We start from the raw sequence: 230,686 nt of genomic DNA on the forward strand, positions 1-230,686 counted from the left end.
CGGACGAAAGTTCCCAAGAAACAGAACCAACCGACCAAGAAAAGACGATAGAAGTACAAAAACCTTTGTACCGTATCAATGAGGCAAACTGGACTGTTGCGCCGATAGAGGAAGGTACACCGGAACAAGTCTATCTGTTAACCATTGACGATGCCCCAGACAAACATGGACTACAAATGGCACAAACGCTACACGAATTGGACGTGCCTGCCATCTTTTTTGTGAACGGACGCTTTTTGCGATCGGAAGAACAAGCACAAACTTTGAAACAGATTCACGAACTCGGCTTTGAAATTGGAAACCACACCATTTCACACGCTTCACTTCAAGATTTGTCCGAAGCCGAACAACGAGAAGAAATCATTTCCGTAAGCGATCGAATTGAAGAAATTACGGGAGAGCGCCCACGCTTTTTCCGCGCCCCATTTGGGCAAAACACTGACGTATCAAAAGCGATTGTGGCAGAAGAAGGAATGACCTATATGAACTGGACGTACGGATACGACTGGGAAGCAGAGTACCAAAATGCCAGCGCCTTAACAGATATTATGGTAAACACACCACTACTAACAAATGGCGCCAACCTACTGACGCATGATCGCGCTTGGACAGCCAAAGCGTTACAAGGAATCGTCGAAGGATTAGCTACAAAGGGATTCGCGCCAGTAGACCCAGATCTCATTGATAGTTCACCGACTGAAGAAGCGGAGAGGTAATAAGACAACCGTATTCTTAATGTGACATACAATTTAAGCTTGAAATGTGAATAGTGTTATATTATTATAGAGTTACATTCGAAAAGTGTACTACATTTTTTATCACGAACAAAGGGGAGAAGGAGCATGGGAACGATTGTCTGCGCTTCTTGTAATGCGATGATTGACACGTTTGACGATGAAAAGGTGTCAGTGCTATTCGCACAGTGTCCGAGTTGTACAGGTGAAGGGGAAACAAAGGGAGAAGAGTAAAACCCAGCTGATGCTGGGTTCTTTTTTTGAGAGTTATTTTTGCAAAGAAGGGATCTGATAGAATTTGATTAACATAGATCCAATTTCCGGGGCAGTCTGTTCAGGTGGGGAATAACATCTCACCAGTTTTGGAATTTGATAGCGAGTATCAAATCCAAACGACGTATGCTGCGTTGAGTGAGAAGGGTACTGTTCTTATGGAGATTCAAGATACGTTTTGGGGAGCAAAGTACGCTAAAGTGAAGGATATCTTCGGTGTGATTTGGGATCTTAATCAAAAATAACGAAAAAAGAACGAGCCGCACCGGCCCGTTCTTTTTTCGTTACCGAATCGCTCGCTGCTCTTTAATCACGCGAACGACTTTGCATTCTGGGTCTTCTGGTCCTTGCACCGGAAGTCCAGCCTCGATGTTTTTATGAATGTAGTACACGTTCTCTTCTGTGATGATTTCGCCTGGAATGAAGATCGGGATTCCAGGAGGGTAGACCATAATAAATTCTGCGATAATGCGGCCGATCGCGTCGTCTAATGGGACGAGCTCGGTTTCTGCGTAGAAGGCATCCCGTGGTGACATGCTTAACAGAGGGATATCTGGCAAGAGAACTGTCACTTCTTTCGTATGGGCGTGTGGTGAAAACTGCTCGGACATGCTCGTTAACGCCTCGACTAATACATCCATCTCAAATTGTGAGTCACCAGGTGTCACAATACAAAGGAGGTTGTACAAGTCAGAAAGCTCGACTTCGATACGATAGTTGTCGCGAAGCCAGCGCTCAGCCTCATATCCCGTCATCCCTAGGTGCTTCACGGAAATCGTTAGCTTTGTCGGGTCGTAGTCAAATGTCGCACTTGAGTGCAAGTATTCTCTACCAAAGCAAGTTAAATAGGGAATTTTTTGCAAGCGAGATCTAGTGTCTTCCGCAAGGCGAATCGTTTCTTGGAGCAGCTCGCGGCCTTCGGTTGCTAACCGTTTCCGAGCTACATCCAATGAGGCTAACAGCAAATATGAAGTGGACGTCGTCGTCAGCATGCTTAAAATAGACTGCACACGTTCAATAGATACTAGACCACTTTTGACGTTTAAGACAGAGCTTTGTGTAAGTGCTCCGCCTAATTTGTGGACGCTGGTGGCAGCCATGTCCGCTCCAGCTTGCATCGCAGACAGCGGAAGCTCCTCGTGAAAATGGATGTGCACGCCGTGAGCCTCATCGACAAGCACCGGAATGTCAAACGAATGTGCAAGCTCGACGATGGCGCGCAAATCACAAGCGACCCCGAAATAGGTTGGGTTAATGACGAGCAGTCCTTTTGCATCTGGATGCTGAGTGAGCGCTCGTTCTACAGATTCCGTGCTCATTCCGTGAGAAATTCCATAATTAGAATCCACTTCAGGGTGTATGAAAATCGGCGTTGCTCCGCTAAACACGATCGCAGACATAACCGATTTATGGACGTTACGTGGGACGAGAATTTTTTCTCCAGGTCCACACACGGTCATCACCATCGTCATAATGGCGCCGCTTGTCCCTTGTACGCTGAAGAAGGTAGCATCCGAATCGAACGCTTCACTTGCTAACTTTTGTGCGTCGGCAATCATGCCTTTCGGTTGATGCAAATCATCTAATGGGGCAATGTTAATTAAGTCAATGGATAGCGCTTTATCGCCCATAAATTCACGAAATGTGCTATCCATACCAGCGCCTTTTTTGTGTCCAGGAATATGAAATTGTACAGGATCCTTTTTCGCGTGTTCCCGTAATCCGGTGAACAACGGAGTTTCATATTGTGACAATGTGGCATAACTCCTCTTTCTTATGTCAATTGCTGCAGACGCATTCGCGCCGTGCTCACTAAGATGTAAGTATAGCAGATGAAGGAGGACGAGTGTAGTAGGAGTACTAGTAGGTTTTTTGTATAATTGGGTACGAAAAAAGGGATGACTCGGCATCCCTTTTTTCAAATGGTGTCTTTTATTTTGTATTCTTCAACATATTCCTCGTAGTCTAACACTTCAATAACATCTGACCAATGCAAGACCGTCCCAACAAAGTCTTTAATATCCAGACCTTTCATCTCGTATGTTTCGTCTGTGTTAACGGTTCCGGTAGCATCTTCAATGAACGTGACTTTATATCCTCTATCAAACGCAGATATAGCCGTAAACATACAACAAAACTCGGTGTTAAAACCCGTTATAAAAAGGTGCCGAACCCCTAATTTCTCTAATATATTGGCTAGTTCGGTTTGGAAGAAGGAACTAGGTGTTTGCTTCTCAATTACATAATCAGCATAATCTCTTAGGGAACTATGTAGCTCAGAGCCAACAGAGTCTTTATATAGTGGGCTTTCCTCTATGTCATCCAAATGCCTCATGAAAATTACTGGATTAGCACTTCCTTTGAAATCCTCAATGATCTTTTCCATCAATGAAAGTTCTTCTGTGAAATCACCATGATTCATGATTCCGTTTTGGACATCAATAACTAATAACGCTGCTTTCATTTTCTCACCAACCTTTTCTGGTAATAGGGAAATAATTCTACTTTTGCATTCCATTTTCCTGCACTAAAGTCTTTTTACTCCGTTTCCGTTCAAAGGAGAATTTTGCTACAATGGGCATATGGAAAGATGTGACAAGTTATTGAGGAGTGGCGAACGATGGAATATAGCTATCCAATTGAATTTGACTGGTCAACAGAAGAGGTTGTTGCGGTCATTCACTTTTATGAAATAGTGGAAAAGGTATATGCCTCACGAATAAAGCGGGAAGAAGTAATGGACGCGTATCGGGCTTTCAAAGAGGTAGTTCCGGGTAAAGCGGATGAAAAGCGCTATTTTCAGCAGTTTCGTGAGGAAAGTGGGCTTGATCCGTATCCCGTCGTTAAATCCGCAAAGGAAAAGGAAGACGAGGAATGGGTGAAGGCACCTGAACTGGTGAATAAGAAAGGGAAGCGATAGAAAAACAAAAAATGGCTCGACGTTGTGGAGATACTCACACGCCGAGTCACTTTTTTAATTAGAATAAGCCATCCCATACAACGGGATAAGCTGCTCAAAAGTATCTCTAACTTCTGCTAAAAAACGTTCTCCGTCTTGTAAAAGAGGATCATCTACAGAGATGTGACGCCCAACGAGAAATTCGGCTTTCTTGACGTCTCGGAAGCGGGTCAAAATCTTTTCGAGATCTTGTACGCCAAGCTTGTCCATCCCAACAGCTTCTTTTTGCATATGATCTTGCGAGATAACGTAATTCTTAGGAATCCTCGCATGAACGGCCTCACTATTCTCCAAAAACTTCGTAGCGATCTGTTCTTTATTCGGGAGCTCATAAATGAATGCTAACCAAATAAAGAGATGATCATCAAATAAACCGACTTGGAAGTGAGGGTGCTTTTTGTAGCCGCGTTTGTCGTCTGCAAGTGCCATCCACGTATCTTTCGGTGGATTGACTGTACGTCTGGCGTGTCTGGCGATGTGTAAGAACATTTCTTTTCCAACTAGAGCGGAAACATCTTCACTTAATGCCGTGCCAATCTCTTGAAATTTCGGTTGAATTCGTGTTTGGATCGCCTCCATACGGTCGTCAAGTCCGTCGATCGTAAACGTGTCAAAATCACTTTTTGTAAATCCTTGAAACGTCATCGCTGTACACTTCCTTCATAAATGTAGTTTCTTATAGCTTAGCATAGGCTTGGCCATTGTATGAACAGGATGCTGACAACAATTCGCGCTTCCAATGGGACAAATCCTCGATTTAAGTAGTCAAATGTTCCTGTTTACATATGGCAGAGACAAACGAGTTCTCTAGGCGGTTTCATTATTGCACAAAAGCTTGTCTTCACATACAATAGAAATATAAAGAATTGAAAAGTCTGAAAACGTCATAGAGTTCTTACGGAGGTGGAGGACTGTGAAACAAACAATGCCGCAACTGCCAAAAGGATTTCCGACAAAAGAACGTCTCGCTACTCTTCGCCTTGAAATGGATTACGAATTGGCTGTGCTATTTGAGGCAATGGAAGCGAGTGACGATGTGCAGATGCGCCTTTCTAAAGATAAGCTCCGGGCGCTTCGTGAACAGTGGCTGCAAACTCGGGCCTAACTTCAGGATATATTAAGGATGTGTGCAGGTCTCCTTTCAGTTAAGAAGATCTGCATATGTCTGTGTGTTACTGTAAGCTGTGGAAGGACGCACTTGCAGTTTGCTTGAAGTTCTCCCCTCTCTTTTAGTATGCTACTACTATTATGCCATTTCCCCTTCTCCTGGAGGGGGAGGTCAATCGGGTACTAATGGGTCGTTGATCGTTCATTAGTGCTGGATTAATTTGTATGCGGAGGAACTCTATGACGGACTGGAAAACGATTTATGAAGACGCAAAACATTGGATTTACGAGGCAGGCGAACGGATTCGAGAATCTCTTCAGCAAGAACTAACAGTGGATACAAAATCAAATAGAAACGATCTCGTTACAAATGTCGATCGTGAAACAGAACAATATTTCATTGAGCGGATAAAAGAAAAATACCCATCACATGTTATTTTAGGTGAAGAAGGTTTCGGGGATGAAGTGAAATCAACGGACGGCATTATATGGATAATCGATCCTATTGATGGGACAGTGAATTTTGTTCATCAGCAAACGTTTTTTTGCATTTCTATAGCAGTGTATGAAGACGGTGTAGGGAAAGTTGGACTAGTGTACGATGTCATGCACGATGAGCTCTTTGAAGCACGAAAAGGTGAGGGAGCTTACGTTGATGGAAAGCGATTGAACGTTCTTCGACCAGTAAACTTAGAGGACTCTATTCTTTCGATTAATGCAACATGGTTAACCCCTAACAAGCGCATCGATCATGAGCGTTTAGTTCCTTTAGTGAAAGTCGCGCGCGGTTTTCGGTCGTATGGCTCAGCAGCATTAGAGCTTGCCTATGTAGCTTGCGGACGACTTGATGCTTATATGACGATGCGATTATCGAGTTGGGATTTTGCCGCAGGATGGGTATTGTTAGAAGAAGTGGGTGGCGTATTAACGACAGTAGAAGGAGAACCTGTTCAATTACTAGGACAAACTTCTGTGTTTGCAGCAGAACGAACTACTCACGAGGCCATTCAAAGAGACTACATACTACCAACGAAATAAAAAAGGGTTCCGCAGAATGTTATTCTGCCGGAACCTCTTTTTGTTGTAGCCGTTCTCTTTGCTTCTTTTTTGTAGTAAAACCGGCACCCATGCAGAGAATAATAATCATAAAGGAGACGATCATCCCGAGAATACTTCGTTCGGCAAGGGCAATCCCGATAGCACCAAGAGCACCAGCGACGACCATACTATACAAGACAAAAATCCATTGAATGTTAGCCACTATAGACACATCCTTTCAATTACTACTATACCGTAAAAACATTATGAAGAAAACAATTGCATTTTTCCTACCGCAGAAAACTGTGATATACTAGTCAAGTTGATCGAAAAGCGGAAGGCGTTTGCTTAGGGGAACCCACTCGTCTCAGCACCGGAGAGAAAGTTGTTTCCTAGACACTGGAAAGTCGCCTGAGATATTACGAAAAAACGAAGTCGCTTGTTATGCGTCTGTCAAATAAATAGTCAACTCTAGAGAGGAACGAACGTCATGAATCTTAGAAATATCGCAATTATTGCCCACGTAGACCACGGGAAAACGACATTAGTCGATGAACTTTTAAAGCAATCTGGAACTTTCCAAGCACACGAAGTTGTAGAAGAGCGTGCAATGGACTCCAATGATATAGAGCGGGAACGTGGAATTACCATTTTAGCAAAAAACACATCGATTCGTTACAAAGACACAAAAATTAACGTAATGGACACACCTGGACACGCCGACTTCGGAGGAGAAGTTGAGCGGATTATGTCGATGGTAGAAGGGGTTCTCCTTGTCGTCGACGCATACGAAGGGTGTATGCCACAAACGCGTTTCGTTTTGAAAAAAGCATTGGAACAACAAAAATCGATTGTCGTTGTTGTGAACAAAATTGACCGTGAATCTGCACGTCCAGCTGAAGTGATTGATGAAGTTTTGGATCTCTTAATTGAGCTCGGCGCTTCAGAGGATCAATTGGAGTTCCCGATTGTGTACACTTCAGCGATTAATGGAACGTCAAGCACAGACCCAACGACACAGGAAGCAACGATGGAGCCAGTTTTCGAAGCGATCATTGACCAAATTCCAGCGCCATCTAATGATGTAAGCTCTTCACTTCAATGCCAAATTTCGTTGCTAGATTACAACGATTATGTAGGGCGAATTGGGATCGGGCGCATATTTAGAGGAACCATTTCGGTTGGTCAACAAGTGGCTGCCCTCAAACGTGATGGATCAAAAACGTCCTTCCGTGTAACGAAGCTTTTCTCTTTCCAAGGGTTGAAACGGGTAGAGGTAAAAGAAGCGTACGCCGGAGATATCGTAGCCATCTCTGGAATTGAAGACTTACAAGTAGGGGAGACGGTCTGTGACGTCAACAATATAGAACCACTACCGTTCTTGACGATTGATGAGCCTACGTTGAAAATGAAATTTGTCGTAAACGATAGTACGTTTGCCGGTAGAGAAGGCGAATTTGTTACGGCTCGAAAAATTGAAGAGCGACTTGAAAAACAATTACAAACGGACGTAAGCTTACGTGTTGAAAAGGCAGACTCTGATTCTTGGTACGTATCTGGGCGTGGTGAGCTTCACTTATCGATTTTGTTAGAGAATTTGCGTCGTGAAGGATACGAGCTAGCCGTTTCGAAGCCGGAAGTGATTTTGCGCGAAGTAAATGGTCGAACAGAAGAACCTTTTGAGCTCGTTCACATTGATATTCCAGAGGAGTACACTGGGTCGGTGATGGAATCTTTAGGTGCGCGTAAAGGTGAAATGCTGGATATGCAGCCTCCTGCAAGTGGTCGAGTGCGTCTATCCTTTAAAGTTCCGTCCCGCGGATTAATTGGATACACCACAGAATTCTTGACGATAACGCGTGGTTACGGAATTTATCACCACACATTCGAGTCGTATGAGCCAATGCTGACAGGCGATGCGGGTGCGCGTAAGCAAGGTGCACTCGTTGCTTTGGAAACAGGGCAAGTCACGTCATACAGCTTGCAACAGTTAGCAGACCGTGGCGTGATGTTTGTTGCTCCAGGAACTGACGTATACGCAGGGATGATCGTTGGCGAAAACAACCGCGACAACGATTTAACAGTAAACGTAACGAAGCAAAAACACGCGACAAACGTCCGTTCAGCGAATAAAGACCAAACAGTTACGTTAAAGCGTCCAAAAGTGTTATCATTAGAGGAAGCATTGGAGTTTCTAAACGAAGACGAAATGTGTGAGATCACTCCTAAATCCATTCGTCTCCGCAAAAAGTTGCTCAATCAATCAGAACGTGAAAGAGCATCCAAGCGGAAGCAAAAAGGTGTGAAGGTACTTGACGAACGTTGAAGAAAAAATGAGCTTTTTTGCGAGCTTGTATCGAGTTGGTGATCAGCCTGAACTTGGGATGTGGTTGCTGTACGGAACGATTGTCATTTTGGCAATCGTCACGTACCAACTCGGCTTTGCCCGTAAGCTCCCCCCGCTGAAGACAGCGGTTATCTATGTGCTTCTCGCATTGGGATGTTCTATTTTGACATTCTTTGCGGTGTTCCTGCCTGTAGGAGAGGGACTCGTCGTGGCGATTGTTGTGCTCGGGATTTACAAAATCCGTCTTAGTCAAGAGAAAAAAAGAAGAGAAGCGTAATAAAAAAGTGTGCTCACGTGGTGGAGGGCACTTTTTTGTGTTGAAATAGATATTTCGATAGTTGGTTCTGGGGGCAGACAAAAAGCAGGAACTGTGAGCAAAATGGCGTATACGTAAAGTATATCCTTTTGTTTTGGTGGCGTGAGCCGAATGAGGAGTAGAAAAACGAGGGCAAGTAGGCAGGATATGATGAGATGAAAAAGGATTTCTATTATTTCAGACCACTCGATTACTCCTAGCAAAGGAACAAAGTCTACCTTCAGCAAAAACGAATATACTTTTGTAGAAAAGAGTGCCTGAAATATACAAAATGAGAGCGAGAAGAGCCACTCAAAATTCCAATTTGTAAGGAAAGTCTAAGCAAGCGAGCACCGCCTAAGAGCTAGTTTTTACTCGCTCAGCTTTTTTTGTTGGTTTTCTTCCGTCTTTCTAGTAATTCGGTCGTCGCACTCTTTACACATGTATGTATGAATGGGGCGATTGCGTAGTTTTTTTGCAAGTGGGGATGCGTCGGATAGTGTATCAACAACATCACATAATGAACAGCGTACTCTCAAGCATATTCCCTCCAATTGTCTTAAATTTCTAGCGATAGTATAGCATATTCGGGGTGAGTAGGATACTTTGAAAGAACGAGGAGGACACACATGGGAAACAGAACGGAGAGCACATTAACAACCGAAATGAAAGACGCGCTACAAAATGACCCGCTTGTTATGATCGCTACAATCGACTATGAAACAGGTCACCCGCAACAAAATGCGGTTTCATGGGTTTGGATCAAAGACGAGTCAACCATCGATGTAGCTATCGATCGAAAAAGTCGTCTATATCAAAATATCGAGAACAATTCGCTCTGTTCTCTCCAGTTTTTTGCCGAGGAAACGGTGTTTTGTATACGGGTGGATGTGTCCATCGACGAAGTGTTAGAAGGAGTTCCTCTTAAATTAGCGCGGGCTCGGTGCCACATCAGACGAATCGACGATAGCTTATTTTATGGATCGAAAATTACGCAGGCTCCTCAGTACGAAAAAACGTATGACCCTCGTGCGGTCGAGCGTTTGGATCAACAAGTGTATCGTGCATTAAAAAAGGCTAAGCAATGATTACTTAGCCTTTTTCTACGTGCTATGAACCGGCTGATTGATTTGTTTTGCCATCGTTTTTTTTGCCGTTTGACTGTTCTTGTTGCTCTTTTTCAAGCGTTTCTTTTTCTTGCTGATTCGCACCATCTTTCGAATCTTCTACTGCGTCTTTTGGAGTTGGATTTTGTAATTGTCCCGGAATTTCCGGCATCACTCGTCCGACAATATCCGATAGCTCATTAAACACGCCTTCAAATGGGCGCCCATTTTGCATGTCGTCTGCCACTTCTTGGAGACGGGCATACATGTCTGGGTCTGCAACGACTACAGAGTCAGCTCCATGGGGGTCATCTTGAAGCGCTTCTGTAACGGAATATTTAATCGTGCCCACTTCCGAACGATCCACTTCACCATCTATATCAATCCCTACCACAGCTAAGTCTCCGACTACAACCGCAGTGGCGTCACGAACTTTTGGAACGTCAGACGCAATAGACACTAAGTGGTCTGCTTTTTCTTGCCAGGAATCATTCATGTCTCTTTCTTGTAACGGATTGCTGTTTTTAACGCGAACAAGATTTTCTCCTTCATTTCCTTGGATGGAAGGATCATTCGCTTGTCTACTCACGTCCCCGTTCCCTCCGCAGGCAGATAACACGAATAGTAAAACAAAGATGTACGTAAACCACCCTAAACTCTTCATTGGAAATCCTCCTTTTGCTTGTCGATTTGTCTGTTAGTTTGGAGGAAACCTTCTATCTTTATACATAAGTACATATAGTTTACCAAGCCATTACAAACGATTCCGACACGGGTAGAGAGACATGGTAGCCGTAACGGAGAACCTAGACAAGAGCAGGAGGCAGCCGATTGAGCAAAATCTACGTTCTAGACACAAATGTATTACTACAAGATCCGTATGCGATTCTTTCTTTTGAGGAAAATGAGGTCGTCATACCTGCAGTAGTGTTAGAAGAAGTGGATTCCAAAAAACGATATATGGACGAAATTGGAAGGAACGCCAGACAAGTTTCGAAGCTCATCGACGGTTTACGGAAGGTCGGGAAATTACACGAAAAAATTCCGCTTGAAACGGGTGGAGTATTGCGTATTGAGTTAAATCACCGTTCATTTCAGCAGCTACAAGAAGTATTTGTAGAAAAGACGAATGACAACCGAATTTTAGCCGTTGCGAAAAATTTATCTCTGGAAGAAAAGACAAAAGAGAATGGACGACCTGTGATTTTAGTCTCAAAGGATGCGCTCGTACGCGTGAAGGCAGACGCGCTTGGGTTGGAAGCAGAAGATTTTTTGAGCGATCGTGTAGTAGAGATGGACCATATTTATACGGGCTTTATTGAGCGAACCGTTTCAGAAGGTGAGTTCCAGGAGTTGTTTCAACACGGAAAACTACCCATAGAAGCTGTAACAAAAGAGCGTGTGTACCCAAAACAATTTATGCTACTTAAAGACGAGCTTCGTCCGAGTAGTTCAGCCATTTGTATGGTAGATGATTCTCGCTCTTATTTGAAAAGGCTTGTATTTACACAAGAATCAGCGTGGGGGATTCGCTCTCGAAACGTCCAGCAAACGATGGCGATGGAGCTTTTACTGCGAGAAGACATTCCACTCGTCACCCTTGTTGGAAAAGCAGGAACAGGGAAAACGTTGTTGGCGCTCGCATGCGGACTGTATCAAACAGAAGACTTAGCACGATACAATAAGCTTCTCGTCGCGAGACCGATCGTCCCCGTCGGAAAAGACCTAGGATTTTTGCCGGGGGAGAAAGAGGAAAAACTCCGACCGTGGATGCAACCGATCTACGATAACTTGGAGTTTTTATTTAATACGAAAAAGCAAAGCGAGCTTGATGATATTTTAGCTGGAATGGGATCGATAGAAGTGGAGGCGTTGACCTACATCCGAGGACGCAGCATACCAGATCAGTTCATCATTATCGACGAAGCACAAAACTTAACGAAACACGAAGTCAAAACAATTCTGACCCGCGTAGGCGACCGCAGTAAAATTGTCTTTATGGGCGATCCAGAACAAATCGATCATCCGTATCTTGATGAGTACAACAATGGATTGACGTATGTGGTGGAGAAGTTTAAGGAGCAAACGGTTTCGGGGCATGTGCGTTTGGTGAAAGGGGAGAGATCGGGTTTGGCGCAGTTGGCGGCGGATTTGTTGTAGAACAGGAGAAACGAAAAGCCTCGTTTAGTGTGAAATTCCTAAACAAGGCTTTTTTATATTCGGGTAAAGAGTTCTACTACCAGGTTTCCACCTTTACTACTGAGAATGAGGAGTCTACTACCGATTCCTCATCCTACTCAAACCGAAACCCACGCACATTCCTTATCGGTTCATCCTTATTCGACCCATCCGCAAAGTACAAATGAACCGGTCCGTCCTCGCGTAATGGTTTTCCTTTGTTCGAAAAACCGGCGATGCTGTTTAAAGCTTTGTCCAGAGGAAGAATGACAGGTTCCGCTACTGTTTCCACGACCACCCGACTGGCGCCATCTGTTGGCTCAGCGTTTTCAAAGAAAGGCTGCAGGGGCATACCGAATGTTCCTTCTAGAATCTCTTGCTTTTTATATTTCCGCTCTGTTTTCACAGTAGGAGGGGCTATTTTCGACTCCCTAATTTCTTTTTCCCATTCCTTTGATAGCACTTTTGCAGAATCAACTTTCTCTTCTGTTCCATGATCCCCAGCTAACCATTTCTCCATATCGACGCGGCGATCATCGAAGATCCATACTGATGGGTCTAGGGTAATAGTGTAGTGAACTTCCCCCGTTATTTGTAATATATCGCTCATAAGTCCGTGGCTCCTTTTTCGCTTTTTTGTTAGTATAGCACACAGCATGCATAACGTCCTGTCTGCAGGTAGAACGTAATAGAAACGGAGGTGGAGAGATGCGGATTACACACGGAGATCTTGATCGCTTTGTCGAACAGGTGCGCCCGTATACTGAGTATGGACAAATCGTAGAATACATTCCGGCTTTAGCAAAGGTGGATCCTTCCCAAGTGTCGATTGCTCTGCACATGCTGGAGGGAGAGTGTGTGACAGCAGGCGATACGGAGGAAACATTTACGATTCAAAGTATTTCCAAGGTGCTAAGTCTAGCTTATATCTTAATGGAGCGTGGGGAGGCGGAGGTGTTCCACCGCGTTGGCATGGAGCCGACGGGTGATCCTTTTAACTCGATTGCGAAGTTGGAAACGAATCGACCGAACAAGCCTTTAAACCCGATGATTAATGCTGGGGCACTGGCTGTGACTGCTCTAATGCCAGGGGATGGACTGGAGGAGCGCTGGGAGAGATTTCGGAAGTTTTTATCTGCTCTCACCGATAAAGATACGTTAACTTTTAACGATGAAGTGCAGCAAAGTGAGCTTGAAACGGCAGATTTAAACAGATCGCTCGCTTATTTTTTACGCCAGCATCAAGTGATTCAAGGGGATGTGGAAGAGCTACTTCAGTTGTATACGAGACAATGCTCCATAGAAATGAATTGTCAAGAGTTAGCTCGTATCGGGGCAGTGTTCGCTAGAGACGGAATTTGCCCGACATCAGGAGAATCGATTTTACCTCCTTATATCGTGCGAATTTGCAAAACATTTATGGTCACGTGCGGGATGTACAATGCATCAGGAGAATTTGCGATCAAAGTAGGTATTCCCGCAAAGACTGGTGTTTCCGGCGGAATTTTAGGTATCGTTCCTGGCGTGTGTGGGATTGGAGTGTACTCACCGGCACTTGACGAGAAAGGAAATAGCTTAGCTGGGTGGAAATTAATGGAACTCATTAGTCGAACATATGATTTTAGTATGTTCTAGTGTCACAATTCGTCCGTATTCGTCGACGTTTGATTGTTGCAATTTTTCGGTGTTGAAGGTAGAATTTATACTAGGAACGTCACGGAAATGTTGCGGGGGGATCGACGTGCCACAAGAGGTTACAACTACTAATCATCGTGAAGAGGCTTTAGAGCTTTTAAAAAAAGATGCAGACAAGATCTTTCAGCTCATTAAAGTGCAGATGGACAATTTAACGATGCCACAATGTCCGCTTTATGAAGAAGTGCTCGACACACAAATGTTCGGATTATCCCGTGAAATTGATTTCGCGGTTCGCCTAAGTCTCGTGACCGAAAAAGACGGAAAAGCATTGCTTGATGCTCTTGAGCAAGAATTATCCGCACTTCACGAAGCCAGTCAAAAAAGATAGCACAATGAAACTCAAACAGTTCCACAAACCGTTTGAGTTTTTTGTTTTTAGATGGATTGAGCACTTAGTCAGTAGTGATAAGTGTGCGCATGCTTTTTTCGTACCATGAAGGAATGTGTTGGTGTTTTGTAGAATACGAGAGAGAGGATCCACGCGATGTGGTTCAGAAAGGCGTTCGCTCGTAGGACGTGAGTGGCTCGGTGTTGCGGCATGGACGCCGCGAAGTTAGCCGAGGTTCCTGACTAGGACGTTGCGAAATTAGCCTTTCGTCCATCCTCAAAAAAGGTAGAGGTGTCCATGGTAAAGCGCATCTTAAAATCATACGATTATTCATTGATTGTCGTGTATGCGGTGTTAAGTATATTTGGTTTGGTGATGGTGTATTCGGCTAGTATGGTCGCCCCTGCGCAAAGATGGGGCGTGCCGAGCGATTATTTTTTTCTGAAACATATGCAAAACCTTGCGCTAGCGTATGGTGCATTTTTATTGTTTGCTCTTCTGCCGTATAAAATGTACAAATCTAACAAAATATTAATGACGATTGTGTTCGGCTCTGTCATTGTGCTTGGGCTACTCACCGTTTTAGGTACAGCCTTTGGTGGGGCACAAAGCTGGTTTGACATCGGTATCAGAAGTATTCAGCCTTCAGAACTAGTGAAACTGGTCGTCATCGTGTATTTGGCGGCGATCTATGCGAAAAAACAAGCGTACATAAACGAATTAAATCGAGGGGTTGTTCCTCCTCTGATTTACTTAGTGATCATTACGTTTTTAATTGCTTTACAACCGGATTTGGGGACGGCTTCCATTGTGTTTGCCGTAGGGATTTCGTTACTTATTTGTTCTGGGACAAGCATGAAAACCTTAGTGAAGCTTGTCAGTATTCTGATGATTCTCGCCGCATTATTAAGTCCAGTCTTTTTGTTGAAGCCAGATTTAATTAAAGATTATCAATCCGAGCGAATTGCTGGTTACTTAAATCCGTTTGAAGAAGAGGATGGGGGACGCCAAGTTCGGAATGCCTACATTGCCATTGGGTTAGGCGGCATAACAGGAGTAGGTTTAGGGAAAGGGATCCAGAAAAATGGTTATATACCTGAAGCCCACACCGATTTCATCATGGCGGTCATTGCTGAGGAACTTGGTCTTATCGGTGTTTTGTTTACGTTGAGTGCAATCGGATATTTAGTGTTTCGCGGTATTATTCTTTCGATACGATGTAAAGACGCCTTTGGGAAGCTTTTGGCGATTGGAATTTCGAGCCTTATTGCCATTCAAACCGTTATAAACTTAGGGGGACTCACGGGATTAATTCCGGTGACGGGTGTACCGCTTCCGTTTATAAGTTACGGAGGTAGTGCTCTTTTAGTACTGTCTATTGGTTTAGGTATTTTAGTGAATATTTCAATGTTTACCAACTACTCGCAAAACTATAATGAGAAGAAGGACGAGCCACTCCCGAAAGAAGGATCTACACGCACTTCGAAATTCAAAGTGTACTCTGCGAACTAAAAACGTGAATGGATGTCTGCTTTATTCTAAAAATTAGAGGTGGTTTCTTTGACAAAATCTATTGAAAAAGTACTAGTGGCAAACCGTGGAGAGATTGCAATTCGGATTTTTCGCGCGTGTACCGAGTTAAATATTCGTACAGTTGCCATTTATTCAAAAGAAGATTCAGGTGCTTATCATCGCTACAAGGCTGATGAAGCGTACCTCGTTGGAAAAGGCAAGAAGCCGATTGATGCTTATTTAGATATAGAAGATATTTTACGCATTGCAAAAGAAAGTGATGTCGATGCGATTCATCCAGGTTACGGATTTCTCTCGGAAAATGTGGAGTTTGCTAGACGCTGTCGCGAAGAAGGGATTGTATTTATCGGACCAGACGAACACCACTTAGACACTTTTGGAGACAAAGTGAAAGCACGCCAAGCGGCAATTGCAGCGAACGTGCGCGTTATTCCTGGTAGTGACGGTCCTGCCCACGATGCAGAGACTGTGTTGGAGTTTGGACGGAATCATGGTTTTCCGATCATTATTAAAGCTGCTCTCGGTGGTGGCGGTCGTGGTATGCGAATTGTGGAAAGAGAAGAAGATGTGAAATCTGCGTTTGACCGAGCACGCTCAGAAGCGAAAGCGTCGTTTGGTAATGATGAAGTGTACGTTGAGAAGTTCGTTCAGAAGCCAAAACATATCGAGGTACAAATTTTGGCAGATGCTCACGGACAAGTTTTTCATTTATATGAGCGCGATTGTTCGGTTCAACGACGCCATCAAAAAGTGGTAGAGATTGCACCGTCTGTCAGTCTTGATGATCGTTTGCGAGCGGAGATTTGCGAACAAGCTGTTGCGCTCATGAATTCAATAGGTTATGTGAATGCAGGTACCGTCGAATTTTTAGTAGCTGGCGACGAGTTTTATTTCATTGAAGTGAATCCGCGCATTCAAGTTGAGCATACGATCACCGAGATGGTGACGGGTGTTGATCTTGTGCAGGCACAGCTTTATGTAGCGATGGGACACCATTTAGGAGATCCTGAAATCGGTCTTGCAGATCAAGAAAAAGTACAATTGAACGGCTATGCGATTCAGTCTCGAGTCACAACAGAAGATCCAGCGAATGATTTTATGCCAGACACAGGAAAAATTATGGCGTACCGTTCCAGTGGTGGATTTGGGGTACGTTTGGATGCTGGAAACGGATTCCAAGGTGCTGTGATTACGCCTTATTACGATTCACTTCTCGTGAAAGTATCGACGTGGGCGCTTACATTCGACCAAGCGAGAGCGAAGATGATTCGTAATTTGCAAGAGTTTCGGATTCGGGGCATTAAAACGAACATCGCCTTTTTGGAAAACGTGATGAAGCACGAGGCGTTCCGAAATGGCTCTTACAACACGTCCTTTATTGACACAACACCTGAGCTATTCTTGTTCCCGAAGCGAAAAGACCGTGGGACGAAGATGCTTACCTACATAAGTGATATTACTGTCAATGGATTTCCAGGCATTACGGTCGATAAGAAACCGGTATTTTCACCAACGCGGATTCCGCAAAAAAGAATCGGTGTTGCGCCTCCGAACGGTACGAAACAGTTACTCGATGAAAAAGGACCTGAGGCTGTCGCTGAATGGGTTCGCGCGCAAAAACAAGTGCTGCTAACAGATACGACGTTCCGGGACGCACACCAATCTTTGCACGCTACACGCTTCCGTACGTATGACCTGCAACGTGTAGCAGAAGCTAGTGCGCATCACCTTTCACACATGTTTTCGTTGGAGATGTGGGGGGGAGCTACCTTTGATGTAGCGTACCGATTTTTGAAAGAAGACCCTTGGCATCGATTGTTGACATTGCGAGAAAAGGTACCTAATGTGCTGTTCCAAATGTTGCTCCGCGCTTCCAATGCGGTTGGTTATAAAAACTATCCGGACAATCTTATTCGCGAGTTTGTAGAAAAATCCTCCTACGCTGGGGTGGATGTGTTCAGAATTTTCGACAGTTTGAACTGGGTAAAGGGAATGGAAGTGGCGATTGATGCAGTGCGACAGCAAGGAAAGCTCGCTGAAGCAGCCATTTGCTATACAGGAGACATACTAGATCCAACTCGTACGAAATATAATACGAAGTACTACACGCAGCTTGCTAAAGAGCTCGAGTTGCAAGGTGCACACATTTTGGCCATAAAAGACATGGCCGGATTGTTGAAACCAGAGGCAGCGTATCGCCTCATCTCTTCATTAAAAGAATCAGTCACGATTCCGATTCACTTGCACACACACGACACGAGTGGAAACGGGATCGCCATGTATATGAAAGCCATCGACGCTGGAGTGGACATTGTGGATACCGCAATTAGTACGATGGCCGGTATGACGTCTCAACCGAGTATGGAATCTCTTCTTTATGCTCTTCGGGATGACCAGAGACCGAATGTATCTTTAGATGGAGCGAAGGAATTGAGTCATTACTGGGAAGATACGCGCAAAGTTTATGCGCCTTTTGAAAGTGGTATGATGAGCCCACATCCAGAAATTTATGAGCACGAAATGCCAGGAGGACAATATAGCAACCTCCAGCAACAAGCGAAAGCAGTAGGCCTTGAAACACGTTGGGATGAAGTGAAAGACATGTACCGGCGCGTGAACCACCTTTTCGGAGACATCGTGAAGGTGACCCCATCTTCAAAAGTAGTCGGAGATATGGCGTTATTTATGATACAAAATGATCTTGACGAAGCGGCTGTGCTCGAACGGGGAGCCACAATTGATTTTCCAGACTCTGTCATAGAGATGTTCAAAGGAGAACTCGGTCAGCCAGTTGGTGGATTCCCTCAAGATGTACAAAAAGCCATCTTGAAAGGGAAGGAACCGATCACAGTTCGACCTGGAGAATTGATGGGAGACATCGATTTTGAACAGGTACGCAACGAACTGTACGACTTGTTAAAACGCCCGGTTACGAACCATGAAGTCATTAGCTACTGCTTGTATCCGAAAGTGTTCCAAGAGTATATGACAACTGTGGAACGTTACGGCGATGTCTCAGTTCTCGATACCGCTACATTCTTGTATGGCATGCGCCTCGGAGAAGAAGTGGAAGTAGAAATTGAAACAGGGAAAACGTTAATTGTAAAATTGCTCTCCATCGGACAAGTACAAGCTGACGGAACTCGAGTGATGTACTTTGAACTAAACGGACAGCCGCGTGAAGTCGTGATCCGTGATGAACACGCCCAAACATCTGTAACCGGAAAAGTAAAAGCGGATTCTGGAAACGAATCACATATCAGTGCCACAATGCCAGGAACCGTCATCGAAGCGCTTGTGAAAGAAGGAGAAGCCGTACAACAAGGGGACTACCTACTTATTACAGAAGCGATGAAGATGGAAACTACCGTACAAGCACCATTCTCTGGAATTGTTGAGAAGGTTCACGTGGTCGCTGGTGATGCCATTGGGCCCGGTGATCTTTTGATTGAGGTGAAGAGGAAGTAACGAGTAAAAACGAAAAAACGCAAGCCTCTGAGATGGGGGCTTGCGTTTTTTCGTGCAAAGGATCGAATCGAGAAGCGAAAACAGTGTGCAGTTTAGCCGCGCATCACGTAGAAGTACACAGTGAAATCGGTCTAAAATTGACAAAAGGCGCTAGTCCCAAGGGTTTACTAATTCGTTGTTGCGGTTGAAGTATGGTCGGCTTCTTTTCGCTGGCGTCTCTCATATGCCCGTTGTCTATCTATTAACAGGATAAAGTAACTTAGAAGACCGAATAGACACGAAATGATGAGTGCATGGGCAAGAGCCATCGGTAAACTTAAACGGGTTAAAATGACAAGAGCTCCTGCTGTCACTTGAAGCGTGACAAGAACAAATGCAGCGATAGCACCGTACAAAAGTGTTTTTTCTGCCCGATAGTGCTTCCAGACGATAAATAAAATGTAACCTAGCCAGACGAAAACAAGTCCAGCAGCAGCGCGGTGTCCCATTTGCACCCACTCGTAAAAGTTTGTGGGAAAAAACCGACCAGCGGTGTTCGAACAGCCTGGCCAATCAGGACAAACAAGTGAGGCGTTTGCTTGGCGAACAAGTGCGCCTGTGTACACAACCGCATACACATATAGTATGATGCCGATGAAGTGGAAACGTAACCTTCGATCAAATAATACCGGTTTTCTCTCCGCTTGTCCTCCTTCAAAAATAACAAAAGTCAAAAGCAAAATAGAGGCAAATGAAATGAGAGAAATCCCGAAGTGCAAAGCAAGAACAAATTCTGACTGTGACCAGATGACGGCTGCTGCACCGAGCAATGCTTGGAAAATCAAGAAAAATGACGAGATGACAGCGAGCGGTTTAATTTCTCGTATATGACCTAAAGTGCGCCATGACCAAATCACTAAAGCTAATAAGAGAAAACCTACACCACCAGAGACGAGACGATGAGCTAACTCAATCACGAGTTCAGGTGTAATGTCTGACGGAATGAGTTCTCCGTTACATAGCGGCCAAGAACTTCCACACCCGTCACCAGAATCGGTCTTCGTCACGAGGGCACCGCCGAGTAGAACAAATAGCATCCCGAGCGTTGTAATAACAGCTAGTATCTTCAATCCTTTATGTTTTTTCAATGTTGTGTGTCACCCTTTTTATAAAAACATTTTATTTCAAAACAAATAACTGTATCACAATCCCATATCAGTATAAAGTAAGGACAAGAGAAAACAAGTAATTTGTCGTCTACAAAGAATCGATCACCTTGTAGTATGTGCAACTGTATACGACTTTAAAGGAATTGAGTAAGTCACCCGTGATGGCTCGTACCTATTATGTAGGATGAGTAGGGGAAATGGGAGGGGTTTTCTAAGGTGACACAAATTCTCCATATCTCCTCGGGGAATTTGTCACAAAAAAGAAACATAGTGTGTTTAAATTGTGATTGATTATAAAGAAATGATGTGGAATGTAAATGTGTCGAAACTTTGAAAATCCTTTGTTTTTTTCTCAAACCATAGCTTAAAAGGATAAAATTGTTTATAGTAAAGGAAGGCATGTTTACGTGCGCATGTCCTACTCACATACGTGTGGGTATAAAGTAGACACTCGTCTACTGTTCGAAAGGGGGAAGAAAATGGCTACCACGAAATTGGTAAACGAAACTACTATGGATGATGACAAGCATTCATTGAATGCAGCAACGACTACATCGGCCTGGCAAGACTTCCTCGCGCTCATAAAAATCGGTATCGTAAACTCGAATGCGATGACAACGTTCACGGGAGTATGGCTTGCCCTTTATTTTACTGAACGCTCGTTTTTCGCGAATTTCGATATTGTTTTGTATGCGATGATTGGCTCATCACTAGTTATAGCGGGATCTTGTAGTTATAATAACTACTTTGATCGTGATATTGATCCGAAAATGGAGCGCACAAAAAATCGTCCAACTGTGTCTGGTCGGTTTCAACCAGCAACTGCATTAACTCTGGGGTTATTTTTTATTGCTATCGGTTCTGTGTTGTTGTTTTTGACAACACCTATGGCAGGAGTTATTGGATTAATTGGGGCATTTACTTACTGTGTGTTGTACACAATGTGGAGCAAGCGTAAAACAACCTTTAATACAGTAGTTGGGAGCATCTCAGGGGCAGTTCCCCCACTGATTGGATGGACTGCAGTAGAACCGCAGCTGACTTCTGTACCCATCGCGCTCTTTCTAATCATGTTTATTTGGCAGCCGCCTCACTTTTTAGCATTAGCGATGCGCAGAAAAGATGAGTATGCGCGTGCAGGAATACCGATGCTTCCTGTTGTGCATGGGTTTGCTGTGACAAAGCGACAAATGATCGCTTGGGTTGCGTGCTTGTTACCACTTCCTTTTTATTTGTACCCGCTTGGTACCGTATTTCTTATTATAGCGACAGCACTGAACATCGGTTGGCTCGTGCTTGCTCTCAAAGGATTGCGGGCGAAAGATGATATTAAGTGGGCTACGGGAATGTTTGTGTATTCGCTTAATTACTTAACCATACTGTTTGTTTCTATGGTAATTGTGACGTTTATTCCATTTTAATAGTTTGGTTTCCATCCGAAATTAGGATGGGGATACATAAGATGTGGCAGTACTAACGAACAATAAGGTATAGCTGGATGGGGATGTATTTACCTAAGCAATTCTTTCTTTCATGTGAAGAATTGACATAAAGTTCCAAGAGGAAAATTATTGATGAAAGAGGGGTTTGATGACGTCATGAGAAAAAAGCTGCGACAATGGCGGTACTTGCCAATGCTTGTACTTACGACGCTCGTTTTAGCGGGTTGTGGAGAACCATTTGTATCTACATTGCAGCCTGCGGGAGAAGTCGCACAAACACAGTATGATTTAATGATATTAAGTACCATCATTATGGTATTGGTCATTATTGTCGTCATGATCATTTTCTTCGTGGTCATTTTCCGCTTCCGTCGGAAAAAAGGGGACGACTCTATTCCGAAACAAGTGGAAGGTAATCACAAACTCGAAATCATTTGGACTGTGATTCCGATTCTTCTTTTGCTCGTGTTAGCAGTGCCTACTGTAACTAGTACTTTCTATCTAGCTGATGTTGAGGGAAGTGAAGAAGTAGAAGCTGTGGAACCTGAAGAAGGTGAGGAAACAGCGGTTGCTGGTGGCGAAGAAGGTGAAGAAGCTCCTGTAGTACGTAAAGATGAAGGCGCTATCGTCGTCAACGTAACCGCTAACTTGTACTGGTGGGAATTTGAATATCCAGACCAAGGCATCGTAACAGGACAAGAGCTTGTTGTGCCAACGGATGAGAAAGTGTACTTTAATTTAACGTCTGCTGATGTTAAACATGCTTTCTGGATTCCAGCAGTCGGCGGTAAGTTGGACACTAACCCGGACAATATAAACAAATTCTGGCTAGAGTTTGACAGCGCAAAGTCTGAGGAGGCTGGTGGTCTCTTTTACGGTAAGTGCGCCGAACTTTGTGGACCTTCCCATGCTCTTATGGATTTCAAAGTGAAAGCTTTAGATCGAGCGGAGTTTGACACGTGGGTAACTGACATGCAGAACGCACAAGCTCCTGATTTACAAACGGAACTTGCACAACAAGGGGAACAAATTTTCACACAAAGCTGTATTAGTTGTCACTCCAACAGTCCGACAGAAAAGGGATCCGCCCAAGGACCGAACCTTGGGAATTTCGGAGAGCGTTCTCGAATTGCCGGGATTTTGGAGCATAATGAAGAAAATCTCAAGGCATGGATTTCCGACCCTGAACAATTCAAACCAGGGAACAAAATGACGGGTGTTTATCAGCTAGAGGAAGATGAAATCGATGCAGTAGCAGCATACTTATTAGAGTTGAAAGTCCAAGACTAAGACACGTAGGGGGGTTACATCGTGAGCACCATGGCACACAAAAGGGGATTTGGTGCAACGTTGTGGGAATATGTCACAACTGTTGACCATAAAAAAATCGCCATTTTATATTTGCTCGCAGGCGGATTCTTCTTCGTCGTAGGCGGAGTAGAAGCGTTGTTGATCCGGATCCAACTTTCGGTTCCAAACAACGACTTTCTTGTCGGTGGCTTATATAACGAAGTGTTAACGATGCACGGAACAACCATGATATTTTTGGCAGCAATGCCACTTATTTTTGCGTTTATGAACGCCGTTGTCCCGTTGCAAATTGGAGCGCGTGACGTTGCGTTTCCATTCTTAAATTCATTAGGTTTTTGGTTGTTTTTCTTTGGTGGTGTGTTCTTGAACCTATCTTGGTTCTTAGGTGGAGCACCTGATGCAGGGTGGACGTCTTATGCCTCGCTAGCCATGAATTCAGAAGGAAATGGAGTAGATTTTTACACGATTGGATTGCAAATATCTGGTGCGGGTACGTTAATCGGGGGAATTAACTTCCTTGTTACGATTATTAACATGCGTGCACCCGGGATGACCTATATGCGTATGCCTCTCTTTACGTGGAGCTCATTCGTAGTGTCTGCACTTATTTTGTTCGCGTTTCCTCCACTAACAGTTGCGCTATTCCTCATGATTTTCGACCGATTATTTGGATCGAATTTCTTTGATGTGGCAGCTGGTGGTAACACGATCATTTGGGAGCATTTATTCTGGATATTCGGTCACCCAGAGGTTTATATTTTAATCTTACCGGCTTTCGGTATCTTCTCAGAGATCTTTGCAACATTCTCACGGAAGCGCCTGTTTGGTTACTCATCCATGGTCTTTGCGACAGTATTAATTGGTTTCTTAGGCTTCATGGTATGGGCACATCACATGTTTACAACTGGTTTAGGGCCAATTGCCAACGCGATCTTTGCCGTAGCTACGATGGCGATTGCTGTTCCGACGGGAATTAAAATCTTCAACTGGCTCTTTACGATGTGGGGCGGGAGTATCTCCTTCACAACACCGATGTTATACGCAATTGCATTTATTCCATCGTTCGTTGCAGGTGGGGTTACGGGTATTATGAACGCGGTTGCAACTGCGGACTACCAATACCATGACACGTATTTCGTTGTTGCCCACTTCCATTACGTCATTGTGGGTGGAGTTGTATTCGGTCTTTTAGCCGGTACGCACTTCTATTGGCCAAAAATATTCGGTACAATGTTAAGTGAGAAACTCGGAAAGGTCACGTTTTGGATCTTCTTTACAGGTTTCCACCTTACGTTCTTTGTACAACATTTCTTAGGACTGATGGGGATGCCTCGTCGGATCTATACGTACCTTCCAGGGCAAGGATTCTCTACTGGAAACCTTGTGAGTACTGTTGGAGCCTTTTTCATGGCAATCGCCACGCTCATTTTGCTGATCAACATCATTATGACGCAAGTGAAAGGGAAGAAAGTTGAAAACGACCCATGGGGAGATGGAAGAACATTGGAATGGGGGATCTCATCGCCACCACCGTTTTACAACTTTAAACAATTACCGCTTGTACGTGGTCTAGATACGTGGTGGATTGAAAAAGGGGAAGGTAAGAAGGCATTAACGTCTGCAGAACCTGTTGGCGATATCCACATGCCGAACAATTCTTTCATTCCATTTATGATTTCTTTCGGAATGTTCGTGGCAGGCTTTGGTGCCTTGTATAATAGTGACTATGTTTGGGGAATTCCTGTCCTTGTCCTCGGTTTGGCGATCATTTTTGGCTCCATGTTTGTTCGTTCCGTCAAGGATGATCACGGATATCATATTCATAAAGAGGATTTGCTGGACGATGAGGAGGTTAAAGGGTAATGGAATCACAAGAAAAATTCACGTATGAAACGTGGCCCTCTTCACCCGAAAAAGCAACGTTAGAATCACGCAATAAGTTTTTAGGTTTTTGGTTATTCTTAGGGGGAGAGACTGTTCTTTTCGCCGCACTTTTCGCAGTCTACTTGGCGTTGCGCGATCCGGAAGTGTCTAATGAACTGTTTGAACTTCCGATTGTTCTCGCTGCCACATTGATTTTGTTAACGAGCTCGTTAACTAGCGTGTATGCGATGTACCATATGAAGAACTTTAATTTCAAAAAAATGCAACTGTGGCTAGGCATTACCGTATTATTAGGGGCGTCCTTCCTTGGATTAGAAATTTATGAGTTCACCAACTACGTTCGAGAAGATTTTGGCTATACGACTAGTGGCTATTCATCAGCATTCTACACGCTTGTTGGTTTCCACGGAGCTCACGTTACATTCGGACTTCTTTGGATTATTACCTTAATGGTTCGCAATGCAAAACGCGGGTTGAACTTGTACACCGCTCCGAAGTTTTACGTAGCGAGTCTTTATTGGCATTTCATTGATGTCGTATGGGTTTTCATTTTCACAGTAGTGTATCTTATGGGAATGGTGGGATAATGTATGGAACAACACAATACAGGTAACCCGCGCGTCGATGTGGCGTACCGTAAGAAAAAGAATAAAGAAGATATGAAATTTCAATTAGTTACGTTCGTCATGATGTTAGCGCTCACTTTTGTGGCGTTTGCTGCTGTTGAGTTTGAGATGGCTGGAGGTTTCGTTGCTCCGTTCATTCTTTTACTTGCCGTCGTACAGGTGATTTTTCAACTGTATTATTTCATGCACATGAGTCATAAAGGTCACGAAACCGTCACGCTGTTTCTTTACTCTGGTGTACTCGTTGCGTTCTTGACTATACTCACATTTTTGACAATCGTGAATTTGTGAGATGAAAAAGCAATCGGTACTCTTCCGGTTGCTTTTTTTCGCTTTTTAACATCCCTAAATTTTTGAACACTTTTTGAAAGTCCAATAAAATTAGGGTAGGAGTTTTTCTAGTCAATTGCACTTCATTTTTGTGACACGGTATAATAGAGGATAAGCTCTACTTTGTGTAGAAGGGGATGCGTTCTCTCAATTGCGTCAATGACCTGCTATTTTAATTTGTTGCGTGTTTGGTCAAACATCATGTGATTTTACTCAATTTGAAGTTAAGGAGTGACATTTTCACGTTTTGAATTTATCTATCTTCGGATTTGGCGCCTTGTGGAGCCCGTGGTTTTTCGGTTTCGTTATGTTTGTCACGTTTGTTTTCTTTTGGGTGACTGTTTTTCTTCCGAGCAGATATGGACGAGAAGCCCTTATCACAAGAAAACAAGGGGTTTACTTCGTAGTAGCTATGATCACTTTATATGCTGTTAAAGGGTCACCGGTTGACTTGTTTGGGCACATTATGTTTTCAGCTCATATGACGCAGATGGCAATCTTGTATTTGATTATCCCTCCGCTACTTATACGTTCGATTCCAAATGCCTTATGGATGTATGTATTCCAGGTGAAATGGCTAAATAAATTCTTTCGTTTTTTCACAAAGCCCATAATGGCACTTCTTTTGTTTAACGTCGTATTTTCCGTCTACCACATTCCGATGATCTTTGATGCTGTGAAAATATCTCCTTCACTACATATCACCTATACGATTGTTCTGTTCATGCTCGCTATGTTCATGTGGTGGCCTTTATGGAACACTTATAGCGAAGAGCAACAATTAACCGGAATTAAGAAGGTAGGGTATATTTTTGCAAGTGGAGTATTGCTAACGCCTGCTTGTGCGCTCATCATTTTTGCCGATACGCCTTTGTATGGGACGTATTCAAATTTTACAATGTGGACACAGGCGATGGCACTTTGTGTGTCGGAGGATGCGTTAGCTGGATTAAATCTAACAGGCCCAGAATTATTTAATACTATGCCATTGGTGGATGATCAGCAGCTCGGTGGAGTATTAATGAAAATTATTCAAGAAGTAGTGTATGGGATCATTTTGGCAAAAATTTTCTTTGAGTGGTTCCGAAAAGAAACGGAGAAAGAGGGAGATCCAATCCTTTCGTACGACTCGAATAAACTAGTTGAGGAATAGCTAACAAAAATGACAAGTGTCGTTATACGTACTTGTCTTGATTTACGAAGGGAGAGTGTGAGGCATGGGTGTACCGATTTTACCGACATTGTCGACGACATTTATCGTGTTGAGCGCGATTTTTGTTGCCATCGGTTGGGCACAAATTAAAAAGAAAAAAATTGATAGCCACATGCGTACGATGACAACAGCGGGAATTTTGGCGTTAATTTTCTTCCTGATTTACGCAAGTCGTACCATTTTCGTTGGGAATACGTCTTTTGGTGGACCAGCTGAGCTGGAAATATACTATACCATTTTTCTGATTTTCCATATTACCCTCGCTACAGTAGGTGCTGTTTTCGGGATCATCTCATTAACGACAGGCTATAAAGAGAACTATAAACTGCACCGCAAAATGGGACCGATTACGAGCATAGTATGGTTCTCTACAGCCATTACAGGCGTAGCCGTTTATTTGCTTCTATACGTAATTTATGAGGGTGGGGAAACGACGTCTGTTATTAAAGCAATTTTAGGTACGTAGCACAAAGAAAAAAACGTGTCGCCACATGGGAGCGACACGTTTTTTCGTGTTAAAGCTTGAAATTCAGTTTAATTATCCCAGCTTCACGTGCTGAGTTAAAGGCGATCACAAGGAGTGGACCGAGAATAAATCCTAGCAGACCGAGTAACTTTAACCCAAGATACATTGCAATCAGTGTGGCTAATGGCGATAACCCAATTTGTCTGCCCATTACTTTTGGCTCAACAGTGCGACGGATGATCAACAGAACTGCAGCTAAAATCGCAAGTTCGGTAGCAAGAGACGCATCCCCTGAAAGGAAATGGTAGATGGACCAAGGAGCCAAAATGACAATACTTCCGATGATTGGGATTAAATCGATCAACCAGATAATAATGGACATAAGTAATGCTACTTCTGGGGCGATGATCAGCAATCCGATGAGGCAAACGATAAAAATTAAAAGACTGACAAGAAATTGTGCCTTGGCAAAGCCAAATACAACGTACGATAAACGGGACGCCATGAAATCGACCTTGTCAGCTGTTTTTTCAGTGAAAAACTGGTAGAGGCCCTTTTTTAAGCGTGGGAGCTCTAATAGGAACAAAAACAGTGCAATCAAATAGACAAGCACATCGATGAGAACGTTCGGTATGTTCGTTAATAACGTACTCGAGAAATTGATGACGGAGTCTAGGTTAATCTGGCTAATAATGTCTGTTTGTGCATTCTTTAAAAATGTTTCTACTTGTAACGTAATTTCCGCCACATATTCGTTAGGCAAATAATCCTGTGCCCGCTCTCCCCACGCTTCAAGGTCAGACACCCCTTGGAAAATTCTGTCTACGTATGTAGGGATATTCTCAATCAGTCTAATTCCTTGTGTAATCACACGCGTCACGATGAAGTAAATAGACAAACCAAGGAAAATTAAAAATCCAATGAACACGAACATGACTGCACTTGCTCGTTTTATTCTCGTCTTAGTATGGAGCAAGCGGACAAGAGGATGTAACAAGAGAGCTGTTACAAAGGCAACTAGAATAGGTACAGATGCTGGCAAAATAAAAAACAAGACAACTGCCAGCACCAGAAAAAGAAAAATAAACCAAATCGGATGCTTACGAATAAACGGGATCAATCTGCTGCTCCTTTCATCATAACCGTACACATGTTTTAACTTTATTATAGTACGAAGGAGGAAGAGAGTACAGTTATTAAATTACATAAAAAATACACCGACAGCATGCTAAGGCTAGAAATGTGCAAATCTATCCCTTACGAACACAAATCCAGAGACCCACTTTAGTAGATCCAGACACACCGGTGCTTGTCATGTACTAGTCAGTTCCGGCATCACAGTATGAGATGAGTCGGAAACCGGCGGAAAGACCTGGGATTGGGCGCGTTGAAGAACCTTTTGGGCTGGTCTCGAATACAATATAACAACACTCACAGGGGGGAATGGAGAATGAAGGCGTCAGCATCGGAAATTGCCTGTAAACAAATCTTCTCACACGTACTGCCCTTTAGAGATGAGCTCCACTGCGAAAGGGTAGATGTGCATACACAAGGAGATCTATGGACGATTGTAGTGAAAGTTCGAGTATTACGGGCCCACCGATTGACAGAAAAGCTAACTCATTGGCAAATGGTCATTCAAGAAGAAATAGAAGCATTCTTTAACGTATCGGTAGAACGAGTACTTATTGAAACCCTATGTAGCAAAAGAATAGGGAGTGGGTGGAGGAGACTCGTTCGTAGATAACATTTATGAGCTGAGCACTCAACCATTCATGGAAACTGGTCACAATCAAAAGAATTCCCTGCATAGAAGTCATAATTCGATAACAAAGAAAAAATGCATGATGGAAACCACCATGCATTACTCAGCAATTGATTCTAACACTTCATTCACTTCAGCAAGAATGCGATTACATTGATTGACAAGTGTTTTAGGGAAGTGTTCCCCGTCCCCATACTCAACACCATGTGGGTAGTAATGCTTTCCAAGAAGAGGAACCATGATTTGCATCATCGCATCACGACGACCGCCCACATCCCCTTCGATGGCAAACGCACGAACGCGAAGGTAGAAAGTGCCTTCTTTCATTTCAAATCTACGATCGTATGTGACGCGCTCATAATCCCATTGGTCTGCACGCAATAGACCAAAATTTTGCATGATTTCATCTAATCGAGACAGATTAGCCTTTTTTAATTCAAGCTCTGTATTTTCAATCTTCATTATGTACAGCCTCCTTTAACGCAGTTCCGCCCCTTAATAATAGTCGACATTTGCCAAAGTTTCAATGCCTTCACAAAATGTCGTCCACTGAAGTGAAATCGCTTTTTCTCTACATTATAGATGCTATACTAAAAAGAAGAAAGCATTCATAGAGTAGAGAGAAAGGGCGGTGCGATGTGAAAACTATTATACGTATCGGAGTATTCCTAGTTGTTATACTTTTTATTTGGGTCTATGTACTTATATCTGGTAAAGAAACGAATCCGAGCCAATACGTGGAACCTCCTTCTGCTAAAAAAGAACTACAAGATGAAGAGACGTCACTTGAGCGACCGACAATTGGGCTTTCTACTTTGATCGGGAAGGATACAAAGGAGGTCGTATCTTTACTTGGACAACCTGATCGTATTGATCCCTCTTTTTATGATTATGACTGGTGGGTGTATCAGAAAAATCCAACTGAGTATGCCCAGGTTGGTGTAGAAGGGGACCGCGTTGTTACGGTGTTCGCACTAGGGGATGATTTGAATGTGGCTCCATTTTCTATCGGACAATCTTTATCTGAAATTTATAGCGAATTCCAAATTTACAACGATATATCTTTTGAATATGAAGGTACGTCGTATCAGTTTGAGTTAACAGATGAAGATATGAATTATCGTCCGCTGCTGAAATTAGGAGATGGGGAAGTGTATGCCCAGCTTTATTTAGATAAGTTTAGCGAGTCACTCTCTAGTGTGCGTTTTTTGGATCAGAAGACGCTAGTACAACATAAGCCTTACGAGATGATGTATCGTGGCCCATTGTACGAAGCGGCAGAACGGCCGAGTGAAGAGCAGAAAAAAGCAGAAGATGGTGCTAGCCAGCAAATCTTTGAGATGACAAATGTACTTAGAATTCGTAACAATGTCCCGATGATTAGCTGGGATGAAGAAACGTCAGAAGTGGCCCTTTCCCACAGCCAAGAAATGGTAGCTGAGCAATTTTTTGCGCACGATTCACCGATCTCTGGGAGTCTGGCAGATCGGTTAGAAACAGCAGAAGTATTTTATGAAAAAGCAGGTGAAAACATCGCAGCAGAATACGTCGATGCCCCTGCTACTATGGAGGGCTGGATGAACAGTCGTGGCCACCGTGAGACTTTGTTAGACGAGTCCTATACGCATTTAGGAGTGGGTGTGTACCAACGCTACTATACGCAAAATTTCATACGGAAAACGTGGGAAGATGTGCAGTAGTTCAGGTTCCTACACAAGAAAGGCTCCAACAGGCGAGGGTACCCGTTGGAGCCTTTTTTCAATTATCAACCAAAACGTGAAAACTTCCTGTTGCAAACGCTACAAGTGTGCCGTCCTCTCGAAAGGCTCGTCCTTCCATCACGAGACGGGTGTTTCCTGCATGAATGCACGTAGCCGTTGCGTCAAGGTAGTCGCCGGTGCCAGCAGCGGTGTAGTGAATTTGAAATTCAGATGTAACCGCTTTGCCTTTGCCCTTTAGAAGAAGATTTGCATACGTACCCATGACAGTATCAAGTAAAGTAGCCGTTAACCCTCCATGGGCGATGCTGAGCGAATTTTGTGTGAGGGTAGTAAGCGGCATTCTCATTTTGGCTATTCGTTCTTCTAGGTCAAATTCCTTTTCTAAAAGAAGTACGCTGGCAATGCTCGAACGGTACTCCCCGCTTCTCTTTCTTCGTAATCCTTCTATCACTTGTTGGAGAACAAGCTGCTCCTCCTCAGATGCCCCTTGTAGAAAAGACGTTATTTGTTCCAGTTCCATAGTACCAATCCCCTCCATATGTTTAAATCCTTGTGGTGTATAGGCAATTTACTCATCCTGCTTTTCCTACAATAGCACATGGCCAAGTTCAACAACATATATATGTAGTAACCATGTGCAGAAGCTGAGGTGATTTCCTATGGCAAAACAACTTCATCCGTCTGTGGAGCAATTTAAATCGTTTGTCAAGGAGCATCCCGGTCTCGTTAAAGAAGTGCGGAAAGGGAACAGCTCGTGGCAAGAGCATTTTGAAGACTGGGCTTTATTTGGAGAAGACGATCCAAAATGGGATGAGTACAAATCTGAAGAGGCCCGTGCCCTAGCAGAACAGAAGAAACCAGATGAAGAAGGAAGCAAGTCTAGTGGTGAAATGCTATCTGTGTTGTTAGGTTCTGTGAAAAAGATGGATGCCGAAACGATTCAAAAACATTTGCACAGTGCGAATGAAGCCATTACGGCAATACAAGGAGTGCTATCACAGTTTCAAGGTAGCTCATCATCGCAAGCATCCAGTACAAACAGCAGTGGACCCGGACTCTTTTCGTTTCGAAAGGATTAAGGTAAACAAGAGGAGGGACATCGCTTGAGACAAGATCTATATCGAACCATTAAACAAAATGAGGAATGGCTCAGATTTTTACGAGAACAACCCATCTGGTACCGTAAGCTGATGAAAAGACCAGAACAATTACAGCAGCTTGAGGTCGATAGTCTTCACTATTTCCAAAAAACGATCCCACACCGTGTGCAAAAATTTTCCAGCGGTGTGCAAATGGCTACGATGATGATGAGCATGTTTCAAACGATGAATCAGTCCAATGAGGCCTCGCAGTGAGGTCTCAAAGCATTTAAAAAATGCCCGTCGAATTAACCCTGGTGCTTATGCCGAGTCTTTTTGGGACAAGAATCCACGTGCAGGGATCAGAATACACGTTCCGGGGCAAAGAATTCGCGAGCAGCACCAAGGCAAACCTGTTACACCGGTTCAGAACAGGTCCCAATTTTGTTGCTATACATAGCCATTTCCAGATGGGGGAAACTAGTGAGAATTCATCCTGGAAAGGAAGTCGGTAATGAAACACATTTTACAAATGACCGGAGCAGGACTATTGTTACTAACTGGTTGCACAGATGAGATTCCGGAACCTGAGAGTGTAACCGCTAAAGAATACGCATCGTTTGCCTCCACAAATGTGCAAGGAGTGTTGGCAACCGAAGCGTCCAATGAGTGGCAAGTTTCACATATTGTGCAAGGAAAAGAAGTGTGGATAGATTGTCAACTCCCACAGTATACATTTGTTGAGAATGATACAGAAAAGCCGTTAATCACACTTCTCGTCTATGTAGATGGCAAGCTTGTGAAAAGGGCTTTTGCTCCAGCTTTTCAACTAGAGAATCTAGGGAAAGGTTCCCATTCCATTCAACTTGTTGTCATAGGAGAAGGCGAAAAACGATTGGAGCCCTCTCAACAATTTTGGGTAAACATTCCCTAGGCTGGTGCTTCGCGTTTCTCCCCGTTTTCATGTTATACTTGCACTAGGGGGTGAAGCCTTTGTTTGCAACGGATGAACGTGTACTTCTTCAAGAAGAGGCCGTAGAATTGGCACGTGCGATTTCAACTAGTGAACTTGCACTAGAATACCAGCAAGCCCTTGAGAACGTGAGAAGTAACGAGTCGACTCAAGAGAAAATTCGTGCATTCTTAAAGTGGCGTGATTTATATGACGATGTCCAGCGTTTTGGGAAATATCATCCAGACTATAAGAAAATCTCAAAAGAAGTTCGGATGGCAAAGCGGGAGATGGACTTAGACGATGAAATGTCGGCGTTTAAACGCGCCGAAACCTCGTTACAGTCGGTTTTGGACGAGGTGAGCCTTTTAGTTGGACATGCGGTCAGTGAGCATGTGAAAGTAACAACAGGCAATCCATTTTTCACGTCGGCATCAAGCTGTTCCGGTGGTTGCGGATCTGGCGGTTCGTGCCAATGTTCAGCATAAAGGAAGTTGACCCGCTTCTTGGGAGCATAAAGCTCTTTGAGAAGGGGGTTTTTTGTTGAATAAAACTTTGACGGGGTTTGACGGACACTCCCATGATTTGAACGATAACCCCCTGCGCATTGACTCTCCCGTTCGTTGCACCATGTATACTTCCATGCTATGCTAAAGCAAACCAATGTAATGGAGAAATGAGGTGCGGGCTATTGGTAGGGAACAACAGACAAGCGATTGTCATTTACCTTCATACACTGAAGCCTGTTCGTAGCTTGCGAAGATTCGGTCACGTGACATACGTATCTAAAAAGTTGAAATATGCCGTTATCTATCTTGATCAAGATCAAATCGAGTGGACTATTCAAAAAGCCAACAAGCTTCCATTTGTAAGGCATGTCGAGCCTTCCTTTAAACCGTTTGTGGAGACACAATATGAAAATTCCAGTCCTGATAAAGCGAAAGAATACGACTATAAACTCAAGGCATAGCTAACCGGTTGTTTATAAAACCGCCACCAAATGGGTAGCGGTTCACTTTGCTTCTTTTGATATCTGTTTCACGATCTTGATGGTGCTTTTTATGCCAGTGGGGGTAGGAGATGCTGTAAGCGGAAGATACCGATGAGATATTGATAGTAAAGCGCGAGCTCAGCGAACTGATCAGATCCCTTCACTTCGAGTTCAACGAGAGAGAGACCATAAGAGGACGCTACATCCTGGAACATGGAGTATCGTTTCGTTGGTTGTCCGTTTATTGTAGAGTGAATGCCTTCTCTACAAAGATAGATTGGCTGAAAATCTCCAGGTGACGTTGGCTTCAAAATAAGGACAAACGAGGCGACCGGTTTGTCCTGTTTTATAGAATGGAGGACAATAAACTTGTGAACTCTCCCCGGCATATTACGAGCGAGAGAAAACAGTTCGTACACATCTGCGTACCCTTCTCCAAGTTCGATACATCGTTGCATCATGCGTATTTCTTCCTTTCAGTGTGATCTGGGACAGACCTGTGTGAACACCTTCATTTTGTGAACCGCAAGTCCTATTAAGTTTGGGCAATCCCGTTATCTTTTCAAATAAACCATCAGTTAAAAATGTTTGATGATAGTTGAACTTTACCAAATCTTTTTCTTCCTGTGAAGATTTTATCTTAACATTCCCTGGACAAGGAGCTAGTCTGTTGAAAACCTTCTTCGTTTTTCTAATCACTTTGTTGACGTTTTTTACTTTGCTTGGATGGCAATGGTTCCAATCAACCTCAACTTCTTCTCAGTCCTCCAAAAAAGAGGCAACCTTTCGTGTCACGACAGATATTGTTGTACGTAACGATACACTCAACATTACACAGACTTACCCTTCACTTGTCAACGTGTCGCCTCCCCCATCAACCAAAGACGTGCGTTGTTTTTTAGGAGATGAAGAAGTGGCTTGTGTAGCTGATGATAGGAAAGCTGGGGTGGATGAGGGGCTAGCTTTCCAATATCGTTACAGTGTACCTTTTAATGGCATCGTGAAAGAAGGAATGTTTCCTCTATGGCAAGAAACGCTTCCAGATACATACTCTGAAACGATAACGATTGAAGAATCATCTACCAGCCCTTCCAGTTGGTTTGTAAACGGAAGGCAAATAGGTGGGAATGTCCTTGAAGTGATTGCCTACTATGAGGAGACGCTGTCTGTGCCAGCGTATACGTTAACCCGCTTACCTGTTGACACATTTAAGAAGCTGGCAACAGATGATGATCAACTCAGTGTGTGGCAGGATGTTCAACTTGGCGAGCAACCCTTGTTGGCAAGGATCAGCCCACTCAATGTTGATGTTCCTATCCACTTAATCTATACAAATTTGCCTGAGTCTCGTTCTTTTGTCAATACAGTGCTAGTTGGGCAGGATACGACCGAAGACGGGCTAAAAACACTTGTACTAGAAGCGACTGTAAAAGGGAAGATGACACAACCTGTTGATGGACGAGTAGTAGACTGGGTAGTCGCCCTTATGATCGGAGATATTGATAATGAGCCCGTTTTGCAATCTGTACAAAAGTCTCTTGACGAGACACAGTGGGAGAAGTGGAAGCAGTCTGTAGAGAAAGCCCCTTTATTAAATAGGAGATTGCTAGATGAATTCCTGTCTGCAGTGTACGGAATGGATACCTCATACTTTACAGCGCAAACTTCCGAAAAACAGATTCCTCTGTTTTGGTATGACAAGCGACCTGTACAATTTAACGAGGAATTCCAGAATGATGTGGACATTATATGGATTGAGGACAATCCCTACACACCGTTTATGCGCATGTTTACTGCGCTTGGATACGAAGTGGAACGCTTTTCAGAAGAACAAATGATCCTCGCGCGTCGCGGAGAAGACACGTTCCGGTTCTACGAAAATCAAAATAGCTTTCTCTATAATGACGCACGATACGGACTGCTAGAAAACCCACTGCTACGTATCAAGGACGAACTCTGGATTGGCACAGGCTGGATAGAAGAAATCACACCCTACCGTTGGCAAGAAACGAACGAATCCATCACTCTGGAATGACCCTCGGCTTGCCCCATTCGAAACAGTGGTACGCCCAGAATTTTGTCGAACGGTATGTCAGTGCCAATAGTTTTCCTGGATTTTATTTCGACAAAAAACGACATATATCGGGTGGTACCAGTTCCCGTAATAAAAAAACCCTGTAGCTCATTAAGAGTTACAGGGTCCTTCTTCTCCTCTTGATTTAAGAAGAGGATAGAAGGCAAAGGGAGAGGAGAAACCGGAGGAAGAACTTATGGGGAAACGTAAGTCTTCTCCGCGGTTGGCAACAACATCTCGTAATGATGTTGTCTGTATCAGTATGACCAAAGTTTCTAACCCTATACATAAATTCTCCAATGATTTCCCTTTTTTCCATAAGGAAATCATGAGAGATGCTTTAGCTCTCTGTAGTGGTGGAAAAATAAAGTACACATTTTCCTCACTGTCGTTTTATGGTAGCATGTGAGAGAAAAGGTGAGGTGCTGTCTACAGTGCGTGTTGTTGCAGGAAATAGTAAAGGCCGTTCGCTCGTTGCACCACCTACGAAAACGACGCGTCCGACAACAGATAAAGTAAAAGAAGCGATCTTTAATACCATTGGCCCCATGTTCAACGGTGGCCGTGTTCTCGATTTGTTTGCGGGGAGTGGGGGCTTAGGGATTGAGGCATTGAGTAGGGGGATGGACGGGGCAATCTTTGTGGACAAAGATATGCGTGCGCTTCAAGCTATAAAGGAAAACTTACGCAGTTGTGGTTACGAAGCAAAGGCAGAAGTGTATAAAGCACACTACAAAGTCGCACTTTCCGCCTTGAAAAAGCGAGAATTAGCGTTCGACCTCGTGATGCTTGATCCACCTTATGCAAAAGGGCTTCTCCCAAACATACTCGATACGTTAGTAAAAAATGAGTTACTACACGAGGGTGCTCAAGTAGTATGCGAACACGACGCAAAAACGGAGTTGACTTCACCAAAAACTGAACTTATAGTGGCAAAACGAGAGGTGTACGGCATGATTGGCGTGACCGTTTTTCGTTTTCAGTAAAGGGGATACGTGTGATGGGAAAAATTGCAGTCTGTCCGGGAAGCTTTGATCCGTTAACAAACGGACATTACGATATTATTAAACGGGCGGCTACAGTGTTTGATGAAGTATACGTCTGTGTGCTGAATAACTCTTCTAAACACTCGTTGTTCACGACAGAAGAGCGACAACAACTCATACGGGAGTCGGTTACCAATTTGCCGAATGTAAAAATCGACACATTTCAAGGGTTACTTGTTGACTACGCAAGAAAAGTAAACGCTAACGTCATCGTTCGTGGCTTGCGCGCCGTTTCAGACTTTGAATACGAAATGCAGATCACGTCCATGAACCGAGTTCTGCATGAGGAACTGGAAACGTTCTTTATTATGACAAACAACCAGTACTCCTTTTTGAGTTCAAGTATTGTAAAAGAAGTAGCGAAGTATAATGGGAATGTATCAGAACTCGTTCCAGAACCCGTCCGAGTGGCACTCGATCAAAAATTTGCAAAATGAAAAAAAGCTTACGGAGGGGAATGTCCCTTTTGTAAGCTTTTTTGCTGCGTGTCGATAGAAGCCTTCGAACATCGGGTAACCGACTTTGAACGCGGTATGAACCCGCAACTATGAACAGAAAAACCCTTGAACCAACTCTAAAGTAATGCTCATTTCCCTTATAATCTTAACACCTTCCGTCTTGCGTATATGACGACATAGCAAAGAAGTCCAAAAATGGTCACGAGTGGTCCATACATTTGTAACCAATTCAACATAGTATCCCAAAACCCGAGGGACGGTTGTGCATAAACAGGCAAAGCGTTCGATGGCGCACCGCTAGACAAAAATCGCTCGTACACTGGGGTCCACAAGAAAAATACGACGGCAGCAGCAAAACATCCGTGTGCGATGCGGGCCAGGAAAAACGGTTTGAAGCGAATGTCGGTATCTGCAAGGATACTTGCTACTTGAGCTTGCACGCTAAATCCTGAGAAAGCGAGGATAAAGCTAACGAGAACGGTCTGTTGCATCAAAGTTGCATCCTTTACCTGACTAGTTAATTGACTACCAAGTGTAATTTCAAACAACCCTGATATATACGGAATGCTCAATTCTACAGGAAACTGTATGATCGTCAAAATATACTGGACGAGTTGGCCGAGCATAGCCGTAATGCCTAAAAGAAAAAGTAATTTGTTTAGCACAGAAAAAATGATGATAAACCCACCGATCATCAGCAACGTTTGGATGGAGGAAAGTACCGCATCTCCTAACAACTTACCGATCGGTCGATTGTCTTGTATTCGTGTTCTGTGCAAAGCACGTAACGCCGCTAGGATGGAAAATGAATTTCTGTCATCCTTTTGTCGTCTCCACTCGTCACGCCCGTGAAATCTCATCAAAAAACCAACAAGAATGTTTCCGACGTAATGACCAATAGCCAGCATAATACCGAGCTGTGGATTATGAAAAAAACCAACAGAGACGGCACCGAAAATAAATAATGGGTTGGAGGAATTTGTGAATGAGACGAGGCGTTCTGCTTCAATTTGTGTAAGCTGCTCGTTTTGGCGGAGTCTAGCTGTAAGCTTGGCGCCCGCCGGATAGCCGCTTGCCATCCCCATTGCCCATACGAAGCCTCCGACACCAGGCACGCGAAAGATTGGCCGCATAAGTGGCTCAAGCAAAACACCAATAAAACGGACAACTCCAAAGCCGATAAGCATTTCTGAAATAATAAAAAACGGCAACAAGGAAGGAAAGACTATCTCCCACCACATATTCAGACCACGAATAGACGCATCAAACGCCTCTTGGGGAAACGAGATGAGCGATGCCGTCATGACGGTGACCGAAAGTGCAAGTATAAGTGTTTTAATTGTTGACGGTGATACCAAGAAGTTTTCCCCCTCTATCAGTCGCTTGCGCGTAATGCTTGTCTCATAGTAACCAATATACTCATAGAACAAAGAATTAGACCATAAGAATGAGTGAGGCGAGAGGAGGGGAAACCGTATGCAAGAGCCAAAAATTGCGTTAGCCCTTGGATCAGGGGGAGCGAGGGGATTTGCTCATCTAGGGGTGCTTCGTGTGTTAACGGAAGAAGGAATTCCGATTCACTTTTTGGCTGGGAGTAGCATGGGGGCCCTCGTGGCATGCTTTTATGGAGCAGGACACGAAATACATCGTTTATATACATTGGCGAAATCATTTGAACGAAGATATTATTTGGACTTTACGCTGCCACGGATGGGACTCTTATCAGGAGAGAGAGTAAAGGAATTCATTCGTTTATTTACACATAACAAGCAGTTAGAAGAGTTGCATATACCTGTGTCTGTCGTTGCTGTCGATTTACGTTCGGGTGAAAGAGTGGTGCTACGAACAGGCTCTGTTGCCGATAGCGTACGAGCCAGCATTTCTATTCCAGGTATTTTTGTCCCCGAAGAGATGGACGGGCGTTTATTAGTTGATGGCGGTGTATTGGATCGGGTCCCAACAGAAGTCGCCCGTGACATGGGAGCCGATGTAGTGATCGCAGTGGACGTAGCCTCTAATGAACATAAAGCGGAGATTCACTCTATTTATGATGTAATTATGCGGAGCATTGATTTGTTGCAAACAGAAGTCGTTCGTGTAAAAAAACAACATGCAGAGGTATGGATTGAGCCAAAAGTAAATGAATACAGTGCACGTGCGTTTACAAATATATCTGAAATCATTACGATAGGAGAAGAGGCAGCAAGAAAAGCATTACCGACGATCCGGAACGCAATTGGACAATGGAAGGAGTTTCATCATGAGTAGATCCCGTTTGATACAGACTTTAGCCATCATGACGATACTGGCTATCGCAATTTCCTTTATTCCCCTCCCATACTACATATCGACACCCGGTAAAGCGACCGTACTCGCTCCTATGGTGGAAGTGGAAGGGACTCAGGACAACCAAGAGGGAAGCTTTATGTTAACTACCGTACGGATGGGACCGGCTAATCCGTTTAATTATTTGTTTGCTCAGTTCCAAAACTACACAAACATCTACCCTGAAGAGCAAATTCGTCGCGACGACCAAACTGATGAAGAATACGAGTTCTATCAATTAAACTTAATGGAAGGTTCACAAGAGGCAGCTATTCAAGTCGCTTATGAGAATGCCGGAAAGCCGTTCGAAGTGGAGTACAACGGCATTTATGTAGTGTCTGTTGTGGAAGGTATGGGTGCTGAAGGTGTTTTAGAAGTAGCCGATCGGATTGTGAAAATAGATGGGAATAGTTTTGCCTCCTCACAGGAATTTATCGATTACGTAGAGGGGATGCAAGCGGGAGATACGATCGAAGTTGAGTTCCAACGAGATGGAAAAACAGTGACGGATACTTTGGAATTACAAACTTTTGAAAATAATCCAGGAAAAGTAGGCCTAGGCATTAGTTTAGTAGATGATAAAGAAATTGACCCAGACCCAGACGTTACCATCCTTTCAGAAGACATTGGAGGTCCTTCCGCAGGTCTCATGTTTAGTTTACAAATTTATGACATGTTAACAGAAGGTGATCTGACGAAAGGCTATGCGATTGCAGGCACAGGGGAGATCGCTGTGAATGGAAAAGTTGGCCCTATCGGAGGAATCGGACAAAAAATTGTCGCTGCCGATAATGCAAAGGCTGAAATTTTTCTAGCCCCTAACGAAGAAGGTGCCGCTGATTCTAATTACTCAGTAGCTGTAGAAACGGCAAAAGATATTGGAACGGACATGAAAGTTGTACCAGTGGATACGTTTGAAGATGCGCTAGAGTTTTTACAGTCTTTGGAGGAGCGTTCTTAAACAAATAAAAACGCGTTCGTCTTGGTGACGGGCGCGTTTTTGTTTGTGACACGCGTGCCTGCACTAACAGGATGTTAGTGCTTGTAAACATTACGCCATGGATGGCGCATTTTTTGGCAGACGTTCGTATTTATTTAGTGCCTGGCTCGCCCGTAAGCCGAATAGGCACACGTTTGAACTCATCTTGGTAATCTGGTTTGCGCAAAGCTTGTGGGTGAAATAACAGCGCACTTTCGTATACACGCTGGGCACGTATATCGAGCTGTACAAGCGGTTCATCGTCGCGGCGAACGTTAGCAAGCAAAGGTAGAGGCAACTCCTTTTTTTTGTTTTGAATATAGCGTTGTCCGGTTTCTGTCATGCCTAGTAGACGAAGTGCTCGGGGCTCTGTCACCTCGCGCATCTCCCCTTTAGACGTTTGCGTAAGAATATGCGTACACATGCGCTGTAATCTCGTCCAAGTGTAGCGTTTCGTTTTCACTGTTTTCATAAATTGTGCAAAGGTGTTAGCCTCTTTAGCTGCTTCCTGTAGGCGAACTTCAACGCCTTCTTCCACTTCATAAATCCCGCGCAGCTTTTCAGTTGTTTGCGCGAGGAGCTGGTAGCGTAAAGCAGGCCAGAACACTTCCCAATTACAAAAAAATCCATCTTTCTCCAAGCGGTGGGATAAGCTGTCGTATGTCGTCGCAGGAACGTACGCTTCTATAGCCTGCAGCCCTTCCGTTTGGGAAGCGCGACGAATGGCAGTTGCACTTGCGATCTTTTCACTTTTGAACGTTTCCTCATGATAACCAGCAACTTGTCGCTTAATCGTATGTAAGTGAATGTGTGGGTGATGATGGAGTGCACGCTCAACGTAATGATAGCCGAGGATATTATTCGGTTTCTCAAGAAGATACTCCTCCTCCTCTGCTAGCAATTCTTTTTGCGCCACAGAGGCAGCGTGTGGATAGCTCCACCCGTGTTTCATCCCTTGTTGAACGAGCTGGTCAAACGCTTGCTGATGTTCTTGTCTTTGTGATACCGCTTTCAAGAAGGGTTCAATCGATCCTTCTTCACTTCCGAAACATAAAGAATTCACACCCATTGCCGAAAGAATATCCACAGCTCCTCCAGCGAAAATCTCTGCCTTTTGGGTGGCAAAAGCATATGGTAGCTCCATGACAATATCGACACCTTGATGGAGTGCTTGCTTTGTGCGATCCCATTTATTCACAATAGCTGGTTCCCCTCGTTGTAAAAAGGGTCCACTCATAACAGCAATGACGACATCTTCTCCGGTTACTTGCTTGGACTGTGCGACATGATAGGCATGTCCGTAATGAAATGGGTTGTACTCGACGACTAAGCCGACAGCTCGCATTTGTATTCCCCCTAACTGCTTCTTTAATGTAAGTTTGTGAACGTTGCATCGCCTAGTAGTAGTAGGTTATTATACTGTAAAGAAGAAACATTGACAAATAAAATCCGCCTCGATATAATTGATTTTGTTGCCTTAAAGGAACCATGTGCAACTTTCTATCGAGACGAGCCACTTCCAGAGGTGATGAACACATGAAATGGTCGATTTCACAACTACAAAAGCTTCGAGAAGTAACGCTTGATGAAACTTATGATTTTTCGTACTTAGCAAAAGACCATGCCGACTTACTAGACGTAAAACCCGTTCACGTTTCAGGACGTGGTGTCGTGCATGCTTCTCGAATTACGTTTCAGTTGCACGTAGAAGGGGTGTTGCAAAGCCCTTGTGCCAGAACATTGCAGCCTGTCAATGTCCCTTTTTCTGTGGACACGATCGAAACATTTCTTTTGCACGGAGATCGAGAGGAAGAAGAGGAGATAGAACACGTTCATTTTTTAGATAATGACGTAGTCGACCTCGAACCTATTCTTTCCGAACTCATTCTAGTTGAGGTACCGCTGCAAGTGTTCAGTGATGAAGCGACGAGCGGTCCACTTCCTTCCGGTGAAGGATGGGAAGTACAAACAGAAGACGAAGCAAAAAAAATAGAAGAAGAATCCGAAAAAAAGGTTGACCCACGATTGAGTGATCTGGCAAAATTCTTTACGGACAAAGAAAATAACTAGTTTTTCAGTACCGTAAAAGCATTACTCAGGATGATTAAAAACGTTTGTCAGTCTACGAACGTTTGTAAAAATTCTGCAATCTTTGTAAGGAGGTGGGAAGGATGGCAGTACCTTTCAGAAGAACGTCAAAAACAGCAAAGCGCAAACGTCGTACGCACTACAAGCTTCAAGTTCCAGGCATGGTGGAATGCCCGAACTGTGGAGAAATGAAGCTTGCTCACCGTGTATGCAAAGCGTGTGGACAATACAAAGGTAAAGATGTAGTCAACGGCTAACATCTCCTATCGGAAGCTGGCAAGGAGTCTAAAACTCTTTGCCAGCTTTTTTGTTTTTTACAAGAGTAGTGGGGACCGCGATTTGAGGACGGAAAATCCGTGCTCGTGGTCGGGAATCCGCCAGTCGGAGGCAGATATCCGCAGTCAGGGGCAGATATCCGCGATCAGAGGCAGATATCCGCGATCAGAGACGGATATCCGCGATTAGGAGAATATATCCGCGATCAGAGGCGGATATCCGCGATCAGGGGCGGATATCCGCGAACAGAGGCAGATATCCGCGAACAGAGGCAGATATCCGCGATCAGGAGCAGATATCCGCGAACAGAGGCGGATATCCGCGATCAGAGGAATATATCCGCGGTCAGAGGAATATATCCGCGATCAGAGGCGGATATCCGCGATCAGGGGAATATATCCGCGATCAGAGGCGGATATCCGCGATCAGGAGAATATATCCGCGGTCAGGAGCAGATATCCGCGATCAGGAGAATATATCCGCGATCAGGAGCAGATATCCGCGATCCAGAAATGTAAGCCGCGCATCACTACCATTTACGTTTAATCCATATAAAGTCATAATAGTAGCAAAAACGAAATAAGGTGGGACCGAAAATGAGTTGGAAATGGAAAGTGGAGGGTAGAATGGCGACGTTCACTTTAGATCGTCCTCATGTGAAAAACGCGATTAACGAAGACATCATGTTTGGTTTAGAACAACTTTGCGAAAACATCCGCTCGAACAAAAGCATTTCACTTCTCATCATACAAGGTAGCGGAGATGCGTTTTGCGGTGGCGGAGATGTACGAGCGTTCGCGCAAAAGGAGACACCAACCGAGATCCTACCTATTTTTCAAAGAATGGCAGATTGTTTATACAATCTTGCCACACTGCCTGTTATAACGATAGCAAAATTGAATGGCCCTGCTGTTGGAGGGGGCATGGAACTCGCGTCTAGTTGTGACTATCGAATTGCGATAAGTCCAACCTTTCCATGTGGGTGGATTCAATCAAAGTTATCGATCCCGACTGGGTGGGGTGGGACAAATCTATTATTGGAAGCATTCGCGCAAGATCAAGTACTTTCCTGGGTCGTTCCCGGAAAAAAGCACACTGCCCTAGAGTGGAAAGACTTTGGATTTATTCATGAAATATGTGAAACAAAGGAAGAGCAACAAACATTCTATCAACCTTTTTTATCGGCACTCCCCGCTGTTGTCCGTGCTTACAAAGAAGCTGCATCCCAAAAAAGAAGGGAGATCGGTTTGCGTGAACGCATGCAGAAAGAAGCGGCTCGCTGTGCGGCTTGCTGGGGTGGTCCGGAACACTTAGAAACTATAAACACGTTTTTACATAAACGGTGACCCTTTTTGTTGTGGAAAAGGGGCGGAGCTACGCAGAATCCTAACATCATGTTAGTTATCCTATTAGAAAAACAACTTCGGATGTTGATTGATAATGACATGGGGCTCCGCTCGCACCGCCTTGATTACAACTCGACTGCTTTGTGATCGGTTTCCAGGGATGGTTGAGTGCTTAGCTCATGAATGTTTTTTGTGGAAAAGGGGCGGAGCTACGCAGAATCCTAACATCATGTTAGTTATCCTATTAGAAAAACAACTTCGGATGTTGATTGATAATGACATGGGGCTCCGCTCGCACCGCCTTGATTACAACTCGACTGCTTTGTGATCGGTTTCCAGGGGTGATTGAGTGCTTAGCTCATGAATGTTTTTTGTGGAGAAATTGCAGGCAACCTAGTCCTCTTCGTCTATCTTTCCTATTACGTGCATATATATGTCACAAATCAATAAGTGAAAGGCGCTTATCTAGGACCGTTGGGGGAAGTACGGGTAAGAACGCACCAACACCCGGAGTGACTATCAGCGTGCTGGCGCCTGAAACTTGACCAAAAAAGGGGAGGGATGATGACGTTGACGAATACTAGACAAGATGCATGGACAAACGAGGAGGATGACTGTCTAGCTGAAATTGTCTTGGAGCACATAGAAAATGGCGGCACACAACTCCAAGCTTTTGAAGAGGTAGGGAAGCGTCTTTCGAGAACACCAGCAGCTTGCGGATTTCGCTGGAATTCATACCTACGCAAACAATATCAAGACGGTATTGAACAAGCAAAGAAAATGCGAAAAGAGCGAAAAAAGGTTTCTTTTGGTGAGATAGCACAAAAGAAAGCCGAGGCAAAGGTGACAGAAGAAAAAGAAAGTGAAATTCGCCCAGCTATTCAACACTGCATGGATGCTTTGCAACAGTTGACTACACAATTACATCACTATGAACTACCTTCTTCGCAATATGAAGGGTTAAAGAAGGAAAACGAGCAGTTGAAAAGGGAAAAGATGGCACTCACCCAGCAAGTGGAACAACTCCAAGGAATATTAGAAAGAGCCCGTGCGCTAGTAGTGAGTTCTGTTCCGTATCATAGAGGATAGGTAACAGAGGAAGGAACATCAAACATGGGTGTATGAAGAAATAAAAAAACAGCTAATCATGATGATTAGCTGTTCGCTTTTTGTTCAGTGACACCTTCAGGGAACCAAATAAGCGGGTTTTCACCTTTGTCACGCTCCATGTCGTAGGTAGCAGGTTGAAAGCCCATCTTTTCCCAAAACTCCTGCGACTTAATACGCGCGTTGGTTTTAATAGGAACCCCATACTGTTTTGCGAATTGAACGAGGCTTGTGCCGTAGCCTTGGTCCTGGTAATCAGGAAGCACTTCCAATTTCCAAAGCTCCAAATAGTCCTGTGGTGGGTTGAAATAGCGGTCGTACTTGCCATTTACACGATACAAACTCATGCGGGCCACGAGCTTCTCACCAAAGTAAATCCCATAAAATGGTGACTCACTGTCATTCTCAATCAAGTTGTCTTGTAAATCTTCCATCATTGAAAGTTCTTGATGACCAAATTCTCGAAATTTCTTAAATTCTTCAAGTGTTTTAAAATTAACATGAAGCCGTTCTACTTTCTTTGCCATGTGTCTCCCCCTAACAAAAAACATCTATTTTTTGATTTTTCCAGCTTGAAAGCGGTTTTCTACTATTATACATGAACTTAACAAAAAATTCTGCCCTCAAAAATTAGTAAGCGTTTTCAATTTATGCAGGAATTCGTTCTGTATTTGTCGAAGAAGGAAGAATTGTAGAGAAAGTAATGACAGAAAGGGGTAGGAGAGAAATGACAAACACGCTTCTCATTGCGAATCGGAGTGAAATTGCTTCACGGATCATAGCAACAGCGAAGCGCATGGGGATACGGACTGTCGCTGTTTATAGCGATGCGGACGCGGCACTACCCTATGTAGAAGAGGCTAATGTTGCAAGAAGAATTGGCGAATCACCCCCAGCCAAATCGTACTTAAATCAAGATGCTCTCATGCAAATAGCGAAGGAAGAGCAATGTACGATGTTGCATCCTGGATATGGTTTTTTGAGTGAGAATCAAAAGTTTTGTGAGAAAGTTTTAGGTGAAGGGATTATTTGGGTAGGTCCACAGCCAAAAACGATCGGACAAATGGGGGAAAAAGTACAGGCGAGAAATATTATGAACCGTGCTGGTGTGCCGGTCGTACCTGGTAGTGAAGGACAAATTGCCACAGAGGAAGAGGCAATCTCTCTAGCAGAAGGAATAGGATACCCGGTTATGTTGAAGGCAAGTGGAGGTGGTGGAGGTGTGGGAATGGTCGTTTGCCATTCAGAACAAGATCTTGTCCGTACGTTCGCTTCCACAAAAAAACGTGCAGAGCAATATTTTCAAAATCCAGAAGTGTTTTTAGAAAAGTGGATTGAAGGAGCTCGCCATATAGAAGTACAAATCGCCGCAAGCAGAAGTGGAGAGGTTGTACATTTGTATGAACGAGAGTGCTCTATCCAGCGCCGCCATCAAAAAGTGTTAGAGGAGGCACCGGCACTTCATTTGTCTCAAGCGACGAAGGAAAAATTATACGAAGCTTCTATTCAGGCAGCAAAAGCGGTCAACTACGAAAATGTAGGAACGATTGAATGGATCGTAGACCAAGACGAAAACTTCTATTTCCTTGAGATGAACACGCGCCTGCAAGTCGAGCATGGCGTTACTGAACAAATTATCGGAATTGACCTCGTGGAGTGGCAGCTACGTATTGCTGCAGGGGAGTCTTTGCCGCTTCACCAGCACGAAATTAAGCCGAGTGGGCACAGTATCGAATGGCGTTTGTATGCAGAAGATCCGAAAACCATGTTTCCTTCTCCAGGGAAGCTGTCTAGGTGGGAGCTTTCTATAGCAAAAGGGATTAGACTCGATATTGGGTATCGCGAAGATAATACGGTGACCCCGTTTTACGATCCGTTACTCGCAAAAATTATTGCTTACGGGGATAATAAAGAAGAGGCAGTTCGTCTGTTGCACGAGTGGTCGAATGAAACGACGATCGAGGGTGTGAAGACAAACCTTCCTTTGTTACAAGAAGTATTAGTAGATCAACAGTTTATTAAGGAAACTTATACGACAAACTATCTTACAGAGCTGCAGAAGCAGAAAGGGGAACAAAGCATATGACGACAATTCCATCTACAATGGCAGGGACAGTGTTTAAAATCGAAAAGAGCGTAGGAGATACAGTTTCAATCGGAGACGTGGTTGTCATTCTAGAATCTATGAAAATGGAAATTCCGATCGAAAGCCCAGTTGCAGGGACGGTTTCCGCGATTTCCTTTGCAGAGGGGGACTTTGTGAACGAAGGAGATACGCTTATGGAAGTGGAAGGAGGAGGGGCGTAATGAGTTCTTCTACCGTAGAGAACGATCGTGCCTCTTTGCAACAAGGTGGAGCGGAAAAGTACCACGAAAAATTGGCTAGCCAAAATAAGTGGTTCGTGCGCAAGCGGTTAGAGGTACTTTTTGATGAAGGAAAGTATCGCGAAGACGGGTTGTATGCAAACAGTGAAGCAGAGGGACTACCTGCAGATGGTGTCGTTACGGCGATTGGTCGCGTTGGAGGAAGAAAAGTATGTGTCATCGCCAACGATTCGACGATTAAGGCTGGCTCGTGGGGAGCAAAAACGGTAGAAAAGATTATTCGTATGCAAGAAACGGCTGAGTCTCTTCGTTTGCCGTTATTCTACCTGGTAGACTCTGCTGGCGCACGCATCACAGACCAGCTACAAATGTTCCCTAATCGAAGAGGTGCGGGTCGCATTTTCCATAACCAAGTCCGTTTATCTGGTGTGGTACCGCAAATTTGCCTATTGTTCGGACCTTCAGCAGCTGGTGGAGCGTACATACCGGCGTTTTGCGACTGTGTCATCATGGTGGATGGTAATGCTTCCATGTATTTAGGATCGCCGCGAATGGCGGAGAAGGTGATTGGAGAGAAAGTATCGTTGGAGGAAATGGGCGGTGCACGCATGCACTGCACCATTAGTGGCGTTGGCGATGTGCTCGTTTCAGATGAAGCGGAAGCGATTGGTAAAGCAAAAGCGTATTTTGCTTACATGCCGCAATGCTATGGAGACAGAACAAAATCTGTCCCTGCTGTAAATCCGTCGGCCGAGCGCTCATTAGAAGAAATTGTTCCAACGCATCCGCAAGCCCCTTTCGACATGTATGAAGCAATTGAAGCGCTTGTCGACGGAAATAGCTTCTTCGAAATGAAGCGTGAATTTGCCAAAGAGCTCATCACAGGGTTTGCCCGTCTTGGCGGGAAGCAGATTGGAATTGTTGCTAACCAGCCGAAAGTAAAGGGTGGCGTATTGTTTGTGGACTCGGCAGATAAAGGCGCCCGGTTCATCCAATTGTGCGATGCGTTTGATATACCGCTTTTGTTCCTCGCAGATGTTCCTGGATTTATGATTGGAACAAAAGTGGAAAGAGCAGGCATCATTCGCCACGGAGCAAAATTGATTTCAGCTATGAGTGCAGCGACGGTTCCGCGAATTAGCGTGATCGTTAGAAAAGCGTTTGGCGCAGGACTCTACGCAATGGCTGGCCCTGCGTTTGAACCAGACTGCACACTTGCCTTGCCAGGTGCACAAATTGCGGTCATGGGTCCAGAAGCGGCTGTAAACGCAGTGTATGCGAATAAAATCGAAGCGCTGGAAGGAAAAGAGCGTCTCGCATTCGTTCAAGAAAAACATGCCGAGTATGTGGAGTCTGTTTCATTAGACAAGGTCGCAAGTGAGATGATTGTAGACGAAATCGTGGAACCGAATGACCTTCGTGAGGAGCTACTCGATCGTTTTGATCTATACGAATCAAAGGTAAGAACGGTTCCGCAACGTAAACACGGCGTGATTCCGGTATAAACATTCATGAGCTGAGCACTCAATCCGGGTCACAAAGCAGTCTATTTTTGATCAAGGCGGTGCGGGTGAAACTCCGTGAAGTGTATAAATCAGCATACGAAGTTGTTTTTCTAATAGGATAAGTATCATGATTTTAGGATGCTGCGTAACTGCGCCCCTATTCCACATAAATAGATGATTGTTTTAGTAGAGGAATCGGTTCTTGTAGCCGGTTCCTTTTCTATTTCTTATTTTCTGTAACTTTAGCAGGAGGACTTCGTTTCCTTCCTAGAACAATTTTGCTAAACTGATAGAAAAAGAGAAGGGGGCTCTCATGTGATGCATATTGTCGTTATCGGTGGTGGGGCTGTAGGGCTACTGAGTTCAGCCTACTTACGAAAGTCGCATCATGTGACAGTCGTAACAAGAAGAAGAGAGCAGGCCGTGTTACTCAATGAACAAGGAATTAAGCTAGTGAGAGAGGGACAAGAAGAGTTCGTCCCTATAACCGCAACGTCAGACACCTCCACTTTGCATAGCGTTGACGAAGTATGGATCGCTGTCAAACAAACGCATCTTGACGACGTGATGGCGACGCTTATGGCTACACCACCATTACTGCGAGCACAACGTTGGGTGTTTTTGCAAAATGGTATTGGGCATTTACGCTATAAAACAGAACAAGCGCTTCCTTCGCTTCACTTCGGAGTTGTGGAGCATGGGATTTGGAAATCTTCTGATGCGAGTGTCCACCATAAAGGGATCGGTAACATCCGTATAGATAAATCGTACAAACCACCCGTACAAGATTCATCATTTCCGTTTATAAAAGAAGAAAATATCGAGGTCGTTCTCCGCCAGAAACTGCTTGTGAACTTATGCATCAATCCTCTTACTAGCCTTCTTCAATGCCAAAATGGGGCGCTTGTCAACAATGACCATTTACGTGCTACGTTACGTACGCTCGTATCGGAATTGTCACCTGTTATTGGAGAAGACAGTGAGGCGATGTGGGCTTACACAACGTCGATTATTGACAAGACTCGGCACAACATCTCCTCTATGGCACAAGATGTAGCGCGTGGGACAACTACGGAGATGCGCGCGTTTTTAAAAGATATTACAGATCTTTCAGGAGGAGATATAGCGCGTGTCGCTGTCACCCATGCAATCGCCAACATCGTTCTAGCAAAGGAAGGAGAGGTGTAACCATGTGGCTCATCTCTCAATTGATTGCGTTATTTGTTACTTTTCCGCTGCTTGTATACATGGGGAGTTTCCTCATCGTGAAAATCATCAGTCACTCACATCGTCTGGCGGTGTGGGTGGCCATCTCGCTTACAACTATTTTTTTACTCATTGGGTGTCAAGTTTTGCTCGGTCTCCTCTTTGGAAACTTTGCCGTTTGGTGGATGTACAGTGCGCTCGTCGTCGGTTTTACGATTTTTGTCATCATTTACCGAGTACGTCGCGATGAATTGCTATGGGGACGGGTCACGAAAGCTCTACTAAAGTTCACGTTTTTGACGCTCTTGAGTACTCATTTCGTCTTATTTATATATGGCATGACGGTGTATGCAATGGAATCAATGGGTATTTTGTAATCTCCTATCACGTGAGCACCTTTTTTTCTTTCCAACTAGCCCCGTGCTATACTAAGCTGTGGAATGTTGACTGGAAGAAGGAAAGTGTAAGCGAGGATGTACCCGCTTGCACTATATAATGAAAAGCGGAAGGCGTTTTCCTTGCGTCTGTAGCCTAGATATAGAGGAGTAAGACTTTATGGAACTCACGAAACTTCACTTAACCAATAAACAATCTTTTGTCCAAGCATATCTTACGGGAGAAGCGTCTGTGGCCTCTGCATTTCCGTATCGATTTGATGATGCATCCCTCCAAAAAAGAGCGGCATCTCTTCAAAATAGTAGACATGAGCGTTCTCAGCTTGCTGAAGTGATTCGATCTTATATGGAGCCACTCGGTGTTGGGGAAAAGGTAGAAGAATCTTTGCAGCAGTTGGCAGACCCTTGTTCTTCGGTCGTGATTGGCGGACAACAAGCAGGCGTACTTCTGGGGCCCTTGTACACACTACACAAATTGATATCGATTGTTCGGTTAGCAAAGGAACAGTCTGAAAAACTACATATACCTGTTGTGCCCGTGTTTTGGATAGCTGGCGAAGATCACGATTTTGATGAGGTGAATCATCTATTCTTTCATGAGGCATCACGGTGGGAGAAAAGGGGTTACCCGAAGCGAATTCTTTCCAAACAAATGGTGCACGACACTCCCATCGAGCACCTGGAAATGGAGAGCTATATACACCGAGTTTGTCGTGCGTTAGGTGAGACTCCACACACAAAAGCGATACAAAGGCGACTGCTTACTTCTTTGCAAGAAGGGGATACTTGGACAACATACTTTGCTAAACTCGTTCATTTCTTTTTTCAAGAAGAAGGTTTGCTGTTGATTGACGCCAGCGACCGAAACTTGCGAAAACTGGAGAAACCTTTCTTCCAAGAGCTGTTGCACCGTTCTCGAGATATTAGTGAAAACTTACAAAAAAGACAACGAGCTTTGCAAAGCTCCCACTTCTCGCCACTCATCCAAACAGAGTCAGATTGTGCTCATTTGTTTGTACAGGAAGAAGGAGAACGCGCTCTTTTATACCACACGGAGGAAGTAGGAGTATTCCGAACAAAATCAGGTGGAACCTATACCGTAGCTCAGCTGGAACAAATGCTTGAGGAAGAAGAAGTGTTTCCGTTAAGCAACAACGTGGTAACGAGACCGCTTATGCAAGAGCACGTATTTCCTACCCTGGCGTTTATTGCAGGCCCAGGGGAAATCGCCTACTGGGGAGAGCTGACGGACTTATTCACTACGTTTCGATTAGAAATGCCGATCGTGATGCCGCGCCTTTCGATCACATTAGAAACAGGGCACATGGCAAATGCACGAAAAAAACTGAATCTATCTATAGAAAACTGCTTTGGGGACGGGTTGATGGAAAAGCAACAAGAATTGCAAAAAGCGTTTGCGCCTCAATCTGTTCACGATACGATCACAACGCTGCAAGCGCACATACAACAACAACACAAAGCTATTCAGCAGCTTGTGAGCGAGTACGACCGAGGACTCAACCTATTTACAGAGAAAAACGAACTCCTTTTACAGGTCCAACTCGAAAAACTGCACAAGGAAGTAAGAAAATCAACACTCCGTAAGCACGGAACGACTTTCAATAGAATGGAGCAAGTCGTTGCAGGATTCCAACCCCAAGGCGGCTACCAAGAAAGAACGTGGAACTTGCTCCCGTTTGTGAATGAGTATGGGTTGCAACTAATTCAAGACTTAATTAGTCAACCCTATTCCTTTGACGGAAGTCATACCGTCGTTCACCTTGCCGACAAATAAAAAAACCCCCACTTTGCACCACTACATGTGGGGAATCCAAGACCGAGCCACACATTCCGTGTGGCTCGGTCTTGTTTAGTGTATTCATCAACCAGAGAGTTTTGCAAAATCAACGTGATGTGCTGTGATCAGAAGAATCCATACATCCTAATGGTCAGTTTATCTCAAGATAAGAGCGTTAATCCGGAGATAAGAGCGTTAATCCGGGGATAAGAGCGTTAATCCCGAGATAAGAGCGCTAATCCCGAGATAAGAGCGTTAATCTGGAAATAAGAGCGTTAATCCGGGGATAAGAGCGCTAATCCGAAGATAAGAGCGTTAATCCCGAGATAAGAGCGTTAATCCGGAGATAAGAGCGCTAATCCGGGGATAAGAGCGCTAATCCGAAGATAAGAGCGTTAATCTGGAAATAAGAGCGTTAATCCGGAAATAAGAGCGTTAATCCCGAGATAAGAGCGTTAATCCGGAGATAAGAGCGTTAATCCGGGGATAAGAGCGTTAATCCCGAGATAAGAGCGTTAATCCCAGGATAAGAGCGTTAATCCCGAGATAAGAGCGTTAATCTGGGGATAAGAGCGTTAATCCGGAGATAAGAGCGTTAATCCGGAGATAAGAGCGTTAATCCCAAGATAAGAGCGTTAATCCGGGGATAAGAGCGTTAATCTGGAAATAAGAGCGTTAATCCCGAGATAAGAGCGCTAATCCGGAGATAAGAGCGTTAATCCCAGGATAAGAGCGCTAACCCCGAGATAAGAGCGCTAACCCCGAGATAAGAGCGCTAACCCCCATATTTCTACAAATCTCCTTCGTGCTTCCCCACAGTCCACCACCAACCCACAATACTTTGCATAAAATGTCCTCCATCCGTCGATTCCCCGCGCGTTTTGACGAGCGATAATGTGAATAACGTGAAGGAATTAGTTCATAGAAAGCGAAAACAAAAAACTGTGGAGAAAAGTGGGGCGATGTGGTACATTTGAGGTAAGAAGTGGGGGTATACGGATATGTTCATGGGAGAGCACCAACATAACGTAGACCAAAAAGGACGCCTCATCGTACCTGCGAAGTTTCGCGAGGAGTTAGGGGAGACGTTCGTGGTCACACGTGGTCTGGATCAATGTTTATTCGTATACCCACTGGATGAATGGAAAGTAGTCGAAGAAAAGTTAAAAACGCTTCCCATGACAAAAAAAGACGCACGAGCTTTTACTCGCTTCTTCTTTTCCGGGGCATCGGAGTGTGAATTGGACAAGCAAGGACGCGTCAATTTACCCCCAAGCCTGAGAAAGTATGCTGCTATTGAAAAAGAGTGCATGATTGTCGGCGTCTCGAGCCGTATCGAAATTTGGAGTGAACCGCTTTGGCAAGAATACTTTGCTCAATCAGAGGAATCCTTTAATGAAATTGCAGAAAATATGATGGACTTTGATATCTAACGAAAAGCGAAGGGCGGTTGCTTAGGGGAACCCACTCATCTCAGAACCGGAGTGAAAGTCGTTCTTCAGACTTTTGCGTAGGGGCTGAAATGACGTGCGGTCCCCTACCGCCCGTAGCTAGACAAACGAAAAGCGAAGGGCGGTTGCTTAGGGGAACCCACTCATCTCAGAACCGGAGTGAAAGTCGTTCTTCAGACTTTTGCGTAGGGGCTGAAATGACGTGCGGTCCCCTACCGCCCGTAGCTAGACAAACGAAAAGCGAAGGGCGGTTGTTTAGGCTTTACGGATTCAAAGTGACACCCGACATCTAGAAAGGAAGTTTTTTGATGTTTGAGCATACAACGGTACTACTCGAAGAAGCGGTAGAGGGACTGGCTGTAAAAGAAGGCGGCGTGTACGTGGATTGTACACTCGGTGGAGCGGGACACACGAGGCTCATTGCTCAGAAGCTTGCTGGCAGTGGACATGTGTATGCGTTTGATCAAGATGACGCGGCCTTACGTAATGCAGAACAAGTTTTGTCTAGGTTTTCAAACGTGACGATGGTTCGGTCTAATTTTCGCCATCTACACGAGGAGTTGACGAGCCGGGGTGTAAAACAGGTGGATGGAGTGTTGTACGATTTGGGCGTTTCCTCTCCACAGTTTGATACGCCAGAACGTGGTTTTAGCTACCGGTTTGATACACCGCTTGATATGCGTATGGATCAGTCACAGCCCTTATCGGCAAAGGAAGTAGTAAACGAATGGTCGTTTGAACAGTTAGTACGGATCTTTTATACATATGGTGAGGAGAAATTTTCAAAACAAATTGCTCGCGCCATTGAACGAAGTCGAGCGTCTAAATCGATCGAAACTACTGGGGAGCTCGTCGAATTGATTAAAGAAGCGATTCCTGCTCCAGCGCGACGAACAGGTGGACATCCAGCGAAGAGAGTGTTTCAAGCGATACGCATTGCGGTCAATGACGAATTAGGTGCGTTTGAAGAATCTCTAGAGGCAGCAAGGTTATTGCTTGCACCAGCTGGGCGATTGTCTGTCATTACGTTTCATTCTTTAGAGGATCGACTTTGTAAGCAGCTGATAAAGCAGTGGAGTACGCCGAGGGAACTTCCAAAAGGTTTGCCTGTGTTACCGGATGATGCTCGATTTCAAGCCTCGATGAAATTGGTTACACGAAAGCCAATTTTACCGACAGAGGAAGAAGAAAGTGAAAATCGCCGAGCGCGCTCTGCCAAACTACGAGTTGCAGAACGTACAACGGCCCCATTAGACAAAACGAATAGATAACAGAAGAGGAGGGCGCTCTATGAGTCAAGTAGCTCGCAATTTTACAGAACAAGCATATGAGACGAGGCAAGAACGTAGACAGGTGTCTTCAAGTCAAAAGGCAGTGAGTGTTACGATCGGAGAATGGGTTACTGTGATTCTCTGTGCCGTCATTTTGGCTGGACTGGCGTATTTTGTGATTAATAATCAATCCGCTCTGTATGAAATGAACAAAAACATCGCGACAGTGGAAGCTGACATTGAAAACCAACAAACGCGTAACGAAGATCTCTCCATGCAAGTGAGTGAATTGAGCACTTATGAGCGTGTCTGGGCAAAGGCGAAAGAGCAAGGATTGGAATTGCGTGAAGATAACGTAAAGGTTGTGGAAGGGGAATGAATCAGCAACCCAACATGACAAAAGGAGCAGCCTTTCTCTTTGCAGGATTTGGGCTGCTCTTTCTTATTTTAATCATTCGTTTTGCTTTTTTACAAATTGGTGGGCAGACTGACGGTCGTGTGTTAGCTGTAGAAGCGGAGAAAAATTATCGTACATCCTCTGTTATTGAGGCAAATCGTGGGAGTATTTTGGATCGAAACGGAGAGCCGATTGCTGTAAACGCGAGCTCATTTCGACTAGTTGCAGTTCTGGCTGAGCAGGCTACTGAGGATGAAGATGAACCACGACATGTTGTGGACCCAGAAAAAACGGCCAGTGAGTTAGCGACCGTTTTGGATATGGAAGAATCGGCTATTTTAGAACAGCTCAAAGATGGGATCTCACGCGACAGATATCAAGTTGAATTTGGTAACGCAGGTCGCAGGCTTTCCCAAACTGAAAAAGAAAAAATTGAATCGATGAACTTACCTGGAGTCCTCTTTCAACGAGAACAGCAGCGGTTTTATCCGAATGGAGTGTTTGCTTCTCACGTCATTGGCTATACATCGTACGTAACGAATGAGGATGACGGCACAACCACGATGGTCGGGGAGTTAGGATTAGAGAAAAGTTTAAATGACCTTCTGAAGGCAACCGATGGCAAAGTAGTGGAGCGGGAAGATTACTATGGTTTGCCGCTCTTCGGTGATGGGCAAGAAATCACACCAGCAATCGATGGGAAAAACGTTACGTTGACGCTCGATAAAAAAATACAAACGTTTTTAGAAGACGCCATGAACCGGGTGGATGAAAAGTATAAGCCGAAACGGATGATGGCGATTGTGGCAGACCCAAAAACGGGTGAGATCCTCGCAATGGGGCAACGTCCGAGCTTCCATCCTGCTACACGAGTGGGACTAGAAGACTCTTGGTACAATGAAAATGTGGAATCGCGATTTGAGCCAGGTTCAACAATGAAATCGTTCACGCTCGCTGCTGCGATTAATGAAGGAAAGTTTCCAGCGAACGAAACCTTTCTGTCTGGTAGTTTGCGAGTTCCAGGTGGTGTCATCAACGATTATAACGAAGGTGTTGGCTGGGGACCCATTACGTTCCTTGAAGGAATACAAAGGTCATCGAATGTAGGTATTTCGCTCATCGCTAGAGACCAACTGGGATACGACAATTTGTATCGTTATTTACAAGAATTCGGCTTTGATCAGGTAACAGGGATCGGTCTGCCTGGTGAAATCCCAGGACGAATACAATACGAATGGGAACTCGAGAAGCTGAACACTGCATTTGGGCAAGGAACATCAGTAACGCCCATCCAGCAAATTCAGGCATTCACCGCCATTGCCAACGATGGAAAGATGATGAAGCCACAAATTGTGAAAGAAGTGTTCGACCCAAACAAAGAAGAAGTCGTGACAACGTCGGAACCTGTCGTTGTCAACGAACCCATTACTGCAGAAACGGCTAAAGAGGTGCGTGATATTCTGGAAACAGTCGTCACTTCCGCAAACGGTACCGGCAACATTTATAGCTTGAAAGATGCAGGGTATGATGTGTTTGGTAAAACAGGTACAGCACAAATCTATGACAATGAAAAACAAGAATATTTGTCTGGCGAGGGTAATTATATTTATTCTTTTTTGGGCGGAGCACCTGTCGACGATCCGAAATTGATTATGCTTGTCGCGGTACAGCAACCGGAATTAAATGGTGAATACTCATCAAATCCTGTCGCACAAATATTTAAACCTGTCATGTCGAATAGCTTAAGTTATTTAAATATTAAACCGAGCGATATCAAAAAAACGAAAAGTGATCAAGTGCCTAATGTGAAGGGCAAGTCTGTCAAAGAAGCAATAGACGTGATGGATAAGGTCGGCTTTCAATTAAATGTGGTCGGTTCGGGCTCAAACATCACCGAACAAATGCCTGTGGCCGGCACTGAACTGATGGCAGGTGAACGAGTCCTTGTCAAAACAGACGGCGATATCCTCATTCCAGATTTAATCGGCTGGTCATTCCAAGACGTGATGAAATGGATTGCACTCACCAACGTTGAATTAAATGCAGCAGGAAGCGGCTACGTCGTCGACCAAAGCGTTCCAGCAGGCACACCGCTCGAAGAAACGGGTCCATTTGTCATTAATTTTCAACGACCTTATGAAAGCTTTCGAGACGAAAATATGCCGGAAACAGAAGAAGTAGAAATTAATCCGGTTGTTGAAGAAGGGACGTAATAGGTAGAAGAAAGTTGCAAACTGAAACACCAGAGCCAATCACGCTGTAAGAAGGCGGATTGGCTTATTTTTTTGGAGATTCATTTGTAGTTCAAAGGATCACACTGGGCGAGTCAGGCACTTAATAAACGCGTGCCACGAACCAAGTAACACAAATCCAGACTCATTCAGGACATATCCAGGCTCCAATCAAGAATCGAAACTAATCAGGTGCGAATCAAGACTTGGCTATCTTCCTTTCTCTCGCTCGTACTACTCGGGACATGCTCCGCATACAGTGTAAGAGAATCCGTCTGAATGAGTTCAGAACAAAGGAGGGACGAGAGGTGAAACGTGTTTCTCAAGTCACTGTCCGGAAACGACTCGTACTCACGCTCATCGTTGGCGTGCTTATTTTTGCCGTGATTGATTTGAGACTGGGGTTTGTGCAGCTAATTATAGGTGGGGAGCTCACTGAAAAGGCAGAGGAATTGTGGAGTCGAAACATTCCGTTTGAGCCTGAGCGGGGAGATATTTTGGATCGGAACGGTGTGAAGTTGGCTACGAACAAAAGTGCACCCACTGTGTATGTGTTTCCGAGACAAATCGAGAATCCACAAGAAACAGCAGAAGCACTGGCAGGGGTATTAGAGGATCTCACAGTCGAAGAGGCCTATGAGTATGTGACGAGAAATGAAAGTAGCGTCAAAATGAAAGAAGGACGAAAAATCACACCAGAAAAAGCGAAAGAAGTCGAAAATTTGAACTTGAGTGGGGTTTATATTGCAGAAGATTCGGTTCGATACTATCCGTACGGTGATTATTTGTCCCACGTTCTTGGATTTGCGGGTATCGACAACCAAGGTCTGATGGGATTGGAGCTGTATTATGATGAAGAGTTACAAGGAGAAAAAGGGTACGTGCAATTTAATGCGGACGGTAAAGGGAAGCTAATGGATGATACTGGCGGTAACTTTCAACCGGCAGTCAACGGGATGGATTTGAAGCTGACGATTGATGCCGATATTCAAACGATTTTAGAGAGGGAGCTGGATAATGCAGAGGCAGAATATAACCCTGATGGTGCTCTGGCGATTGCGATGGACCCAGATAATGGGGAAATTCTCGGTATGACGTCTCGACCTGATTTTGATCCGGCTAACTTTGAGCTAGTCCCTCCTGAAATTTATAACAGAAATTTACCGATTTGGAGTACATTTGAGCCAGGTTCGACGTTTAAGATTATTACACTTGCAGCGGCCTTGGAAGAGAACAAAGTGAATTTGTTGGAAGATACTTTTTACGATCCAGGTTATATAGAAGTGGATGGAACAAGTCTGCACTGCTGGAAAGCTGGCGGGCATGGACCGGAAACGTTTTTAGAAGTCGTCCAAAATTCATGTAACCCTGGTTTTGTTGAGCTTGGACAACGACTCGGAAAAGAAACGCTTTTTAACTATATCGATGCCTTTGGCTTTGGTAAGAAAACAGGCATTGATTTGCAAGGGGAAGGGAAGGGGATTTTGTTCGACTTAGAAAATGTCGGTCCTGTTGAACAAGCGACGACAGCTTTTGGCCAAGGGGTTTCCGTAACAGCGATTCAACAAGTAGCCGCCGTTGCTGCAGCAGTTAACGGAGGGACGCTGTATACACCTTACATTGCAAAAGAGCTTGTCGATCCTGAAACCGGCAAAGTCGTGATGCGCAAAGAACCTGAAGCGAAACGACAAGTGATTTCAGAGGAAACGTCAGAAAAAATTCGTTATGCCCTTGAAAGCGTTGTCGCGCAAGGAACGGGAAAGGGAGCCTTCGTTGAGTCCTATCGAGTGGGAGGTAAAACGGGTACGGCACAAAAAGCGAAAGACGGGCGCTACTTGGAAAATAACTATGTCGTATCGTTTATGGGGTTTGCGCCTGCAGACGACCCAGAGATTGTCGTGTATGTCGCCATCGATAACCCGAAAAATACGGTGCAGTTTGGTGGTGTAGTAGCGGCACCGATCGTTGGGAACATCATGGAAGACAGCATGCGTGCCCTTGGGGTGGAGCCACGAAAGAACCAGATTGAGAAAGAATATACATGGCTTGACACGCCACTCGTAGAGGTACCAGACCTCGTGGGGTTGACGACAAAAGAAATACGACAAATGTTCGTGCCACTTCAACTGGACGTATCTGGGGAGGGTGATACAGTTGTCCAACAATCACCGCAAGCAGGAGTTAAGGTGAAAGAAAACTCGAAGATCCGTATCTATTTAGACGAAGAATAATCTGTGATTAGAGCTAGTGAACGTGATCAAAGGTCGGAACACACGATTGTGAGTCGAAATCCGCAATGGATGGACAAAGTACACACCTCGGATTGATTTGGTGTGTGCTTTTTTGTAGTGGATGTTTAGCTTCAAAACGAAATCACAAGTATCACGAGCAAGAAAACCGTGATGCAGGACACAGAACGCACGATGCCAACTTTAGACAAAGTTCATGAACTCCTCAGATCTCGTAGGTGCCTAGGTAGGCCGGCTTTTGTTAAAAGGGAATGGCTTCAGCGGAGATCCGTGCTTTTGAAATGAGGATTCGTTCTCGCTACAATGGGTGTTTGTGAAAACGTAGCAATCGCTTGCTTATTCATGTACAATAGAGAGGATTTTTACATAGTGGGAAGTTGCTGAATAGGTCACGATACACGCTAAACATACATAGTGAATAGAGAAGAATTTCTGAACGAGAGGAAGGCGCTTATGAAAGCAAGTGATCTCTTTCAACGTTCACTCCTTGGTTCTTTGCCTGATGAGGTAAAGGCGCTTGACATTACTGGGGTGGAGCAAAATAGTCGTCTTGTGAAAAAGGGTCATGTATTTATTTGTATAAAAGGGTATACCGTGGATGGACACGATTTTGTCGAACAAGCGGTAAAAAACGGAGCAGCGCTTGTCGTTGCTGAGCGTACAGTTAATGTAGATGTACCTGTTCTCGTCGTACCTAACTCACGGCGCATGATGGGGCAACTCGCGGTGATATTTTACGGGGCACCTTCGCAAAAGCTGTCTGTTATTGGAGTGACAGGAACGAACGGCAAAACGTCTACCACTCATTTCATTGAGGCAATGTTTCGTAATCTAGGGAACAAGACAGGCTTGATCGGGACGATGTACTACAAAATCGGTGATCGGTCGTATCCAACTAAGAACACGACACCGGATAGTTTGACATTACAGCGGATTTTTGCCGAAATGGTGGAGGCTGGTGTGGATGTGTGTGTCATGGAGGTATCATCGCACGCGCTAATTGAGGGGAGAATGCATGGTGTTGACGTCGATGTGGCTGCGTTTACAAACTTAACTCAGGATCATCTTGATTTTCATGACACGATGACAGATTACTTATACGCAAAAGGTTTATTGTTTTCACAACTAGGATCTATGGCACTATTGAACGGAAAAGCTGCGGTCATTAATGCGGATGATAGCTATGCGTCGCAACTGGTCGAGACGTCGGCCGCACCTGTGTTTACTTATGGTCTGCACAAGCATGCCGATGTGCGTGCGCCCGAGTGGAGCTTTGATGCAAAAGGGCTACAATGCACGGTGGAAGTGGGAAGTGAAACCTTTCATTTAACGCTTCCGCTTGTGGGCGAATTTATGGTGTATAATGTGTTGGCAGCGATGACAGTCTGCTTAACGAGAGGTGTTTCTCCACAACGCTGTATAGAAGCGATGAAAGCAATCAAAGGCGTCCCTGGACGGTTTGAACTCGTCCCAGCGCTTGCAGATGATGTGACGGTGATCGTGGATTACGCCCATACGCCGGATAGCTTAGGGAATGTGTTGAAAACGGCTAAACAGATTACTGAGCGTAAACTATGGGTAGTTGTCGGGTGTGGAGGTGATCGTGATCGCAAGAAACGTCCGATCATGGCGAGTATTGCTTGTGAAGTAGCAGATCACGCTGTATTCACTTCCGATAACCCACGAACTGAGGAGCCAGAGAAGATTTTACATGATATGGAAGAAGGCGTACCCTCTCGTTCCTACACGTCCATCCTTGATCGAAGAGAAGCTATTTTTTACGCCATTGAACAAGCGGAACGTGGCGATGTGATCGTGATCGCAGGCAAAGGTCACGAGACGTATCAAATCCTAAAAGACCGGACAATTGACTTTGATGACCGGCTTGTCGCGAAAGAATGTTTGGAAGCGCGTTATTCATAAACTTTATTAAAATACGTCTCTTTTCCAGTTCTATCTCATAAGATAAGCAGTGACAAACGTGTAGAGCTTGTACTAAGGGCCCACACGACGTGGGTTAGAAAAGCGTTGCGCTCGCAAGGATGTGAGTGTTCCTTCCTTACTAGGACGTCGCGAACTTAGCCTTTTATCTTCTTAATTCAAGGCTGTTTTCTAAAAGATTGTTGCTTTTTTTATGAAATCCCATTACACAGTAGCTATATGATGCGATATAACAAAAACTTCATAAAGGTGCTTCGAACCGCTACGGAAATACACTTCGCTTTTCCGCAGGAGTCTACGTGTATTTCCTCCGCTTGTTTTGAACTACTACTTAGTAAGGGGATTTTTTTATCGCTATCTGTTCGTTGATTGGAGCGGAAGGCGGCGACTCCTGCGGGATCAGCGGGACAGGTGAGACCCCGCAAGAGCGCAGCGATGAGGAGGCTCACCGCCCGCCCCGCGGAAAGCGTCCGCCTGGAGTGGAAATCAACAAAGCTATAAGTCGCATCATGAGATTACTGTATAGTAAAAACAACAAAGGATACGAAAAGAGCCTAATTCAAAGAAGGAGGGGAGCCATTTGCAACAGGTCCTCTTATTTACGATTGCTATTTCATTTTTAATCACAGTGCTCCTATCTCCCATTTTTATCCCCTTTTTACGTAGGTTAAAATTTGGGCAGAGTATACGAGAAGAAGGTCCAAAATCTCATCAAAAGAAAACAGGGACGCCAACGATGGGTGGCATCATGATCATTCTTGCCATTGTCGTCGCTACGCTAGTGATGACGAGCAAGTATACATCCCTTACATATGAGATATTTCTTCTCCTGTTCGTAACAGTTGGATTTGGACTTCTTGGCTTTTTAGACGATTTTATTAAAGTGGTCATGAAACGGAATCTCGGTCTCACGTCCAAACAGAAGCTTTTTGGACAAGTGATTATCGCGATTATTTTCTTTCTAGTGTTAAGACAACAAGGTGAGTCTACAGAGTTACATATTCCTTTAGTCGATTTCACGATCGATCTAGGATGGGGCTACGCATTCATTATCATTTTTTGGCTTGTCGGTTTCTCTAACGCTGTCAATTTAACAGATGGCTTGGATGGACTCGTTTCCGGTACGAGTGCCATTGCTTTCGGTGCACTAGCCATTTTAGCTTGGAACCTTAATGAGTTGGAAATTACGCTCTTTGCGGTGGCGGTTGTCGGTGCTGTGCTTGGTTTTCTGGTGTTTAATGCGCATCCGGCAAAAGTGTTCATGGGTGACACCGGCTCGCTTGCACTTGGTGGAGCGTTTGCAGCGATCGCTATTTTAACAAAGCTTGAGCTACTTCTTGTCATCATCGGAGGCGTGTTTGTGATCGAGACGCTATCCGTAATTTTTCAAGTCATTTCTTTTAAAACTACTGGAAAACGAATTTTTCGAATGAGTCCCTTGCATCACCACTACGAACTTGTCGGTTGGAGTGAGTGGCGGGTCGTCGTCACATTTTGGTCTGTCGGTCTGTTGTTGGCAGCGCTCGGAATTTATATTGAGGTGTGGGGAACGTGAAATCAATTCAACAATTTCGACATAAAAAAATATTAGTGCTTGGGTTAGCAAAGAGCGGGGTCAGTGCTGCCACGCTTTTGCATAAGTTAGGAGCCTTCGTCACGGTGAATGATCAAAAGCCTTTAGAAGAAAATCCACAAGCACAAAGCCTCTTGAAAGATGGGGTGAAAGTAATTTGTGGTCATCATCCGATTTCGCTCATGGATGAAGGGTTTGAATGGGTCGTTAAAAACCCTGGAATTCCTTATCATAACCCTCTTGTACAAAGAGCCGTCGCCAAGGGGATTCCGATTCTTACTGAAATAGAGCTTGCCTATTTAGTAAGTGAAGCTCCTATCGTGGCGATTACGGGAACAAACGGGAAAACGACTACCACTACGTTAATCGACAGCCTGTTGACCGCAGGAGGCTTCTCCTCAAAGATTGCTGGAAATATTGGTACAGTAGCGAGTGACGTAGCGAGAAAAGTAACGAAAGATGACTGGATGGTCGTGGAATGTTCCTCGTTTCAGCTAAAGGGAACGGATCAATTTCGTCCTCGTGTTAGCGTGCTGTTGAACTTATACGAAGCGCATTTGGATTACCACGAAACGATAGATGATTACTGGGAATCAAAAGGGCGAATTACCTCGCAACAAACTGCCGAAGATGTCCTGGTTTACAATGCAGATCAGGCAGCAGTACAGAAAATTGCCGATAGAACGAAGGCACAACTTGTTCCGTTTTCTACTACAAAAGAAGTGTCTACAGGAGCGTATGTGAAAGACGGAGCACTGTGGGTACAAGAAGAGCACATTTTGTCTACGGAAGAGGTAGCTCTACCTGGTGAGCATAATTTGGAAAACGTATTGGCAAGCATAGCGGTCGCTAAATATGTAGGTGTTTCAACGGATGCGATTCGCGATGTACTCAAAACATTTACAGGCGTACAACATCGTTTACAGTTTGTTGGTAATGTAAAAGGGCGCCTCGTGTATAACGACTCGAAGGCGACGAATAATTTAGCGACACAAAAAGCTTTGCAGTCGTTCCAGCAGCCCATTGTTTGGCTGGCTGGTGGTCTTGATCGTGGTCAATCGTTTGACGAACTTCTCACGTCCCTCACACATGTCAAATCGCTTATTTGTTTTGGTGAAACGAAGGGAAAATTAGCTTCGCTTGGGAAACGGGCAGGAATAAAAGCGATCAACCTCGTCGATAATGTGGAAAAAGCGGTGGACGAGGCTTTTCTTCAATCCCAGCCAGGAGATGTTATTTTACTTTCTCCAGCCTGTGCAAGTTGGGATCAGTACAGAACATTTGAAGTACGAGGAGACATGTTTATCAAAGCCGTGCATAAGGTAGAGTAGGGGCTTGGCCTATTGTGGAGGTCGGAAGCCAGAGGTCGGACACCAATTTCCGGCATCTGACATCAGGTTATTCGACATCCGGTCTTAGCCCCTCTACTTCCTGAAAAGAGGTGTTCGGCTTGCCTTCCTACAAAAAATCCACTCCTGATTATTTACTCATTTTAACGACGCTTACACTCCTGACTGTTGGGCTTATTATGGTGTACAGTGCGAGCGCAATCTGGGCAGATTATAAATTTGATGACAGCTTTTTCTTTGCAAAACGGCAGCTGCTTTTTGCAGGCGTCGGTGTGTTGGCGATGTTATTCATTATGAACATTGATTACTGGACGTGGCGTACGTGGTCAAAAGTTCTCGTCATCGTTTGTTTTGTTTTGCTCGGACTTGTTCTTATACCTGGAGTCGGTATGGTTCGAAACGGATCACAAAGCTGGATCGGAGTCGGAGCGTTTTCCGTTCAACCGTCTGAGTTTATGAAACTTGCTATGATTATTTTTTTAGCAAAATTTTTAACCGAAAGACAACGGTTTATTACGACGATCAAAAAAGGATTAGCTCCTTCACTTGGTCTTGTATTCCTTGCATTTGGTCTCATTATGCTACAACCAGACTTAGGAACCGGAACTGTTATGGTTGCAACAAGTGTGGTGATGATTTTTATTGCAGGTGCACAAATCAAACATTTTCTGTTCCTTGGTTTGCTCGCTGTAGCTGGATTTGTCGGACTCGTTTTAAGTGCACCATACCGGATAAATCGGATTACGAGCTTCCTTGACCCATGGAGCGACCCCTTAGGTACAGGCTTTCAAATTATCCAATCTCTCTATGCAATTGGGCCTGGTGGACTGTTCGGACTCGGGCTAGGACAAAGCAGGCAAAAGTTTTTCTACTTACCTGAACCGCAAACTGACTTCATTTTTGCGATTATCGCTGAGGAGTTGGGCTTTATTGGTGGGACATTTGTGTTGCTTCTCTTTGCCTTGCTATTGTGGCGCGGCATTCGCATTGCTTTAGGGGCTCCAGACTTATATGGTAGCTTCCTAGCTGTTGGGATTATCGCGATGGTAGCGATTCAAGTGTTTATTAATATTGGCGTTGTTACCGGCATGATGCCTGTCACAGGGATTACGCTTCCATTTTTAAGCTATGGTGGCTCTTCTTTAACCCTTATGTTAATGGCCATCGGCGTGTTATTGAACATTAGTCGCTACGCAAAAGTGTAGCGATCCTTTTGGTCTTCATTACAGATTTCTAACAGTCATATGCGAACGGTTGGCAAACGAGTAGAATATAGTACAATAGAAGACGGTGGAAGCGAGTTTTGTACATTGCTCGTAACTAAACAAAAAAAGCGAGAGGAAGCGTCTGACTTGTTTCAGACTAACCTCGCTTTTTTCGGTTTGCAAATGGAACGTTACTTTATATATAAAAAAAGAACAACAAATAGGAGGGCGGAATATGACGGATTGGAAAGACGCTATTCGTTCGCTACAACTAACCGCTGTCAAATGGGATGAACCGATGAAAAGCCATACGACGATGAAAGTAGGAGGAAATGCTGACTGCTTTATTAGCATCCATTCTGTGCAAGAGTTGCAGTCTGCACTCAAGGTGGCTACCGAGCATCATGTTCCTTGGCAAGCCATCGGAAGAGGCTCTAATCTACTCGTTTCTGACGAAGGAATAGAAGGGATTGTATTTCAATTAGGTAAAGGAATGGATCACCTTGATGTAACAGGCGAGGGACTTTTGACAGTAGGAGGTGGCTTCTCGCTCGTTGTATTATCTACTAAGATGAGTCGACAAGGGTGGTCTGGGTTAGAATTTGCTAGTGGAATTCCAGGCTCTGTGGGTGGAGCTGTCTATATGAATGCTGGTGCCCATGGATCGGATATGCAGGCCATTGTTGAGCGAGTGCATGTTCTTTTTGAAGATGGCACGCTGGAATGGGTGTCGAATGAAGAAATGGCATTCAGCTACAGAACATCCGTGTTGCAAAACGAACGCCCAGGCATTGTTGTAGAAGCTGTTTTGCGAGTGAAGGCAGGAGAACGCGAGCAGATTGTCGAACAAATGCAGAAGAATAAGGAATACCGTAAAGAAACGCAACCGTGGAGCAAACCATGTGCAGGCAGCATTTTCCGTAATCCACTCCCGTTGTACGCAGGGAAGCTTGTGGAAGAAAAAGGTCTCAAAGGATACACTATTGGAGGAGCCCAGATTTCAGATCTTCACGGGAATTTTATTGTGAATACAGGAAGAGCAAATGCAAAAGACGTATTGGCACTGATTGCCCATGTAAAACAAACGATGAAAGAATCGTATGATGTATCGATGGAAACAGAAGTGGAATGGATGGGTAGACCTCATTCTGAAACAAAAGGAAAAAAACTATAAACGTAAAGGGTGGAGAACGTCGGTGAAATCCGTAGTATCCATAGAAGATCGGATTCCTAAATTAAAGCAAGAACGTAAAAAAAGAGCGAACCGGCGTCTTCTCCTGCTTTTGCTTCTCTTTTTTCTTTTTCTGTGCACGTTACTCTACTTTCAAAGTCCTTGGAGTAAAATACAAACGATCAGCATTGAAGGGGAGCAATTTCTGTCCAAAGATGAGATCGCAAGTGCTTCACAGTTAGTTAACGAGATGAGCATGTGGGAAGTTGATGAAGAAGCTATAGAGAAGCGTATTACAGATACGTTAACGCCCATTCAATCCGTTCAAGTGACGAGAGACTGGCCGCAAACGATTCAAATTAGTGTGGAAGAATACGCAAGAATGGCTTATGTTAGGCGAGAGCAAACTTTTTTTCCGATTTTAGAAAATGGCGACGTTTTAGAGGATGCACAAACCAATTTACCTGTACAAGCCCCCATATTATACGGCTTTGAAGGGCAAGAGACTTTTCGTGCGTTTTTGGCTCAATTAAAAACACTCCCTTCAGCGATTGTACATAGTATTTCAGAGGTTTACTTGACTCCTAAGGACACGGATCCTTATTATCTTACCTTGTTCATGAACGACGGCTTCGAGGTACAGGGGACGATTCGCTCAATTGGGGAAAAGATGCAGTACTATCCATCCATCGTTAGTCAACTAGACCCAGAAGCAAAAGGAGTAATTGATTTGGAGGTGGGCTCTTTTTTCCGTACTTATGAGTTAGAAGGGAATACAGAGGAAGCAGACGAACAGACTGAAGAAGGAGACGCGGAAAGTGATACGTAAAGGAAACCGTTTGATTATGGCCCTCGTGTTTATCGTGCTAGGATTCATCATCGCTTTTTCATATGAACGAGCGACGGAGACAACACCTGTCCCTGAACAGACAGGTCGTGAGTGGGAGCGAACGTATGCGCTTAGGAACCAAGTTGTCACAGAAGAGGAACGGACGCGAGAACTGCAACAACAACTACGAGAAAAGCAGCAAGAAATTAGATCAATTGAAAAAGACTTGGCCGAGGACCAGGAGCTGTTTTTTAACTTAGTGGAAGACGCCGAAAAGTACCGGATGTACCTTGGTCTTGTTGATGTGAAGGGACCTGGCGTTACGGTCACGCTAGCAGATAGTGAGTACGATCCAGAAGACGATGGAAATGTGAACGATTATATCGTACACGAGGGACACGTGTTCCAAGTTATCAACGAATTGTATACTTCGGGGGCTACTGCTGTGAGCATTAACGGACAACGAATTTCCCAAAATTCCTACATTGTTTGTGATGGTCCTGTTATTACAGTAGACGGCGTACAGTACCCTGCTCCTTTTGAAATAAGTGCCATCGGAGACGCAGAAGTGCTAACGGCCGCCCTCAACCTGACTGGCGGAGTTAAAGACCAATTAGTCAATGATAACGTGCAATTCACACTGCAAACCTATGATGAATTACAAATGGATGCAATTTTGTAACAACAAGCGGAGGGCGATTGCTCCCGGAGCTGGACAGAGGTGAAGTCGTGAAGAAGCGATGGAGTATTTTTATCATCGCAGGATGTGTCGGATTTTTGCTCGCTTTACAGTTACAAGCGGTCAATGAACCTGCAGCTAAAGACACCGATAATAGAGACAATTGGGAGTTACGACAAGTGCTCATAACAGAAAAAGAATTACAATCAGATTTGATTAAACAAATAAGAGAATCTGAGACAACACTAACACAATATGATGTACAAAGAGAGCGGACGCAAGAAGAAGCTCTTCGTGAAACTTTGGAAGAATTAAAAAAAGCGGCTGGATTTACTGAAATAGTCGGTCCTGGTATCACAATTACATTGGATCGCTTGAGTGATGAGTTGCTGTTCGGAGATGAATTTGTAGGGATTTCGCCGGGTTTGCTAAAACGATTGGTGAACGAGCTGAATCGGTATCAAGCTAAGCATATCGCGATAGAAGGTCAGCGCCTTGTCAATACGAGCGTGATACGTGATATCAATGGGGAAACGAAAGTAGACGGTAAAAGCCTATATCGATATCCAATGGAGATTCAAGTGGTTACAGAAACGATGGAAGATGCAGAACGATTATATAACCGGCTTGTTTCCTCTCGAATGACAGATGAATTTTTTATTGACGACCTTCTGCTTGAGGTGGGGCGTCCGGACTCGCGTGTAACCCTCCCAGCTTATGGCGCTCCCATTCGCATTCGATACATGGAAGCAGTAGAAGAGGACGAAGGGGGAGCGTAACATGTGGCTGGCGATACTAGGATTAGCGATTGGACTGTTTTTAGGCTTCTCCGCTGAATTAGAAATTCCTGAGGTCTATGCAAATTATTTGTCTATTGCATTGCTGGCAGCATTTGACACTTTGTTCGGTGGAATACGCGCTCATCTGCAACACGCGTATGATGAATGGGTGTTTGTCACAGGGTTTTTCTTTAACATTTTGTTAGCAATAAGTTTAGCTTTTCTAGGGGTTAATCTTGGTGTAGACTTGTACTTAGCAGCTGTGTTCGCCTTTGGATACCGTTTATTCCAAAATATTGCGGTCATTCGCCGTGTTTTGCTTTCACGCTGGGTACAAAAAAGGGGAAAACAGTAAAAATCGAAAAAAGAAAAAGGAAATTTGAAAAGTCTTCTCGAATACTCAAGTAGGAAGCACAATCAATGTATGTTAAGTCAGTAAGGGCGTTAAGGTTCTTTAAATCGTCCGCACATAACATATGAGACCAGAGAAGTGACTTTACATAAGAATTTACCACATAAGTTTGAGGAAAGAGATGCGATTAATTTACACTAGTAGCTTTCTTCTTTTGACTTGTGAGGTAGACTTTGATCGGTAAGGAGAAGGAGGTGCCAAAGTATGAACAGCAATACATTATATGTAAGTCTAGACATCGGTACATCCACCGTAAAGCTATTGATTGGGGAAATGGCAGGGGATTCTCTCAATATAATCGGAGTAGGAAAAGCTTCCAGTGAGGGATTGCGAAAAGGCGCCATTGTCGATATAGATCAAACCGTGCAATCGATAAAAAAGGCTGTAGATCAAGCTGAACGTATGGTAGGCATGAGGGTTGAGGATTGTATCGTTGGAATTAACGGAAACCATGTCGCATTGCAGCCTTGTCACGGGGTGGTGGCTGTATCAAGTGATAATCGAGAAATTACAGATGAAGATGTTGTACGCGTATTGGACGCTGCACAAGTCGTTTCAATTCCACCAGAGCGCGAAATCATTAGTGTCACGCCGAAGCAATTTATAGTGGACGGACTCGACGAAATTTCTGATCCACGGGGCATGATTGGTGTTCGTTTGGAAATGGAAGGAACGTTAATAACAGGATCCAAAACGGTTTTACACAATATCCTTCGCTGTGTAGAAAAAGCGGGTTTGCGCATCGTAGACATCGCATTGCAACCTTTAGCTACAAGTACGGTTGCACTCTCAAAGGATGAGCGTAATCTAGGTGTCGCACTCGTCGACATGGGCGGAGGTTCAACGACCGTCGCGTATTTTGAACAAGGGCACCTGTTCATGACGAGCGTTCTTCCTGTTGGGGGAGACCATTTAACGAAGGATTTATCAATTGGTTTGAAAACGACGACAGAAGACGCAGAAAAGATTAAAGTGCAATACGGTCACGCTTTTTATGACGAAGCGTCTGAAGAAGAAGTGTTCAGCGTTCCGATGATTGGTAGCGACCAGCATCAACAATTTAATCAGCTAGAAATTTCTGATATTATAGAAGCTAGATTAGAAGAATGCTTTGAGCTAGTGCTGCACGAACTGCAAAAAGCAGGGGTGCGGGATGTGCCTGGAGGATTTGTGTTAACGGGTGGCTTAAGCAACATGCCAGGGGTTTTGGATCTTGCCGGTGTTGTATTCCAAAACCGAGTACGTATGGCAGTACCTGACTACATCGGCGTGAGGGAGCCACAATATACGACCGCTGTAGGATTGATTCAATTTGCTTACAAGAGTGCGAAATTACTAGGGCGTGATATCGGAGCGGAGCCGCAACCGGTCGAGGTCGCTGCTGACAATCGCCGGGAACAAAGCGCTCCGCCTGCGAAGAGAACACCAAAAGATCCTGATAAAAAAATGACAACTAGAATGAAAAGATTCCTTGGATACTTCTTTGAAGACTAACGGAATACTCTCGAAGGATTAGGGGGATAAAATGATGTTAGAATTTGACACGAACCTAGACTCACTCGCAACGATTAAAGTGATCGGTGTCGGCGGCGGTGGAAACAACGCCGTAAACCGTATGATTGAGCATGGTGTACAAGGTGTAGACTTTATCGCCGTGAACACGGACGCTCAAGCCTTAAATTTGTCTAAAGCAGAAGTCAAAATGCAAATTGGTAACAAACTAACTCGTGGTCTTGGTGCAGGTGCCAATCCTGAAGTTGGAAAAAAAGCGGCAGAAGAGAGTAAAGAACAGATTGAAGAAGCACTAAAAGGTGCTGACATGGTATTCGTCACAGCTGGAATGGGTGGCGGAACAGGAACCGGTGCAGCGCCAGTCATTGCCCAAATCGCCCGTGATCTTGGTGCGCTCACAGTAGGTGTAGTTACGCGCCCCTTCACATTTGAAGGACGAAAACGTTCTAATCAAGCAGCCGGTGGAATTCAAGCAATGAAAGATGCTGTTGATACATTAATTGTCATCCCGAATGATCGTCTTCTTGAAATTGTGGACAAGAGTACCCCGATGTTGGAAGCATTCCGTGAAGCAGACAACGTGCTTCGCCAAGGTGTACAAGGAATCTCTGACTTGATCGCTGTCCCAGGATTAATTAACCTCGATTTCGCAGACGTGAAAACGATCATGTCTTCAAAAGGGTCTGCACTTATGGGAATCGGTGTTGCAAACGGAGAAAACCGTGCAGCCGAAGCCGCAAAGAAAGCCATTTCTAGCCCATTACTAGAAACGTCCATCGATGGCGCGCAAGGTGTTCTCATGAACATCACAGGGGGCACAAACTTAAGCTTGTATGAAGTACAAGAAGCTGCAGACATCGTAGCAAGTGCTTCAGACCAAGAAGTGAACATGATCTTCGGTTCAGTCATTAACGAAGACTTGAAGGACGAGATTATCGTCACCGTTATCGCCACAGGCTTCTCCGAGGAGACAGTTCAAAAGACGGCTACCATGGGCCGACCATCTGTAGCAGCGGGGCAAAAACCGCAACCTGTCAAGCGTGAACGCGAAGTGAAACGAGAAGAAGCGCCACACGAAGCCCCAACTAGAGGCGGAGGATCCTCCCAAGGAGAAGAAACACTCGATATCCCAACGTTCCTACGCAATCGAAATCGACGTAGAAACTAATAGAATGTAAAAGTTTAAAGCACGGCCTCCTTTTGAGAGTGCCGTGCTTTTTTGCAATTGTGGATTTGTCCTAGGATAAGAGCGCTAATCCGGAGATAAGAGCGTTAATCCTGGGATAAGAGCGTTAATCTGGAGATAAGAGCGTTAATCCCGAGATAAGAGCGTTAATCCTGGGATAAGAGCGTTAATCCTGGGATAAGAGCGTTAATCCTGGGATAAGAGCGTTAATCCCAGGATAAGAGCGTTAATCCCGAGATAAGAGCGCTAATCCCGAGATAAGAGCGCTAATCCCGAGATAAGAGCGTTAATCCCAGGATAAGAGCGCTAATCCCGAGATAAGAGCGTTAATCTGGAGATAAGAGCGTTAATCCTGGGATAAGAGCGTTAATCCAGGGATAAGAGCGTTAATCCCGGGATAAGAGCGTTAATCCCGAGATAAGAGCGTTAATCTGGAGATAAGAGCGTTAATCCTGGGATAAGAGCGTTAATCCAGGGATAAGAGCGTTAATCCCGGGATAAGAGCGTTAATCCCAGGATAAGAGCGTTAATCCAGGGATAAGAGCGTTAATCCCAGGATAAGAGCGCTAATCCCGGGATAAGAGCGCTAATCCCAGGATAAGAGCGTTAATCCTGGGATAAGAGCGTTAATCTGGAGATAAGAGCGTTAATCCCAGGATAAGAGCGTTAATCCCGAGATAAGAGCGGTAGCCCACTTTTGACTTGTTTGTAGCCTCTCCAATGATACCTTTGTCCCTTTTTTGATCCTGAAGCAGTTACTTCCATAGATTGAATATACCTTTTTGCTTTGTGCCTTGAAGTTATCTTTAGAAATTCCCGGCATTCTGCATTTGTAATGGTCGGACTAATGAGCAAAAAATAATCTAATAGAGCTGGTTTGTGTGCAGTAAGAGAACGGTGATGGCAAACGCTACATTCCCACGATCTCTCCATTTCCTTCATAGTAAAGCTGGAGCATTTCTCGCATTGAACCCCAGTAATAAGTTCCTGAGGGGAGATGTTATACTCCTGTAACATGTTAGGAGCTGCATTTGTATGACTTTGAAGAAGTTTACTAGTTAATTTCCGGTGTTCGCTGGTACTCATAATGTCCAACTTATTTGCCTTTTTTAGCTCAAGAATACGGTGGGAAACATTTTCCACAAGTAAAATGTTTTTATTCTCAGGATGATCGATCGAGTTTGTTTTTAAAATAGTGGTAGGGTTTGTAAACGCGGCAAGATAGTTGAATGGCAATGGGGGTGTACCGTAACGTTGAAACCAGCTCTTTAATAGTGCACCTTGGCGTTTTACTTGTGTGATAGGATGCTTGTAGCGAGTCTCAACATCGCGATCTGTTCTTGTAAACTGGTCAAAAATCGAGTCGAAAGTTAGAGTGCCTGTGATGTCTTTCGCTTCAATCAGTAAGAAAAAACTTCGTGTAAGAATTAAGGTGTCGATTTGGAAAGCTTGTTCGTTGAGGATGAGCCGTAGATTTGGAAAGATGGTGAAATTCTGATTAGAAAGGGGCTTTAAATAATAATCCAATGTTCGTTCACCCCTGTAACCGGCTATATCCTTTGCGTTATCAGCTCTAATCAACTCCCGCTTTTTGTGATTCATTGGTAGTCTTCTTAAAAGCGCATTTCGTACTACAACTTCGTGTGGAAACTCCCGTTTTTTAACGAACATCGCGTCACTTCCATTTCTAAAAGGTATATGTATGTTATTCGGAACGGGAATCCTATAATCCTCTTTTTTGAAAAATATAAATGACAACTAGGAGAAGAGCGTTAATCCCGAGATAAGAGCGTTAATCCCGAGATAAGAGCGTTAATCCCGAGATAAGAGCGTTAATCCCGAGATAAGAGCGTTAATCCTGGGATAAGAGCGTTAATCCTGGGATAAGAGCGTTAATCCTGAGATAAGAGCGTTAATCCCGAGATAAGAGCGCTAATCCCGAGATAAGAGCGTTAATCTGGAGATAAGAGCGCTAATCCCGAGATAAGAGCGTTAATCCTGAGATAAGAGCGTTAATCCCGAGATAAGAGCGCTAATCCCGAGATAAGAGCGTTAATCTGGAGATAAGAGCGCTAATCCCGAGATAAGAGCGTTAATCCCGAGATAAGAGCGTTAATCTGGAGATAAGAGCGTTAATCCCGAGATAAGAGCGTTAATCCTGGGATAAGAGCGTTAATCCCGAGATAAGAGCGCTAATCCCGAGATAAGAGCGTTAATCCCAAGATAAGAGCGTTAATCCCGAGATAAGAGCGTTAATCCCGAGATAAGAGCGTTAATCCCAGGATAAGAGCGTTAATCCCGAGATAAGAGCGTTAATCCCGAGATAAGAGCGTTAATCCCAAGATAAGAGCGCTAATCCAAAATAAGGACGCAAACTTCCTCCCAACCGACAAAATTCCTCGTAAACTCCGAAAATTTCTCGCTTGTCCAAGACAAATAGTGACACACTTTTCTGACGAGAGACGCTATACTTTGTCTCACAACGAATTGGGAAAAGGGGGAAGGTGGTCTGACTTATTACGTCGATGTTATTTGGTTACTGAACTGGTTGTTCGACGCACTTATTTTACAAACGACTGCCTTGCTCGTGAAAAAACCCCTTCCATTTCGTCGACTGGTGTTTGCGAGTTTTGTTGCTTCACTGCTCGTATGGGGGTCGTTTACTCCTTATGCAGGATTTGTGAATCATCCGCTGTTTAAGTTGGCGTATGCCGGGTTGATTGTATTGGTTGCCTTTTCCTTTCGCAATCTTCGTGTTTTTCTTAGAAGAATTGTAACCTTTTTTCTCGTTTCCTTTTTGTTTGGTGGTGGGTTGATTGGGGCGTACTATTTTATTCAGTTTGACGACAGCATCTATGAAAGTTACTGGTTGACGCAAGTACAAGGGTTTGGAGATCCGCTGAGCTGGTTATGGGTTTTGGTTGGATTTCCGGTTATTTGGTGGATTACGGGTCGTCAAGCTGACCAATGGACAACAGAAGCCATTCGCTACGATCAAGAGGTTAGTGTAACAGTGACCTTTTTCGGACAACAAATTACGGTAAAGGGGCTAGTAGACAGTGGGAATCGTCTTGCAGATCCCATTTCTAAAAAGCCAGTCATGATCTTGTCGTTAGCTTCAGTAGGTCATCTTCTTACCGATGAAATTCGCAAAGTGTCAGAAGATCCGAACAAGTATCTCGAAGGTGACGTAGAACTGCCGGGTGCCCTACAAGCTTATCTGCGCCTCATTCCCTATCAAACCGTCGACCGAACGCAGCAATTTATGGTCGCATGGAAAGTGGAACGCATTGAGATCACTTCACAAACTGCAACCTATGACGCCTCAAGGGCACTTGTTGCGTTTACTGCAGACGTGCTAGCATCGGATGGGTCGTTTGAAGCCATTGTCCACCCAAAAATGATGAGTGAAGCGAATGTACTCGAAGATGCTTCCTGAAAAACAGTCACAACTACATAAGAGGGGGTCTTGAACATGAAAACATGGCGATTACGGTTATCTCTATTATGGACAAAATTTTTATTGCGTTTAGGTGTCAAATCAGATGAAATTTACTATATCGGTGGTAGTGAGGCATTACCGCCACCTCTTAGTAAGGATGAAGAAGCACTTCTGTTAAAAAAGTTACCGAACGGCGATAAAGCTGCCCGCTCTGTGCTGATTGAACGCAACTTGCGCCTTGTCGTATACATTGCACGGAAATTTGAAAATACAGGGATTAACATTGAAGATTTAATTAGTATTGGAACGATCGGTCTTATTAAAGCGGTCAACACGTTTAACCCGGAAAAGAAAATCAAATTAGCTACTTATGCGTCCCGTTGTATTGAAAACGAAATTTTAATGTACTTACGGCGCAATAATAAAATTCGTTCGGAGGTATCATTCGACGAGCCCCTTAACATCGATTGGGACGGGAATGAGCTCCTTCTTAGCGATGTGCTAGGTACAGAAGACAATATTATTACGAAAGACTTGGAAGCTAGTGTAGACAAAAAATTGTTGTTAAAAGCCCTTCACGAGTTGTCAGATAGAGAAAAACAAATTATGCAGCTACGCTTTGGTTTACTTGGGGAAGAGGAAAAAACGCAAAAAGACGTGGCAGACATGCTTGGCATCTCGCAATCGTATATTTCGCGTTTAGAAAAAAGGATTATTAAAAGATTGAGGAAGGAATTTAATAAAATGGTTTAAAGAACCAATAACTTCACCCCCAATTTTTTGAAGCGAATCTCTTTGAGGTTCGCTTTTTTTTGTCGTCTAGTTTACGTGTCTAGCTACAGCGGGTAGGTCACCGCACGTCGTTTCAGCCTCTCCATAAAAGTCTGAAGAACGACATTCACTGCGGATCTAAGACGAGTGGGATGACCAAAGCAACCCGCTTTCGCATTTCCATGTGCATATTTTTCCTTGTCGGGGAGATACTGAACCTTGTACAGCAGCTCCTGACAGGAGGGAAATAGCGTTGACTCGAAACAAAGTTGAAATCTGCGGTGTAGATACATCAAAACTTCCCGTATTGAAAAATGAGGAGATGCGTAAGCTCTTTCGAGAGATGCAATCAGGACAGTATGAAGCTCGTGAAAAGCTTGTGAATGGAAATTTGCGTCTCGTCTTGAGTGTGATTCAGCGGTTCAATAATCGTGGTGAGTTTGTAGACGACTTATTTCAAGTCGGGTGTATCGGACTTATGAAATCCATTGATAACTTTGACTTAGGACAAAATGTGAAATTTTCTACGTATGCCGTTCCGATGATCATTGGGGAAATTCGTCGTTATTTACGTGACAACAACCCGATTCGTGTATCCAGAAGTTTACGGGATATCGCGTACAAAGCCTTACAAGTTCGCGAGCGCCTCATGAGTGAAACCTCAAGAGAACCAACCGCTCAAGAAATTGCAAAGGAGTTGGACGTTTCACACGAAGAGATTGTATTTGCTTTGGATGCTATTCAAGATCCCGTCTCCTTATTTGAGCCAATTTATAACGATGGGGGAGACCCAATCTTTGTCATGGATCAGCTTAGTGACGAACGAAATCGTGATATTCAGTGGATTGAAGAAATTGCGTTAAAAGAAGGTATGCGCCGTCTGAATGAACGGGAGAAGCTCATTTTACGAAAACGGTTCTTCCAAGGGAAAACGCAAATGGAAGTGGCTGACGAAATCGGCATTTCACAGGCGCAAGTATCTCGCTTAGAAAAAGCAGCCATTAAACAAATGAACAAAAATATCCAATCGTGAAAACTAAATAAAAGCTTAGAGTGCCCTTTGAACGTCGGGGCACTCTTTTTTGTTGGATGGCGAGAAAATTCAATGGTCAAGGTCCGGAATCCGCCTTTATGGGCAAATAACTGCTTTTCGCACGAAGGAATCCCCCGATAGACAATACCTACTAAAAAGTTTGTACGTCACGACTTACCGTTAAAAAGATTCGTTCATTCTGGGCACTCCACGTCATACACTAGAGTGATAGATCTAAAGGGTAGGTGAGAGTTGTGCGCATTTCCGAATTTCAAGCAAAGGATGTCATCAACATCTCGGACGGTAAAAAGTTGGGGAACATTGGCGATATAGAAATTGATGTACGAACAGGGGCGATTCAGTCGATCGTTTTATATGGGAGCGGAAAGTATTTTGGGATTTTTGGTAAGGATGAGGAAGTTGTTATACCGTGGAACCAAATATTAAAAATTGGGGAAGACGTTATTCTTGTACGATCAAAGCAAGCGGAGGCTCCAAAACAAATAGAAGGACATACGCAGTAACTCCTCCTCCTCACGAGGTGTCTTGATATGGTACACTGGAGTGAGAAGAGGAGTGAAACGGGAATGGACGTCTTCAAACAAGTCTCTCGGACGCATTTTGACATTTCACCTTGGACCACGGCCTTTCCTTCTTTACTAGCAGGGGTGACCAACCGCGCCCAGCAATACGGCTTTCACGTTGGTGACGATCCGGTACATGTGAAGCAGCATCGAACACGTCTTGCGCAAGAATTGGATGTGCCCCTGTCCCATTGGGTAAGCACAGAACAAACACATGAAACGAACGTTAGGGAGGTCACTCGGCGGGAAGCTGGTTGCGGCAGCGATTCTTTACATTCGGCGCTCACAGCTACCGACGGGCTGATCACCAACAAGAGTGGGGTACTGCTTACACTCCTATTTGCAGATTGCGTACCCCTCTATTTTTTTGATCCAAAAACGAAATGGATTGGTGTGAGTCATGCCGGATGGAGGGGGACGGTCGGAAATATAGCCGGGAATTCGGTGCGGAAGTTAACCAATCAAGGTGCATCGTTGTCCTCCCTAGAAGTCGTCATAGGCCCATCTATTTGTGGTGAGTGTTACATTGTGGACGACAAAGTGATCAGTCGAGTAGATGAAGTGATGGAACACGGGGGACAAACCTTCTATAATGAAGTTACGAGTGGACAGTACGCCCTTGATCTGCGTAAAGTGAACAAGCAATTACTAATTCAAGCTGACGTGGCACCTGAACGTATTCGTGTGACCGATTACTGTACATCCTGTCATAACGACCAGTTTTTCTCCCACAGAAAAGAACAAGGTCAAGCAGGAAGGATCTTAGCGTATATCGGCTGGAAAGTGTAAGGAGGACTTTTTAACTTGACATCTGTAGCAAACAATTTAGCCACCATTCAAGCAAAAGTTGAAAAAGCGTGCCACCGGATAGATCGTTCTCCTGACGATGTGAACATAGTGGCAGTCACGAAGTATGTGTCTGTCGAACGAACAAAAGAAGCTTACGAGGCAGGCATCAAGCACTTGGCAGAAAATCGCGACGAGGGATTCATACAAAAGATACAAGCTCTTGGCACGGAACCAACGTGGCACTTTATCGGCTCACTGCAGTCTCGTAAAGTAAAAATGGTGATCGATTCTATTGATATGCTACACTCGTTGGATCGTCTTTCCTTGGCAAAGGAAATTCAGAAGCGATCGACTCGGGTGGTGCCGTGTTTTTTGCAAGTGAAAACAACCGATGAAGCTACAAAGCATGGACTTGCTATCCATGAGTTGGATGCTTTTGTAAAGGCTCTAGCAGAGATGGACAAGATCTCTATTGTCGGAGTGATGACAATGGCCCCGGTCGGTGGTGACGAAGAAGCGATTCGTCGATCTTTCCGATTAGCTCGTGAAATAAAAGAGTCTATACAGCAAAAAAACTTACCTTATGCCCCGTGTAATGAACTGTCTATGGGCATGTCCGGAGACTTTGAATTGGCTATCGAAGAAGGATCCACATACATACGTATTGGGTCATCTCTCGTTGGGGAAAAGGCGTGAAGCAATTTTGAATTTAAAAAGAAACAAGTCGGGTGAGTAACTGGGAAGGCGTTTGCTCTACGCCGTTCTACACAAGGCAAACATCATCACCCTATGTACTCCATAATCATTACTACATAAGGTCAGTGTCTGAGTGGGATTGGAGTTCCTGCTCATTACTATGCGAGGAGTGGAACTAGTTGGTCTATCAAATCATAAGTGTGGTCAATACGTTAGCATCGATTTACTCGTTTGCTTTAATTATTTACATTTTTATGTCGTGGTTCCCTGGGGCTAGAGAGTCTAAGTTCGGCGAGATTTTGAGTCGCATTTGTGAGCCGTATTTAGACGTGTTCCGTCGCTTCATTCCACCGCTTGGGATGATTGATATTTCTCCAATCGTCGCGCTTTTAGTGCTTCGATTTGCGGTAGATGGACTACGAATACTATTACTCAATTTTGTGTAAAAACGGGGCTGGCTCTCTAAGTGAGGGTCAGCTATTTGTATTAGGAGGAAGTTTTACATGGCAGTGTACGACCATTATCGACCTGAGGAGCATGCGTTTATCGATCAACTACTGGAATGGCGCGACCAGGTCACCGAACAATACGTGGCAAAGTGTAGCGACTTTTTAGACCCAAGGCAACAGGTGATTGCCCGAGAAGTGCTTGGCATCGAACAAAACGAGTACACGTATGGTTTTTTTGGCGGAAGTGAGCAGGCTGAAAGGAAGCGTCTTGTTATTGCCCCTCCGTATGTCGAATCGCTAGAGGATGAGGCACATCTCCAAGTTTTTGAGGTCGATTATGCGAAGAAATTCGTGACGATGACTCACCGAGATTTGTTAGGAAGCTTATTAGGAATCGGTCTTGATCGAGACAAGTTCGGCGATTTACTGTTTGATGGCGAGCGTGTGCAATTTGTCTGTGCAAAGGAGATCGCTTCCTTTATTGAATTGCAGCTCACAAAAGTTGGCAATACAACCGTTCGCCTACAAGCACGAGAACTTGAACAGTTGTTACCTGTTCAACAGGATGGGACGAAGAGGGAAGTGACCGCTTCTTCGTTGCGCATTGATACCGTGCTTTCCTCTGCTACTGGATTTTCAAGATCTGTAGTGAGTGAGGCAATTCGTGAAAATAAAGTGAAGCACAACTGGCAAGTACTTACGAAACCAAACGTAGAATGTAGACAAGGGGATGTGCTCTCGCTTCGAGGGTTTGGTAGGGTCACGATCGAGACTATTGAAGGGCAAACGAAAAAAGGAAAGTGGAAGTTGTCTGTTCTTGTCCAAAAAAATTCACGAAAATAAAGGAATCGTCCCATGTCCTGTCGAAACGTTGTATACTAGAGAAAGAATTGCATCATGTACTTAGTTGAATTATTTCGCGGAGGTGCCCCAAAAATGCCGTTAACACCACTTGATATTCATAATAAAGAATTTACACGAGGTTTTCGTGGATACGATGAAGATGAAGTAAATGAATTTCTCGACCAGATTATAAAAGATTTCGAGCTTTTGCTTCGCGAGAAAAAGGAGCTCGAAGAAAAATACAGCCAGCTTACTGATCGTCTCGGGCACTTTACAAATATTGAAGAAACGCTTAATAAATCCATCGTGATCGCCCAGGAAGCTGGTGAAGAAGTCAAGCGTAACTCACAAAAAGAAGCGAAACTCATCGTTAAAGAAGCAGAGAAAAACGCGGACCGCATCGTAAACGAAGCATTAGGAAAAGCGCGAAGAATTGCCTTTGACATTGAAGACTTGAAGAAACAGTCAAAAGTATTCCGTACTCGTTTTAAAATGCTCATCGAAGCACAGCTGGACCTTATCGAAAACGATGATTGGGATGAATTGTTAGATTACGAGAAGGACGCTACGGACTTCATCTCCGTGAAGGATGAAGAGAACGAAAGTCGATCTGTCTCGTCCTCCCGCTCTTGACGTTGTATTCCCAAATTGCATATAATGTGCACATACATGTTGAATAGAGGAACGGCGTTGAAAGGGACAGTAAGCATTTCTTCACTCTTTGTAGCGAGCTAGGGATGGTGTGAGCCTAGTAAGAGCGAAATGTCGAAAATCCCCCTTGAGTCTCATATGAACGGGAAAGCCTTAGTAATGATGAGCGTACTGTCACGTTACGACAGCGAAAGTGGGCGCATTATGCGTCAAACTGGGTGGTACCACGGGAAAACACTTCTCGTCCCAATTTGGGGATGAGAAGTGTTTTTTGTTTGCTAATCTTTCAACCTGATGACTTATATATGGAAGGTGGAACTACAGTGGAATACAAAGATACCCTACTAATGCCAAAAACTGAGTTTCCGATGCGAGGAAATTTGCCGAAACGCGAACCGGAAATGCAAGCACGATGGGAAGAGATGGACATTTATAAAAAAGTTCAGGAGCGGACAAATGGCCGTCCTAAGTACGTATTGCACGATGGCCCTCCGTATGCTAATGGAGATATCCATATGGGGCACGCCCTCAATAAAGTGCTGAAAGATATGATCGTTCGCTATCGTTCCATGTCGGGATACGACTCTCCGTACGTTCCAGGTTGGGACACACACGGTCTACCAATCGAGCAAAAGCTAACGAATAGTGGTGTGAATCGTAAGGAAATGACGGTTGCTGAATTCCGTCAAAAGTGTATGGAATATGCGCTAGAGCAAGTGGATATTCAACGAGAAAGCTTTAAAAAGCTAGGGATTCGCGGTGACTGGGATCACCCGTACATTACGCTCCAGCCGGAATACGAAGCGCAGCAAATTCGTGTATTTGGTGAAATGGCGGACAAAGGCTTTATTTACAAAGGGAAAAAGCCTGTCTACTGGTCGCCGTCTAGTGAATCTGCTTTAGCAGAAGCGGAAATCGAGTATCAAGAAAAGCGTTCTCCATCTATTTATGTAAACTTTGCGGTTACTGATGGCAAAGGCGTGTTGAAAGAAGGAACGAAGGTAGTTATTTGGACAACGACACCTTGGACGATTCCAGCAAACTTAGGCATCGCCCTTCACCCTGAGTTAGATTACGTGGTCGCAGAGGCAAATGGTTCCACTTATGTTGTAGCAAAAGAACTACTAGAAACAGTTTCTGAAAAGCTTGAGTGGACGGACGTAACAACTGTGAAAACCGTAAAGGGAGCGGATCTCGAGCGTGTTGTTTGTCAGCATCCGTTTTACGACAGAGAATCACTCGTTATCTTAGGTGAACACGTTACAACAGATAGTGGAACAGGCTGTGTTCATACGGCACCAGGTCACGGGGAAGACGACTTTTTGGTCGGGAAGCAGTATGGTTTAGACGTCCTATGCCCTGTCGATGAAAAAGGTGTCTTTACGGACGAAGCACCTGGTTTTGAAGGAGTATTTTACGATACAGCAAACAAAGCGATTACAGAAAAGCTTCAAGAAGTGAATGCGCTTGAAAAACTTGAGTTCATTACACACTCTTACCCACATGACTGGCGTACGAAAAAACCGACCATTTTCCGTGCCACAGCACAATGGTTCGCATCCATTGAACCGATCCGTGAGCAGCTCTTGAGCGAAATTCAAAACGTGAAATGGTATACAGGCTGGGGAGAAGCGCGCCTTTATAACATGATTCGCGATCGCGGTGATTGGTGTATTTCCCGTCAGCGTGCGTGGGGTGTGCCGATTCCGGTGTTTTACGCCGAGGATGGGGAGGATATTTTAACGAAGGACACGGTTGAACATGTTGCTCAATTGTTTGCGAAACATGGATCAAATATTTGGTTTGAGTGGGATGCTAAAGAACTCCTTCCAGAAGGATTTACTCACCCCGGAAGTCCAAACGGTGAATTCCGGAAAGAACAAGATATTATGGATGTTTGGTTTGATTCTGGTTCGTCGCATTATGCCGTGTTAGCCGCACGGGAAGAGTTAACACATCCTGCAGATTTATATATCGAAGGCTCTGATCAATACCGTGGCTGGTTCAACTCTAGTTTGATTACGAGTGTGGCTGTTACAGGTCATGCCCCTTATAAAGAAGTCGTTTCAAACGGCTTTACAGTTGATGAAAAAGGCAGGAAAATGTCTAAATCGATCGGCAACGTCATTGCTCCAGAGCAGGTGACGAAGCAGTATGGTGCCGACGTGTTGCGCCTGTGGGTATCTTCAGTAGATTACCGTGCAGACGTAAAAGTGTTTATGGAAAACTTCAAGCAAGTGTCTGAAGTGTATCGGAAGCTACGTAACACGTTCCGCTTCCTACTCGGTAACTTAGCTGACTTCACCCCGTCTGAGCATCGCGTGGCTGTGGAAGATTTGCGTGACATGGATCAGTACATGTACGCACGTCTACAAGAAGTTATTGCGAAAGTAAACGATAGCTACGAATCATACGATTTTGCGACGATTTACCATGCAGTGAACAACTTCGTCACGATTGATTTAAGCTCGTTCTACTTGGATGTGGCAAAAGATGTCGTGTACGTCGAGGCACCAAATGATCACGCCCGTCGTTCTATGCAAACGGTGATGTACGATACGGTTGTCAGCTTAACAAAGCTACTAGCACCGATCTTAGTACACACAGCAGACGAAGTATGGGCACACATTCCTGAAGTGACGGAGGATAGCGTTCAGCTAACAGACTTACCGAAAGCGGAGCAGCTACCACACGCGGAGGCACTTTTCTCACGCTGGAACACGTTTCTACAGCTACGCGATGACGTACTGAAAGCGCTAGAAGAAGCCCGTAACGAAAAGAAAATCGGGAAATCACTCCAGGCACACGTGAGCCTATTCGTGAATGAAGAAACGAAACAACTTCTAGGGCAGATGAAAGAGCCACTTCATCAGCTCTTCATTGTGTCTCGTTACTCAGTGTCAACAGAAAGCGCACCTACTGAAGCGTTGAAACTTCAACATGCATCAGTTCTTGTAACACCAGCAGAAGGCGAACGCTGTGAACGGTGCTGGACGGTGTCGACTGAAGTGGGTAGCCAAGGGCAACACCCAGAACTTTGTGGGCGTTGTGCGGCAGTTGTTACAGAGCACTATGCTGGATAAAATCAACCAAAAAAACCTTTCCATCAATAGGGTGGAGAGGTTTTTTTGTGAGCAAAGAAAATATCTTCGCGACAAAGTTCGACCTATAATACGGCAGTACAGGAGGTCTACTATAGCTTTTTATCTGTAAGGAAGGAAGAGCACCGATATCTGAGAAATTTGCGATGAAAATGTTCGGTCTGGGCTCGGCATCTGGGCAGTTGTACAATGTCGGATCTAAATTTGCACCGACAGCTATGAACCCGTTTACAGTAGATCACAAAATTTCCAAAGGACCAGGTCCATTAAAGGAGTGGACAGCGATCCGTGAATTTCCTGCCCCAGAAAAAAACCGATTCCGGGATTGGTTTACACATCGCGATCATGGAGGGGACAAAGAATGATCTATAATCGTGAAAAAATGCTTCACAATATCTCGAAAAACTTAGGTAGAGAAGCGAATACTACTACTACTCCAACACGAAAATGGAAGCACGCACCTCAGTGGGAAGTTTATAGAGGCTACACACAAAAACAGTTAGTGGACATACTCGCAGAGCAGTGCTCAAAAATCCACACTGATTTTATTCAGACGTCAGAGGAGTATCTTCCGAAAAGGTAGTAGCTGGCTATGGCGGCGGGCCAATCATGACTTGGGATGATCCCCGCTTTGAAGAGTACGGAATGAACCATTTATTAGAGGTCGATTGGCCCGAAAATAACATAGACGTCAACATTTGGAATCCTTCGCTAGGGAGAAAAAATATTGAACTAGCAGAAAAAGCAAACGTCAGCATCACGTTTAGTGATCAGACGCTTGCAGAATCAGGAACCGCTGTCTTATTTAGCGATAAGGGAAAAGGACGTGCGGTCAGTCTATTACCGACAACCTATATCGCCATTATCCCGAAAAGCACGATTGTTCTCGTATTACGCAAGCGGCTCACAGCATTCACAGGCGCATTGAGGATGGCGAACAGATTTCCTCATGCATCAAATTTTATTTCAGGACCTAGTAACTCCGCTGATATTGAAATGAACTTAGTTGTTGGTGTTCATGGACCGGTGAAAGCGACTTACATTGTAGTTCAAGATAGGTAAGTTGAAACAATAAACACCTTTCCACCTTGATGGGGGAGGGTGTTTATTGTCATCTTAACTTCTCAGGATTTTTAATTTTTATCGACAACACCTCTCACAGTCCAAACAAACGTTGTACATTTTCCCAGAACCGAATGCCATTTTCTTATTGACTGGTAGAAGATTTATAAAATCGGTTGCCTCCACAAACGTATTACCTCCACAGATTTTGCAAGTCACTTGATTGAGTCAAGAGTTAACGGGAGTTTTTTATATAAGAATTCCAAGTATATTCTAAAAGCCTTTTACGCCCTGTCTTGTAAGCGGTTTCTAAAGTGCTGGCATTGCTCATCTTTGTATTTCTGCTAATTTAGCCAGCTAGCCCCTTAAGTGCGGCATAAAGTGGCTTCGCTACTGGTATGTTTTGACGTACGAGTTCGGCTACTTGCTTCGGAATAGATCGGACTTGTCGCGTGCGTTTCTGAATGCCTTCTGATTTTTCGAGTCTTTCCAGTAGGACCCCAGCTACAGTTTGAATGGACCAGCCATTCAAACTCGCCAGAAACACATCCAACATACTCATCAAGCCTGTCTCACACCAGGCACGACCCCCTTTAAAGCGCTTGGCAAACACGTGCATCGTGCCTTCTGCTCTTCCCATCGGTCTCATGCCCTTTGTCGAGGTGTTTGTCTCTAGGCTCAACCACGTTCTGTAATCCTGAAGTCCTTCTTTGTTTTTGGTCAGAAGCGCAATGAATTTCTCCAATTTCTCCTCTCGTTCTTCCGTCTGCAGAGTACCTACCGCACTGTTCAGCTCAAGAAATAAACCGTCTACATCGTAACGGGCTAAGGTTTTACGCAACTCACGATAGCGCGGATGATCATGAAACAGTTCTTTGATCTCCTTCGCGATGTGAAATCGGTCCAGACAGACAAAAGCGGAGGGTCCGAAGTGATCTCTCGCGTGCTGAATCCAAGTCGCTCCGTCTCCGTTGATGATCAATAGAGTCTGCTTCGGGTCGTATCCATACTGGTCGAGTAAGAACGTCTCAAACCCTTCCCAGAAAGGGGCTTTGCCTTTATGTACGTAGTGTTTCTTGTTGACTAGAGAGGTCCGCTTCCCATTGCGACTCCATCCTTCATGTACCGCTGCGATTTTCACTTCCTTCCCTCTTTTTGAAGAGCGTTGGAATTTCGTATACAAGCCGTCCACTTCTACAAACAAGACGCGTTGTGACGTTTTTCGGAAGGGGAGGGAACAGACTGAGCGGCTAGGACTCGCTGACGAACGGATTCGTGGCTCATCACACTGTAACCGAGAAACTGCTTCAGCGCATGAGAGGCCTTGCGATAGGAGCCTTGCGTTGCCATTTCTAGTGCCATTTTTTCTAGGTTAGGAGAGAACCCTCCACCGTTGAATTGAATGGTTTGATCGAGTAGGAACACGTATTGCCCTGTCTCGCGATCTCGATAGTATCTTCTTTGGATTTCCACAAATCCGAATAGCGTTTCCTGCTGGCACCATTTATTTTCCTTTAACTCAAATCTCTTTTTATCCCGGTTCTCTGCTAGTTGTTTGTCTACGTCCTGTAAAACCTCCGTCACTAGATTCAGCTATGAGGAGTAAATATAGATAGTTATATGGCGGCCTTCAATTTTTAATGTTAAAATTTACCATATACATTAAGTTATTTTTTTGCCAAAAAAGTAATTTTAAATTAGTTTTTATCTATTTTATTTTTGGCTCTAATTAAACATGAACATGTAAAATCGGTGCCTGTTGTAAACGCTAAACTAGAATCAACAGTTTTCCTCAAATAGAAATGAGCAGAAAACTACAAATAAGATTAAACAGTTCCCTACTATTGGCTCACTTTTAATATACTTATACTAGTCTATTGAAGGTGAGGAGTTAGGAGTGAACCGCTTCATGAATTACATCGACATTCAACGATTATACAAAGAAGGTTTTTCAAAGAGTGCCATTTCTAGAAAACTGAATATATCAAGAAATAGGGTGATAGATTATTTGAAAATGACACCAGAGGAATTTCAAGAGTTTGCTATCTCTCTGCAAACGAGAGAGAAGAGGTTAGATCCATACCATAATGACCTTCTTGGTTGGTTGCGGGAACATCCTGATCTTACAGGTGCTCAGGCATTTGATTGGCTGGAGGAGAAGTTGAATTTCAAAGGAGTGGCGGAAAACACGGTACGAAATTATTTAAATGACATGAGAGATATCTACCATATTCCAAGAGTCAGTATACAGCGTACCTACTCATCCGTTCCAGAGCTGCCCATGGGGCAACAAGCACAAGTGGACTTCGGGCAAACCGTTGTGAAGGATAAGCACGGGGGTAACAAGAGACTTTTCTTTATCGCATTTGTTCTCTCCCATTCTCAATTCAAATATGTAGAGTGGCTGGACCGGCCGTTTCGAACAGCTGATGTGATTCGAATGCATGAAAACGCCTTTCATCATTTCGGGGGGATCCCAACGGAAATGGTGTATGACCAAGATGCGTTGTTGGCCATAAGTGAAAATGCGGGAGACCTCATTATGACAGCAGAATTCACGAAGTATCACCAAACCCGTCAATTCACCATCCATCTCTGTCGAAAGAGCGATCCAGAGTCAAAAGGAAAAATTGAACAAGTCGTTAAATTTGTTAAAAATAACTTCAGTAAAAATCGCGTCTTTGACAATATTACAGACTGGAATATCTCCTGTAACGCTTGGTTGAAGCGGACGGGCAATTACAAGGTTCATCACAATACAAAAAAGAGACCTTCTGAAGTGCACGCCCTGGAAAAGCAGCACTTAAGGAAAGTCTCTGGTACTTACATTTTTGAAAATGTTCTCTCAGCTAGTATAACAAGAAGGATCCAGAAGGACAACGTCATTCGTTTCGGTGGGAACCGTTACAGTGTTCCTCGAGGAACGTACAGACAAGACGCTTCCAATATCGTTTATCTTCAAGAGGATGAAGGGATTTTGTATATTAAACTGAAGCAGACAGGGTCTATATTGGCAAAACATCAGATTCCAGAAGGCAGAGGACTGCTCATCGCGAACGGAACATGTCCAAAAGAGAGACCTTCATTCGAGAAGTAGAAGGGGTGTTTGTAGATAAAGAAAACATTCAGTGGCTCGTACAGCAATTGAAAGAAAAGTATCCACGTCATATGTTAGATCAATTGAAAGTGCTACAAAACACAATAAGAAAATACCCGGGGTACAGCGAGCAAGCGCTGAAAGAGATGAAAAAGCTTAATATGACGAGTGCAAATGATTTCAGAGATATCGCGCACGCACTTTCTGTTCAGAGTCAAAGCACATCTCCTATAGTCGCTGAACCCAACCAAAAATATAAAGACATTATCGCTCCGGAACGCTCTGAAGATATTTATTTAAAAGTTTTGGCCGGAGGTAGAGATTGATGAGTCATCCGTTTGAATTACTACAAGACAAGTGCCGCACTTTGCGTCTGGCTGAGACGGCCAAGGAATTACCTAACTTACTCCGAAAGGCAGAATTGAAAAATTGGACCTACCATGAATTTGTCCATGAGCTCTTAAGCTATGAGATGAGGTGTCGTGAGAAAAAGAACAGTGAGAGACTGATGAAATGGGCTGAGTTCCCAGAAAAAATGACTTTTGAGAGTTATGACATAAAAGAACAATCTGCGATTGGTGAGAAGCAATTGAATGTGTTAAAGGAGTTGAATTGGATAGAAGAATGTTTCACGTTAATTATGATGTGGCCAACAGGCGCAGGTAAGACGCATTTATCTATTGCATTAGGCATACATGCCGTGGAGAGCGGTTACCAAGTGTCTTTCGTCTCCATGAGCCAGCTTATGTATATCTTGAAAACAAAAGAGTATACGAGTAAATCTAGAACGCGTTATAAAAGGATTGTAGATTCAGATTTAATCATAATCGATGACGTGATGTATATGACGTACGAGGCCCAAGAAGCGAATCTATTCTTTCAATTCATTTATGACTTATACGATAAGGCTGCTTTCATATTAACATCAAACAAAGGACCCAGTGAGTGGGGGAAGTTTCTAGGTGACCCCACTCTCACTACAGCGATCTTAGACCGTCTCCTACACCGTAGTGAGATACTGACTTTCGATAAAGAGGCTGATAGCATTCGAATGAAGTATAGAAAAGCATTATTTAATGAAGAATCTGTTGAATCTTAATTGTGGAAAGCTGTTTAAAATTAATTGTGGAAAAGTGTTTAATTCTACTTGACGGTTACACCTGTGCGTCGCGATCCAAGAAGTAGACAATAAAAATTCGGTTTTACCAAAGGAAACAGGTCTTTTAGACTTGGTTCCTTTTCCTTCTCATCATCCTGAAGTGTCTCAGGTAGGTGGAAGGCCGTCAAGGAAGGCACTTGGCAAGATTAATTAGGTCAAGAGTTAGTGGGAGCTTTTTTTACAAAAATCTGAATTTAGCACATCAATGGGCAAACCCGACTGGAGAAAGAGAGGACTATCGCTCACTTTTAGCAGGGTAGTTTGCAGAGGAAGTTGAAAAAGCCAGTGACGGTAGTATTAAAATTTAAGTGTACCCAACTAACTCATTAATACCAGCAAAGGAGCAGTTAGATGCTCTTAATTGAGTATGGCCGACCCACGTTTTGAAAATAATACAAAGCGCAATGAAAATGTGGATCTATTAGAAGATTTGATTGAAGACGTATTAAAAACACAAAATATGTCGTACTGGTTAGAGAAGTGTGAAGAAGCGGGTGTGCCGGCAGGCCCTATTAATAATTTTGAAGATGCTATGAATGATGAGCATTTTATATCTAGAGACATGATACAAGAAATTGAACACCCTATTATCGGGAAGATGAAGACAATTGCCTCACCTACAAAGTTCTCAGAAACGCCTTGTGAGATTAGGTTTTCATCTCCAACTATTGGTCAAAATACGGATGAAGTATTATCCTCAATCGGCTTTAAGAGTGATCAACTGAGTCTCTTTAGAGAACAAGGGGTTATTAAATAAGAAAAGGGTGGAAGTATGTCTGACAATTATATATTTGTAGAAAAAAAGGATAATATCGCAACAATCTACTTAAATCGGTCTGAGAAACGCAACGCTCTAAATTATGACATGTGGTTAAAAATTTCCAAATTAACTAAACAGTGTGATGAAGATTCGGGAGTAAAAGTCATTATATTTAGAGGTAGGGATCACACAGCTTTCTCAGCTGGGGCAGACATAGGTGAATTTAAAACACTCCGTTATACGGCAGAAGGTGCCGATAAATATAACCAAGCGACTTTAGATGCCGAGAAGATCATTATGGAGTGCAAAAAACCAACGATTTCCATGGTACAAGGCTTTTGTGTTGGTGGTGGGTGCGAGATTAGTTTAGCATGTGATTTTAGATTTTGTGATGAAAGTGGGAAATTTGGCATTACCCCTGCCAAACTAGGCCTTGTATACAACCTTCCAGGAACAAAGAATCTTGTGGATTTAGTAGGGCCGAGTAAGGCGAAAGATATACTCTACACAGGTAGATTATTAGATGCATCTGAGGCAAAGGAAATTGGTTTAGTAGATCGTGTTTATAAACATGACGAACTAGAAGCTAAAACATATAATTACGCTAAATTATTGTCTGAAAATGCACAATTTACTATTAGAGGTGCAAAGTATGTCGTTTCAAAAGTTTTAGACGGTGAATCAGAAGATACTGAAGAGATTGCAAAGCTCGTTCTCGATTCATTTGAAACTGACGATTATCGGGAAGGTGTAAGAGCATTCCTTGAAAAACGCAAACCAGTGTTTACCTATTCTTAAGTCATAAAGTATACGGAGGGATGTACTATTCAATACTCACTAGATGACAAACATCCGATTATTCATTCAAGTTCGTTCATCGCTCCTGGTGCACATATAATTGGTAATGTTGAACTTAAAGAAAATTCCTCTGTATGGTTCAATGCTGTACTAAGAGGTGACAATGAAAAAATCACCATTGAAAAAGGTGCAAATATTCAGGATGGAACCGTTGTGCATACAGATCTAAATTTTCCTACAATGGTCCATCAACATGCAACAGTAGGTCATAATGTCATTTTACACGGTTGTACTATTATGGAGGATGCCTTAATAGGTATGGGAAGTACCATTCTGAACGGTGCAGTTATAGGAGCAGGAGCGCTCGTAGCTGCGGGATCTCTGGTGAGAGAAGGAATGACTGTTTCACCAGGTATGCTAGTCGCAGGGGTCCCTGCCAAGGAAATACGAAAGCTTTCGGAAAACGATTTGGATAGAATGAAGTCAGGTACCTATCACTATATAGAAAACGGAAAGCATTTCGCAGAGAAGCTCCGAAAACTTGACTGAAGCCTTGTAAGCGCCTTATCATAAGTGAACATCTCTCCATGAACAGTTCTGTTATAAAAACTAACTGTAATCGGAGAGATTTTTTTCATAACTGAATGAAGAAACAGATGTATTGATCACACATTTTTAACGATAAGGGGGGAGAGGAATTGAAAGTTTCATTATTTGTGACATGCCTCGTAGATATGTTCCAGACGGGTGTAGGAAAGGCAACAGTTGAACTCCTGGAACACCTTGGATGTGAGATTGATTTCCCAAAAGCACAAATTTGCTGTGGTCAGCCCGCCTATAACAGTGGTTATGTAAAAGATTCAAAAGAGGCAATGAAAAGGATGATTAAAACCTTCGAACATTCTGAGTATGTTGTGACACCTTCTGGTTCCTGCGCAACGATGCTTCGTGAATACCCAAAGGTTTTTACCGGCGATTCGGTGTGGGAAGAGAAGGCCAAACAGTTGGCGGCGAGAACTTTTGAACTAACACAATTTATTACTGAAGTATTAAAGGTGGAAAACGTCGGTGCAAAGCTACAAGGAAAAGCAACCTTTCATACATCCTGTCACATGACTAGATTACTAGGAGTAAAGGATGCACCTTTAACACTATTAAACAATGTAGAGGATCTAGAAGTGGTTCCATTGCCTCAAAATCATAATTGTTGTGGATTTGGAGGCACGTTTTCAGTAAAAATGGGCCAAATATCTGAGCAAATGGTGGACGAAAAAGTTCATTATATGGAACAAACAGGAGCGAATTATTTAGTCAGTGCTGATTGCGGCTGTTTAATGAACATTGGTGGTCGGGCACAGCGGTTAGGTGCAGAAATTAAAGTATTGCACATTGCAGAGGTCCTAAACAGTCGCTAGCTAATTTATTTCATTGGGAAGGGGATGGAAACCATGGCTATGAAAATTGGCACGGACCATTTCAAAAAAAGGATCGACGATGGCATTCACAACGCTTTTATGCGCGGTGCTGTTTCAGATGCTCAAGAACGCCTGAGAACAAGACGTTTGGAAGCAGCTGAAGAATTAGGAAACTGGGAAGAATGGCGCTCTCTCGGCGAAGAAATACGTCAACACGTTTTAAATAACTTAGATTATTATTTAATGCAATTAAGTGACAACGTAGCAGAAAGAGGCGGTCATGTATTTTTTGCTGAAACAGCTGGAGAAGCAAACCAATATATAAAAGAAGTGGTTATGAAAAAAGACGGAAAAAAGGTTGTTAAATCAAAATCGATGGTAACGGAAGAAATAAACATGAACGCCTGTTTAGAAGAGGCGGGCTGTGAAGTGATTGAAACAGACCTTGGCGAGTACATTTTGCAAGTAGATGATCATGACCCTCCGTCCCATATAGTGGCTCCAGCTCTTCATAAAAACAAAGAACAAATTCGAGACGTTTTTAAAGAGAAATTAGGATACAAGCAAACAGAGAAACCAGAAGAATTAGCCTTGCATGCACGAGAATTATTAAGAAGGGAGTTTTTAACAGCCGATATTGGCATTACTGGCTGCAATTTTGCGATTGCCGAATCCGGTACGATTAGTTTAGTAACCAATGAAGGAAACGCCAGGTTAGTCACCACCATTCCTAAAACTCAGATTACAGTGATGGGAATGGAAAGAGTTGTACCAACCTTTGAAGAATTTGAAGTGCTCGTTAGTTTGCTCACTCGAAGTGCTGTTGGACAAAAGCTTTCGAGCTATGTCACCGCATTAACAGGACCTAAGCAAGAAGGGGATGTAGACGGTCCTGAAGAATTTCATTTAGTCATTGTGGATAATGGTCGATCCAAAGTTTTAGGTACGGAATTTCAGTCCATATTACAGTGTATTCGCTGTGCAGCTTGTGTGAACGTATGTCCAGTATATCGTCACGTAGGGGGACATTCGTACGGATCGATCTATTCTGGCCCAATCGGAGCTGTTCTTTCACCACTTTTAGGTGGCTATGATGATTATAAAGAACTCCCATATGCCTCTACTCTATGTGGCGCATGCACAGAAGCATGTCCTGTAAAAATTCCACTTCATGAGCTGCTACATAAGCATCGACAAGTCATCGTAGAGAGAGAAGGCAAAGCTCCGATCTCTGAAAAACTAGCAATGAAGGTCTTTGGTCTCGGTTCGGCATCCGAACAGCTTTATAATGTTGGATCTAAATTTGCACCGAAGGCTATGAATCCATTTACAGTGAATCACAAGATTTCCAAAGGCCCTGGTCCACTAAAGGCTTGGACAAATATTCGAGAGTTCCCTGCACCTGAAAAGAATAGATTTCGCGATTGGTTTAAAGATCGTGACTACGGAGGTGATAAAGAATGACAAAGGGAGTGATTTATAACCGGGAAAAAATGCTAAAAAACATCTCGAAAAACTTAGGTAGGGATATGAGTGACGATGCTCTCGCAAGACCTAAATGGAAGCACGAACCCCAATGGAAAGTATTCAGTGGATACACTCAGAACCAATTAGTTGAGGTACTGAAAGAACAATGCTCAAAAATTCATACCGATTTTATTGAAACTTCGGGAGGTGAATTGCCCCATGTCGTTGATCAGGTAGTATCGAACTACGGGGGCGGTCCAATTATTACTTGGGAGGATCCCCGTTTTGAAGAGTATGGAATGGGTCACTTGATGAAAGACGAGTGGCCAGAAAAAAATATCAATGTAAACATGTGGGACCCACTAATAGGTAGGAAGAATATTGAATTAGCGGAAAAGGCAAATATTGGAGTTACATTTAGCGATCAAACGCTTGCAGAATCAGGTACGGTTGTATTGTATAGTGATAAAGGAAAAGGACGGGCGGTCAGTCTCTTACCAACAACCTATATAGCCATTATTCCAAAAAGTACACTTGTTCCTCGTATTACGCAGGTCGCACACTCTATTCATCAGAGTATAGAAAAAGGAGAAAGCATTGCCTCATGTATAAATTTCATAACCGGACCTAGTAATTCCGCCGATATTGAAATGAACTTAGTCGTAGGCGTTCATGGACCTGTGAAGGCAACTTATATTTTGGTGAATGATAGGTAAGTTGAAATCTTTGAAAATATGGACACGTTTCCACCCTTTCCACCATTGTAGGTAGAGAGGGTGTTCTATTTTCTTTGTCAAAAAACCCTATTTCAATTTCTCAGATTCCTCATCTTTATTGACAACACGTCTCCGCAATCTGAGTAAACGGTAGATTTTCCTAAGATCAGGATTCGATCAATAGCTGATTGGCACGAGCATGAAAAAGCTTTCCAAGATCGGAAGCATTAGCCACTGTCGAGGACGAGAACAGAGCTTGTACCAGATTGGTTTGAAGAGGATCAACGGGAGCGGGACGCGTATTTGGAAGCACAATTAAAACAAAAGCCGGTTACTGAAGAGGGTATAAGGGGACTAGAAAGGCTATTACGAGGAACAAACCAAAAAGCAGAAGCAGCCACAAAGTAGCAACTTCCGCCCAAAACTATTATACAAACAACATCCAAAGCACCATCGTAGTAACTAACGCCACAATCCCTTGCAATAGTGTCGCCATCGTTTGTGCTTTATACGCATCAACGACGGTCATGCCGCTGAATTCTTTCACAACCCAGAAGTAGCTGTCATTCACGTGTGATACGACCATCGCTCCAGCTCCAATAGCCATGACAACAAGTGCAAGTGGAAGCGCTCCGGAAATGTCGGCTTGGGTGAGTAGAGGTGCCATCAAGGACGACGTAATAACAAGTGCCGTCGTTGACGATCCTTGTGCTGTTTTCAAGGCAGCAGCAATCAAGAACGGGATCAGCAAGAAGAAGGCACCGCTTAACAGTCCGCTATTCGCAAAGCCTTGAATAAAGTCGCCTACAGGTGTTGCTTTAATAACAGAACCGAACGCACCACCAGCACCGGTAATTAACAAAATAGGTGCAGCATCTTTAAGGGCTTCTCCAACCCAGCCAGATAGCGTTTCTTCGTCAAATTTAGGCAACAATGCGAAGGCGAAGAAAATCCCGGCAAGTAAAGCGACTACAGGTGATCCGAGGAAGAGGAAAACGTCAAAAATGAAACCTTCCCAACCAATAAACGTGACGAGTGAAGCAAATCCGATGAGCAAAATAGGGACGAGGATCGGAGCAAATGATTTCCATGTGGACGGCATCTCTCCGAAGCCCTTAATCACTTCATCGTAATCGTATTGAAGGTCGTCTTCACCTTCGACTTTGATCTTTGTTCCGACTTTCATCGCCCAGATATACCCAACTGTAACGGCAGGGATCGCTACGATAATCCCGATCAAGATAATTAAGCCTAGATAGTTTTCTGCACCAATGTTTCCAGCTGCTGCAATCGGACCTGGAGTTGGTGGCACTAATGTATGCGTAGCGAAAAGTCCCGTTGATAACGCAATCGCCATCGAAGCGACTGCCACTTTAGCACGCTTCGCTAATGCTTTTTTCAAAGAAGATAAAATAACATAGCCGGAGTCACAGAATACAGGAATACTGACGATACTTCCGATCAGACTCATCGCCAGCTGTGGACGCTTTTCTCCAACGAGACGAAGAACGACTTCTGCCATACGGAGAGCGGCACCAGATTTTTCAAGAATAACCCCAATGATCGTACCGAAAACGATGACTAAACCGATACTTCCCATGAGACCGCCGAAACCAGTGTTAACAGCTGTGACAATGTCGGCTAATGGCAAACCAGCTAAAATACCTGTACCAAATGCGGCGAACAGTAACGATAGAAACGGGTGAATTTTTAGCTTTGCCGTAGCAAAAATAACAAACAAAACCCCAAGTAAAATCACTAATAAGAGACTGAACCCTTCCATAGTACCCTCTCCCTAATTCGTAGTACTCACCGTAATGATTGTATGAGGTGCAGAACGTTTACTGTTTGTTCATAGAGCAAATCTTCCCCTAACGTCATGCACTCTTCTAAAGTGGCAGGGCCTCTTGTGATCGAGAAACACCCTGTAAAGTGTTCTAGTAAAGCATGCTGGTCATCGCGCACGCTTCCAGAGATTAATACAGCGGGAACGCCGTGCGTGTTAGCTAACTTTGCCACAAATCCTGGTGCTTTGCCATACAATGTTTGTTCATCGCTTTGGCCTTCTCCGGTTAGGACGAGGTCTGCTGTAGAGATTTCTTCCTCTAGGCGAATGACGTTACCAATAAGTTCAGCACCTGAGGCAAGTTCACCTCCAAGTACCATAAAGGCAAAGCCGAGTCCACCAGCAGCACCAGCGCCTGGCACGTGTTTATGCACGCTTTCGATCGATGCCTCGATCAGTTCGGCGTAATGGTGCAAGGCTTCATCTAACGCTTGAATTTGGACCGCAGTCGCGCCTTTTTGTGGGCCGTAAACCGCACTAGCCCCGCGTGGACCACAAAGAGGATTATCAACGTCGCATGCGATGTTGATGGTGGTGTTTTTCAGTCTTGAATCTAATCCCGATAGATCAACACGGTGAATGGCGAGCAGGTCTTCGCCAAACTTATCGACTTCGTTACCTTGATGATCAAAAAATTTTGCGCCTAACGCTTGCAACATGCCAAGTCCGCCGTCATTGGTAGCGCTTCCCCCGAGTCCGATGAGAATCGAAGCAAACCCAGCATCCAGCACGTGTTTGATGCATTCGCCGAGACCGTAAGATGTGGTTTTATAAGGATCACGTTGTTCTACAGGCACTTGCGTTAGACCCGCCACGCTAGCGACTTCCAAAAAAGCTGTTTGCTCAACTTTCCCATAAGCAGTTTCAATGTTGTCACCGAGCGGACCCGAACAAGTCACCTGAAAGCGCTTCCCGTTTGTGGTAAAAAGAAGCGTATCCATCGTTCCTTCGCCACCATCAGCCATCGGTTTGATAACCACATTCGCTTGTGGTACGACTTCCAAGCAAGCACGCCCCATTGTTTCTGCTACTTGCTCTGTTGTGAGAGATCCTTTGAATGAGTCTGGAGAAATGACAATTTTCATACGATTCCCCCTTTTAATTGTTACTTTCTATTTAATAGGAAAGAGGGGGTCGGTGCAATTAGACGAATGGATAGAATTTCTGACTACTTACACCTATTTTTTGTGCATTTGCACAAGTATGAATTTACTCGTCCAACTGAAAATGAATGATAAAAAGGATCATCGCCTCGCGAAAATTTCGCGGATCGAGCCCGACTTTTTGCTTAATTTGGTCCAACCGATACAGTAGCGTGTTGCGATGGATATGTAATTTCTCTGCCGAAGCCTTTGTTTGCAAATGGGATTCGAAATACGCTTGCAACGTTTCGATGTAGCTCTGTTCCATCTTTTGAAGTTTAGATGTGTATAGTGCGAGTACCTCATGGCAAACGTCCGTGTCTATATGATCGAGGAGGCGTTCTAATTCCCAGTCATTTATATGGTTGACATCATCTTTTTGCTTGCGCTGATTCAATCGGAGGGCATGCTTCGCTTGAAAATAAGAAGCTCTCATCCCGAGTACGGATGTTCCTGGTTTGCCGATACCAATTTGAAAGGAAGCTTCTGTCTGGATGAGGTGTTGAACGTCGGGTTTTGTGACTGTGTTTTTTAATCCTAAAACGATTTCGTTTTCATTCAAAACGGACAGAAACAAACAAGCATTAAGTTTGTTTTTGATTGTTTCTGCAAATTTTCTTGCGTGAATGATTTCGAATACAACGATTGTAACCGGTTCATCTATACGTAGTTTCAACAGATAGTGTGCCTCTTGTTCAAGTCGGCTTTCGTCTACACCAAGTGGATGAAAAACTTGCTGTAACCAATTGTTCAACACGCTGTCTTTGAAAAAGAGCTGGCTTTGCAAGTGAATTTGTTCTACCGCCATTTCAACAGCAGTACGAATGATGTTTGCTGCTTGCAAAACTTGGTCTGGGTGCCCCGTAATACCAATCACTCCAACGATTTCTTGAAAATGATACATCGGTAAATTGACGCCAGGCTTTGTACCAGGATAAGATGCCAGGTCTTCAGGTGACAAAATGATATCTCTTTTTTCCTTCAATACTTGCTTTGCTCCACGATGCATGTGACCGATGCGTGAGTCGTCCGTGCTCGCTACAATCAGTCCCTCTGTGTTCATAATGTTAATAGGTACATTCAAATGTCTCCGTAATTTTTGTATCACTTCTGCGCCAAATTCATATGTTATTTGCATAATTATTCCTCCGCGGCTGTTCCTTATTTCCAAAAGTATAAGCAACGTACGCTTTGCTAGCAAGGATAAGTAGTTTCTTGAAATAGCCAATAAATTAGAAAATCTTACTTCGGAAACATCTTGCGCACTCGGTCATACTATACGTACGACGAAAAACATTCATGAGCTAGAGAATGGATCAGGAAGGAGATCATATCGTGAACCACACTGTGTATGAAGAACTTCGTAAATCAGAGGAAGAGTTAAAGCGACGCCTAGACTATTCGCTTTCCATTCCACTTGATCCTTTTCTTAAGCAAGTGATGGAACACGAATTGTTTGATACCCAGCATGCCATTGGGAAGCTCGAGAGCGGAACGTATGGAGTGTGTGAGCAAACAGGTATGCCATTAGAGGATTATCATATTGCTACGTTGCCAACCGCACGCACTCTCCAATGCTTCGAAAACTTACAATCATATGGGCGAGTTTCCCTCCACGACCAATTTGCTCCGTGAATCAGTACCTCCTAGGGCCGGACTTGTGCTACAATAAAGTGAAACTCTATTGGATAAAATAAGCGCACAGCTTTTTTAGAATTTGTGCGCTTTCTTTCTCGCCTTAAAAAGTGCGAAAAGAATACAGGAAGTGGAGGGAACGAAGCTGTTTTACATACTCGCCTTCGTCATTATCGCGATCGACCAGCTCACAAAGTGGATGATTGTGACACGCATGACAGAGCTACAAAGCATCCCCGTAATAGACGACTTTTTTTATATTACATCGCATCGTAATACTGGTGCTGCGTGGGGCATACTAGAAGGACAAATGTTTTTTTTCTACATTATTACGGTTATTGTTGTGATCGCTATTATCTTCTATATGGAACGATGGGCAAAGGAAAAACCGCTGGCAAAGCTTGCTCTTGCGTTCATGCTCGGGGGAGCCATTGGGAACCTCATCGATCGTGTTTTCCGACAAGAGGTAGTTGATTTTTTTCAGTTTTTCTTCGGTACTTATCAATTTCCGATATTTAACGTAGCCGATTCTAGTTTGGTTGTTGGTGTTATTTTACTTATGATCATCATTTGGCGCGAAGACTCTTCAAAAGAAAAGGAACAACCACATGTCAACTCATAAATTTACGGTCGATGACCAGGATGCTGTATCCACTAGACTAGATAAATACATGAAAGAACAGTTACCAAACGTCTCCCGCACCCAAATTCAACAGTGGATTCAGGATGGGTATATCCTTGTAAACGAAAAAGAAATAAAAACAAATTATAAAGTAGCATTCGGTGACAAAATTCAAGTCACAGAACCCAGGCCTGTTGAAATTGCCATGGTTCCGGAAGATATTCCGCTAGATATTAAGTATGAGGACGAACACCTTCTCGTCGTCAACAAGCCGAAGGGAATGGTTGTTCATCCTTCTGCAGGCCACACGAAAGGGACGCTCGTTCATGCGTTGCTACACCATTGCAAAGGGTCTTTGTCTGGGATCAATGGGGAATTGCGACCTGGCATAGTTCACCGAATTGATAAAGACACATCAGGCTTGCTTGTCGTCGCAAAGCATGATGTTGCTCATCAAGGCTTGCAAGATTTGCTGCAAGACCACCAGTTAAAGCGCGAGTATTTTGCGATTGCGCATGGTGTTATTCAGCACGAAAAAGGAACAATCGACGCACCCATCGCAAGAGACACGAAGGACCGTCAAAAAATGGGTGTCATTGACTACGGCAAGCCAGCTGTGACTCACTTTGAAGTGGTAGAGCGAGTAGAAGGCTTTACGTTTGTGAAATGCGAGCTTGAAACAGGTCGGACCCACCAAATTCGCGTTCACTTTCAATACATCGGTTTTCCGCTTGCTGGGGATCCAAAGTACGGTCCGAAAAAAACATTGGCGCTAAATGGACAAGCTTTGCACGCACAACGGCTTTCCTTTGTGCATCCGATGACAGATGAACTGATCGAATGCGAAGCGCCATTGCCATCTGAACTAGCGGCCGTCGTGGAAGAATTAAAAAAACATTGACGAATAGACAAAGTTAGACTAGACTAGTCTCAAGAACTCAATAGTCCCTTTAAGTACAGTCCCGTGAGGCTGAGAAGGAAACGGATTACAAGCGATACGTGTATCGTTTGTCAACTTTCGTACGAACAAATCCCTCTCACTGTTACGGTGAGGGGGTTTTTTGATGGGGGTGACAAGTTGCCAAAAGCAGTTGTTTTAGACGGTGATGCGATGCGTCGCGCACTAACACGAATTGCGCACGAAATTATCGAACGAAACAAAGGCATCCAAGAATGTGTTCTAGTTGGCATACAAACGCGAGGAGCAGACATCGCAAGGAGATTGCAAGAACGCATTGAACAAATCGAAGGGAAAACAATTGAACTAGGTGTTCTCGATATAAGCTTATACAGAGACGACCTATCCACAAAGCAAGATGAGCCTGTCGTACAAAAACCAGAATTTCCATTTTCGTTGCAAAATCGCACCGTCATTCTCGTTGATGACGTGTTGTACACCGGCCGAACAGCAAGAGCGGCGATGGACGCTTGCATGGACGTGGGCAGACCGAGCCGTATCCAACTCGCCGTACTCGTAGACAGAGGCCATAGAGAGCTTCCAATCCGAGCAGACTTCGTCGGCAAAAACGTTCCAACTTCTACAGAAGAAGCGATCGTCGTTCAATTAGAAGAAGTTGACGGGACGGAACAAGTTATAATAGAAGAAAAACAATAAACATATATAGTCCTTTTTTAAGATGCTGTCCAGAGAGACGCAAAAGAGGGAAGCGAACGAACACCTTTTGAACGAAAAAGGTGTGATTGTGGGCGTAGTCTGTCCACAAGTCCGCTCAAAAAAAACCCTTTGCTTACTCTATGGCAAAGGGTTTTTATTTTGCTCAATTACAAGGAGGAACCCCCTATGAATACACAACAACCAACATTAGACGTTCATGAAAAACCGAGTGGAAAGACATGGGCAGCGCTTAGCTTCCAACACTTATTTGCGATGTTCGGTGCGACTGTTCTTGTTCCGATGCTCGTCGGTCTAGATCCTTCCATTGCACTTCTTTCAGGAGGGGTTGGAACGCTTGCTTACCTTCTTTGTACGAAGGGAAAAATTCCTGCTTATCTTGGGTCATCCTTCGCCTTTATCGCGCCGATGTCTTTCATTATTGCAAATGAAGGCGTTGGGGCAGCGATGATGGGCGGACTCGTCGTCGGGATCGTGTACTTGTTAGTGTCACTAGGCATTAAGGTTGCCGGATCGGGCTGGCTCATTGCGCTCCTTCCACCGATCGTTGTTGGCCCTGTTATTATGGTTATCGGTCTCGGACTTGCCGGGACAGCAGTAGGGATGGCGATGTATGAAAATCCAGGTGCACCACAAGCTGATCTTATTTATAGCGGGAAGCACATACTTGTAGCGGGTATCACACTAGCAGCAGCGGTTGGTTGCTCGTTAATCACAAAAGGATTCCTACAGTTTATTCCGATCTTAGTCGCAATTGTTGTTGGGTACGTAACGAGTATATTCGTCGGCCTCGTTGACTTCTCTGTTGTTACAGCCGCTCCTTGGTTTGCACTACCAAACGTGACGATACCGTTTATTCACTACGCACCGAGTATTTCGTGGGACATCGTGTTGCTCATGGTACCTGTCGCACTCGTAACATTTGCTGAACATACAGGTCACCAAATGGTATTGAGTAAAGTCGTCGGGCGAAATTTCTTGCACAAACCAGGTCTGCACCGCTCCATTTTTGGAGACGGATTAGCAACCATTATCGCGAGTTTCCTCGGTGGACCACCCAATACAACGTACGGAGAAAATATCGGTGTTTTAGCCATCACTAGAATCTACAGCGTCTTTGTGCTAGGAGGAGCAGCTGTGTTAGCCATCTCATTCGCATTCATCGGGAAAATTTCAGCTTTCCTTACGACCATACCGACAGCGGTTATGGGCGGCGTATCGATCCTTTTATTCGGAATTATCGCTACAAGTGGCCTTCGCATGATGATCGACAACAAAGTAGACATGTCTGAAAAACGTAACCTAATCATTCCTTCATGCATCCTTGTCATCGGGATCGGGGGAGCGTTCGTTCAATTCACAGAAAACTTCACGCTCCAAGGCATGGCACTCGCAGCCATTGTCGGTATCTTACTCAACCTCATCTTACCTGGTCGGGAAGTCCCGAAAAAGGAAGAGATGTTCGAAGCTTCTACAAAGAAAGCCGCGTAAACTGCGGGAACTGCGGGAACTGGTACGCCCCGAAATATGTCGAATAGCATCTCGAAGTGAATTCGACAAAATCCGGGTGGTACCAGTTCCCGAAATAGGAAGGGTGAACATGGATGAATCATCTTCTTGATATTGATGGGTTAACTGAACAGGGTGTCCTCAAACTTTGTGAACAGGCAAAGCGCTGGAAGGGTGGAGAGGCCCCGCCGACGATGAAAGAACCTGTGTTTGTTGGGCAGTTGTTTTTTGAGCCGAGTACGAGGACACGTGTGAGCTTTGAGGCTGCGGCGAAACGACTTGGTTATCAGGTGCTCACTCTGCACGAGGGGACGTCGAGCACGCAAAAGGGCGAGTCATTAGCTGATACGGTTAAAACTTTTGAGGCGATCGGGATGAACATAGCCATCATGCGCCATAGCACGACCCGGTATTGGGAGGAATTTTTGGATGACGCTTCGTTCTCCTTAGTAAACGGAGGGGACGGAAGCGGGGCTCACCCGACGCAAAGTTTGCTAGATGTTTGGACGATGCATGAAGAATTTGGTGCATGGAAAGATCTTCGAGTTGCGATCATCGGGGATATCGCGCACAACCGCGCAGCCCGTTCTAACGCAAAGCTTCTGCAAAAACTTGGTGCCACTATGACGTTCAGTGCTCCAGATTGGGGCTGGGACGAGGGGTTTTTGCAGTATGGAGAGCGGATTGAACTCCATGAGACCGTTTCTTCTGCTGACGTCGTGTACTGCTTACGAAATCAGTGGGAGCGAGTAGAAGATCCAACTCGTTACCAAGCAGAAACGCGTACTTTTTGCTTAACAGAAGCACTCGCGAACAAAATGCAGCCTCACGCGATCGTTATGCATCCCGCTCCGATTAACAGGGGTGTAGAAATAGAATCGAGCATGGTTGACTCTGAGCGCTCAAGAATCTTTCAGCAAATGAAAAATGGCGTGTTCATGCGCATGGCGATTTTGCATGAGCTTATGACAAATCAATCGAAGCAAGTGGAGGATGCACCGATGTCGGTGTGAGGAGGGGAGAGTCGGTAGTGAAATCTTGGTTCTCGGTAGTAAACACATGAACCTCGGTGAGTAACGCGCAAGCCTGTAATAAAAAACGAAAGGACTGGTGTCACGATGAAGAAGGTATTGAGAAACGTACTTGTATTGCGAGACAACAACGAATGGAAGGGTCAGGATGTGTGGATCGAGGGAGAGCATATCGTAGCCGTCACGACTCCTTACGAGTTAGCAACACAAAATGCCCAAGAAATCGACGGTACAGGTCTTCACTGCTCGCCTGGCCTAATCGACGTACATATTCATTTGCGCGAACCGGGCGGCGAGGCAAAGGAAACGATTGCTACTGGAACGGCATCAGCAGCAAAAGGCGGCTTCACGCACGTATTTCCAATGCCAAACACCAATCCGACACCAGACTCAGCGGAAAAGCTCCAAGCGTTCCAGAAACGAGTAGAAGAAACAGCAGTTGTTCGCGTCTCCCCATACGGCAGCATTACGAAACAGCTAGCCGGTGCTGAACTCGTCCCATTCAATGAAATGACCGACTGCATCGCGTTCACAGATGACGGCAAAGGGGTACAAAATCCTGCCACGATGCTCGAAGCGATGAAGCGTGCAGCCCATCTACAAAAGCCAATCGTCGCCCACTGCGAAGAAGAAGCACTCGTCGCAGAAGGAGGCGTGTTCCACGAAGGAGCCGTTTCTGAACGATTCGGCATTCCAGGCATTTCCTCACTATCTGAAAGCATCCACGTTGGTCGCGATATTTTGCTGGCGGAAGAATCAGGCTGCCGCTACCACGTTTGCCACGTGAGCACAAAGGAAAGCGTTCGCCTCATCCGTGACGCGAAAACAGCCGGTATCCCAGTAACAGCCGAAGTGTCACCGCACCACCTACTACTGTGCGAAGACGACATCACGGAAATTAGCGGTCATTACAAAATGAACCCACCCCTTCGATCAAAAGAGGATCAAGCTGCTTTGCTAGAAGGTTTGCTTGACGGGACGATCGACTGCGTTGCGACAGATCACGCGCCGCACACACCGGCTGAAAAAGAAGGGGAGATCACGACCGCTCCATTTGGCGTCGTTGGACTCGAGTTTGCCTTCTCGGTACTGTATACGAATCTTGTTTTGCCGGGCACACTTTCACTCGAGAGATTGCTAGAAAGCTTAACGACAGTACCACGTAACATCTTCAACGTCCAGCAAGTCATCATCGAACCAGGATCAGTCGCAGATATTACTCTACTTGACTTACAAAAAAAGCAAACCATCCAACCAGACAACTTTGCGACAAAAGGACGTCACACGCCGTTTTCTGGCTGGGACGTACAAGGAATTCCCGTCATGACGATCGTTGGCGGACACATTGTATTTGAGGAGGTACGGGTATGACAATGTTTGTACTAGAAGATGGCACAGTATACGAAAACGAGACACTAGGGAAGATTCATACACCGATCATCGGAGAAGTCGTGTTCCAAACGAGCATGACAGGCTACCAAGAAGTACTAACAGACCCTTCCTACGCTGGCCAAATTATCGTCATGACCTCACCGATGATCGGCAATGTCGGCGTGTCCAAAGAGGATTCCGAAAGCGCACGCCCCTTTGCCAAAGGAATAATCGTTAAAAAGCTTCACCGTACACCAGCGTATTGGCGCCAAGTGGAGAGCTTTGGACAGTTCTTGAGCTCGCACAATGTCATGATTTCAGAAGGGATGGACACGCGTGCGCTCGTTCGCAAACTTAGAACGAAAGGTGTCATGATGGGTGGCTGGTTTCCAGAAGGCACATCCGTAGAGGACGCCTTGTACAAGCTTCAAGCGTACAAAGGAGAAGAGCTCGTCCGTAGCGTCTCAACGCCAAGCCCGTACACGATTCCTGGTAAAGGACACCACGTTGTCGTTGTCGATTTTGGTGTGAAGCGAAACATCCTCACTTGTTTGCAAGAAGCTGGCTGTCAAGTGACGGTCGTGCCTTACCATACATCTTCGAAAGAGATTTTGGCGTATGCCCCGAACGGTGTTCTCCTGTCGAACGGACCTGGAGACCCGAAAGATGTTGATGAAGTATTGCCGATGATTCAAGACTTAACAGCGCGTTTGCCTGTGTTCGGAATTTGTCTCGGCCATCAACTACTAGCGCGCGCATTCGGTGGAGACACGGAAAAACTCCTCTTCGGCCATCGCGGTGCAAACCATCCTGTCAAAGACGAAAGAACAGGTCAAATGTGGATGACGTCACAAAACCATGGATACGCAGTCGTTTCTTCACCAGAGTTATTGCAACAGTTTGACGTAAGCTATACAGCGCTTCACGATGGCACTGTAGAAGGATTAATTCATAAAACCAACCCGGTCACATCCGTACAATTTCACCCAGAAGCCTCACCAGGGCCGCACGACGCAGCCCCATGCTTCGAACCGTTTTTCAAACAAATGAACGACCGCCGCACGTCAAAACAACCTGTCCTACAAGGAGGAAACACGAATGCCAAAGCGTAACGACCTACAAACGATTCTCGTCATCGGATCTGGTCCGATTTCAATCGGGCAAGCAGCCGAATTTGATTACGCAGGAACGCAAGCGTGTCTTGCTCTCCGCGAAGAAGGCTACCGCGTCATCCTTGTCAACTCGAACCCGGCGACGATCATGACAGACGAATCCATTGCTGATGAAGTGTACATGGAGCCACTGACTGCTTCTTACCTCACTCGTATCATCCAAAAAGAACGACCGTGTGCACTACTCCCAACACTAGGAGGGCAAACCGCTCTGAATTTGGCGGTTGAGTTATCCAAAATGGGTATTCTCGCTCAATACGGTGTTGAACTTCTTGGTAGCGATTTGGATGCGATTGAAAAAGCCGAGGATCGTAAACTGTTCCGTGAATTGATGGAAGAGCTAGGCGAGCCTGTTCCAGAGAGCGAAAGTTGTGAAACAGTGGAAGAAGCGAAAAAATTTGCTGAATCAGTCGGCTATCCAGTCATCGTGCGTCCTGCCTATACGCTAGGCGGTACAGGAGGCGGATTGTGTGAAGACGAAGAAGAGCTCATCAAACGTGCCAAAACGGGACTAGAAGCCTCGCCTGTTACGCAAATTTTGGTCGAAAAGTCGATTGCCGGTCGAAAAGAGCTCGAATACGAAATGATGCGCGACCATAACGGGCACACGATCGTTGTGTGTCATATGGAAAACATTGACCCGGTTGGTGTGCACACAGGTGACTCCGTCGTTGTCGCTCCATCACAAACGCTAACCGATAAGGACCATCAAATTCTTCGTAACTCCGCAATTCGTATTTTGAATGCGCTCGGAATTGAGGGAGGCTGTAACGTTCAGTTTTCCTTAGATCCAGAGAGCTTTGCTTACGATGTCATCGAGGTAAACCCGCGCGTCAGTCGCTCCTCCGCGCTCGCGAGTAAAGCGACAGGGTACCCGATTGCAAAAATCGCGGCCAAATTAGCTGTCGGCTATACGCTTGACGAACTCGAAAACCCGATTACAGAATCGACATACGCAAGCTACGAGCCCGCACTCGATTACGTCGTGACGAAACTACCACGCTTTCCGTTTGACAAGTTTCTCACTGCGCACCGCACGCTTGGCCCACAAATGAAAGCAACAGGTGAGGTTATGGCGATCGGGCGTACGTTTACAGAATCGCTCTTAAAAGCAGTACGCTCACTAGAAATGAACGTTTCGCATTTGCGCTTGCCACTAGAAGACATCTCTCATGAGCTCCTGCAAAAACGTATTGAAAAGCCAGGCGATGAGCGTTTGTTTTACATCGCAGAAGCACTCAGACGTGGAATTGGCGTAGATCAGATCGCCACGTGGTCTTCAATCAACGAATTCTTCCTTTATGAATTGCAAGATATCGTACAAATGGAAAGAACGTTAGAGAAAGCGCCTTGGGACGAGCGCAAACTGCGACGTGCAAAGGAGACCGGCTTCTCTGATGATGAAATCGCTCGACTTTGGAACGCATCGTACGAGGAAGTGGAGAAGTTCCGTAAAGATAAAGGCATCACACCTGTTTACAAAATGGTCGACACGTGCGCGGCGGAGTTTGAAGCGAAAACACCATACTTTTACGGGACGTACGAAACAGAACAAGAAGCGATTCCGACAGACAAAAAAAGTGTGCTCATCCTTGGTTCAGGCCCAATTCGTATCGGGCAAGGCATCGAGTTTGACTACTCATGCGTACACGCCACACAAGCGGTGCGTGAGGCAGGCTATGAGGCTATCGTCGTCAACAACAATCCAGAAACGGTATCGACAGACTACTCGCAAAGCGATCGCCTCTATTTTGAACCTTTGACAGTAGAAGATGTCCTGCACATCGTCGAGCAAGAAAAACCAGAAGGCGTACTCGTCCAATTCGGTGGGCAAACAGCGATCGGTCTTGCCGAAGCACTCGAAGCAAGAGGAGTCCACCTATTCGGAATTTCAAACGATCAAATCGACGAGGTAGAAGATCGAGGACGGTTCGAGGACTTTGTGAAACGCATCGGCTTGGCGAAACCAGAAGGCGAAATTGCTCATTCAGAGGAAGAAGCATATACACTTGCTGAAAAGCTCGGCTATCCGTTGATTTTGCGCCCCTCGTACGTACTCGGAGGTCGCGCGATGCATGTCGTCGAGTCTCACGAAGAGCTCGGTCGCATGATCACGGATGAAAAACCGTTCCAAGCAGGCAAATCTTTGCTACTTGACCGGTACGTCAAAGGAATCGAAGTTGAAGTAGACTGCATTACAGACGGCGAGAACGTCTTGCTACCGGGACTTTTAGAGCATGTGGAGCGAGCAGGTGTGCACTCTGGCGACTCAATCGCGGTGTATCCGCCACAACGAATTTCAACTTACATTCAAAACGAAATCGTCCGCCAAACGACATTGATCGCGAAGGAGCTTGGGGCAAAAGGAATTCTGAATTTGCAATTTGTTGCAAATGAGTGGGGTGTGTATGTCATTGAGGTGAACCCACGCGCGAGCCGAACACTTCCGTTCCTAGCAAAAACGACGTATATTCCGTTAGCAAAATGGGCGACGATGCTCGCGCTCGGCTACACGTTTGACCAGCTCGGATTGAAAGCAGGAATGCACCCGTACGAGCAAAACATTTCTGTGAAGATGCCGGTGTTCTCGTTCGCCAAGCTACACCGCGTTGACGTGCAACTCGGCCCAGAAATGAAGTCAACAGGAGAAGCGATCGGTACAGATGTTACGTTCTCGAAAGCTTTGTACAAAGGCTTCCTCGCCGCCGGTATTGAGATGAAAGAAGGCGGGAAAATTCTATTTACGATCGCGGATAAAGACAAAGAAGAAGCACTGCACCTTGCGAAAAGATGGCAGTCGCTCGGCTACGTGTTATGTGCAACATCAGGAACAGCCGAGTTCATGAAAAACCATGGTGTTCGCATCGACGAAGTAAAGGCAAAAATCGGCCAAGACGGCAACAACGTATACGAAGCGGTCCGTTCTGGTGAAATCGCCTTAGTCGTCAATACATGGACGAAAGGACACACACCAGTTCGTGACGGATTTCAACTACGCAGAGCAGCGGTTGAGCGCGGCATTCCGTGTCTCACGTCGCTAGATACGCTAGAAGCATTATGCACAGCGGTCGAATCGATCCAGTTCTCCTTACTTTCGAGAAACAGACGGGAGGAAACGCTCGTATGAGAAAGCACACCTTGACGGTTACATCTCAGCGTCAACTGACGGACACGGTGTTTGAATTAGAACTCGAGGCTCCTCAATTTGAGGGCTTCACTCCCGGACAATTTGCCTTTTTGGATCTAGGAGGTTCGTATTCGTTGGCGCGACCGTTCAGTATTGCGGATGGAAGCAAAGGCATGTGTACGATCGTCTATAAGCGCGTTGGAGCGGGGACCGAGGCGATGACGAGCCTGCAACCAGGCGCAAAGCTCACGGGGATGCTGCCACTAGGCACTGGCTTTGAGATCTACCACCTTTCTACTGAGACGCGCGTCGTCTTAGTAGGCGGAGGTGTCGGGATTCCGCCGTTGTTTGCACTAGCGAAGGTGCTGCGGGGTAGAGGGATCGATGTTTGTGTGGTTATCGGATTTGCCACTACGAGCGAGCGGTTTTACGAGGCACGCTTTGTCGAGTTAGGCTGCGACGTGCGTGTGTACACGAACGACGGAAGCTACGGGCGCAGAGGACTTGTCATAGATGGGGTGGCAGCACTCTTGCAAGAGGATGCGCATGACGTTCTTTACACGTGTGGTCCTCACGGCATGATGAAAGCGGTGCAGGCACTTTGGAAGAAGGAAGGCTATGCCGCGCTGGAAGGACGTATGGCTTGCGGAATTGGCGCTTGTCTGTCGTGCGTTCAGCCCCTACATGATGGGGACAGCAAACGAATTTGCTGCGACGGACCAGCGTTTGCATTGCAGGAGGTGGCACTATGAGTCTAGCTGTTAACCTACCAGGTTTGAACATGAAAAACCCCCTCATGCCGGCATCGGGTTGCTTCGGTTTTGGGGAAGATTATGCGAAATGGTTTGACCTGAATGAGCTTGGGGCGATTGCGACAAAGGCGATTACCGTTGAAAAACGCACGGGGAACGCTACACCGCGAACGGTTGAGACCCCTCATGGAATGCTCAATGCGATCGGCCTGCAAAACCCAGGTCTCGCCGTCATACTGCAAAAAAAGCTCCCGTTTCTCAGACAATACGACATTCCTATTTTGGCAAACGTAGCCGGGTCGACCGAGGAAGACTACGAAACCGTTGTGAAAGCTTTATCAGAAAGTGGTCTTTGTGACGCAATCGAAGTAAACATCTCTTGTCCAAACGTGAAGGAAGGTGGCATCGCGTTCGGGCAAGACGCTAATAAGATTGAAGAATTAACGCGTCGGTTGAAGCAAGTGTCGAGGGTGCCTCTTTATATGAAACTATCGCCAAACGTTACTTCCATTGTGGACTGTGCGAAGGCCGCTGTAGCAGGTGGTGCAGACGGACTTAGTTTGATTAACACACTCGTTGGTATGCGGTTTTCACCGACAACTGGTACGCCGATCTTGGCTAATGGAGTAGGCGGACTGAGTGGTGGGGCGATTTTGCCTGTCGCCTTGCGCATGGTGTATGAAGTGAGAAATTCTGTAAATGTGCCGATCATTGGGATGGGCGGCATAGACAAGTCAGCAGACGTTCTTGAATTTCTGCAAGCAGGGGCTGACGCAGTCGCAGTCGGAACAGCCCACTTCAAACAACCGACGATTTGTGTGGATATCGCAAACGAGCTGGAAGAAACGATCACTGGTAGCGGCTGGGCGTGGAACAAACGGCAGGAGGTGGGCGTATGATTTACGTCGCATTGGATGTACCGACAACGGACGAGGCGATTGCGATCGTGGATGAGTTAGCACCGGAAAACCGTTTTGTCAAAGTCGGCATGGAGCTTTATTATCGAGGCGGGAACGAGCTTGTGCAGGTGCTACAAGAAAAAGGCTGCCGCATCTTCCTAGATGTGAAAATGACCGACATTCCGAACACGGTCTACAAAGCGACAAAGCAATTAGCACAGCTACACGTTGATTTTATTACAATTTGTGCGAACGGCGGTGTCGAGATGATGAAGCGAGCCAGGGAAGCAGTGGAGGAAGTACAAGGGGAGAACCCGACGACGAAGCTGCTTGCTGTGACCTTATTGACGAGCATGGAAGAGAATATGCTTCGCGAAACCTTTCAAACCGAGCTAAGCCCAGAAGAGTGGGTGGCGCACCAAACACGCTTAGCGAAACAAGCGGGAGTAGGCGGCATCGTGTGCTCCGTGTGGGAAAGTGACCGAGTTCGTGCACTCTATCCAGAAGCGACGATCGTGACACCAGGTATTCGTTTGCAAGCAGACGCCTCCCACGACCAAAAACGCGTCGCGACACCAGAAGAAGCTGGACGAAGGGAAAGCGATCACCTCGTAGTCGGACGCTCGATCACGGGAAAACTCAATCGAAACGAAGCGTATGAAACGATGCTAGAAGCGTTCGAACAAGGAAGGGGCGTACGTTCATGAATGTGACAACATCAGGGCTCCAAATGTGCATGGAAAAAGGATTTTTGCAAGTAGACACGAAAGAAGGATTTGTCTGGTCAAGTGGTATGCAGAGCCCAATGTACTGTGACTTCCGGAACGTGTTCAGCGACGTAACGGTGAGAAGACAGCTTGTTAGTGAGTGGAAGGAATTAATTTTGCGTGAGTTTGCCGGCGTAGACGCGGTGATCGGAACAGCAACTGCCGGCATCCCACACGCATCTTGGCTCGCCGAAGAACTCGATTTACCAATGGGCTACGCACGCTCCAAACCGAAAGCTCACGGTCTGGGCAAACAAATCGAAGGCGGGATCGGTCGGGGTGTGAAGGTGCTGATCGTGGAAGATTTGATCTCAACAGGCGGAAGTAGCGCGAATGCAGTAGAGGCTTGTACGAGAGAAGGATACGAGGTGGTAGGCATCACATCGCTGTTCTCGTACGGATTGCAAAAAGCAGTCGAAACGTTTGCTGAGTTAGAGGTGGAAGCACACAGCTTGTATCAATTTGATGATCTACTTCCGTTGTTAGATGGAGACAAAGTAGACGTACGAGCAGTGAAAGAGTGGCACAAGAAGTTTTCCTCTTCTAAATAAGATATACCTTCCCGTGGACAGCGTGTTCCGCGGGTTTTCTTTATAAGTCGATCTTCGAATAGAGTTTATTCCTCGGATAAGAGCGTTAATCCTCGGATAAGAGCGTTAATCCTCGGATAAGAGCGTTAATCCTCGGATAAGAGCGTTAATCCTCGGATAAGAGCGTTAATCCTCGGATAAGAGCGTTAATCCGGGGATAAGAGCGTTAAATCCGGGGATAAGAGCGTTAATCCGGAGATAAGAGCGTTAATCCGGGGATAAGAGCGTTAATCCGGGGATAGGAGCGTTAATCCGGAGATAAGAGCGCTAATCGGGGATAAGAGCGTTAATCCAGAGATAAGAGCGCTAATCCGGAGATAAGAGCGCTAATCCGGAGATAAGAGCGCTAATCCGGAGATAAGAGCGTTAATCCGGAGATAAGAGCGTTAATCCGGAGATAAGAGCGCTAATCCGGAGATAAGAGCGTTAATCCCAATTTAAGAGCTGTTTACCATATTACGGCGTTTTATTTAAGCAATTTTACCTATTCCCAGCAACTACTGCTTTTTTCTCTCACCCTGCTTCGTCAACGGCTTGTGTGCAAGCACCCCCAATCAACTTAGGATGAAGGCACTGGCCTTACTGTGTTACTGCGCCAAATCACCTTCTCACCATGTGGAATAACCAATGTAGACGAACAAAAAGTGGTTGTTGTAACTTATGCAGATCAAAAATGAGGATTGAATATTTGCTGCCAAAAGGTTATAATAGGTTTTAAAATATTCATATATTTTAGAAATTGATGATTCAGAAAAAAACAGTTGACATGCTCCTGAAGCAATTTTATTATAGTTCCAATTAGATATCTGATTTTAGGAAATAATCACACGATTATTGCATGAATATTTACAGTGTAGTTATATTTATACAAAGATGGAGGAACGTTATAACATTAATTTTCCAAATCTTCTAATTACATTTAAATTCCGTGTTTTCAGATTTATATTCATCACGTTTGGTGAAAAAGGGATCTATCACTTGTTGATCGTACCCTTTTTAACTATAAAAAACTAGCAATTTAGGAAGGAGTTGGCTGGACATACCGTTTGGAAGACTTTACATGATGATTCGTTTATAAGAGGGGGAGAAACATGAAGAGGTTCACAAAAAAACACTTTTTTATGCTGCTGCTATTAGCGGTTTCTGTACTCATTTCCGCTTGTAGTAATTCGGAAAGCACGAATGGCCAGGATGGTGGTAATGACACACCAGGTAACGATAGCGGGGCAGAGCAAGTTTTGATTGTTAACGCACTAACTGAACCACCGAGTTTGGATCCGCCATTAATTGATAATCGGACTGCTGGTGAAATTGCGAATCAGTTATTCGAAGGACTTGTTCGTCTAGATGAAAACGCCGAGGCCGTTCCAGGGGTGGCGAAGGAATGGGAAATTTCCGATGATGGGCTTGTTTATACTTTTTACTTAAATGAAAACGCTAAGTGGTCGAACGGTGATCAAGTGACGGCTGAAGACTTTTTCTATTCTTGGGAACGGTCGCTTCGAGCTGAAACAGCCGCACCTTTAGTAAGCAACTTGTTCTTTATCAAAAATGCCGTACAGTATAACAGCGGAGAAATTACAGATCCGGCCGAGCTAGGTATGAAAGTTATCGACGAAACTACTTTTGAGGTCACGTTAGAGCGACCTACCTCCTTTTTCTTAGGGCTCACCTCTTTCTTTAGTGTGCTGCCTATTAATAAAGAAGTAGCAGAGTCAAATCCTGAATGGGCGTCAGAGGCTGACACATTTGTTTCAAATGGTCCGTTCAAACTCCAAAGCTGGGATCATGGCCAAGAATTAGTCATGGTACCTAACGAAAACTATTGGGCTAAAGACAAGGTGAAGTTAGAAGAACTAAAGTGGACGATGGTAAACGATCAAAACACCGAATACGGCATGTACCAAGCGGGTGAAATTGATGTTTCAAGCAACTTCCCTAATAGCATAAAGAGCGACTTGATCGCTTCAGGTGAAGCTGAAAAAGCACCTGCTGCGAGAATGTACTACTTGCGCTATAACAATGACACAGAGCTATTTGCAAACGAAAAAATTAGAAGAGCCCTCGGACTTGCGTTGGATCGTCAATTAATCGTCGATCGGGTCACTCAAGGTGGCGAAACACCAGCACTTGCCTTCATTCCGCCAGGTCTTGGCAGTGGGGCGGGCGAATTTAGAAGTCTAGCTGGAGATGCTCTTTATGAGGACAATGACGTCGAAACGGCGAAACAATTGCTAGAGGAAGGCTTACAGGAGCTCGGATTATCTTCGTTCCCAGAGACTACATTGCTGTTCCAAACGAGCGATACGTATAACAAGCTTACTCAGGCAATGCAAGAGATGTGGAAGCAGAACTTAGGTATCGACATCACTTTGCAAACAATGGAACAGAAAGTATTTATTCAAACGGTAAAATCAGGTGATTACGAGTTTGCGATTTATAGTACGGGTGCTGATTACGACGATGCGAGCAACTTAATGGGTCAATTTACGACAGGGGATATTTACAACTACAGCAATATCTCCATCCCTGAATACGATGATCTCATCGCACAATCAGAAGTAGAGACTGATCTAGAAAAGCGCGCACAGTTAATGGTTGACGCTGAAAAAGTCTTGATAGACGCAATGGCGATCGCTCCTCTTTACTACGGTACGGATGTGTATTTACAAAAAGAAAATGTGAAGGGGATACTACGCTTCCCAATTCAAGCGATTGACTACCGTGAAGCCTACAAAGAATAGCCGGAAGTACTTTCTGATATTTCGTTATTTTATTACAGATCACATGACGAGATCATGAACACGTATCGACTGAAAAAGTGTGTGATAAAGCACACTTTTTCAGTTATTACCCCTTTTTCTTTTGGATTAGCAAGTGTGTGTACTTTACAGCTCTGCTATTGATGACAAGTAGACTAAGTAGTTGATAGTGAATCTACGAACAGGTTGTCAGAGCGTTGATAAGGAGGTAGTCTGTCTTGCGCAAGTTTATCGTTCAAAGACTTTTTGGAGTAATCATCACACTATTTGCGATTATCACCTTAACCTTTTTCCTAATGAATGCCATACCCGGTGATCCGTTTACGAGCGAAGCGAGAATTCCAGAACAAGTGCTCGAAAATTTGAGGAACTATTACGGACTGAATGATCCAATCCTCGTTCAATATTGGAAATACGTAAAAGGGGCGCTGTTATTTGACTTCGGTCCATCGATTAAGTGGGAAAACCAATCTGTCAACGAATTGATTGTTTCAGGGTTTCCTGTCTCAGCCATACTCGGTATACAGGCAATTCTCTTTGCTACCTTTTTTGGGATATTGTTAGGAATTATAGCGGCTTTTAGACATAACAGTGGGCTTGATTACATGTCGATGGTGATTGCCATCATTGGTCTTTCTGTCCCAAGTTTTATTTTTGCGACAATCTTAATTAAGTATCTTGCTGTTGAGCTTCAATGGTTTCCGGTGGCGACTTGGGGGACGTGGAGTCATACGGTGTTGCCTAGTTTGGCGTTAGCGATGGCACCGATGGCCTATATTGCCCGTCTTACCCGGTCTAGTTTATTGGAAGTGTTATCGATGGACTATATTCAAACAGCTATCGCTAAAGGGGTAAGAGGTCCAAGATTTCTCTTCCGTCACGTTTTACGAAATGCGTTAATTCCGGTTGTGACCATTCTAGGCCCTATCACAGCGACGATTTTAACGGGCAGCTTTGTCATCGAGCAAATATTCGGGATCCCTGGATTAGGAAAATACTTTGTTGAGGGAATTGTTGACAGAGACTATCCGCTTATTTTAGGTACAGCTGTGTTTTATAGCGGTATTCTAGTGTTCTTCATCATTCTAGTAGACATCGCTTACGGACTAATTGATCCTCGTATTCGCTTCATGAAAGGGAGGGACTAGACTTGCAAACTGTACCAGATAAACTGTTTCGATATAAAGGAAAAAAAGTAGCAGATGAACAAATTCACGACAAGCCTAGTATCTCTTTCTGGAAGGACGCTTTTATCCGGTTAAGACAAAATAAACTGGCGATGACTGGTTTTGCATTGATTGTTTTATTAATTACGATGGCTATTATAGGACCCTTTCTTGTGCCGTACTCCTATTCAGATCAGACGTTGCTTGACTCTAACTTGCCACCATCAGCAGAGCATTGGTTTGGAACAGACGATTTAGGACGAGATATATTTGCGAGAACGTGGGTAGGCGCTCGAATTTCTTTATTTATTGGCATTACAGCGGTTTTAATCGACCTCATCGTCGGTGTCATCTGGGGAGGAATTGCTGCTTATAAGGGTGGAAAAACAGATGAAGTCATGATGCGAATTGTGGATGTGTTATACGGATTACCACATTTGCTCATCACGATTCTCCTCATGGTCGTATTGAAGCCTGGTTTGGTCACGATTATTATTGCAATGGCAGCAACTGGATGGATTGGGATGGCACGCCTCGTACGCGGGGAAATATTAAGGTTGAAAGGATCAGAGTTTGTGTTGGCATCGAGAGTGTTAGGGGCAAATTTCTTTCGGGTTCTTTTTAAACACTTAATTCCAAATTCAATGGGTCCGATTATCGTCAGTATTACACTGTCTGTACCAGGAGCTATTTTCGCTGAAGCTACGCTAAGTTTTCTCGGTTTGGGAGTACCTGTACCTTTAGCGAGTTGGGGAACGATGACTGCTGAAGGGCTTGTTACCTTGCTTACAGGAGAGATTTGGAGATTATTTTTCCCTGCTTTATTTATCTCACTCACCATGTTTGCCTTTAACGTACTCGGTGATGGGCTAAGGGATGCACTTGATCCAAAGCTTAGAAAATAGTAGAGGGGGATTTTCAATGAGCTGTTTATTGGAAGTGAAAGACTTACACGTACATTTCGAATCGAAAAATAGGTCGGTTCATGCCGTAAGAGGCGTTTCGTTCCATGTGAACAAGGGAGAGGTTTTGGCTATTGTGGGGGAATCAGGTTCAGGGAAATCGGTTACCGCCAAAAGTATTATGAAACTACTTCCCCCAAAAGGAAGTTCCGTCAAAAAGGGCTCGATTTTATTTAATGAGAATGAAATAACGACGATGAGCAAAAAAGAACTTGCTCAAATTAGAGGATCGAAAATCGGAATGATATTTCAAGATCCGATGACTTCATTGAATCCGACGATGAAGGTAGGCGATCAAATCGCTGAAGTGCTCGTTGTCCATAAAGGGATCACCATGAAAGAGGCACGTAAGCAGGCGATCGAATTAATTCAATTGGTGCGTATTCCTAACGCTGTGCATTGTTGTAACAAATACCCTCACCAGCTAAGTGGAGGCATGAGACAACGGATTGTCATTGCGATGGCCATTATTTGTGAGCCTGATCTTTTAATAGCAGATGAGCCAACGACTGCATTGGATGTTACTATTCAAGCGCAAATATTAGATTTACTAAAAGAAATACAGGAAAAAATGGGCATGGCGATTATTTTGATTACCCATGATTTAGGCGTTGTAGCGAAATTTGCTGATCGGGTGAATGTCATGTATGCAGGGAAAATAGTTGAGAACGGCACGACAGAGGACATTTTCAACAATGCAAAGCACCCATACACACTTGGATTACTGCATTCCGTTCCGAAATTAGATCAAGATCAAACACAACGGCTCACGTCTATTGATGGCACGCCTCCTGATTTAGCTACCTCGATAAAGGGTTGTGCGTTTGCTGCGCGGTGCCAATATGCTATGGACGTATGCGACGAATATGATCCGGAAGCGTCCCCATTATCTAAAACGCAAGCAGCCAACTGTTGGTTACTAGATAAGCGGGCTCCGAGGGTGGATCCAACGGTTGAGCTTCACGATGCATCAAATGGGTAAGGGGGGATGAATTAGTGAAAAAAATATTAGAAGTCCAAAACTTAAAAAAATATTTTCATATCGAAAATGGAAATACATTAAAGGCAGTCGACAACGTTTCATTTGAAATTTATGAAGGGGAAACTCTCGGGTTAGTCGGAGAGTCTGGTTGTGGGAAGTCAACGACCGGACGAACGATTATTCGATTGTATGAAGCAACGGAAGGACAGGTACTCTTTGATGGAAAAGACGTCCACAAAATGAAGCGAAATGAAGTAAAGAAAATGAACCAAAAGATGCAAATGATCTTCCAAGACCCATACGCCTCTCTGAACCCTCGCATGACGGTTGGCGACATTATATCTGAGGGGATCGTGATTCATGGGTTATATAAAGGAAAAGAACGTATGGAAAAGGTGTATGAACTCCTCGAAACGGTCGGACTTCATCGCGAGCATGCGAACCGTTATGCCCATGAATTTAGCGGGGGTCAAAGACAAAGAATCGGAATCGCCCGTGCTCTAGCGGTCGAGCCGGATTTTATTATCGCAGATGAACCGATTTCGGCGTTGGATGTGTCTGTGCAAGCGCAAATTGTGAATTTGCTCATAGATTTACAGAAAGAAAAGAAATTAACCTATCTATTTATCTCACACGATTTGTCGATGGTAAAATATATCAGTGACCGCATCGGTGTCATGTATTTAGGTAATATGCTGGAGCTCACGACGAGTGCGAAGCTGTATGAGACCCCTTTGCATCCTTATACGACAGCATTGATGGAGGCAATCCCTGTAGCTGATTTAGATGTGGCATCAAAAACTGCAGAAAGAAAAGCACTAACCGGGGAGATCCCAAGTCCAGTGAACCCCCCGAAAGGCTGCGTGTATGCCTCAAGATGCCCACACGTCAAACCCGAATGCAAAACAGAAAAACCGAAATTACGTGAAGTACAAGACCAACACTTTGTAGCGTGTCATCTGTACGCGTAACATTCGGTAGCTATAGACCAGTAACGACAAGTTCAATTTTTTCCGTACGGCAGAGAATGCTCAGACTTAGTAGAGAATGCTCAGACTTAGTAGAGAATGCTCAGACTTAGTAGAGAATGCTCAGACTTAGTAGAGAATGCTCAGACTTAGTAGAGAATGCTCAGACTCGGCAGAGAATGCTCAGACTTAGTAAAGAATGCTCAGACTTAGTAGAGAATGCTCAGACTCAGTAGAGAATGCTCAGACTTAGTAAAGAATGCTCAGATTCAGCAGAGAATGCTCAGACTCAGCAGAGAATGCTCAGACTTAGGGCAAAATACGCAGACTCACGTACAAAGCCTCCGCCCAACTTAGGGCGGAGGCTCTTTTCCTTACTTTGAAGAAAAAGCTAAGCAAGCCTATTGCTAAAAAAATCCCCGTGATTTTAGCGTAATACTTATCGACAAATTGTAGCCGTTTCCCTACCTCACTTACGATGTCTGCTCACTCTTTAGCCCAAGAATCTTCTCCTCATCTGGCGTCACATAAAGAGTTTGTTGTCCCTCATACGTGACATACCCTGGTTTTGCACCGTTAGGCTTCCAGACGCTGGCGATTTTCGTCGTGTCGACAGGGACCGAGCTAGAGGCACGTGCTTTACTAAAGTAGGCTGCGAGCTCTGCGGCCAGGTGGATCGCTTCTTCTGATGGCTCTTGTTCGCGGATGACAACATGCGACCCTGGAATGTCTTTCGTGTGGAACCACCAATCTTGCTTGCGGGCAAATTTCATCGTCACGTATTCGTTTTGCTTATTGTTTTTCCCGACGTAAATCGAGGTGCCGTCTGGCGCTGTGTACTTAGTTAAGGAAGGTTTTGACGGCTTGCGCACCTTTCTGTTTTTTTGTTTGTCTCGTAAGTAGCCTTGTTCCGTTAGCTCCTCGCGAATATCCTCTACATCCTCATGCGAGGCGACTTCCATTTGTTGGAGCAAACCTTCAAAGTAGTCGAGTTCGCGTTCGGTTATGTCGAGCTGTTCCTTTGCATGGTGGATGCCTAGTTTCGCTTTTTGATACTTCCGGAAGTAACGTTGCGCGTTTTCAGCAGGCTGTTTGTTCTCGTCGAGGGGAATCGTGACCGTTCCGCCGTCCTCATCATAATAGTTCAGCACCGAAATTTCCTTCATTCCGCGCTTTACTTCATGCATATGCGCCGTTAATAACTCACCGAATAGCTGGTAGGTAGCCGCTTTTTCTCCGTCTTCTAATGTGGCTTTTAGCTTAGGAATCTTGTTTTCACTTCGTTCTTTTTCTTGGCGAATCACACGCTCCAGGTCGTGCAAACGTTGCTTCATCCGATCACGCTCTGCCTTTTGGCGATAGAAGGCAGTGACCGCTTCGTTTACTGTGGCAAAGGCTTGCCCAGACCCTTTCATCTGTCGCAGTGGGAACAGGTAAAAACCTTCCTTCTCACCACGACGATAAACGGTCGGCTCATAGTTGCCTTCGCGTAGTTGTGTCATAACCTCAACAAACGCCTTCGGAAGCGTCTCCCGATTGGCCAGTCCAGCCCTCAGCACAATTTCTTTTGCCAGTAGGGGGGAGAGGCCTGCCCAGTTGGCAATGAGTTGTTTATCCAGTTTTCCTGCTAAATAATCGACAACGCGGGCGATCTCTTCCTCTGTTGCAAGCAGCGGATCTCGCTTATCTTGAGCGGGCGGGAACACATACGGCTGTCCAGGTAACACAGTTCGGTGCCGGTTCACGGCGAGTGATAAATGCTTCATCGCGTCCAAAATTTTTCCGCTTTCTGCATCTATAACAAACAAATTACTATGTCGTCCCATGAGCTCGATGCGGAGCCACTTCACTTTCCAATCCCCAAGTTCGTCCCGGGATTTCACGACAAAGGTGACGATTCGATCTAGTCCGTGCTGCGTAACTTCCTCCAAAATACCACCTTCTAAATGCTTCCGAAGCACCATACAAAATAGCGAAGGTTGCTGTGGGTTTGGTAAAGTCTCTTCTGTTATATGAAAGCGATGAAACGTTGGATGAGCAGATAAGAGTAATCGGTCGTTTTTCCCGTTTGCTCGAACAGTTACTGTAATGTCGTGTGGGAACGGTTGGTGTATTTTTGTAATTCTTCCACCTACAAGACGCTCAGCACATTCGGCCACCATCGCGCGTGTAAATAATCCGTCAAAACTCATGGTAGCACCTCTACTCTCAATTTACATTAACCCCAATTATAGCAAACAAAACCAAGGATGAAAGGCTAAAGGCGTGACGTCCTGTCACAACGACTTTCTCACCCACGTCGTGTGGGCCCGACAGAAACGCTTTTCACCCTCCATAAGCATGATTTAGGACAAGGGTGAATATGATCAAGGGAGGACAACCCATTCAGAAGGAGGATCGACAGACGCATGAATTACCACCAGTTGGATCAAGAAAAAATTGAAGATGTCTTGCAAACGAGTGCCCAGCACGGGTTATCTGAAAAAGAAGTGACTAAACGGCGCAAACAGTACGGATTTAACGAGCTGGAAGACGGCGAGAAGCAATCCACGGTACTGTTGTTTTTTAGTCAGTTCAAAGATTTCATGGTGCTCGTGTTATTAGCAGCGACACTCATCTCAGGTCTTTTAGGCGAATACATCGACGCCATTGCGATTATGGCGATTGTGCTGCTAAATGGTTTTTTAGGGTTTTATCAAGAACGAAAAGCAGAAAAGTCTCTGCATGCATTAAAGGAACTGTCCGCTCCACAAGTGACTGTACTTAGAGACGGGGAATGGATTCGCATTCTTTCTCGAGAAGTTGTTGTGGGCGACATCGTAAAGTTTACGAGTGGGGATCGTATTGGGGCGGACGTCCGCTTAGTGCAAACAACGAGTTTAGAAATTGAAGAATCTGCGCTGACAGGGGAGTCTGTGCCAGTCACAAAAACGACCGGAGTGTTACACGAGGAGAGCCCATCACTTGGTGACTTGACGAACATGGCGTTTATGGGCACGCTCGTTACGCGTGGATCGGGAGTCGGTGTTGTTGTCGGCACAGGTATGAAGACGGCGATGGGGCAAATTGCCGATCTCATCCAAAAAGCGGAGCAAATGATTACCCCTTTGCAAAGAAAACTGGAGCAGTTAGGGAAGATTTTGATCGCGGCAGCACTCGGTTTAACCGTTCTTGTTGTACTCGTTGGCGTTTTGCAAGGGCATGACGTGTACACGATGTTCTTTACCGGTGTTAGCTTGGCAGTAGCAGCCATTCCAGAAGGGTTACCTGCCATCGTGACTGTTGCTTTGTCACTCGGTGTTCACCGGATGATTCGGAAAAATGCCATTGTAAGGAAACTTCCAGCTGTAGAAACGTTAGGCTGTGCATCGGTTATTTGTTCAGATAAAACGGGAACGATGACCGAAAACAAAATGACGGTGACGACGCTTTGGACGAACGACCATTTGTATGGAGTGACAGGAAATGGGTATGAGCCACAAGGTGTATTTACCAATCAAGACACTGGTGTAAACATTCTCCCGAAAGAAGACCGCGCCCTTCATCAGTTACTCACTTTCGGGCTACTGTGTAACCATGCGGACTTGAAAGAAGGAGACACAGGGTACGTACTCGATGGTGATCCTACAGAAGGCGCACTCCTCGTTGCTGCTTTGAAGGCAGGGCTCTCGCGCCAAGGAATCCTCGACCAATTTGAAATTATTGACGAGATCCCGTTTGATTCTGAACGGAAAATGATGACGGTAATTGTAGAGGATGAAAACCGTAAACGTTTTGCAGTAACTAAAGGGGCTCCGGATATCGTCATCGAGCGCTGTGACGCCATTCTTTCAAAAGGAAAACGTCAATACTTTTCCGAGGATTACCGAAAAAAGGTACAGCAATCGATCGTTTCGATGAATCAACAGGCGTTGCGAACGATCGCGATTGCGTATAAGCCTCTTGACGCAGGGTACAGAGTCGGTGCTGTGGATGAGCTGGAAAAAGAGTTGCAGTTTATCGGGTTGCAAGGCATGATCGACCCGCCGCGTAAAGAGGTACGTCAAGCTGTCAAAGAGTGTAAAGCCGCCGGAATTAAAACAGTCATGATTACCGGAGACCACGTCATTACGGCAAAAGCGATTGCGACGGACTTAGGCATTTTAGAACCGCAGCATAGAGTGCTAGAAGGCGTCCAGCTGAACAAAATGAGTTTAGAAGAATTAGAGGAAGTCGTTGATGAGACGACTGTTTTTGCCCGCGTCTCACCCGAGCACAAACTGAAAATCGTTAAAGCGCTACAAAATAGAGGGCATATCGTCGCGATGACCGGTGATGGCGTAAACGATGCACCTGCTATTAAAACGGCAGACATCGGGGTGGCGATGGGAATTACTGGGACAGATGTATCGAAGGAAGCGTCCTCACTCGTCTTGCTCGATGATAACTTTGCGACGATAAAATCCGCCATTCACGAAGGGCGAAACATTTACGAGAACATCCGCAAGTTTATTCGCTACTTGCTCGCCTCCAACGTGGGGGAAATTCTCGTCATGCTCTTTGCGATGCTGATGGCTTTACCACTCCCACTCGTCCCGATCCAAATTCTTTGGGTAAACTTAGTGACGGACGGCTTACCGGCGATGGCTTTAGGTTTGGATAAACCAGAAGATGACGTCATGAATCGCAAACCGCGTCATCCAAAAGAGGGTGTTTTTGCAAGAGGATTGGGGTGGAAGGTGCTATCGCGTGGATTTTTAATCGGGTTAGCCACACTGGCCGCATTCCTGATCACATATCAAGGCAATGAAGCGAACTTAGTTTACGCACAAACAGTAGCATTTGCCACGCTCGTGATGGCACAACTCATTCACGTGTTTGACTGCCGAAGCGATCGCTCTGTCTTTGCGCGCAATCCATTTGGAAATAAATACTTAGTGTGGGCAGTACTGATTTCGCTCGTCATGATGCTCGTTGTTATTTACTTCCCACCACTCCAGCCGATTTTCCACACAGTTCCGATTCGCTTAACAGACTGGCTCTTTATCGTTGGATTCGCAGCCATTCCGACGTTTGTCTGGATTGGGTCTTTGTTTGCAAGACGTTCGTAGACGAAGTATTTAGGCATTACAGTTCGGTTTATGGTAAGATTATGAAGGGAATGGCTCCTCATTTTTGAAGGGCGATTGCCTTCTTTTTTTATGGCTCTTTACTAAAAAATTGTTGCTTTTGTCATCGGTTTTAATAAGACAAACCATTGATAAAATAGTTGATTGGAGCGGAGGCCCACAAGACGTGGGTCAGGAAGGCGTTGCCAGAGGACGTGGCGCCCTTAGCCTTCCTCGAAAGTAGCCTTTTTTATTTGATGGATAACAGGACCATAACTTTGGAGAAACAAGCTTACGCTATCCTCTTAAACATTTCGAGTTACATAAACGCTCATCACACAGAAAGGATGTGTCTGCTTTTGGTCATGAGTATGACAGGCTTTGGTCGGAGTCAGCAAGAGCGCAATGGTCGAATCGTAACCGTCGAAATCAAGTCGGTGAATCATCGTTACGCCGAAGTGATTTGTCGCCTGCCAAAGTCGATTCAGCATGTAGAAGAGCCGTTAAAAAAAATCATTCAACGATCTGTTGGAAGGGGGCGGGTCGAAGTATGGATTAGCGTAACGGGCGATGCCTTCACGAAACAAAGATATGCTGCTAACGTGGAGCTCGCACACAGCCTCGTGATGGCTTTGCGACAAATAAAGGAAGCCGAGCAGCTTGCTGGTGATGTGAGTCTACATGATCTGTTGCAGCGGGAAGAATGGCTGAGCGTGACCGAACAAAACGAAGATGCGTCGGAGTGGACGTCTTTTGTAGAGGAAGTATGTCAGGAAGCTACGTGGAACCTTCAGCAAATGAAACGCGAAGAAGGGAAAGCACTTCAAGACGATTTGCAGGCACGAATGACGACGTTTGACAATCTGATAGCTAACATTATAAGTATAGAGACAAACGTGGCCGAGGCGTACAAAACGAGGATCCAAAAGCGATTAAGTGAATGGGGCATTACCGAACAAGTAGAAGAACAGCGCCTACTGACCGAAATGGCGATGTTGATAGACAAAGCCGATATTTCAGAAGAGTGTACTCGTTTGCAAAGTCATATCAAACAATTTCAGCAAACGCTATACGAAAACGGGTCGATTGGCAGGAAATTGGACTTCCTTATCCAAGAATTAAATAGGGAAGTAAACACAATCGGCTCCAAATCACAAGATGCCAAGCTTTCATCTTTTGTCGTCGAGTGTAAAACAGTACTTGAAAAAATCCGCGAACAAGTCCAAAATTTAGAGTAACTGAGATTAGCCGTGTAACAGGAAGGCAAAACTGTCACTAGCTACTGGAGGCTGACCATGAAACTAATAAACGTAGGATTTGGAAACATTGTGTCTGCAGGGCGTATCATCTCGATTGTTAGTCCCGAATCAGCACCAATTAAACGGTTGGTGCAAGATGCGAGGGATCGTGGTACACTCATTGACGCAACATATGGAAGACGAACGAGAGCAGTGCTGATCATGGACTCAGATCACGTAGTCCTAGCAGCGGTACAGCCTGAAACGGTTGCACAACGGCTGACGAACCGTGAAGATCTCGTTGACGAAGGGTAGGAGAGACATGAAAGAAAAAGGATTGCTCATTGTCTTGTCAGGGCCGTCTGGTGTTGGAAAAGGCACTGTACGCAAAGCCATTTTTTCAAAAGAAGATACAAACTTTGAATACTCGATTTCTGTCACCACTCGAGCGATGCGAGAAGGCGAACGAGATGGTGTCGATTACTTTTTTTCTACGAGAGAGCGCTTTGATGAAATGATTCAAAACGATGAGCTACTTGAGTATGCGCAGTACGTTGACAATTACTACGGTACACCGGTTGATTATGTGCAAAAGACGCTCGATGAAGGCAAAGACGTATTTCTAGAAATTGAAGTACAAGGCGCTAAGCAAGTTCGCAAAAAGTTTCCAGACGGATTATTTATCTTTCTTGTTCCGCCTAATTTACAAGAGCTACAATCCCGCATTGTGACAAGAGGAACAGAGACAGAAAGTTCGATTCAAAACCGCATGAATGCAGCAAAAGAAGAGCTCGACATGATGCATTTATACGATTACGTTGTTGTAAATGACGACATTGAGAAAGCGTGCGAAACAGTAGAGTCTATCGTCGTCGCTGAACATTGTAGACGAGAACGTGTCGAAAAGCTTTATAAAAAAAGACTAGAGGTGAACAAATGTTAGCTCCTCCTATTGATTCGCTTATGCAAAAAATCAACTCAAAGTATTCGCTAGTTACGGTCGCAGCCAAGCGTGCCCGCCAACTACAGTACGAAGACCAAAAGTTATTAAATGATGACTACATCTCTGAAAAGTTTGTCGGCATGGCCTTAGAAGAAATTGACTCTGGGAAGTTGACGATGGAGAAGTAACTGAGCGCTAGAGATGAACAGTTCCGTATGTGTGCGGAACTGTTCCCTTTGTATTTAGTAGGTAAATCCACAAAGAATGACTCCTAATTTATCCCTTCAACGAGCAAAATGGACAAGCTTCAGATCAATCCTCAAAAACCAGTAAACTATTGAAACCAAAGAGGGGGAACATCATGAACGGGAAACATATCGTCTTATGCGTAACAGGCGGGATTGCAGCATTTAAGGCAGCAGCACTGACGAGTAAGCTAACACAAAGAGGTGCGATCGTACGTGTGATTATGACCGAAGCTGCGACACAATTTGTGACACCACTGACATTCCAATCGCTTTCACGTCAACCGGTCTACACAGATACGTTTGACGAGAAAGATCCGGAGCGAATCGCACACATTGACTTAGCGGACTGGGCAGATTTAGTTTTGGTGGCTCCTGCAACGGCTAACACCATTGCCAAATTAGCACACGGTTTTGCTTCGGACATGGTGACGACGACTTTGCTCGCGACAAAAGCGCCTGTTTACATTGCTCCTGCTATGAACGTCAATATGATAGAACACCCAGCCGTTATCGATAACTTGAGTCGTCTCGAGCAAATGGGCGTCCACTTTATTCAACCAGGAGAAGGGCAATTGGCGTGTGGTTGGGTCGGAAAAGGAAGATTAGCAGAGCCTGAAGACATTCTTGAAATTGTAGAGAAGGCATTCTGTCGCGAACGTGAACTTCCCTTTACAGGTCAGCACGTTGTCATCACAGCAGGACCGACGCAAGAGCGTATAGATCCGGTACGCTATATTACCAATGATTCGTCAGGAAAAATGGGCTATGCTCTCGCTCGAGTCGCCAGGGAACTAGGTGCCAAAGTGACCCTCATTTCAGGTCCTGTTTCTTTAGACGTGCCTACAGGAGTAAATGTCGTACATGTGACAAGCACAGAAGATATGTTAAACGCTTGCTTACAAGTAGCGAAAGAAGCGGATGTGATGATTAAATGTGCGGCCGTGTCAGACTTCACACCGGTGGAACAGCATGAGCAAAAAATGAAGAAGACGAATCATGATGAACTCGTCTTACGTTTGCGCAAAACGCCTGACATTTTGAGTACATTAGGCGGGCATAAGCGCGATGATCAGGTGTTGGTTGGGTTTGCAGCCGAGACGAACGATATTGAGCATTACGCAACAAAAAAATTACAAAAGAAGCGTGCCGATATGATCGTAGCGAATGATGTATCTAAAGACGGGGTAGGATTCGGCCATGAAACGAGCGCGGTAACGATATACGACGTCACTGGTGGAAAGACAGAGGTACCTTTTGGAAATAAGCTTGATGTAGCACGAGCTATTTTGGACCAGGTGCTTTCTCTACAAGGAAAGAGGATCCAGCCGTGATTGCCCGCGTCATTGTAGATGTTAAAACGCTATCGACGGATAAGTTGTACGATTACCTCGTTTCAAAAGTGCATGAAGAGATTTGTCAACCGGGGATGCGGGTGACGGTCCCGTTTGGTAATCGGGCTGTGCAAGGGTTTGTTGTGGAAGTCCTTGAAAAAACCGAAGTACCTGTGGAGAAATTAAAACCGATCCAGTCCTTTATGGATTTGGCGCCTGTATTGTCTGAAGAACTGCTGCAATGTGCGCAGTGGCTTTCCGAGGAGACGGTTTCATTCTTAATGGATGCCCATCAGGTGATGTTACCTGCGGCGTTGAAAGCAGATTATGAAAAATTACTCGTGAGGAAGTCTCCACTTAAGGAGCTTCCTTTAGCTTTGCAACCTTTGTTTGAAGAGCGAGAGGAAATTCCGTATAAAGAGCTTGAGCAAAAGGGATTCGGAAAAGGTGCTCTGGCGGAGATTAGAAAAGGACACCTTTCTGTTCGTTCTGTCGTTAAAGATCGAAAAACTGTTAAGCAAGAACGGTGGGTGGCCCTTACAACTGAAGGCCGGTCGTTTGAGAAACTCCTCAATCCACAAGCTACGAAGCAACGGGAGGTATGCGCATTCCTTTTGTCAAAGGGAAGCGTGGCAGTTAAGGATGTGTACGTGGCAACGAACACTACGTCAGTGGTTGTACGCACGTTAGAGAAAAATGGATTGGTAGAGTTTGAGATGCGTTCCGTTGCCCGTGATCCTTACAAAGATAGAGAATTCGCACGGACAACAGCTCTCTCCTTAACGCCACCGCAGCAAGTGGCGATGGATACGATAGTCGAGTCGTGTCAGCACGGCAAACCGGATACTTTTTTGCTTCACGGCGTAACAGGCAGCGGAAAAACCGAAGTGTATTTACAAACGATTGACTTCTGCCTACAAAATGGAAAGGAAGCGATCGTGCTCGTTCCGGAAATCTCGCTCACACCACAAATGGTGCATCGCTTTAAAGGGCGATTTGGTGATCGGGTTGCGGTTCTCCATAGTGGTCTTAGCAAGGGAGAAAAGTACGATGAATGGCGGAAGATCGCGGAAGGAGAAGTCGATGTCGTTGTTGGAGCGCGTTCAGCGATCTTTGCCCCGTTCGGGAAGCTAGGCGTCATCATAATTGATGAAGAGCACGAGGCCACTTACAAACAAGAAGACTCCCCGCGGTATCATGCCCGCGAAGTAGCCAAATGGCGAGCGAAGTACCACGGATGCCCTGTTGTACTCGGTAGTGCCACGCCGTCGCTCGAAAGTTATGCGCGCGCGGTCAAGGGTGTTTATACGTTACTAGAAATGCCCGGCCGAATGAACGAACGAGAGATGCCCGCAGTAGCCGTTGTCGACATGCGTAGTGAGCTCAGAGAAGGAAACCGTTCGATGTTTTCCAGACAACTACTAGAGGCGATGGAAGATCGTTTGGACAAAAAAGAGCAAATCGTATTGTTTCTGAATAAGCGCGGATATTCCTCGTTTTTAATGTGCCGTGACTGTGGATTCGTATTGCAATGCGATGAGTGTGACGTGTCGATGACGTATCATCGTGCCTCAAATGAAATGAAGTGTCACTACTGTACGCGTACTGCCCCCGTTCCAGCAGTTTGCCCGGAATGCTTGAGCGAATCAATTCGGTACTTCGGAACGGGTACGCAACGGGTGGAAGAAGAGCTGACGAAGCTTCTTCCACATGCGCGCGTCATTCGGATGGATGTGGACACAACGAGTCGAAAAGGTTCACATGAAAAATTGTTGGACGCTTTTGGCGCTAAAAAAGCGGATATCCTATTAGGTACACAAATGATCGCTAAAGGACTGGATTTTCCCGACATTACGCTTGTAGGGGTATTGACAGCAGATACGATGCTGCACATTCCGGATTTTCGGGCGAGCGAGCGAACCTTTCAATTGTTAACGCAAGTTAGCGGAAGAGCGGGTAGACACGAGAAAACTGGTGAAGTGATTGTGCAAACGTACACTCCAGATCACTACAGCATCCAGCTTAGTAAGACGCAACATTATCCAACGTTTTTCCAAACTGAAATGCAGTATCGAAGAGAAAACAGCTATTCTCCTTACCAAAACCTAGTGTTGATTGGGGTCACTAGCGATACACCAGATGCAGGCTTCGACGTGATGCACAAGTTTGCGAGCTATTTGCGTAAATCGCTTTCGGAGGAGGCTGTTGTGCTCGGCCCGACTGTACCGCCGATTGCACGCTTGAAAAATAGGTACCGGTATCAGTGTTTGATAAAATATAAACGAGAAAAAGGGCTGCATGCCGTCTTGAAAAAAGGTTTGCTCCATTTTGCTTCAAAATCGAAGCAGATTTCGATTACCATTGACGTTCATCCGCAGATGTTCATGTGAAGAAGGGTTTTATTCTTCGGGAAGTCAGTCAATCCTTATAGAGTAAGGCTGTCTTCGTAAACTATGTTGTTTTTACTAAACAGTTATCCCATGATGTGACGTAATGCAAATTCATAGTGCTTGAATACCGCTCCGGGAATACACTACGCTAGTTTGTGAGCTTACATCGCACGAAGTAGATACTGAGTGCATTTCAAAAGTGCACATGCTTTTCCTTGTTTGTACTGAACTCAGCACTTAATAAGGGAATTTTGTAAATCGCTATCTATTCGTTGATTGGAGCGGAAAGCGTCCGCCTGCAGCGGAAATCAACATAGCAGTACGTCGCATCATCTTGCTATTGTGCAATGAGACTTCATTAAAAAAGCAACAGTCTTTTAGAAAACAGTCTTTAGAAAAGAGCCAAGAATAAGGAACACATGTTAATGGCGCTACGGACTCACATCGTGTGAGCCCCGAATAGAAAGGAAGAGCATTGTGACGAATATTGTATTTATGGGAACGCCAGACTTTGCCGTGAAAAGCTTACAAGCTCTTCTCGAAGCAGGTTATAACATACAGGCGGTCGTGACGCAGCCCGATCGTCCTGTTGGTCGGAAAAGAACGTTAACGCCACCACCAGTAAAAAAAGAAGCTTTACAGCACCATATACCTGTTTTCCAGCCTGAAAAGATTGCGAAGGATCCACTTCTCGATGAAATTTTGGCATTAGAGCCAGACTTGATTGTGACAGCGGCGTTCGGGCAGTTGCTTCCGAAACGTTTGTTAGATGCACCGAAGCACGGCTGTATTAATGTGCATGCATCGTTACTGCCAGAGCTACGTGGTGGAGCGCCGATCCATCATGCGATCCTACAAGGCAAAAAAGAAGCCGGCGTGACGATTATGTACATGGTAGAAAAGCTGGACGCAGGAGATATGATTTCCAAAGTACGTGTGCCAATTACAGACGAAGACAATGTTGGGACGATGCATGAAAAGCTCGCAGACAAAGGAGCACAATTACTCGTGGAGACACTCCCTAAACTGCTTGCCGGTGACATAACGGCTACCCCTCAGAACGAAGAGGAAGCGACCTTTGCTCCGAACATCAAAAAAGAAGACGAGCGCATTGTATGGACTCGTTCAAGCGAAGAGGTATGGAACCATGTTCGTGGTCTACAACCTTGGCCAGTTGCCTATACGATGCATCGTGGAGAGAGATTCAAGCTGTGGGAAGTGCGCCCGGTGCCTTCACCTAATCCGGAAGCTGCGCCTGGGACCGTTGTTGGAAAATCGAGCACAGAGTTGATCGTACAAACGGGAGCGGGAGAGGCCGTTTCTCTGCTCACCGTACAGCCGGCAGGGAAAAAGCCGATGGAGATTGCGAACTTCCTTCAAGGCGCGGGAAGTACTTTACAAGTAGGAGATGTATTGCCAGATGTCGACTGAAAAAACGTACACACCCTCAGTTCGCAAACAAGCTCTCTCTGTATTAGAGCAAGTTGAACGGGGAGAACAGTTCTCTAACCTCGCTGTTCAACACGTCGCGAACGAGGTCGAAGAAAAGGATCGGCCCCTTTTTACGGAGCTCGTCTACGGAACTCTTTCACATAAGCGATACATAGACTACCAGCTGGAACCCTTTGTCAAAAAACAACGGATTAAGCTTTGGATCAGATGGTTACTACGAATGACGGTGTATCAAATGTTGTTTTTAGATCGAGTTCCAGACCGGGCAGCCATCCACGAAGCTGTACAAATCGCGAAAAAGCGGACACATCCAAAAGTAGCTGGTCTCGTTAATGCCGTATTGCGCAACGTGTCTCGTCAAGGAATACGGGCAGTCGAAGGAGTATCAGACGCAGAGCGACTAGCAATCGAAACAAGTCACGAAACATGGCTCGTGGAGGCGTGGATAGAGGCATATGGATTAGAGGATGTAGAAAGACTTTGTTATGCAAACAATGAACCACCGGAGCAAACCGCTCGGGTAAACCTGCTACAAACAACACGCGACTCTCTTATTAAGGAACTTGAGGAAAGTGGCTATGCTGTTAACGAGAGCGAGCTACTTGATGAGGCGATCGTCAATACGAAGGGGAATCTTGCGTTTGCCCCGCAATATGAACGTGGGTTGTTTACGATTCAAGACGAAGCGTCCATGCTAGTAGCCCGAGCCCTTGATCCGCAACCGAACGAGCGAATTTTAGATGCTTGTGCTGCACCAGGGGGAAAGACGACCCATATCGCAGAAAGAATGGGTGATACGGGTGAAATCGTTGCTCTCGATGTACATCCGCATAAGAAGCAGCTCATTGAATCCCTTACTAGTAGATTGCAACTGAGCTCCATTGAGGTAAAGACCGCCGATGCGACAAATCTTGATGGCGTTGTTGAAGGAAGCTTCGATCGTGTTCTCGTTGACGCCCCGTGCTCAGGATTTGGGGTCATTAGAAGAAAACCTGAGGTGAAGTACACGAAGACTTCACAAGATGTCGAAAGCATCTCTCAATTACAACGAAAAATTGTCGAAAGCGTCTTGCCGTATATAAAATCAGGTGGTACGCTCGTCTACAGTACTTGTACAATGATGCCTAAAGAGAACGAGCAAGTGGTGGAACAACTTTTACTAGACCATCCCGAGCTTAGTATCGATATCTCATGGCAAGAAAGACTGCCCGCTAAACTACAAACTTACGTACGTAATGGCACCATCACGATCTTGCCACACTACGCAGAAACAGATGGGTTTTTCATTGCGTGCTTAAAGAAAAAATGACGGAATTAGCTAAGAAACCGTCAAATTATGACAAAAAGTTAAAGAATTAGTTACAAAAAACAAGGAGAAAAGGGTTTCCGTGCCGAACAATTTTATGACTAGCTATAAAGAAAACGCGCCGATTGTCGATCCTGAAAGGCGAAGACAGAGGTGTAGTTGCACTTATACTTAATTCCTAAAATTGGCAACTGCGCCGAATCATTTTCTCCGCTGCCAATTTATACTCTCTTAACGTGAGAAAATGAGGTGACACTTTTTGAAAGCAATTTTTCAAAGCGATCGGGGTAAGGTTCGTTCACTCAATGAAGATTATGGCGGTGTTTTCCTACACGAACAAGGACACTGTCTTCTTGTCGTTGCCGACGGAATGGGCGGCCATCAAGCGGGGGACGTAGCAAGTCGAATGGCAACAGAGCAGATGGCTGAAAAATTTCTCGCTGCAACCATTCCCACTAAGGTAAGTGAAATAGAAGAATGGCTTGTTGCCCAAGTAAAGGAAGTCAATGAACATCTATTTCGCTACGCAAGTGAACATGAAGAGTGTCAAGGAATGGGGACAACGCTTATTGCTGTTGTCGTAACGAATAGACATGCCGTCATCACTCACATTGGCGATAGTAGATTGTACGTCCGAAACGAGGACGGTTTTCAGCAAATGACAGACGATCATTCTTTAGTTGGCGAATTGATGCGCAGAGGTGAAATTTCAAAAGAGGTAGCTGAACACCATCCGCGCAAAAATGTTATCCTGCGATCGCTCGGAACAGAGGAAGACGTAAAAATTGACCAAAGAACGCTTTTACTCGAGACTGACGATATGCTTTTAATTTGCTCAGATGGGTTGACTAACAAAGTGCATGACGAAGAGCTAGAGCAGAGTATGACGAGTATAGAAGAACTTGAGACCATTTCATCACAGCTGATTTCCCTTGCGAACAAACGTGGAGGAGAAGACAACATTACCCTCATTCTTGCTCGTATGGAATCTGACGAAGAAATTGAGGTCGACCCGATATGATCATAGGTAAGCGCATTAGTGGTCGATACAAAGTAAAAGAGATGGTTGGCGGCGGCGGGATGGCCAACGTTTATTTAGCCCACGATATAATTTTGGATCGTGATGTTGCTGTAAAAGTGTTGCGTATGGATTTTTCGGAGGACGATGAATTTATCCGTCGCTTTAGAAGAGAAGCGCAATCAGCGACAAGCCTAGCTCATCCGAACATCGTCAGTATTTATGACGTCGGCGAAGAAGATGACTTGTACTACATTGTAATGGAATACGTCGAAGGCATGACATTAAAACAATACATACAAAAACAACACCCTGTTCCGTTAGAGAGAAGTATGCGCATCATGGAACAATTAACAGACGCGATTGCCCATGCCCATCAAAACGGGATCATCCATAGAGACATTAAGCCACAAAACATTCTTATAAACGAACGAGGTACGGTGAAAATTACCGACTTTGGTATCGCGATGGCGTTAAGTGCCACTTCCATTACGCAAACCAATTCTGTATTAGGCTCTGTTCACTATTTGTCACCAGAGCAAGCGCGTGGTGGAATGGCGACAAAGAAATCGGATCTGTACTCTCTCGGCATCGTTATGTTCGAATTGCTCACTGGACGTTTGCCGTTTTACGGGGAGTCTGCAGTGTCCATTGCCTTAAAGCATTTGCAAAGCGAAACACCTTCCTTAAAACGTTGGGCACCAGACCTTCCTCAGGCGGTTGAGAACGTCGTGCTACAAGCGACAGCAAAAGATCCTTTTTATCGATTTGAGACAGCAGAAAGTATGGAAGCAGCTTTGCAAACGGCGTTGCTCCCAGAAAACGAACACGTACGACCGTTCGCGACTCCTAAAGACGAGGATGCCACGAAGGCCATTCCAATTATTTCGGATGATTCGAAACTTGATGGGACGACTGAAGATACGATTGTCAATACAAAAACAAAAGAACGTGCTCTTGTGCAACCCGAACCTGAAGCAGTTCAAAAGAAGAGAAAAAAGTGGCCATGGATCGTGGCTGTTTTAATCGTACTGCTTTTGATAGGAGGTTTGTTTGCGTATGCCTTTTCTCAGGCTTTGTTTGGGCCGACGATGATACAAGTGCCAGATGTATCTGGTGAAAAAGTGGATGACGCAATCGATCTATTAGAAGAGGCGGGCTTTGTTGTAGTGGATGAAACAGAAATAGAAACGAGTGATACAGTGGAAGCGGGACTCGTGATTGAAACAAATCCAAATGCAGGTTCACGTGAAGAAGAAGGCTCTGAAATTGTACTCGTGGAAAGCTCTGGAAAAGAGATGGTGGAAGTAGGCGACTACACGAACCGCTCATACGACCAAGTCATTCGTCTCCTCGAGGATATCCCGTTCCAAAACATTGTGAAGGAAGAAATCTTTAGTGAAGAGGATGTGGGTACAGTGCTTGACCAAAGCGTGGAGGCAGGGAGCGAAGTTGTGGTAGAGGAAACTGAACTTGTCCTCACGGTCAGCAAAGGTCAAGAACAAATTGAATTACAGGATCTAACCGAGTATACAGGAGCGCAATTGGCAGAATATGAGGAGAGTACTGGCCTCAAAATAGAAGTAACTGGTGAAGAGTACCATGAGTTTATTGAAGCAGGCCTTGTGATCTCCCAGGATCCAGAGCCAGGGTCTAGGTTAGTTGATGGAGACACCGTATCCGTTACGGTCAGTAAAGGGAAGGAAGAAGCACCTCCACAAAAGGTGTCAAGAACATTCACCATTGAGTACTTACCGGCAGAAGAAGGCGCTGTTCAAGAAGTACAAGTATACATTGATGACTTGAACAATAGTATGACAGAACCATTTGAAACGTTTACTTTGGAAGAAACAGTGGAAAGAACGTACGAATTTACAATTGCAGAAGGGACACGTGCAGGAATTAAAGTCGTTCGTGATAGCAAGGTAATTATTGACGATGTTATTCCTTACGAAGAACAAGCGAGCGAGGAGTGAGGCTATGCCAAGAGGGACCATTCGAAAGGCGATGAGCGGTTTTTATTATGTGAAATCGGATGAAGGAACGTTTCAATGTCGAGGGCGCGGTTTATTTCGGAAGCAAAACATTACTCCGCTTGTCGGTGACAATGTAGAGTTTGAAGCGGACAACCAGACAGAGGGTGTCATCACCTCTGTGGCAGAAAGAGAAAACGAACTCGCGCGCCCTCCGATAGCTAATGTAGATCAAGCGATTCTTGTCAGTTCTGTTAAGGAACCCGATTTTCATACGAAGTTATTGGACAGATTCCTTGTCGTCATTGAATCAAAGTTCATTCTTCCGATTATTTGCTTTACGAAAATGGATTTGATCAGCGAAGAAAATCAGGAAGAAATTCAGAAATACATTGAGGACTATCAAAAGATTGGATATACCTGTGTGCAAACTTCCTCCGAGATCGATGAAGGATTAGAGGAGCTTTTGCCATATGTGAAAGGAAAGACGAGTGTCGTCGCAGGCCAATCTGGTGTTGGTAAATCTTCTTTATTAAACGCTTTGCAACCGAATTTAGAGTTGAAAACGGACGACATTTCCGCAGCACTAGGACGAGGTAAGCATACGACGCGTCACGTGGAACTTTTAGAAATTGGAGATGGGCTCATTGCGGATACGCCTGGCTTTAGTTCGCTAGACTTTCAAGAAATTGAAAAAGAGACACTTCCACATTGTTTCCCTGAATTTGTGGAAAGAGCCTCGCAGTGCAAATTCCGAGGCTGTTCGCATCAAAATGAACCAAAGTGCGCCGTGAAAGCTGCGGTAGAAAATGGTGAAATTCCTGCCTATCGATACGAACACTATAAAGAATTTTATCAAGAAATCGTGGACAGAAAGCCGAGGTATCCATCATCATGAAGAACGTTCTTATTGCCCCATCGATTCTATCAGCCGATTTTGGCAACCTCGCTCGTGAGGTCACTTCTTTAGAAAAGGCAGGAGCTGACTGGATTCATGTTGACGTGATGGACGGCCATTTTGTACCCAATTTGTCATTCGGCCCACCGGTGATTGAGGCGATTCGGCCCTTGACAGCATTACCGCTTGACGTGCACCTCATGATCAACAATCCAGATGATTACTTAGAGACTTACGCCAAAGCAGGAGCTGATTTGATCAGCGTTCACGCGGAGGTTTGCCCTCATTTGCATAGAACGATTCAGCACATACACCAACTTGAGGTGAAAGCAGGCGTCGTGCTAAATCCAGCGACTCCCGTTAGTGTGATCGAACCGGTGTTAGATATGGTAGATTTAGTTCTCGTTATGTCCGTTAACCCTGGTTTCGGTGGTCAGCAGTTCCTACCATTGGCTCTAGAAAAGATTAGGGAGCTAAGTAGGCTGAAAGAGGGGAAAGGATTCTCCTACGAAATTGAAGTGGATGGCGGCGTAAACGAGGAAACAGCAGGAGCGTGTGCAGCAGCAGGAGCTACCGTACTTGTTAGTGGTTCAGCAATTATGAAAGCGACAGATCGTGCGGAGACGATTAAACAATTGCGAGCAAGGGGTTAGGCATTCGCCTAGCTCCTTTCTTTTCAGTAAAGGAGACGTGAGACGATGCGCTATTGCTTAGTACTAGCGGGAGAGCTAGATGTTTCGTTGCTACATGATGAACAGGAGGAGGTGAGATGGGTAGGGGTGGATCGGGGAGCGTTTTCGATTGTGAAAGAAGGACTTCCTTTGATAGCAGCGATAGGCGACTTTGACTCAGGAGACTCCCCAGCAAAACTCGCTCATCTAGAAACGTTACAGCAACTTGAAATAGCACACCGAGAAAAAGATGAGACAGACTTAGAGCTAGCGGTGCGCTGGTTAACGTCCCGAGAAGACGTGACAGAAATTGTCTTGTACGGGGCGACAGGCGGACGCTATGACCATCAATACGCCACCTTATTTTATTTGGCCAGACAAAAACAACAAGGGCTTCTTTCGGCGCCAACCATCATAAAAGACGTCAATAACAAACAGAGCATTTACACAAAAGGTACATACAATGTGGAGAGAGACGAAGAAAAACCGTACGTTTCTTTTTTGCCTCTAAATGGGGACGTGTCTGGACTTACTTTACACGGAATGAAGTACGAATTAAATGATTGTCATATTTCTTTCGGTTCCACACTATGTATTAGTAACGAACTTATAAAGCAACATGGATCATTTTCGTTTAAAGAAGGGGTTCTGTTACTGGTACAAAGCCGTGATGGAAGCGCCCCGAAATAGACGTCCGTATGAACGGATGAGGAGGGACTCTGCCGTGAAGTTTTACACGATCAAACTGCCGAAGTTTCTAGGTGGACTTGTCAAAGTGATGCTAGGATCATTTAAAAAACAATAGGTGTACGCCTAGATGAACAGGTAAAGAAAAAAAGTCGCCAGTAGTCGGCGACTTTTTTGTGTAGCTTTGTCGTTGTCCAGCTCCGGCGGCTAGGGCACCGCGCGTCATTTCGCCCCCTCCGTAAAAGTCTGAAGAACGACTTTTACAACGGTGTCGAGATGAGCGGGATATCCTAAAGCAAGCCGCCTCCGCTTTTCTAATTACACGCGTTCTACTTTACCTGATTTCAAGGCACGAGCAGAAACGTATACTTTTTTTGGTTTACCATCAACAAGGATGCGAACCTTTTGAAGGTTAGCGCCCCATTTACGACGACCAGAGTTCATCGCATGAGAGCGAGAGTTTCCAAAAGATGCTTTCTTCCCAGTGACTGCACATTGTTTCGGCATGTATTACACCTCCAAGTCCAATCCATACACTTATCTTGCCTTCGTTTTTTCATTATCTTAAACAGAGACTTGCTAAATGTACCATAAGTGAGGGGGCATTTCAATATATATTAGCTGTGAGGCAAGCCCGTGAGTTGCTTTGGAAGATCCGGTTGTTCAGAAATCGGCGAAAAGGTGTCAGAAATCCGCGATCAGAGGAATATATCCGCGATCAGAGGCAGATATCCGCGATCAGAGGAATATATCCGCGATCAGAGGAATATATCCGCGATCAGAAGCAGATATCCGCGGTTAGGAGGATATATCCGCGATCAGAGGAATATATCCGCGGTCAGAGGAATATATCCGCGATCAGGGGAATATATCCGCGATCAGAAGCAGATATCCGCGATCAGAGGAATATATCCGCGATCAGAGGCAGATATCCGCGTTCAAAGGTCAGGAACCCATTTGCCCTTTGCTAATATCCTTTGAACGTTGCTTCTCCTTATAGTAAAATAAAGCTTAGCCATGAAGAAACGATAGGGGGGGTTCACTGTGTCGATTGAATTGCAGACGAAATTCGGTCAGATTGACATTTCCAATGAAGTGATAGCCGCAGTTGCTGGGGGAGCTGCCGTAGACTGCTACGGTATTGTTGGAATGGCAAGTAAACACCAAATTCGCGACGGTCTAACGGACATTTTGCGAAAAGAGAACTTCACGCGTGGTGTCATCGTAAGACAACAGGATGACGACATGCACATTGATATGTACATTATCGTTAGCTATGGGACTAAAATTTCAGAGGTGGCTCATAACGTGCAGTCAAAAGTGCGATATACGCTAGAGAAGACAGTGGGTATTGCTGCCCGTTCTGTCAATATCTACGTTCAAGGGGTCTTCGTCGCAAGCCCGTAACTGAGGAGGAAAGTTTGTGTCTTGTACAAAAATAAATGGTAGTCAGTTTCGCGATATGCTCATATACGGGTCAGAACAACTCGCGAAACATGCTAGTAAAGTAGATGCGTTAAACGTGTTCCCGGTTCCAGACGGTGACACGGGAACGAATATGAATTTATCGATGACTTCGGGAGCGAAAGAAGTCAAGCATCTTTCAATTGATCATGTAGGAACGGTAGGTACAAGCCTGGCAAAAGGTTTGTTGATGGGTGCGCGCGGAAACTCTGGCGTTATTCTTTCACAATTGTTCCGTGGCTTTTCCAAGCACATCGAGCAAAAGCCCACACTTACTACGAAGGAATTTGCTGATGCATTGAACAAAGGTGTCGAAACGGCATACAAGGCAGTGATGAAACCCGTGGAAGGAACAATTTTGACAGTTGCAAAAGATGCAGCGATCAAAGCTGTTCAAATTGCAGAGCGCGAGCAAGAATTCGTTCCATTTATGGAGGGAGTTTTGCAAGAGGCAGAAGCTTCATTGCAGCGCACACCTGATCTGCTTCCGGTACTAAAAGAAGTCGGTGTAGTAGACAGTGGAGGCCAAGGCTTAGTTCACGTATACGAAGGGTTTCTTTCCCAGTTAAAAGGTGAAGAGCTACCTTCTAGCGGCAGAGTAGAGCAGCCGTCTATGAACGATCTTGTAGAACTCGAGCACCACAAACACGCACAAGGTCATATATCAACTGAAGATATTGAATTTGGCTACTGTACTGAGTTTATGGTTGTACTAGAAGAAGAGAAGAAAACATTTGACGAGGAGGTTTATCGCCAAGAAATTAGTCGTTTTGGCGATTCACTGCTTGTGATTAGTGATGAAGAACTAGTGAAAGTACATATCCATGCTGAGCATCCAGGTGAAGTTCTTTCTTATGGACAACGGTACGGAAGTTTGATCAACATAAAGATTGAAAACATGCGCAAGCAGCACGCTGAGATTACGGGCGGTACTTCAGTTGCTCCAGCAAAATCTCCAAAACAAAAGGAAAAACAGAAGTACGGTATCGTGACAGTGGCAATGGGAAATGGCATCGCCGAGCTGTTCCGTAGCATTGGCGCCCATGCTGTCATTGAAGGTGGCCAGACGATGAATCCGAGTACAAAGGATATCACGAAGGCGATTGAAGAAGTGAATGCTGAAACGGTCTTTATTTTGCCAAATAATAAGAATATCGTTCTTGCGGCACAGCAAGCTGCTGAACTTGTGGAAACAGAAGCGTTTGTTATCCCTACAAAAACGGTACCACAAGGGTTAAGTGCACTGCTCGCCTTTAATCCGATCCTCGATGCAAAAGCGAATGAAGAAGAGCTTCTCGAGGCGATGCAACAAGTGAAGTCGGGGCAAGTTACGTATGCAGTTCGCAACACGACGATCGATGGGATTGAGATTGCTGAAGGAGACTACATGGGTCTTGCTGAAGGTAGCATCGTCCTGAAAGAACAAGATCTGCTCTCTGCGTCAAAAGGTTTGCTCGCTCGCCTTCTAGACGATGACGCTGAGATTGTGACGGTGCTCGTTGGTGAAGAAGCGGCAGACGATGTGGTTGGTCAGCTCATTGCTTATTTAGAAGAAACGTACGAAGACGTAGAGGTGGAAGTGCATAAAGGCGGACAACCACTTTACCCGTTTATCTTCTCTGTAGAATAAGAAAAGCGGAAGGCGCTTGTTCAGAGGAACCGGAGGGAAAGTCGTTCTTCAAACTTTCTCGGAGGGGCTAAAACGACGTGCGGTCCCCTAGCGACTGTAGCTAGACAAAACAAAATACTGAACATGTACAGCCCGAATTCTTCCAACGTATTCGGGCTGTAAATATGTTATGATGATCACAAATGAGTATGAAGGTTAGGGGAGGAAGCGTCATGAAATATAAGAGTGTGTTTGATATTATCGGGCCCGTGATGGTCGGTCCATCAAGTTCGCACACAGCAGGCGCTGCACGAATGGGGTTAGTGGCGAGAAATTTGTTTAGACGTCAACCGAAATGGGCTTCTGTTCATTTATACGGATCGTTTGCCCAAACGTACAAGGGACACGGAACAGACGTGGCCATCATCGGTGGATTGCTGAACTATAACACAGACGATTCTCGAATTATTGAAGCCCACGTACACGCAAAAGAGGCAGGTCTTCAAGTAGAGTTCCACGTAGAAGAGGCTGTCCTTGATCATCCGAATACTGCTCGCATAATTATTGGGGATGACGATGAAGAATTAGAAGTAGTCGCGATTTCAATCGGCGGTGGGATGATAGAAATTATCGAGTTAAACGGCTTTCCTTTGCGCCTCTCCGGGAACTATCCAGCGATCGTAGTCATGAACAACGATCGATTCGGTTGTATTGCAAACGTTTCCAAAGTGCTTGCCCAGTATGAATTGAATATCGGAAGAATGGAAGTTTCCCGTAAAGAGCTCGGTAAAAAGGCACTTATGACGATCGAAGTCGATGAAGCAATTGGTGATGACGTGATTGCAGAAATTCTAAAACAACCCAATATTTTGCAAGTGACGAGAGTCGTAGATTAATAGATTTTAGAGGAGGCGGTTCTCAAGATGCTTTTTAAAAATGTAGCTGAACTTATCCATTACACAAAAACGCACAACATGCCGATTAGTGAAGTGATGCTTGAGCAAGAATCACAGGTGACAAAACGCTCGAAAGAAGACATTCTCGAGCGAATGGGCAAAAATTTAGCAGTCATGGAGAAAGCTGTCGAACGAGGGTTAAATGGGGTGACGTCGCACTCAGGATTAACTGGTGGCGATGCGGTACTCATTCAAAACTATATGAAAAACAAGAAGCCGTTATCAGGAAATTTGCTGTTAGATGCGGTTTCAAAAGCAGTGGCAACGAACGAAGTGAACGCGGCGATGGGAACGATTTGCGCGACACCAACTGCAGGAAGTGCTGGCGTCGTACCGGGGACTTTGTTTGCTGTGAAAGAACAACTCCATCCAACACGCGAACAAATGGTACGCTTTCTCCTTACTTCAGGGGCGTTCGGTTTTGTTGTGGCAAACAACGCGTCTATTAGCGGAGCTGCCGGTGGTTGCCAAGCTGAAGTCGGGTCTGCTTCAGGAATGGCTTCTGCTGCGATCGTTGAAATGGCTGGCGGAACACCTGAACAAAGTGCTGATGCGATGGCGATTACGCTCAAAAACATGCTAGGACTCGTTTGTGATCCTGTTGCTGGCCTCGTAGAAGTACCGTGTGTGAAGCGAAACGCAATGGGAGCGGCTAACGCCATGGTGGCTGCTGATATGGCACTCGCTGGTGTGACGAGTCGAATTCCGTGTGACGAAGTAATCGCTGCGATGTTCGAAATAGGACAGCGAATGCCAACTGCGTTTAAAGAAACTGCACAAGGAGGGTTGGCGGCAACACCAACAGGTCGCGCGTTAGAGGCGAAGATCTTTGGGGTTCCGCTCGGAAAAGGTGACTCTAAATAACCTACCTGTTCGGTACGTAAAGGGAGTAGGTCCAAAAATGGAAGCAAACCTAATGGAGTTAGGGATTGCGACCGTTCGTGATCTGCTCTTTACGTTTCCGTTTCGTTACGAAGACCATACCATTACGCCATTGGAAGAAGCAGCTCACGAAGCGCGCGTAACCGTTGAGGGTGTCGTTCACAGCGAGCCTGCCCTGCAGTATTATCGTGCAAAAAAATCTAAACTGACTTTACACTTACTCGTAGGGCGTGTTCTAGTCAAAGTCCATCTATTTAACCAACCATTTCTAAAGAAAAAAATCGAGCCTAACCAAACGATCATGGTGTCTGGAAAATGGGATCGATACCGACAATCAATTACAGCTTCCTACATACGTTTTGAACAGAACGACTCGCCAGAAACGTTTGAACCCGTGTATCATGTGACAAAAGGAATTAAGCTTCATGATATGCGCAAATACATAGCGAATGCACTCGAAACGTATGGTGAGCAAGTGGAGGAAATTTTGCCAGCAGCCGCGTTGAAAAAGTACGGGCTGCTCCCACGTGCAAAGGCACTCAATTATTTACACCAACCCGCCAATGAAAGTGAATTAAAACAAGCGCGCCGCCGTTTTGTGTACGAAGAATTTTTCTTGTTTCAATTGAAAATGCAAGCTTTACGCAAACTTCATCGCGAAGCAGCTGAAGGCGTCGCCAAACCGTACGACAAACAAAAACTACGCTCCTTCGTAGACTCCCTTCCGTTCACGTTAACGACCGCTCAAAAGCGAGTAGTGCGCGAAATCCTTCACGACATGGAAGCTCCATATCGGATGAATCGCTTACTACAAGGGGACGTAGGATCTGGAAAAACGTTAGTTGCGGCCATTGCGATGTACTCTGCGTGTACGAGTGGTGTCCAAACCGCTTTACTCGCTCCAACGGAAATTTTGTCTGAGCAGCACGCGGATACGCTACAAGACTGGTTTGCCTCTTACGGTATGGAAGTAGCCTTGTTAACGAGCAGAGTGAAGGGAGTCAGGCGCCGAACGATTCTCGAACGGTTGCAAAATGGGGAGACCGACATGATCATCGGCACCCATGCCCTTATTCAAGAGGACGTTTCCTTTGCAAACTTAGGGCTCGTCATCACAGATGAGCAGCACCGCTTTGGGGTGAACCAACGGCGTGTTCTTCGTGAAAAGGGCTACACTCCCGACGTCCTATTTATGACGGCTACACCAATTCCAAGAACGTTAGCAATTACTGCGTTTGGCGAAATGGACACGTCGATCATCGATGAGTTACCGAAAGGACGAAAGCCGATCGACACGCTATGGGCAAAAAAAGACGAGTGGGATCAAGTCTTGGAGCATATGAAGCAGGAGCTACGAAAAGGAAGACAAGCGTACGTCATTTGTCCGCTCATTGAAGAGTCGGAAACGCTTGACGTACAAAACGCTGTTGAGCTCCATGGATTGCTAGCTGAGGCTCTTAGGAAAGAAGCAAAGGTTGGACTTATGCACGGGAGACTTCACGGCGATGAGAAAGACGAAACAATGCGTGCCTTTGCCGATGGAGAAATCGGTGTGCTCGTGTCGACAACGGTAGTAGAAGTCGGGGTGAACGTACCGAATGCGACATTTATGCTCATTTATGACGCTGAACGGTTTGGGTTATCTCAGCTTCATCAGCTCCGTGGACGAGTTGGGAGAGGGAGTGACCAGTCGTATTGTGTACTCATTGCTGAACCGAAAACAGAAATTGGACAAGAGCGCATGCGCATTATGACGGAAACGACAAACGGCTTCGAGTTGAGCGAGCGAGACTTAGAATTACGAGGACCTGGAGACTTTTTCGGGAAGAAACAAAGTGGTGTGCCTTCTTTTCAAGTAGGAGATCCAGTCCATGATTATCGAATACTAGAAGCGGCAAGAAAAGACGCGCAAGCCATCGTACAAGAAGAACGCTTTTGGACAGATGATGCTTTTGAAAGCTTGCGAAAGACGTTACCGGAGGAAGTGTTTTTTGATTAAGCTAAGGGGATAACTCATATTTTTGAGTTATCCCCTTTTTTCGTATAGAATTAGAAGGAATTAAAAGGTGGATGTCTAATACATATATTACGGTATTTTTATGGAATGTTTCCGGTAAGGGGGGAGAAGTTTAATTGATCGATTCAAAGATGCGAAGGTGGTTGGATGACCACATAAAAAAGTTAAACTTAGTAGATACAATGGAGCAACCGAACGGCTTTACCCGTCTAAGCTATTCTGAAGAAGAATGGCAGTCGATCGATGTGTTTTGCTCTGTGGCGGAACAACTAGGTTTGCAGGTAAGACAGGATGAGGCCGGAAACAGGATTGCACGCTGGGATGTGGAATCGGATGTAAACCATACTTTGCCTGCTGTTACAGTCGGATCTCATGTCGACACCGTTACAAACGGAGGCGGGTATGACGGTGTAGCGGGCGTGTTGTGCGGCTTAGGAGCTATTAAACAATTAAAGGACGAAGGATTTGAACCCGCCTTCCCACTTGAAGTAATTTGCTTTGCATCAGAGGAATCGGCGCGCTTTGGCGTTTCCACGATCGGTAGTAAAGCGATGTCGGGTATTCTTGAAACGGATGCACTTGCCGATGTGCGAGATCAGGATGGTATATCAGTTAGGGAAGCAGTTGAAGAAAGAGGGCTAAGCTGGAGTAACATCACACACTCGGAAAGAAATAAAGATGAGATTAAAAGCTTCGTAGAACTCCATATCGAGCAAGGGGTCCGCGTTGAAGATGCCAATGCCCAGTTTGGTGTGGCAACAGCCATTGCTTGCCCCATTCGCTTACAAGTACAGGTCGAGGGGAAAATGGGCCATACGGGAACAACGCCAATGGGGAAACGTCAAGATGCTCTCGTTGCCATTTCCCCACTAGTTTCATTTGTTTCTGAAAAAGCAGAACAGCTGTCAAATGAAAGCTCTTATCCAATTGTAGCCACCGTGAGCACGCTAACAGTAAAACCGAATGTGATGAATGTCATACCAGGGTTTGTAAAAGTAGGTATTGATATCCGTAGTGTCGACGATGAGCTAAAGAAAAAGATGGAAAGTTTAATACGTGATCAGTGTGAAAACCTTGAAAATCAATATGATGTCAAAATAAATGTCAATACTCTCGTTCACAACGCTTCCGTCTCATTGGATCAAGCGCTTGCGTTAAAGCTGAAGCGTCTAGGAGAAGAAGTAGGTTACAAAAGCTTTGTGATGGAGAGTGGGGCAGGACATGATGTGATGAATATGGCAAAAAAGTGGCCTTCAGGACTGATCTTTATTCCGTGCCGCGATGGATTAAGCCATCACCCAGAAGAACACGCTTCTTTGGAAGATTTGGAGCGGGGAGTTAATATAATCACTGCGTATTTAAAAAAGGAAGCGAGTGAATGATCCCTTGTAAATTTGTGAGTTGAAAAATATGTCGAAATTATGAAGGAATTGTGACGTAAATATAGAATTATATATTTAGGAATGAATAGGGAAATATACCAAAATAAAATAAGGGAGGGATCACTCTTGGCCAAATTACAAAAGGCTGATGAGACAAATACAAATCAGTCCAAGGGCTTGACGCGCTTTTTAAATACGATTGAGCGAGTGGGTAACCGTCTGCCCGATCCATTTATGCTATTTGTCATTTTAGCCGTGCTTGCCATTCTTTTATCTTGGCTTATAAGCAGTTTTGGAACAACTGTTGTACATCCTGGTACAGGTGAGGAACTACCGATTAGGAGTCTAGTTTCTACAGAAGGCTTGCAGTACATTTTGACATCCATGCTCTCGAATTTTACAGGCTTTGCGCCACTAGGTGTTGTGTTAGCCATGATGCTCGGAATCGGTTTAGCAGAAAAGGTAGGGTTACTCGAAAGTGCTATTAAAAAATCTATTTTAAACGCACCAAGGTCCCTCGTTACTTATGTAGTCATTTTTATCGGAATCTTAGGAAACTTAGCGTCTGATGCAGCGTTTGTAATTATTCCACCGTTAGCAGCCATGGTGTTTGCTACTGTTGGTCGTCACCCGTTAGCTGGGCTCGCGGCTGGGTTCTCTGCAGTTGGTGCCGGATTTTCTGCGAACTTTATTATTGCCGGAACAGATGCGTTGTTGTCTGGGATATCAACCGAGGCGGCTAAAAGCGTGGATTCTTCGGTGATAGTTACAGCTGTAGATAACTGGTATTTCATGAGTGCATCGGTTGTTGTTCTCGCGATTACTGGGGCACTTATTACCGAAAAGATCATAGAACCTAGACTCGGGGAGTATAAAGGGAAAGTGGACAAAACATTAGACGAAGTCAGCCCATTAGAAAGTAAAGGTCTCAGAAATGCTGGGATTGCGGCACTTATTTATATCGCTGTTCTTGCTCTCGTGTTATTTATCCCGGATTCTCCGCTACGAAATGAAGAGGGAGGAATCATCCCCTCACCGTTTTTACAAGGAATTGTCCCGATTATCTTGTTTTTATTCATTACAGTCGGTGTGGCATACGGGGTTACGGTGAAGAAAATCACAAAGTCTAGTGATGTCTCAAAATACATGGGTCAAGCTATGAAAGATATGTCCGGATTTATCGTGTTAATCTTTGCAGCCGCGCAATTTATAGCATATTTTAATTGGAGCAACATGGGAACTTGGGTTGCCGTGAGTGGAGCAGGGATATTAGAATCGTTGAATTTGACGAGTACTGTTCCGGTTATAATTGGATTTACGCTGTTTACGTCAGTATTGGCTCTCGTCATATTTAGCGGTTCCGCACTATGGGCGCTTGAGGCACCGATCTTTATTCCGATGTTTATGCTACTAGATTACAATCCAGCTCTTATCCAAGCAGCCTATCGGATTGCGGATTCGTCGGTGAATATCATTACTCCGCTCAATCCGTATATCATTATTGTGCTTGCATTCATGAAAGAATACGATAAAAAAGCTGGCTTAGGTTCACTCATTTCATTGATGCTTCCTTACAGCATCATCTTCCTTGTTGTCTGGACTCTCCTTTTACTTGCATTTGCATTACTAGGAATTCCGCTTGGACCAGGAGTTGAATATAGGCTGTAGATCACCATATGAACGAAGCCCTTATGAGTTGCGACGCATAAGGGCTTTGTTCATAGCTAGGGGCTGACCTCTAATTTGGTTAGCCCCTTGAAAATGGTTGTAAAAATGAGTTATGGTGCAGTGAAGGTTTTTCTAAGTCGGTTTCATCTGTGGGTATCAATAGGTGGTGATCGTTACGAAGAGAGCTCGTCTAGCCTTTCTTCATGTTCTTGTAGTTGCAGCTCTTGCACGCCGATCTTCCGGTAAAGAAAGTCGTGGGTTTTTTCTTGACGCTTTAAGCGTTTGTTCAGCTCAGCAAAGCCTTCTTTTGTCTCAGAGCGTAATTCTTTTACGTAAGCATTTGTTACATCAATACGAGCATGGCATTCAGCAAAGCCTTTATCCATCTTCTCGTTTGTTTCATCGATACGAGCATGGCATTCAGCAAAGCCTTTATCCATCTTCTCGGTTGTTTCATCAATACGAGCATGGCATTCAGCAAAGCCTTTATCCATCTTCTCGTTTGTTTCATCAATACGAGCATGGCATTCAGCAAAGCCTTTATCCATCTTCTCGTTTGTTTCATCAATACGAGCGTGGCATTCAGCAAAGCCTTTATCCATTTTCTCGTTTGTTGCTTTTAGCTCCGAACGGATATCAGCAAAACCATTGTCCATTTTTTCGTTTGTTGCTTTTAGTTCAGAATAGACCTCAGCGAAGCCTCTTTTCATGCTTTTATCTAGCTCAATAATAGCCTGCATAACTTGACCTAGTTCCTTTTCAGACATTGTCGTTCCTCCCTTCCTTCATTTTTGAATGGTACGCCTACTATTCTAGCAAAAAAGAGCGAATGTTAGTAGGGAAAGTTCGTTAAAAACCATCAAATCCTTCCACAAAGTTTACAAGTCCTTTTCTTCTTGTCTTCCGAATCGTTTTTTGTTTATACTATTAGTACCTAGTCATAGTTTCTAGTCATAATAGAACTGGATGGATGTACATGAAGCTAAACAAAAAAGAGCGACAAAAACAATTGCAAACCGCCATTGATGACAATCCATTTTGCACGGACGAGGAGTTGGCGGAGCGATTTTCTGTGAGCATTCAAACGATCAGACTCGACCGAATGGAACTTTCTATTCCAGAATTGCGTGAACGGATTCGGACAGTAGCAGAGCGACGTATCGATCAAGAAGTTCGTTCGCTTCCTATAGATGAAGTGATCGGAGAAATGGTGGATGTGGAGCTCGATGAGAGTGCCATTTCTATTTTGGATGTCGGCGTGGAACACGTGTTTAAACGAAACGGTATAGCACGTGGTCATCACTTGTTTGCTCAAGCAAATTCGCTGGCCGTTGCAGTTATTGATGATGAGCTTGCTCTAACTGCGAAGTCAAACATTACGTTTACGAGACCTGTTAAGCGCGGGGAGAGGGTCGTTGCCAAAGCTAAGGTGACTCGTAACGAGAAAGAAAAAGGTCGTACGATCGTACTGGTAGAAAGCACTGTGAACCAAGAGCTTGTCTTTACCGGCGAATTTGAAATGTATCGTTCGCACGACAATAGAGGAGGCCAAGCGGAATGAAGCTCGCGATAGATATAATGGGCGGAGACCACGCCCCTCACGCCATTTTGGATGGTGTACATAAAGGGTTGGAAGCATTCCCAGATGTAGAAATGCATTTATTCGGAGATCCAGCTGTTATTCCAGCAACACTTTCTTCCCACGATCGGGTCGTCGTTCATGCAACGACAGAAGTGATAACATCGGATGACGAGCCGACTAGAGCCGTTAGAAGAAAGAAAGATTCCTCCATGGTGCGTGCGGCTAGTGCTGTGCGCGAAGGAGAGGCTGATGCCTGTCTTTCTGCAGGAAACACAGGTGCCCTCGTTGCTAGCGGTTTGCTTATTGTCGGACGGCAAAAAGGGGTCGAACGGCCGGCACTAGCTCCGACGCTTCCTACGCTAGATGGAAACGGCTTTGTATTTTTAGACGTTGGGGCTAACGTGGAAGCAAAGCCGCAGCACCTGTATCAATACGCTCTCATGGGACATGCCTATGCAAAAAGTGTACGAAACGTTGAGCGTCCACGAGTAGGACTTCTAAATGTGGGAACCGAGGATCAAAAAGGAACGGCGCTAACGAAGGAAACGTTTGAGCTCCTTCAAAACGAATCCTCCCTTCATTTTATCGGAAACGTAGAAGCGCGAGACCTTCTGCATGGTGTAGCAGATGTTGTCGTAACAGACGGATTCACAGGAAACATGGTGCTGAAATCAATTGAAGGAACGGCATCAGCCCTGTTTTCGATGCTAAAGGAAACGTTCAGTTCTTCCCTAAAGGCAAAACTAGCTGCAGGAGTGTTAATGAAAGATTTGAGAACACTAAAGGGGAAAATGGATTACAAAGAGTATGGGGGTGCGTCGTTGTTTGGACTAAAGGCGCCTGTCGTCAAAGCGCACGGCTCATCTGACGCACAAGCTGTCTTCCATGCAATTCGACAAGCTCGTCTTTTAGTAGGAGCCAACGTATCCCAAGCCATACAAGTGGCTGAACAAAAGGAGGAGTAAGTATGAGGAAAACCGCTTTATTATTCCCAGGTCAAGGCTCCCAAGCAGTGGGCATGGGAAAAGAACTTGCTGAGCACTATGAAGAAGTGAAACAGGTTTTTAATCGTGCAGATGAACGCTTACAAGAAGAGTTTACGAAGCTTATTTTTGAAGGCCCAATTGAAACGTTAACAGAAACGTACAATGCTCAGCCGGCGTTATTAACAACATCCGTCGCCATTCTAGAGAAGCTGAAAAAAGAAGGCGTCACGTTCGATGTCGTAGCAGGCCATAGTTTAGGAGAATATTCGGCGCTTGTAGCAGCTGGTGTACTTTCATTTGAGGATGCGGTTTATGCCGTTCGTCAGCGCGGCATTTTTATGGAGGAAGCAGTACCGAATGGACAAGGGGCGATGGCCGCTGTTCTCGGCATGCCTGAAGATCGCCTCGCTGAAGTGTGCAAAGTGGTCTCGAAAAGAGGAAACCTTGTGCAACTGGCCAACATTAACTGCCCTGGACAAATCGTTATTTCAGGGACAAAAGAAGGAGTTGACGAGGCAGGCCGGGAAGCAAAGGAACAAGGAGCTAAACGCGTCATTCCGTTGAACGTGAGTGGACCATTTCACTCTAAGCTGATGGAGCCGGCCGGGGAACAGCTACAAAAAGTTTTAAAAGGGTTCTCGTTCCAGGAAGCAACAGTACCAGTAGTAGCCAACGCCACTGCACAACATGTCAGAGATGACGCAGAAATCGAGCAGTTGCTTATTAAGCAAATCACCTCCCCCGTTCTTTGGGCACAGACCATTCAATCTATGCTGGAATTTGGAGTCGATACGTTCATAGAAGTCGGACCTGGTAAAGTTCTCTCTGGACTCGTCAAGAAAATCGAACGAAAAGCGACCGTTCTTCCAGTTTACGATGAAGAAACGCTACAAAAGACGTTAGAGACGTTACGTGAAACAAAGGGAGAACAAGAAGCCTACTAACAGTTAGCTTCAGAGGAGAAAGGAGCCATAACAGATGAGATTAGAAGGAAAGGTTGCCGTAGTAACAGGCGCTTCTCGTGGAATTGGACGAGCGATCGCCCTGACGTTTGCCAAAGAAGGCGCAAACGTAGTCGTCAATTATGCTGGAAGTGAGCAAAAAGCAAAAGAAGTCGTGGCCGAAATAGAACAGCTCGGTCGAAAAGCGATCGCAGTACAAGCAGGGGTGCAACATGCAGAAGAAGTGTCTGCTTTAATCAAAACAACTGTGGAATCATTTGGACGAGTGGATATTCTCGTCAATAATGCTGGGATAACACGTGACAATTTGCTTATGCGTATGAAAGAAGAAGAGTGGGATGACGTGATCAATACCAATTTAAAAGGTGTATTTTTAACGACCAAAGCGGTCACGCGTCCAATGATGAAGCAGCGCAGCGGAACGATCATTAACATTTCATCAGTTGTGGGCGTATTAGGAAACCCAGGGCAAGCAAATTATGTAGCGGCGAAATCAGGCGTCATCGGTTTAACGAAAACGTCAGCCAAAGAATTGGCAGCGCGTAACATCCGTGTCAACGCGATTGCACCAGGATTTATTTCTACAGACATGACGGACCAGTTAAGTGACGATGTACGAGAAGCGATGCTAACCAATATTCCTTTAAGTAAATTAGGTAAACCTGAAGACATTGCAAACGCAGCCGTCTTTCTTGCAAGTGAAGAAAGTCGATACATGACCGGTCAGACGCTCCACGTTGATGGAGGAATGGTCATGTAAGGATTGTTTAAAGACAAAGTATCCCTTATAATACTTGAGGGGAGGTGAATCCTTATGGCAGACGTATTAGATCGTGTAAGCAAAATCATCGTGGACCGTCTCGGTGTCGATGCATCAGAAATCAAGCCAGAAGCCTCTTTCAAAGATGATCTAGGTGCAGACTCCCTTGATGTCGTTGAACTTGTTATGGAGCTTGAAGATGAATTTGAAATGGAAATTTCAGATGAACAAGCAGAAAAAATCGTCACAGTGGGTGACGCTGTGGATTACATAAAAGGCAGTATGTAAGACACGCTTTGACAGTGGAAAGCTCCGTACTTCATGCGGAGCTTTTTATTTAACGATAGCATTTGCCCCTTTGAACCGGGGATCTGATAAGTGTGTCTGTAACAGATGGAAAGGAAGAAGTAGGTGGGAGCCATGAGCAAAAGGCAAAAAGAAAAACAAATCCAAAAAGAGAAATTGACTGGGTTTCAGCAAACCATTTCTATTGCATTTAGAAATGAAGCGTTGCTTGAACAAGCATTTACCCATTCATCATATGTGAATGAGCATCGCAAAAAGCCTCATGAGGACAACGAACGATTGGAGTTTTTAGGAGATGCGGTGTTGGAGTTAACAGTATCCCATTTTTTGTATGGACAGTATCCAACGATGTCCGAAGGGGAACTAACAAAGCTACGTGCTGCCATCGTCTGCGAGCCATCACTCGTTATTTTTGCTAACGAATTACGCTTTTCAGAGCTTGTGTTACTCGGAAAAGGAGAAGAGTTGACTGGCGGAAGAAATCGTCCGGCTTTATTAGCAGATGTGTTTGAAGCGTTTGTAGGGGCCCTCTATTTAGACCAAGGAATTCATGTAGTCCAAGCGTTCCTTGAAAAATGGGTGTTTCCAAAAGTGGCGCGTGGTGCTTTTTCGCATGTGATGGATTTTAAAAGCCAGCTTCAAGAGCGCGTACAACGCGACGGGGCAGGTGGGCTAGAGTACAGTATCGTCAATGAGCAAGGTCCTGCCCATAGTCGAATTTTTGTTGCACAGGTGCATTATAACGGCGACGTTCTAGGTGAAGGAACGGGGCGGTCGAAAAAAGAAGCTGAACAAAATGCGGCCAAATTGGCAATTGAAAGCTTTCAAAATAAAGAACAAGGATGGTAAGGGGGTGGCTGCAACATGTATTTAAAACGATTGGAATCAATCGGCTTTAAATCGTTTGCTGAGCACATCTCAGTAGATTTTGTACCCGGGGTCACCGCTGTTGTGGGTCCGAACGGAAGTGGAAAAAGTAATATAACAGACGCCATTCGCTGGGTGTTAGGTGAGCAGTCGGCGAGGTCTCTTCGTGGTGGAAAAATGGAAGACATTATTTTTGCCGGGAGCGACAGTAGAAAGCCACTTAACTTTGCCGAGGTCGGTCTTACTTTGTCCAACGAGGACGGGGCGTTACCGCTAGATTACGATGAGGTCAACGTCGTTCGTCGTGTATATAGAAGCGGGGATAGCGAATTTTTCATAAACAAGCAATCGTGCCGTCTTAAAGACATCATCGATTTATTTATGGATTCTGGTTTAGGGCGAGAAGCCTTTTCCATCATCAGTCAAGGACGAGTGGAAGAAATCTTGAACTCTAAATCGGACGAGCGCCGCACTATTTTTGAAGAAGCAGCAGGGGTGTTGAAATACAAGAATCGCAAGAAAAAAGCAGAGGGTAAATTGACCGAAACAGAAGGAAACCTTTATCGTGTGCGCGATATTTTAGGAGAGCTTGAAGGTCAAGTCGAACCGCTGGGCATGCAGGCGTCTGTTGCCAAAGACTTTCTCGAGCAAAAAGAAGAGCTAAAGCGTGTCGAAGTAGCGGTTATTGCCCAAGAAATTGAGGAACTCCACCTTCAATGGCAAGAGTGTGAGTCTTCTTTAGAAAAATTGAATATGCTAGACATGGAAACATCGTCCCATTTACGAGAAAAAGAAGCAGCAGAGGAACAGATGAAAGGACGGATCCATGCGCTAGACGATTCGATCTCGAACTTGCAGCAAGTGCTCCTTGAAACCTCTGAAGCTTTGGAAAAAGTGGAGGGCCAAAAAGGGGTTTTACAAGAACGTCAGAAAAATGCCGAAACGAACCAAGCGCAAATGAGGCAAGCTAGAACCGAGCTTGAAGAGAAACTTGCTGCCACAGAATCCGAAATAGAGACCCGGAAAACGAATGTAAATACGCTAGAAGCCGACTTGAAAGAGGCGAAAGTCAGACTACAAAAACTAACCGCAACCCTTTCTCATATTGAAGAAGGCATAGAGGACAAAATAGAATCACTCAAAAGTGAATACATCGAGCGTCTTAACGAGCAAGCACGTTCCAAGCATGAAAAAACGCATATAGATGACCAACGACGACGTACATCTACGCAAAAAAATAAGGTGCAAGAGGAAAACTCGTCATTACTGCAACAACGTGAGCAGATTGAAAAAGAAGTCCGCGATGTAAAGGAGAAGCGTATTCAGGCAGAGGAAAAAGTGCAAAACGCTTTGCAAAACTACAAAAGAGTAGATAGAGAGCGCCACACGCTGGAAGAAAAAATAGAATCACTTGAATCCCAGTTATACAGGGCGTACCAATTCCTCCAGCAAACGAAGTCGAAAAAAGAGATGTTGGAAGCGATGGAGGAAGAGTATGCTGGCTTTTTTCAAGGTGTAAAGGAAGTACTCAAGGCAAGAGAATCGCTACAAGGAGTGCACGGCGCGGTAGCCGAATTAATCCAAGTGGACGAGGGGTATAAAGAAGCGCTCGAAATGGCTCTCGGTGCTGCTCTTCAACACGTTGTTGTAGAAGACGAGCGAACTGCACGAGAATCTATCTCGTTTTTGAAAAAAAACCGAGCCGGACGTGCTACATTTTTGCCTCTCTCCACAATGAAGGCGCGCAATATTCCTGAGCAACAGCTTCAGCGTGTAACGAGTCATTCGGATTGGATCGGGGTGGCGAGCGATCTCGTTACAACTGCCCCTATTTATGAATCGATAGTGAAAAATTTGCTCGGGATGACTGTTGTCTCCAAAACGTTGCAAGGGGCGAATGCCATTGCTTCTGCCCTTGGCCATCGGTATAGAGTCGTGACGCTAGAAGGCGACGTAGTTAACGCCGGTGGTTCCATGTCAGGTGGAGCACAAAAGAAGAACCCGAATTCTGTGCTTTCTCGGAAAAAAGAGCTGGAGTCTTTGCAAAAAAAGCTCGCTCAAATGGAGAAGGATTCTGTACAGTTTGAAGATAAAGTGAAAAGTCATAAGCAACGTTTACGTGAACTGAACACGCTTCTGCAAACAGCACGCGAAGATGGAGAAGCACTACGACTTCAAGAGCAAGCGATTAAAGGGGACGAGCGCGAGGTGGAAGCTCGTGCGAAATCGTTACAGGAACGCTTGCGAGTATACGATTTAGAGCAAAACCAGCTCTCAACCGACGCCAGGTCTCTTGAGGAAAAAGAACGTGCTGTTTCCGTTCACTTGAAAGAACTAGAAGCGACCATTGCTAATCTAGACGCCACCATTCAATATTTGACCAAGCAACAACAAGAACACGCCGCCTCGAAGGAACAACTTCACGACCAATTAGGCGAAGTGAAGATTGAAGTCGCGACAAAGCGCGAACAACTGCAATACGCAAAAGAACGCTTTGAAACGATGGAAACAGAGCGTGCGGCGTGGCAAGCAGAGTGGAAAAAGCTAGACGATGAATTGCGATGGTTAACGAGCGAAATGAACTCAACGACCTCAGGAGAATCTGAGCTAGAAATTTCCTCTCGAGAAAAGGCTGCTGAAAAAGAACGCACGCTTCAACTATTGAAAGAACGGCGAAAAGAGCGCATGGATGCCCAAGAAAGCTTGGAGCAACTCGTACTGGAAGCGAAGGAGCTTCGTCGCCAGCATCGAAACGTGACTGAGCAAGTTTCCATGGAGCAGGTAAGAGCAAATCGAGTTGACGTCGAGCTGGAAACGAAGCTAGGCATCCTTCGAGAAGAGTATGAGCTTTCTTTTGAATTGGCAAAAGTTGAGTTTCCGCTGCAGGAACCCCTGCAAGAAGCGAAGAAGCAAGTGAAACTCATTAAGCGCGCCATCGAAGAACTAGGAACGGTCAATCTAGGGGCCATTGAGGAATTTGAACGCGTACACGAGCGCTATACATTCCTTCTGGAGCAAAAAGACGATTTGGAGCAAGCGAAAGCCACATTGCACGACGTCATTGAAGAGATGGATGAAGAAATGGAAAAACGCTTTGCGACGACATTTTATGCGATTTCTTCCCAATTCGAAGGCGTCTTCCAAGCGCTGTTTGGTGGAGGACGCGCAGAGTTGCGATTAACTGACCCAAACGACCTGTTAGAAACTGGCGTCGATATTGTCGCGCAACCACCAGGAAAAAAGCTAACAAACTTAGGGCTACTCTCTGGTGGAGAACGCGCACTAACAGCCATCGCCTTGCTGTTCTCGATTTTAAAAGTGCGCCCGGTTCCGTTTTGTGTGCTTGACGAAGTAGAGGCAGCGCTTGATGAAGCAAACGTTGCACGATTTAGTCACTATTTGAAACAATTCAGCAAAGAAACGCAATTTATCGTCATTACCCATAGAAAAGGCACAATGGAAGGAGCAGACGTCCTCTACGGCGTCACGATGCAAGAATCTGGTGTGTCCAAGCTCGTTAGCGTGAAGTTAGAAGAGCGTCACCTCGTCACCTAATCAATGTCTAAAGTGAAAAACACATCCGCGAACCCCGAAGGGAAACCAAGTGACTAGCAGGCAACCGCGTTCAGTGGAGCGGGAAACCGTTCTGAATCCGCGATCGTGGCGAGAAATCCGCGATCGCGAGCAGATATCCGCGATCAGGAGCATATATCCGCGATCAGGAGCATATATCCGCGATCAGGAGCATATATCCGCGGTCAGAGGAATATATCCGCGGTCAGGAGCAGATATCCGCGATCAGAGAAATATATCCGCGATCAGAGGAATATATCCGCGATCAGGAGCAGATATCCGCGGTCAGAGGAATATATCCGCGGTCAGGAGCAGATATCCGCGATCAGAGAAATATATCCGCGATCAGGAGCAGATATCCGCGGTCAGAGAAATATATCCGCGATCAGGAGCAGATATCCGCGATTAGAAGAATATATCCGCGGTCAGGAGCAGATATCCGCGGTCAGGAGCATATATCCGCGGTCAGAGAAATATATCCGCGATCAGGAGCATATATCCGCGATCAGAGAAATATATCCGCGGTCAGAAGGTCGAACCCGCGTAGGTGTCATGACCCTGTACTCACACACAAACATCAATTTGCAATAAAAAGGAGTGTCGACCTCATGAGCTTTTTCAAAAAATTAAAAGAAAAAATCACACACCAAACCGATAGTGTCACCGAAAAGTTTAAAGACGGATTAACAAAAACGCGCGATAACTTTACGGGGAAAGTGAATGACCTCGTATCGAGATACCGCAAAATTGACGAGGACTTCTTTGAAGAATTAGAAGAAATCCTCATCGGTGCAGATGTTGGTTTTGATGTGGTCATGACACTCGTTGAGCAACTGAAGACGGAAGTGAAACGACGAAACATTCAAGACCCTCGCGAAGTTCAAGAAGTGATCTCTGAGAAACTCGTTGACATCTACGAAGCTGGGGACGACACATCCTCAACTCTTCAAATGAACGAGGATGGCCTCACTGTCTATTTGATCGTAGGGGTCAACGGTGTTGGAAAAACAACAACAATCGGAAAGCTCGCCAACCACTTCAAATCGCAAGGCAAAAGTGTCGTACTCGCAGCCGGTGATACGTTTCGCGCCGGAGCCATCGAGCAATTAGAAGTATGGGGTGAGCGAGTCGGCGTACCTGTTATTAAACAAGGAGAAGGCTCGGACCCAGCAGCGGTCATGTATGACGCAGTTCAAGCAGCTCGCGCGCGCGGTGCGGACGTATTGCTATGCGATACAGCTGGTCGTTTGCAAAACAAAGTAAACTTAATGAACGAGCTCTCCAAGGTGAAGCGTGTTATCGAACGCGAAGTACCAGGAGCGCCGCATGAAGTGCTACTCGTCTTAGACGCGACAACTGGACAAAACGCCCTCGTCCAGGCGAAGCTCTTTAACGAAACAACGAACGTATCTGGCATTGTGTTGACAAAGCTAGACGGAACCGCAAAAGGGGGCATCGTGCTCGCCATCCGTCACGAGCTCCACATCCCAGTGAAATTTGTCGGACTTGGAGAGCAAATGGACGACCTGCAACCATTCCAAGCAGAGCATTTTGTATACGGGTTGTTCTCCGATTTAGTTGAAGAGAAAGACTCGGCGGGGTCCTAATCTCAACACGTTTGACACAACAATGACCGGGGCGATACACTGAATGTAAAGGGGTTTGGGTTAACATTAAAGGTGAAGGCTAAACGCGACGCCTTTCATACCGACATCGTGTGGGCCTAAGGGGGAGCGAGCATGATTGATAAAACGACGCGCATGAACTATTTGTACGATTTCTATCATGTGCTCCTAACAGAGAAACAACAAAAATACATGGGACTCTACTATTTAGATGATTTTTCACTCGGTGAGATCGCTGAACAATATGAAGTAAGCCGTCAAGCGGTTTATGACCATGTGAAACGAAGTGAAGCGATGTTTGAAGACTATGAAGAGCGACTCGGACTGGTGCAAAAATATCAGCAGCGAAATGAGCTGCTCAAACAGTTGAAAAAGGCAACCGAGGTAGAACCGATCGACAAACAAACCGTACAATCCTATCTACAGCAAATAGAAGATTTAGAGTAAGAAAGGGAGGCGAAGCAGGTGGCATTTGAAGGACTATCCGAACGTTTGCAAGCCACAATGCAAAAAATTCGCGGAAAAGGCAAAGTGTCTGAGCAAGACGTCAAAGACATGATGCGTGAAGTGCGTTTGGCTCTTTTGGAAGCAGACGTAAACTTTAAAGTTGTAAAAAGCTTCGTGAAAACAGTCTCCGAACGCGCAATCGGCCAGGACGTCATGAAAAGTCTTACCCCAGGTCAACAAGTTATCAAAGTCGTAAAAGAAGAATTGACGACACTCATGGGCGGAGAACAAAGCAAAATCAACCTTAGCGCTAAGCCTCCTACCGTCATCATGATGGTCGGCTTGCAAGGTGCCGGGAAAACGACGACCACTGGGAAACTGGCAAACGTATTGCGCAAAAAATACAACAAAAATCCGCTTCTCGTCGCCGGTGACATTTACCGTCCTGCAGCGATTAAACAGCTCGAAACACTCGGAAAACAACTAAGCTTTCCCGTGTTTTCAATGGGAGATAAAGAAAGTCCCGTAACGATTGCAAAAGAAGCAATTGCCAAAGCTAAGGAAGAGCACCATGATGTCGTTCTTCTCGATACAGCCGGCCGTTTGCACGTTGACGAAGACTTAATGAACGAATTGAAGCAAATGAAAGAAATCGCGCAACCAGATGAAATTTTGCTCGTTGTCGACGCAATGACAGGGCAAGACGCTGTTAATGTCGCGAAGTCCTTTGATGATTTGCTCGGTTTGACAGGCGTTGTGCTCACGAAACTCGACGGGGATACACGAGGTGGAGCAGCTCTTTCTATTCGTTCCGTTACGGAAAAACCGATTAAATTTGTTGGGATGGGCGAGAAAATGGACGCTCTCGAATCGTTCCACCCAGAGCGGATGGCACAACGAATTCTCGGAATGGGCGACGTGATGAGCCTGATCGAGAAGGCGCAAGATAACGTCGACCAAGATAGGGCAAAAGAGCTCGAACAAAAAATGCGCACGATGTCATTCACGTTCGACGACTTTTTAGAGCAAATGGGGCAAGTCCGAAACATGGGACCACTTGATGAACTATTAAAAATGATCCCTGGCGCCAACAAGATGAAGGGTCTCGACAACATGCAAATCGATGAGAAGCAACTGAACCACGTCGAAGCGATCATCAAATCAATGACCAACGCAGAAAAAGAGAACCCAGAGATTATGAATGCTAGCCGGAGAAAACGGATCGCAGCTGGAAGCGGTACGTCGATCCAACAAGTCAATCGCCTCATCAAGCAGTTTGACGAAATGAAAAAAATGATGAAACAAATGACCAACATGCAAGGCAAAAAAGGAAAAAAACGCGGCGGAATGAACTTTCCGTTTATGCAGTGATAAGTGGTGAGACAGCTCTCGATTTGGGGGGCTGTTTTTTTTTACGTCTGTGATGGAGAACGTTTGATCGAAAAAATTACAATTCCGCCAATTAACAAAATGCTACGGTGTTCATAACACTTTGATTTCCTGTTTTGCATTATGTGAAATCTAACTAGGGTTAATTGAGAACGGTGAATAAAATTACATAGTTTAGGCAAAAGTTGCGCAAGTAGTGTGGAATACCCCCTGCTTTTTGCGTGTTTTTAGAGGGGTACTTGCCCAAGTTGGGAAAGTGAGCTTGATTTTGGTCCTAAAATCAGTGTATTTTTATTGAATTTTCCCAATACACAAATTATAAAACCTGTGGAATAATTGGTTTATGAGGAGAAAGCAGGAAGGGAGCAAATAGTCCTTGTAGTTGTGTGATGCATTTAGTTGATTTTACTAATCATGGCTTTGCTCCAATCAACCACTAGGGAACAGTTGAAAAATCTAACAAGAAAAGCAGAAAATTTTTTAGAAAAGTAAATGTTTAACCACTTTCCTGAAACTCTTTCAAACTTTTCTAAGTGTTAGGTGGTACTCTCAATTTTATTGGGGTTGATTTACACCGATACTTGCTGAAATCTCTATGTTACTTAATCTGTCAATAAAACCGCAATATGAAAAGGGGGAAGTTAAATGAAATTTAAAAAGTTATTACCTTGCTTAGTTGTTGGAATGCTAGTTACTGGAAATGTTCCAATTGTTCACGGGGAAGAGAATGTAAACAATTATGATACATTTAGCTACATGAAAATTGACGATATTAGTGTAAAGAAGACTGAAGACGGTAGGATTTTCCTTAGTGAAGTTGCTACTGAAAAAATTGACAAAATGAAGGAAAAAAGGCTAGACAAGATTTTAACTAAAATGGGGTTTGAAGAAGAAGAGGTTTCTGATATGCCCCTTGGGTTGAAGCGGCTAATTGTAGAGAAAGGTGGGATAAAAGTTAAAACTAAGAAGGAGAAACCTGAAAAGGATGAGGGAATTGCAAGTATTGCATCCGCTTATTCAGATACCTCGGATTATGAAATAAATGATGAAATTGATGGTGGTCACCTGAAGGGAAGAACATATGTAACTAGAGGCGCCTCTACAAGTACTGAATATAGATATAACTTTTTCAATGATTTCGAGTGGACTGAAATGCCCGACAATAATTATGAAGACTTATTCGGCTGGGGAGTAGATAATAGAGGGACAGTTGTTGAAGGAAATAATGGTCAACGAGTGACTTACAGGTACGGTGTAGATCAGACTGGTACTGCAGAACTACAAAAAGTTATTGGAGCAAATAATGTAAAATGGTCAATGAACACATTAAGGTGGGCTTCGGGATATGATTATGAAGGCTATGGTTATCAAGAAGTGAGATATGCTAAAAGAGATAGTGGATTGACTGGTTCGATTTATGGTGTTTATGGACATGAAACATCATCTGGCTCTGGGGGTACCGCTGCAATTTCAGTAAACATAGGATTTGTTGGATTATCATGGTCGCCATCTAACAAATCAAATGTATTAACAGAAACTTGGGTAGAGAGTTTCACCATAGGAGATTAGTAAGGGTCGAATTGTTCGTAAATATGCACGTTAGATAAAACTAAAAATGAATGCCATAAGGATTTATATGGCATTTTTTATTCACTTTAATATTAAAGTAGTGAATTCTAAATTTCAATTTACCTTAGTAGTACAATTGTTTATACTGAAAGGTTTGGAGGATAAAAATTTGAAAAAGAAATATGGTTACATAGTAATTATTTCGCTCCTGCTAATCACTGTGCTTAGTATTGTAGTACTTAACCACTTTCCATCAAATTTAACCAGTGAGGAAGTGATAGAGAAGACATACGATTTGGCAAACATTTATTGTGATCAGAACCATAGATGCATCGCTTATTCTTTTGAAGAATCCCAGGATAGCGATCCTCAAATAATAGTAACGGATCATTTTAACATACGAAGTCTAGGTAATGAAGAAGGCAAACGAATAGACTTTAAATTTGAAAAGGATGGAAAATACATAGGTCGACTGCTAGTTTCTGATAATGGGGGTAGTATTAAATTTGTGGAGATTGAAGGTGAGTTTTTTAAAGAGAGAATAGGTGAATGAATTTCACAAATCAAAGACCATGCAGCGCAAGGGTTTTGAGACATAGTAAAATGAGCACCTCCCCAAGTCTTGTATAATGGTAAGTAAGCACGAACCAAAAGACTGGAGGAACTCCCAATGGTTAGTATACGACAAGAGAGCTTGTTTAGTATCCAAGAATGATACGAGATGGAACCTACCCAACGTTATCAAGAGATTCAGCGATAGATTTGGATGGAATTTACCACAATGTGACCAAAAAGTCTCGGTTGGGTGCTCCCGAAAAATTAAATTATGCGGCTATGGTCATTTCAGTTTGTATCCGCTATGTTGAGGGGATTCCTACTAGTAAACAGCTCATTAAACGCCTGAAGGATGACCTAAACTTCAAGTTAAATTGCGGTTTTTTAGTTTCAGACAATACCCCATGTGAACCTTCCTACTCGCGACTTTTAGGTAAATTGAGTGATTCCAATATTTTAGAAGAAGCCCAAGAACAAGTTGTGCTCCAAGCAGTTGATGAGGGCTTTATTACAGATGATACGGTCGCTATTGACGCCACCCATTTTGAAGCCCGTGATCAGGCACCGCCGAAAGAAGAAAAGCCCAAAACTGAACCTAAAAAACGCGGTCGAAAACCGAAGGCAGAGCGTGAGCAGTGGATCGGAGCATTCCTCCCTGAGTCTGAGCATCCCTCCCTAAGTCTGAGCATTCCTCTCTGAGTCTGAGCATCCCTCTCTGAGTCTGAGCATTCCTCCCTGAGTCTGAGCATTCCACTCTAAGTCTGAGCATTCCCCTCTGAGTCTGAGCATTCCTCCCTGAGTCTGAGCATTCCTCCCTAAGTCTGAGCATTCCTCCCTAAGTCTGAGCATTCCTCCCTGAGTCTGAGCATTCCTCCCTGAGTCTGAGCATTCCTCTCTGAGTCTGAGCATTCCTCCCTGAGTCTGAGCATCCCTCCCTGAGTCTGAGCATTCCTCCCTGAGTCTCCGAACAAGCTGAAAAAGAAGTGGATTTTCCACTTTTTGAGAGAAAATCGAAACTCAATTAGATGCATCTGTAGCGGAATTACGTGCTGAAGTCCCTCAAAACCCTACTTGGGGCGTCAAAAAGAACAGTGAAGGGAAGAACGTCTTTTGGTATGGCTACAAGGGGCATCAGTCCATCATTGCGTATAACAAAGGAATATTTTCAACTGAACAGCGTTCGTTATCGGACTGGAAAATGTGCCAAAGTTCATTTTGACTTTGTGACCTTAGTTTATAATGCTTCAAAATTAGCTGCTGATCGTATCCATGCCTTATTAAATCAACAACAAGTTGCCTAAACTATAGGCTGTGTTCATGCTCAATCTTGATTTCCAAATCGTTGGTTGGAGTGGAGGCCCACAGGACGTGGGTCAGGAAGGCGTTGCCACAGGACGTGGCTACAGCGGTCTGCTCCCGTCTGAAAATAACCTTCGTCTTTTGAGGCAAAAAGCGCCTCTAAAGCCAAAGAACATTTTTCAGAGGGAGCAAAACGGACCGCTTCCGCATTTCATCCCGCAAGAGCGAAAGCGATGAGGAGGCTCACCGCCCGCCCCGCGGAAAGCGAGCACCTGGAGCGGAAATCAACAGCCATTTTAACAGAGCCAAAATAAAATAGCTAAAAACTAATTTAGGCTTCCTTTTTTGGCAAAAAATAATTTAATTTATATGGTAAATTTTAACATATAAAAACTGGAAGCTGCCAAATAACTATCTGTATTTACTCCTCAAAGCTGACCACTAACAATTAAACTTGACTTCACCCCTGCTGTTAAGTTAAAATACTTTACGTTAAGAGAAAATACTTTACAGCAAATTAAGACTTTGCTACTATACGTATTTGTTGAAACTATTCGGAGGTGCTTATTATGGCAGTTAAAATTCGTCTAAAACGTATGGGTTCTAAAAGAAATCCATTCTATCGTGTTGTAGTTGCAGATTCTCGTTCCCCGCGTGACGGTCGTATCATCGAGCAAGTGGGAACTTACAATCCAGTAGCTAAACCAGCTGAGGTAAAGATTGATGAAGAGCTTGCTTTGAAATGGTTACAAGACGGTGCGAAACCATCTGACACAGTTCGTAACTTGTTCTCTACTCAAGGTATCATGGAAAAATTCCACAACGCGAAACAAGCGAAGTAATCGACCATGATCCAGTTGATCACTACGATGGTTACTCCGCTTGTAGACAACACTGAGGCAATTCGGATTGTTGAAGAAGATCAAGGGGATCGAATCGTTTACAAGTTGTCGGTAGCAAAAGAGGACATGGGCAAAGTGATTGGAAAAGGTGGGCGTACAGCGAAGGCATTACGCACACTCGTGCACGCCACCGCAAAATCTAAAAATGAAGATAAATCCATAACACTTGACATCGTAGACTAACTGAAAAGCGGAAGGCGGTTGATCAGCGAATCCCACTCATCTCAGAACCGGAGGGAAAGTTGTATTTTAACTTTCTCGGAGGGGCTGAAATGACGTGCGGTTCGCTACCGCCTGCAGCTGGACTGTGAAAAGCGGAAGGCGGTTGATCAGCGAATCCCACTCATCTCAGAACCGGAGGGAAAGTTGCTTTTTAACTTTCTCGGAGGGGCTGAAATGACGTGCGGTTCGCTACCGCCTGCAGCTGGACTGTGAAAAGCGAAAGGCGGTTGATTCGAAGCCGCCGAAGCTAGACTAGGAAAAAAGAGGGGACGCACCCCTCTTTTTTCGCATAGAAAAACTTTTTCAGAGGAGGAGTACCCGTGCAAATTTTTCGGAAAGTGATTGTAAAGCAAGTGTTGACCGAACAAACGAAGCAAAAACTCCGAGCCTCATTTGAACATAAATTACAGAAGTTAGAGAGAGAACAAGAACAGCTTGCTTTTGAACAAAGAAAGATGGAGCGGAATTATAAGGACAAAAAGCAACTCGTCCAACAACAATTTGATAAGCAAGTGAGCATGAGAGAAGAGCAAATGAAGCGCCTTAAGATTCAATTGGAGCAGCTAGATAAACTGCCTCTTGGATATGAGCTGAAAACGGGTGAAACGAAAGAATTGGTTACGGTCGAAGTCGGTACCCCATGGATGGATTCCCCGAAAGAGATCATTATAAAGAATGATGAAGTCTTGGAAATTCGCGGCGGAGAGTGAAGTTAAAATGGAATGGTTTAATGTAGGTAAGATTGTAAACACCCACGGAATTCGTGGTGAGGTACGGGTCGTTTCCCGAACAGATTTTGCGGATGAGCGGTATGAGGTAGGCAATGTGCTGACTGTATTTCCTGCTGGTAGTAAAGAGGGAAGAGAGCTGACCGTCCGTACCCATCGTCAGCATAAACAGTTTGATCTGCTCACTTTTGAAGAAATTTCTTCTGTAGAAGAAGCGGAGAAGGTGAAGGGGTCAGTAGTAAAGGTACATAAAGACCAGCTGCACTCGTTAGAAGAGGGTTCTTTTTATTTCCACGAAATCATCGGCTGTACAGTGAAAACGGTAGAAGGTGAGACGATTGGAAAGGTAAAGGAAATTTTAACTCCTGGAGCGAATGATGTGTGGGTCGTGCAACGTCAAGGAAAGAAAGATGCGTATATCCCCTACATTGATGAAGTTGTAGAGCGTATTTCTATCCAGGATCAAGAAATTCTCATTTCGCCAATGGAAGGGCTGCTTGACGAATGAACATGCACGTGTTGACCTTGTTTCCCGACATGTTTCATGGCGTTCTCCAGCAGTCTATTTTGCATAGAGCGCAAGAAGACAAGCGTGTTCACGTTGAGGTGCACCAGCTTCGTGAGCACGCCGACAACAAGCACAAAAATGTAGATGACTATCCATATGGTGGCGGAGCAGGCATGGTACTACAGCCACAGCCTGTTTTTGCTGGGGTTCGCTCGATTGAGAGTAAATCTACCGCGAAACGTCGTCGCATCGTACTCATGTGTCCGCAAGGCGAGCGCTTTACGCAGGCAAAGGCAGAGGAATTAAGTCAAGAAGAGGAACTTATTTTCATTTGTGGTCATTACGAAGGCTACGATGAACGGATTCGCGAGCAGCTTGTGACGGATGAGATTTCGATTGGAGATTACGTACTAACGGGCGGGGAGCTTCCCGCGATGGTCGTCATGGACAGTATTATTCGCTTGTTGCCGGACGTGCTAGGCAATGAATCGAGTGCAAAGGAAGATTCGTTTCAATCAGGTCTCCTGGAGCATCCACACTACACGCGTCCACAAGAGTTCGAAGGCTTGCGCGTTCCAGACGTACTTCTCAGTGGTCATCATGAACGCATTCTGGCGTGGCGTGAAGTAAAGTCAGTCGAACGGACGTGGGAGCGCAGACCAGACTTGCTCGACACCGCACAACTGACAGATCGCCAGCGGGAATGGTTACAAAAGAAGCGAGAAAAGTAAGCTTCAGTCTATTGAGTCGCGTCCTCATAGCAGCACTCACCGCCCGCCCCGCGGAAATCAACGGGCAAGTTTAACAGGGCCAACAACATCAAAAGCTTGTTGCCTAATGAATGAACTTTATGGTATAATTGTGTCTGTTGACTGCGTCTATGGCATAGTCAGATCACAATGTTCCGCTGGAGAACCTAGTTCTTTAAGAGCATTCGGTTGAGAGGAGTTGAAGATCATGCATCCACTAATTCAAGAAGTAACGAAAGAACAACTTCGTACAGATCTTCCTGCGTTCCGTCCTGGTGACACTGTGAAAGTTCACGTTAAGGTTGTCGAGGGAACTCGCGAGCGTATTCAGGTTTATGAAGGTGTTGTTTTGAAACGTCGTGGTGGCGGGATTTCTGAAACGTTTACTGTTCGTAAGATTTCTTACGGCGTTGGCGTTGAACGTACTTTCCCTGTTCACACACCAAAAATTGCAAAGCTTGAAGTGGTTCGTCGCGGTAAAGTTCGTCGTGCGAAACTTTACTACCTACGTAGCCTACGCGGAAAAGCTGCGCGTATTAAAGAAATTCGATAACCAAGCAAAGAACCCCCTTCTTCATAATTGGAGAAGGGGTTTTTTCCTTTTTTTGGGAACGAAACACCTCTAATTTTGTCGAAATTAGCTTCCTCTTTTCACATGCGTCAGACTTCGATACAATTAAGGATGAAAGGCTAATTTCTCGACGTCCTGTCGAAACGCCTTTCTGACCCACACCATGTGGGCCCAAGAAACGAGGGTGGAGAACGGATGGCTAAAACAAAGAATGAATTTTGGGAGTGGACGAAGGCGTTACTCGTTGCCATTGCGCTTGCAACGGTAATTCGGTACTTTCTTTTTGCGCCTATTGTTGTTGACGGCTACTCTATGATGCCGACATTGCAGGACCAAGACCGAATGATTATGAATAAGTTCAGCTATCAGTTTGGCGAGCCCGACCGCTTTGATATTATCGTATTTAATGCTCCTGAAGGGAAAGATTATATTAAGCGTGTCATCGGTCTTCCGGGTGACGAAATTTCCTACCAAAATGACACCTTGTACGTCAACGGAGAAGCAGTACCAGAACCGTATTTGGACGAAATGAAACGACCAGAGTTACAGGGAAATTTGACAGAGTCATTTACACTGGAGGAGCTCATTGATCAAAAAACGGTTCCAGAAGGGTATGTGTTTGTTTTAGGAGACAACCGCAGGCTAAGTAAAGACAGTCGCCACATCGGTCCAGTTCCTATTGACGAGATTCTTGGAAAGACAAACGTTGTCTTCTGGCCATTTGAAGATGTGGGAATTGTGGAATGAAGAGCCGACGTCGAGACAGGCGGCTCTTTTTTCTGAGGAACAGGAGCGGAGTTACGCAGCATCCTGAAATTATGTTCATTGTGCGATTAGAGAACCACTTCGGATGTTGATTGGTGGTTCCACTCGCGCCGCCTTGATCACAACTGGACTGGTTTGTGACTAGTTTCCTGCATGGTTGAGTGCACACTCATGAATGTTTTTATTGAAAAGGAAGTGAAGTTAGATGGCAATTATTCAATGGTTCCCGGGCCATATGGCAAAGGCTAAACGGTTAATTCAGGAATCGTTGTCGCAAGTGGACGTCGTCATTGAACTCGTTGACGCGCGAGTACCACAAGCTTCGCGTAACCCCATGATGGAGCAAGTTTTTCACCAAAAACCAACTGTACTTGTATTAACAAAATCAGACAAAGCAGATCCTGACGTAACAGCGCAGTGGGTAAGACATTTTACGTCGGACAATCTGCGTGCTATTGCCGTCAACGTTCACCAGCAAAAAGATGTAGAACGTATTTATGAGGCGTGTGAGGAGCTACTAGAACCGAAACGTGAACGATTACGAAAAAAAGGCGTATTGAAACCGAGAGCGATGCGAGCGCTAGTTGTCGGGATCCCAAACGTAGGGAAGTCGACGCTCATAAATAAATTGGTCGGTAAAAAAGTGGCGAAAACAGGCGACACACCTGGCGTTACCAAATCAAACGCATGGCTCAAAACGAAGCGCGGCATGGAGCTATTAGACACACCAGGGATTCTATGGCCCAAATTTGAAGAACAACGCGTCGGGCTATTGCTAGCGGTTACCGGGGCGATCAAAGACCAACTGCTTCCGCTACACGATGTAGCGACATTTGCCCTCCGCTATTTAGCCACTCACTACGAGCAAGCATTATGCGAACGACTCGGTGTGGACGAAGTTCCAGATGAGATCGAAGCGCAATATGAGCAATTTGGACAAAGGCGCGGGATTCTGCAAAAAGGCGGAGAAGTCGACTGGGACCGCGTCAGTGAAGCAATCATTCGTGATGTGCGTGAAGAGCGCTTTGGACGTGTGAGTTTTGAGCGGGTGGAAGATTTGTCGGTGTTGGAGTCGGAGGGCGAGGGGTCTGTTCAGTCATAAGCAGTGCCAAAGTAGGAACCCTTAAAATTGAATAGACTAACCTTATAAAAAGAAGCTTCCCGCTATGAAAGGGAAGCTTTTTAATAATCCTCACAGAATTCAGTGTTTCATTGTTAAAACGCGTAATGGGTAACTCCTCCATCAATGAAAAGGTTCCCCCGTGTAACTAGTGATACCTTGCCACTCAAATCAAAATTTGCTTTCATCCCACTGTCTCCCTTTCAAAAGCATTAAGCTTCAAAGTCCTTGATTTTTGCATTAGGACTTAGCACTTTTTCTGGCGCAAACTCTTCTAACGGATCCCCACTTTTCACTCTGTTTGCCCAGTCTCCATTCGCAAGTGCTCCACGACCTAGAGTGATCACAGCTACTTCTCCTTTTTGTATCATCTCTTTTGCTTTTTCTGGGTTATGTAGACCTCCGTTCGCAATGACAGGTAAATGACTATATCTTTTCGCTAATGCGGCAAGTGTTGACCTGCCATCACCGAAAGCAGCATCTGTTGCTTCTGTACCTTCTCCGTCTGGAAAAGCGGGTTGCCAAGCTTCATATTCGGTAACATGAATGAAATCCAGCCCTGCTTTTCCTAACTGTCCAAAGATCATTTCAGCGTCTTTTTCTTTATCCGCCCACTTATGTTGGTAATCATTCACTTTCCCTTGTGAAATTCGAATACCCACTGTAAATTCTTTTCCTACTGCTTCACGAACTGCTTTTGATACTTCAACTAATAGCCGGACACGGTTCTTAGTTGAGCCACCATACTCATCTGTCCGTTGGTTTGTGTAATCAGTTAAGAATTGGTCCAATATATACCCATTTGCTCCGTGAATTTCGACACCATCAAATCCCGCATCTATAGCACGCTTCGATGCCTCAACAAAGGATGTAACGACATCTGCAATATCCTCATTTGTTGCTTCTTTTGGTAGGGCAAAAGGTCCTTCACCACCATAGAATTGCATTTGTTCACCCTTTGGCTGTACAGATGAAGGGGCTAATCGTTCTTTTGTGAATCGATTTCCTTGGGATAAAGCACCGGCATGCATGAGCTGGGCAAAAATTTTGCCGCCTTCTTGATGAACAGCATCCGTAACCTTTTTCCATGCTTGTACTTGTTCCGTGTTAATAATTCCTGGCTGATCAAAATACCCTTGACTGTACTTATTATCTGGATAAATACCCTCAGTAATAAGTAAGCCAAACCCTCCGCGGGCAAATTTTGCGTAGTAGTTCACCATTTGGTCAGTCGCGAGTCCCTCTGGTGTTGCACTTGTCCGTGTCATAGGGGCAACTCCTAATCGATTATCTAGAGTTGTACTTCCAAGTGTAAACGAATCAAATAAAATAGAGTTCATGTCAAATACCCCTTTCTTTTACAAGCACAGTTTAGTATGTATATGTTCTTGAGAAAAATTCGTGAAAATACAAAGTAGTTGCCACCACCGCATTTACCTTCATATAGAGATATTTTATTTGAAGATAAACTTTTGCATGTCGGATTATATACCCGTACAGTTATATTGTCTAAGAAAATGCCTTACTAAGTAGAACCAGCTTTTTTTGTGAAAATTCCAAGCCTCGAAATACTTCTTCACAGACGAAACCTTGTAACTTCGATCTTTACAACTGCCTTACTAGCCACCTCATAAAGTTCCTTCCCCACATACCATTTACCAAAAGAGTAAAAGTCAAATGAATTCGGTTGCAGCCAAAAGGGGGATTCGATGGATAAAAGCAGTGATTTAATGGATAAATGTTGAAATAGTTTTGATTAAATGCCCCCCAAACAATGTGGAATAATGCTCCGATAGTTCGAATTCCGGTACAAAGCCTTATCTTTTTGAAAATGTTCCCGGTTCACACTTGAATTAATATACTTACTAATGCATAATAATCCACATGACTCAATAAAAACTCAACATCATGCAAGGGAGAGATTTGAAAATGGCAAAAGACAAAATCGTATTAGCATATTCAGGTGGGCTCGACACATCTGTAGCTGTCAAATGGTTGCAGGATAAATATAACGTGGACGTAATTGCGGTTGCGCTTGATGTCGGTGAGGGAAAAGATTTGGAGTTTGTGAAAAACAAAGCGCTCGACGTAGGGGCGATTAAGTCATATGTGGTGGATGCAAAGGCTTTATTTGCGAAAGAGTATGTGCTCCCGGCATTACAGGCGAACCTTTTGTATGAAGGCAAATATCCACTCGTCTCGGCATTGTCGCGCCCACTCATTGCGAAGGTATTAGTGGACATCGCAGAAAAAGAAGGAGCTGTGGCGGTGGCGCACGGTTGCACCGGAAAAGGGAACGACCAAGTCCGTTTCGATGTCGCCTTTGCTGCCCTCAATCCTGATTTGAACGTAGTCGCTCCTGTTCGCGAGTGGGCGATGTCGAGAGATGAAGAGATTGCTTATGCGAAAGAAAATAATATTCCGATTCCAGTGAATATCGATAGTCCATATAGTGTTGACCAAAACTTGTGGGGGCGCAGTAACGAATGCGGAATTTTAGAAGACCCGTGGGCAGAGCCACCATACGATGCTTACGAGCTGACAGTTGATCCTATCGATGCACCAAACGAGCCACAAGTCGTGCACATTTCATTTGACAAAGGTCAACCGGTCGCCCTTGATGGTGATGCATTACCGTTAGAGCAACTCATCCTCCAGTTAAACAGTATCGCAGGCAAGCACGGCGTCGGCCGAATCGACCATGTAGAAAATCGTCTCGTCGGGATTAAATCACGCGAAATTTACGAGTGTCCAGCAGCCTTGACGTTGATCGCTGCACACCAAGAGCTAGAGGCGTTAACTTTGACAAGAGAAGTAGCCCAATTCAAACCAATAGTCGAGCAAAAATTAGCACAAACGATTTATGACGGATTATGGTACTCGCCGTTAACTGAAGCACTCACTGCATTTATCGAGCAAACGCAACAAAACGTTTCCGGTACGGTGAAGGTGAAGTTATACAAAGGGCATGCTCAAGTCATTGGGCGCGAATCGGCTCAATCTTTGTATGACTTTGATCTAGCCACCTACAATTCTGGTGATCTCTTTGACCACGAAGCGGCACTCGGATTTATTAAACTGTGGGGCTTACCAACGCAAGTGAACGCCTCTGTTAACAAAGCCAAAAAGGTCGATTACACAGAGCAAATCAAAATGGACATAAAGGAAGCGGTAAAGCAATGAAGCTATGGGGCGGACGTTTTACAAAACCAACAAATCAACTAGTAGACGAATACACAGCCTCGATCCGCTTTGATCAACAGTTAGCGAAGCACGACATTCAAGGAAGCATGGCGCACGTTGAGATGCTGTCCGCTTGCAACATTTTATCGGAAAGTGATGCTACTGCCATACTAGCTGGACTACAAACGGTGGCAGAAAAAATTCAGTCTGGTGATGCAGAGCTAACCGAGGAGCACGAAGACATCCACATGAATGTCGAAAAGCTTCTTGTTGAGGAGATTGGCCCTGTCGGTGGGAAGCTGCACACGGGTCGGAGCCGGAACGACCAAGTGGCCCTCGATATGCGATTGTATTTGCGCGAGGCGATTGTGGAGATTAGTCAGTTGCTTCTTGGCGTGCAGCAAGCTTTGCATAACCAAGCAAAGGCCCATCTCGATACGATTCTCCCGGGCTATACGCACTTGCAGCGAGCACAGCCAGTCCTGTTCGCGCACCATATGATGGCCTACGTATTCATGTTTCAACGCGACATCGAACGCCTTTCAGATAGCTGGAAGCGCGTGAACCAGTCGCCACTCGGAGCAGGCGCACTTGCGGGCACGACGTTTCCAATTGACCGAAGCCTCGTTGCCGACAAATTGAACTTTGATGGCGTCTGTCAAAACAGCTTAGACGCTGTCAGTGACCGCGATTTTGTCGTTGAGTTTTTAGCGAACGCATCACTCGTCTCTACCCATTTGTCGCGCCTTTGCGAGGAGCTTGTGCAATGGTCGAGTGCCGAGTTTAACTTTATCGAGCTCGATGATGCCTTTTGCACGGGTAGTAGTATGATGCCGCAAAAGAAAAACCCGGACGTCGCCGAGCTCGTGCGTGGGAAGACGGGTCGAGTGTATGGCCATCTCATCGGCATGCTGACGACGCTAAAAGGCTTACCGCTCGCGTACAACAAAGATATGCAAGAAGATAAAGAAGGCATGTTCGATACGGTTGAGACGCTAAGAGGAGCGTTGGCGTTGTTTGCCCCGATGATCGACACGATGCACGTGAAAAAAGAAAACATGTACAAAGCGGTCGCTGAAGATTTTTCCAATGCAACAGATCTAGCAGACTATCTCGTCGGTAAAGATTTGCCGTTCCGTGAGGCGCATGCTGTTGTCGGCCAGGTTGTCTTATACTGCATTCAACAAAACAAATTTTTATTAGACTTGTCGCTTGAGGAGTTTCAGCAATTTTCTCCTTTAATGAACGAGGACATTTACAAAGTCCTCGCACCAGAATCTGTTGTCAATGCACGGGACGTTGTCGGTGGAACAGCAAAGAACCGGGTGGAAGAGCAAATCAAAACGGCTGAACAACTATTCCAAATCAACACCGAGTGGATTCATCGACAGGCTGTGAAGATCGGTGCAAAGAAGGAAGAAGAGCCCATTTTTGCACACGATTGAATTGTTATTCCGTTTGAAGAATAGTTATACATTTGATTGGAGAGGAGTGACGAAGTGAACGGAAACACGGGTTATCTCGTATTAAGTACAGGTGACGTTCTAGAAGGAAAATGGCTAGGAGAGGCAACCGTTACAGAAGGAGAAATGGTGTTTAACACAGCAATGACTGGCTACCAGGAAGTGATGACAGATCCTTCTTACGCCGGCCAAATTGTCACGATGACGTATCCATTGATCGGGAATTATGGATGTAATGATCTTCATCATGAGTCGATAAAGCCCTCCCTAGCTGGTTTAATCGTCGCCTATCCATGTCACGCGCCCGAACATTATCAATCTCGTTATTCGCTCGTGGAGATGGTCAATCGCTATCAAATCCCGACCCTGTACGATCTAGACACAAGAGCATTGACGACGATTATTCGAGAGCACGGGGAAGTATTCGGCAAGATCACATCGAGCAAACTGGACACCCCGCAAAAACTGGCGGTCGACGCTAACTTAGTGAGGCGAGTATCTGTCACAGAGATCGTACGTGTGAAAGCAAAGAATTTTGTAGGAACGCATCAACCACACGTCGTCGTAGTCGATTTTGGCTATAAGCATTCGATCGTCCACACGTTGGTTGAACTTGGTTGCGACGTAACGGTCGTTCCTTTTAATTCAACCGCAACGACTATCCACCAGCTGCACCCCGATGGAGTCGTGCTATCTAACGGACCGGGCAATCCGGAAGATGCAGCCTATATTATTCACAACATTAGGCAAATAACAGAAGACTACCCGACGCTAGGCATTTGTCTCGGTCACCAGCTTGTTGCGCTCGCTTACGGAGGAAAAACGAAGCGTCTGCCGTTTGGACATCGCGGTAACAATCACCCGGTAAAAAACACGAAAACGGGTAAAGTGTCAATCACTTCACAAAACCATGGATATGTCGTCAATACAGATTCACTTCATCAAGATGAGTGGCAGGCATCTTATATTCATATAAACGATCGCTCAGTCGAGGGGCTAATTCATAAGCAGAAGCCGATCACGACTGTCCAGTTTCATCCAGAAGCTCATCCTGGACCAGATGATACGCAACACATTTTCACAGACTTTATCGATCAAATCACGAACAAGGAAAAGATGCAACATGCCTAAATACACACACATCCACAAAGTTCTTGTCATTGGTTCCGGACCGATCGTCATCGGGCAAGCGGCGGAGTTCGACTATGCCGGTACGCAAGCTTGCTTAGCTTTACGAGAAGAAGGAATCGAGGTCGTCCTCGTCAATAACAACCCTGCCACAATTATGACGGACGAACAGATTGCGGATCGAGTCTATTTAGAACCTTTAACGCGAGAATCTATAACCGAAATTATAAAAAAAGAACGTCCAGATGGGCTGCTGCCAACGTTGGGTGGGCAAACTGGGTTGAATTTGGCCGTAGCGTTAGCAGAAGCAGGTGTGCTATCTACTTATAGCATCGAATTGTTAGGAACCCCTTTGGATTCGATTCAAAATGGGGAAGATCGTGACCTGTTTAAAGCATTGATGAAATCGATAGACGAACCTGTGCCTGATAGCTCGTCGACTAGCTCAGTTGAAGAAGCGCTTCGGTTTGCTTCTACAATCGGTTATCCAGTCATCATTCGTCCGGCTTACACACTCGGGGGAGCGGGCGGCGGGATCGCGGATAATGAACGAAAGCTTGTCGCGATCGTAAAAAATGGATTGCGGGCAAGTCCAATACATCAAGTGCTCATTGAACAAAGTGTAAAAGGCTGGAAAGAAATCGAGTATGAAGTGATGCGGGATGCGAACGATACATGCATCATCGTTTGTAATATGGAAAACATCGATCCGGTTGGGGTGCATACAGGGGACAGCATCGTGGTGGCCCCGTCGCAAACGTTAAACGACCGCCAATACCAAATGCTGCGCACAACCTCTTGCAAAGTCATTCGTGAGCTTGGCGTTGTCGGAGGGTGCAACATTCAATTTGCCCTTCATCCAGACAGTGACGAATATGTCATTATCGAAGTCAATCCACGAGTGAGTCGCTCAAGTGCCCTAGCTTCGAAAGCGACTGGGTACCCGATTGCGAGAATTGCCGCCAAATTGGCACTCGGGTATCACTTGGATGAAGTGGTCAACCCGATTACGCATGACACGTACGCAAGTTTTGAACCAGCGATCGACTATGTGGCTGTCAAAATTCCGCGCTGGCCCTTTGATAAGTTTGCCGATGCCGACAGACTGCTCGGTACGCAAATGAAAGCGACAGGCGAAGTGATGGCACTCGCCCGTAATTTCCCGGCCGCTTTGCAAAAGGCAGTACGCTCATTAGAGATTGGCGTGGACCGACTCGAAATAGCGTCCGTCACACAGCTACTAGACGACGAAATCAATGGAGCACTAGCTATCGCTACGGATGAACGATTGTTTGTCGTCGCAGAGGCTCTTAGGCGCGGCTATTCAGTCGATGAGGTACACAAATTGTCAGGTGTCAATCGGTTTTTCTTACACGAAATCGCACTCATCATTGAGATCGAAGCCGATTTGAAACAGAAGAACTGGCATGAGGTAACGGAATCAGAGTGGAAACGGGCAAAAGCACTCGGATTCACGGACAACAGCCTGGCCGAGTGGTTACGTGTAGAAGTAAACGTAGTTCACGAGCACACTAGACAACGAGGGATTACTCCTTCGTACAAAATGGTTGACACGTGCGCTGCCGAGTTCTCCGCCAATACGCCGTACTTTTATAGCTCTTGGAACGAAGTGGATGAGGTGAAGCCATTAGCCTCAGCGAAAAAAATGGTTGTGCTAGGCTCTGGACCGATTCGAATTGGGCAAGGAATCGAATTTGACTATTGTGCAGTGCATGCCGCAAAGTCACTACAGGCACAAGGGATCGAGACCATTGTCATTAATAGCAATCCAGAAACGGTAAGTACGGACTTCAACACGGCAGACCACTTGTATTTCGAACCATTAACAGAAGAAGACGTATTACATATTGTCGAAAAGGAATCGGCTGATGGAGTACTTGTACAATTTGGAGGACAGACGGCAATTCATCTTGCTAAGGGGTTGAGTGAAGCTGGAGTGCCACTCGCGGGAACTTCTTTGGAGGCCATAGAGAAAACAGAAGATCGGGAGCAATTTTACGAGCTGCTCCAAACGTTACACATCCCTCATATTCTTGGTGAAACTGTGACCGACGTACAGGATGCCGTGGCGGTGGCTGCTAAAATTGGGTATCCCGTATTAATTAGACCTTCCTACGTGATAGGTGGACGAAATATGGAGATCATCGCAGACGAGTCACAATTGCTTACGTATGTAGCGCGATTAGGCAAACAGTCCCACGGTTCTGCAATTTTCCCACTACTCATCGATCGATTTATTCCTGGATTCGAAGTGGAAGTCGATGCGGTTTGTGATGGAGAAGATATCGTCATCCCGGGCATTTTTCAGCATATCGAGCGAGCGGGAATTCACTCTGGCGACAGCATCACAGTATTCCCAAGCAAAGACTTGTCGGAAACCCATAAGCAAACGATCACCAAGATTGTGCAACGCATTTCTGAGGCGTTACAAGTGAAAGGCATCATGAACGTTCAATTTATTATGAGCGAAGATCGGCAACAGCTTGATGTGCTTGAGGTCAATTTGCGCGCATCCCGCACCGTTCCCATCGTCAGTAAAGTGAGCGGCGTGCCGATGATTGACTTAGCGACAAGGGTCCAAATGGGGGAAGCGTTGTCAAAACAAGGCTGGCAGTTAGGCTTACACAAACCACTTCCTTACTATGCCGTGAAGGTGCCCGTTTTTTCGAGTAACAAATTGCCTGGCGTTGACCCACTGCTTGGTCCGGAAATGAAGTCAACGGGAGAAGCGATCGGAATTGGGTCCACTGTGGAAGCGGCCATGGCCAAAGCATTCGGCTGGAAGGAAAACGGGTTGCGAGATATTATCGAGCAAGACACTTTATTTTTGTCAGTGGCACGTAACGATTTGCTTAGACTCGATTCGATCCTATCGCTCGTTGCCAACGTGAACATCGTAGCCACGCAGACCACTGCGAAATATTTGGAACAAAAAGGATTGTTCGTTAGCGAGACAGTGACTAGTAAACAGGCTGAAGCGTTGTGCGTAGAAGGCAAACTTCAGTTCATTTTAAGTACGAATGAGGATGAATCTGCGCTGCGAGCAAAAGCTTTGGCTTCAAATGTCGCATGCTTCACTTCATTGGAAACGCTACTAGCTTACGTGCAAGCATCAGACATCAAGTTAGAACCGCCTATTTCAATGAATGAGTATCTACAAACGAAGGGAGCGGTGTTCAGATGATCCAATCTAGTAGTCTCGAACAACAACTAAAAGGACGCGACTTTCTCACCCTGGTCGACTACTCAAAGGAAGAAATCACTTATTTGTTAGAACTCGCTAACTACTTGAAAAAGCAGCAACGAGCGGGAAAAATGGAGCAGCCTTTACAGGGGAAAACCCTCGGGATGATTTTTGAAAAGTCATCGACACGAACCCGCGTATCCTTTGAAGTAGGGATGTATCAGTTAGGTGGGACGGCTTTGTTTTTAAGTAAAGAGGATATCCAAATGGGTAGAGGAGAATCGATTCCCGACACCGCACGCGTCCTATCAAGCTATCTGGACGGCATGATGGTTCGTACGTTTTCCCAGTCTGTTGTCGAGGAACTAGCGAATTATGCTAGCATCCCGGTCATAAACGGGTTAACCGACACGTACCATCCGTGCCAAGTACTCGCTGACCTGCAAACGATTCAGGAAATAAAAGGTGGGCTACAAGGCGTGAAGATCGCCTATATCGGGGACGGAAATAACATGGCACACTCCCTTATGATTGGCGCCAGTAAGATGGGGATGGATGTAGCGATCGCTGCTCCAAACGGGTATCAACCGGATCCAAGCATTACAAAAAAAGCGCAATCGTTCGCCAACACGGAAGGCGGCACCGTCTTGATCACGGATGACCCCCAAGTTGCCACCGGAAAAGCTGACGTCATCTACAGTGACGTATGGGCAAGCATGGGACAGGAAAGTGAGCAAGAAAAGCGTGTAGAAGCGTTCGCAAACTTTCAAGTAAACACTGAACTATTAGAGCTGGCAAAACCCGATGTTACCTTTCTGCACTGCCTACCCGCACATAGAGGAGAAGAAGTCACGAGCGAAGTGATCGACGGCGAACACTCCGCCGTCTTCCAACAAGCAGAAAATCGACTCCACGCCCAAAAGGCACTGATGACAGCTTTGATAGGATAGAGCAGGTAGTTCCGCGAACAGCCGGGTGCTGTTCGCGGAAATGAATGGTTCTGGTTAGTGATTATCCACGAAGTAGAGGGCGATATATCCGCGGTCAGGAGCCGATATCCGCGATCAGGACGATATATCCGCGGTCAGGAGGATATATCCGCGATCAGGAGCCGATATCCGCGATCAGGAGGATATATCCGCGATCAGGAGCCGATATCCGCGGTCAGGAGGATATATCCGCGGTCAGGAGCCGATATCCGCGGTCAGGAGGATATATCCGCGATCAGGAGCCGATATCCGCGATCAGGAGGATATATCCGCGGTCAGGACGATATATCCGCGATCAGGAGGATATATCCGCGATCAGGAGGATATATCCGCGATCAGGAGGATATATCCGCGATCAGGAGGATATATCCGCGGTCAGGAGCCGATATCCGCGGTCAGGAGGATATATCCGCGATCAGGAGAATATATCCGCGATCAGGAGAAAATATCCGCGATCAGGAGGATATATCCGCGATCAGGAGCCGATATCCGCGGTCCATTCAGAGTTAAAAGAAACATATCCGGACTCAGTGCAACAACGGGCGAGCCTGAAACGCGCGCCCAAACAGCCTGTCGAGATTTGTCCTGCTTGTATCTTGTTACTACTATTCAATTGAAAGCCGTTTACCACGTTTTTTAGGAACCCGAATCGTAAGTAATCCATCCTCGTAATTTGCCTTCATGTTTTGGGGGTCAGTGTTTGGAGAGAAGGGAATTGTACGGGTTTGTTCCCGTTTCGATTTTTTACTTTCAGTTCTTTTCGATTTCTCATCATGAACGGTTGTTTCCTCTTCTTCTGTCACTGAAATAGATACGTGATTCGTAAAAACCTCGACGCCGATGTTCTCTTTTTTTATACCAGGTAGCTTGGCCTCAATCCATTGTGCTTCGTTTGTTTCGCGAGTGTTTACAGAAAATGCGGTGCTAGAGAATGGACTTCCATCGAATAATCCGTCCATGCTCTGCATTAAATTGCGGACGGGTTTTTCTCCAAACCATTGGTTCATTGAACGTAATACTTCTCCAAAGGGGTCTTGTGAGTCCTCTTTTTTCTTTGGTGTTTCGCTCATTATTAAAGCCTCCTATTCACTCCTGCAATTTCTTCACTGTCACAGTATGAAAGGTGGGAAGTATTCGTGACAAATGTCTAGGAAAACGAACGTTTATTCGGTACAATACGTATGAGGTGGAGAGAAATGTGGAAGCACCAAACCATTCAAGATGTTTTACAAAAACTGCAGGAGTCCCCAGAACATGCGGCTCAATTTGTCTACCATAAAGTGTTACCAGCGAGAGAGGCAAAGTCGGTCCCTTTCCCGGGAGAGATGCACGCCGCACTAAAAGCAGCCTTCAAAACCCGAGGTATTTCCTCATTATATACACATCAGGCTCGTGCATTTGAGCTTGCAAGACAGCGACAAAGCTTTGTCGCAATTACACCGACCGCTTCTGGAAAAACGCTTTGCTACAATGCGCCTGTCGTGCAGTCCATACTCGAAAACGACCAGGCACGTGCGCTCTATTTGTTTCCAACGAAAGCGCTAGCTAACGACCAAAAGGCTGAGCTTCAAGAGTTAGGAGATTCACTACCGATTTCGCTACGGGGCTTTACATACGACGGGGATACACCAGCTTCTATACGACAAAAGGTTCGAAAAGCCGGTCATATTGTGATGACAAACCCAGATATGTTACACTCTGCTATTTTGCCGCACCATACGAAATGGGTGTCGTTCTTTGAACAATTGAAAGTCGTAGTCATTGATGAACTCCATACATACCGAGGTGTTTTTGGCAGCCATGTGGCAAACGTCATTCGTAGATTGAAGAGAATCTGTAGGCATTATGGAAGTAACCCTATTTTTATTTGTACATCCGCTACGATCGCAAACCCAAAACAACTTGCTGAGCAAATTACTGGCGAAGTGGTAGAGGTAGTTGACAACAACGGAGCACCCGCTGGCAAGAAACATTTTTACTTTTATAATCCTCCCGTTGTGCATAGTGGCTTGATGGTCCGGGAAAGCGCGCTAGTTTCAGCACGAAAGTTAGCAGAAGCCTGCCTACGTGAACATATTCAGACGATTGTGTTTGCACGCAGTCGTGTTCGTGTAGAGATTTTGGTGAAGTATTTGCAGACACTCGTTACTCGTGAGCTTGGACCTAAGTCGATTCGAGGGTATCGAGGTGGTTATTTGCCTTCAGAGAGAAGGGAAATTGAACAAGGACTTCGAGATGGCTCCATTTATGGAGTGATCAGTACAAATGCGCTCGAGCTCGGTGTCGATATCGGACAGCTGCAAGTGTGTATTTTGACTGGATACCCTGGAAGTATTGCGAGCAGCTGGCAGCAAGCAGGACGAGCGGGGCGGAGAAACGAAGAATCTGTCGTCATTTTTGTAGCAAGTTCTTCACCGCTAGATCAATACATTATGCAAAATCCTGATTTTTTCTTCAAACAAACACCAGAAGAGGCGCAAATTGACCCAGATAACTTAATCATTTTTATGGATCACTTAAAGTGTGCGGCGTACGAGCTTGCGTTTTCGTTGGACGAGAAGTTCGGCGCATATGACTTAGAAGAATGCCTCGATTACTTGGAAGAGGAACGCGTATTGTATCGAAACGGCGACAAAATGTACTGGATGACAGATGCGTTCCCTGCTCACAATGTGAGTTTGCGCTCCGCTTCCCAAGAAAACGTTGTTATCATTGATCAAACAAATACTCCTCACCATCAAATTATAGGTGAGATGGATCGTTTTAGTGCGTTAACCCTATTACATGAAGAAGCGATTTACCTTCATCAAGGTATACAGTATCAAGTGGAAACTCTCGATTGGGAAGAAAAAAAGGCGTATGTGCGTGAAGTAAACGTAGATTATTTTACAGACGCCAATTTGGCCGTCTCACTCGATGTACTTGAAGTCGACAAATCTCAGCCGTTTTCCTCAGCGGAAATTCACTACGGAGATGTGTCTGTGAGAGCGATGGCTACTATTTTTAAGAAAATCCAATTCAACACACACGACAATGTAGGATCAGGTCCTATTCATTTACCTGAAGAAGAACTACACACGACGAGCTGCTGGATTTCATTTGACGAACCGTCCGACTCGAAAAGTATGGAAGAAGGTTTACTGGGTGCCAGTCATGCACTGCGTCATCTTGTGTCTATTTATGCGATGTGTGATGTCGGTGACGTACATGTCATTCCACAAATAAAAGCAACACACAACGGAAAACCAACAATCTTTTTCTATGATCGCTATCCTGGTGGCGTTGGACTAAGTAAACAAGTGTTTTCAAAGTGGCAAGAGATCGTGAAGGAAGCGGTTGGGGCAATTTCTCAATGTCCGTGTACAAGCGGCTGTCCGTCCTGCGTAGGTATGGATCCGAGGACAGAACGGGCTAAGGCAGAGACGATCAAATTATTAAAGCAACTTATTTCGTTATCTAAGGTAGAGGCCCATGGGTGATGTGAGAAAAAAACTTTCAAGAATGAAGCATCATCTTTCTTCTTCACCGGCACCAAAGCAGGAGGAGGTCGCCTCTATATCTGAAAAAGTAGTTTCGGAGGAAGAAAAACTTTGGAACACTTCCGGAGTGTTTCGAGTTTCTTTTACGGGCAAAGGGTCTTGTTTTGTTCGCAAAAAATCGTGGCCGCTCGCACAAACTTGGGGGGATTACACGTTCCAACAAGGGCTCGACGCAATTCGTTCATGGAGACAACTAGAAGGCGACCATCCGCTATCTACAAGGGGAGTACACGAAGAAGAAGTGTTGTTTTTTGATATTGAAACGACTGGCCTCGGTCATGGTGCGGGTAATCACATGTTTCTAATTGGTACTGTATCGATTCGTGATCATCGTGTTCACTTGACGCAGTACGTTCTCCCCGCACCAGGAAATGAACCAGCACTGTTTCAAGCATTTCTACAAGAATGCAAGACACATTGCTTGGTTACCTTTAATGGAAAAAGTTTTGACTGGCCCATTTTCTCAGGCAAACATGCTGGCTTACGTGACGAAGTACAAGCTTTACCACAAGTTGGACACGTCGACTTGTATCACGCGTCTAGACGACTGTATCGTCCTTCAATGGAGTCTGTACGCTTGCAAGAGATGGAAAGAAACGTTCTTGGTGTACATAGACAAGACGACGTTCCGGGTCATCTGGCTGGTATGATTTATCAGGATTATCTAGAACGAAAGAATCCTGAGGGCATGCTGCAGCTGATGAAGCATAACGAAGATGATATATTGTCCCTTGTCACGCTGTATGCACACCTTTCTGAAACCGTGTTACATCCAGGAAAAGCTTTGCCGTCTGTCAGCTGGGAAGTAGCTAGGTGGTGGTATGCTGTGGGGGCATTCCATCGAGCTTCTGATCAGTTTGCTAGTTTACGAGATGCGAACGAAAGGACACTCGAAGCGATGCAATGGTATGCCACCTCTATCCAGAAACAGTTCAATAAAAAACAAGCTTTGCCCAGTTGGGAACAACTTGCTGGCATGCCTGCACACCCAGCAGTCGTGACAGCCTGCATTGAGTGTGCAAAGTTTTATGAACACGATGTTCACGACTTTACCCGTGCGCTGCACTATACGGAGCGAGCACTTCAAATAGTGCAAGAAATAGGAACAATGGAAGATGATGAAGGACCCATCATATACAGATTAAAACGCCTTTTACGTAAGCAAAGCCTTACCTAATCTCGTTGTCATAAAGAGTGAGTGAGGAAATTAATTCTCGGAATAAGAGATGAATACGGAAATAATAACAAAAAAACTGTGCGGACATTTCCCAGGCAAGCGCAGATTTCAACTTCTTTCTACAAAGAAAAATGCAGAAAAGTAAAAATAAGTCGTATGCTGGTGAACTGTCACGAAATTGTGATGTGTTTGTCGAAAAATCTCTTGTTTCTTTGTCGAATCGTTTGTACAATGAACCGAGAAATGCTTAAAAAAGAGGAGCCAGCAAGATGAATCGCACTTTACTCGTACTGTTTTTTCTGTTGATTGGACTAACGATTGTATTATTGGGGAATTTCCGCAGCGATGGTTACGCTTTATTTCTGTAATACGTTTTCGTGCTAAGATATAGTATTTGAAGGCTACTTTTTACCATCACTTATGATGGGCTTGGTCCAAAGTACAAACATAGGCCGGTGTCTAGAACATGTCCGCCCTACTCGACATACTGTAGTAGGGAAGATAAATTGAAAGGAGACATGTCCTATGCATTGTCCAAAACGTCCAGATTGCGTGATGCCACCGGTGGTGCATCCTACGAAAACGTGCGTGAATCATACGTTTTCAAATACAGTAGTTCCGCACATTCATCCGCAACACAATGTAACGGTTAATCACCAAAATTACCAGCATAATCACTATTTTCCACAATCACAGTCTGTAGCTCAAGAAGTTACAAACCAACAAAATTTCTATCCGCCTGGATCGGCACCATATCCGTACGGTAGATAATAGTTTAATGACTTCGGCAACAACTGTTGTCGAAGTCATTTTTCTTTGAATAGGGGAGTGGTATCGTGTCAACGTGGTTTGTGTCTGGATACAAATCGTTCGAGCTAGGAATCTTCAAACGTGACGCAATAGAAGTTTTCTACATACAAAAAGCGATTAGAAACATTCTCTTACAAAAGATTGATGAAGGATTGGAATGGGTGCTTATTAGCGGTCAACTCGGTGTAGAGTTATGGGCGGCCGAAACAGTGTTTGCTTTGCAAGACGAAGGGTTTGACGTAAAGCTTGCCGTGATCCAACCCTTTCTCGAGATGGAAAGTCGGTGGAAAGAGGGAAATCAAGAATGGTTTCATGAAGTTATTGCAAATGCGGACTATCATAATGCTGTGTTCCATGAATCGTACAAAGGGGCTCATCAATTACGAAGGCATCATCAATTTGTTCTCGATCACACAGAGGGGGCTATACTTCTGTACGACGTGGAACGAGAAGGCTCCCCGCGATTTTTTTTAGAGGCTGCTCGCTTTGAAGCAACAACCGTTTCGTACCCGATAGAAATGATTACGTTTGACGACCTGCAAAATGTGGTAGAAGAAGATGAACAAACTTTTGACTAGGTCATCATTCCTCGTTGACAAGCGAAGAGAACTTTGGAAAAATAGTGTAGACAAAGAGGTGATGCACTTGTATACAGAACGCATTAAATTGACGGCTAAAGAGATCCTTGAAAAAGACTTTAAATCGGGAATGCGTGGGTACAAACCAGAAGACGTCGACCAGTTCCTAGATCTGATTATAAAAGACTACGAAGCGTTCCACGAAATGATTGACGAATTACAACAGGAAAATTCAAGATTGAAAAAGCAAGCTGACCAAGCAACCCAACAACGGACGAAAACCACCACCACTGCACAGCCAGCAGGAACGACGAACTTCGATATTTTGAAGCGGCTTTCCAATCTTGAAAAGCATGTATTTGGAAGTAAGCTGTACGAGTAATTAGAGTCCCAATAAAATTATACTTATTTCCGAAAATTAGGACACTTGATTTTCCTTAGTAAACGTACTATACTTTCTAATGTCAACGTTCGGGTAACCGCTGTAACGTTATTACGTTGTAGAGGAAAGTCCATGCTCGCACGTAGCTGAGATGCGCGTAGTGATCGTGCCTGACCAATTCATAAGTCAGGGCAGTACATCTTGTACTGACGGCCGGGAGTACACCTACGTCTTCGGATATGGTGTTCTTGCCCTGTAAAAGTGCCACAGTGACGAAGCCTTACTGGAAACGGTAAGGGTGGAACGAGGTAAACCCCACGAGCGAGAAACCCAAATATTGGTAGGGGCATTCCTTTACTGGAAATGAACAGGTGAAGGAGACAGCAAAACTGTAGATAGATGGTTACCCCCTGAGTACGAGACGTGGTCAGTCGCTTGAGTACAAATGGGACAGAACATGGCTTACAGAACGTTGTCAAATGACCATGATTCTAAATGCTAAACTCTCCTATATAGGGGAGTTTTTTCTATTATAAGAACTAGAGAGGATGAGCTATGTGAACTATACAATTATCGCCACGTGCGCAATGGGAATTGAAGCCATATTGGCAAAGGAAGTACGAGCTCTTGGCTATGAATGTGAGGTCGAAAACGGTCGTGTCACTTTTCGTGGTGACGCTCGCGATGTCGCACAAGCTAACATGTGGCTGCGCACGGCCGATCGCATTCGTCTTGAAATTGGAAAATTTCGTGCCAAAACGTTTGATGAGCTGTTCGAAGGAACGCTTCAGCTGCCATGGGAGCAATTTATCTCAGTAGATGCAGCTTTCCCGGTATCAGGAAAATCAGTTCAATCGACTTTGTTTAGTGTACCTGATTGTCAAGGGATCGTAAAAAAGGCTATCGTTGAACGCTTGAAGCGAAAGTATCGCCAAGTGACGTGGTTTGAAGAGCAAGGTGCGCCAGTTCCCATTGAAATTGCGTTGCGTAAAGATATGGCGGTGTTAACTATTGATTCAAGTGGGACAGGCTTACATAAACGGGGGTATCGTCTTGAACAAGGGGAAGCGCCTATTAAGGAAACATTGGCGGCTGCTCTCGTACAGTTGACGAATTGGTTTCCGGACAAGCCATTTGTCGACCTGTTTTGTGGATCAGGAACAATTGCCATTGAAGCCGCACTCATCGGACAAAATATCGCTCCAGGTTTTAACCGCTCCTTCGCGTGTGAATTGTGGAAGATGTTTCCGAAAAGCGTTTGGGAGGAAGTTCGCCAAGAAGCTGATGACAGCGCGGACTATGGAAAAGAACTACAAATTTTCGGATCGGATCTTGACCCGAAGATGATAGAGATCGCCAAAGTAAATGCGTTAGAAGCAGGTTTGTACGACGCCATTCAATGGAAGCAAATGCGTGCATCAGACTTTAAGACGACAGGGGAAAATGGTGTCATCGTGTGCAATCCACCTTGGGGAGAACGGATGGGGAAAAGAGAAGTAGAGAGTCTATACAGTGAACTTGGGGAAACGCTGAAGCCTTATGAAACATGGTCTGTGTATGTCCTGACCGGAGATGAACAGTTTGAAGAGCACTATGGGAAGAAAGCCACTAAAAAACGGAAGCTGTTTAACGGATTTATCCGAACAGACTTTTATCAATACTGGGGAAAACGACCGAAAAAATAATAGGACGGTCACACGTTACATATACTTTTCTATGGAGCTGGGGGCGCTAGATCAATGCGCTTGCAGTTTTTCAATCATGGAGGTGGAAAATGTGGACCCTCAGTCTTTTGTAATAATCGAAAAAGCGTTGGCGTATTCTAAAAACACCTTTAAACAACATCCCAACGTGCTCGCTCAATTGAACATGGCAACAGAGCAATTAGAAGAAGCGAAACAATTTGCGTATTATAGACGAGAAAAGCAAGTCCGTTGTGGAAGTATAACTGTCTTACACAGGCAGGAAAAAACGTGGTGAAGACGATTCACCACGTTTTTTTCGCGAATGAGCCATTGAACAGTGTAGAACAAGCTAATGGTAGAACTTTCTGATAAGATGAAAAGGTAATACATAAGAAATGAACATAGGTGAAAGAGAGGTGACGCCTGGCAAGGAAGCTTGCGAGGCAAAATAACAATGACTATTCAGCAAACTGAGTCCGAGTTTTTAGAGTACGTGAAACAAAATCATGCCTACGGAGAAGCTTTGTCTGTTTTGTTCTGGGATTTACGAACGGGAGCGCCTAAAAAGGGAATTGACCAGCGCTCGGAGACGATCGGGGTTCTCTCGTCCGAACTATTCCGACGGACAACTTCTAATGAAATGGGTTCTTTCTTGGAAAAACTATCAAGTGAGGACGAGCTTTCAGAACGGTCGAAGCTTGTACTAGCTGAGTGCAAAAAAGAATACGATTTAAATCGTAAAATTCCACAAAAGGATTACGAGCGTTATGTTGTGCTCCAATCAAAAGCCGAGAGTGTATGGGAGGAAGCGAAGGAAAAGCAAGATTACGGAATGTTTCAACCATACTTAGCAGAGCTTGTACAATACAATAAGCAGTTTATCGAGCTATGGGGAGTAAAAGATGGGAACCCGTACAACACGCTTCTCGACCAATACGAGCCTGGGATGACAGTAAATAAGCTTGATGAACTATTTACAGAAGTCCGCAATTCAATTGTTCCGCTAGTAGAGGAAATTGCTGGGGCATCGAAACAACCGAATTCAGACCTTGTCCGTTTTCACTTTCCAAAAGAAAATCAAAAAGCGTACAGTCTATCCGTACTAAAGGAACTTGGTTACGATTTTTCCAAAGGTCGTTTAGACGAGACCGTGCATCCATTTGCAATTGGTATTAACCGTGGAGATGTTCGGATCACCACAAAATATGATGAGAGTGATTTCCGGACTGCACTGTTTGGTACGATACACGAGTGCGGGCACGCAATCTATGAGCAAAATATTTCTATAGATCTTGAAGGAACACCGCTCGCTGATGGAACATCGATGGGGATCCATGAATCGCAATCGTTATTTTATGAAAACTTCATAGGTCGAAATCCACTTTTCTGGAAGACTCATTACCCTTCGCTTCAGCAAGCAGCAGGTGGAGCGCTGGATAGTGTAGGATTGGACGACTTTTATTTTGCGGTCAATGAATCAAAGCCGTCACTAATTCGTATCGAGGCTGACGAGTTGACGTACCCGTTACATATAATGATCCGGTATGAAATTGAAAAACAACTGATTACTGGAAACTTAGATACGAAGGATTTACCTGAAGTATGGAACTCTTTATATGAAGAATATTTAGGAGTTCGTCCTCCTCATGATGGGGTCGGGGTGTTGCAAGACGTGCATTGGTCTGGAGGAAGCTTCGGTTATTTCCCTTCCTATGCACTCGGATTATTTTATGCGTCCCAACTGCACAACGCTATGGAACAAGCACTACCGTTTGATGAGCTCGTTGAAAAAGGAGAATTCCTACCTATTCGCGAGTGGTTAACGACAAACGTGCATCAGTTTGGGAAAACAAAGAAGCCATTAGACGTCATCCAAGACGCGACAGGGGAAGCCTTGAGTGCAAAGTATTTTATTCAACATATGTCAAACAAATATCGTACACTATACAACCTGTAAAAAGTACTGAACAGTTCACTCGCATCCCCCTCTTTCATAGACTGCTGTAATAGCTATATAGGAGGGGATTCTTATGTCACACTGGTATTGTGTACACTGTTGCGCGGTACAGCATCAGTCCGATCGTTGTGGGTTATGTGGAGAACATGAATTACAACCGATCATTTTTCATTTGCACCATACACACGAAAAGGTGAAGAAACAGCAGGAGGAGTAATGTACTTCTCTTGCTTCTGCTGCACAAGAAAATTTTTAAGGAGGTACATAAGTGGCACATTTTAGATTAGACGGAAAAGTGGCCATTGTTACGGGTGCTGGGAGAGGAATTGGACGAGCTTTAGCCATTGGATTAGCTGAGGCGGGTGCCGAAGTCGTTGTCATGTCGCGAACCGTTGCCGATCTAGAGGAAACGGCGCGGCTGATAGAACGAGCTGGGGGCAAAAGCTACATTGTCTCCGCAGATGTTTCTAATATCAACTCGATTCGTTCAAGCTTCAAAAAAGTGGATGGGCTTGTCCCATCTGTAGACATTCTTGTAAATAACGCCGGTATGAACATTCGATCAAAGGCAGATGATGTCACTGAGGCAGAGTGGCAACAAATCCTTGACACGAACAGTCGCTCTGCGTTCTTTTGTGCTCAAGAGGCAAAGAAACGCATGGCGGACGGGGGTTCTATTATTTCCATCGCATCTGTTGCGGGCACACGTGCATTGCGAACAGGGGTCGCGTACGGTGCTTCAAAAGCAGCGCTTATTCAAATGACAAAAACGTTGGCACTTGAGTGGGGGGCTGAAAACATCCGTGTAAACGCAATCGGTCCATGGTATTTTGAGACACCGTTGACCAAAAAATTGCTAGAAGACGAAGCGTATGTTCAAAATATTTTATCAGTAACACCACTAAAGAGGATTGGTCAACTGGAAGAGCTCGTTGGTCCTGTCATATTTTTAGCATCGAACGCGTCAAGTTATATGACGGGTCAGACGCTTTTCGTAGATGGTGGTATGACGATTCACGGGTTTTAAAAAGTCCTACATTCACATACACGTTTCAGCAGACTGGTCGTTATCATTGCGATCAGTTTTTTTGTTTAGGGAGGAGCGTAGAGGGAAAGGTACTGATTTTATCAATTTTACAAAACAATAATCGCATAAATATTGGTCAGTTTGGAGACAGTAACCAGTATAGGTTTGTTCTTAGAAAGGGGTCTCACCATGCCAAGACTATTATCAGTAGCTCATATGGACCCGCCTTATGAAGTTAAGCAAGATTCTGTAGTTGAGTTTGCGCGTGAGATATTTGCAGAGTCTTATAGAGATATTGATCGACTGCTCACTGTATTTCAAAACGGCAATATAAAGAGTCGACGTTTTTCAAAGGATTTAACGTGGTTTCAGACTCCCCATAGCTTAGCGGAGAAGAATGATGCCTACCTTGAAACCGCTGAAAAGCTAGGCACAATGGTTGTAATCAAATGTTTGCGGGAAAGTACATTTTTGCAAAGTCCTATTCCTTACGAAGAGATCGACGCGATTTTCTTCGTGAGCACAACCGGAATGGCAACACCGAGTATGGAAGCACGCATTATGAACAAGCTCCCTTTTCGTCAAACAACGAAACGAATTCCAATTTGGGGATTAGGTTGTGCAGGTGGGACAAGCGGGTTAGCGAGGGCTTGTGAGTATTGCAAAGCGTATCCAGAAGCAAAAGTTCTATTGATTGCCTTAGAGCTTTGTAGCTTAACGTTCCAAAAGGGAGATCTGTCGAAAAGTAACCTTGTAGGGACAAGTCTATTTTCCGATGGTGTTGCTTGTGTGTGCATTGGTGGTGACGGGGCATCTACGGAATCTGTGCAGCCTACTTATCGCATTCCGTCCTGTGTAGATGCTCAAAGTACGTTGAAACCTAATTCTCTTGGGGTTATGGGGTGGGATGTGAAGGATGATGGCTTGTATGTTGTATTTTCACGAGACATTCCATCGATTGTGAAAAACTGGGTGCAGTCCAATGTGGTGTCGTTTTTAGAGAAGAACGAGCTCACCTTAGATGAGGTGGAGTATTTCATAGCACACCCTGGTGGAAAAAAGGTGTTGGACGCTTATGTAGACGCATTTTCCATTCCAGATGAAAAAACATCATATTCCAGAGATGTTCTTCGCGACCACGGTAACATGTCGAGCGCTACCGTACTGTACGTGTTAGAAAATGTAATGAAAGAAGCAGCTACAGGAACAAAAAAGGAATGGGGACTCATGACCTCTTTAGGACCTGGATTTAGTTCTGAACTACTGCTGTTGAAATGGGAGGAGACAGTATAACATGATGTGGTTCTGGATTTTGTTTTCGTTTCTTATTTGCCAACGGGGTGTAGAGCTGTTCATCGCGAAACGAAATGAGCGCTGGATGAAAGACCAAGGGGCGAAGGAGTTCGGGGAAGAACATTACGGACTGCTTGTGGCCATGCATGTGTCATTCTTCGTTTCACTAGTGTTGGAAGTCCAAACACTCCAACCAGCATTAAGTCCATACGCCCCGTTGTTTCTATTTCTGTTCCTGCTTGCTCAATGGCTCAGAGTGTGGGCGATAACTTCACTCGGTAGATTTTGGAATACAAAAATTTTAGTGCTCCCGAATACAAGGGTCATTGCACGGGGGCCGTATACATTTATGCGTCACCCGAACTATGTAGTCGTCACGTTAGAGCTTGCTACGTTACCACTCCTATTTCAAGCCTACTTTACGTTTTTATTTTTCTTTGTTTGCAACTTAATCATTCTTTCTATCCGAATTCCAGAAGAAGAACGCGCGTTGCAAACATGGACCAATTACGACGAACCGTTTGCAGAAAAAGCTCGCTTCATCCCAAAACGCCCGAAGCTATAATTTCTGCATCGGCGCTTGAAAAATCCACTGATCCGGGTCAGGAATCCGCGTTCGTGAGTAAAGAATCTGTTCACCTGCGTCTCTTCCTATGCATTCCATGTACAATACGCGTATTGTATGGGAAAATGGAAGAGACTTTTTTTGATTCGGGAGTGTACAGTCATGAGGAAAACGAAACAACAGGGATGGGAAGCACGTTGGTTAGAGGCGAAAGACTTTGTCGAAGTATTTGGTACTCGCAGTTTGCTCGCACGTTACGTAGCTTCTTTACAACAAGAAGTAGAAGATAAAGTTTTTGTTGCAGTGTGTGGTTTGTATTCAGCCGGGAAATCGACATTTTTGAACGCACTATTGACTGAAGAGTGGCTGCCAACTAGCCCAATTCCAACGAGTGCCAACGTTGTGTACATTGAGCATGGTGATCGACCTCATATCGAAATGGAAACAACATCAGGTCAGAAAAAAACCTTCTCTGTAACGACGAGAGAGGATATCGAATACGCATTGCTTGATGGTGACAAAATAGAACGGGTCCACCTAAGACTACCGTTCCAGTCCAATATACCGAAGTCATTATGCTTTTTAGACACACCAGGGGTAGACTCAACGGACCCAGCTCACGAGCGACGCACAGAGGAAGCCATCATGCGCGCAGACGTGTGCTTGTTTCTATCAGACTATCACCACGTGTTAAGTGGAGACGGGATGAAATTTTTGCATCGATGCTTTCAGGAACAAGTACAGACCGTGTTCCTCATTAACCAAATAGATAAGCATAACGAAGAGGAAATGAGCTTCGACACATTCTTACAGCAAGTGAAAGAAGGACTTCATGAGGCGAACGTCAATCGTATGCCTTTATTCACAACTTCGTGGAAGTACCGCTCGCATTCGTTCCATCAAGAAAACGAATTGTTTCAGTGGCTAACTACGCGTGCTGTGAAAAGATCAGGGGATGTGCGTTGGGAGTTGTTTCTAAAGGCATGTGAGCAAGAGCTGACACATGCAAAAGAAGACGTTCTCTCTTTTGCACCAGAAACTTCGAATGAAGAACTTAAGGAACGGTTAGCTAAGCTTGAAGAACAGCACGAACAGCTTCAGCAAAAAACTGCTAACAGGAAAGAGCAAGCGAAAAAGCGTGTGGACACCTTTTTACATCATCTAAACCTCACGCCTTACGAAATTCGTGAGCTCGCGGGGAGCTATTTAGAATCGATGCAAAAAGGGTTTTCTGTCGGTTTGTTCTCGTCGGCAAAGAAAAAAGCGCGTACTCAACAAGAGCGTCTCGATGCTTTTTTTGACGCCTTTTTGTCAACCGTTGAAGCACAGGCTGTTCTTCCTTTCGAAAAAGAGATGCGCACCTTTTTCGTTCAAAATGATTTAGTAAAACAAGGGGATATGCCGACTCGTAGCGTAAAGGAAATTCTAAAAAAAGAGGATATAGAAGCTTACGTAAAAGAGGGAGCTAGTGATTCTGGTGATTCCCTATTGCACTATACAGGATCACTATCCAATCATGTCAAGCAACAACTGAAGCGCTGGTGGTTGGAAGCAACAAGTTTGATGGATGAAGTACTGACCTCGACTGCTTCTAGTGAACTGCAAAGGATCGCTGAAGAAAAATCACTAGTTGTGGATGAGCTACAGAAAAGAGAACAACTCCAATATGAGCTGAACTCACTTGATGGGTGGGCGACGGCATTAGAAACACTGAGTTCTCACCAACAGCAGGTGGGTGAGGTTAGAGGCTTACAAGTACTACAGTGGGCTGAAGAAAAGCTTATGAGTGCAACTCCTCACCAAAAGGAAGACCGCCTTGAGTCTGTATTGAATACGACGGTGGAAAAGGGACCAGTCCATACCACGCAAACTAGCGAACTTATAGACTGGCAAGCTGCACTGCCAATATTGGAAGACATTCCTTTGCTAGAAAGTTACGCAAAACGGCTCGTTGAAAAAGCGAAGCAGCTTGACAATCAAACATACACTGTTACGCTCTTTGGTACTTTTAGCGCTGGTAAGTCATCCGTAGCAAACGCGCTTCTCGGAGAGGAATGGATCGTTTCTTCTCCGCATCCAACAACGGCTGCCATCACAGAAATCCGCTTGCCTGAAAGAGCGGAAGACGAAGAGACAATGTTTGTGAGATTTAAGTCGTGGGAGCGCCTGACGAATGACTTGCGTCCATATTTCGGCGATGAGTATACAGTAACAAACGTCTCCCAATTGCACAAAACGCTCCAAGTCTCTTCAGAAAAATCGCCATTTTTGGAGGCGCTTCGTACAGGACTTGCTGAATGGGGAGCGGCGATTGGTACGGATAGGCACGCCTCATTATCTGAGCTGGCTCGTTTTACAGCGCAGGAAAGGACGTCTTGCTTTGTAGATACAGTGACGTTATATAAAACGTGTCCACTTACGGAAGCAGGGATTGTCCTGCGTGATACACCTGGTATTGACTCTGTGAACACTAGGCATACCTCCGTTGCTTTTGACTTATTGCGTACGTCTGATGCGATTTTGTATGTGACGTATTACTCGCACGCGTTTGCCCGGGCGGATGAAGAATTTTTACGGCAAATCGGACGTTTACTTGATGGGGATGCGATCGGAATGCTAACGTTTCTCGTGAACGCGGCAGACTTAGCTGAAACGACAGAGGAGCTGGACAGTGTCGTTAAGTTTGTAGAGAGGGAGCTTGCTAAAGTAGGTATTCGGCAACCAGCATTGTATCCAATCTCTGCAAAAACGGCTTTGCGGAATAAGAAGTCTGGGGAAGAAGCTACTCAAGAGTTTCGACAGGTTGAGCACAGACTGTACGAAGAGGGTCCGGCACTTGCCAAAGAGCACGTCCATACTTCAGCGCGTCGTCTTGTTAAGCAAGCTTTCAAATATCTCGAAGAAACGATCGAGATGTCGTCCTCTTCCAAAGAAGAGCAGCAGATCCAATTTACTAGCTTACAAGATCGTGTGACAGTCATTCAAAAGGAACTCCACAAACTATCAAGTACACCTTTCATGACAAGTGTGCGAAAGGAAGCAGCGGAGCTCACTTATTATGTAAATCAACGTGTACGTCTTCGGTTTAGTGAGTGGTTTACAGAAAGTTTTTATCCAGGTCGTCTGCAAGGATCCATGAAAGCGCAGCAAGAAGGTTTACAGCAAGCGTACAATGAGCTAATTGAGCATATTGCTTTTGAAATCGTACAGGAAATGCGTGCGACATTTGCTCGCCTGCAACAAGCTCTTGAAAAAACTGTTTCCGCATGGCAAGAAGAGTGGAACGATCAATTCTGTTTTGATGAACGCTGGCTCGATCAGTTTGAGTGGGATGCATCTCGTCTTCAGTTTGACGTCCCACAACCAAAGACGACTCTTGCTGGTAGGAAAGAAATGGGTTGGAAAAAGCGTTATAAAGGCGCTAGAGCGTTTTTTGAGCAAGGTGGTCGAAAGGAAATAGAGTCCATTTTACAAATCACACTTCAAGAAAAATGGGAGCAAGACGTAGAGTCTATTTGCCAGGAGATGCTCTCTACGTTTGTGGGTTCTTTAGAACTTTTTGTGAGTGAGAAAAGAACTGCACAAATGGAGGCGTTAGATTTACTTCTTCACGACCGAAAAGATGTAATGGAACAAAGTGACAAACTCCCATTATTAGTAGAACAAAAAGACAAATTACAACGATTTGTTACGCGAAGCATCAGTAGAGAAAGGAGAGAATCACTTACATGACATCTCGTGTTTTATTAGTAGACGGTATGGCTTTTTTATTTCGGGCTTTTTATGCAACGAGCGTACATGGGCGCTTTTTAAGAAACGAGGAGGGCACTCCAACGAACGCAGTACAAGGTTACTTACGCCATGTGACAGAGGCTGCGATCGCTTCTTCGGCAAACCGTGTCATCGTTTGCTGGGATATGGGGTCAAAGACGTTTCGAAACGAGTTATATGATGGGTATAAAAGTAATCGGGGAGCTCCGCCTGAAGAGATGATTCCGCAATTTGAATTAGCAAAAGATGCGACGACAGCCTTATCCGTCCCTAATGTGGGCTTGGTAGGGTATGAAGCTGACGATTGTATCGGAACGTTGGCTCATCAATACTCTAAATCCTATGACGTGATGATTGCTACAGGAGATAAAGATTTGCTTCAATGTCTCGATGACTCCGTGTCTGTGTGGTTTGCACAAAAAGGAGTCGGTAACTATGATAAATGGACGAAGGAACGATTTGTGGAAGAAGTTGGACTAGAACCTGCTCAATGGATTGACGTAAAGGCACTTATGGGTGATACATCTGATTGCTATCCTGGCGTGCCGGGTGTTGGGGAGAAAACAGCGATAAAATTTTTACAGCAATTCGCTTCTATCGATGGATTATACGGGGCAGTCGATCAACTGACACCGGCTAAGAAGAAGTCTGTCTTAGGGGCAAAAGAGGATGTATCTTTAGGAAGAAGGCTGGCGACCATTCGACAAGATGCACCGCTCGATGGACAAGCTATTTTCTCCTACGCACCTTCTGCTGAAGAAGTGTGCCGAAAGCGTGTCGGAGGGCTCAAGCTCGTAGGAGTTGAACCAATCTTATCTAGGTGGTTTTCACATGTGGATCACGCTGGGTAGGAAGAGAGTCGTTTGACGCTCCCTCCCAGCATGATGTCTAGTTATTGCTGCTTACCTTGTTGCTTTTGTTGCTGTTGACGCTTCGCTTGTGGTTGTTCAGCAGCGAATTCTGCGCCATATTTCTTTTGTTGTTGTTGTTGTTTTTGTTGGTTTTGGTTGTTTGCCATGTGTTTTCACCTCCACGCTTTATAGTTTTACCAAATAAATTGATTTTTAGAGAAAAATGTCGAAAAAAGGAAAATAATTTTTTCGGCTGAGAGGGAGCTACATCACGATGCGGTATTTTTCAACTGAAGAAAGCGACCCTATTGAAGAGAAGTTACGTCAATTGCACGACAAAGGGTTCCGTTTTGGAGAAGAAGTTCGAGAGTTTTTATATTTCGGGAAACTCTCTACAAATGCGACCGATAATCAAGTACTCATTGCATTTACTTGGACCGTTAAATTACAGGGAACGTTTGATGGTAGTTTTTACGTCAACTTATTAGAGCAGTTTGTACAGGGAGAAACTCAATCGGAAGAACAGGCATTTCTATTTATGCAAACTCATCACCTAGTCCAAACGGAAATTCTTCAATAATCATCGTCGCCAATGAAAGGTAAAAAGCAGTCACTGTAGGCCAGTGAACTGCTTTCATTGTTTATAAAGATGTTCTCTTGCCAATGTGTCCGCTCTTTTCATTTCCTTTGGCGACCCCCATTTGATAAAAACGAGCGGGAATGTATCCCAATGCTCTAGGCAAGTAGCAAGCCATTTTTGGAAACCTGCTGCTTTTACATAGCGTTTTTCTATCGCATTTACGACAAGTGAGGAATCCATCACGATCAATAATGTCGAGGGTGCTAGGTTTTTTGCGACTTTTAATGCTTCCAGTAGTGCTACCCACTCTGCCTCATGATTATTTTGGGCACTTATAGCAAAGGATGCTTCCGTTGTTTTACCTTCTTGTTTGCAAACGAATGCCCCACTCGCTTTCGTTGTTTTTGGATCAAATGAGGCATCTACAGTACAAGTAAGCATCATGTATAGTGTGCTCCCTCTCGTGATAGAAATTTTCGTTATTATAGCATGTGTTAAAGAAGTGTGCACAATAATAATAGTAAGTATGAGCTGTTCTCATTACACATAGAAAACATTCATGAGCTGAGCACTCAACCATTCGTGTGAACTTATCCCAAAGCAGTCTAGTTGTGATCAAGGCGGTGCGAGTAAAGCCCCAAATCATTTAGAAATAAAGTATCCTAAGTTGTTCTCCAATAGGATCATTGACATAATGTTAGGATTCTGTGTAACTCCGCCCCTTGAAAAACCGTGAGTACTTCAATGTATTTGTGTTAAGCTACAAAGAAGCTATTTGAGAAAGAAGGAACTCAAGTTGGATGTGAAGCTCCAATTTCAATACGAGTTAACAAAAGGAAAGTTTGTGACAGTAGAGACAGATTGGTTTGCTATAGAATATGCAAAGCAAGCACTTTTTCGAGCAGGAGAACGCTTTGACCGCAACACGCTTCAACTGATTGAGGAAACAGGAATGACATGGACATACAAGGAATTCCTTGCACAAAGTCAGCAGAAGGATGTCGTTCAACAGTTTTCCATATGGACAGACGGAAGCTTCTCGCCAATGAATTATGAAGGGGCATACGGCTTTGAAGTGGAATGGGTGACATCCACTTCCGTACACCGTCACCGTCAAAGTGCACATATAGGCCGCGTTCAAACGAGTTCCGAAGCAGAGTACATTGCCATTTACGAAGCCTTTCGCTGGATGCAGTTAGAGGGAATTCGTGGGGTAGCGGGCACCGTACACAGTGACGCTAAGGGAGCCATGTTGCAACTAAAAGGAGACTACCCTTGCTATGATGTTAAGCTGTGCGACTGGCTCGATCGCATAGAAGAACTTGTTCAGCAGCAAGCGCTTAGACCTGTTTGGAAAGTCATTTCCCGTGCCGACAACGATTCCGCACACCGTCTTGCTAAACGAGCTTTAGAGGGGCAAGACATTTATGCTACGATAGAATTAGAAAATGAGTAGAAAGAAGGTGGATGCTATCGAGCGTCATGTGGCTCTTGAAAATATTGAAGACCTTATGCATACGTACTGTGAAGGGTGTCTTGTACGCTCCACCTTCCGAAAAGAAAAGGGTCGAAAGAGAGCACACCGATTTTGTATAGAGACTTGTACAGTTGGTCAGCAGCTTCAAATGACGGGGAAACAATTAAAAATCGCATCAAAAAAAGGCTAGCAAATGCTAGCCTTCGGGTTTTTTTTGGTAAGAGATTATAATTTTGTGACGTTAGAAGCTTGTGGTCCACGGTTTCCTTCAACGATTTCAAAAGAAACATCTTGACCTTCTTCTAAAGACTTGTAGCCATCGCCTTCGATTGCTGTGAAGTGAACGAATACATCGTCTCCGCCTTCTACTTCGATGAAACCATAACCCTTTTCGTTGTTAAACCATTTTACTTTACCGTTTTGCATGTATAAATCCTCCTAAACCTTTACAGCACTGCAGACGTGCTTCATTCATATTATCATCGAACAAGAAGTACGGTGACTACCCAACTGGATAAGACGAAACCATATCCCATCCGTGATAGCTATACTATACACAATTTTAGATGGAAAGTCAAGGTAGGAGTAAGGGGCGATAGCATATTTTTAAATTCTTTAATGTGAAAACAGCCGATGTTTTTTTGGGGAAAACGATCGCCTAGGTTGGTCGAGCATGATTCGGGCCTGGAACCGGCGGATGAGCACTAAAATCCAATCAGGCATGAATCCAGTCTATTCCCGCGCAAATCCACACTCAAGGAGTTACATCTAGAATAATTCCGCACACAAATCCAAACGTAAGACAATTACATAACATTTATTTTCATAGGAGTTCCTTGGGATCGCTTGGTGAACACTTCCTGTCCTTGTCCATCCTTCTACGCTATAGTACACTTGATATGATACATAGCAGGGAGGGTGCAGTATGCCAACACCTAGTATGGAAGACTACATTGAACAAATTTATTTACTTATAAATCAAAAGGGGTACGCACGAGTATCCGACCTTGCCGAAGTTCTATCGGTTCATCCTTCCTCGGCAACGAAAATGGTTCAAAAACTTGACAAAGATGAGTACCTTGTTTATGAAAAGTATCGTGGATTTATGCTCACTTCAAAAGGGCAGAAGATTGGCAAACGTCTTGTAGATCGACACGAACTTTTGGAACAGTTTCTGCGTGTCATCGGGGTAAAAGAAGAGCATATTTATGAAGATGTCGAAGGTATTGAACATCATTTAAGCTGGGATTCCATAGACCGAATTGGCGATCTTGTGCTGTACTTACAAGAAAGTGAACAGCACAAAACTGCCTTAGAGAAAATTCGTGAACAGGTGGAATAGCTAAAAAACCAAAGGGGCTTCTCAAAGTAGAGAAGCCCCTTTGGTGCATCTATTTAAGGTAGCGTTGGTAAATGAGAGAACGAATGATCTAAGCCGACTGTTTGTTGTAAAAAGACACCTTCTAGATCACCTTGTTCGGCCTCTAAAATGGCTTTTCGATACGAGATGATTCTTCCGCTGTCCGTTTGGAAGCCGACAACCTGTCCTTGATGACGTTGAACGGCCACGATCTGTTCCAATTCGTACCCTCCTCTAATAGAGACGATAGATTTTGTTTTGTAGTGATAGTGTGTCCAAAAATAGGTAAAATATTACACGTGAACAGGAGGAATTGGCTATGGAAGACTGGACGCAATTGACGAAAGCAGCTTGGGACGAGCGAGCAAACGATTGGGCACAACGTTCTGAAAAAATGTGGCTCACAGGAAGTCGTAAAACGATCGTTCCTTTTCTACTTAACCATGTTGAACGAAATGATCACGTATGCGATGTAGGATGTGGAGATGGGATGGGGAGCATGCTACTCGCCGAAGAAGGATTTACAGTTACCGGTATCGATATTTCAAGTGAAATGATTCAGTTGGCAAAGGATCGTTTGAACCGAGCGGGTTTATCCAGAAATCGAAATTCTTTTGAAGTTGGAAGTAGCACGAGTTTGCCATTCTCAGAACGCGCCTTTGACGGGTGTATGGCGATTAACTCGATTGAATGGGTTGAACATCCAATCGATGTGTTAGAAGAGATGAACCGCGTGGTGAAGCCTGGAGGTTGGCTGTGCACATCAATTTTAGGACCTACAGCAGGACCTAGGACAAATAGTTTTAACAGACTTATGAAAAAAAAGGCAATTTGTAATACAATGATGCCATGGGAGTGGCGACAGCTACTGGAACAAACAGGGTGGAAAATTGTAGCACAGCAGGGAATTTGGAAAGAAGCCTTCTCTGGTGAAAAGGCAGCTCAATTACCTGTTTTGCTACAACAGGCTGTTTCATTTTCGTGGCTACTATTGGCGAAACGGACAAAGGAAAATTGTTGAGTAGCAGTTTTGAAACAAGTAGTACATAAGCAAATAAGGGGGAGTAAATCGGCTATGTCTTCTGAAAAATACCGCACTTCACAGTTTTTACAGGCCACCGTTGAAAATCCAGAAAAAAATTCGTTTTTTGAACTTGAAACACAAAGAATGCTGGAGATCAATTTGCAAGATTACGTGTGGGCAAAGATGGGATCTATGGTAGCTTACGCAGGCTCTATTAAGTTTACTCGTGAAGGTATACTGGAACATGGGGTAGGAAAGTTTTTGAAAAAGACGTTCTCTGGTGAAGGAGCTGCCTTAATGAAGGCTTCTGGTCACGGGAAGCTTTATGTGGCTGACTCTGGAAAGAAAATTACGATTTTAGACTTAGAACAAGATGAAGCTGTCGTCGTTAATGGAAACGATCTACTTGCCTTTGCCCCGACCGTTTCTTGGGATATTAAAATGATGAGAAAAGTAGCGGGGATGATGGCAGGCGGCTTATTTTCAATCCGTTTAGAAGGTCCTGGCATGATGGCATTTACCTCTTTCGATGACCCACTTACATTGCGGGTTACGCCCGGTAAACCCATTTTCACTGATCCCAATGCCACAGTCCTTTGGTCAGGTGAATTGCAACCAGAGTTTGTGACAGACATCCAACTAAAAACGTTCTTTGGCAGAGGAAGTGGTGACTCTGTCCAAATGAAATTTGAAGGCAATGGATTTGTCGTCGTCCAGCCTTATGAAGAAGTGTATATGAGCGAACAATCAAGGTCATAACAGAGGAGGTAAAAGGAATGTCTATGAATCCAGACTTACAAATAGCACAACAGCACTCGCTGAAACCAATCGAGGAAATTGCTGCTTCACGTGGACTTACAGAAGAGCAGCTTGAGCGTTACGGACGTTATAAAGCGAAACTAACAAAATCAGCTATGGATAGCCTTCGTTCAAAAGAGAAGGGGAAGCTTGTTCTAGTAACAGCAATGAATCCAACACCGGCTGGGGAAGGGAAATCTACTGTCACTGTTGGTTTAGGTGATGCATTGAATGTCATTGGAAAACAAGCATCAATCGCCCTTAGAGAACCGTCGCTCGGACCTGTTATGGGTCTAAAGGGTGGTGCTGCTGGTGGTGGCTACGCCCAGGTCGTACCGATGGAAGATATTAATTTGCACTTTACAGGCGACTTGCACGCTATTACTACCGCACATAATACGGCCGCAGCCATTTTGGACAATCATTTACATCAAGGAAATACGCTTGGTATAGATCCACGACGTATTGTGTGGAAACGTGTTCTTGACTGTAACGACAGGTCCCTCCGTCAAATTACGATTGGACTTGGAGGACCGCTTCACGGTATACCTCGCCAAGACGGCTTTGATATCACTGTAGCTTCGGAAGTAATGGCAGTTTTTTGCTTAGCAGACGACTTTCAAGACTTAGCCAAACGTATAAAAAGAATCATCGTAGCTTATACGTATCAGGGAAATCCTGTAACCGTTCAAGATATTGGAGCAGACGGCGCTATGCTTGTACTATTACGAGACGCATTTCAACCAAACCTTGTTCAAACATTAGAAGGAACACCTGCATTCATTCATGGAGGTCCATTCGCCAACATTGCGCATGGGTGCAATAGTGTACAAGCGACAAAAGCATCTTTAGCGCTCTCCAAGTATACCGTTACAGAAGCGGGATTTGGAGCAGATCTTGGTGCTGAAAAATTTCTACATATTAAATGTCAACAGGCTAATCTTAAGCCGTCCGCTGTCGTGCTCGTCGTGACAACTCGCGCTTTGAAGTTTCAAGGTGGTGTCCCACTTAGCTCTGTGAAGGAACAAAATATTGCAGCGATCCAAAACGGTTTTGAGAATGTGAAGAAGCACTTAGAAACGATGCAGTCGTTCGGACTCTCCGCTGTCGTCGCTATTAATCAATTTGAAGGCGATCATAAAAATGAGTTATCTGAAATAAAAAGGCTGTGCTCCGACATGAACGTGGACGCTGTACCAACTACTGTATGGGCTGATGGCGGAAAAGGCGGAACAGAACTTGCAAAAAAAGTAGTAGAGGCTTGTGAACGTACAAATCAATTCCAACGTTTGTATCACTTGGAAGATGACGTGCTCACGAAGATTGAAAAAATTGCAAAAACAGTATACGGTGCTGCTACTGTAGAGCTTTCTTCAAAAGCAAAAAAAGATCTGAAGCAACTACAGGCTCTTGGTTGCGAACACTTGCCTATTTGCATGGCGAAAACGCAAAATTCTCTGTCTGACGATCCGAAAGCACTAGGCAGGCCTACAGGGTTTACTCTCCATATTCGGGAGTTGAAGCCATCTATAGGGGCTGGTTTTATCGTAGCTTACGCGGGAAATATTTTGACGATGCCTGGTTTACCAAAAGAGCCTGCAGCCTACGGGATGAGTGTGTCGTCAGATGGAAAAATTGAGGGGTTATTTTAAATGGATTCAACTGCGTTCTCCAATGTCAAAGTGGTCGTGGAAGGAGTTTTTTAACGAGGTGAACCAAAATTTGAATGACTACCATGCATTAGAAAACGAAGTGCGTGTGTTCCATGAAAAAGATGCCTCTGGTCATGATTGGGCTCATATAGCGCGCGTTATAGCCCTCTCGGAAAAAATACGTTCTAGTGAGGAGCAGGGAGATCTGCATACGGTTTACTTAATCGCTCTCCTGCATGATGTACTGGATGAAAAACTGTACACAGGCGGTAAGGAAGAGGCGGAGCAAGCATTCCTGAGCCTTTTATATAAACACAAATTTTCTAATGAAGAATGTGTGCAGCTCCAGAAACAGATCGACAGTATTTCGTTTAAAGGTGGGCATGGCATCCCACCAACAACCATTGAGGCAAAAATTGTACAAGACGCTGATCGATTAGACGCGATCGGAGCAATTGGTGTTGCACGTACGTTTGCCTATGGAGGTGCGAAAGGACACCCGATGTTTGCACCCCAACTCCCGATTCGGGACAACATGACCGAAGCGGCATACCGAACTGGCAAAACTTCTACTCTTCATCACTTCTTTGAGAAGTTGTTTCTTCTGAAGGATCGGATGCACACGGAAACTGCAAAAGAGCTAGCCCAATCCCGTCATGATATGATGAAGCAGTTCGTTGAGGCTTTTATACAGGAATGGACTGTAGACGGTTCGATCTTCAATAAGGAGCAAAAAACGATTGAGAAAATGCGTCAATTCATAGGGAGTAAGTACGTTTAAAGGCAGTTCGATCAATAATATGTTACAATGCGGACAGAACTGGAAGGGAGTGAGCGGACGAGGATGAAAATACAATCCATTGAACCGACCCCAAGCCCAAATACAATGAAGATCTTGTTGGACGAAGCTTTATCGGCAGGAAAAAATTATAATTATAAAGCAAAGGATGTCGAGGAAGCACCAAGTTTCATTCAAGGAATCCTTGCCATTGATGGCGTTACAGGCGTTTATCATGTGGCAGATTTTCTTGCTGTCGAACGCCATCCGAAGCACGATTGGAAGGAGATTCTTCCTAAAGTGCGAGAAGCTCTTGGTGAAAATGTAGCAGAAACAGAATCAAGCCAGCAAGTTGACGAACACTTTGGCGAAATTCAAGTATCTGTATTGACGTTTAAGGACATCCCGATTCAAGTGAAATTACAGTCGGCTGATGAGGAAAAGCGATTTGCTCTTTCGGATCGCTTTCAGCAGTCGATGATGGCGGCGCAACTTGACGGGGACAATGTTGTCTTTCTTAGAAAATGGGTAGAAAAAGGCTTACGTTTCGGAGATGACCTAGAAAACATTGGGCGGGATTGCGTGGAAGAAGTGGAAGCGTCTTATCCGTCTGAGCGATTGGAACGACTCGTTCGATTTGCGAAGAACCCTGATGCAAAAGAGGCGCTCAGACCAAAGCGTTTGAAACTGACGCCACAAGATTTAGATAGTGAGGATTGGAAGAAGCGTTACGAGAAATTAGAGCAAATGGACGATCCTACTTTGGACGATTTACCGGTACTAGAGAAAGCTTTAGAAGACGAAAAAGCATCCATTCGCCGTCTTGCTGTCGTTTATTTAGGAATGATTGAAGATCGAAGCGTTCTCCCTTATCTATATAAAGGTCTGCAAGACAAGACCGTTACAGTCAGAAGAACTGCTGGTGACTGTTTAAGTGACTTAGGATTTCCTGAAGCGATGGATGAGATGGCAAAAGCTTTACAAGACAAAAACAAGCTCGTTCGCTGGCGTGCTGCTATGTTCTTGTATGAAGTGGGAGATGAATCGGTTCTTCCTGCTCTCGAAACTGCTAAGGACGATCCAGAATTTGAGGTTAGCTTACAAGTCCAAATAGCGATAGAACGTATAGCTGGGGGACAGGAAGCAAAAGGATCCGTTTGGAAGCAAATGACTGAAGCGAGAAAGCAAGTAACAGAACACAAGGAGTGAAGAAAACATGTCGATGGCATATGAAGATTATATGAGACAACTAGTTCAACCGATGCGCCAAGAGTTGACGCAAAATGACTTTGAAGAGCTCACAACAGAAGAAGCTGTCGAGCAGTACTTTGAGGAAGTGTCTGGGACGACTTTTGTCGTGATCAACTCTGTATGTGGTTGTGCAGCCGGACTCGCAAGACCTGCAGCTGTTCATGCGGTGCGTCATGCAAAGCATACACCTGATCACCTTGTGACGGTGTTTGCGGGTCAGGACCGTGAAGCAACAGGGAAAATGCGTGAACTTCTTGGAGATTATGAGCCATCCTCACCGTCTATGGCGCTTTTGAAAGGGAATGAGGTAGTACACTTTGTTCCGCGTGAAGAGATTGAAGGACAAGAAGTAGAAGCGATCTTTGAACGTCTTGTTCGAACATTTGATGAGCATTGTGAGTAATGTAAGGAACGAATCGAAGGGTTGACTTCAAGAAGGGTCAACCCTATTTCAACGGAAAGAAAAAAGAACGGAAGCGAATGCCCTCGTTCTTCCAAGATGTTAGTCCGTAATTTCCAAATAAACGAAAGCTGCAAGCATCACAAGTGAACTGATGAAAAAGGCCCAATCGACGGCTTCCATTTTCACATCCTCCTTCATGAAAAATAAGTCCTATAAGTATTTCTACTTTACCATAGTTGGATAATGAAGAACAATTTTTCAAGAAAAAGCTCATGAAGATGTGAAATGTTCTTGAAAAATGAAACCATTTTGCTACATGTCCGTAAACATCAAGTATACTAGTGAAATAGCCTATTTGTTTTGAAGGAGGGAGACCATTGAAAAAGGAGTGGTTAAAGAAGTCGATTGTTGCACTCGTGACTGTACTGACGTTTGGAACAGTGACTCCTTCGTTTGCTGATGAGTACGACGTTTCACAAGAGTTAAAACAGAAAAAAAGAGCAGAACAGACTGAAGTGTCTATGCCGGATGTGTTCTCCCAGCAAGAACTGGAGACGGAGGCAGATCCATACGAGCCGTTACTTTCTATTGCACAAATACGAGCCGAAGCAAAGTTTGGCCCTCGTATTCAGCAAAAAATCGACGAAGAATTTCAAACACTCATACTACCTTTCATAGAAGAAGTCATACGAAAGGAAACTAGTGAAATGGATGCTTCCATTCTGGCTATTTCTACGAAGCAAGGAGGAAAACGTTCCGAAAAGCTGTTTCACGTTTACGATGAAAAGACTGGAGAGGACGTCCTGCGTTTTCACGTGCGCCGTGATCATCCACCAAAGGAAGGATACTGGTTTAACTTTCATTACCATAAAGCAGATGATGGGTTCATTGATCATTATGATCTGGGGTCTATTTTTTGGGATCAAAACACCCCCCCAGAATGGAATGAAAATCGGTTACAATAGAGTGAAAAGAAGTCGCTTGTCCAAACGGATAGCCACCCGACAAAATGTGTATAATTCTAAAAAAATAAATTGAAAAAGGATGTGGAATTAAAGTGGCAATTTCATTAGCGAAAGGTCAAAAAGTAGATTTAACAAAAGGGAACCCAGGACTTACTAAAGTAGTCGTCGGTCTCGGCTGGGATACGAACAAGTACGATGGGGGAGTTGATTTCGACTTAGACTCATCCGTATTTTTGCTCGGAGAAAACGGAAAAGTAAGTTCAGATCAGGACTTCATCTTTTATAACAACTTAAAAGGTGGAAACGGTACTATCGTGCATACAGGGGACAACCGCACAGGAGAAGGTGACGGTGATGATGAACAGGTTGAAGTGTCGTTATCCACTGTACCAGGAGAGATTCAGAAGATTGCTTTTTGTATCACGATCCACGATGCAGCTGCTCGTGGACAGAACTTTGGGCAAGTTTCTAATGCGTTTGTGCGGATCGTAAATAAAGAGTCTCGGGAAGAGTTAATCCGATATGACCTGGCTGAAGACTTCTCTATTGAAACAGCCGTTGTCGTAGGCGAATTGTACCGTCATAACGGTGAATGGAAATTTAGTGCTGTTGGGAGTGGCTACCAAGGTGGACTCGCCGCATTAGCGATTGACTTTGGTTTAGATATCCAATAGAGATTAGCAACTTAGGAGGAGACGAAACATTCATGGAGATTATACAAAGTATTTTAAATACGTATGCCCAGTTCTTTAATTGGGAAATGTGGGTGGAGGCGCTTTCGAGTCCGACTGCGTGGGGACTCATCGGGACACTTGTGATTTTAGAAGGTCTTCTCTCAGCAGATAATGCACTCGTTTTAGCAGTGATGGTAAAACATTTACCTGAGAAACAACGTCGTAGAGCCTTGTTTTATGGGTTGCTAGGCGCTTACTTCTTCCGCTTCTTAGCCATCGGGATGGCGGTCTATTTAATTGAGTTTTGGTGGGTGAAAGTTTTAGGTGGTGCCTACTTAGCTTGGATCGCGATCAAGTACTTCATTGATAAGCGTAAAGAAAAGGCAAACGCTGAAAATGGAGAAGAGGAAATAGAAGGGTTGAACCAAAAAGGGCTCCTCATCCGCATGTTCGGCACGTTTTGGGGAACAGTTGTTGCTGTCGAACTAATGGACATTGCGTTCTCAGTAGACTCTATTTTAGCCGCTGTTGCCATTAGTAACGAAATTTGGGTGCTTCTTGTTGGTGGAATGTTAGGTATCCTCATGATGCGTGGAATTGCCGGTGTGTTTTTAAAACTAATCGACAAAGTTCCGGAATTAGAAACTACGTCTTATGTGCTTATCTTCTTAATTGCTATAAAAATGTTCATATCGGTGTTTGAGATTGAAGTACCAAAAGAAGCATTCTTTGTGATCGTTGCAGTTTCCTTTATTGTTACATTTATTGTGCACAATGTGCGTGCTAAAAAGGCAGTTCAAAGCGAAGGATAACTGTAAAAGGGAACAACCGATATCGGGCGTTCCCTTTTCTCTTACCATGATGAAATGGAGCTGGCACTTGTGAAGAGGTTTTCGTTTTTAACTGAAAGTGAACAACAACGATGGCTTTTGGAGACTCCCCGCTCTCCTTCATCCCAAGTCGAGAAGGCTTTTTCCCTAGGAGCAACTATTTATTTCCCTGCGTTACTCCCAGAGTGGTCATCGAAACTAGCCTCTCTCGAACTAAAAGGGTGCACGAGTGCTGTTGTTTGCCTAGAAGATGCAATTTCAGATGCTGATCTACCTGCAGCAGAGCAAGCTGTACGAGTTGAAGCGAGAAAACTTGCCCAACTTGAAGAGCAGCGACTGCCTCTATTTTTACGTGTGCGTTCTTTAGAGCAGCTTCGTAAGTTGGTAGAAGATCCTGTTTTACAACAGGTATTTACCGGGGTTGTGTATCCAAAGTGGTCGCTAGAAGATGGGGAGCAAGTGTTGTCTATTCTCTCTAACACCAATTGGGTAACAATGCCAATTTTGGAATCTGTTGCTTTGACACATCCTCTCTGGCGTGATGAACTTTTACATGACATGAATGTTCAACTTCTTAACGCGAAAGAGCAAGTGCTTGCTGTTAGAGTAGGTGGTACAGATCTAAGTGGTGCTTATAAGATACGTAGACCCAATACGCGTACGATATACGATGTAGCTGTTGTACGCGATGTGTTAACAGCTGTATTGCGTGAGTTCCGACAACCAACATCTCCATTTGTTGTCACCGCCCCTGTGTTTGAACATTTTTTGTCGACGTCTCGTACCTTTGATACATTTTGTGATGAAATTGCGCTCGATCACTTGAATGGATTTGTTGGTAAAACGATTATTCATCCTTCCCAAGCGTTACCTGTTCTTGCCTATCAAGCGATTTCTTACGAAGAGTACCAAGATGCTGTTCAAATCGTTGAAGCACCTGGTGAAGGTGGTGTGATGAAGAGTGCTTCAGGGAATAAAATGAACGAGACGAACCCGCATAGAGGCTGGGCAGAAGAAACATTGTTAAAATCTTATCTTTTTGGAGTGCTGCAACCCCATGTATCGAATAAACAATTTGCCAATGAGGTCCTTGACTTACAAAGTCGTCGACTCCTTACAAATGAAGTTACACCTAGAGGCGGACGAGCTACATTACACACCTGACCAACTTTTTCAAATGGCGGCACGAAAAAATCCAAAACGTGCTTATTTGTTTGTGAGTAAAGTGATTGGAAAGCATATCGCAGTAAATCCAGCTGTTGCTTTTCAGTTTGCTTCGCAGCTAGCGAATAAAGTTGCTGAAGTTCTTCCTTGTTCCAAAAGAAAAACGAGATGGAAGCCACATACCCCTGTTTCCTTCTTCGGTTACGCAGAAACAGCTACAGGACTTGCGCACGCTGTCTTTCGAGAATTTGAAAATGCGAGTTTTTTGCATTCTACCCGCGTGCGCTTTCCGAATGTGACACCACTTTTTTCATTTGAAGAAGAGCACTCTCATGCAACGCGCCATGACGTTTACGCAACGCAAACCCATTTCCATTTTGATAGACCGCTCGTGTTGGTAGATGATGAAATCTCAACCGGGAACACAATCATGAACACGATACAATCACTACACGACAAAATCCCTCGAAAGCATTATGTTGTAGCTAGTTTATTGGATTGGCGAACTGCACCCGAACAAGAAGCGTTTATTGCATTAGAAGCGAAATTAGGTTGTCGAATTGATACAGTTACCTTATTGAAGGGAGAGCGCGAACAAATTGGCCATTTAACCGATACGGATCCACAGTGGGAGAAGTGCTCAACACACTCGGATGTTGTACTAAAGGTATCGTCTCTCTCTTCCCTACATGCACTGCCGCTAGACGAGACGAACCTCCCGCGTAGAAGGGAAACTGGACGCTTTGGATTGACAAGTGAAGATCAAATTCGAGTGGACCAATGGTGTCATCAAGTAGGTGAGTGTTTGCGGGAAAAACGGAAGGGAAGTCAAACGCTAGTTCTCGGTACAGGGGAATTTATGTACCTGCCAATGCGTATTGCTCTTTCTATGGGTGAAGGTGTTGTAATGCAATCGACGACAAGGAGCCCTATATTAGTTCGAGATACGCCAGATTACGCTGTTCGACATGGCTTACAGTTTGACTCTATAGAGGGAGAGTCGCTAACTGAATACGTGTATAACGTAGGAGAAGGGATGTACGATGAGCTCTTCCTATTACTCGAGACAATGCCCTACCCAGCACATGTGCAAAGTGTCGTTGCAACGTGCAAAGAGCTGGGGATTGAGCATGTACACGTATACACACTCGCAAAGGAAAAAGAGGGGTCACTTACATGAAAAACCTTACTCACACGAGTTTTTCCGCAGAAGACTGCACGGTGTTGTTGACTGATTTGTCCGATGCCTCGGTTGAAGAAACGAGAGAGAAACGAGAGCGAGGGATCCAATTAGGAACGTCCCATTATAGCGAAACACTCTTAAGAGAGACCCTTCCAACTGAGACGTATTCGATTATTTTTGAACAAGCTATTCGCCGTGAAGGGAAACAAGTAGCACAGCTCGTCGCAAATTGTGCGAAGAATCTTTGGGACAAGTATGGGGGTCGCTTTGTGCTTGTGAGCTTAGCGCGAGCAGGTACACCAGCTGGGGTGCTCGTTAAGCGTTATATTCAGCAAGCATGGGGCGCTTCCATCCCTCACTATACAGTATCCATCTTACGAGATCGGGGTCTTGATGAGAATGCCATCCATACGATTGTAGAGGCACACCCCGGTCTTCCGCTACAGTTTTTTGATGGATGGACAGGAAAAGGAACGATAACGAGAGAGTTACAAAAAGCGTGTAACTTTTGGAACGAACGGTATACGCCCGCTATCTCCTCGGACCTTGCTGTATTAGCAGACCCTGGGAGGTGTGCGTCCGTTTCTGGAACGGAAAGAGACGTGTTACTTCCCCATGCATGTTTAAATGCAACGGTTACTGGTTTGCTTAGTCGAACGATATGGAATGAGAAATTTTTAGCACCGAATGATTATCATGGAGTAAAAGTTTATCAGGAATGGCAAAAGTACGACGTCACAAATGGGTATATTCAGGAAATTGCGAATTGGTTTTCAGCTGTACAGCCGCAAGTGACGGATCAAGTTGATAAGATGTCGTTCAAAGGTGAGTACGTTGTGCATAAACTTCAGAAAGAGTGGGGGTTGCCAACTGCTCATTTTATCAAACCAGGTATTGGTGAAACGACACGTGTTTTATTACGGAGAGTCCCTTGGAAAGTTCTGGTGAATAATGCCTCGTCACCACAGGTGCAGCACATTTTACAGCTTGCTAAAGAAAAACAGGTAGATGTAATTGAAACTGATACTGGACATTATGCCGCTGTAGGGTTGATTCAACCTTTAGAAGGTGCAAACACATGATTTTTATCGATTTGGATAGAACGATCGTCTATTCAAAAAAATGGGTTAGAAAAACAGAGGCTCATGACGAGTTGGTTCGTATAGAAGAAACAGAAAGAGCTACCTCTTTTATAACGCAGAATGTGGCAACTCTTCTTTCACAATATCATCATCATATTATTCCTATTACTGCCCGTTCCCTGGATCAGTTTACTCGGTTACAGAAACCGTTCTCACGGTATGCGTTTCCGTACGTTGTTTGTGTGAACGGGGGCGAGCTATACCGCAGAGGTACCGTAGAAGAACAGTATAAACAGATTACAGATAAAATGTGGGGTAATACAGTATCTCCCGAAAAGCTTTGCGGGATGATGAAACTGCCACGATACGGACAAGCGCGGATCGTGTCCGGAATCTATATAACAGTAAAAGGGGACGGTGTGGTCGAAGAGACTGATAGGTTACAAGAATTTGTGCAAAGATACGGGTATCGTTGTTTGCCACACGGAAATCGCCTATACATTTTACCGTATTTTTGTGAAAAAAGGCGTGCTGTTGAATATATCCAATCAAAATTAAACTTACAAACTATTCTTGTAGCGGGTGACTCTTGGATTGATCAGGATATGCTAAGCATTGCCTCAAGTGGGATCGTTCCTAGACATGGAGAACTTGCACGGTGGGCGAATCAACAACCACATCTCTCCGTAACAAATCATACAGGTCCGCTTGCTGGGGAGGAGATTATGCAATACCTTCTGAATCGTCTTGAAAAAAACGACGAAGAACTAAGTACAATAAACCACCAGTAGCATAAAAAATCGGTGAAGTAAGCCAGAATGATAACTTCGAAGAAAGGAGCCATCCGATAATGGCACTATATACGATTAAGTCTAGCAGAATCCATCTTCCGCTCGTAAGTACGGACTGCACCACCTCGGCTTCTTCTCTAGTTCCACGTGGAAAGCGCCATCTCATAAAGAACACCCTTTCAAACTGAATTACTGTCTGTATATTCTAAAGGGGCCTTTTTGGTGACGATTGTAGTTGTTTACTAAAGAATGAAAGGCTAATACCGTGACGTCCTAGTAATGGATCTCTACTAAAACCTCACTGTCCATGGGCCCAACGTATAGCCACTCACGGCCTGTGAGCGAACCTTTTCTGACCCACATCGTTGGGCCCTCAGAGTAAACTGTTTCCAAACAATTTTGACGTATGGTACACTAAAGTGAATAAAGCAGAATGTAAAAGGGGATTGGGAACAGATGGCAAATGAACAATCCATTGGGCAATTTGACCCGAAACCACTTTCTATTCATGATGAAACACAATGGAAAGATTGGTTAATAAAACCTTTTTCAGAAAGACCACATTTTAAACTATCGGGGCAAACACTTCATATAAGTCAACTTCTTGTTCGCGTGCTAGGCGTCCCACTCGACGTAGATCAGTATTATAATGATCTGCTAGAGTTTTCCTCATTACCCGAATATGGAATAACGATACTTGACGATAAGCGGTTAGATCGTACGATTGATCCTCAAAAATTTCAACACGCACAAGAATTAGTTCAAACAGCTAGTCAACAGAACTTGTCAATAAACCGCCTCATTGCTTTTGCAGATGGAAAACGTCTTCTCCCTAAGCATAGTCATCCTGCTATCCATAGAGGTCTTCGAACGGCGTTAATCAAAACATTGCATACGTTTCAAGAACAAGAGCAATTAGGGTTTCAAGCAGACACTTTTAGAAGAGTTTGGATTGATATTGTTAAGTGGACGGCAAACCATGCTATTCCAATGCTCGACGATATTTCTGTTGAAGAGCGCATGCCTCATATTCTTTGGTATGGAGACGCTTCAAAAAGTCAGCAATATTTTCTTATTTACTTATGCTATATCGGGTGCGATGTGGTCACTGTTCATCCTGGAGGTGTAGACGTACTGGAGTGGTTCCCAGACAAAAGCTACGTACAAACATTTCCTGAACGAGATGATGAAGAAGTACCATTTCCTACAGAGAAAAGGCAAAGGAAAGCTACTGTCGCGTATAGGGCGAGCCAAGAAATGGATCGTGTGTTACACAATGAGCAATCGTCATTGTACAAACCTTGGCAGTTTCGTGAATACACACCGAAGGCCATCACATTACGCACGACGTATGACGAGGCATTTCTTATGACAAAAGAGAGAGCGTTTGTCCGTCCGAACTTCCATGTTGAAAATGGCGAGGTTCACATACCTAGTGTCTTTGTGAAAATTCAAGGTGTATCCAAGGATCGTAAAGAGTATTGGGATCGCCTGCACGATATTGTAGCACTAGAGCCCTCTTTACTCGTACAAAAATTCCCTTTTTCCAAAACGATTACTAGTGATTTCCGCTATCACTACCAACATGCGCTCGATCGTTCTGGCAAGCTTTCTCCTAAGAAAATGCGTCAAGCGCACTATTGGCAGTACAAGCACCTAGCAGAAGGATTGCAACAAGGTCTCGCCGAAATCATTCGGGATGTTTGTCAAGATCCGAAATTTGCAAAACAAGGCTCTGACACAGATGAAGACGTGAAAGTGTTCCTTTTCACACAAGCAATGCACATTCCAGATGAGATGATGCGTATGCTTCAACAGTTTGATTATTCTCAAGCAGTACCTAAGCTCGTCCTTTATAACAATGAGCAAAATGGAACGCTATCAAGACACGATGCAGCTCTTTTGCGAATTCTTTCGAAGATGGGTATCGACGTCTTTTTATATAATCCACCGGGTCATAACGATATTGAGCCTCATTTGGATGACGAGCTGTTTGATGTTCATTGGCTGGAGGATGTTGTGTTTGATCAAGCATTTAAGGAACCGTCATTTCTAAAGAAAATGACGTGGGGTATGAAAAAATTCACGAGGTGATGATTGGTGACGAATACGGAAGCAACGCTGGACATGCAACAACTTCCTGAAGAAAAATTATCGGAAGCAAAAGTTCCCGAATTAAAGCAAAAGTTACGACAAGAACCAGAAGTTAAAGAACTCGCTCTATCTATTGACGAAAAAGATCAAATGCAAATGCTCGCATTCGGTAAGGAGCCAGCGCAGGAAATTTCCAAGTTTTCAGATGAGATTCTTCACAACATGCGAGGCACAAAGCTGGAAGATTCGAGTGTGTTATTAAAGCAACTCGGGAAAATCATGGACAAGTTTGATAAAAAGGACTTCGAAAATACTGGGAAGGGGTTATTTGGAAAACTTTTCAAGCGAGGGGAAAAACTCGTAGATAGATTGTTTTCTAAATACCAAACGATCGGTGGAGAAATCGATAAAGTTTATGTGGAAATCTCTAAATATCAAGATGAAATGGTTCAGTCTACGAATGTGTTGGATCGGATGTATGAAGAGAACTATCGATACTACATCACGCTTGAGAAGTACGTTGTTGCTGGTGAAATGAAATTAGAAGAGCTAAAAACAACGATACTTCCCCAATTGGAAGCAAAGGCTACGAGTGGAGACCAATTGGCGACGATGCAGCTGGACACTTTGAAAAATGCAGTCGATTTATTAGAGACGCGTATTTACGATTTAGAAATGGCCAAAATGGTCTCTCTACAAACCGCCCCGCAGATTCGATTGTTGCAGCGTGGAAACACAAAACTGATCGGAAAAATTAATTCAGCATTCGTGACTACTATTCCAATCTTTAAAAACGGTCTTATTCAAGCTGTTTCTGCTAAACGTCAGAAATTAGTGGCAGACTCTATGAGTGAACTTGACCGCCGTACGAACGAGATGCTTGTGAAGAATGCACAAAATATTTCTTCGCAAAGTACAGAAATTGCAAAATTGGCAGGAAGCCCATCCATTAAGCTCGAAACTGTTGAAGAAACGTGGAACATCATTATGAAAGGGATGGAAGAAACGAAGTCTATTGAGGACGAGAATCGCCGGTTACGTGAGCAAGGATCGGTTAAAATGTTAGAATTACAGGAGAAGTTTCAAAATATGAAACAAAATGCATCTGCTAGTCGTACAAATAACTAAACTAAACAGGAATAAGGAGTGAATAGTATGGCGATTTCTTTACAAAAAGGACAACGTGTTGACTTAACGAAGGGGAATACAGGTTTATCTCGTGTACTTGTAGGACTCGGCTGGGATCCTGTAGAAACCCGAGGTGGCGGACTCTTCGGTTCGTTATTTGGCGGTGGTGGTGGCCAAAACGTTGATTGTGACGCATCAGTCCTGATGCTAGACGAAAACGATAAAGTTCGTACAACAAATCAAGTGATCTACTTTGGAAACTTGAAGAGTGAATGTGGAAGCATTGTACACACTGGAGACAATTTAACGGGCGATGGAGATGGTGATGACGAGCAATTGTATGTCGAATTAAATAAGGTACCATCGAACATCCAAAAACTTGTATTTGTTGTGAACATCTATGATGTAGTGAAACGTAAACAACATTTTGGTATGATTAAAAATGCTTTCATCCGAGTTGTAAATCCAGCTAACAACGATACGTTACTTCGCTACAATTTGTCAGAAGATTATTCTGGAAAGCTTAGCTTAATTGTAGGGGAGATGTATCGTCAAGGTTCAGAGTGGAAATTTGCGGCGACGGGTAACGGGACAGAAGATACAGGTATCCGTGAGCTCGTCAAACGCTATTCAGCTTAATTTTTAGTACTCTTTATACACATTACTTAGAAACGATCACACACTTATTAAAGTAAGGGAGCGAGCTTTCGTGACGATTAACTTACAAAAAGGGCAGAAAATTGATCTAACGAAAACAAACCCGGGTTTAACAAAAGCAATCATTGGACTCGGCTGGGATATCAATCAATTTGACGGTACGCAGGAATTTGATTTAGATGCGTCAGCTTTCTTAGTAGGTGCATCTGGCTCTGTACAACAAGATATCGATTTTATATTTTACAACAATGTGAAACACCCATCTGGCGGTGTAGAGCATACGGGAGATAACCGGACTGGTAAAGGGGACGGGGATGATGAGCAAATTTTGCTAGATTTTACGAAAATTCCTGCACACGTTGATAAGGTAGCCGTTGCGGTAACCATTCATGATGCGGAAGCACGTCATCAAAACTTTGGTCAAGTATCAAATGCGTTCGTTCGCGTCGTTGATGATGCCAATTCTAATGAGATTCTTCGCTTTGATTTAGGAGAAGACTTTTCTGTGGAAACAGCCGTTGTCGTTTGTGAGCTTTACCGACATAACGGAGAATGGAAATTCAATGCAGTCGGAAGTGGATTTCAAGGTGGATTAGCCTCCCTGTGTCGTAACTATGGACTAGAAGTTTAGCTTTAATGTGAAAATGAGGAGAGGAGATCTATAAATAGATCTCCTCTTTTTATTTTGGAATCACCTATCGTGGTTTCCGCCAGAACATGGGTGGTTTTAAAACGTTGTAATAGTAAAATTTCTGACATAAAGGTTCAGAAAGTTCTAGTAATCTGTTATAATAGATACATAGTTATTAAGAGTGTAATGAACTAAGATTTCAGCGTTAGGAACAACACAGTCTATGATTCACATAGAAATATACTCACATTCCCTTTGGAGTTCAACACTGCGCACCCATACCTGTTGAAACAGCATGAACACTACATCTAGGAGAACATCTATTCAGGAGGTGCATGCAAATTGAAACGGCGATGGCCACTTATTTTAGTGTTACTTTGTATACCCCTCGTAGGATTCCAAGCTTCAAATCTATTGCAGATAGGTAGACCTTTGCAAGCATTCTCAACATCATCCGCACTTTATCAAAATATGACGCTGACCAATGAGGATGTCTTGGGGCGTATTCTTATCTTACCTGAAAAATCATTTAACGAAGTGGAGGCAGCTCATATGATTCAACGCCTCGACCAACTTCCAGCTGAGTTACTCCAAGAACTTGTTAACCAAGAAGTTACTATCCGCTTATTTAATGGTGCACTTACTGACTTTACTACGACCGAACGTCTGCAAGGTGTTAGACCTCGTGGCTATGAAAATTCTCTCCTAACTTGGGATGATGTTCCCGGAATGGGTGGACAAAAGACTGTATATGCGAAAATAGGTGCCAGCCAAAAAGGAAATGGTCACGGTTCTGTCAATTTAGAACTACACGAGCTCGCCCATACGATTGACAAGGTCGTTTACAAGTTTGCTAGAGATGATGTACACTTCATACAAGCGTGGAAAAAGGAGGCTCCTCAACTCTTTCCAGGCCAAGCCTATTTTTCGAATTATCCAGAAGAGTACTTTGCAGAAACGTTTGCTTATTATTATTACACATCACTTACGAAACAAGAGTTGTATGAAAAGGCTCCAGAAACGTTTGTTTACTTTCAAGAATTAGAAGAACGATTACGTAATTAAAAAAGGGTGAACTACTTATGGAGGCATACCTTCAATTAGCAGAACATGTGCTGAAGAATGGGGAAGAACGAGATGATCGCACGGGGACTGGAACGATTGGTACATTTGGTTACCAAATGCGTATTGATTTAGAGAAGGGCTTTCCCCTGCTCACTACAAAGAAGCTGCACACAAAATCAGTTGTCCACGAGCTCATTTGGTTTTTACAAGGAGATACGAACGTACGGTATTTACAGGAAAATGGTGTGCGCATTTGGAACGAGTGGGCAGATGAAAATGGCGAGCTTGGCCCAGTGTACGGTCAACAATGGCGAAGCTGGCCTACGCCAAATGGCAATGCAGTAGACCAATTACAGCACGTGATTGATGAGCTCAAAAACAATCCTAATTCAAGAAGACACGTTATTTCTGCCTGGAATGTCGGACAGTTGCAAGAAATGGCATTGCCACCTTGCCACTGTTTGTTCCAATTTTACGTGCAAAATGGCAAGTTATCTTGTCAACTTTACCAACGATCCGCAGACGTCTTCTTAGGTGTACCCTTTAACATTGCCTCTTACAGTTTACTAACGCACTTAGTTGCACAAGTAGCGGAATTACAAGTTGGAGAATTTATCCACACTTTTGGTGACGTCCATATTTATAAAAATCATGTAGAGCAAATGAAAGAGCAGTTGAAGCGTTCCCCACGTTCGTTGCCAACGCTTATGTTAGACAAATCCATCACATCTATTGAAGATTTTCGCTACGATCACATTTCCTTTGAAAACTATGAACCGCATCCTGCCATTAAAGGAACGGTTAGCGTATGATTAGCTTAATTTGGGCAATGGATGCGAATGGAGGTATTGGGAAAAATAACGGTCTTCCATGGCATATAGGGGAAGATTTGCAACATTTTAAGCAAACTACGTTACATTCTCCTGTAGTGATGGGTCGAAAAACGTTTGAATCTATTGGTAGACCCCTCCCACATCGTGAAAATTACGTGATTACAAGGCAAAAAGATGTAGAGTTTGAAGGGGTTACCATCTTACATAGTGTAGATGAGTGGCTATCGATCGTGAGCGAACAGGATTCACGGGTGAAATGGTTCTGTATTGGGGGGGCACATTTGTTTGAGCAGGTGTTACCTTTTGCAGATGAACTCGTCGTTACCCACATTGATGCGGTCTTTTCATGCGACACATTTTTCTCGCCTATCAATGATGGGGAATGGAAGATAGAAAATGAAAGACAAGGGACAAAGTGCACAGAAGTAGGCGTATCTTACAAGTTTGTGACGTATAAAAGAATAAAATCGTCGTGATGTAGGGAAGAAGGGGAAATATGAACATACGGATTGTTACCGATTCAACGGCCGATTTACCTCAAGAGGTGTTTGATTCCTTACAAATTACGGTCGTTCCATTAACAGTTTCTATAAGCGGTAAGGAGTATCAGGATCGCGTTGATATCACGCCTAGTGAATGGATTCAACTTATTCAGTCATCTCAAGATGTGCCGAAAAGCTCACAACCAGCTGTTGGAAAATTCGTCAATGTGTATGAGGCGTTGTTACAGGAATGCGATCATGTGATCAGTATCCACTTAACAGATAAACTAAGCGGAACCGTTCACACAGCAAAACAAGCGGCTGATCTTGTCGATGGAAACGTGACGGTCATTGATTCTCTTTTTGTGTCTCGCGCCCTCGGTTTTCAAGTGCAAACCGCTGGCGAACTAGCAAAAGAAGGCGCCCCATTCGAGCAGATTATAGAGAAATTGTCAGCGATTCGCAAACGAACAAAACTCTATATTATAGTGGATACGTTAGAATATTTAGCTCGAGGAGGGCGTATTGGGAAGGGAAGAGCTTTGCTTGGTTCTCTTTTGAAAATTAAGCCGATTGCCTCCTTGGTTGATGGGGAGTACACGCCTATCCAAAAGGTTCGTAAAGCAACGCAAGGCTTCCAGTTCATGATCAATCAGTTACAGCAAGATGCGAAGTTAGGTCTTATAAAGGGAGTAAGCATTGCACACGCCGATGCGCAAGGATATGCTAAGGCTTTACAACAACTTATTCATGAACGCTGCAACCTACCGTGTGACATTACGGAAACGACCCCGATTATCAGTACACACACGGGACCAGGAGCGTATGCATTTTTTTATTATATAGACGAGTAGACAGCCCTTTCTGAAAAGATGGGCTGTTTTTTAGGATATGATGTCATAGATGAAGCATAACGGTTCCCTTTTGAAGAATAGATTGGAAATAGAAGGGAGTGTATGCCGTGCCTAAGCGAAGAAAGGTGAACGTTATTTATGTAGCGGATTTCGGTATTGATGATGTATTGGGACTTATGTATGCTTATGCAAGTGAAGAGATAAATATTGTGGCGATCGTAGCGGACTACGGTAACATCCCAAAGCACGATGCGTTACGAAACGCTGCTTATATTCGGCAGCTCACAAACCATTGGGAAGTTCCCGTATTTGCGGGAGCGGCGATTCCTCTCACGGGCATAGAGCCGAAATTTTATCATGAAATTCATGGGTGGAGCGGATTAGGTCCCTTAAATCCCAGCGTGAGCGAATATGATTTCGGTAACTTTTTTGAGCTATATCACTTTTTACAATCTTTTGAAGAGTCACTTGTTGTTGCAAATGTAGGGCGATGTACATCCTTGGCCACTATGTTCGTTATGTTTCCAGAAATTATGGAGAAAGTCGAGTCCTTTACTGTAATGGGAGGAGCGTTTTTTTCACCTGGAAATGTGACTGCAGTGAGTGAGGCCAATTTTTACGGAGATCCTTATGCAGCCAATTTAGTATTAAGACAGTCATCAAAGCCAGTTCAAATTATTCCGTTAGACATCACAGACTATGCCATCATCACCCCACAAATGACTTGGGAAATTCAATCCTATTTGGAAGCGCGTAAGCACCCATTTAGCACCATCTTTCAACCAATGTTAGACTATTACTACCAAGGCTACAAAAAGTTGCTTCATTTTTCGATAGGAAGCCCGATTCACGATGTGGTCGCTCTTTGGTCGCTTCGTCACCATGCACAGATTAGGTATGAACGCGTTCCAACCATTGTTGTGACAGCGCCTGGAGCGGCCTTTGGGCAATCGATTGGTGACTTTCGTCGTACGAAAACGATGGAGACATACCGAGAGCACGATGTCGCTTTGCATTTCTCTTACACATCTTTTATTCAAGACTTTTATAAGACTATGACGTCTCTCTAATTAGAGACCATACGAACACGTTTTTATATCATCCTCTTCAAGGTGTACGCTTGGAGCAGGGTGTTTTTTAATAGCAATACGTTAGAGAGTACACGATTGCTATTTCTATTTCTTTATAAATGAATGGAATGGGACGACAAAGGCAATAGTGGAAAATGAGTTCATAGGAACGTTATTCTATTTGACGAGCGATTATTCGGGAGTGAAGAAGAATATTTATACGAGGAATTTTTCATCCGAATGACGTTGGCTACGAGTTTATATCCTGAGAGATCACGATAGCTACTTTTTGAGTAGAACCTGGAGAAGTGGGGAAATTCAATTTCTCTTAGATAAATAGAAGATATGGACGAGAATGAGGAGGAAGAAACGTAGATGAAAAATAAGGCGTGGAAGCGAGGATTTTTTCTCTTGCTTGGTCTACTACTGTCTGTTGTGATCATGTTGTCTGTGTTGATATTCATGCCTGTTGGGGAACCTACAGAACAAGAAAGAGCAAGTGGGAATTCCAGCGAAGGGGCGCTCTCACAGTATGCCCAAGTGAACGCACAAGTCACAAAACAGGATTTATCAGCTATCGTCAATGATTACATAGAGGAACAAAATGTAAATGGACCTATCTCGTATTGGCTAACCTTTAGTGATACCGTTAATTTAAATGGTTCGCTTGCTGTTTTCGGTACGGAAATTGAACTGCAAATGGCTTTCAGTCCACTCGTACAAGAAAATGGGGACGTGCTCTTAAGACAAGAGTCCATCTCTATTGGTCAACTGCAATTACCGGTAGACTATGTGTTAAAGTATATTCGTGATTCTTATCAGTTTCCGGAGTGGGTAGAAATCCTCCCGAATCAAGAACGTGTTTATGTTGATTTAGACGGGCTGACTTTACAAAGTGGGGCAAAGGTGAAGCTTTCTTCTTTTGATCTCGCAGATGATGACATCAGATTTACCTTATACATTCCGCGTAACTCTTAGTTTAGCGTGATGATCCGTGCTGCTTCCAAACGATGAGCAAACACGTTTACTTCTACTTAAAAAAGGAGTAAAATGCCGAGATAAGGTGGAAACGTGTAATTTGAGGTAAGGAGTGGGAACGTGTGGGAAATCTTGAACAAGCTACTTTCGCAGGTGGTTGCTTTTGGTGTATGGTAAAGCCCTTCGATGAACAACCCGGCATTCATGCTGTTGTGTCAGGATATACTGGGGGGCATACAGAAAACCCTACTTATGAAGAAGTGTGCAGTGAGACGACGGGTCACGTTGAAGCTGTACAAATTACTTACGACCCAGCTGTGTTTCCTTATAAGAGGCTTATGGAGTTATTTTGGCAACAAATTGATCCGACAGATGCAGGTGGACAATTTGCAGATCGTGGTGAATCGTATGGAACAGTCATTTTCACTCATACAGATGAACAAAAGCAAATTGCAGAACAATCAAAGCATGCACTGAATGAAAGTGGGCGTTTTAGTAAACCTGTAGTTACTCCCATACGAGACGCCGTTACATTTTATCCTGCAGAAGATTATCACCAACAGTTTTATAAAAAGAATCCAGCCCATTACAATAGATACCGTGTAGGCTCTGGGCGCGCAACCTTTATACAAGAGCATTGGAGTGAAGCATAATGGGAAATGAAAAGGATTCGTTACGAGCAAAACTTTCTCCGATGAGTTACCATGTCACACAGGAAAACGGGACGGAACCACCGTTTCGAAATGAATACTGGGATGAAGAGCGTGATGGTATTTATGTGGACGTGATCTCAGGAAAACCTTTATTTAGTTCACTCGACAAGTACGATGCTGGATGTGGGTGGCCAAGCTTCACAAAACCAATTGAGCTGGAGGAGATTGAGGAGCTGGAAGACAGAAGCCATTTAATGGTACGCACTGAAGTCCGTTCAAAAAAAGGTGAAGCCCACTTAGGACATGTGTTTAACGACGGTCCAAAAGAGGCAGGCGGTTTGCGTTACTGCATTAATTCTGCAGCACTTAAATTTGTTTCAATAGAAGAGCTTGAAAAAGAGGGCTACGGACAGTATAAAAAGTTATTTTCATGACGGCGTTTTTTAGCCTGAACCTAGAAGGAGTGTCACCATGTTTAAAAAGCTATTCGGACAAAAAAAGCAAGCTGAACCAACTGTTGCGGTGAAAGCACCGCTAACTGGTACTATTGTCCAGCTAGAAGAGGTGCCAGACCCGGTTTTCTCTCAAAAGATGATGGGAGACGGAGTGGCGATACAGCCCACAGAAGGCAAGGTCGTTTCCCCAGTAGACGGAGAAATCATTCAAGTTTTCCCGACTAAACACGCGGTTGGATTAAAAGCCGACAATGGGCTTGAAATCTTGATCCATATTGGACTAGAAACGGTCTCGATGAATGGTGAGGGCTTCGAGGCGCATGTATCTGAAGGGAAAAGAGTCTCTGTTGGCGATCCACTCGTTACGTTTGATCTTGAAAAAGTGAAAGCGGAAGCGAAAAGTACGATCACGCCAGTTATTTTAACGAATGCCGACCAAATTGAGGCTGCAAATAAACATGAAATCTCCTCTGTGCAAGCAGGGAATGACGCTATTTTAACGGTTACGGTGAAAGCATAAGGAAAAGGGCGACTCCAATCATGGAATCGTCCTTTTTTGCACTTATAAGTCGTAAATGCGCGTATACTTTTCCTCTAAGTATTGAACTAAATAGGAGGCGTTAAGCGGTTCACCAGTAACTCGCTCAACAAGCTCGGTTGGCTCATACAGCTTCCCCCACTGGTGAATATTTTCCGTTAACCAGGCAACAACTGTTTTCACATCTCCGGCGCGTAACAAGTCATCCAAGTTCGGAATCTCTTTTCTTACTGTGTAGTAAATTTGCGCTGCATACAAGTTTCCGAGTGAGTAGGAAGGGAAGTAACCGAAACCTCCGTGAGACCAGTGAACGTCTTGGAGAACGCCCTCTGTGTCTGTTTCTGGTACGACGCCGAGATACTCCTGCATTTTCTCATTCCACACTTGTGGCAAGTCTTTCACTTCGATAGACCCTTCGATCAATCCCTTTTCAATCTCATACCGAATCATGATATGTAAATTGTACGTGAGCTCATCTGCTTCAACGCGAATTAGTGAAGGAGACACGGCATTTACTGCACGCGCAAATTCAGAACGATCAACGCCCCGTAGCTGCTCTGGGAAAGTAGCTTGAAGAGCAGGGAAGAAGTAAGACCAAAACGGCTCACTACGTCCAATGACGTTTTCTAAAAACCGCGATTGCGACTCGTGAATCCCGAAAGAAGTACCTCGACGTAGGCAAGAGCCTTCGTATGTAGGGTTCACGTTTTGCTCGTACAAGCCGTGTCCCGTTTCATGAATCGTCCCGAAAATACTAGACCGAACGTTATCCTCTAAATAACGAGTAGTCAAACGAATGTCTCCTGTATTGACGGCGAGGGCAAATGGATGCACCGTCTCATCTAATCGCCCTGCATCTGTATCAAACCCGAGATGAGGAAGTAAATACTTACTAAAGTTTTCCTGTGCTTTGGCGTCATACTTCTTATCGAAAATAGACGTATCTGGCTGGTTAGGTGCTGCTTGAATACGTTGTAGGAGCGAGACCGTTTTGTCACGAAGCGATTGAAAGAGCTCGTCTAAAATTTCGACTGTGAAACCAGGCTCGTAATCTGCTAGTAACGCATCATACGGATGGTCCCCATAGCCATACAATTCTGCAAATTTCCGTTGTAAATCGACCATTTTCTCTAAATACGGGCGGTATGCTTCAAAATTGTTTTCTTCTCGTGCTTGTTCCCACGCTTGGTTGGCATTGGAGCTAAGCAGTACATACTCTTTGTTTAATTCTGGGGGAACCTTTTTTGACCGTTCGTAGCTTTTCGCACGTTCACGTACAGCGGCGCGTTCTTCCTGTGCCAATTCTGTTTGCGCATCTTTTTCGCGTAAACGAGCTAGAAACTGTCCCATTTGCTCAGAAGTAGACAGAGCGAACACTTCCTCAGCTAATGTCCCTCTCGCTTTGGCAAATAAACCTCGCCCTTTCTTCGGTGCCTTTGTGCGAGCATCCCAGTTCACCAGACCTAAAATGTTTCCATAATGTGATAGCTTTTCATCTAATTTTTTAAAACCTTCCCGCGCCTCCTGAACAGAAAGGGTAACTGTCGAGATATTCGTAGACATAAACATCCTCCTCATATTTAAAACTTTCTGACAGTATAGCATATTCCTTCGTATGACGAAACAGTTTTTCTGAGCTTGTCGACTAGGCAAAAGCACAGACCCAAAACCCATTTGAAACATACAGTATGAGTGAATACAGAAAAAATTAAGGAGTGTGTGCCCATGTATCCTTACTATGATAATTACAACTACTGCTGTGCCTATCCAGTCCAGGAGTACCCAGTAAGAGGTGGAAACTGGTTCGCGCTAATCGTCGTACTGTTTATTTTGTTAATCATCATCGGTGCAACAGTTTGCTAAATTAGGAAGAAATACAGCATTTTTGAACATCCTCTTTTTAGCAAATAAAATAAGGGAAGGTCAGCATAGGCTAACCTTCCCTTCCATTTATTTACACTTTAAAATTGGCTATCAAGGTATTCAATTGTTCTGCTTGTTTACTTAGTTCACTTGCGGAAGCTGTTACTTGTTCCATAGCGGCAGAGCCTTCTTCACTTGCAGCTGCATTTGTCTCGGTATGCTCTGCAGTCGCAACAGCCATTTGTTGCACGGCTTGAAACGACTCCGTTAGCGCGCTTGATCGTTGCTCGGTTTCGTACATATGAGTAGCCATCAGTTGAATAATTCTGTTCACTTCTTCTGTTTTACTCGCAATGTTTGTAAACGCTGTGTGTACATCGTCTGTATGTTTGACACCTGTCTGAACTTCTTGCATCACCGTATCATTTTCGCTAAGAACATTTTGTATCGCACTTTGTATGGTTTCAACAATATGAGTAATTTCCTCAGCAGCATGTTGTGATTGTTCAGCGAGTTTTCTTACTTCATTAGCGACAACAGCAAAGCCTTTCCCATGTTCACCAGCTCGTGCCGCTTCTATAGCTGCGTTTAAAGCAAGTAAATTGGTTTGGTCTGCAATGTTTGTGATTGTTTGGATAATGTCACCGATTTTTTCGGAATCTTCACCGAGTCCGGTCATCAACGAAGAGTTTCGCTCAACCGTTCCAGAAATGGTGTGAATGCTCGTTTTTTGTGCGTGAAGTTGCGACGATCCCTTTTTAGCCGCAACACGCATATCTTCTGATGCGGATTGCACGTTGACGACATGTAGTTGAAGCTCTTGATTTGCTGTGTGAAGTGATTCCAATTCCGTCAAAGCTGTATTTGTTTTATCCTTTGTTCCTTCGCTAAGGTAAGCAATTTCGGTTGTACTGTCAGCGATGGAAGCGATCGTTTTCGATGTTTCCTCACTTGATGCTAGCAATTGCTGACTAGATGCTGATACATTTTCGGACAGTTTAGCCACACTTGTCACGATATGGGCAATACCTTCAATAAGCTCATTCGTTTGGTGCGCTAGTATACCGAATTCGTCGTTGTGAGTCGCACGAATACGTTTTGTTAAATCACCACCGGCTGCAGCAATCTCTGTAATGGACTGCCCGATGACCGTGGCATTTCGTTTAATGTTTTTCGATAAGAAAGTACCGAAGACAATGGAAATGATGATGGCTAAACCACTTAATCCAAACATAATCGACTGAAACAACGTCACATTGCTATTCAGATTAGCAATTCGTGAATTCAATTGATCTTTCTCGGTTGTTTGGAGTTGATTTAACCCATCTCTAATTGCATCCATACCTCGTTTTCCTTGCATCGTGATGACAAGATTCTTTGCTTCTTCTTCAGATGCTCGCCGCGTTTCCACAACGCCGTCAATCCAAGCGATCCAGTCTTGGTATTCGGTCTGGATTGAGGACAATAGTTCTTTTTGAACAGAATCTGATGCTAATTCTTCATCGAGAATACGAAAGATATCTTTTATCGTTGCTTTCCCATTACCGTATGGAGCAAGAAATGACTCAGCGCCCGTAATGACAAAACCACGTTCTCCTGTCTCAATATCGACAAGAGACTTTTGCAATGATTGGATGTTTGTTTGTACGTTAAATTCTTTCTCCAAAATCGTATCAAGCTCTGCTTTCAGTTGGCTTAAATTCATATAAGATATTCCCGCCAATGATACAATCACAAGCAAGCTGATACTGTAGGAAATCCAGATCTTTCCTCGAATCGTTTTCCAGTATGTCTTCACTTCCGATGACTCCCCTCGTTTCATGTGTCTCTGTCGTCTTATCGACAAAATCCACAATATGTTAAGCAGTGATTTGGACAGACAGTCGAGTATTCATATATAAATATAAATTGTCCATTTGTAGTTTGGATAGCGAGTCATATTGTTGAATATTTTAAGAAATATAGAAATTAAAAAGTAGCTGCTGAAATCTAGATTTTTTTTGAGAATCTGATACAGTGAGGAGAAAAGTCGTAAAGTAGGGGTGAACAACATGCGACGCTCTTTTTACCATTTTCTCATGACGCACCGGAACCCGAAGGCAAAGAATGCGATTCAGCAATTTGCGAACGATGCGTACGAA

General features: G+C 44.6%; 227 protein-coding genes, 1 other RNA gene, 5 pseudogenes and 1 other annotated feature (2 of these 234 cut by a window edge). Of the genes and pseudogenes, 200 read left to right on the forward strand and 33 right to left on the reverse strand.

Going from position 1 to position 230,686, the window contains the following annotated elements; genetic code table 11:
• The 3 genes from HHK01_RS05810 to HHK01_RS05820 all read left to right on the forward strand — a co-directional run.
• On the forward strand, positions 1-716 hold the 3' portion of the coding sequence (locus HHK01_RS05810; RefSeq protein WP_228027671.1) for a polysaccharide deacetylase family protein. Its footprint begins 181 nt before the window's first position; only the last 716 of its 897 coding nucleotides appear in the window; the start codon falls outside the window, past its left edge; its stop codon occupies positions 714-716.
• 126 nt (positions 717-842) lie between these two features.
• Positions 843-968, forward strand: coding sequence for a GapA-binding peptide SR1P (locus HHK01_RS05815; protein WP_170006850.1), 126 nt, complete (start codon positions 843-845; stop codon positions 966-968).
• 104 nt (positions 969-1,072) lie between these two features.
• Positions 1,073-1,252 carry a VOC family protein gene (locus HHK01_RS05820; protein WP_322619382.1) on the forward strand — a complete coding sequence of 60 codons (180 nt, stop codon included), beginning with the start codon at positions 1,073-1,075 and terminating at the stop codon, positions 1,250-1,252.
• A gap of 39 nt (positions 1,253-1,291) precedes the next feature.
• Here the strand turns inward: HHK01_RS05820 and HHK01_RS05825 are convergent, their stop codons facing one another.
• Entirely contained in the window at positions 1,292-2,761 is a 1,470-nt protein-coding gene (locus HHK01_RS05825; RefSeq protein ID WP_170006851.1) for an aminotransferase class I/II-fold pyridoxal phosphate-dependent enzyme, read from the reverse strand.
• 164 nt (positions 2,762-2,925) lie between these two features.
• Positions 2,926-3,471 (reverse strand): isochorismatase family protein, encoded by a 546-nt coding sequence (locus HHK01_RS05830; RefSeq protein ID WP_170006853.1) that lies wholly within the window; start codon positions 3,469-3,471, stop codon positions 2,926-2,928.
• A gap of 156 nt (positions 3,472-3,627) precedes the next feature.
• Between HHK01_RS05830 and HHK01_RS05835 the strand changes: the two genes are divergently transcribed.
• Positions 3,628-3,927 (forward strand): UPF0223 family protein, encoded by a 300-nt coding sequence (locus tag HHK01_RS05835; protein ID WP_170006855.1) that lies wholly within the window; start codon positions 3,628-3,630, stop codon positions 3,925-3,927.
• A gap of 54 nt (positions 3,928-3,981) precedes the next feature.
• Here HHK01_RS05835 and HHK01_RS05840 read toward each other — a convergent pair whose 3' ends face one another.
• Complete coding sequence (locus HHK01_RS05840; RefSeq protein ID WP_170006857.1) at positions 3,982-4,611, reverse strand: YktB family protein; 630 nt, start codon at positions 4,609-4,611, stop codon at positions 3,982-3,984.
• 268 nt (positions 4,612-4,879) lie between these two features.
• On the opposite strand from HHK01_RS05840, the gene HHK01_RS05845 reads away from it, so the two are divergent.
• Entirely contained in the window at positions 4,880-5,071 is a 192-nt protein-coding gene (locus HHK01_RS05845; RefSeq protein WP_228027672.1) for a hypothetical protein, read from the forward strand.
• Between the two features lie 242 nt (positions 5,072-5,313).
• Positions 5,314-6,111: an inositol monophosphatase family protein gene (locus HHK01_RS05850; protein WP_170006858.1), complete on the forward strand. Its 798-nt coding sequence runs from the start codon at positions 5,314-5,316 to the stop codon at positions 6,109-6,111.
• A gap of 19 nt (positions 6,112-6,130) precedes the next feature.
• Here the strand turns inward: HHK01_RS05850 and HHK01_RS05855 are convergent, their stop codons facing one another.
• On the reverse strand, positions 6,131-6,334 hold the full coding sequence (locus HHK01_RS05855; protein ID WP_170006860.1) for a YlaF family protein: 204 nt from the start codon (positions 6,332-6,334) through the stop codon (positions 6,131-6,133).
• Between the two features lie 267 nt (positions 6,335-6,601).
• On the opposite strand from HHK01_RS05855, the gene typA reads away from it, so the two are divergent.
• Positions 6,602-8,437 carry a translational GTPase TypA gene (gene typA / locus HHK01_RS05860; RefSeq protein ID WP_170006861.1) on the forward strand — a complete coding sequence of 612 codons (1,836 nt, stop codon included), beginning with the start codon at positions 6,602-6,604 and terminating at the stop codon, positions 8,435-8,437.
• A 7-nt stretch (positions 8,438-8,444) separates the two neighbouring features.
• Positions 8,445-8,735, forward strand: a complete 291-nt coding sequence (locus HHK01_RS05865; RefSeq protein WP_194241295.1) for a YlaH-like family protein — start codon at positions 8,445-8,447, stop codon at positions 8,733-8,735.
• Between the two features lie 389 nt (positions 8,736-9,124).
• Here HHK01_RS05865 and HHK01_RS05870 read toward each other — a convergent pair whose 3' ends face one another.
• On the reverse strand, positions 9,125-9,292 hold the full coding sequence (locus HHK01_RS05870) for a YlaI family protein (protein WP_170006864.1): 168 nt from the start codon (positions 9,290-9,292) through the stop codon (positions 9,125-9,127).
• Between the two features lie 90 nt (positions 9,293-9,382).
• On the opposite strand from HHK01_RS05870, the gene HHK01_RS05875 reads away from it, so the two are divergent.
• Positions 9,383-9,841, forward strand: a complete 459-nt coding sequence (locus tag HHK01_RS05875) for a pyridoxamine 5'-phosphate oxidase family protein (protein ID WP_170006865.1) — start codon at positions 9,383-9,385, stop codon at positions 9,839-9,841.
• Positions 9,842-9,863: 22 nt separating this feature from the next.
• Here HHK01_RS05875 and HHK01_RS05880 read toward each other — a convergent pair whose 3' ends face one another.
• Positions 9,864-10,523, reverse strand: coding sequence for a YhcN/YlaJ family sporulation lipoprotein (locus HHK01_RS05880; RefSeq protein WP_170006866.1), 660 nt, complete (start codon positions 10,521-10,523; stop codon positions 9,864-9,866).
• A gap of 167 nt (positions 10,524-10,690) precedes the next feature.
• Between HHK01_RS05880 and HHK01_RS05885 the strand changes: the two genes are divergently transcribed.
• Positions 10,691-12,019, forward strand: a complete 1,329-nt coding sequence (locus HHK01_RS05885) for a PhoH family protein (protein ID WP_170006867.1) — start codon at positions 10,691-10,693, stop codon at positions 12,017-12,019.
• Between the two features lie 133 nt (positions 12,020-12,152).
• On the opposite strand, the gene HHK01_RS05890 is transcribed toward HHK01_RS05885, so the two are convergent.
• Positions 12,153-12,647 (reverse strand): peptidyl-prolyl cis-trans isomerase, encoded by a 495-nt coding sequence (locus tag HHK01_RS05890; RefSeq protein ID WP_170006868.1) that lies wholly within the window; start codon positions 12,645-12,647, stop codon positions 12,153-12,155.
• A gap of 98 nt (positions 12,648-12,745) precedes the next feature.
• Here HHK01_RS05890 and glsA point away from each other — a divergent pair, with 98 nt between their 5' ends.
• The 4 genes from glsA to pyc all read left to right on the forward strand — a co-directional run bounded on the left by glsA (position 12,746) and on the right by pyc (position 19,064).
• Complete coding sequence (gene glsA / locus HHK01_RS05895) at positions 12,746-13,672, forward strand: glutaminase A (protein WP_170006869.1); 927 nt, start codon at positions 12,746-12,748, stop codon at positions 13,670-13,672.
• Positions 13,673-13,778: 106 nt separating this feature from the next.
• Entirely contained in the window at positions 13,779-14,063 is a 285-nt protein-coding gene (locus HHK01_RS05900) for an Fpa/YlaN family protein (RefSeq protein ID WP_228027673.1), read from the forward strand.
• Between the two features lie 297 nt (positions 14,064-14,360).
• Positions 14,361-15,575 (forward strand): FtsW/RodA/SpoVE family cell cycle protein, encoded by a 1,215-nt coding sequence (locus HHK01_RS05905; protein WP_170006871.1) that lies wholly within the window; start codon positions 14,361-14,363, stop codon positions 15,573-15,575.
• 48 nt (positions 15,576-15,623) lie between these two features.
• A complete protein-coding gene (pyc, locus tag HHK01_RS05910) occupies positions 15,624-19,064 on the forward strand; it encodes a pyruvate carboxylase (protein ID WP_170006873.1) in 3,441 nt (1,146 codons plus the stop codon).
• A gap of 167 nt (positions 19,065-19,231) precedes the next feature.
• Here the strand turns inward: pyc and HHK01_RS05915 are convergent, their stop codons facing one another.
• A complete protein-coding gene (locus HHK01_RS05915; RefSeq protein ID WP_407646937.1) occupies positions 19,232-20,191 on the reverse strand; it encodes a COX15/CtaA family protein in 960 nt (319 codons plus the stop codon).
• A 500-nt stretch (positions 20,192-20,691) separates the two neighbouring features.
• Here HHK01_RS05915 and cyoE point away from each other — a divergent pair, with 500 nt between their 5' ends.
• The 7 genes from cyoE to HHK01_RS05950 all read left to right on the forward strand — a co-directional run bounded on the left by cyoE (position 20,692) and on the right by HHK01_RS05950 (position 27,484).
• Entirely contained in the window at positions 20,692-21,633 is a 942-nt protein-coding gene (gene cyoE / locus HHK01_RS05920; protein WP_170006875.1) for a heme o synthase, read from the forward strand.
• Between the two features lie 177 nt (positions 21,634-21,810).
• A complete protein-coding gene (gene coxB, locus HHK01_RS05925; RefSeq protein ID WP_170008680.1) occupies positions 21,811-22,944 on the forward strand; it encodes a cytochrome c oxidase subunit II in 1,134 nt (377 codons plus the stop codon).
• A gap of 30 nt (positions 22,945-22,974) precedes the next feature.
• Complete coding sequence (gene ctaD, locus HHK01_RS05930; protein WP_407646951.1) at positions 22,975-24,828, forward strand: cytochrome c oxidase subunit I; 1,854 nt, start codon at positions 22,975-22,977, stop codon at positions 24,826-24,828.
• Entirely contained in the window at positions 24,828-25,436 is a 609-nt protein-coding gene (locus tag HHK01_RS05935; RefSeq protein ID WP_170006878.1) for a cytochrome (ubi)quinol oxidase subunit III, read from the forward strand. The genes ctaD and HHK01_RS05935 overlap by 1 nt, the downstream gene beginning before the upstream one ends.
• Before the next feature lie 3 nt (positions 25,437-25,439).
• Positions 25,440-25,766: a cytochrome c oxidase subunit IVB gene (ctaF, locus tag HHK01_RS05940; RefSeq protein WP_170006880.1), complete on the forward strand. Its 327-nt coding sequence runs from the start codon at positions 25,440-25,442 to the stop codon at positions 25,764-25,766.
• A 286-nt stretch (positions 25,767-26,052) separates the two neighbouring features.
• Complete coding sequence (gene ctaG / locus HHK01_RS05945; RefSeq protein ID WP_170006881.1) at positions 26,053-26,958, forward strand: cytochrome c oxidase assembly factor CtaG; 906 nt, start codon at positions 26,053-26,055, stop codon at positions 26,956-26,958.
• 64 nt (positions 26,959-27,022) lie between these two features.
• A complete protein-coding gene (locus HHK01_RS05950) occupies positions 27,023-27,484 on the forward strand; it encodes a DUF420 domain-containing protein (protein WP_170006883.1) in 462 nt (153 codons plus the stop codon).
• A gap of 49 nt (positions 27,485-27,533) precedes the next feature.
• Here the strand turns inward: HHK01_RS05950 and ytvI are convergent, their stop codons facing one another.
• Positions 27,534-28,604, reverse strand: a complete 1,071-nt coding sequence (gene ytvI / locus HHK01_RS05955) for a sporulation integral membrane protein YtvI (protein WP_170006884.1) — start codon at positions 28,602-28,604, stop codon at positions 27,534-27,536.
• A gap of 330 nt (positions 28,605-28,934) precedes the next feature.
• On the opposite strand from ytvI, the gene HHK01_RS05960 reads away from it, so the two are divergent.
• Positions 28,935-29,231 carry a hypothetical protein gene (locus tag HHK01_RS05960; RefSeq protein WP_170006886.1) on the forward strand — a complete coding sequence of 99 codons (297 nt, stop codon included), beginning with the start codon at positions 28,935-28,937 and terminating at the stop codon, positions 29,229-29,231.
• A 117-nt stretch (positions 29,232-29,348) separates the two neighbouring features.
• Here HHK01_RS05960 and HHK01_RS05965 read toward each other — a convergent pair whose 3' ends face one another.
• Positions 29,349-29,711 (reverse strand): YugN family protein, encoded by a 363-nt coding sequence (locus HHK01_RS05965; protein WP_170006887.1) that lies wholly within the window; start codon positions 29,709-29,711, stop codon positions 29,349-29,351.
• A gap of 176 nt (positions 29,712-29,887) precedes the next feature.
• Here HHK01_RS05965 and HHK01_RS05970 point away from each other — a divergent pair, with 176 nt between their 5' ends.
• Positions 29,888-30,949 carry a CAP domain-containing protein gene (locus HHK01_RS05970; RefSeq protein ID WP_170006889.1) on the forward strand — a complete coding sequence of 354 codons (1,062 nt, stop codon included), beginning with the start codon at positions 29,888-29,890 and terminating at the stop codon, positions 30,947-30,949.
• A gap of 58 nt (positions 30,950-31,007) precedes the next feature.
• Here HHK01_RS05970 and HHK01_RS05975 read toward each other — a convergent pair whose 3' ends face one another.
• Entirely contained in the window at positions 31,008-31,490 is a 483-nt protein-coding gene (locus tag HHK01_RS05975; RefSeq protein WP_170006891.1) for a PaaI family thioesterase, read from the reverse strand.
• 139 nt (positions 31,491-31,629) lie between these two features.
• Here HHK01_RS05975 and ylbD point away from each other — a divergent pair, with 139 nt between their 5' ends.
• The 5 genes from ylbD to HHK01_RS06000 all read left to right on the forward strand — a co-directional run bounded on the left by ylbD (position 31,630) and on the right by HHK01_RS06000 (position 33,971).
• Positions 31,630-32,049 carry a YlbD family protein gene (gene ylbD / locus HHK01_RS05980; protein ID WP_170006893.1) on the forward strand — a complete coding sequence of 140 codons (420 nt, stop codon included), beginning with the start codon at positions 31,630-31,632 and terminating at the stop codon, positions 32,047-32,049.
• Positions 32,050-32,073: 24 nt separating this feature from the next.
• Entirely contained in the window at positions 32,074-32,325 is a 252-nt protein-coding gene (locus tag HHK01_RS05985; RefSeq protein WP_170006895.1) for a YlbE-like family protein, read from the forward strand.
• Between the two features lie 238 nt (positions 32,326-32,563).
• The gene (locus tag HHK01_RS05990; RefSeq protein WP_170006897.1) at positions 32,564-32,983 is read left to right on the forward strand and encodes a hypothetical protein; all 420 of its coding nucleotides are present in this window, start codon (positions 32,564-32,566) and stop codon (positions 32,981-32,983) included.
• Between the two features lie 59 nt (positions 32,984-33,042).
• The gene (locus HHK01_RS05995) at positions 33,043-33,489 is read left to right on the forward strand and encodes a YlbF/YmcA family competence regulator (protein WP_170006898.1); all 447 of its coding nucleotides are present in this window, start codon (positions 33,043-33,045) and stop codon (positions 33,487-33,489) included.
• 188 nt (positions 33,490-33,677) lie between these two features.
• Positions 33,678-33,971, forward strand: a complete 294-nt coding sequence (locus HHK01_RS06000) for a YlbG family protein (RefSeq protein ID WP_170006900.1) — start codon at positions 33,678-33,680, stop codon at positions 33,969-33,971.
• Between the two features lie 89 nt (positions 33,972-34,060).
• On the opposite strand, the gene HHK01_RS06005 is transcribed toward HHK01_RS06000, so the two are convergent.
• Positions 34,061-34,453, reverse strand: coding sequence for a DUF7147 family protein (locus tag HHK01_RS06005; protein WP_170006902.1), 393 nt, complete (start codon positions 34,451-34,453; stop codon positions 34,061-34,063).
• Positions 34,454-34,662: 209 nt separating this feature from the next.
• Between HHK01_RS06005 and HHK01_RS06010 the strand changes: the two genes are divergently transcribed.
• The 3 genes from HHK01_RS06010 (at position 34,663) to coaD (ending at position 37,549) form a co-directional block, all read left to right on the forward strand.
• Positions 34,663-36,027 carry a stalk domain-containing protein gene (locus HHK01_RS06010; protein WP_170006903.1) on the forward strand — a complete coding sequence of 455 codons (1,365 nt, stop codon included), beginning with the start codon at positions 34,663-34,665 and terminating at the stop codon, positions 36,025-36,027.
• A gap of 473 nt (positions 36,028-36,500) precedes the next feature.
• Complete coding sequence (gene rsmD / locus HHK01_RS06015; protein ID WP_170006904.1) at positions 36,501-37,052, forward strand: 16S rRNA (guanine(966)-N(2))-methyltransferase RsmD; 552 nt, start codon at positions 36,501-36,503, stop codon at positions 37,050-37,052.
• Positions 37,053-37,066: 14 nt separating this feature from the next.
• Positions 37,067-37,549: a pantetheine-phosphate adenylyltransferase gene (gene coaD / locus HHK01_RS06020; RefSeq protein WP_170006906.1), complete on the forward strand. Its 483-nt coding sequence runs from the start codon at positions 37,067-37,069 to the stop codon at positions 37,547-37,549.
• A gap of 158 nt (positions 37,550-37,707) precedes the next feature.
• Here coaD and ylbJ read toward each other — a convergent pair whose 3' ends face one another.
• Positions 37,708-38,874, reverse strand: a complete 1,167-nt coding sequence (gene ylbJ / locus HHK01_RS06025) for a sporulation integral membrane protein YlbJ (protein WP_265575564.1) — start codon at positions 38,872-38,874, stop codon at positions 37,708-37,710.
• Positions 38,875-39,046: 172 nt separating this feature from the next.
• Between ylbJ and HHK01_RS06030 the strand changes: the two genes are divergently transcribed.
• Positions 39,047-39,838, forward strand: a complete 792-nt coding sequence (locus HHK01_RS06030) for a patatin-like phospholipase family protein (RefSeq protein WP_170006908.1) — start codon at positions 39,047-39,049, stop codon at positions 39,836-39,838.
• Positions 39,831-40,856, forward strand: coding sequence for a SepM family pheromone-processing serine protease (locus HHK01_RS06035; RefSeq protein ID WP_170006910.1), 1,026 nt, complete (start codon positions 39,831-39,833; stop codon positions 40,854-40,856). The genes HHK01_RS06030 and HHK01_RS06035 overlap by 8 nt, the downstream gene beginning before the upstream one ends.
• A 130-nt stretch (positions 40,857-40,986) precedes the next feature.
• On the opposite strand, the gene HHK01_RS06040 is transcribed toward HHK01_RS06035, so the two are convergent.
• Complete coding sequence (locus HHK01_RS06040; RefSeq protein ID WP_170006911.1) at positions 40,987-42,219, reverse strand: nucleotidyltransferase; 1,233 nt, start codon at positions 42,217-42,219, stop codon at positions 40,987-40,989.
• Between the two features lie 191 nt (positions 42,220-42,410).
• Between HHK01_RS06040 and HHK01_RS06045 the strand changes: the two genes are divergently transcribed.
• The 5 genes from HHK01_RS06045 to HHK01_RS06065 all read left to right on the forward strand — a co-directional run bounded on the left by HHK01_RS06045 (position 42,411) and on the right by HHK01_RS06065 (position 45,673).
• On the forward strand, positions 42,411-42,944 hold the full coding sequence (locus tag HHK01_RS06045) for a YceD family protein (RefSeq protein ID WP_170006913.1): 534 nt from the start codon (positions 42,411-42,413) through the stop codon (positions 42,942-42,944).
• 101 nt (positions 42,945-43,045) lie between these two features.
• The gene (gene rpmF, locus HHK01_RS06050; protein ID WP_170006915.1) at positions 43,046-43,219 is read left to right on the forward strand and encodes a 50S ribosomal protein L32; all 174 of its coding nucleotides are present in this window, start codon (positions 43,046-43,048) and stop codon (positions 43,217-43,219) included.
• A 99-nt stretch (positions 43,220-43,318) separates the two neighbouring features.
• Positions 43,319-43,756, forward strand: a complete 438-nt coding sequence (locus HHK01_RS06055) for a hypothetical protein (RefSeq protein ID WP_170006917.1) — start codon at positions 43,319-43,321, stop codon at positions 43,754-43,756.
• 78 nt (positions 43,757-43,834) lie between these two features.
• Positions 43,835-44,584 carry an enoyl-CoA hydratase/isomerase family protein gene (locus HHK01_RS06060; protein ID WP_170006918.1) on the forward strand — a complete coding sequence of 250 codons (750 nt, stop codon included), beginning with the start codon at positions 43,835-43,837 and terminating at the stop codon, positions 44,582-44,584.
• Between the two features lie 570 nt (positions 44,585-45,154).
• Positions 45,155-45,673 (forward strand): RsfA family transcriptional regulator, encoded by a 519-nt coding sequence (locus tag HHK01_RS06065; RefSeq protein WP_170006920.1) that lies wholly within the window; start codon positions 45,155-45,157, stop codon positions 45,671-45,673.
• A gap of 65 nt (positions 45,674-45,738) precedes the next feature.
• Here the strand turns inward: HHK01_RS06065 and HHK01_RS06070 are convergent, their stop codons facing one another.
• Positions 45,739-46,218: an N-acetyltransferase gene (locus HHK01_RS06070; protein ID WP_170006921.1), complete on the reverse strand. Its 480-nt coding sequence runs from the start codon at positions 46,216-46,218 to the stop codon at positions 45,739-45,741.
• A gap of 200 nt (positions 46,219-46,418) precedes the next feature.
• Here HHK01_RS06070 and HHK01_RS06075 point away from each other — a divergent pair, with 200 nt between their 5' ends.
• The 22 genes from HHK01_RS06075 (at position 46,419) to ftsZ (ending at position 73,137) form a co-directional block, all read left to right on the forward strand.
• Positions 46,419-47,777: an acetyl-CoA carboxylase biotin carboxylase subunit gene (locus HHK01_RS06075; RefSeq protein WP_170006923.1), complete on the forward strand. Its 1,359-nt coding sequence runs from the start codon at positions 46,419-46,421 to the stop codon at positions 47,775-47,777.
• Positions 47,774-47,998 (forward strand): acetyl-CoA carboxylase biotin carboxyl carrier protein subunit, encoded by a 225-nt coding sequence (locus HHK01_RS06080; RefSeq protein WP_170006924.1) that lies wholly within the window; start codon positions 47,774-47,776, stop codon positions 47,996-47,998. The genes HHK01_RS06075 and HHK01_RS06080 overlap by 4 nt, the downstream gene beginning before the upstream one ends.
• Complete coding sequence (locus tag HHK01_RS06085; protein ID WP_170006925.1) at positions 47,998-49,521, forward strand: acyl-CoA carboxylase subunit beta; 1,524 nt, start codon at positions 47,998-48,000, stop codon at positions 49,519-49,521. Before HHK01_RS06080 ends, HHK01_RS06085 begins: the two co-directional genes overlap by 1 nt.
• Before the next feature lie 318 nt (positions 49,522-49,839).
• Positions 49,840-50,709, forward strand: coding sequence for a ketopantoate reductase family protein (locus HHK01_RS06090; protein ID WP_170006927.1), 870 nt, complete (start codon positions 49,840-49,842; stop codon positions 50,707-50,709).
• Positions 50,710-50,711: 2 nt separating this feature from the next.
• Complete coding sequence (locus tag HHK01_RS06095) at positions 50,712-51,104, forward strand: DUF3397 family protein (protein ID WP_170006929.1); 393 nt, start codon at positions 50,712-50,714, stop codon at positions 51,102-51,104.
• Between the two features lie 178 nt (positions 51,105-51,282).
• Positions 51,283-52,917 carry a bacillithiol biosynthesis cysteine-adding enzyme BshC gene (bshC, locus tag HHK01_RS06100; RefSeq protein WP_170006931.1) on the forward strand — a complete coding sequence of 545 codons (1,635 nt, stop codon included), beginning with the start codon at positions 51,283-51,285 and terminating at the stop codon, positions 52,915-52,917.
• Positions 52,918-53,921: 1,004 nt separating this feature from the next.
• Positions 53,922-54,353: a division/cell wall cluster transcriptional repressor MraZ gene (gene mraZ, locus HHK01_RS06105; RefSeq protein ID WP_170006932.1), complete on the forward strand. Its 432-nt coding sequence runs from the start codon at positions 53,922-53,924 to the stop codon at positions 54,351-54,353.
• Between the two features lie 326 nt (positions 54,354-54,679).
• A complete protein-coding gene (gene rsmH, locus HHK01_RS06110; RefSeq protein ID WP_170006933.1) occupies positions 54,680-55,642 on the forward strand; it encodes a 16S rRNA (cytosine(1402)-N(4))-methyltransferase RsmH in 963 nt (320 codons plus the stop codon).
• Positions 55,643-55,661: 19 nt separating this feature from the next.
• Positions 55,662-56,021, forward strand: a complete 360-nt coding sequence (ftsL, locus tag HHK01_RS06115; RefSeq protein ID WP_170006934.1) for a cell division protein FtsL — start codon at positions 55,662-55,664, stop codon at positions 56,019-56,021.
• Positions 56,018-58,252, forward strand: coding sequence for a penicillin-binding protein (locus HHK01_RS06120; RefSeq protein WP_170006936.1), 2,235 nt, complete (start codon positions 56,018-56,020; stop codon positions 58,250-58,252). Before ftsL ends, HHK01_RS06120 begins: the two co-directional genes overlap by 4 nt.
• A gap of 326 nt (positions 58,253-58,578) precedes the next feature.
• Complete coding sequence (locus HHK01_RS06125) at positions 58,579-60,501, forward strand: stage V sporulation protein D (protein WP_228027675.1); 1,923 nt, start codon at positions 58,579-58,581, stop codon at positions 60,499-60,501.
• 471 nt (positions 60,502-60,972) lie between these two features.
• Complete coding sequence (locus HHK01_RS06130; protein WP_170006938.1) at positions 60,973-62,442, forward strand: UDP-N-acetylmuramoyl-L-alanyl-D-glutamate--2,6-diaminopimelate ligase; 1,470 nt, start codon at positions 60,973-60,975, stop codon at positions 62,440-62,442.
• A 598-nt stretch (positions 62,443-63,040) separates the two neighbouring features.
• Positions 63,041-64,015 carry a phospho-N-acetylmuramoyl-pentapeptide-transferase gene (gene mraY / locus HHK01_RS06135; protein ID WP_170006939.1) on the forward strand — a complete coding sequence of 325 codons (975 nt, stop codon included), beginning with the start codon at positions 63,041-63,043 and terminating at the stop codon, positions 64,013-64,015.
• The gene (murD, locus tag HHK01_RS06140; RefSeq protein ID WP_170006941.1) at positions 64,012-65,364 is read left to right on the forward strand and encodes a UDP-N-acetylmuramoyl-L-alanine--D-glutamate ligase; all 1,353 of its coding nucleotides are present in this window, start codon (positions 64,012-64,014) and stop codon (positions 65,362-65,364) included. Before mraY ends, murD begins: the two co-directional genes overlap by 4 nt.
• Before the next feature lie 119 nt (positions 65,365-65,483).
• Positions 65,484-66,587, forward strand: a complete 1,104-nt coding sequence (spoVE, locus tag HHK01_RS06145) for a stage V sporulation protein E (RefSeq protein ID WP_170006943.1) — start codon at positions 65,484-65,486, stop codon at positions 66,585-66,587.
• 235 nt (positions 66,588-66,822) lie between these two features.
• The gene (gene murB / locus HHK01_RS06150; protein ID WP_170006945.1) at positions 66,823-67,761 is read left to right on the forward strand and encodes a UDP-N-acetylmuramate dehydrogenase; all 939 of its coding nucleotides are present in this window, start codon (positions 66,823-66,825) and stop codon (positions 67,759-67,761) included.
• Positions 67,762-67,783: 22 nt separating this feature from the next.
• Complete coding sequence (locus tag HHK01_RS06155) at positions 67,784-68,587, forward strand: cell division protein FtsQ/DivIB (protein ID WP_228027676.1); 804 nt, start codon at positions 67,784-67,786, stop codon at positions 68,585-68,587.
• Positions 68,577-69,269, forward strand: a complete 693-nt coding sequence (locus HHK01_RS06160; RefSeq protein ID WP_322619383.1) for a DUF881 domain-containing protein — start codon at positions 68,577-68,579, stop codon at positions 69,267-69,269. Before HHK01_RS06155 ends, HHK01_RS06160 begins: the two co-directional genes overlap by 11 nt.
• Positions 69,270-69,316: 47 nt before the next feature.
• Positions 69,317-70,045, forward strand: a complete 729-nt coding sequence (locus HHK01_RS06165) for a DUF881 domain-containing protein (protein ID WP_170006947.1) — start codon at positions 69,317-69,319, stop codon at positions 70,043-70,045.
• Position 70,046: 1 nt separating this feature from the next.
• A complete protein-coding gene (locus HHK01_RS06170; protein ID WP_170006948.1) occupies positions 70,047-70,400 on the forward strand; it encodes a small basic family protein in 354 nt (117 codons plus the stop codon).
• 261 nt (positions 70,401-70,661) lie between these two features.
• On the forward strand, positions 70,662-71,951 hold the full coding sequence (gene ftsA / locus HHK01_RS06175) for a cell division protein FtsA (protein ID WP_170006950.1): 1,290 nt from the start codon (positions 70,662-70,664) through the stop codon (positions 71,949-71,951).
• A gap of 34 nt (positions 71,952-71,985) precedes the next feature.
• Positions 71,986-73,137, forward strand: a complete 1,152-nt coding sequence (ftsZ, locus tag HHK01_RS06180) for a cell division protein FtsZ (RefSeq protein WP_170008685.1) — start codon at positions 71,986-71,988, stop codon at positions 73,135-73,137.
• A 684-nt stretch (positions 73,138-73,821) separates the two neighbouring features.
• Here ftsZ and HHK01_RS06185 read toward each other — a convergent pair.
• Complete coding sequence (locus HHK01_RS06185; RefSeq protein ID WP_170006952.1) at positions 73,822-74,757, reverse strand: nuclease-related domain-containing protein; 936 nt, start codon at positions 74,755-74,757, stop codon at positions 73,822-73,824.
• A gap of 907 nt (positions 74,758-75,664) precedes the next feature.
• Between HHK01_RS06185 and spoIIGA the strand changes: the two genes are divergently transcribed.
• The 12 genes and pseudogenes from spoIIGA (at position 75,665) to HHK01_RS06245 (ending at position 86,576) form a co-directional block, all read left to right on the forward strand.
• On the forward strand, positions 75,665-76,594 hold the full coding sequence (gene spoIIGA, locus HHK01_RS06190) for a sigma-E processing peptidase SpoIIGA (RefSeq protein ID WP_228027724.1): 930 nt from the start codon (positions 75,665-75,667) through the stop codon (positions 76,592-76,594).
• A 36-nt stretch (positions 76,595-76,630) separates the two neighbouring features.
• The gene (gene sigE / locus HHK01_RS06195) at positions 76,631-77,350 is read left to right on the forward strand and encodes an RNA polymerase sporulation sigma factor SigE (RefSeq protein ID WP_170006955.1); all 720 of its coding nucleotides are present in this window, start codon (positions 76,631-76,633) and stop codon (positions 77,348-77,350) included.
• Positions 77,351-77,621: 271 nt separating this feature from the next.
• Positions 77,622-78,401 carry an RNA polymerase sporulation sigma factor SigG gene (gene sigG, locus HHK01_RS06200; RefSeq protein ID WP_170006957.1) on the forward strand — a complete coding sequence of 260 codons (780 nt, stop codon included), beginning with the start codon at positions 77,622-77,624 and terminating at the stop codon, positions 78,399-78,401.
• Between the two features lie 245 nt (positions 78,402-78,646).
• The gene (locus tag HHK01_RS06205; RefSeq protein ID WP_170006959.1) at positions 78,647-78,925 is read left to right on the forward strand and encodes a YlmC/YmxH family sporulation protein; all 279 of its coding nucleotides are present in this window, start codon (positions 78,647-78,649) and stop codon (positions 78,923-78,925) included.
• A gap of 63 nt (positions 78,926-78,988) precedes the next feature.
• Positions 78,989-79,774, forward strand: coding sequence for a peptidoglycan editing factor PgeF (gene pgeF / locus HHK01_RS06210; protein WP_170006961.1), 786 nt, complete (start codon positions 78,989-78,991; stop codon positions 79,772-79,774).
• 15 nt (positions 79,775-79,789) lie between these two features.
• A complete protein-coding gene (locus HHK01_RS06215; protein WP_170006962.1) occupies positions 79,790-80,470 on the forward strand; it encodes a YggS family pyridoxal phosphate-dependent enzyme in 681 nt (226 codons plus the stop codon).
• 179 nt (positions 80,471-80,649) lie between these two features.
• A complete protein-coding gene (locus HHK01_RS06220) occupies positions 80,650-80,916 on the forward strand; it encodes a YggT family protein (RefSeq protein WP_170006964.1) in 267 nt (88 codons plus the stop codon).
• A 57-nt stretch (positions 80,917-80,973) separates the two neighbouring features.
• Positions 80,974-81,762 (forward strand): YlmH family RNA-binding protein, encoded by a 789-nt coding sequence (locus HHK01_RS06225; protein WP_170006966.1) that lies wholly within the window; start codon positions 80,974-80,976, stop codon positions 81,760-81,762.
• Positions 81,763-81,855: 93 nt separating this feature from the next.
• Positions 81,856-82,395, forward strand: coding sequence for a DivIVA domain-containing protein (locus HHK01_RS06230; protein WP_170006968.1), 540 nt, complete (start codon positions 81,856-81,858; stop codon positions 82,393-82,395).
• A 48-nt stretch (positions 82,396-82,443) separates the two neighbouring features.
• Positions 82,444-82,665 (forward strand) — a binding site (T-box leader).
• A 71-nt stretch (positions 82,666-82,736) separates the two neighbouring features.
• A complete protein-coding gene (ileS, locus tag HHK01_RS06235) occupies positions 82,737-85,496 on the forward strand; it encodes an isoleucine--tRNA ligase (protein WP_170006970.1) in 2,760 nt (919 codons plus the stop codon).
• 128 nt (positions 85,497-85,624) lie between these two features.
• A pseudogene (locus HHK01_RS06240) lies at positions 85,625-85,879 on the forward strand (lactate utilisation protein LutB domain-containing protein); the annotation flags it as partial.
• A 244-nt stretch (positions 85,880-86,123) separates the two neighbouring features.
• The gene (locus HHK01_RS06245) at positions 86,124-86,576 is read left to right on the forward strand and encodes a LutC/YkgG family protein (RefSeq protein ID WP_170006972.1); all 453 of its coding nucleotides are present in this window, start codon (positions 86,124-86,126) and stop codon (positions 86,574-86,576) included.
• A gap of 349 nt (positions 86,577-86,925) precedes the next feature.
• Here the strand turns inward: HHK01_RS06245 and HHK01_RS06250 are convergent, their stop codons facing one another.
• The gene (locus HHK01_RS06250; RefSeq protein WP_265575557.1) at positions 86,926-87,780 is read right to left on the reverse strand and encodes a UPF0236 family transposase-like protein; all 855 of its coding nucleotides are present in this window, start codon (positions 87,778-87,780) and stop codon (positions 86,926-86,928) included.
• Complete coding sequence (locus HHK01_RS15745; protein ID WP_170006974.1) at positions 87,771-88,160, reverse strand: UPF0236 family transposase-like protein; 390 nt, start codon at positions 88,158-88,160, stop codon at positions 87,771-87,773. Before HHK01_RS15745 ends, HHK01_RS06250 begins: the two co-directional genes overlap by 10 nt.
• Positions 88,161-88,485: 325 nt before the next feature.
• Here HHK01_RS15745 and istA point away from each other — a divergent pair, with 325 nt between their 5' ends.
• The 10 genes and pseudogenes from istA (at position 88,486) to HHK01_RS06295 (ending at position 95,988) form a co-directional block, all read left to right on the forward strand.
• Positions 88,486-89,673 carry an IS21 family transposase gene (gene istA, locus HHK01_RS06260; protein ID WP_228027677.1) on the forward strand — a complete coding sequence of 396 codons (1,188 nt, stop codon included), beginning with the start codon at positions 88,486-88,488 and terminating at the stop codon, positions 89,671-89,673.
• A gap of 5 nt (positions 89,674-89,678) precedes the next feature.
• Positions 89,679-89,999 carry a hypothetical protein gene (locus tag HHK01_RS15520; RefSeq protein WP_228027678.1) on the forward strand — a complete coding sequence of 107 codons (321 nt, stop codon included), beginning with the start codon at positions 89,679-89,681 and terminating at the stop codon, positions 89,997-89,999.
• Positions 89,999-90,772 carry an IS21-like element helper ATPase IstB gene (istB, locus tag HHK01_RS06265; protein ID WP_170006975.1) on the forward strand — a complete coding sequence of 258 codons (774 nt, stop codon included), beginning with the start codon at positions 89,999-90,001 and terminating at the stop codon, positions 90,770-90,772. The genes HHK01_RS15520 and istB overlap by 1 nt, the downstream gene beginning before the upstream one ends.
• 427 nt (positions 90,773-91,199) lie before the next feature.
• Positions 91,200-91,589 (forward strand): CoA transferase, encoded by a 390-nt coding sequence (locus HHK01_RS06270; RefSeq protein WP_228027679.1) that lies wholly within the window; start codon positions 91,200-91,202, stop codon positions 91,587-91,589.
• Positions 91,590-91,604: 15 nt separating this feature from the next.
• The gene (locus tag HHK01_RS06275) at positions 91,605-92,390 is read left to right on the forward strand and encodes an enoyl-CoA hydratase-related protein (RefSeq protein WP_170006977.1); all 786 of its coding nucleotides are present in this window, start codon (positions 91,605-91,607) and stop codon (positions 92,388-92,390) included.
• 60 nt (positions 92,391-92,450) lie between these two features.
• Positions 92,451-92,537 (forward strand): annotated as a pseudogene (locus HHK01_RS15900) (gamma carbonic anhydrase family protein); the annotation flags it as partial.
• Positions 92,538-92,630: 93 nt separating this feature from the next.
• A complete protein-coding gene (locus HHK01_RS15530; protein ID WP_228027680.1) occupies positions 92,631-92,939 on the forward strand; it encodes a gamma carbonic anhydrase family protein in 309 nt (102 codons plus the stop codon).
• Positions 92,940-93,088: 149 nt separating this feature from the next.
• Entirely contained in the window at positions 93,089-93,805 is a 717-nt protein-coding gene (locus HHK01_RS06285) for a (Fe-S)-binding protein (RefSeq protein ID WP_170006978.1), read from the forward strand.
• A 33-nt stretch (positions 93,806-93,838) separates the two neighbouring features.
• Positions 93,839-95,269, forward strand: a complete 1,431-nt coding sequence (locus HHK01_RS06290) for a LutB/LldF family L-lactate oxidation iron-sulfur protein (RefSeq protein ID WP_170006979.1) — start codon at positions 93,839-93,841, stop codon at positions 95,267-95,269.
• Positions 95,266-95,988, forward strand: coding sequence for a LutC/YkgG family protein (locus HHK01_RS06295; RefSeq protein WP_170006980.1), 723 nt, complete (start codon positions 95,266-95,268; stop codon positions 95,986-95,988). The genes HHK01_RS06290 and HHK01_RS06295 overlap by 4 nt, the downstream gene beginning before the upstream one ends.
• Positions 95,989-96,415: 427 nt before the next feature.
• On the opposite strand, the gene HHK01_RS06300 is transcribed toward HHK01_RS06295, so the two are convergent.
• From HHK01_RS06300 to HHK01_RS06310, 3 genes are all read right to left on the reverse strand, one after another.
• A complete protein-coding gene (locus HHK01_RS06300) occupies positions 96,416-97,771 on the reverse strand; it encodes a GntP family permease (RefSeq protein ID WP_170006981.1) in 1,356 nt (451 codons plus the stop codon).
• Between the two features lie 26 nt (positions 97,772-97,797).
• Complete coding sequence (locus HHK01_RS06305; protein ID WP_170006982.1) at positions 97,798-98,919, reverse strand: glycerate kinase; 1,122 nt, start codon at positions 98,917-98,919, stop codon at positions 97,798-97,800.
• A 124-nt stretch (positions 98,920-99,043) separates the two neighbouring features.
• Positions 99,044-100,114, reverse strand: a complete 1,071-nt coding sequence (locus HHK01_RS06310; RefSeq protein ID WP_170006983.1) for a CdaR family transcriptional regulator — start codon at positions 100,112-100,114, stop codon at positions 99,044-99,046.
• Positions 100,115-100,311: 197 nt separating this feature from the next.
• On the opposite strand from HHK01_RS06310, the gene HHK01_RS06315 reads away from it, so the two are divergent.
• From HHK01_RS06315 to HHK01_RS06400, 18 genes are all read left to right on the forward strand, one after another.
• Positions 100,312-100,611, forward strand: a complete 300-nt coding sequence (locus HHK01_RS06315; protein WP_170006984.1) for a TraR/DksA C4-type zinc finger protein — start codon at positions 100,312-100,314, stop codon at positions 100,609-100,611.
• A 130-nt stretch (positions 100,612-100,741) separates the two neighbouring features.
• Entirely contained in the window at positions 100,742-101,233 is a 492-nt protein-coding gene (lspA, locus tag HHK01_RS06320; RefSeq protein WP_228027681.1) for a signal peptidase II, read from the forward strand.
• Positions 101,220-102,134: an RluA family pseudouridine synthase gene (locus HHK01_RS06325; RefSeq protein ID WP_170006985.1), complete on the forward strand. Its 915-nt coding sequence runs from the start codon at positions 101,220-101,222 to the stop codon at positions 102,132-102,134. The genes lspA and HHK01_RS06325 overlap by 14 nt, the downstream gene beginning before the upstream one ends.
• Positions 102,135-102,311: 177 nt before the next feature.
• A complete protein-coding gene (gene pyrR / locus HHK01_RS06330; protein WP_170006986.1) occupies positions 102,312-102,848 on the forward strand; it encodes a bifunctional pyr operon transcriptional regulator/uracil phosphoribosyltransferase PyrR in 537 nt (178 codons plus the stop codon).
• Positions 102,849-103,034: 186 nt separating this feature from the next.
• Positions 103,035-104,357, forward strand: a complete 1,323-nt coding sequence (locus tag HHK01_RS06335) for a solute carrier family 23 protein (protein ID WP_170006987.1) — start codon at positions 103,035-103,037, stop codon at positions 104,355-104,357.
• Between the two features lie 113 nt (positions 104,358-104,470).
• The gene (locus tag HHK01_RS06340) at positions 104,471-105,388 is read left to right on the forward strand and encodes an aspartate carbamoyltransferase catalytic subunit (RefSeq protein ID WP_170006988.1); all 918 of its coding nucleotides are present in this window, start codon (positions 104,471-104,473) and stop codon (positions 105,386-105,388) included.
• A gap of 105 nt (positions 105,389-105,493) precedes the next feature.
• Entirely contained in the window at positions 105,494-106,777 is a 1,284-nt protein-coding gene (locus HHK01_RS06345; RefSeq protein WP_170006989.1) for a dihydroorotase, read from the forward strand.
• A complete protein-coding gene (locus HHK01_RS06350; protein ID WP_170006990.1) occupies positions 106,774-107,889 on the forward strand; it encodes a carbamoyl phosphate synthase small subunit in 1,116 nt (371 codons plus the stop codon). The genes HHK01_RS06345 and HHK01_RS06350 overlap by 4 nt, the downstream gene beginning before the upstream one ends.
• Positions 107,876-111,076: a carbamoyl-phosphate synthase large subunit gene (gene carB, locus HHK01_RS06355; RefSeq protein ID WP_170006991.1), complete on the forward strand. Its 3,201-nt coding sequence runs from the start codon at positions 107,876-107,878 to the stop codon at positions 111,074-111,076. The genes HHK01_RS06350 and carB (HHK01_RS06355) overlap by 14 nt, the downstream gene beginning before the upstream one ends.
• Entirely contained in the window at positions 111,073-111,828 is a 756-nt protein-coding gene (locus HHK01_RS06360) for a dihydroorotate dehydrogenase electron transfer subunit (protein WP_170006992.1), read from the forward strand. Before carB (HHK01_RS06355) ends, HHK01_RS06360 begins: the two co-directional genes overlap by 4 nt.
• A complete protein-coding gene (locus tag HHK01_RS06365; RefSeq protein ID WP_170006993.1) occupies positions 111,825-112,727 on the forward strand; it encodes a dihydroorotate dehydrogenase in 903 nt (300 codons plus the stop codon). The genes HHK01_RS06360 and HHK01_RS06365 overlap by 4 nt, the downstream gene beginning before the upstream one ends.
• Positions 112,724-113,434, forward strand: a complete 711-nt coding sequence (pyrF, locus tag HHK01_RS06370; protein ID WP_170006994.1) for an orotidine-5'-phosphate decarboxylase — start codon at positions 112,724-112,726, stop codon at positions 113,432-113,434. The genes HHK01_RS06365 and pyrF overlap by 4 nt, the downstream gene beginning before the upstream one ends.
• On the forward strand, positions 113,431-114,045 hold the full coding sequence (pyrE, locus tag HHK01_RS06375) for an orotate phosphoribosyltransferase (RefSeq protein ID WP_170006995.1): 615 nt from the start codon (positions 113,431-113,433) through the stop codon (positions 114,043-114,045). The genes pyrF and pyrE overlap by 4 nt, the downstream gene beginning before the upstream one ends.
• A gap of 1,130 nt (positions 114,046-115,175) precedes the next feature.
• Positions 115,176-116,828 carry a peptide ABC transporter substrate-binding protein gene (locus HHK01_RS06380; RefSeq protein WP_170006996.1) on the forward strand — a complete coding sequence of 551 codons (1,653 nt, stop codon included), beginning with the start codon at positions 115,176-115,178 and terminating at the stop codon, positions 116,826-116,828.
• A 236-nt stretch (positions 116,829-117,064) separates the two neighbouring features.
• A complete protein-coding gene (locus HHK01_RS06385; RefSeq protein ID WP_170006997.1) occupies positions 117,065-117,994 on the forward strand; it encodes an ABC transporter permease in 930 nt (309 codons plus the stop codon).
• 2 nt (positions 117,995-117,996) lie between these two features.
• A complete protein-coding gene (locus HHK01_RS06390; protein WP_170006998.1) occupies positions 117,997-118,917 on the forward strand; it encodes an ABC transporter permease in 921 nt (306 codons plus the stop codon).
• A 16-nt stretch (positions 118,918-118,933) separates the two neighbouring features.
• Positions 118,934-119,956 (forward strand): ABC transporter ATP-binding protein, encoded by a 1,023-nt coding sequence (locus tag HHK01_RS06395; RefSeq protein WP_170006999.1) that lies wholly within the window; start codon positions 118,934-118,936, stop codon positions 119,954-119,956.
• 14 nt (positions 119,957-119,970) lie between these two features.
• Positions 119,971-120,927 carry an ABC transporter ATP-binding protein gene (locus tag HHK01_RS06400; protein WP_170007000.1) on the forward strand — a complete coding sequence of 319 codons (957 nt, stop codon included), beginning with the start codon at positions 119,971-119,973 and terminating at the stop codon, positions 120,925-120,927.
• A gap of 470 nt (positions 120,928-121,397) precedes the next feature.
• On the opposite strand, the gene HHK01_RS06405 is transcribed toward HHK01_RS06400, so the two are convergent.
• Positions 121,398-123,116: an Rqc2 family fibronectin-binding protein gene (locus tag HHK01_RS06405; protein ID WP_170007001.1), complete on the reverse strand. Its 1,719-nt coding sequence runs from the start codon at positions 123,114-123,116 to the stop codon at positions 121,398-121,400.
• Positions 123,117-123,332: 216 nt separating this feature from the next.
• On the opposite strand from HHK01_RS06405, the gene HHK01_RS06410 reads away from it, so the two are divergent.
• The 15 genes from HHK01_RS06410 to spoVM all read left to right on the forward strand — a co-directional run bounded on the left by HHK01_RS06410 (position 123,333) and on the right by spoVM (position 140,284).
• Complete coding sequence (locus HHK01_RS06410; RefSeq protein ID WP_170007002.1) at positions 123,333-126,014, forward strand: calcium-translocating P-type ATPase, SERCA-type; 2,682 nt, start codon at positions 123,333-123,335, stop codon at positions 126,012-126,014.
• A 362-nt stretch (positions 126,015-126,376) separates the two neighbouring features.
• Positions 126,377-127,249 carry a YicC/YloC family endoribonuclease gene (locus HHK01_RS06415; RefSeq protein WP_265575558.1) on the forward strand — a complete coding sequence of 291 codons (873 nt, stop codon included), beginning with the start codon at positions 126,377-126,379 and terminating at the stop codon, positions 127,247-127,249.
• Positions 127,250-127,300: 51 nt separating this feature from the next.
• Positions 127,301-127,564, forward strand: a complete 264-nt coding sequence (remA, locus tag HHK01_RS06420; protein ID WP_170008688.1) for an extracellular matrix/biofilm regulator RemA — start codon at positions 127,301-127,303, stop codon at positions 127,562-127,564.
• A 7-nt stretch (positions 127,565-127,571) separates the two neighbouring features.
• Positions 127,572-128,192, forward strand: a complete 621-nt coding sequence (gmk, locus tag HHK01_RS06425; RefSeq protein ID WP_170007004.1) for a guanylate kinase — start codon at positions 127,572-127,574, stop codon at positions 128,190-128,192.
• Positions 128,186-128,380, forward strand: a complete 195-nt coding sequence (gene rpoZ, locus HHK01_RS06430) for a DNA-directed RNA polymerase subunit omega (protein WP_170007005.1) — start codon at positions 128,186-128,188, stop codon at positions 128,378-128,380. Before gmk ends, rpoZ begins: the two co-directional genes overlap by 7 nt.
• A gap of 170 nt (positions 128,381-128,550) precedes the next feature.
• Positions 128,551-129,771 carry a bifunctional phosphopantothenoylcysteine decarboxylase/phosphopantothenate--cysteine ligase CoaBC gene (gene coaBC, locus HHK01_RS06435; RefSeq protein ID WP_170008689.1) on the forward strand — a complete coding sequence of 407 codons (1,221 nt, stop codon included), beginning with the start codon at positions 128,551-128,553 and terminating at the stop codon, positions 129,769-129,771.
• Positions 129,768-132,161, forward strand: a complete 2,394-nt coding sequence (gene priA / locus HHK01_RS06440) for a primosomal protein N' (RefSeq protein ID WP_170007006.1) — start codon at positions 129,768-129,770, stop codon at positions 132,159-132,161. Before coaBC ends, priA begins: the two co-directional genes overlap by 4 nt.
• Positions 132,162-132,638: 477 nt before the next feature.
• Positions 132,639-133,592 (forward strand): methionyl-tRNA formyltransferase, encoded by a 954-nt coding sequence (gene fmt / locus HHK01_RS06445; RefSeq protein ID WP_170007007.1) that lies wholly within the window; start codon positions 132,639-132,641, stop codon positions 133,590-133,592.
• Positions 133,582-134,922, forward strand: coding sequence for a 16S rRNA (cytosine(967)-C(5))-methyltransferase RsmB (gene rsmB, locus HHK01_RS06450; RefSeq protein ID WP_170007008.1), 1,341 nt, complete (start codon positions 133,582-133,584; stop codon positions 134,920-134,922). Before fmt ends, rsmB begins: the two co-directional genes overlap by 11 nt.
• A 256-nt stretch (positions 134,923-135,178) precedes the next feature.
• Complete coding sequence (locus HHK01_RS06455; protein ID WP_170007009.1) at positions 135,179-135,940, forward strand: Stp1/IreP family PP2C-type Ser/Thr phosphatase; 762 nt, start codon at positions 135,179-135,181, stop codon at positions 135,938-135,940.
• A complete protein-coding gene (gene pknB / locus HHK01_RS06460) occupies positions 135,937-137,913 on the forward strand; it encodes a Stk1 family PASTA domain-containing Ser/Thr kinase (RefSeq protein WP_170007010.1) in 1,977 nt (658 codons plus the stop codon). Before HHK01_RS06455 ends, pknB begins: the two co-directional genes overlap by 4 nt.
• A 4-nt stretch (positions 137,914-137,917) precedes the next feature.
• The gene (gene rsgA / locus HHK01_RS06465; RefSeq protein ID WP_170007011.1) at positions 137,918-138,808 is read left to right on the forward strand and encodes a ribosome small subunit-dependent GTPase A; all 891 of its coding nucleotides are present in this window, start codon (positions 137,918-137,920) and stop codon (positions 138,806-138,808) included.
• A complete protein-coding gene (gene rpe, locus HHK01_RS06470; protein WP_170007012.1) occupies positions 138,805-139,461 on the forward strand; it encodes a ribulose-phosphate 3-epimerase in 657 nt (218 codons plus the stop codon). The genes rsgA and rpe overlap by 4 nt, the downstream gene beginning before the upstream one ends.
• 45 nt (positions 139,462-139,506) lie before the next feature.
• On the forward strand, positions 139,507-140,169 hold the full coding sequence (locus HHK01_RS06475) for a thiamine diphosphokinase (protein ID WP_170007013.1): 663 nt from the start codon (positions 139,507-139,509) through the stop codon (positions 140,167-140,169).
• A 34-nt stretch (positions 140,170-140,203) separates the two neighbouring features.
• Positions 140,204-140,284 carry a stage V sporulation protein SpoVM gene (spoVM, locus tag HHK01_RS06480; protein WP_170008690.1) on the forward strand — a complete coding sequence of 27 codons (81 nt, stop codon included), beginning with the start codon at positions 140,204-140,206 and terminating at the stop codon, positions 140,282-140,284.
• A gap of 200 nt (positions 140,285-140,484) precedes the next feature.
• Here spoVM and rpmB read toward each other — a convergent pair whose 3' ends face one another.
• The gene (rpmB, locus tag HHK01_RS06485) at positions 140,485-140,673 is read right to left on the reverse strand and encodes a 50S ribosomal protein L28 (protein WP_170007014.1); all 189 of its coding nucleotides are present in this window, start codon (positions 140,671-140,673) and stop codon (positions 140,485-140,487) included.
• Positions 140,674-140,802: 129 nt separating this feature from the next.
• On the opposite strand from rpmB, the gene HHK01_RS06490 reads away from it, so the two are divergent.
• The 8 genes from HHK01_RS06490 (at position 140,803) to HHK01_RS06525 (ending at position 150,144) form a co-directional block, all read left to right on the forward strand.
• Complete coding sequence (locus tag HHK01_RS06490; protein WP_170007015.1) at positions 140,803-141,147, forward strand: hypothetical protein; 345 nt, start codon at positions 140,803-140,805, stop codon at positions 141,145-141,147.
• Between the two features lie 63 nt (positions 141,148-141,210).
• Positions 141,211-141,573 carry an Asp23/Gls24 family envelope stress response protein gene (locus HHK01_RS06495; protein WP_170007016.1) on the forward strand — a complete coding sequence of 121 codons (363 nt, stop codon included), beginning with the start codon at positions 141,211-141,213 and terminating at the stop codon, positions 141,571-141,573.
• 16 nt (positions 141,574-141,589) lie between these two features.
• Positions 141,590-143,260, forward strand: coding sequence for a DAK2 domain-containing protein (locus HHK01_RS06500; RefSeq protein WP_170007017.1), 1,671 nt, complete (start codon positions 141,590-141,592; stop codon positions 143,258-143,260).
• Positions 143,261-143,472: 212 nt separating this feature from the next.
• Positions 143,473-144,135: an L-serine ammonia-lyase, iron-sulfur-dependent subunit beta gene (gene sdaAB / locus HHK01_RS06505; protein WP_170007018.1), complete on the forward strand. Its 663-nt coding sequence runs from the start codon at positions 143,473-143,475 to the stop codon at positions 144,133-144,135.
• A gap of 27 nt (positions 144,136-144,162) precedes the next feature.
• Positions 144,163-145,059 (forward strand): L-serine ammonia-lyase, iron-sulfur-dependent, subunit alpha, encoded by an 897-nt coding sequence (gene sdaAA / locus HHK01_RS06510; protein ID WP_170007019.1) that lies wholly within the window; start codon positions 144,163-144,165, stop codon positions 145,057-145,059.
• A complete protein-coding gene (recG, locus tag HHK01_RS06515) occupies positions 145,046-147,076 on the forward strand; it encodes an ATP-dependent DNA helicase RecG (RefSeq protein ID WP_228027682.1) in 2,031 nt (676 codons plus the stop codon). Before sdaAA ends, recG begins: the two co-directional genes overlap by 14 nt.
• Before the next feature lie 134 nt (positions 147,077-147,210).
• Positions 147,211-148,476, forward strand: a complete 1,266-nt coding sequence (locus tag HHK01_RS06520; RefSeq protein WP_322619384.1) for a M20 family metallo-hydrolase — start codon at positions 147,211-147,213, stop codon at positions 148,474-148,476.
• A gap of 126 nt (positions 148,477-148,602) precedes the next feature.
• Complete coding sequence (locus HHK01_RS06525) at positions 148,603-150,144, forward strand: AbgT family transporter (protein WP_228027684.1); 1,542 nt, start codon at positions 148,603-148,605, stop codon at positions 150,142-150,144.
• A gap of 173 nt (positions 150,145-150,317) precedes the next feature.
• Here HHK01_RS06525 and HHK01_RS06530 read toward each other — a convergent pair whose 3' ends face one another.
• Positions 150,318-150,911 (reverse strand): hypothetical protein, encoded by a 594-nt coding sequence (locus HHK01_RS06530; protein ID WP_170007022.1) that lies wholly within the window; start codon positions 150,909-150,911, stop codon positions 150,318-150,320.
• Positions 150,912-151,120: 209 nt separating this feature from the next.
• Here HHK01_RS06530 and fapR point away from each other — a divergent pair, with 209 nt between their 5' ends.
• The 24 genes and pseudogenes from fapR (at position 151,121) to ylqF (ending at position 171,611) form a co-directional block, all read left to right on the forward strand.
• Positions 151,121-151,705, forward strand: a complete 585-nt coding sequence (gene fapR / locus HHK01_RS06535) for a transcription factor FapR (protein WP_170007023.1) — start codon at positions 151,121-151,123, stop codon at positions 151,703-151,705.
• Positions 151,702-152,691, forward strand: coding sequence for a phosphate acyltransferase PlsX (gene plsX / locus HHK01_RS06540; protein WP_170007024.1), 990 nt, complete (start codon positions 151,702-151,704; stop codon positions 152,689-152,691). Before fapR ends, plsX begins: the two co-directional genes overlap by 4 nt.
• Before the next feature lie 2 nt (positions 152,692-152,693).
• Positions 152,694-153,656: an ACP S-malonyltransferase gene (gene fabD, locus HHK01_RS06545; protein ID WP_170007025.1), complete on the forward strand. Its 963-nt coding sequence runs from the start codon at positions 152,694-152,696 to the stop codon at positions 153,654-153,656.
• Positions 153,657-153,690: 34 nt separating this feature from the next.
• Positions 153,691-154,434 carry a 3-oxoacyl-[acyl-carrier-protein] reductase gene (fabG, locus tag HHK01_RS06550; protein WP_170007026.1) on the forward strand — a complete coding sequence of 248 codons (744 nt, stop codon included), beginning with the start codon at positions 153,691-153,693 and terminating at the stop codon, positions 154,432-154,434.
• A gap of 54 nt (positions 154,435-154,488) precedes the next feature.
• Positions 154,489-154,722 (forward strand): acyl carrier protein, encoded by a 234-nt coding sequence (locus HHK01_RS06555; protein ID WP_170007027.1) that lies wholly within the window; start codon positions 154,489-154,491, stop codon positions 154,720-154,722.
• 132 nt (positions 154,723-154,854) lie between these two features.
• Positions 154,855-155,589, forward strand: coding sequence for a ribonuclease III (gene rnc, locus HHK01_RS06560; protein ID WP_170007028.1), 735 nt, complete (start codon positions 154,855-154,857; stop codon positions 155,587-155,589).
• Between the two features lie 15 nt (positions 155,590-155,604).
• On the forward strand, positions 155,605-159,162 hold the full coding sequence (smc, locus tag HHK01_RS06565; protein WP_170007029.1) for a chromosome segregation protein SMC: 3,558 nt from the start codon (positions 155,605-155,607) through the stop codon (positions 159,160-159,162).
• Positions 159,163-159,267: 105 nt separating this feature from the next.
• Positions 159,268-159,771 carry a hypothetical protein gene (locus HHK01_RS06570; RefSeq protein WP_170007030.1) on the forward strand — a complete coding sequence of 168 codons (504 nt, stop codon included), beginning with the start codon at positions 159,268-159,270 and terminating at the stop codon, positions 159,769-159,771.
• A gap of 17 nt (positions 159,772-159,788) precedes the next feature.
• Complete coding sequence (gene ftsY / locus HHK01_RS06575; RefSeq protein WP_170007031.1) at positions 159,789-160,787, forward strand: signal recognition particle-docking protein FtsY; 999 nt, start codon at positions 159,789-159,791, stop codon at positions 160,785-160,787.
• Between the two features lie 132 nt (positions 160,788-160,919).
• On the forward strand, positions 160,920-161,252 hold the full coding sequence (locus HHK01_RS06580) for a putative DNA-binding protein (protein WP_170007032.1): 333 nt from the start codon (positions 160,920-160,922) through the stop codon (positions 161,250-161,252).
• An 18-nt stretch (positions 161,253-161,270) separates the two neighbouring features.
• Positions 161,271-162,623, forward strand: a complete 1,353-nt coding sequence (ffh, locus tag HHK01_RS06585; RefSeq protein WP_170007033.1) for a signal recognition particle protein — start codon at positions 161,271-161,273, stop codon at positions 162,621-162,623.
• Between the two features lie 663 nt (positions 162,624-163,286).
• Positions 163,287-164,210, forward strand: a complete 924-nt coding sequence (locus tag HHK01_RS06590) for a hypothetical protein (protein WP_170007034.1) — start codon at positions 163,287-163,289, stop codon at positions 164,208-164,210.
• A 169-nt stretch (positions 164,211-164,379) separates the two neighbouring features.
• On the forward strand, positions 164,380-164,763 hold the full coding sequence (locus HHK01_RS06595) for a hypothetical protein (protein WP_170007035.1): 384 nt from the start codon (positions 164,380-164,382) through the stop codon (positions 164,761-164,763).
• 168 nt (positions 164,764-164,931) lie between these two features.
• Positions 164,932-165,407 (forward strand): annotated as a pseudogene (locus tag HHK01_RS06600) (transposase); the annotation flags it as partial.
• A gap of 317 nt (positions 165,408-165,724) precedes the next feature.
• Positions 165,725-166,066: pseudogene (locus tag HHK01_RS06605) on the forward strand (hypothetical protein); the annotation flags it as partial.
• A gap of 16 nt (positions 166,067-166,082) precedes the next feature.
• Entirely contained in the window at positions 166,083-166,301 is a 219-nt protein-coding gene (locus HHK01_RS15535) for a hypothetical protein (protein ID WP_228027685.1), read from the forward strand.
• 332 nt (positions 166,302-166,633) lie between these two features.
• A complete protein-coding gene (gene rpsP, locus HHK01_RS06610) occupies positions 166,634-166,906 on the forward strand; it encodes a 30S ribosomal protein S16 (protein WP_170007036.1) in 273 nt (90 codons plus the stop codon).
• A 6-nt stretch (positions 166,907-166,912) separates the two neighbouring features.
• The gene (locus tag HHK01_RS06615) at positions 166,913-167,149 is read left to right on the forward strand and encodes a KH domain-containing protein (protein WP_170007037.1); all 237 of its coding nucleotides are present in this window, start codon (positions 166,913-166,915) and stop codon (positions 167,147-167,149) included.
• Between the two features lie 359 nt (positions 167,150-167,508).
• Positions 167,509-167,898: a YlqD family protein gene (locus HHK01_RS06620; RefSeq protein ID WP_170007038.1), complete on the forward strand. Its 390-nt coding sequence runs from the start codon at positions 167,509-167,511 to the stop codon at positions 167,896-167,898.
• A gap of 7 nt (positions 167,899-167,905) precedes the next feature.
• A complete protein-coding gene (gene rimM / locus HHK01_RS06625; RefSeq protein WP_228027686.1) occupies positions 167,906-168,424 on the forward strand; it encodes a ribosome maturation factor RimM in 519 nt (172 codons plus the stop codon).
• Positions 168,421-169,155 carry a tRNA (guanosine(37)-N1)-methyltransferase TrmD gene (gene trmD, locus HHK01_RS06630; protein WP_170007039.1) on the forward strand — a complete coding sequence of 245 codons (735 nt, stop codon included), beginning with the start codon at positions 168,421-168,423 and terminating at the stop codon, positions 169,153-169,155. The genes rimM and trmD overlap by 4 nt, the downstream gene beginning before the upstream one ends.
• A gap of 226 nt (positions 169,156-169,381) precedes the next feature.
• A complete protein-coding gene (rplS, locus tag HHK01_RS06635; RefSeq protein ID WP_170007040.1) occupies positions 169,382-169,726 on the forward strand; it encodes a 50S ribosomal protein L19 in 345 nt (114 codons plus the stop codon).
• A gap of 213 nt (positions 169,727-169,939) precedes the next feature.
• Positions 169,940-170,491: a signal peptidase I gene (gene lepB, locus HHK01_RS06640; protein ID WP_170007041.1), complete on the forward strand. Its 552-nt coding sequence runs from the start codon at positions 169,940-169,942 to the stop codon at positions 170,489-170,491.
• A gap of 223 nt (positions 170,492-170,714) precedes the next feature.
• Positions 170,715-171,611 (forward strand): ribosome biogenesis GTPase YlqF, encoded by an 897-nt coding sequence (gene ylqF, locus HHK01_RS06645; protein WP_170007042.1) that lies wholly within the window; start codon positions 170,715-170,717, stop codon positions 171,609-171,611.
• 230 nt (positions 171,612-171,841) lie between these two features.
• Here the strand turns inward: ylqF and HHK01_RS06650 are convergent, their stop codons facing one another.
• On the reverse strand, positions 171,842-172,969 hold the full coding sequence (locus tag HHK01_RS06650; RefSeq protein ID WP_170007043.1) for an NADH:flavin oxidoreductase: 1,128 nt from the start codon (positions 172,967-172,969) through the stop codon (positions 171,842-171,844).
• Positions 172,970-173,558: 589 nt separating this feature from the next.
• Here HHK01_RS06650 and HHK01_RS06655 point away from each other — a divergent pair.
• Genes HHK01_RS06655 through HHK01_RS06680 form a run of 6 tightly spaced genes read left to right on the forward strand, consistent with a single transcriptional unit; the run spans position 173,559 to position 182,107 of the window.
• Positions 173,559-174,812 (forward strand): argininosuccinate synthase, encoded by a 1,254-nt coding sequence (locus HHK01_RS06655; RefSeq protein WP_170007044.1) that lies wholly within the window; start codon positions 173,559-173,561, stop codon positions 174,810-174,812.
• The gene (gene argH / locus HHK01_RS06660) at positions 174,809-176,257 is read left to right on the forward strand and encodes an argininosuccinate lyase (protein ID WP_170007045.1); all 1,449 of its coding nucleotides are present in this window, start codon (positions 174,809-174,811) and stop codon (positions 176,255-176,257) included. Before HHK01_RS06655 ends, argH begins: the two co-directional genes overlap by 4 nt.
• A gap of 54 nt (positions 176,258-176,311) precedes the next feature.
• Positions 176,312-177,406, forward strand: coding sequence for a carbamoyl phosphate synthase small subunit (locus HHK01_RS06665; protein WP_170007046.1), 1,095 nt, complete (start codon positions 176,312-176,314; stop codon positions 177,404-177,406).
• Positions 177,399-180,608 carry a carbamoyl-phosphate synthase (glutamine-hydrolyzing) large subunit gene (gene carB / locus HHK01_RS06670; protein ID WP_170007047.1) on the forward strand — a complete coding sequence of 1,070 codons (3,210 nt, stop codon included), beginning with the start codon at positions 177,399-177,401 and terminating at the stop codon, positions 180,606-180,608. Before HHK01_RS06665 ends, carB (HHK01_RS06670) begins: the two co-directional genes overlap by 8 nt.
• Positions 180,605-181,558, forward strand: a complete 954-nt coding sequence (gene argF / locus HHK01_RS06675) for an ornithine carbamoyltransferase (RefSeq protein WP_170007048.1) — start codon at positions 180,605-180,607, stop codon at positions 181,556-181,558. Before carB (HHK01_RS06670) ends, argF begins: the two co-directional genes overlap by 4 nt.
• Before the next feature lie 57 nt (positions 181,559-181,615).
• A complete protein-coding gene (locus tag HHK01_RS06680; RefSeq protein ID WP_170007049.1) occupies positions 181,616-182,107 on the forward strand; it encodes a hypothetical protein in 492 nt (163 codons plus the stop codon).
• Between the two features lie 95 nt (positions 182,108-182,202).
• Here the strand turns inward: HHK01_RS06680 and HHK01_RS06685 are convergent, their stop codons facing one another.
• Positions 182,203-182,667, reverse strand: coding sequence for an Hsp20/alpha crystallin family protein (locus HHK01_RS06685; RefSeq protein ID WP_170007050.1), 465 nt, complete (start codon positions 182,665-182,667; stop codon positions 182,203-182,205).
• A 126-nt stretch (positions 182,668-182,793) separates the two neighbouring features.
• On the opposite strand from HHK01_RS06685, the gene HHK01_RS06690 reads away from it, so the two are divergent.
• The 15 genes from HHK01_RS06690 to HHK01_RS06760 all read left to right on the forward strand — a co-directional run bounded on the left by HHK01_RS06690 (position 182,794) and on the right by HHK01_RS06760 (position 199,232).
• Positions 182,794-185,076, forward strand: coding sequence for a DEAD/DEAH box helicase (locus tag HHK01_RS06690; RefSeq protein WP_170007051.1), 2,283 nt, complete (start codon positions 182,794-182,796; stop codon positions 185,074-185,076).
• Between the two features lie 22 nt (positions 185,077-185,098).
• Positions 185,099-186,313 (forward strand): ribonuclease H-like domain-containing protein, encoded by a 1,215-nt coding sequence (locus HHK01_RS06695; RefSeq protein ID WP_228027687.1) that lies wholly within the window; start codon positions 185,099-185,101, stop codon positions 186,311-186,313.
• A gap of 525 nt (positions 186,314-186,838) precedes the next feature.
• Positions 186,839-187,084, forward strand: coding sequence for a CotD family spore coat protein (locus HHK01_RS06700; RefSeq protein WP_170007053.1), 246 nt, complete (start codon positions 186,839-186,841; stop codon positions 187,082-187,084).
• Between the two features lie 65 nt (positions 187,085-187,149).
• Positions 187,150-187,701: an SLOG family protein gene (locus HHK01_RS06705; protein ID WP_170007054.1), complete on the forward strand. Its 552-nt coding sequence runs from the start codon at positions 187,150-187,152 to the stop codon at positions 187,699-187,701.
• A gap of 67 nt (positions 187,702-187,768) precedes the next feature.
• On the forward strand, positions 187,769-188,083 hold the full coding sequence (gene gpsB / locus HHK01_RS06710; RefSeq protein ID WP_170008693.1) for a cell division regulator GpsB: 315 nt from the start codon (positions 187,769-187,771) through the stop codon (positions 188,081-188,083).
• 85 nt (positions 188,084-188,168) lie between these two features.
• Positions 188,169-188,553: RNase P RNA component class B (rnpB, locus tag HHK01_RS06715), an RNA gene on the forward strand.
• 78 nt (positions 188,554-188,631) lie between these two features.
• Positions 188,632-189,768, forward strand: a complete 1,137-nt coding sequence (locus HHK01_RS06720; protein ID WP_407646939.1) for a THUMP domain-containing class I SAM-dependent RNA methyltransferase — start codon at positions 188,632-188,634, stop codon at positions 189,766-189,768.
• Positions 189,769-189,859: 91 nt separating this feature from the next.
• Positions 189,860-190,063: a hypothetical protein gene (locus HHK01_RS06725; RefSeq protein ID WP_170007055.1), complete on the forward strand. Its 204-nt coding sequence runs from the start codon at positions 189,860-189,862 to the stop codon at positions 190,061-190,063.
• Between the two features lie 159 nt (positions 190,064-190,222).
• On the forward strand, positions 190,223-191,725 hold the full coding sequence (locus HHK01_RS06730; RefSeq protein WP_170007056.1) for a carboxypeptidase M32: 1,503 nt from the start codon (positions 190,223-190,225) through the stop codon (positions 191,723-191,725).
• A 73-nt stretch (positions 191,726-191,798) separates the two neighbouring features.
• The gene (locus tag HHK01_RS06735) at positions 191,799-191,942 is read left to right on the forward strand and encodes a hypothetical protein (RefSeq protein WP_170007057.1); all 144 of its coding nucleotides are present in this window, start codon (positions 191,799-191,801) and stop codon (positions 191,940-191,942) included.
• Between the two features lie 51 nt (positions 191,943-191,993).
• Entirely contained in the window at positions 191,994-192,752 is a 759-nt protein-coding gene (locus HHK01_RS06740) for an SDR family NAD(P)-dependent oxidoreductase (protein WP_170007058.1), read from the forward strand.
• Between the two features lie 189 nt (positions 192,753-192,941).
• Positions 192,942-194,045, forward strand: coding sequence for a type III polyketide synthase (locus HHK01_RS06745; protein ID WP_170007059.1), 1,104 nt, complete (start codon positions 192,942-192,944; stop codon positions 194,043-194,045).
• 4 nt (positions 194,046-194,049) lie between these two features.
• Entirely contained in the window at positions 194,050-194,610 is a 561-nt protein-coding gene (locus HHK01_RS06750; protein WP_170008695.1) for an isoprenylcysteine carboxyl methyltransferase family protein, read from the forward strand.
• Between the two features lie 162 nt (positions 194,611-194,772).
• Entirely contained in the window at positions 194,773-198,342 is a 3,570-nt protein-coding gene (locus tag HHK01_RS06755) for a dynamin family protein (protein ID WP_170007060.1), read from the forward strand.
• The gene (locus tag HHK01_RS06760) at positions 198,339-199,232 is read left to right on the forward strand and encodes a 5'-3' exonuclease (protein WP_170007061.1); all 894 of its coding nucleotides are present in this window, start codon (positions 198,339-198,341) and stop codon (positions 199,230-199,232) included. Before HHK01_RS06755 ends, HHK01_RS06760 begins: the two co-directional genes overlap by 4 nt.
• A 41-nt stretch (positions 199,233-199,273) precedes the next feature.
• Here HHK01_RS06760 and HHK01_RS15750 read toward each other — a convergent pair whose 3' ends face one another.
• Entirely contained in the window at positions 199,274-199,399 is a 126-nt protein-coding gene (locus HHK01_RS15750) for a hypothetical protein (RefSeq protein WP_265575559.1), read from the reverse strand.
• Between the two features lie 107 nt (positions 199,400-199,506).
• Between HHK01_RS15750 and HHK01_RS06765 the strand changes: the two genes are divergently transcribed.
• A complete protein-coding gene (locus tag HHK01_RS06765; protein WP_170007062.1) occupies positions 199,507-199,812 on the forward strand; it encodes a DUF6123 family protein in 306 nt (101 codons plus the stop codon).
• A gap of 54 nt (positions 199,813-199,866) precedes the next feature.
• Here the strand turns inward: HHK01_RS06765 and HHK01_RS06770 are convergent, their stop codons facing one another.
• Positions 199,867-200,256 carry a reverse transcriptase-like protein gene (locus HHK01_RS06770; protein WP_170007063.1) on the reverse strand — a complete coding sequence of 130 codons (390 nt, stop codon included), beginning with the start codon at positions 200,254-200,256 and terminating at the stop codon, positions 199,867-199,869.
• A gap of 358 nt (positions 200,257-200,614) precedes the next feature.
• Between HHK01_RS06770 and HHK01_RS06775 the strand changes: the two genes are divergently transcribed.
• Both HHK01_RS06775 and HHK01_RS06780 read left to right on the forward strand, forming a co-directional pair.
• On the forward strand, positions 200,615-201,268 hold the full coding sequence (locus HHK01_RS06775; RefSeq protein ID WP_228027727.1) for a reverse transcriptase-like protein: 654 nt from the start codon (positions 200,615-200,617) through the stop codon (positions 201,266-201,268).
• On the forward strand, positions 201,261-201,479 hold the full coding sequence (locus HHK01_RS06780) for a zinc-finger domain-containing protein (RefSeq protein WP_170007065.1): 219 nt from the start codon (positions 201,261-201,263) through the stop codon (positions 201,477-201,479). The genes HHK01_RS06775 and HHK01_RS06780 overlap by 8 nt, the downstream gene beginning before the upstream one ends.
• Positions 201,480-201,514: 35 nt before the next feature.
• On the opposite strand, the gene cspD is transcribed toward HHK01_RS06780, so the two are convergent.
• Positions 201,515-201,715: a cold-shock protein CspD gene (gene cspD / locus HHK01_RS06785; RefSeq protein WP_170007066.1), complete on the reverse strand. Its 201-nt coding sequence runs from the start codon at positions 201,713-201,715 to the stop codon at positions 201,515-201,517.
• A 499-nt stretch (positions 201,716-202,214) separates the two neighbouring features.
• On the opposite strand from cspD, the gene mntR reads away from it, so the two are divergent.
• Positions 202,215-202,631 (forward strand): transcriptional regulator MntR, encoded by a 417-nt coding sequence (gene mntR, locus HHK01_RS06790; protein ID WP_170007067.1) that lies wholly within the window; start codon positions 202,215-202,217, stop codon positions 202,629-202,631.
• Positions 202,632-202,684: 53 nt separating this feature from the next.
• Here the strand turns inward: mntR and HHK01_RS06795 are convergent, their stop codons facing one another.
• A complete protein-coding gene (locus tag HHK01_RS06795; RefSeq protein WP_170007068.1) occupies positions 202,685-202,870 on the reverse strand; it encodes a DUF3892 domain-containing protein in 186 nt (61 codons plus the stop codon).
• 98 nt (positions 202,871-202,968) lie between these two features.
• Between HHK01_RS06795 and HHK01_RS06800 the strand changes: the two genes are divergently transcribed.
• From HHK01_RS06800 to HHK01_RS06925, 26 genes are all read left to right on the forward strand, one after another.
• Complete coding sequence (locus HHK01_RS06800; protein ID WP_170007069.1) at positions 202,969-203,670, forward strand: class I SAM-dependent methyltransferase; 702 nt, start codon at positions 202,969-202,971, stop codon at positions 203,668-203,670.
• 54 nt (positions 203,671-203,724) lie between these two features.
• Positions 203,725-204,432, forward strand: a complete 708-nt coding sequence (locus tag HHK01_RS06805) for an AIM24 family protein (RefSeq protein ID WP_170007070.1) — start codon at positions 203,725-203,727, stop codon at positions 204,430-204,432.
• Between the two features lie 23 nt (positions 204,433-204,455).
• A complete protein-coding gene (locus tag HHK01_RS06810) occupies positions 204,456-206,123 on the forward strand; it encodes a formate--tetrahydrofolate ligase (RefSeq protein ID WP_170008696.1) in 1,668 nt (555 codons plus the stop codon).
• A gap of 22 nt (positions 206,124-206,145) precedes the next feature.
• Positions 206,146-206,904, forward strand: a complete 759-nt coding sequence (locus HHK01_RS06815; RefSeq protein ID WP_170008697.1) for an HD domain-containing protein — start codon at positions 206,146-206,148, stop codon at positions 206,902-206,904.
• 63 nt (positions 206,905-206,967) lie between these two features.
• Positions 206,968-208,110, forward strand: coding sequence for a conserved virulence factor C family protein (locus tag HHK01_RS06820; RefSeq protein ID WP_170007071.1), 1,143 nt, complete (start codon positions 206,968-206,970; stop codon positions 208,108-208,110).
• A gap of 7 nt (positions 208,111-208,117) precedes the next feature.
• Positions 208,118-208,555 (forward strand): BrxA/BrxB family bacilliredoxin, encoded by a 438-nt coding sequence (locus HHK01_RS06825; RefSeq protein ID WP_170007072.1) that lies wholly within the window; start codon positions 208,118-208,120, stop codon positions 208,553-208,555.
• Between the two features lie 377 nt (positions 208,556-208,932).
• Positions 208,933-209,520: a YpjP family protein gene (locus HHK01_RS06830; protein WP_170007073.1), complete on the forward strand. Its 588-nt coding sequence runs from the start codon at positions 208,933-208,935 to the stop codon at positions 209,518-209,520.
• 92 nt (positions 209,521-209,612) lie between these two features.
• The gene (locus HHK01_RS06835; protein ID WP_170007074.1) at positions 209,613-210,194 is read left to right on the forward strand and encodes a TerD family protein; all 582 of its coding nucleotides are present in this window, start codon (positions 209,613-209,615) and stop codon (positions 210,192-210,194) included.
• A gap of 32 nt (positions 210,195-210,226) precedes the next feature.
• The gene (locus HHK01_RS06840) at positions 210,227-211,006 is read left to right on the forward strand and encodes a TerC family protein (RefSeq protein WP_170007075.1); all 780 of its coding nucleotides are present in this window, start codon (positions 210,227-210,229) and stop codon (positions 211,004-211,006) included.
• 69 nt (positions 211,007-211,075) lie between these two features.
• Entirely contained in the window at positions 211,076-212,188 is a 1,113-nt protein-coding gene (locus tag HHK01_RS06845) for an HpcH/HpaI aldolase/citrate lyase family protein (RefSeq protein ID WP_170007076.1), read from the forward strand.
• Entirely contained in the window at positions 212,145-213,368 is a 1,224-nt protein-coding gene (locus HHK01_RS06850; protein ID WP_228027689.1) for a phosphoribosyltransferase family protein, read from the forward strand. The genes HHK01_RS06845 and HHK01_RS06850 overlap by 44 nt, the downstream gene beginning before the upstream one ends.
• Positions 213,365-214,453: a cysteine protease StiP family protein gene (locus tag HHK01_RS06855; protein ID WP_170007079.1), complete on the forward strand. Its 1,089-nt coding sequence runs from the start codon at positions 213,365-213,367 to the stop codon at positions 214,451-214,453. The genes HHK01_RS06850 and HHK01_RS06855 overlap by 4 nt, the downstream gene beginning before the upstream one ends.
• Complete coding sequence (locus HHK01_RS06860) at positions 214,450-215,244, forward strand: HAD family hydrolase (protein ID WP_170007081.1); 795 nt, start codon at positions 214,450-214,452, stop codon at positions 215,242-215,244. Before HHK01_RS06855 ends, HHK01_RS06860 begins: the two co-directional genes overlap by 4 nt.
• Before the next feature lie 456 nt (positions 215,245-215,700).
• Positions 215,701-217,338, forward strand: coding sequence for a YceG family protein (locus HHK01_RS06865; protein ID WP_170007083.1), 1,638 nt, complete (start codon positions 215,701-215,703; stop codon positions 217,336-217,338).
• Between the two features lie 33 nt (positions 217,339-217,371).
• Complete coding sequence (locus tag HHK01_RS06870) at positions 217,372-218,466, forward strand: toxic anion resistance protein (protein WP_170008698.1); 1,095 nt, start codon at positions 217,372-217,374, stop codon at positions 218,464-218,466.
• A gap of 27 nt (positions 218,467-218,493) precedes the next feature.
• A complete protein-coding gene (locus HHK01_RS06875; RefSeq protein WP_170007085.1) occupies positions 218,494-219,105 on the forward strand; it encodes a TerD family protein in 612 nt (203 codons plus the stop codon).
• A gap of 70 nt (positions 219,106-219,175) precedes the next feature.
• Positions 219,176-219,754, forward strand: a complete 579-nt coding sequence (locus HHK01_RS06880) for a TerD family protein (RefSeq protein ID WP_170007087.1) — start codon at positions 219,176-219,178, stop codon at positions 219,752-219,754.
• 342 nt (positions 219,755-220,096) lie between these two features.
• Positions 220,097-220,819 (forward strand): anthrax toxin lethal factor-related metalloendopeptidase, encoded by a 723-nt coding sequence (locus tag HHK01_RS06885; protein WP_170007088.1) that lies wholly within the window; start codon positions 220,097-220,099, stop codon positions 220,817-220,819.
• A gap of 17 nt (positions 220,820-220,836) precedes the next feature.
• Positions 220,837-221,631 (forward strand): thymidylate synthase, encoded by a 795-nt coding sequence (locus HHK01_RS06890; RefSeq protein ID WP_170007090.1) that lies wholly within the window; start codon positions 220,837-220,839, stop codon positions 221,629-221,631.
• Complete coding sequence (locus HHK01_RS06895; RefSeq protein WP_170007092.1) at positions 221,628-222,128, forward strand: dihydrofolate reductase; 501 nt, start codon at positions 221,628-221,630, stop codon at positions 222,126-222,128. The genes HHK01_RS06890 and HHK01_RS06895 overlap by 4 nt, the downstream gene beginning before the upstream one ends.
• A 20-nt stretch (positions 222,129-222,148) precedes the next feature.
• A complete protein-coding gene (locus HHK01_RS06900; RefSeq protein ID WP_170007094.1) occupies positions 222,149-222,988 on the forward strand; it encodes a DegV family protein in 840 nt (279 codons plus the stop codon).
• A gap of 107 nt (positions 222,989-223,095) precedes the next feature.
• Positions 223,096-224,058, forward strand: a complete 963-nt coding sequence (locus HHK01_RS06905) for a nucleoside hydrolase (RefSeq protein WP_170007096.1) — start codon at positions 223,096-223,098, stop codon at positions 224,056-224,058.
• Between the two features lie 375 nt (positions 224,059-224,433).
• Entirely contained in the window at positions 224,434-225,036 is a 603-nt protein-coding gene (locus HHK01_RS06910) for a YpmS family protein (protein WP_170007098.1), read from the forward strand.
• A 170-nt stretch (positions 225,037-225,206) separates the two neighbouring features.
• Positions 225,207-225,689, forward strand: a complete 483-nt coding sequence (msrA, locus tag HHK01_RS06915; protein WP_170008699.1) for a peptide-methionine (S)-S-oxide reductase MsrA — start codon at positions 225,207-225,209, stop codon at positions 225,687-225,689.
• Complete coding sequence (gene msrB / locus HHK01_RS06920; RefSeq protein WP_170007099.1) at positions 225,689-226,123, forward strand: peptide-methionine (R)-S-oxide reductase MsrB; 435 nt, start codon at positions 225,689-225,691, stop codon at positions 226,121-226,123. The genes msrA and msrB overlap by 1 nt, the downstream gene beginning before the upstream one ends.
• A gap of 37 nt (positions 226,124-226,160) precedes the next feature.
• The gene (locus tag HHK01_RS06925) at positions 226,161-226,664 is read left to right on the forward strand and encodes a PTS sugar transporter subunit IIA (RefSeq protein WP_170007101.1); all 504 of its coding nucleotides are present in this window, start codon (positions 226,161-226,163) and stop codon (positions 226,662-226,664) included.
• A gap of 42 nt (positions 226,665-226,706) precedes the next feature.
• Here the strand turns inward: HHK01_RS06925 and HHK01_RS06930 are convergent, their stop codons facing one another.
• Positions 226,707-228,245: a carboxypeptidase M32 gene (locus tag HHK01_RS06930; protein WP_170007102.1), complete on the reverse strand. Its 1,539-nt coding sequence runs from the start codon at positions 228,243-228,245 to the stop codon at positions 226,707-226,709.
• A 162-nt stretch (positions 228,246-228,407) separates the two neighbouring features.
• Here HHK01_RS06930 and HHK01_RS06935 point away from each other — a divergent pair, with 162 nt between their 5' ends.
• Complete coding sequence (locus HHK01_RS06935; RefSeq protein WP_170007104.1) at positions 228,408-228,545, forward strand: YjcZ family sporulation protein; 138 nt, start codon at positions 228,408-228,410, stop codon at positions 228,543-228,545.
• Between the two features lie 91 nt (positions 228,546-228,636).
• Here the strand turns inward: HHK01_RS06935 and HHK01_RS06940 are convergent, their stop codons facing one another.
• Positions 228,637-229,779 carry a methyl-accepting chemotaxis protein gene (locus HHK01_RS06940; protein WP_407646952.1) on the reverse strand — a complete coding sequence of 381 codons (1,143 nt, stop codon included), beginning with the start codon at positions 229,777-229,779 and terminating at the stop codon, positions 228,637-228,639.
• 48 nt (positions 229,780-229,827) lie between these two features.
• Positions 229,828-230,367, reverse strand: a pseudogene (locus HHK01_RS15905) (CHASE3 domain-containing protein); the annotation flags it as partial.
• A 229-nt stretch (positions 230,368-230,596) separates the two neighbouring features.
• On the opposite strand from HHK01_RS15905, the gene HHK01_RS06945 reads away from it, so the two are divergent.
• Positions 230,597-230,686 carry the start of a YozE family protein gene (locus HHK01_RS06945; RefSeq protein WP_170007108.1) on the forward strand. It continues 144 nt past the right edge of the window, so only the first 90 of its 234 coding nucleotides appear in the window; it begins with the start codon at positions 230,597-230,599; its stop codon lies beyond the right edge, outside the window.

This window comes from Bacillus fonticola (genome assembly GCF_012955605.1).
Taxonomy (GTDB): Bacteria; Bacillota; Bacilli; order Bacillales; family JC228; genus Bacillus_CG; species Bacillus_CG fonticola.

What these genes read in the sequence shown, in the direction of transcription:
- HHK01_RS05815 (WP_170006850.1), top strand. Translation starts at nt 843, where the DNA reads ATGGGAACGATTGTCTGCGCTTCTTGTAATGCGATGATTGACACGTTT.
- HHK01_RS05830 (WP_170006853.1), bottom strand. Translation starts at nt 3,471, where the DNA reads ATGAAAGCAGCGTTATTAGTTATTGATGTCCAAAACGGAATCATGAAT.
- HHK01_RS05835 (WP_170006855.1), top strand. Translation starts at nt 3,628, where the DNA reads ATGGAATATAGCTATCCAATTGAATTTGACTGGTCAACAGAAGAGGTT.
- HHK01_RS05840 (WP_170006857.1), bottom strand. Translation starts at nt 4,611, where the DNA reads ATGACGTTTCAAGGATTTACAAAAAGTGATTTTGACACGTTTACGATC.
- HHK01_RS05850 (WP_170006858.1), top strand. Translation starts at nt 5,314, where the DNA reads ATGACGGACTGGAAAACGATTTATGAAGACGCAAAACATTGGATTTAC.
- typA (WP_170006861.1), top strand. Translation starts at nt 6,602, where the DNA reads ATGAATCTTAGAAATATCGCAATTATTGCCCACGTAGACCACGGGAAA.
- HHK01_RS05865 (WP_194241295.1), top strand. Translation starts at nt 8,445, where the DNA reads ATGAGCTTTTTTGCGAGCTTGTATCGAGTTGGTGATCAGCCTGAACTT.
- HHK01_RS05875 (WP_170006865.1), top strand. Translation starts at nt 9,383, where the DNA reads ATGGGAAACAGAACGGAGAGCACATTAACAACCGAAATGAAAGACGCG.
- HHK01_RS05880 (WP_170006866.1), bottom strand. Translation starts at nt 10,523, where the DNA reads ATGAAGAGTTTAGGGTGGTTTACGTACATCTTTGTTTTACTATTCGTG.
- HHK01_RS05890 (WP_170006868.1), bottom strand. Translation starts at nt 12,647, where the DNA reads ATGAGCGATATATTACAAATAACGGGGGAAGTTCACTACACTATTACC.
- glsA (WP_170006869.1), top strand. Translation starts at nt 12,746, where the DNA reads ATGCGGATTACACACGGAGATCTTGATCGCTTTGTCGAACAGGTGCGC.
- HHK01_RS05905 (WP_170006871.1), top strand. Translation starts at nt 14,361, where the DNA reads ATGGTAAAGCGCATCTTAAAATCATACGATTATTCATTGATTGTCGTG.
- cyoE (WP_170006875.1), top strand. Translation starts at nt 20,692, where the DNA reads ATGGCTACCACGAAATTGGTAAACGAAACTACTATGGATGATGACAAG.
- coxB (WP_170008680.1), top strand. Translation starts at nt 21,811, where the DNA reads ATGAGAAAAAAGCTGCGACAATGGCGGTACTTGCCAATGCTTGTACTT.
- ctaD (WP_407646951.1), top strand. Translation starts at nt 22,975, where the DNA reads ATGGCACACAAAAGGGGATTTGGTGCAACGTTGTGGGAATATGTCACA.
- HHK01_RS05935 (WP_170006878.1), top strand. Translation starts at nt 24,828, where the DNA reads ATGGAATCACAAGAAAAATTCACGTATGAAACGTGGCCCTCTTCACCC.
- ctaF (WP_170006880.1), top strand. Translation starts at nt 25,440, where the DNA reads ATGGAACAACACAATACAGGTAACCCGCGCGTCGATGTGGCGTACCGT.
- HHK01_RS05950 (WP_170006883.1), top strand. Translation starts at nt 27,023, where the DNA reads ATGGGTGTACCGATTTTACCGACATTGTCGACGACATTTATCGTGTTG.
- HHK01_RS05960 (WP_170006886.1), top strand. Translation starts at nt 28,935, where the DNA reads ATGAAGGCGTCAGCATCGGAAATTGCCTGTAAACAAATCTTCTCACAC.
- HHK01_RS05965 (WP_170006887.1), bottom strand. Translation starts at nt 29,711, where the DNA reads ATGAAGATTGAAAATACAGAGCTTGAATTAAAAAAGGCTAATCTGTCT.
- HHK01_RS05975 (WP_170006891.1), bottom strand. Translation starts at nt 31,490, where the DNA reads ATGGAACTGGAACAAATAACGTCTTTTCTACAAGGGGCATCTGAGGAG.
- ylbD (WP_170006893.1), top strand. Translation starts at nt 31,630, where the DNA reads ATGGCAAAACAACTTCATCCGTCTGTGGAGCAATTTAAATCGTTTGTC.
- HHK01_RS05990 (WP_170006897.1), top strand. Translation starts at nt 32,564, where the DNA reads ATGAAACACATTTTACAAATGACCGGAGCAGGACTATTGTTACTAACT.
- HHK01_RS06000 (WP_170006900.1), top strand. Translation starts at nt 33,678, where the DNA reads ATGAGGTGCGGGCTATTGGTAGGGAACAACAGACAAGCGATTGTCATT.
- HHK01_RS06005 (WP_170006902.1), bottom strand. Translation starts at nt 34,453, where the DNA reads ATGATGCAACGATGTATCGAACTTGGAGAAGGGTACGCAGATGTGTAC.
- coaD (WP_170006906.1), top strand. Translation starts at nt 37,067, where the DNA reads ATGGGAAAAATTGCAGTCTGTCCGGGAAGCTTTGATCCGTTAACAAAC.
- ylbJ (WP_265575564.1), bottom strand. Translation starts at nt 38,874, where the DNA reads ATGACGGCATCGCTCATCTCGTTTCCCCAAGAGGCGTTTGATGCGTCT.
- HHK01_RS06030 (WP_170006908.1), top strand. Translation starts at nt 39,047, where the DNA reads ATGCAAGAGCCAAAAATTGCGTTAGCCCTTGGATCAGGGGGAGCGAGG.
- HHK01_RS06035 (WP_170006910.1), top strand. Translation starts at nt 39,831, where the DNA reads ATGAGTAGATCCCGTTTGATACAGACTTTAGCCATCATGACGATACTG.
- HHK01_RS06040 (WP_170006911.1), bottom strand. Translation starts at nt 42,219, where the DNA reads ATGCGAGCTGTCGGCTTAGTCGTCGAGTACAACCCATTTCATTACGGA.
- HHK01_RS06045 (WP_170006913.1), top strand. Translation starts at nt 42,411, where the DNA reads ATGAAATGGTCGATTTCACAACTACAAAAGCTTCGAGAAGTAACGCTT.
- rpmF (WP_170006915.1), top strand. Translation starts at nt 43,046, where the DNA reads ATGGCAGTACCTTTCAGAAGAACGTCAAAAACAGCAAAGCGCAAACGT.
- HHK01_RS06060 (WP_170006918.1), top strand. Translation starts at nt 43,835, where the DNA reads ATGAGTTGGAAATGGAAAGTGGAGGGTAGAATGGCGACGTTCACTTTA.
- HHK01_RS06070 (WP_170006921.1), bottom strand. Translation starts at nt 46,218, where the DNA reads ATGGCAAAGAAAGTAGAACGGCTTCATGTTAATTTTAAAACACTTGAA.
- HHK01_RS06075 (WP_170006923.1), top strand. Translation starts at nt 46,419, where the DNA reads ATGACAAACACGCTTCTCATTGCGAATCGGAGTGAAATTGCTTCACGG.
- HHK01_RS06080 (WP_170006924.1), top strand. Translation starts at nt 47,774, where the DNA reads ATGACGACAATTCCATCTACAATGGCAGGGACAGTGTTTAAAATCGAA.
- HHK01_RS06085 (WP_170006925.1), top strand. Translation starts at nt 47,998, where the DNA reads ATGAGTTCTTCTACCGTAGAGAACGATCGTGCCTCTTTGCAACAAGGT.
- HHK01_RS06090 (WP_170006927.1), top strand. Translation starts at nt 49,840, where the DNA reads ATGCATATTGTCGTTATCGGTGGTGGGGCTGTAGGGCTACTGAGTTCA.
- HHK01_RS06095 (WP_170006929.1), top strand. Translation starts at nt 50,712, where the DNA reads ATGTGGCTCATCTCTCAATTGATTGCGTTATTTGTTACTTTTCCGCTG.
- bshC (WP_170006931.1), top strand. Translation starts at nt 51,283, where the DNA reads ATGGAACTCACGAAACTTCACTTAACCAATAAACAATCTTTTGTCCAA.
- mraZ (WP_170006932.1), top strand. Translation starts at nt 53,922, where the DNA reads ATGTTCATGGGAGAGCACCAACATAACGTAGACCAAAAAGGACGCCTC.
- rsmH (WP_170006933.1), top strand. Translation starts at nt 54,680, where the DNA reads ATGTTTGAGCATACAACGGTACTACTCGAAGAAGCGGTAGAGGGACTG.
- ftsL (WP_170006934.1), top strand. Translation starts at nt 55,662, where the DNA reads ATGAGTCAAGTAGCTCGCAATTTTACAGAACAAGCATATGAGACGAGG.
- HHK01_RS06120 (WP_170006936.1), top strand. Translation starts at nt 56,018, where the DNA reads ATGAATCAGCAACCCAACATGACAAAAGGAGCAGCCTTTCTCTTTGCA.
- HHK01_RS06130 (WP_170006938.1), top strand. Translation starts at nt 60,973, where the DNA reads ATGAAAGCAAGTGATCTCTTTCAACGTTCACTCCTTGGTTCTTTGCCT.
- murB (WP_170006945.1), top strand. Translation starts at nt 66,823, where the DNA reads ATGACGGATTGGAAAGACGCTATTCGTTCGCTACAACTAACCGCTGTC.
- HHK01_RS06170 (WP_170006948.1), top strand. Translation starts at nt 70,047, where the DNA reads ATGTGGCTGGCGATACTAGGATTAGCGATTGGACTGTTTTTAGGCTTC.
- ftsA (WP_170006950.1), top strand. Translation starts at nt 70,662, where the DNA reads ATGAACAGCAATACATTATATGTAAGTCTAGACATCGGTACATCCACC.
- ftsZ (WP_170008685.1), top strand. Translation starts at nt 71,986, where the DNA reads ATGTTAGAATTTGACACGAACCTAGACTCACTCGCAACGATTAAAGTG.
- HHK01_RS06185 (WP_170006952.1), bottom strand. Translation starts at nt 74,757, where the DNA reads ATGAATCACAAAAAGCGGGAGTTGATTAGAGCTGATAACGCAAAGGAT.
- sigE (WP_170006955.1), top strand. Translation starts at nt 76,631, where the DNA reads ATGAAAACATGGCGATTACGGTTATCTCTATTATGGACAAAATTTTTA.
- pgeF (WP_170006961.1), top strand. Translation starts at nt 78,989, where the DNA reads ATGGACGTCTTCAAACAAGTCTCTCGGACGCATTTTGACATTTCACCT.
- HHK01_RS06225 (WP_170006966.1), top strand. Translation starts at nt 80,974, where the DNA reads ATGGCAGTGTACGACCATTATCGACCTGAGGAGCATGCGTTTATCGAT.
- HHK01_RS06230 (WP_170006968.1), top strand. Translation starts at nt 81,856, where the DNA reads ATGCCGTTAACACCACTTGATATTCATAATAAAGAATTTACACGAGGT.
- HHK01_RS06245 (WP_170006972.1), top strand. Translation starts at nt 86,124, where the DNA reads ATGACTTGGGATGATCCCCGCTTTGAAGAGTACGGAATGAACCATTTA.
- istA (WP_228027677.1), top strand. Translation starts at nt 88,486, where the DNA reads ATGAATTACATCGACATTCAACGATTATACAAAGAAGGTTTTTCAAAG.
- istB (WP_170006975.1), top strand. Translation starts at nt 89,999, where the DNA reads ATGAGTCATCCGTTTGAATTACTACAAGACAAGTGCCGCACTTTGCGT.
- HHK01_RS06270 (WP_228027679.1), top strand. Translation starts at nt 91,200, where the DNA reads ATGGCCGACCCACGTTTTGAAAATAATACAAAGCGCAATGAAAATGTG.
- HHK01_RS06275 (WP_170006977.1), top strand. Translation starts at nt 91,605, where the DNA reads ATGTCTGACAATTATATATTTGTAGAAAAAAAGGATAATATCGCAACA.
- HHK01_RS15530 (WP_228027680.1), top strand. Translation starts at nt 92,631, where the DNA reads ATGGTCCATCAACATGCAACAGTAGGTCATAATGTCATTTTACACGGT.
- HHK01_RS06290 (WP_170006979.1), top strand. Translation starts at nt 93,839, where the DNA reads ATGGCTATGAAAATTGGCACGGACCATTTCAAAAAAAGGATCGACGAT.
- HHK01_RS06295 (WP_170006980.1), top strand. Translation starts at nt 95,266, where the DNA reads ATGACAAAGGGAGTGATTTATAACCGGGAAAAAATGCTAAAAAACATC.
- HHK01_RS06300 (WP_170006981.1), bottom strand. Translation starts at nt 97,771, where the DNA reads ATGGAAGGGTTCAGTCTCTTATTAGTGATTTTACTTGGGGTTTTGTTT.
- HHK01_RS06305 (WP_170006982.1), bottom strand. Translation starts at nt 98,919, where the DNA reads ATGAAAATTGTCATTTCTCCAGACTCATTCAAAGGATCTCTCACAACA.
- HHK01_RS06310 (WP_170006983.1), bottom strand. Translation starts at nt 100,114, where the DNA reads ATGCAAATAACATATGAATTTGGCGCAGAAGTGATACAAAAATTACGG.
- HHK01_RS06325 (WP_170006985.1), top strand. Translation starts at nt 101,220, where the DNA reads ATGTCAACTCATAAATTTACGGTCGATGACCAGGATGCTGTATCCACT.
- HHK01_RS06335 (WP_170006987.1), top strand. Translation starts at nt 103,035, where the DNA reads ATGAATACACAACAACCAACATTAGACGTTCATGAAAAACCGAGTGGA.
- HHK01_RS06340 (WP_170006988.1), top strand. Translation starts at nt 104,471, where the DNA reads ATGAATCATCTTCTTGATATTGATGGGTTAACTGAACAGGGTGTCCTC.
- HHK01_RS06345 (WP_170006989.1), top strand. Translation starts at nt 105,494, where the DNA reads ATGAAGAAGGTATTGAGAAACGTACTTGTATTGCGAGACAACAACGAA.
- HHK01_RS06350 (WP_170006990.1), top strand. Translation starts at nt 106,774, where the DNA reads ATGACAATGTTTGTACTAGAAGATGGCACAGTATACGAAAACGAGACA.
- carB (WP_170006991.1), top strand. Translation starts at nt 107,876, where the DNA reads ATGCCAAAGCGTAACGACCTACAAACGATTCTCGTCATCGGATCTGGT.
- HHK01_RS06360 (WP_170006992.1), top strand. Translation starts at nt 111,073, where the DNA reads ATGAGAAAGCACACCTTGACGGTTACATCTCAGCGTCAACTGACGGAC.
- HHK01_RS06365 (WP_170006993.1), top strand. Translation starts at nt 111,825, where the DNA reads ATGAGTCTAGCTGTTAACCTACCAGGTTTGAACATGAAAAACCCCCTC.
- pyrF (WP_170006994.1), top strand. Translation starts at nt 112,724, where the DNA reads ATGATTTACGTCGCATTGGATGTACCGACAACGGACGAGGCGATTGCG.
- pyrE (WP_170006995.1), top strand. Translation starts at nt 113,431, where the DNA reads ATGAATGTGACAACATCAGGGCTCCAAATGTGCATGGAAAAAGGATTT.
- HHK01_RS06380 (WP_170006996.1), top strand. Translation starts at nt 115,176, where the DNA reads ATGAAGAGGTTCACAAAAAAACACTTTTTTATGCTGCTGCTATTAGCG.
- HHK01_RS06395 (WP_170006999.1), top strand. Translation starts at nt 118,934, where the DNA reads ATGAGCTGTTTATTGGAAGTGAAAGACTTACACGTACATTTCGAATCG.
- HHK01_RS06405 (WP_170007001.1), bottom strand. Translation starts at nt 123,116, where the DNA reads ATGAGTTTTGACGGATTATTTACACGCGCGATGGTGGCCGAATGTGCT.
- HHK01_RS06410 (WP_170007002.1), top strand. Translation starts at nt 123,333, where the DNA reads ATGAATTACCACCAGTTGGATCAAGAAAAAATTGAAGATGTCTTGCAA.
- HHK01_RS06415 (WP_265575558.1), top strand. Translation starts at nt 126,377, where the DNA reads ATGAGTATGACAGGCTTTGGTCGGAGTCAGCAAGAGCGCAATGGTCGA.
- gmk (WP_170007004.1), top strand. Translation starts at nt 127,572, where the DNA reads ATGAAAGAAAAAGGATTGCTCATTGTCTTGTCAGGGCCGTCTGGTGTT.
- rpoZ (WP_170007005.1), top strand. Translation starts at nt 128,186, where the DNA reads ATGTTAGCTCCTCCTATTGATTCGCTTATGCAAAAAATCAACTCAAAG.
- rsmB (WP_170007008.1), top strand. Translation starts at nt 133,582, where the DNA reads ATGTCGACTGAAAAAACGTACACACCCTCAGTTCGCAAACAAGCTCTC.
- pknB (WP_170007010.1), top strand. Translation starts at nt 135,937, where the DNA reads ATGATCATAGGTAAGCGCATTAGTGGTCGATACAAAGTAAAAGAGATG.
- rsgA (WP_170007011.1), top strand. Translation starts at nt 137,918, where the DNA reads ATGCCAAGAGGGACCATTCGAAAGGCGATGAGCGGTTTTTATTATGTG.
- rpe (WP_170007012.1), top strand. Translation starts at nt 138,805, where the DNA reads ATGAAGAACGTTCTTATTGCCCCATCGATTCTATCAGCCGATTTTGGC.
- HHK01_RS06475 (WP_170007013.1), top strand. Translation starts at nt 139,507, where the DNA reads ATGCGCTATTGCTTAGTACTAGCGGGAGAGCTAGATGTTTCGTTGCTA.
- rpmB (WP_170007014.1), bottom strand. Translation starts at nt 140,673, where the DNA reads ATGCCGAAACAATGTGCAGTCACTGGGAAGAAAGCATCTTTTGGAAAC.
- sdaAB (WP_170007018.1), top strand. Translation starts at nt 143,473, where the DNA reads ATGAAATATAAGAGTGTGTTTGATATTATCGGGCCCGTGATGGTCGGT.
- sdaAA (WP_170007019.1), top strand. Translation starts at nt 144,163, where the DNA reads ATGCTTTTTAAAAATGTAGCTGAACTTATCCATTACACAAAAACGCAC.
- HHK01_RS06530 (WP_170007022.1), bottom strand. Translation starts at nt 150,911, where the DNA reads ATGTCTGAAAAGGAACTAGGTCAAGTTATGCAGGCTATTATTGAGCTA.
- fapR (WP_170007023.1), top strand. Translation starts at nt 151,121, where the DNA reads ATGAAGCTAAACAAAAAAGAGCGACAAAAACAATTGCAAACCGCCATT.
- plsX (WP_170007024.1), top strand. Translation starts at nt 151,702, where the DNA reads ATGAAGCTCGCGATAGATATAATGGGCGGAGACCACGCCCCTCACGCC.
- fabD (WP_170007025.1), top strand. Translation starts at nt 152,694, where the DNA reads ATGAGGAAAACCGCTTTATTATTCCCAGGTCAAGGCTCCCAAGCAGTG.
- fabG (WP_170007026.1), top strand. Translation starts at nt 153,691, where the DNA reads ATGAGATTAGAAGGAAAGGTTGCCGTAGTAACAGGCGCTTCTCGTGGA.
- HHK01_RS06555 (WP_170007027.1), top strand. Translation starts at nt 154,489, where the DNA reads ATGGCAGACGTATTAGATCGTGTAAGCAAAATCATCGTGGACCGTCTC.
- rnc (WP_170007028.1), top strand. Translation starts at nt 154,855, where the DNA reads ATGAGCAAAAGGCAAAAAGAAAAACAAATCCAAAAAGAGAAATTGACT.
- smc (WP_170007029.1), top strand. Translation starts at nt 155,605, where the DNA reads ATGTATTTAAAACGATTGGAATCAATCGGCTTTAAATCGTTTGCTGAG.
- ftsY (WP_170007031.1), top strand. Translation starts at nt 159,789, where the DNA reads ATGAGCTTTTTCAAAAAATTAAAAGAAAAAATCACACACCAAACCGAT.
- HHK01_RS06580 (WP_170007032.1), top strand. Translation starts at nt 160,920, where the DNA reads ATGATTGATAAAACGACGCGCATGAACTATTTGTACGATTTCTATCAT.
- HHK01_RS06590 (WP_170007034.1), top strand. Translation starts at nt 163,287, where the DNA reads ATGAAATTTAAAAAGTTATTACCTTGCTTAGTTGTTGGAATGCTAGTT.
- HHK01_RS15535 (WP_228027685.1), top strand. Translation starts at nt 166,083, where the DNA reads ATGCTCAATCTTGATTTCCAAATCGTTGGTTGGAGTGGAGGCCCACAG.
- rpsP (WP_170007036.1), top strand. Translation starts at nt 166,634, where the DNA reads ATGGCAGTTAAAATTCGTCTAAAACGTATGGGTTCTAAAAGAAATCCA.
- HHK01_RS06615 (WP_170007037.1), top strand. Translation starts at nt 166,913, where the DNA reads ATGATCCAGTTGATCACTACGATGGTTACTCCGCTTGTAGACAACACT.
- rimM (WP_228027686.1), top strand. Translation starts at nt 167,906, where the DNA reads ATGGAATGGTTTAATGTAGGTAAGATTGTAAACACCCACGGAATTCGT.
- trmD (WP_170007039.1), top strand. Translation starts at nt 168,421, where the DNA reads ATGAACATGCACGTGTTGACCTTGTTTCCCGACATGTTTCATGGCGTT.
- rplS (WP_170007040.1), top strand. Translation starts at nt 169,382, where the DNA reads ATGCATCCACTAATTCAAGAAGTAACGAAAGAACAACTTCGTACAGAT.
- lepB (WP_170007041.1), top strand. Translation starts at nt 169,940, where the DNA reads ATGGCTAAAACAAAGAATGAATTTTGGGAGTGGACGAAGGCGTTACTC.
- ylqF (WP_170007042.1), top strand. Translation starts at nt 170,715, where the DNA reads ATGGCAATTATTCAATGGTTCCCGGGCCATATGGCAAAGGCTAAACGG.
- HHK01_RS06650 (WP_170007043.1), bottom strand. Translation starts at nt 172,969, where the DNA reads ATGAACTCTATTTTATTTGATTCGTTTACACTTGGAAGTACAACTCTA.
- HHK01_RS06655 (WP_170007044.1), top strand. Translation starts at nt 173,559, where the DNA reads ATGGCAAAAGACAAAATCGTATTAGCATATTCAGGTGGGCTCGACACA.
- argH (WP_170007045.1), top strand. Translation starts at nt 174,809, where the DNA reads ATGAAGCTATGGGGCGGACGTTTTACAAAACCAACAAATCAACTAGTA.
- carB (WP_170007047.1), top strand. Translation starts at nt 177,399, where the DNA reads ATGCCTAAATACACACACATCCACAAAGTTCTTGTCATTGGTTCCGGA.
- argF (WP_170007048.1), top strand. Translation starts at nt 180,605, where the DNA reads ATGATCCAATCTAGTAGTCTCGAACAACAACTAAAAGGACGCGACTTT.
- HHK01_RS06685 (WP_170007050.1), bottom strand. Translation starts at nt 182,667, where the DNA reads ATGAGCGAAACACCAAAGAAAAAAGAGGACTCACAAGACCCCTTTGGA.
- HHK01_RS06690 (WP_170007051.1), top strand. Translation starts at nt 182,794, where the DNA reads ATGTGGAAGCACCAAACCATTCAAGATGTTTTACAAAAACTGCAGGAG.
- HHK01_RS06695 (WP_228027687.1), top strand. Translation starts at nt 185,099, where the DNA reads ATGAAGCATCATCTTTCTTCTTCACCGGCACCAAAGCAGGAGGAGGTC.
- HHK01_RS06700 (WP_170007053.1), top strand. Translation starts at nt 186,839, where the DNA reads ATGCATTGTCCAAAACGTCCAGATTGCGTGATGCCACCGGTGGTGCAT.
- HHK01_RS06720 (WP_407646939.1), top strand. Translation starts at nt 188,632, where the DNA reads ATGAGCTATGTGAACTATACAATTATCGCCACGTGCGCAATGGGAATT.
- HHK01_RS06730 (WP_170007056.1), top strand. Translation starts at nt 190,223, where the DNA reads ATGACTATTCAGCAAACTGAGTCCGAGTTTTTAGAGTACGTGAAACAA.
- HHK01_RS06735 (WP_170007057.1), top strand. Translation starts at nt 191,799, where the DNA reads ATGTCACACTGGTATTGTGTACACTGTTGCGCGGTACAGCATCAGTCC.
- HHK01_RS06745 (WP_170007059.1), top strand. Translation starts at nt 192,942, where the DNA reads ATGCCAAGACTATTATCAGTAGCTCATATGGACCCGCCTTATGAAGTT.
- HHK01_RS06750 (WP_170008695.1), top strand. Translation starts at nt 194,050, where the DNA reads ATGTGGTTCTGGATTTTGTTTTCGTTTCTTATTTGCCAACGGGGTGTA.
- HHK01_RS06755 (WP_170007060.1), top strand. Translation starts at nt 194,773, where the DNA reads ATGAGGAAAACGAAACAACAGGGATGGGAAGCACGTTGGTTAGAGGCG.
- HHK01_RS06760 (WP_170007061.1), top strand. Translation starts at nt 198,339, where the DNA reads ATGACATCTCGTGTTTTATTAGTAGACGGTATGGCTTTTTTATTTCGG.
- HHK01_RS15750 (WP_265575559.1), bottom strand. Translation starts at nt 199,399, where the DNA reads ATGGCAAACAACCAAAACCAACAAAAACAACAACAACAACAAAAGAAA.
- HHK01_RS06765 (WP_170007062.1), top strand. Translation starts at nt 199,507, where the DNA reads ATGCGGTATTTTTCAACTGAAGAAAGCGACCCTATTGAAGAGAAGTTA.
- HHK01_RS06770 (WP_170007063.1), bottom strand. Translation starts at nt 200,256, where the DNA reads ATGATGCTTACTTGTACTGTAGATGCCTCATTTGATCCAAAAACAACG.
- HHK01_RS06780 (WP_170007065.1), top strand. Translation starts at nt 201,261, where the DNA reads ATGAGTAGAAAGAAGGTGGATGCTATCGAGCGTCATGTGGCTCTTGAA.
- cspD (WP_170007066.1), bottom strand. Translation starts at nt 201,715, where the DNA reads ATGCAAAACGGTAAAGTAAAATGGTTTAACAACGAAAAGGGTTATGGT.
- mntR (WP_170007067.1), top strand. Translation starts at nt 202,215, where the DNA reads ATGCCAACACCTAGTATGGAAGACTACATTGAACAAATTTATTTACTT.
- HHK01_RS06800 (WP_170007069.1), top strand. Translation starts at nt 202,969, where the DNA reads ATGGAAGACTGGACGCAATTGACGAAAGCAGCTTGGGACGAGCGAGCA.
- HHK01_RS06805 (WP_170007070.1), top strand. Translation starts at nt 203,725, where the DNA reads ATGTCTTCTGAAAAATACCGCACTTCACAGTTTTTACAGGCCACCGTT.
- HHK01_RS06810 (WP_170008696.1), top strand. Translation starts at nt 204,456, where the DNA reads ATGAATCCAGACTTACAAATAGCACAACAGCACTCGCTGAAACCAATC.
- HHK01_RS06815 (WP_170008697.1), top strand. Translation starts at nt 206,146, where the DNA reads ATGTCAAAGTGGTCGTGGAAGGAGTTTTTTAACGAGGTGAACCAAAAT.
- HHK01_RS06820 (WP_170007071.1), top strand. Translation starts at nt 206,968, where the DNA reads ATGAAAATACAATCCATTGAACCGACCCCAAGCCCAAATACAATGAAG.
- HHK01_RS06825 (WP_170007072.1), top strand. Translation starts at nt 208,118, where the DNA reads ATGTCGATGGCATATGAAGATTATATGAGACAACTAGTTCAACCGATG.
- HHK01_RS06840 (WP_170007075.1), top strand. Translation starts at nt 210,227, where the DNA reads ATGGAGATTATACAAAGTATTTTAAATACGTATGCCCAGTTCTTTAAT.
- HHK01_RS06850 (WP_228027689.1), top strand. Translation starts at nt 212,145, where the DNA reads ATGAAGTTACACCTAGAGGCGGACGAGCTACATTACACACCTGACCAA.
- HHK01_RS06855 (WP_170007079.1), top strand. Translation starts at nt 213,365, where the DNA reads ATGAAAAACCTTACTCACACGAGTTTTTCCGCAGAAGACTGCACGGTG.
- HHK01_RS06860 (WP_170007081.1), top strand. Translation starts at nt 214,450, where the DNA reads ATGATTTTTATCGATTTGGATAGAACGATCGTCTATTCAAAAAAATGG.
- HHK01_RS06865 (WP_170007083.1), top strand. Translation starts at nt 215,701, where the DNA reads ATGGCAAATGAACAATCCATTGGGCAATTTGACCCGAAACCACTTTCT.
- HHK01_RS06870 (WP_170008698.1), top strand. Translation starts at nt 217,372, where the DNA reads ATGCAACAACTTCCTGAAGAAAAATTATCGGAAGCAAAAGTTCCCGAA.
- HHK01_RS06875 (WP_170007085.1), top strand. Translation starts at nt 218,494, where the DNA reads ATGGCGATTTCTTTACAAAAAGGACAACGTGTTGACTTAACGAAGGGG.
- HHK01_RS06890 (WP_170007090.1), top strand. Translation starts at nt 220,837, where the DNA reads ATGGAGGCATACCTTCAATTAGCAGAACATGTGCTGAAGAATGGGGAA.
- HHK01_RS06895 (WP_170007092.1), top strand. Translation starts at nt 221,628, where the DNA reads ATGATTAGCTTAATTTGGGCAATGGATGCGAATGGAGGTATTGGGAAA.
- HHK01_RS06900 (WP_170007094.1), top strand. Translation starts at nt 222,149, where the DNA reads ATGAACATACGGATTGTTACCGATTCAACGGCCGATTTACCTCAAGAG.
- HHK01_RS06910 (WP_170007098.1), top strand. Translation starts at nt 224,434, where the DNA reads ATGAAAAATAAGGCGTGGAAGCGAGGATTTTTTCTCTTGCTTGGTCTA.
- msrA (WP_170008699.1), top strand. Translation starts at nt 225,207, where the DNA reads ATGGTAAAGCCCTTCGATGAACAACCCGGCATTCATGCTGTTGTGTCA.
- msrB (WP_170007099.1), top strand. Translation starts at nt 225,689, where the DNA reads ATGGGAAATGAAAAGGATTCGTTACGAGCAAAACTTTCTCCGATGAGT.
- HHK01_RS06925 (WP_170007101.1), top strand. Translation starts at nt 226,161, where the DNA reads ATGTTTAAAAAGCTATTCGGACAAAAAAAGCAAGCTGAACCAACTGTT.
- HHK01_RS06930 (WP_170007102.1), bottom strand. Translation starts at nt 228,245, where the DNA reads ATGTCTACGAATATCTCGACAGTTACCCTTTCTGTTCAGGAGGCGCGG.
- HHK01_RS06935 (WP_170007104.1), top strand. Translation starts at nt 228,408, where the DNA reads ATGTATCCTTACTATGATAATTACAACTACTGCTGTGCCTATCCAGTC.
- HHK01_RS06940 (WP_407646952.1), bottom strand. Translation starts at nt 229,779, where the DNA reads ATGTTTGGATTAAGTGGTTTAGCCATCATCATTTCCATTGTCTTCGGT.